This window comes from Bacillus sp. P4_E1 (assembly GCF_056401715.1).
The window spans coordinates 173,014-403,699 of record NZ_JBFUIV010000001.1 but is presented as its reverse complement, the minus strand read 5'-3'; the positions used below and the strand labels follow the sequence as shown (position 1 = coordinate 403,699).

207 protein-coding genes, 12 pseudogenes, 1 riboswitch and 3 other annotated features (2 of these 223 running past the window's edge) are annotated in these 230,686 nt (G+C 33.4%); of the genes and pseudogenes, 162 read left to right on the top strand and 57 right to left on the bottom strand.

Translation table 11 applies throughout. The features are described 5' to 3' along the window. Nucleotides 1-16, top strand: partial view of a PBP1A family penicillin-binding protein gene (locus tag AC1DS7_RS01935; protein WP_012260900.1) — the 3' portion only. It extends 2,504 nt beyond the left edge of the window; 16 of the gene's 2,520 nt are visible here — the last part of the coding sequence; the start codon falls outside the window, past its left edge; its stop codon occupies nucleotides 14-16. A gap of 82 nt (nucleotides 17-98) precedes the next feature. On the opposite strand, the gene AC1DS7_RS01930 is transcribed toward AC1DS7_RS01935, so the two are convergent. Next, nucleotides 99-377, bottom strand: a complete 279-nt coding sequence (locus AC1DS7_RS01930) for a hypothetical protein (protein WP_002085760.1) — start codon at nucleotides 375-377, stop codon at nucleotides 99-101. A gap of 234 nt (nucleotides 378-611) precedes the next feature. On the opposite strand from AC1DS7_RS01930, the gene AC1DS7_RS01925 reads away from it, so the two are divergent. From AC1DS7_RS01925 to AC1DS7_RS01890, 8 genes and pseudogenes are all read left to right on the top strand, one after another. Beyond that, nucleotides 612-1,757: an MFS transporter gene (locus tag AC1DS7_RS01925; RefSeq protein WP_016094095.1), complete on the top strand. Its 1,146-nt coding sequence runs from the start codon at nucleotides 612-614 to the stop codon at nucleotides 1,755-1,757. A 15-nt stretch (nucleotides 1,758-1,772) separates the two neighbouring features. Then, nucleotides 1,773-2,044, top strand: a pseudogene (locus AC1DS7_RS01920) (HesB/YadR/YfhF family protein). A 415-nt stretch (nucleotides 2,045-2,459) separates the two neighbouring features. Continuing rightward, on the top strand, nucleotides 2,460-3,581 hold the full coding sequence (gene mmgD / locus AC1DS7_RS01915) for a citrate synthase (RefSeq protein ID WP_002127276.1): 1,122 nt from the start codon (nucleotides 2,460-2,462) through the stop codon (nucleotides 3,579-3,581). A 98-nt stretch (nucleotides 3,582-3,679) separates the two neighbouring features. Then, complete coding sequence (gene prpD, locus AC1DS7_RS01910; protein WP_476998741.1) at nucleotides 3,680-5,116, top strand: 2-methylcitrate dehydratase; 1,437 nt, start codon at nucleotides 3,680-3,682, stop codon at nucleotides 5,114-5,116. 18 nt (nucleotides 5,117-5,134) lie between these two features. Further along, nucleotides 5,135-6,043, top strand: coding sequence for a methylisocitrate lyase (gene prpB, locus AC1DS7_RS01905; RefSeq protein WP_476998740.1), 909 nt, complete (start codon nucleotides 5,135-5,137; stop codon nucleotides 6,041-6,043). Nucleotides 6,044-6,198: 155 nt separating this feature from the next. After that, a complete protein-coding gene (locus AC1DS7_RS01900) occupies nucleotides 6,199-7,908 on the top strand; it encodes an acyl-CoA dehydrogenase family protein (RefSeq protein ID WP_044439787.1) in 1,710 nt (569 codons plus the stop codon). Between the two features lie 16 nt (nucleotides 7,909-7,924). Further along, nucleotides 7,925-8,815 carry an NAD(P)-dependent oxidoreductase gene (locus AC1DS7_RS01895; protein WP_002012741.1) on the top strand — a complete coding sequence of 297 codons (891 nt, stop codon included), beginning with the start codon at nucleotides 7,925-7,927 and terminating at the stop codon, nucleotides 8,813-8,815. 39 nt (nucleotides 8,816-8,854) lie between these two features. Next, entirely contained in the window at nucleotides 8,855-10,315 is a 1,461-nt protein-coding gene (locus tag AC1DS7_RS01890; protein ID WP_016126890.1) for a CoA-acylating methylmalonate-semialdehyde dehydrogenase, read from the top strand. A 106-nt stretch (nucleotides 10,316-10,421) separates the two neighbouring features. On the opposite strand, the gene AC1DS7_RS01885 is transcribed toward AC1DS7_RS01890, so the two are convergent. Together AC1DS7_RS01885 and AC1DS7_RS01880 are read right to left on the bottom strand one after the other, a co-directional pair. Further along, the gene (locus AC1DS7_RS01885; protein ID WP_085960726.1) at nucleotides 10,422-11,054 is read right to left on the bottom strand and encodes a LysE family translocator; all 633 of its coding nucleotides are present in this window, start codon (nucleotides 11,052-11,054) and stop codon (nucleotides 10,422-10,424) included. Between the two features lie 159 nt (nucleotides 11,055-11,213). Beyond that, entirely contained in the window at nucleotides 11,214-12,266 is a 1,053-nt protein-coding gene (locus tag AC1DS7_RS01880; RefSeq protein WP_002065275.1) for an enoyl-CoA hydratase/isomerase family protein, read from the bottom strand. 350 nt (nucleotides 12,267-12,616) lie between these two features. Here AC1DS7_RS01880 and AC1DS7_RS01875 point away from each other — a divergent pair, with 350 nt between their 5' ends. The 4 genes from AC1DS7_RS01875 to AC1DS7_RS01860 all read left to right on the top strand — a co-directional run bounded on the left by AC1DS7_RS01875 (nucleotide 12,617) and on the right by AC1DS7_RS01860 (nucleotide 17,557). Continuing rightward, on the top strand, nucleotides 12,617-12,874 hold the full coding sequence (locus AC1DS7_RS01875; protein ID WP_002012747.1) for a hypothetical protein: 258 nt from the start codon (nucleotides 12,617-12,619) through the stop codon (nucleotides 12,872-12,874). 184 nt (nucleotides 12,875-13,058) lie between these two features. Continuing rightward, nucleotides 13,059-13,298: a DUF2584 family protein gene (locus AC1DS7_RS01870; protein WP_002085739.1), complete on the top strand. Its 240-nt coding sequence runs from the start codon at nucleotides 13,059-13,061 to the stop codon at nucleotides 13,296-13,298. 15 nt (nucleotides 13,299-13,313) lie between these two features. Then, a complete protein-coding gene (locus AC1DS7_RS01865; protein WP_476998739.1) occupies nucleotides 13,314-14,471 on the top strand; it encodes an exonuclease SbcCD subunit D in 1,158 nt (385 codons plus the stop codon). Next, nucleotides 14,468-17,557: an AAA family ATPase gene (locus AC1DS7_RS01860; RefSeq protein WP_476998738.1), complete on the top strand. Its 3,090-nt coding sequence runs from the start codon at nucleotides 14,468-14,470 to the stop codon at nucleotides 17,555-17,557. The genes AC1DS7_RS01865 and AC1DS7_RS01860 overlap by 4 nt, the downstream gene beginning before the upstream one ends. 160 nt (nucleotides 17,558-17,717) lie before the next feature. Here the strand turns inward: AC1DS7_RS01860 and AC1DS7_RS01855 are convergent, their stop codons facing one another. Next, nucleotides 17,718-17,891, bottom strand: coding sequence for a hypothetical protein (locus AC1DS7_RS01855; RefSeq protein WP_002031929.1), 174 nt, complete (start codon nucleotides 17,889-17,891; stop codon nucleotides 17,718-17,720). A gap of 335 nt (nucleotides 17,892-18,226) precedes the next feature. Here AC1DS7_RS01855 and AC1DS7_RS01850 point away from each other — a divergent pair, with 335 nt between their 5' ends. Further along, on the top strand, nucleotides 18,227-18,526 hold the full coding sequence (locus AC1DS7_RS01850; RefSeq protein WP_002012759.1) for an ArsR/SmtB family transcription factor: 300 nt from the start codon (nucleotides 18,227-18,229) through the stop codon (nucleotides 18,524-18,526). A gap of 63 nt (nucleotides 18,527-18,589) precedes the next feature. Here AC1DS7_RS01850 and AC1DS7_RS01845 read toward each other — a convergent pair whose 3' ends face one another. Then, the gene (locus AC1DS7_RS01845) at nucleotides 18,590-18,775 is read right to left on the bottom strand and encodes a YkvS family protein (RefSeq protein WP_002012762.1); all 186 of its coding nucleotides are present in this window, start codon (nucleotides 18,773-18,775) and stop codon (nucleotides 18,590-18,592) included. Nucleotides 18,776-19,468: 693 nt separating this feature from the next. On the opposite strand from AC1DS7_RS01845, the gene AC1DS7_RS01840 reads away from it, so the two are divergent. From AC1DS7_RS01840 to AC1DS7_RS01795, 10 genes are all read left to right on the top strand, one after another. Next, nucleotides 19,469-20,671, top strand: coding sequence for an L-lactate MFS transporter (locus AC1DS7_RS01840; protein ID WP_002085734.1), 1,203 nt, complete (start codon nucleotides 19,469-19,471; stop codon nucleotides 20,669-20,671). A gap of 629 nt (nucleotides 20,672-21,300) precedes the next feature. Beyond that, nucleotides 21,301-22,086: a 2,3-dihydro-2,3-dihydroxybenzoate dehydrogenase gene (gene dhbA / locus AC1DS7_RS01835; RefSeq protein ID WP_476998737.1), complete on the top strand. Its 786-nt coding sequence runs from the start codon at nucleotides 21,301-21,303 to the stop codon at nucleotides 22,084-22,086. Between the two features lie 26 nt (nucleotides 22,087-22,112). Next, the gene (gene dhbC / locus AC1DS7_RS01830) at nucleotides 22,113-23,312 is read left to right on the top strand and encodes an isochorismate synthase DhbC (protein ID WP_476998736.1); all 1,200 of its coding nucleotides are present in this window, start codon (nucleotides 22,113-22,115) and stop codon (nucleotides 23,310-23,312) included. 12 nt (nucleotides 23,313-23,324) lie between these two features. Continuing rightward, nucleotides 23,325-24,941 (top strand): (2,3-dihydroxybenzoyl)adenylate synthase, encoded by a 1,617-nt coding sequence (locus AC1DS7_RS01825; RefSeq protein WP_476998735.1) that lies wholly within the window; start codon nucleotides 23,325-23,327, stop codon nucleotides 24,939-24,941. Nucleotides 24,942-24,965: 24 nt separating this feature from the next. Continuing rightward, nucleotides 24,966-25,859, top strand: coding sequence for an isochorismatase family protein (locus AC1DS7_RS01820; RefSeq protein ID WP_016102061.1), 894 nt, complete (start codon nucleotides 24,966-24,968; stop codon nucleotides 25,857-25,859). 33 nt (nucleotides 25,860-25,892) lie between these two features. After that, a complete protein-coding gene (locus AC1DS7_RS01815) occupies nucleotides 25,893-33,053 on the top strand; it encodes an amino acid adenylation domain-containing protein (protein WP_476998734.1) in 7,161 nt (2,386 codons plus the stop codon). Continuing rightward, nucleotides 33,050-33,274, top strand: coding sequence for an MbtH family protein (locus tag AC1DS7_RS01810; protein WP_000184075.1), 225 nt, complete (start codon nucleotides 33,050-33,052; stop codon nucleotides 33,272-33,274). Before AC1DS7_RS01815 ends, AC1DS7_RS01810 begins: the two co-directional genes overlap by 4 nt. Then, on the top strand, nucleotides 33,274-34,716 hold the full coding sequence (locus tag AC1DS7_RS01805; protein WP_002141686.1) for an MDR family MFS transporter: 1,443 nt from the start codon (nucleotides 33,274-33,276) through the stop codon (nucleotides 34,714-34,716). Before AC1DS7_RS01810 ends, AC1DS7_RS01805 begins: the two co-directional genes overlap by 1 nt. A 64-nt stretch (nucleotides 34,717-34,780) precedes the next feature. Continuing rightward, nucleotides 34,781-35,530: a 4'-phosphopantetheinyl transferase Sfp gene (sfp, locus tag AC1DS7_RS01800; protein WP_002141687.1), complete on the top strand. Its 750-nt coding sequence runs from the start codon at nucleotides 34,781-34,783 to the stop codon at nucleotides 35,528-35,530. Between the two features lie 36 nt (nucleotides 35,531-35,566). Beyond that, nucleotides 35,567-36,109: a hypothetical protein gene (locus tag AC1DS7_RS01795; RefSeq protein ID WP_002141688.1), complete on the top strand. Its 543-nt coding sequence runs from the start codon at nucleotides 35,567-35,569 to the stop codon at nucleotides 36,107-36,109. Between the two features lie 50 nt (nucleotides 36,110-36,159). On the opposite strand, the gene AC1DS7_RS01790 is transcribed toward AC1DS7_RS01795, so the two are convergent. Further along, nucleotides 36,160-36,432: an HU family DNA-binding protein gene (locus tag AC1DS7_RS01790; RefSeq protein ID WP_002012780.1), complete on the bottom strand. Its 273-nt coding sequence runs from the start codon at nucleotides 36,430-36,432 to the stop codon at nucleotides 36,160-36,162. A 204-nt stretch (nucleotides 36,433-36,636) separates the two neighbouring features. On the opposite strand from AC1DS7_RS01790, the gene AC1DS7_RS01785 reads away from it, so the two are divergent. Both AC1DS7_RS01785 and AC1DS7_RS01780 read left to right on the top strand, forming a co-directional pair. Then, the gene (locus tag AC1DS7_RS01785) at nucleotides 36,637-37,404 is read left to right on the top strand and encodes a DUF3891 family protein (protein WP_002085720.1); all 768 of its coding nucleotides are present in this window, start codon (nucleotides 36,637-36,639) and stop codon (nucleotides 37,402-37,404) included. A 14-nt stretch (nucleotides 37,405-37,418) separates the two neighbouring features. Continuing rightward, nucleotides 37,419-37,949 carry a DinB family protein gene (locus AC1DS7_RS01780; protein WP_476998733.1) on the top strand — a complete coding sequence of 177 codons (531 nt, stop codon included), beginning with the start codon at nucleotides 37,419-37,421 and terminating at the stop codon, nucleotides 37,947-37,949. A 49-nt stretch (nucleotides 37,950-37,998) separates the two neighbouring features. Here AC1DS7_RS01780 and AC1DS7_RS01775 read toward each other — a convergent pair whose 3' ends face one another. Next, nucleotides 37,999-39,366, bottom strand: coding sequence for an alanine/glycine:cation symporter family protein (locus AC1DS7_RS01775; protein WP_002012784.1), 1,368 nt, complete (start codon nucleotides 39,364-39,366; stop codon nucleotides 37,999-38,001). Between the two features lie 107 nt (nucleotides 39,367-39,473). Further along, nucleotides 39,474-39,593, bottom strand: a riboswitch (glycine riboswitch). Nucleotides 39,594-40,028: 435 nt separating this feature from the next. On the opposite strand from AC1DS7_RS01775, the gene AC1DS7_RS01770 reads away from it, so the two are divergent. The 6 genes from AC1DS7_RS01770 (at nucleotide 40,029) to thrS (ending at nucleotide 46,363) form a co-directional block, all read left to right on the top strand. Continuing rightward, complete coding sequence (locus tag AC1DS7_RS01770) at nucleotides 40,029-40,847, top strand: hypothetical protein (RefSeq protein ID WP_002085716.1); 819 nt, start codon at nucleotides 40,029-40,031, stop codon at nucleotides 40,845-40,847. Nucleotides 40,848-41,003: 156 nt separating this feature from the next. Next, on the top strand, nucleotides 41,004-41,273 hold the full coding sequence (locus AC1DS7_RS01765) for a PhzF family phenazine biosynthesis protein (RefSeq protein WP_080019762.1): 270 nt from the start codon (nucleotides 41,004-41,006) through the stop codon (nucleotides 41,271-41,273). Nucleotides 41,274-41,285: 12 nt separating this feature from the next. After that, nucleotides 41,286-41,915, top strand: a complete 630-nt coding sequence (locus AC1DS7_RS01760) for a DUF4937 domain-containing protein (RefSeq protein ID WP_476998732.1) — start codon at nucleotides 41,286-41,288, stop codon at nucleotides 41,913-41,915. A gap of 99 nt (nucleotides 41,916-42,014) precedes the next feature. Beyond that, complete coding sequence (locus AC1DS7_RS01755) at nucleotides 42,015-42,380, top strand: VOC family protein (RefSeq protein ID WP_002031902.1); 366 nt, start codon at nucleotides 42,015-42,017, stop codon at nucleotides 42,378-42,380. Nucleotides 42,381-42,824: 444 nt separating this feature from the next. After that, on the top strand, nucleotides 42,825-43,532 hold the full coding sequence (locus tag AC1DS7_RS01750) for a pseudouridine synthase (RefSeq protein WP_002141694.1): 708 nt from the start codon (nucleotides 42,825-42,827) through the stop codon (nucleotides 43,530-43,532). A 121-nt stretch (nucleotides 43,533-43,653) separates the two neighbouring features. Then, nucleotides 43,654-43,877: a binding site (T-box leader), on the top strand. Nucleotides 43,878-43,914: 37 nt separating this feature from the next. Continuing rightward, nucleotides 43,915-44,139, top strand: a binding site (T-box leader). A gap of 37 nt (nucleotides 44,140-44,176) precedes the next feature. Further along, nucleotides 44,177-44,399 (top strand) — a binding site (T-box leader). Between the two features lie 44 nt (nucleotides 44,400-44,443). Then, complete coding sequence (thrS, locus tag AC1DS7_RS01745; protein WP_476998731.1) at nucleotides 44,444-46,363, top strand: threonine--tRNA ligase; 1,920 nt, start codon at nucleotides 44,444-44,446, stop codon at nucleotides 46,361-46,363. A 165-nt stretch (nucleotides 46,364-46,528) separates the two neighbouring features. Here thrS and AC1DS7_RS01740 read toward each other — a convergent pair whose 3' ends face one another. Further along, entirely contained in the window at nucleotides 46,529-46,747 is a 219-nt protein-coding gene (locus AC1DS7_RS01740) for a helix-turn-helix domain-containing protein (protein ID WP_002127301.1), read from the bottom strand. A 10-nt stretch (nucleotides 46,748-46,757) separates the two neighbouring features. Then, nucleotides 46,758-47,240 carry a DUF2975 domain-containing protein gene (locus AC1DS7_RS01735; protein WP_002127302.1) on the bottom strand — a complete coding sequence of 161 codons (483 nt, stop codon included), beginning with the start codon at nucleotides 47,238-47,240 and terminating at the stop codon, nucleotides 46,758-46,760. Between the two features lie 389 nt (nucleotides 47,241-47,629). On the opposite strand from AC1DS7_RS01735, the gene AC1DS7_RS01730 reads away from it, so the two are divergent. From AC1DS7_RS01730 to AC1DS7_RS01710, 5 genes are all read left to right on the top strand, one after another. Continuing rightward, nucleotides 47,630-48,397, top strand: a complete 768-nt coding sequence (locus tag AC1DS7_RS01730; protein WP_002141697.1) for an ABC transporter ATP-binding protein — start codon at nucleotides 47,630-47,632, stop codon at nucleotides 48,395-48,397. Nucleotides 48,398-48,410: 13 nt separating this feature from the next. Then, nucleotides 48,411-50,294: an ABC transporter permease gene (locus tag AC1DS7_RS01725; protein ID WP_002141700.1), complete on the top strand. Its 1,884-nt coding sequence runs from the start codon at nucleotides 48,411-48,413 to the stop codon at nucleotides 50,292-50,294. A 234-nt stretch (nucleotides 50,295-50,528) separates the two neighbouring features. Beyond that, a complete protein-coding gene (locus AC1DS7_RS01720; RefSeq protein ID WP_012260916.1) occupies nucleotides 50,529-51,560 on the top strand; it encodes an alpha/beta hydrolase in 1,032 nt (343 codons plus the stop codon). A 224-nt stretch (nucleotides 51,561-51,784) separates the two neighbouring features. Further along, complete coding sequence (locus AC1DS7_RS01715) at nucleotides 51,785-52,651, top strand: ABC transporter permease subunit (RefSeq protein WP_002141702.1); 867 nt, start codon at nucleotides 51,785-51,787, stop codon at nucleotides 52,649-52,651. Between the two features lies 1 nt (nucleotide 52,652). Beyond that, nucleotides 52,653-53,654, top strand: a complete 1,002-nt coding sequence (locus AC1DS7_RS01710) for an ABC transporter permease subunit (RefSeq protein WP_002141703.1) — start codon at nucleotides 52,653-52,655, stop codon at nucleotides 53,652-53,654. Nucleotides 53,655-53,699: 45 nt separating this feature from the next. On the opposite strand, the gene AC1DS7_RS01705 is transcribed toward AC1DS7_RS01710, so the two are convergent. Next, nucleotides 53,700-55,400 (bottom strand): pyruvate oxidase, encoded by a 1,701-nt coding sequence (locus AC1DS7_RS01705; protein WP_476998730.1) that lies wholly within the window; start codon nucleotides 55,398-55,400, stop codon nucleotides 53,700-53,702. 81 nt (nucleotides 55,401-55,481) lie between these two features. After that, a complete protein-coding gene (locus AC1DS7_RS01700) occupies nucleotides 55,482-56,219 on the bottom strand; it encodes a ZIP family metal transporter (protein WP_002141706.1) in 738 nt (245 codons plus the stop codon). A 191-nt stretch (nucleotides 56,220-56,410) separates the two neighbouring features. Between AC1DS7_RS01700 and AC1DS7_RS01695 the strand changes: the two genes are divergently transcribed. Continuing rightward, on the top strand, nucleotides 56,411-56,869 hold the full coding sequence (locus tag AC1DS7_RS01695; protein WP_372362670.1) for a DUF7003 family protein: 459 nt from the start codon (nucleotides 56,411-56,413) through the stop codon (nucleotides 56,867-56,869). A 166-nt stretch (nucleotides 56,870-57,035) separates the two neighbouring features. Here the strand turns inward: AC1DS7_RS01695 and AC1DS7_RS01690 are convergent, their stop codons facing one another. After that, nucleotides 57,036-59,537, bottom strand: a complete 2,502-nt coding sequence (locus AC1DS7_RS01690; RefSeq protein ID WP_476998729.1) for a heavy metal translocating P-type ATPase — start codon at nucleotides 59,535-59,537, stop codon at nucleotides 57,036-57,038. Nucleotide 59,538: 1 nt separating this feature from the next. Next, nucleotides 59,539-59,886 (bottom strand): ArsR/SmtB family transcription factor, encoded by a 348-nt coding sequence (locus AC1DS7_RS01685; protein WP_002109853.1) that lies wholly within the window; start codon nucleotides 59,884-59,886, stop codon nucleotides 59,539-59,541. Between the two features lie 525 nt (nucleotides 59,887-60,411). Between AC1DS7_RS01685 and AC1DS7_RS01680 the strand changes: the two genes are divergently transcribed. Both AC1DS7_RS01680 and AC1DS7_RS01675 read left to right on the top strand, forming a co-directional pair. Next, nucleotides 60,412-61,725, top strand: coding sequence for a hemolysin family protein (locus AC1DS7_RS01680; protein WP_002141709.1), 1,314 nt, complete (start codon nucleotides 60,412-60,414; stop codon nucleotides 61,723-61,725). 391 nt (nucleotides 61,726-62,116) lie between these two features. After that, nucleotides 62,117-62,983: an MBL fold metallo-hydrolase gene (locus AC1DS7_RS01675; RefSeq protein WP_476998728.1), complete on the top strand. Its 867-nt coding sequence runs from the start codon at nucleotides 62,117-62,119 to the stop codon at nucleotides 62,981-62,983. 163 nt (nucleotides 62,984-63,146) lie between these two features. Here the strand turns inward: AC1DS7_RS01675 and AC1DS7_RS01670 are convergent, their stop codons facing one another. Both AC1DS7_RS01670 and AC1DS7_RS01665 read right to left on the bottom strand, forming a co-directional pair. Next, complete coding sequence (locus tag AC1DS7_RS01670) at nucleotides 63,147-64,100, bottom strand: nucleoside hydrolase (RefSeq protein WP_002141712.1); 954 nt, start codon at nucleotides 64,098-64,100, stop codon at nucleotides 63,147-63,149. 33 nt (nucleotides 64,101-64,133) lie between these two features. Then, entirely contained in the window at nucleotides 64,134-64,736 is a 603-nt protein-coding gene (locus AC1DS7_RS01665; RefSeq protein WP_002031883.1) for a DUF2441 domain-containing protein, read from the bottom strand. Between the two features lie 229 nt (nucleotides 64,737-64,965). On the opposite strand from AC1DS7_RS01665, the gene AC1DS7_RS01660 reads away from it, so the two are divergent. From AC1DS7_RS01660 to AC1DS7_RS01640, 5 genes are all read left to right on the top strand, one after another. Further along, a complete protein-coding gene (locus AC1DS7_RS01660; RefSeq protein WP_476998727.1) occupies nucleotides 64,966-65,451 on the top strand; it encodes a DUF2798 domain-containing protein in 486 nt (161 codons plus the stop codon). 181 nt (nucleotides 65,452-65,632) lie between these two features. After that, nucleotides 65,633-66,058, top strand: coding sequence for a DMT family transporter (locus AC1DS7_RS01655; protein WP_002127319.1), 426 nt, complete (start codon nucleotides 65,633-65,635; stop codon nucleotides 66,056-66,058). Between the two features lie 18 nt (nucleotides 66,059-66,076). Next, nucleotides 66,077-66,769 (top strand): Crp/Fnr family transcriptional regulator, encoded by a 693-nt coding sequence (locus AC1DS7_RS01650; protein WP_016102042.1) that lies wholly within the window; start codon nucleotides 66,077-66,079, stop codon nucleotides 66,767-66,769. 19 nt (nucleotides 66,770-66,788) lie between these two features. Beyond that, nucleotides 66,789-67,259, top strand: coding sequence for a DMT family transporter (locus AC1DS7_RS01645; RefSeq protein WP_012260918.1), 471 nt, complete (start codon nucleotides 66,789-66,791; stop codon nucleotides 67,257-67,259). Nucleotides 67,260-67,412: 153 nt separating this feature from the next. Next, a complete protein-coding gene (locus AC1DS7_RS01640) occupies nucleotides 67,413-67,916 on the top strand; it encodes a GNAT family N-acetyltransferase (RefSeq protein ID WP_002012819.1) in 504 nt (167 codons plus the stop codon). A gap of 376 nt (nucleotides 67,917-68,292) precedes the next feature. Here AC1DS7_RS01640 and AC1DS7_RS01635 read toward each other — a convergent pair whose 3' ends face one another. Continuing rightward, nucleotides 68,293-69,114, bottom strand: coding sequence for a class I SAM-dependent methyltransferase (locus tag AC1DS7_RS01635; RefSeq protein ID WP_088292226.1), 822 nt, complete (start codon nucleotides 69,112-69,114; stop codon nucleotides 68,293-68,295). Nucleotides 69,115-69,159: 45 nt separating this feature from the next. Then, the gene (locus tag AC1DS7_RS01630; RefSeq protein WP_050000737.1) at nucleotides 69,160-69,600 is read right to left on the bottom strand and encodes a MarR family winged helix-turn-helix transcriptional regulator; all 441 of its coding nucleotides are present in this window, start codon (nucleotides 69,598-69,600) and stop codon (nucleotides 69,160-69,162) included. A 672-nt stretch (nucleotides 69,601-70,272) separates the two neighbouring features. On the opposite strand from AC1DS7_RS01630, the gene AC1DS7_RS01625 reads away from it, so the two are divergent. After that, on the top strand, nucleotides 70,273-70,680 hold the full coding sequence (locus AC1DS7_RS01625; protein ID WP_002085668.1) for a GNAT family N-acetyltransferase: 408 nt from the start codon (nucleotides 70,273-70,275) through the stop codon (nucleotides 70,678-70,680). Between the two features lie 82 nt (nucleotides 70,681-70,762). After that, a pseudogene (locus tag AC1DS7_RS01620) lies at nucleotides 70,763-71,416 on the top strand (MBL fold metallo-hydrolase). Nucleotides 71,417-71,542: 126 nt separating this feature from the next. Here AC1DS7_RS01620 and AC1DS7_RS01615 read toward each other — a convergent pair. Then, entirely contained in the window at nucleotides 71,543-72,166 is a 624-nt protein-coding gene (locus tag AC1DS7_RS01615; protein WP_002085667.1) for a TetR/AcrR family transcriptional regulator, read from the bottom strand. A gap of 122 nt (nucleotides 72,167-72,288) precedes the next feature. On the opposite strand from AC1DS7_RS01615, the gene AC1DS7_RS01610 reads away from it, so the two are divergent. Further along, nucleotides 72,289-74,520: an MMPL family transporter gene (locus tag AC1DS7_RS01610; RefSeq protein WP_476998726.1), complete on the top strand. Its 2,232-nt coding sequence runs from the start codon at nucleotides 72,289-72,291 to the stop codon at nucleotides 74,518-74,520. Between the two features lie 48 nt (nucleotides 74,521-74,568). On the opposite strand, the gene AC1DS7_RS01605 is transcribed toward AC1DS7_RS01610, so the two are convergent. Further along, a complete protein-coding gene (locus AC1DS7_RS01605) occupies nucleotides 74,569-74,751 on the bottom strand; it encodes a DUF4021 domain-containing protein (RefSeq protein WP_476998725.1) in 183 nt (60 codons plus the stop codon). A gap of 201 nt (nucleotides 74,752-74,952) precedes the next feature. On the opposite strand from AC1DS7_RS01605, the gene catA reads away from it, so the two are divergent. From catA to AC1DS7_RS01580, 5 genes and pseudogenes are all read left to right on the top strand, one after another. Then, on the top strand, nucleotides 74,953-75,603 hold the full coding sequence (gene catA / locus AC1DS7_RS01600) for a type A chloramphenicol O-acetyltransferase (protein ID WP_002141726.1): 651 nt from the start codon (nucleotides 74,953-74,955) through the stop codon (nucleotides 75,601-75,603). Between the two features lie 224 nt (nucleotides 75,604-75,827). After that, the gene (locus AC1DS7_RS01595; RefSeq protein ID WP_002141727.1) at nucleotides 75,828-76,352 is read left to right on the top strand and encodes a GNAT family N-acetyltransferase; all 525 of its coding nucleotides are present in this window, start codon (nucleotides 75,828-75,830) and stop codon (nucleotides 76,350-76,352) included. A gap of 37 nt (nucleotides 76,353-76,389) precedes the next feature. Continuing rightward, nucleotides 76,390-77,334, top strand: a pseudogene (locus AC1DS7_RS01590) (GNAT family N-acetyltransferase). 186 nt (nucleotides 77,335-77,520) lie between these two features. Next, nucleotides 77,521-78,033, top strand: a complete 513-nt coding sequence (locus AC1DS7_RS01585; RefSeq protein WP_088039357.1) for a GNAT family N-acetyltransferase — start codon at nucleotides 77,521-77,523, stop codon at nucleotides 78,031-78,033. 454 nt (nucleotides 78,034-78,487) lie between these two features. Beyond that, nucleotides 78,488-78,655 (top strand): hypothetical protein, encoded by a 168-nt coding sequence (locus AC1DS7_RS01580; protein ID WP_476998724.1) that lies wholly within the window; start codon nucleotides 78,488-78,490, stop codon nucleotides 78,653-78,655. Nucleotides 78,656-79,264: 609 nt separating this feature from the next. Here AC1DS7_RS01580 and AC1DS7_RS01575 read toward each other — a convergent pair. After that, nucleotides 79,265-80,116: a LysR family transcriptional regulator gene (locus AC1DS7_RS01575; protein WP_476998723.1), complete on the bottom strand. Its 852-nt coding sequence runs from the start codon at nucleotides 80,114-80,116 to the stop codon at nucleotides 79,265-79,267. Nucleotides 80,117-80,267: 151 nt separating this feature from the next. Between AC1DS7_RS01575 and AC1DS7_RS01570 the strand changes: the two genes are divergently transcribed. From AC1DS7_RS01570 to AC1DS7_RS01560, 3 genes are all read left to right on the top strand, one after another. Then, a complete protein-coding gene (locus tag AC1DS7_RS01570) occupies nucleotides 80,268-80,912 on the top strand; it encodes a DsbA family oxidoreductase (protein ID WP_215589014.1) in 645 nt (214 codons plus the stop codon). Between the two features lie 53 nt (nucleotides 80,913-80,965). Continuing rightward, nucleotides 80,966-82,096 carry an NADH:flavin oxidoreductase gene (locus tag AC1DS7_RS01565; RefSeq protein ID WP_476998722.1) on the top strand — a complete coding sequence of 377 codons (1,131 nt, stop codon included), beginning with the start codon at nucleotides 80,966-80,968 and terminating at the stop codon, nucleotides 82,094-82,096. 729 nt (nucleotides 82,097-82,825) lie between these two features. Continuing rightward, on the top strand, nucleotides 82,826-83,731 hold the full coding sequence (locus tag AC1DS7_RS01560; protein WP_002141730.1) for a DUF2935 domain-containing protein: 906 nt from the start codon (nucleotides 82,826-82,828) through the stop codon (nucleotides 83,729-83,731). Nucleotides 83,732-83,932: 201 nt separating this feature from the next. On the opposite strand, the gene AC1DS7_RS01555 is transcribed toward AC1DS7_RS01560, so the two are convergent. Continuing rightward, nucleotides 83,933-84,823, bottom strand: a complete 891-nt coding sequence (locus AC1DS7_RS01555) for a DMT family transporter (RefSeq protein ID WP_215589016.1) — start codon at nucleotides 84,821-84,823, stop codon at nucleotides 83,933-83,935. Between the two features lie 114 nt (nucleotides 84,824-84,937). On the opposite strand from AC1DS7_RS01555, the gene AC1DS7_RS01550 reads away from it, so the two are divergent. The 5 genes and pseudogenes from AC1DS7_RS01550 to AC1DS7_RS01530 all read left to right on the top strand — a co-directional run bounded on the left by AC1DS7_RS01550 (nucleotide 84,938) and on the right by AC1DS7_RS01530 (nucleotide 89,685). Next, on the top strand, nucleotides 84,938-85,555 hold the full coding sequence (locus AC1DS7_RS01550) for a helix-turn-helix domain-containing protein (RefSeq protein ID WP_002031957.1): 618 nt from the start codon (nucleotides 84,938-84,940) through the stop codon (nucleotides 85,553-85,555). 486 nt (nucleotides 85,556-86,041) lie between these two features. Further along, a pseudogene (locus AC1DS7_RS01545) lies at nucleotides 86,042-86,990 on the top strand (hypothetical protein). Between the two features lie 241 nt (nucleotides 86,991-87,231). Then, nucleotides 87,232-87,381, top strand: a complete 150-nt coding sequence (locus AC1DS7_RS01540) for an aspartyl-phosphate phosphatase Spo0E family protein (protein WP_002012842.1) — start codon at nucleotides 87,232-87,234, stop codon at nucleotides 87,379-87,381. 114 nt (nucleotides 87,382-87,495) lie between these two features. Further along, complete coding sequence (locus AC1DS7_RS01535; protein ID WP_002141734.1) at nucleotides 87,496-88,224, top strand: alpha/beta fold hydrolase; 729 nt, start codon at nucleotides 87,496-87,498, stop codon at nucleotides 88,222-88,224. A 60-nt stretch (nucleotides 88,225-88,284) separates the two neighbouring features. Further along, the gene (locus AC1DS7_RS01530; protein WP_215589017.1) at nucleotides 88,285-89,685 is read left to right on the top strand and encodes a protoporphyrinogen oxidase; all 1,401 of its coding nucleotides are present in this window, start codon (nucleotides 88,285-88,287) and stop codon (nucleotides 89,683-89,685) included. A gap of 65 nt (nucleotides 89,686-89,750) precedes the next feature. Here AC1DS7_RS01530 and AC1DS7_RS01525 read toward each other — a convergent pair whose 3' ends face one another. Next, nucleotides 89,751-90,299 carry a hypothetical protein gene (locus AC1DS7_RS01525; protein WP_002127343.1) on the bottom strand — a complete coding sequence of 183 codons (549 nt, stop codon included), beginning with the start codon at nucleotides 90,297-90,299 and terminating at the stop codon, nucleotides 89,751-89,753. Nucleotides 90,300-90,529: 230 nt separating this feature from the next. Between AC1DS7_RS01525 and AC1DS7_RS01520 the strand changes: the two genes are divergently transcribed. Then, entirely contained in the window at nucleotides 90,530-91,081 is a 552-nt protein-coding gene (locus AC1DS7_RS01520) for a GNAT family N-acetyltransferase (RefSeq protein ID WP_002031946.1), read from the top strand. A gap of 43 nt (nucleotides 91,082-91,124) precedes the next feature. Here AC1DS7_RS01520 and AC1DS7_RS01515 read toward each other — a convergent pair whose 3' ends face one another. Both AC1DS7_RS01515 and cspD read right to left on the bottom strand, forming a co-directional pair. After that, nucleotides 91,125-91,310 (bottom strand): cold-shock protein, encoded by a 186-nt coding sequence (locus AC1DS7_RS01515; protein WP_000286202.1) that lies wholly within the window; start codon nucleotides 91,308-91,310, stop codon nucleotides 91,125-91,127. An 86-nt stretch (nucleotides 91,311-91,396) separates the two neighbouring features. Continuing rightward, complete coding sequence (gene cspD, locus AC1DS7_RS01510; protein WP_002012849.1) at nucleotides 91,397-91,600, bottom strand: cold-shock protein CspD; 204 nt, start codon at nucleotides 91,598-91,600, stop codon at nucleotides 91,397-91,399. A gap of 383 nt (nucleotides 91,601-91,983) precedes the next feature. Between cspD and AC1DS7_RS01505 the strand changes: the two genes are divergently transcribed. From AC1DS7_RS01505 to AC1DS7_RS01495, 3 genes are all read left to right on the top strand, one after another. Then, a complete protein-coding gene (locus AC1DS7_RS01505) occupies nucleotides 91,984-92,880 on the top strand; it encodes a CPBP family intramembrane glutamic endopeptidase (protein ID WP_215589018.1) in 897 nt (298 codons plus the stop codon). A 17-nt stretch (nucleotides 92,881-92,897) separates the two neighbouring features. Beyond that, a complete protein-coding gene (locus tag AC1DS7_RS01500; protein WP_061688797.1) occupies nucleotides 92,898-93,539 on the top strand; it encodes an AAA family ATPase in 642 nt (213 codons plus the stop codon). A 256-nt stretch (nucleotides 93,540-93,795) separates the two neighbouring features. Further along, complete coding sequence (locus AC1DS7_RS01495; protein WP_002085644.1) at nucleotides 93,796-94,401, top strand: PRK06770 family protein; 606 nt, start codon at nucleotides 93,796-93,798, stop codon at nucleotides 94,399-94,401. 105 nt (nucleotides 94,402-94,506) lie between these two features. Here AC1DS7_RS01495 and AC1DS7_RS01490 read toward each other — a convergent pair whose 3' ends face one another. Next, the gene (locus AC1DS7_RS01490) at nucleotides 94,507-95,379 is read right to left on the bottom strand and encodes a LysR family transcriptional regulator (protein ID WP_215589019.1); all 873 of its coding nucleotides are present in this window, start codon (nucleotides 95,377-95,379) and stop codon (nucleotides 94,507-94,509) included. Nucleotides 95,380-95,508: 129 nt separating this feature from the next. Between AC1DS7_RS01490 and AC1DS7_RS01485 the strand changes: the two genes are divergently transcribed. Further along, the gene (locus AC1DS7_RS01485) at nucleotides 95,509-96,552 is read left to right on the top strand and encodes an aspartate-semialdehyde dehydrogenase (protein WP_002141744.1); all 1,044 of its coding nucleotides are present in this window, start codon (nucleotides 95,509-95,511) and stop codon (nucleotides 96,550-96,552) included. A gap of 107 nt (nucleotides 96,553-96,659) precedes the next feature. Here AC1DS7_RS01485 and AC1DS7_RS01480 read toward each other — a convergent pair. After that, nucleotides 96,660-96,899 (bottom strand): annotated as a pseudogene (locus AC1DS7_RS01480) (hypothetical protein); the annotation flags it as partial. A 674-nt stretch (nucleotides 96,900-97,573) separates the two neighbouring features. Here AC1DS7_RS01480 and AC1DS7_RS01475 point away from each other — a divergent pair. After that, nucleotides 97,574-97,885 (top strand): heterocycloanthracin/sonorensin family bacteriocin, encoded by a 312-nt coding sequence (locus AC1DS7_RS01475; RefSeq protein ID WP_476998721.1) that lies wholly within the window; start codon nucleotides 97,574-97,576, stop codon nucleotides 97,883-97,885. Nucleotides 97,886-98,193: 308 nt separating this feature from the next. Here AC1DS7_RS01475 and AC1DS7_RS01470 read toward each other — a convergent pair whose 3' ends face one another. After that, entirely contained in the window at nucleotides 98,194-99,096 is a 903-nt protein-coding gene (locus AC1DS7_RS01470) for a LysR family transcriptional regulator (RefSeq protein ID WP_085963395.1), read from the bottom strand. A gap of 129 nt (nucleotides 99,097-99,225) precedes the next feature. Between AC1DS7_RS01470 and gabT the strand changes: the two genes are divergently transcribed. The 6 genes from gabT to AC1DS7_RS01440 all read left to right on the top strand — a co-directional run bounded on the left by gabT (nucleotide 99,226) and on the right by AC1DS7_RS01440 (nucleotide 106,838). Beyond that, entirely contained in the window at nucleotides 99,226-100,551 is a 1,326-nt protein-coding gene (gene gabT / locus AC1DS7_RS01465; protein WP_002136283.1) for a 4-aminobutyrate--2-oxoglutarate transaminase, read from the top strand. 14 nt (nucleotides 100,552-100,565) lie between these two features. Further along, on the top strand, nucleotides 100,566-101,255 hold the full coding sequence (locus AC1DS7_RS01460) for an MOSC domain-containing protein (protein WP_002136285.1): 690 nt from the start codon (nucleotides 100,566-100,568) through the stop codon (nucleotides 101,253-101,255). A gap of 262 nt (nucleotides 101,256-101,517) precedes the next feature. Further along, the gene (locus tag AC1DS7_RS01455) at nucleotides 101,518-102,402 is read left to right on the top strand and encodes a GNAT family N-acetyltransferase (protein ID WP_002085624.1); all 885 of its coding nucleotides are present in this window, start codon (nucleotides 101,518-101,520) and stop codon (nucleotides 102,400-102,402) included. Nucleotides 102,403-102,435: 33 nt separating this feature from the next. Next, nucleotides 102,436-103,032, top strand: coding sequence for a DUF1349 domain-containing protein (locus AC1DS7_RS01450; RefSeq protein ID WP_215589020.1), 597 nt, complete (start codon nucleotides 102,436-102,438; stop codon nucleotides 103,030-103,032). A 262-nt stretch (nucleotides 103,033-103,294) separates the two neighbouring features. Then, on the top strand, nucleotides 103,295-105,049 hold the full coding sequence (locus AC1DS7_RS01445) for an ABC transporter ATP-binding protein (RefSeq protein ID WP_215589021.1): 1,755 nt from the start codon (nucleotides 103,295-103,297) through the stop codon (nucleotides 105,047-105,049). Continuing rightward, a complete protein-coding gene (locus AC1DS7_RS01440) occupies nucleotides 105,042-106,838 on the top strand; it encodes an ABC transporter ATP-binding protein (protein WP_002085618.1) in 1,797 nt (598 codons plus the stop codon). Before AC1DS7_RS01445 ends, AC1DS7_RS01440 begins: the two co-directional genes overlap by 8 nt. Nucleotides 106,839-106,996: 158 nt before the next feature. Here AC1DS7_RS01440 and AC1DS7_RS01435 read toward each other — a convergent pair whose 3' ends face one another. The 3 genes from AC1DS7_RS01435 to AC1DS7_RS01425 all read right to left on the bottom strand — a co-directional run bounded on the left by AC1DS7_RS01435 (nucleotide 106,997) and on the right by AC1DS7_RS01425 (nucleotide 109,527). Beyond that, nucleotides 106,997-107,857: a hypothetical protein gene (locus AC1DS7_RS01435; RefSeq protein ID WP_002141749.1), complete on the bottom strand. Its 861-nt coding sequence runs from the start codon at nucleotides 107,855-107,857 to the stop codon at nucleotides 106,997-106,999. 181 nt (nucleotides 107,858-108,038) lie between these two features. Beyond that, on the bottom strand, nucleotides 108,039-108,800 hold the full coding sequence (locus tag AC1DS7_RS01430) for a glycosyltransferase family 2 protein (RefSeq protein ID WP_002141750.1): 762 nt from the start codon (nucleotides 108,798-108,800) through the stop codon (nucleotides 108,039-108,041). Between the two features lie 142 nt (nucleotides 108,801-108,942). Further along, a complete protein-coding gene (locus AC1DS7_RS01425) occupies nucleotides 108,943-109,527 on the bottom strand; it encodes a LysE family translocator (protein ID WP_002141751.1) in 585 nt (194 codons plus the stop codon). Between the two features lie 117 nt (nucleotides 109,528-109,644). Here AC1DS7_RS01425 and AC1DS7_RS01420 point away from each other — a divergent pair, with 117 nt between their 5' ends. Continuing rightward, a complete protein-coding gene (locus tag AC1DS7_RS01420; RefSeq protein WP_002141752.1) occupies nucleotides 109,645-110,202 on the top strand; it encodes a helix-turn-helix domain-containing protein in 558 nt (185 codons plus the stop codon). Between the two features lie 322 nt (nucleotides 110,203-110,524). On the opposite strand, the gene AC1DS7_RS01415 is transcribed toward AC1DS7_RS01420, so the two are convergent. Next, nucleotides 110,525-110,974, bottom strand: a complete 450-nt coding sequence (locus AC1DS7_RS01415) for a BclA C-terminal domain-containing protein (protein ID WP_215589022.1) — start codon at nucleotides 110,972-110,974, stop codon at nucleotides 110,525-110,527. A gap of 323 nt (nucleotides 110,975-111,297) precedes the next feature. Between AC1DS7_RS01415 and AC1DS7_RS01410 the strand changes: the two genes are divergently transcribed. Continuing rightward, nucleotides 111,298-112,317, top strand: a complete 1,020-nt coding sequence (locus tag AC1DS7_RS01410; protein ID WP_476998720.1) for a DUF4183 domain-containing protein — start codon at nucleotides 111,298-111,300, stop codon at nucleotides 112,315-112,317. A 62-nt stretch (nucleotides 112,318-112,379) separates the two neighbouring features. On the opposite strand, the gene AC1DS7_RS01405 is transcribed toward AC1DS7_RS01410, so the two are convergent. Continuing rightward, nucleotides 112,380-112,670 carry a DUF4183 domain-containing protein gene (locus AC1DS7_RS01405; protein ID WP_002012883.1) on the bottom strand — a complete coding sequence of 97 codons (291 nt, stop codon included), beginning with the start codon at nucleotides 112,668-112,670 and terminating at the stop codon, nucleotides 112,380-112,382. Between the two features lie 489 nt (nucleotides 112,671-113,159). Here AC1DS7_RS01405 and AC1DS7_RS01400 point away from each other — a divergent pair, with 489 nt between their 5' ends. After that, a complete protein-coding gene (locus AC1DS7_RS01400) occupies nucleotides 113,160-114,437 on the top strand; it encodes an exosporium glycoprotein BclB-related protein (protein ID WP_476998719.1) in 1,278 nt (425 codons plus the stop codon). A 619-nt stretch (nucleotides 114,438-115,056) separates the two neighbouring features. Here AC1DS7_RS01400 and AC1DS7_RS01395 read toward each other — a convergent pair. Together AC1DS7_RS01395 and AC1DS7_RS01390 are read right to left on the bottom strand one after the other, a co-directional pair. Then, nucleotides 115,057-115,689, bottom strand: coding sequence for a cupin domain-containing protein (locus AC1DS7_RS01395; RefSeq protein WP_002141757.1), 633 nt, complete (start codon nucleotides 115,687-115,689; stop codon nucleotides 115,057-115,059). Nucleotides 115,690-115,982: 293 nt separating this feature from the next. Continuing rightward, nucleotides 115,983-117,371, bottom strand: a complete 1,389-nt coding sequence (locus AC1DS7_RS01390; RefSeq protein WP_476998718.1) for an HD domain-containing protein — start codon at nucleotides 117,369-117,371, stop codon at nucleotides 115,983-115,985. A 205-nt stretch (nucleotides 117,372-117,576) separates the two neighbouring features. Here AC1DS7_RS01390 and AC1DS7_RS01385 point away from each other — a divergent pair, with 205 nt between their 5' ends. The 3 genes from AC1DS7_RS01385 to AC1DS7_RS01375 all read left to right on the top strand — a co-directional run bounded on the left by AC1DS7_RS01385 (nucleotide 117,577) and on the right by AC1DS7_RS01375 (nucleotide 120,134). Beyond that, nucleotides 117,577-117,882: a luciferase domain-containing protein gene (locus tag AC1DS7_RS01385; protein WP_016102022.1), complete on the top strand. Its 306-nt coding sequence runs from the start codon at nucleotides 117,577-117,579 to the stop codon at nucleotides 117,880-117,882. Between the two features lie 94 nt (nucleotides 117,883-117,976). Then, entirely contained in the window at nucleotides 117,977-119,287 is a 1,311-nt protein-coding gene (locus tag AC1DS7_RS01380) for a phytoene desaturase family protein (RefSeq protein WP_016102021.1), read from the top strand. Next, entirely contained in the window at nucleotides 119,265-120,134 is an 870-nt protein-coding gene (locus AC1DS7_RS01375; protein ID WP_002141760.1) for a sigma-70 family RNA polymerase sigma factor, read from the top strand. The genes AC1DS7_RS01380 and AC1DS7_RS01375 overlap by 23 nt, the downstream gene beginning before the upstream one ends. A gap of 34 nt (nucleotides 120,135-120,168) precedes the next feature. Here the strand turns inward: AC1DS7_RS01375 and AC1DS7_RS01370 are convergent, their stop codons facing one another. Beyond that, nucleotides 120,169-120,327 (bottom strand): hypothetical protein, encoded by a 159-nt coding sequence (locus tag AC1DS7_RS01370; protein WP_002085567.1) that lies wholly within the window; start codon nucleotides 120,325-120,327, stop codon nucleotides 120,169-120,171. Between the two features lie 305 nt (nucleotides 120,328-120,632). Between AC1DS7_RS01370 and AC1DS7_RS01365 the strand changes: the two genes are divergently transcribed. The 3 genes from AC1DS7_RS01365 to AC1DS7_RS01355 all read left to right on the top strand — a co-directional run bounded on the left by AC1DS7_RS01365 (nucleotide 120,633) and on the right by AC1DS7_RS01355 (nucleotide 123,545). After that, a complete protein-coding gene (locus tag AC1DS7_RS01365; protein ID WP_002085565.1) occupies nucleotides 120,633-121,226 on the top strand; it encodes an O-methyltransferase in 594 nt (197 codons plus the stop codon). Between the two features lie 348 nt (nucleotides 121,227-121,574). Next, a complete protein-coding gene (locus tag AC1DS7_RS01360) occupies nucleotides 121,575-122,687 on the top strand; it encodes a toxic anion resistance protein (RefSeq protein ID WP_002085564.1) in 1,113 nt (370 codons plus the stop codon). 24 nt (nucleotides 122,688-122,711) lie between these two features. Then, nucleotides 122,712-123,545: a DUF3974 domain-containing protein gene (locus tag AC1DS7_RS01355; RefSeq protein WP_002069267.1), complete on the top strand. Its 834-nt coding sequence runs from the start codon at nucleotides 122,712-122,714 to the stop codon at nucleotides 123,543-123,545. A gap of 56 nt (nucleotides 123,546-123,601) precedes the next feature. Here AC1DS7_RS01355 and AC1DS7_RS01350 read toward each other — a convergent pair whose 3' ends face one another. Continuing rightward, complete coding sequence (locus tag AC1DS7_RS01350) at nucleotides 123,602-125,161, bottom strand: glycoside hydrolase family 10-like protein (RefSeq protein ID WP_215589026.1); 1,560 nt, start codon at nucleotides 125,159-125,161, stop codon at nucleotides 123,602-123,604. Nucleotides 125,162-125,387: 226 nt separating this feature from the next. Between AC1DS7_RS01350 and AC1DS7_RS01345 the strand changes: the two genes are divergently transcribed. From AC1DS7_RS01345 to AC1DS7_RS01315, 7 genes are all read left to right on the top strand, one after another. After that, nucleotides 125,388-125,693 carry a PTS sugar transporter subunit IIB gene (locus AC1DS7_RS01345; RefSeq protein ID WP_002189604.1) on the top strand — a complete coding sequence of 102 codons (306 nt, stop codon included), beginning with the start codon at nucleotides 125,388-125,390 and terminating at the stop codon, nucleotides 125,691-125,693. 11 nt (nucleotides 125,694-125,704) lie between these two features. Next, nucleotides 125,705-126,988 carry a PTS sugar transporter subunit IIC gene (locus AC1DS7_RS01340; RefSeq protein ID WP_002136305.1) on the top strand — a complete coding sequence of 428 codons (1,284 nt, stop codon included), beginning with the start codon at nucleotides 125,705-125,707 and terminating at the stop codon, nucleotides 126,986-126,988. Between the two features lie 78 nt (nucleotides 126,989-127,066). Beyond that, nucleotides 127,067-127,333 carry a hypothetical protein gene (locus tag AC1DS7_RS01335; protein ID WP_002136308.1) on the top strand — a complete coding sequence of 89 codons (267 nt, stop codon included), beginning with the start codon at nucleotides 127,067-127,069 and terminating at the stop codon, nucleotides 127,331-127,333. Nucleotides 127,334-127,354: 21 nt separating this feature from the next. Further along, nucleotides 127,355-128,506 (top strand): anhydro-N-acetylmuramic acid kinase AnmK, encoded by a 1,152-nt coding sequence (gene anmK / locus AC1DS7_RS01330; RefSeq protein WP_002141765.1) that lies wholly within the window; start codon nucleotides 127,355-127,357, stop codon nucleotides 128,504-128,506. A gap of 18 nt (nucleotides 128,507-128,524) precedes the next feature. Then, on the top strand, nucleotides 128,525-129,424 hold the full coding sequence (locus AC1DS7_RS01325; protein ID WP_016102016.1) for a BadF/BadG/BcrA/BcrD ATPase family protein: 900 nt from the start codon (nucleotides 128,525-128,527) through the stop codon (nucleotides 129,422-129,424). Nucleotides 129,425-129,559: 135 nt separating this feature from the next. Beyond that, nucleotides 129,560-130,108, top strand: coding sequence for a glycerol-3-phosphate 1-O-acyltransferase PlsY (gene plsY, locus AC1DS7_RS01320; protein WP_002085555.1), 549 nt, complete (start codon nucleotides 129,560-129,562; stop codon nucleotides 130,106-130,108). A 69-nt stretch (nucleotides 130,109-130,177) separates the two neighbouring features. Further along, complete coding sequence (locus AC1DS7_RS01315; RefSeq protein ID WP_476998717.1) at nucleotides 130,178-131,761, top strand: aminotransferase class V-fold PLP-dependent enzyme; 1,584 nt, start codon at nucleotides 130,178-130,180, stop codon at nucleotides 131,759-131,761. A 127-nt stretch (nucleotides 131,762-131,888) separates the two neighbouring features. Here the strand turns inward: AC1DS7_RS01315 and AC1DS7_RS01310 are convergent, their stop codons facing one another. Beyond that, nucleotides 131,889-132,026, bottom strand: a complete 138-nt coding sequence (locus AC1DS7_RS01310; RefSeq protein WP_002127410.1) for a DUF3956 domain-containing protein — start codon at nucleotides 132,024-132,026, stop codon at nucleotides 131,889-131,891. 343 nt (nucleotides 132,027-132,369) lie between these two features. Between AC1DS7_RS01310 and AC1DS7_RS01305 the strand changes: the two genes are divergently transcribed. Further along, nucleotides 132,370-132,582, top strand: coding sequence for a hypothetical protein (locus AC1DS7_RS01305; RefSeq protein ID WP_000416118.1), 213 nt, complete (start codon nucleotides 132,370-132,372; stop codon nucleotides 132,580-132,582). A gap of 247 nt (nucleotides 132,583-132,829) precedes the next feature. Here AC1DS7_RS01305 and AC1DS7_RS01300 read toward each other — a convergent pair whose 3' ends face one another. Beyond that, complete coding sequence (locus tag AC1DS7_RS01300; RefSeq protein ID WP_085311102.1) at nucleotides 132,830-133,159, bottom strand: YkvA family protein; 330 nt, start codon at nucleotides 133,157-133,159, stop codon at nucleotides 132,830-132,832. Between the two features lie 217 nt (nucleotides 133,160-133,376). On the opposite strand from AC1DS7_RS01300, the gene AC1DS7_RS01295 reads away from it, so the two are divergent. From AC1DS7_RS01295 to AC1DS7_RS01280, 4 genes and pseudogenes are all read left to right on the top strand, one after another. Next, nucleotides 133,377-133,634: a hypothetical protein gene (locus tag AC1DS7_RS01295; RefSeq protein WP_002168378.1), complete on the top strand. Its 258-nt coding sequence runs from the start codon at nucleotides 133,377-133,379 to the stop codon at nucleotides 133,632-133,634. Next, nucleotides 133,585-134,592, top strand: a pseudogene (locus AC1DS7_RS01290) (N-acetylmuramoyl-L-alanine amidase); the annotation flags it as partial. The gene AC1DS7_RS01295 and the pseudogene AC1DS7_RS01290, both read left to right, overlap by 50 nt. A gap of 42 nt (nucleotides 134,593-134,634) precedes the next feature. Continuing rightward, nucleotides 134,635-135,426, top strand: a complete 792-nt coding sequence (locus AC1DS7_RS01285) for an exosporium leader peptide-containing protein (protein ID WP_476998754.1) — start codon at nucleotides 134,635-134,637, stop codon at nucleotides 135,424-135,426. 66 nt (nucleotides 135,427-135,492) lie between these two features. Beyond that, nucleotides 135,493-135,694, top strand: a pseudogene (locus tag AC1DS7_RS01280) (N-acetylmuramoyl-L-alanine amidase); the annotation flags it as partial. A gap of 216 nt (nucleotides 135,695-135,910) precedes the next feature. Here AC1DS7_RS01280 and AC1DS7_RS01275 read toward each other — a convergent pair. Next, nucleotides 135,911-136,099: pseudogene (locus tag AC1DS7_RS01275) on the bottom strand (hypothetical protein); the annotation flags it as partial. An 18-nt stretch (nucleotides 136,100-136,117) separates the two neighbouring features. Here AC1DS7_RS01275 and AC1DS7_RS01270 point away from each other — a divergent pair. The 8 genes and pseudogenes from AC1DS7_RS01270 to AC1DS7_RS01235 all read left to right on the top strand — a co-directional run bounded on the left by AC1DS7_RS01270 (nucleotide 136,118) and on the right by AC1DS7_RS01235 (nucleotide 144,477). Continuing rightward, nucleotides 136,118-136,382: pseudogene (locus AC1DS7_RS01270) on the top strand (hypothetical protein). A gap of 73 nt (nucleotides 136,383-136,455) precedes the next feature. Then, on the top strand, nucleotides 136,456-137,808 hold the full coding sequence (locus tag AC1DS7_RS01265; RefSeq protein WP_476998716.1) for a DEAD/DEAH box helicase: 1,353 nt from the start codon (nucleotides 136,456-136,458) through the stop codon (nucleotides 137,806-137,808). 256 nt (nucleotides 137,809-138,064) lie between these two features. Beyond that, nucleotides 138,065-138,700: a TetR/AcrR family transcriptional regulator gene (locus tag AC1DS7_RS01260; RefSeq protein WP_016102010.1), complete on the top strand. Its 636-nt coding sequence runs from the start codon at nucleotides 138,065-138,067 to the stop codon at nucleotides 138,698-138,700. Nucleotides 138,701-138,746: 46 nt separating this feature from the next. Beyond that, nucleotides 138,747-140,009, top strand: a complete 1,263-nt coding sequence (locus tag AC1DS7_RS01255; RefSeq protein WP_476998715.1) for an MFS transporter — start codon at nucleotides 138,747-138,749, stop codon at nucleotides 140,007-140,009. A 6-nt stretch (nucleotides 140,010-140,015) separates the two neighbouring features. Further along, complete coding sequence (locus AC1DS7_RS01250; protein WP_476998714.1) at nucleotides 140,016-142,352, top strand: ABC transporter permease; 2,337 nt, start codon at nucleotides 140,016-140,018, stop codon at nucleotides 142,350-142,352. A gap of 15 nt (nucleotides 142,353-142,367) precedes the next feature. Continuing rightward, the gene (locus tag AC1DS7_RS01245; protein ID WP_476998713.1) at nucleotides 142,368-143,129 is read left to right on the top strand and encodes an ABC transporter ATP-binding protein; all 762 of its coding nucleotides are present in this window, start codon (nucleotides 142,368-142,370) and stop codon (nucleotides 143,127-143,129) included. 105 nt (nucleotides 143,130-143,234) lie between these two features. Further along, on the top strand, nucleotides 143,235-143,945 hold the full coding sequence (locus tag AC1DS7_RS01240) for a class I SAM-dependent methyltransferase (RefSeq protein ID WP_476998712.1): 711 nt from the start codon (nucleotides 143,235-143,237) through the stop codon (nucleotides 143,943-143,945). A 118-nt stretch (nucleotides 143,946-144,063) separates the two neighbouring features. Further along, nucleotides 144,064-144,477 carry a VOC family protein gene (locus AC1DS7_RS01235; protein WP_002012925.1) on the top strand — a complete coding sequence of 138 codons (414 nt, stop codon included), beginning with the start codon at nucleotides 144,064-144,066 and terminating at the stop codon, nucleotides 144,475-144,477. 176 nt (nucleotides 144,478-144,653) lie between these two features. On the opposite strand, the gene AC1DS7_RS01230 is transcribed toward AC1DS7_RS01235, so the two are convergent. Further along, nucleotides 144,654-145,286, bottom strand: a complete 633-nt coding sequence (locus tag AC1DS7_RS01230) for a type 1 glutamine amidotransferase family protein (RefSeq protein WP_113709453.1) — start codon at nucleotides 145,284-145,286, stop codon at nucleotides 144,654-144,656. Nucleotides 145,287-145,560: 274 nt separating this feature from the next. Between AC1DS7_RS01230 and AC1DS7_RS01225 the strand changes: the two genes are divergently transcribed. From AC1DS7_RS01225 to spoIISB, 5 genes are all read left to right on the top strand, one after another. Continuing rightward, nucleotides 145,561-146,037, top strand: a complete 477-nt coding sequence (locus AC1DS7_RS01225; RefSeq protein ID WP_002017049.1) for a MarR family winged helix-turn-helix transcriptional regulator — start codon at nucleotides 145,561-145,563, stop codon at nucleotides 146,035-146,037. Between the two features lie 153 nt (nucleotides 146,038-146,190). Next, nucleotides 146,191-146,928 (top strand): 2,3-diphosphoglycerate-dependent phosphoglycerate mutase, encoded by a 738-nt coding sequence (gene gpmA, locus AC1DS7_RS01220; RefSeq protein WP_002032137.1) that lies wholly within the window; start codon nucleotides 146,191-146,193, stop codon nucleotides 146,926-146,928. A gap of 338 nt (nucleotides 146,929-147,266) precedes the next feature. Next, nucleotides 147,267-148,007: a type II toxin-antitoxin system SpoIISA family toxin gene (locus AC1DS7_RS01215; protein WP_002032139.1), complete on the top strand. Its 741-nt coding sequence runs from the start codon at nucleotides 147,267-147,269 to the stop codon at nucleotides 148,005-148,007. Nucleotides 148,008-148,119: 112 nt separating this feature from the next. After that, on the top strand, nucleotides 148,120-148,245 hold the full coding sequence (locus AC1DS7_RS01210; protein WP_000588712.1) for a hypothetical protein: 126 nt from the start codon (nucleotides 148,120-148,122) through the stop codon (nucleotides 148,243-148,245). A gap of 75 nt (nucleotides 148,246-148,320) precedes the next feature. Further along, nucleotides 148,321-148,497: a stage II sporulation protein SB gene (spoIISB, locus tag AC1DS7_RS01205; RefSeq protein WP_002017052.1), complete on the top strand. Its 177-nt coding sequence runs from the start codon at nucleotides 148,321-148,323 to the stop codon at nucleotides 148,495-148,497. Nucleotides 148,498-148,516: 19 nt separating this feature from the next. Here the strand turns inward: spoIISB and AC1DS7_RS01200 are convergent, their stop codons facing one another. Next, nucleotides 148,517-148,906, bottom strand: a complete 390-nt coding sequence (locus AC1DS7_RS01200; protein ID WP_476998711.1) for a YxeA family protein — start codon at nucleotides 148,904-148,906, stop codon at nucleotides 148,517-148,519. Nucleotides 148,907-149,157: 251 nt separating this feature from the next. Here AC1DS7_RS01200 and AC1DS7_RS01195 point away from each other — a divergent pair, with 251 nt between their 5' ends. From AC1DS7_RS01195 to AC1DS7_RS01085, 23 genes and pseudogenes are all read left to right on the top strand, one after another. After that, nucleotides 149,158-150,627 (top strand): aminoacyl-histidine dipeptidase, encoded by a 1,470-nt coding sequence (locus tag AC1DS7_RS01195; protein ID WP_476998710.1) that lies wholly within the window; start codon nucleotides 149,158-149,160, stop codon nucleotides 150,625-150,627. 359 nt (nucleotides 150,628-150,986) lie between these two features. Beyond that, on the top strand, nucleotides 150,987-151,136 hold the full coding sequence (locus tag AC1DS7_RS01190) for a hypothetical protein (protein ID WP_002069316.1): 150 nt from the start codon (nucleotides 150,987-150,989) through the stop codon (nucleotides 151,134-151,136). Between the two features lie 755 nt (nucleotides 151,137-151,891). Continuing rightward, nucleotides 151,892-152,551 carry a CatB-related O-acetyltransferase gene (locus AC1DS7_RS01185; RefSeq protein WP_061675943.1) on the top strand — a complete coding sequence of 220 codons (660 nt, stop codon included), beginning with the start codon at nucleotides 151,892-151,894 and terminating at the stop codon, nucleotides 152,549-152,551. A 718-nt stretch (nucleotides 152,552-153,269) separates the two neighbouring features. Beyond that, nucleotides 153,270-154,031 (top strand): ABC transporter ATP-binding protein, encoded by a 762-nt coding sequence (locus AC1DS7_RS01180; protein WP_476998709.1) that lies wholly within the window; start codon nucleotides 153,270-153,272, stop codon nucleotides 154,029-154,031. Nucleotides 154,032-154,047: 16 nt separating this feature from the next. Continuing rightward, the gene (locus AC1DS7_RS01175) at nucleotides 154,048-155,895 is read left to right on the top strand and encodes an FtsX-like permease family protein (protein WP_113769426.1); all 1,848 of its coding nucleotides are present in this window, start codon (nucleotides 154,048-154,050) and stop codon (nucleotides 155,893-155,895) included. A 350-nt stretch (nucleotides 155,896-156,245) separates the two neighbouring features. After that, nucleotides 156,246-157,412: a hypothetical protein gene (locus AC1DS7_RS01170; RefSeq protein WP_476998708.1), complete on the top strand. Its 1,167-nt coding sequence runs from the start codon at nucleotides 156,246-156,248 to the stop codon at nucleotides 157,410-157,412. A 347-nt stretch (nucleotides 157,413-157,759) separates the two neighbouring features. Next, nucleotides 157,760-158,446, top strand: coding sequence for a response regulator transcription factor (locus AC1DS7_RS01165; protein ID WP_002085507.1), 687 nt, complete (start codon nucleotides 157,760-157,762; stop codon nucleotides 158,444-158,446). Then, nucleotides 158,443-159,525, top strand: a complete 1,083-nt coding sequence (locus tag AC1DS7_RS01160) for a sensor histidine kinase (RefSeq protein WP_476998707.1) — start codon at nucleotides 158,443-158,445, stop codon at nucleotides 159,523-159,525. The genes AC1DS7_RS01165 and AC1DS7_RS01160 overlap by 4 nt, the downstream gene beginning before the upstream one ends. A gap of 165 nt (nucleotides 159,526-159,690) precedes the next feature. Then, nucleotides 159,691-159,993, top strand: a pseudogene (locus AC1DS7_RS01155) (SDR family oxidoreductase); the annotation flags it as partial. A 444-nt stretch (nucleotides 159,994-160,437) separates the two neighbouring features. Beyond that, nucleotides 160,438-161,751, top strand: coding sequence for a D-alanyl-D-alanine carboxypeptidase family protein (locus tag AC1DS7_RS01150; protein ID WP_476998706.1), 1,314 nt, complete (start codon nucleotides 160,438-160,440; stop codon nucleotides 161,749-161,751). A 760-nt stretch (nucleotides 161,752-162,511) separates the two neighbouring features. Beyond that, nucleotides 162,512-163,027: a transglycosylase SLT domain-containing protein gene (locus AC1DS7_RS01145; RefSeq protein ID WP_476998705.1), complete on the top strand. Its 516-nt coding sequence runs from the start codon at nucleotides 162,512-162,514 to the stop codon at nucleotides 163,025-163,027. 142 nt (nucleotides 163,028-163,169) lie between these two features. Beyond that, nucleotides 163,170-164,327 (top strand): acyltransferase family protein, encoded by a 1,158-nt coding sequence (locus AC1DS7_RS01140; RefSeq protein ID WP_476998704.1) that lies wholly within the window; start codon nucleotides 163,170-163,172, stop codon nucleotides 164,325-164,327. An 89-nt stretch (nucleotides 164,328-164,416) separates the two neighbouring features. Further along, nucleotides 164,417-164,548 (top strand): annotated as a pseudogene (locus tag AC1DS7_RS01135) (Fic family protein); the annotation flags it as partial. A 162-nt stretch (nucleotides 164,549-164,710) separates the two neighbouring features. Then, nucleotides 164,711-165,742 (top strand): VanZ family protein, encoded by a 1,032-nt coding sequence (locus AC1DS7_RS01130; RefSeq protein ID WP_476998703.1) that lies wholly within the window; start codon nucleotides 164,711-164,713, stop codon nucleotides 165,740-165,742. A gap of 169 nt (nucleotides 165,743-165,911) precedes the next feature. After that, the gene (locus AC1DS7_RS01125; protein WP_002141809.1) at nucleotides 165,912-166,505 is read left to right on the top strand and encodes an SGNH/GDSL hydrolase family protein; all 594 of its coding nucleotides are present in this window, start codon (nucleotides 165,912-165,914) and stop codon (nucleotides 166,503-166,505) included. 451 nt (nucleotides 166,506-166,956) lie between these two features. Then, nucleotides 166,957-168,930 (top strand): penicillin-binding transpeptidase domain-containing protein, encoded by a 1,974-nt coding sequence (locus AC1DS7_RS01120; RefSeq protein ID WP_016101990.1) that lies wholly within the window; start codon nucleotides 166,957-166,959, stop codon nucleotides 168,928-168,930. A 395-nt stretch (nucleotides 168,931-169,325) separates the two neighbouring features. Beyond that, on the top strand, nucleotides 169,326-170,030 hold the full coding sequence (locus AC1DS7_RS01115; RefSeq protein WP_476998702.1) for a response regulator transcription factor: 705 nt from the start codon (nucleotides 169,326-169,328) through the stop codon (nucleotides 170,028-170,030). Nucleotides 170,031-170,032: 2 nt separating this feature from the next. Next, nucleotides 170,033-171,019, top strand: a complete 987-nt coding sequence (locus tag AC1DS7_RS01110) for a sensor histidine kinase (RefSeq protein WP_002017026.1) — start codon at nucleotides 170,033-170,035, stop codon at nucleotides 171,017-171,019. Between the two features lie 128 nt (nucleotides 171,020-171,147). After that, a complete protein-coding gene (locus tag AC1DS7_RS01105) occupies nucleotides 171,148-171,918 on the top strand; it encodes an ABC transporter ATP-binding protein (protein WP_002017024.1) in 771 nt (256 codons plus the stop codon). Beyond that, on the top strand, nucleotides 171,893-173,830 hold the full coding sequence (locus AC1DS7_RS01100) for an FtsX-like permease family protein (RefSeq protein ID WP_016101988.1): 1,938 nt from the start codon (nucleotides 171,893-171,895) through the stop codon (nucleotides 173,828-173,830). The genes AC1DS7_RS01105 and AC1DS7_RS01100 overlap by 26 nt, the downstream gene beginning before the upstream one ends. Before the next feature lie 35 nt (nucleotides 173,831-173,865). Beyond that, nucleotides 173,866-174,546, top strand: a complete 681-nt coding sequence (locus tag AC1DS7_RS01095; RefSeq protein WP_476998701.1) for a lipoprotein BA_5634 family protein — start codon at nucleotides 173,866-173,868, stop codon at nucleotides 174,544-174,546. A 203-nt stretch (nucleotides 174,547-174,749) separates the two neighbouring features. Beyond that, nucleotides 174,750-175,283, top strand: a complete 534-nt coding sequence (locus AC1DS7_RS01090; RefSeq protein WP_002127457.1) for an RNA polymerase sigma factor — start codon at nucleotides 174,750-174,752, stop codon at nucleotides 175,281-175,283. Continuing rightward, entirely contained in the window at nucleotides 175,273-176,100 is an 828-nt protein-coding gene (locus tag AC1DS7_RS01085) for an SH3 domain-containing protein (RefSeq protein WP_016101986.1), read from the top strand. The genes AC1DS7_RS01090 and AC1DS7_RS01085 overlap by 11 nt, the downstream gene beginning before the upstream one ends. An 11-nt stretch (nucleotides 176,101-176,111) precedes the next feature. Here AC1DS7_RS01085 and AC1DS7_RS01080 read toward each other — a convergent pair whose 3' ends face one another. Beyond that, nucleotides 176,112-177,872, bottom strand: a complete 1,761-nt coding sequence (locus AC1DS7_RS01080; protein WP_476998700.1) for a peptidoglycan D,D-transpeptidase FtsI family protein — start codon at nucleotides 177,870-177,872, stop codon at nucleotides 176,112-176,114. Between the two features lie 410 nt (nucleotides 177,873-178,282). On the opposite strand from AC1DS7_RS01080, the gene AC1DS7_RS01075 reads away from it, so the two are divergent. The 6 genes from AC1DS7_RS01075 to AC1DS7_RS01050 all read left to right on the top strand — a co-directional run bounded on the left by AC1DS7_RS01075 (nucleotide 178,283) and on the right by AC1DS7_RS01050 (nucleotide 189,241). Then, nucleotides 178,283-180,418 carry a peptidoglycan D,D-transpeptidase FtsI family protein gene (locus tag AC1DS7_RS01075; RefSeq protein ID WP_476998699.1) on the top strand — a complete coding sequence of 712 codons (2,136 nt, stop codon included), beginning with the start codon at nucleotides 178,283-178,285 and terminating at the stop codon, nucleotides 180,416-180,418. A gap of 283 nt (nucleotides 180,419-180,701) precedes the next feature. Then, complete coding sequence (gene bla, locus AC1DS7_RS01070) at nucleotides 180,702-181,628, top strand: class A beta-lactamase Bla1 (RefSeq protein ID WP_418904570.1); 927 nt, start codon at nucleotides 180,702-180,704, stop codon at nucleotides 181,626-181,628. A gap of 699 nt (nucleotides 181,629-182,327) precedes the next feature. Next, nucleotides 182,328-183,647 (top strand): hemolysin BL lytic component L2, encoded by a 1,320-nt coding sequence (gene hblC, locus AC1DS7_RS01065; protein WP_476998698.1) that lies wholly within the window; start codon nucleotides 182,328-182,330, stop codon nucleotides 183,645-183,647. A 62-nt stretch (nucleotides 183,648-183,709) separates the two neighbouring features. Then, a complete protein-coding gene (gene hblD, locus AC1DS7_RS01060; protein WP_476998753.1) occupies nucleotides 183,710-184,954 on the top strand; it encodes a hemolysin BL lytic component L1 in 1,245 nt (414 codons plus the stop codon). 31 nt (nucleotides 184,955-184,985) lie between these two features. Beyond that, nucleotides 184,986-186,119: a hemolysin BL binding component B gene (gene hblA, locus AC1DS7_RS01055; RefSeq protein ID WP_016101979.1), complete on the top strand. Its 1,134-nt coding sequence runs from the start codon at nucleotides 184,986-184,988 to the stop codon at nucleotides 186,117-186,119. Nucleotides 186,120-186,631: 512 nt separating this feature from the next. Further along, a complete protein-coding gene (locus tag AC1DS7_RS01050) occupies nucleotides 186,632-189,241 on the top strand; it encodes a putative mucin/carbohydrate-binding domain-containing protein (RefSeq protein WP_016101978.1) in 2,610 nt (869 codons plus the stop codon). A 681-nt stretch (nucleotides 189,242-189,922) separates the two neighbouring features. Here the strand turns inward: AC1DS7_RS01050 and AC1DS7_RS01045 are convergent. Continuing rightward, nucleotides 189,923-190,177, bottom strand: coding sequence for a DUF5065 family protein (locus AC1DS7_RS01045; RefSeq protein WP_078177185.1), 255 nt, complete (start codon nucleotides 190,175-190,177; stop codon nucleotides 189,923-189,925). Between the two features lie 523 nt (nucleotides 190,178-190,700). On the opposite strand from AC1DS7_RS01045, the gene AC1DS7_RS01040 reads away from it, so the two are divergent. Then, on the top strand, nucleotides 190,701-191,900 hold the full coding sequence (locus AC1DS7_RS01040; RefSeq protein ID WP_016101977.1) for an NAD(P)/FAD-dependent oxidoreductase: 1,200 nt from the start codon (nucleotides 190,701-190,703) through the stop codon (nucleotides 191,898-191,900). A 66-nt stretch (nucleotides 191,901-191,966) separates the two neighbouring features. After that, a complete protein-coding gene (locus tag AC1DS7_RS01035) occupies nucleotides 191,967-193,403 on the top strand; it encodes an MBL fold metallo-hydrolase (RefSeq protein ID WP_016101976.1) in 1,437 nt (478 codons plus the stop codon). A gap of 427 nt (nucleotides 193,404-193,830) precedes the next feature. On the opposite strand, the gene AC1DS7_RS01030 is transcribed toward AC1DS7_RS01035, so the two are convergent. The 5 genes from AC1DS7_RS01030 to AC1DS7_RS01010 all read right to left on the bottom strand — a co-directional run bounded on the left by AC1DS7_RS01030 (nucleotide 193,831) and on the right by AC1DS7_RS01010 (nucleotide 201,461). Continuing rightward, nucleotides 193,831-194,958, bottom strand: coding sequence for a Ger(x)C family spore germination protein (locus AC1DS7_RS01030; protein ID WP_476998697.1), 1,128 nt, complete (start codon nucleotides 194,956-194,958; stop codon nucleotides 193,831-193,833). Beyond that, nucleotides 194,955-196,058 (bottom strand): GerAB/ArcD/ProY family transporter, encoded by a 1,104-nt coding sequence (locus AC1DS7_RS01025; RefSeq protein WP_016101974.1) that lies wholly within the window; start codon nucleotides 196,056-196,058, stop codon nucleotides 194,955-194,957. Before AC1DS7_RS01025 ends, AC1DS7_RS01030 begins: the two co-directional genes overlap by 4 nt. Further along, nucleotides 196,045-197,553: a spore germination protein gene (locus tag AC1DS7_RS01020; protein ID WP_002085466.1), complete on the bottom strand. Its 1,509-nt coding sequence runs from the start codon at nucleotides 197,551-197,553 to the stop codon at nucleotides 196,045-196,047. Before AC1DS7_RS01020 ends, AC1DS7_RS01025 begins: the two co-directional genes overlap by 14 nt. A gap of 850 nt (nucleotides 197,554-198,403) precedes the next feature. Further along, nucleotides 198,404-199,447 (bottom strand): Fic family protein, encoded by a 1,044-nt coding sequence (locus AC1DS7_RS01015; RefSeq protein WP_016101973.1) that lies wholly within the window; start codon nucleotides 199,445-199,447, stop codon nucleotides 198,404-198,406. Nucleotides 199,448-201,137: 1,690 nt separating this feature from the next. Beyond that, nucleotides 201,138-201,461 carry a hypothetical protein gene (locus AC1DS7_RS01010; RefSeq protein WP_002127477.1) on the bottom strand — a complete coding sequence of 108 codons (324 nt, stop codon included), beginning with the start codon at nucleotides 201,459-201,461 and terminating at the stop codon, nucleotides 201,138-201,140. A gap of 445 nt (nucleotides 201,462-201,906) precedes the next feature. On the opposite strand from AC1DS7_RS01010, the gene AC1DS7_RS01005 reads away from it, so the two are divergent. Further along, on the top strand, nucleotides 201,907-202,200 hold the full coding sequence (locus tag AC1DS7_RS01005) for an ArsR/SmtB family transcription factor (protein ID WP_016101972.1): 294 nt from the start codon (nucleotides 201,907-201,909) through the stop codon (nucleotides 202,198-202,200). Between the two features lie 182 nt (nucleotides 202,201-202,382). Here the strand turns inward: AC1DS7_RS01005 and AC1DS7_RS01000 are convergent, their stop codons facing one another. Continuing rightward, nucleotides 202,383-203,507: an alpha/beta fold hydrolase gene (locus AC1DS7_RS01000; protein WP_476998696.1), complete on the bottom strand. Its 1,125-nt coding sequence runs from the start codon at nucleotides 203,505-203,507 to the stop codon at nucleotides 202,383-202,385. 147 nt (nucleotides 203,508-203,654) lie between these two features. Between AC1DS7_RS01000 and AC1DS7_RS00995 the strand changes: the two genes are divergently transcribed. Next, nucleotides 203,655-204,230, top strand: a complete 576-nt coding sequence (locus AC1DS7_RS00995; protein ID WP_002016995.1) for a TetR/AcrR family transcriptional regulator — start codon at nucleotides 203,655-203,657, stop codon at nucleotides 204,228-204,230. A gap of 288 nt (nucleotides 204,231-204,518) precedes the next feature. Then, nucleotides 204,519-205,895, top strand: a complete 1,377-nt coding sequence (locus AC1DS7_RS00990; protein WP_476998695.1) for a lytic polysaccharide monooxygenase — start codon at nucleotides 204,519-204,521, stop codon at nucleotides 205,893-205,895. Nucleotides 205,896-206,048: 153 nt separating this feature from the next. Here AC1DS7_RS00990 and AC1DS7_RS00985 read toward each other — a convergent pair whose 3' ends face one another. After that, nucleotides 206,049-207,464: a phosphatidylinositol-specific phospholipase C gene (locus tag AC1DS7_RS00985; protein WP_002189656.1), complete on the bottom strand. Its 1,416-nt coding sequence runs from the start codon at nucleotides 207,462-207,464 to the stop codon at nucleotides 206,049-206,051. A gap of 422 nt (nucleotides 207,465-207,886) precedes the next feature. Continuing rightward, on the bottom strand, nucleotides 207,887-208,456 hold the full coding sequence (locus AC1DS7_RS00980; RefSeq protein ID WP_016101969.1) for a hypothetical protein: 570 nt from the start codon (nucleotides 208,454-208,456) through the stop codon (nucleotides 207,887-207,889). Between the two features lie 600 nt (nucleotides 208,457-209,056). Here AC1DS7_RS00980 and AC1DS7_RS00975 point away from each other — a divergent pair. From AC1DS7_RS00975 to AC1DS7_RS00915, 13 genes are all read left to right on the top strand, one after another. After that, on the top strand, nucleotides 209,057-209,899 hold the full coding sequence (locus AC1DS7_RS00975) for a metallophosphoesterase (protein ID WP_016101968.1): 843 nt from the start codon (nucleotides 209,057-209,059) through the stop codon (nucleotides 209,897-209,899). A gap of 216 nt (nucleotides 209,900-210,115) precedes the next feature. Continuing rightward, nucleotides 210,116-210,367, top strand: a complete 252-nt coding sequence (locus AC1DS7_RS00970) for a hypothetical protein (protein WP_016101967.1) — start codon at nucleotides 210,116-210,118, stop codon at nucleotides 210,365-210,367. A 184-nt stretch (nucleotides 210,368-210,551) separates the two neighbouring features. Beyond that, entirely contained in the window at nucleotides 210,552-211,277 is a 726-nt protein-coding gene (locus AC1DS7_RS00965; protein WP_002032219.1) for an ABC transporter ATP-binding protein, read from the top strand. Next, a complete protein-coding gene (locus AC1DS7_RS00960) occupies nucleotides 211,274-212,293 on the top strand; it encodes an ABC transporter permease (protein WP_016101965.1) in 1,020 nt (339 codons plus the stop codon). Before AC1DS7_RS00965 ends, AC1DS7_RS00960 begins: the two co-directional genes overlap by 4 nt. 24 nt (nucleotides 212,294-212,317) lie before the next feature. Next, complete coding sequence (locus AC1DS7_RS00955) at nucleotides 212,318-212,971, top strand: TetR/AcrR family transcriptional regulator (RefSeq protein WP_016101964.1); 654 nt, start codon at nucleotides 212,318-212,320, stop codon at nucleotides 212,969-212,971. 4 nt (nucleotides 212,972-212,975) lie between these two features. Beyond that, nucleotides 212,976-213,944 carry a YbgA family protein gene (locus tag AC1DS7_RS00950; protein WP_002189662.1) on the top strand — a complete coding sequence of 323 codons (969 nt, stop codon included), beginning with the start codon at nucleotides 212,976-212,978 and terminating at the stop codon, nucleotides 213,942-213,944. Nucleotides 213,945-214,160: 216 nt separating this feature from the next. Continuing rightward, on the top strand, nucleotides 214,161-215,306 hold the full coding sequence (locus AC1DS7_RS00945; RefSeq protein WP_002189664.1) for an acyl-CoA dehydrogenase: 1,146 nt from the start codon (nucleotides 214,161-214,163) through the stop codon (nucleotides 215,304-215,306). Between the two features lie 15 nt (nucleotides 215,307-215,321). Further along, nucleotides 215,322-216,659 carry an acetyl-CoA carboxylase biotin carboxylase subunit gene (locus AC1DS7_RS00940; RefSeq protein WP_016101963.1) on the top strand — a complete coding sequence of 446 codons (1,338 nt, stop codon included), beginning with the start codon at nucleotides 215,322-215,324 and terminating at the stop codon, nucleotides 216,657-216,659. A gap of 26 nt (nucleotides 216,660-216,685) precedes the next feature. Next, nucleotides 216,686-216,901: an acetyl-CoA carboxylase biotin carboxyl carrier protein subunit gene (locus AC1DS7_RS00935; protein ID WP_001985297.1), complete on the top strand. Its 216-nt coding sequence runs from the start codon at nucleotides 216,686-216,688 to the stop codon at nucleotides 216,899-216,901. Between the two features lie 21 nt (nucleotides 216,902-216,922). Next, nucleotides 216,923-217,834, top strand: coding sequence for a hydroxymethylglutaryl-CoA lyase (gene mvaB / locus AC1DS7_RS00930; protein WP_002017011.1), 912 nt, complete (start codon nucleotides 216,923-216,925; stop codon nucleotides 217,832-217,834). A 4-nt stretch (nucleotides 217,835-217,838) separates the two neighbouring features. Beyond that, nucleotides 217,839-218,627: an enoyl-CoA hydratase gene (locus AC1DS7_RS00925; protein WP_002017012.1), complete on the top strand. Its 789-nt coding sequence runs from the start codon at nucleotides 217,839-217,841 to the stop codon at nucleotides 218,625-218,627. Nucleotides 218,628-218,629: 2 nt separating this feature from the next. Further along, complete coding sequence (locus tag AC1DS7_RS00920) at nucleotides 218,630-220,171, top strand: acyl-CoA carboxylase subunit beta (RefSeq protein ID WP_002017014.1); 1,542 nt, start codon at nucleotides 218,630-218,632, stop codon at nucleotides 220,169-220,171. Between the two features lie 49 nt (nucleotides 220,172-220,220). After that, entirely contained in the window at nucleotides 220,221-222,161 is a 1,941-nt protein-coding gene (locus tag AC1DS7_RS00915; protein ID WP_016101962.1) for an AMP-binding protein, read from the top strand. 443 nt (nucleotides 222,162-222,604) lie between these two features. On the opposite strand, the gene AC1DS7_RS00910 is transcribed toward AC1DS7_RS00915, so the two are convergent. Then, a complete protein-coding gene (locus tag AC1DS7_RS00910) occupies nucleotides 222,605-222,802 on the bottom strand; it encodes a hypothetical protein (RefSeq protein WP_002189672.1) in 198 nt (65 codons plus the stop codon). 317 nt (nucleotides 222,803-223,119) lie between these two features. On the opposite strand from AC1DS7_RS00910, the gene AC1DS7_RS00905 reads away from it, so the two are divergent. Together AC1DS7_RS00905 and AC1DS7_RS00900 are read left to right on the top strand one after the other, a co-directional pair. Further along, nucleotides 223,120-223,335 carry a hypothetical protein gene (locus tag AC1DS7_RS00905; protein WP_002085442.1) on the top strand — a complete coding sequence of 72 codons (216 nt, stop codon included), beginning with the start codon at nucleotides 223,120-223,122 and terminating at the stop codon, nucleotides 223,333-223,335. 45 nt (nucleotides 223,336-223,380) lie between these two features. Further along, nucleotides 223,381-223,647 (top strand): hypothetical protein, encoded by a 267-nt coding sequence (locus tag AC1DS7_RS00900; RefSeq protein ID WP_476998752.1) that lies wholly within the window; start codon nucleotides 223,381-223,383, stop codon nucleotides 223,645-223,647. Between the two features lie 17 nt (nucleotides 223,648-223,664). On the opposite strand, the pseudogene AC1DS7_RS00895 reads toward AC1DS7_RS00900, so the two are convergent. After that, a pseudogene (locus AC1DS7_RS00895) lies at nucleotides 223,665-223,721 on the bottom strand (exosporium leader peptide-containing protein); the annotation flags it as partial. A gap of 197 nt (nucleotides 223,722-223,918) precedes the next feature. Beyond that, the gene (locus AC1DS7_RS00890) at nucleotides 223,919-224,287 is read right to left on the bottom strand and encodes an FtsB family cell division protein (protein ID WP_002189674.1); all 369 of its coding nucleotides are present in this window, start codon (nucleotides 224,285-224,287) and stop codon (nucleotides 223,919-223,921) included. A gap of 329 nt (nucleotides 224,288-224,616) precedes the next feature. Here AC1DS7_RS00890 and AC1DS7_RS00885 point away from each other — a divergent pair, with 329 nt between their 5' ends. Together AC1DS7_RS00885 and AC1DS7_RS00880 are read left to right on the top strand one after the other, a co-directional pair. Next, nucleotides 224,617-224,787 carry a hypothetical protein gene (locus AC1DS7_RS00885; protein ID WP_016101959.1) on the top strand — a complete coding sequence of 57 codons (171 nt, stop codon included), beginning with the start codon at nucleotides 224,617-224,619 and terminating at the stop codon, nucleotides 224,785-224,787. Nucleotides 224,788-224,951: 164 nt separating this feature from the next. Beyond that, nucleotides 224,952-225,332, top strand: coding sequence for a hypothetical protein (locus tag AC1DS7_RS00880; protein ID WP_002127497.1), 381 nt, complete (start codon nucleotides 224,952-224,954; stop codon nucleotides 225,330-225,332). A gap of 107 nt (nucleotides 225,333-225,439) precedes the next feature. Here the strand turns inward: AC1DS7_RS00880 and AC1DS7_RS00875 are convergent, their stop codons facing one another. Next, nucleotides 225,440-225,709: a hypothetical protein gene (locus AC1DS7_RS00875; protein WP_016101958.1), complete on the bottom strand. Its 270-nt coding sequence runs from the start codon at nucleotides 225,707-225,709 to the stop codon at nucleotides 225,440-225,442. A gap of 494 nt (nucleotides 225,710-226,203) precedes the next feature. On the opposite strand from AC1DS7_RS00875, the gene AC1DS7_RS00870 reads away from it, so the two are divergent. The 4 genes from AC1DS7_RS00870 (at nucleotide 226,204) to AC1DS7_RS00855 (ending at nucleotide 228,330) form a co-directional block, all read left to right on the top strand. Next, complete coding sequence (locus AC1DS7_RS00870) at nucleotides 226,204-226,560, top strand: hypothetical protein (protein ID WP_002032241.1); 357 nt, start codon at nucleotides 226,204-226,206, stop codon at nucleotides 226,558-226,560. A gap of 124 nt (nucleotides 226,561-226,684) precedes the next feature. Next, complete coding sequence (locus AC1DS7_RS00865) at nucleotides 226,685-227,200, top strand: GNAT family N-acetyltransferase (RefSeq protein ID WP_215589041.1); 516 nt, start codon at nucleotides 226,685-226,687, stop codon at nucleotides 227,198-227,200. A gap of 46 nt (nucleotides 227,201-227,246) precedes the next feature. Next, nucleotides 227,247-227,801: a nucleoside/nucleotide kinase family protein gene (locus AC1DS7_RS00860; protein WP_002192892.1), complete on the top strand. Its 555-nt coding sequence runs from the start codon at nucleotides 227,247-227,249 to the stop codon at nucleotides 227,799-227,801. 70 nt (nucleotides 227,802-227,871) lie between these two features. Next, on the top strand, nucleotides 227,872-228,330 hold the full coding sequence (locus AC1DS7_RS00855; protein WP_215589042.1) for a DinB family protein: 459 nt from the start codon (nucleotides 227,872-227,874) through the stop codon (nucleotides 228,328-228,330). A 57-nt stretch (nucleotides 228,331-228,387) separates the two neighbouring features. On the opposite strand, the gene AC1DS7_RS00850 is transcribed toward AC1DS7_RS00855, so the two are convergent. Together AC1DS7_RS00850 and AC1DS7_RS00845 are read right to left on the bottom strand one after the other, a co-directional pair. Then, on the bottom strand, nucleotides 228,388-229,404 hold the full coding sequence (locus tag AC1DS7_RS00850; protein ID WP_476998694.1) for a D-alanyl-D-alanine carboxypeptidase family protein: 1,017 nt from the start codon (nucleotides 229,402-229,404) through the stop codon (nucleotides 228,388-228,390). Nucleotides 229,405-229,585: 181 nt separating this feature from the next. Next, nucleotides 229,586-230,686 carry the 3' portion of a sensor histidine kinase gene (locus AC1DS7_RS00845; protein ID WP_002085430.1) on the bottom strand. It continues 57 nt past the right edge of the window, so only the last 1,101 of its 1,158 coding nucleotides appear in the window; its start codon lies off the right edge, out of view — the gene reads right to left on this strand; its stop codon occupies nucleotides 229,586-229,588.

Here is a 230,686-nt window from a genome sequence, read left to right as displayed (position 1 = left end):
CAATAATGGACAATAAATAATGCATTTTAAAAGCACCGAAGGTACCGGGAAAAACGGTTTCTTTGGTGCTTTTTGTATTATAAAGAGTAATATTATTTTTAAATATTAAAAGTACCATAGAAATTTTGAAAGTAAATTGATGGGAAATGATAAAAAATTTGAGTTGGCGGTATTGGATAACTAGGGCCATAAAAAGTAGTACTACTCGGGTGTGTACCATGATGCCAAAATGAAGGGGTGACTTGGTCAGTCGATTGATATTGTTGCCAAGCGGCAGGAAGTTCGATACCAACATCAGAACTAGCTGTATGAACGACAGGAACATGTATTGAGGGAGCTGATGGGACAACGGCGGTTATTCTTGGTGATACCCACATGAAAACGATCACTCCTAAGTTTAATAATAAAATAGTATATTCTTCTAAAACCTATAAAGGTACATATATAGGTTTTTTGCTTAAAACATAGGCATAAAGTCGTAAGACCAACTTAAATTGATGGTAGACCATCTATTATGAAAAGATACGTCTATTAGCGGAGGGCAAGGGAACATGAAAAATATACAATTGATGTGTTGATTGTATATTTTACGTGTTTATGGAGGGATTTTAATGGAACGATTATGGACGAAATCATTTATACAAATGACTATCGCGATGTTATTTTTATTTACGGGGTTTTATTTACTTGTTCCAACGCTCCCGCTCTTTATTAAAGAGATTGGTGGAAATGAATCGCAAGTTGGACTGATGATGGGAATGTTTACAATAGCGGCAGTTGTAATACGACCGATTATTGGAGGTATGTTAGATCAATATGGTAGAAGATCTTTTATTATTTTCGGACTCATATTTTTTGGGATAACGATGTATTCTTATAATTTAGCATCGACTATTGTCCTTTTAGCTGTTTTACGCGTTATTCACGGAGTGACGTGGGCTGTTTCTACAACAGCAGTTGGAACAGCGATAACTGATATTATTCCAGATTCACGTCGTGGTGAAGGGATGGGCTGGTATGGCATGGCGATGACAATCGCGATGGCAATTGGCCCGATGATTGGATTATGGGTTGTACAAAATTATTCATTTCATGGTCTATTCTTGTTAGCAACTCTTTTATCCTTTATGGCAGTCGTATTATCGTTAATAACGAAAATGCCATTCACGCCACAAAAAGAAAAAGGGAAAATTCAGCTGTTTGAAAAATCCGTTTTATCAATAACGGTTGTTGTTTTCTTTTTATCATTTGCATATGGAGGAATAACAACATTTTTACCGTTATTCGCGTCATCAATTGATGTGAATCCTGGGACATTCTTTCTTGTATATGCAATTGCTTTAACAATTGTACGACCTATTTCAGGAAAACTATTAGATAAGTATGGAGAAGTTTTTATCATACTTCCGGCACTATGTATTACTATTTTAGCGATAGTTGTACTAACGATTTCAAATGGTTTGATAGGTGTAATGATTGCAGCGGCATTATATGGTGTTGGATTCGGTTCAGCACAGCCCGCTTTACAAGCAGCGATGCTGACAATTGTTGATCCTAGTAAAAGAGGAGTTGCTAACGCTTCATTCTTTACCGCTTTTGATTTAGGGATTGGATTAGGTGCGATTTTACTTGGAGTTGTTTCACAAATGTTTGGTTACCGTATTTTATTCGCAGGTAGTGCAATTTCAGGATTAATAGCTTTAATTATATTTGTCATTTTTGTAAAACAACGATTAGGCAAAAAAGATTTTGCGTAAACAGGAAGAGCAAAGATGAAAATTTCAATTGAACATGATGCTCGACGATGCTTTAAGGAAGAATTGCGTATAAAGCATGATGAATCTATTTGATGTATTGTAAGGTACGGAGGAAATAGCTCAATTCAGCCCGGATATTCTTTAGGGATTGTTTCTGAGAAATTAGTTCGGGAAATAGTGTCAGTTGAGAAAGACGGTAGTTTATTTTTATAGATTTTGATGATCTTTCGTACTTTTAAAACTATGAATTAGTTGTAAGCTATCGTAAAGAAACGGAAGAAATTTAATTTAATTATGTAAAATAATAATTTTATTAAAAATAAATAAATTTTATATAAGAATTATATTTATGGGAATATGAAATAAATATTATAAAAAACCGAGCTGTGCATGAGTGCAGCTCGGTTTTTTATGTTTGTTGAAGAAAAAGGGATTAAAGGTATATTTAGTGGGATTATATGGATAATTGTTATATTTCGTTTTAAAAAATTGTAAAAGGATGTCTGTCCTTTCTTTATAAAAGGTGAAAGTTATTTTTGAAAAATTGTATTATTACATCGGTAAAAGTATAGGAAACTTATCATTATAAAATAAATTGAAATCTTCTAAAAACTCTGATACATTGAAATAGAAATGTAGTTTCATATTATTGTAAAGGCTTACAGTTATGTGCACGAAGATCTATTAGGATTGGAGGAAATAATGATGAAAGCTGAAGAAAAATTTTCCCCGGGATTAGATGGTGTAGTAGCAGCGGAAACGAAAATTTCGTTTCTTGACACAGTAAAAGGTGAAATTGTAATTCAAGGGTATGATTTAATCGAACTCTCAAAAACAAAAGAGTATTTAGACATTGTGCACCTTTTATTAGAAGAACGTTTACCGAATGAGGATGAGAAAGCAACAATTGAAAAGAAATTAAAAGAAGAATATGCAGTGCCAGAAGGTGTATTCAATGTTCTAAAGGCATTGCCTAAGGAAACGCATCCTATGGATGGGCTACGTACAGGTGTGTCTGCATTAGCTGGTTACGATAGTGATATCGAAAACCGCTCGTTAGAAGTGAATAAAAGTCGAGGATACAAGCTTTTAAGTAAAGTGCCAAATATTGTAGCGAATAGCTACCATATTTTAAATAATGAGGAACCAATTGAGCCTCTTCAAGAATTGTCATATAGTGCGAATTTCTTCTATATGTTAACTGGAAAGAAACCAACTGAACTTGAAGAGAAAATCTTTGATCGTTCCCTTGTTTTATATAGTGAACATGAAATGCCAAACTCTACATTTACAGCACGCGTTATTGCATCAACGCAATCCGACTTATACGGCGCTTTAACAGGAGCAGTTGCATCCTTAAAAGGAAGTCTTCATGGCGGTGCGAATGAAGCGGTTATGTACATGCTTTTAGAAGCTGGTAATGTTGAGAAATTTGAAGAGTTATTACAGAAGAAACTATATAACAAAGAAAAAATTATGGGCTTTGGACACCGTGTTTATATGAAAAAGATGGATCCAAGAGCACTTATGATGAAGGAAGCATTAAAGCAGTTATGTGATGTGAAAGGCGATTATACACTATATGAAATGTGTGAAGCTGGAGAAAAAATTATGGAGAAGGAAAAAGGAATTTATCCGAATCTTGATTATTATGCTGCTCCAGTATATTGGATGCTTGGTATTCCAATTCAACTTTACACACCAATCTTCTTTAGTTCTAGAACAGTAGGGCTATGTGCACACGTAATTGAGCAACATGCGAACAATCGTTTGTTCCGTCCACGTGTAAATTATATTGGCGAGCGACATGCATTTAGTAAATAAAAACAACTGGGGAGTTGTTAGCGCCGCCCGCCAGATGGGTGTTTGACCGACACCCATCATTAATAATAACGAATTTTCGACAGAAAGGGAAGAATAGCATGATTAAAACAAATGAAATTAAACAAAAAGATGCATTATTAGAAGAAATTACGGACTATGTATTAAATAAAGAGGTTACAAGTGCAGAGGCATTCAGTACGGCTCGCTACGTATTACTTGATACACTTGGATGTGGAATTTTAGCACTACAATACCCAGAGTGTACGAAATTATTAGGACCAGTTGTACCAGGAACAATCGTGCCAAATGGTACACGTGTACCAGGAACATCTTATGTGCTAGATCCAGTAAAAGGCGCATTTAATATCGGATGTATGATCCGTTGGTTAGACTATAACGATACTTGGCTTGCAGCAGAGTGGGGACATCCATCTGATAACTTAGGCGGAATTTTAGCAGTTGCAGATTATATTAGCCGCGTTCGTATTTCAGAAGGAAAAGAACCATTAAAAGTACGTGAAGTACTAGAAATGATGATTAAAGCACATGAAATTCAAGGTGTACTTGCTTTAGAAAACAGTTTAAACCGTGTTGGTCTTGATCACGTATTATACGTAAAAGTAGCGACGACTGCAGTAGTTGCAAAAATGCTTGGCGGAACGCGTGAGGAAATCTTTAATGCATTATCACATGCGTGGATTGATAATTCTAGTCTTCGTACATATCGTCATGCTCCAAATACAGGTTCACGTAAATCATGGGCAGCAGGTGATGCGACGAGCCGCGGTGTTCATCTTGCAATGACTGCATTAAAAGGTGAAATGGGTTACCCAACGGCATTATCTGCACCAGGATGGGGATTCCAAGATGTGTTATTTAACAAGCAAGAATTAAAATTAGCAAGACCGCTAGAATCTTATGTAATGGAAAATGTATTATTCAAAGTGTCATTCCCAGCAGAATTCCATGCACAAACAGCTGCAGAATGCGCAGTGAAATTACATCCGGAACTTAAAGAAAGATTAGATGAAATTGATCGCATTACAATTACAACTCATGAGTCAGCAATTCGTATTATCGATAAAGAAGGTCCATTAAATAACCCAGCTGATCGCGATCACTGCTTACAATACATTACGGCAATAGGTTTATTAAAAGGAGATATCGTTGCGGATGATTATGAGGATGTAGTAGCGAATGATCTACGTGTAGATGAATTACGTAATAAGATGGTTGTTGTTGAAAACAAACAGTACAGTTTAGATTACCTTGACCCGAACAAGCGCTCAATCGCCAACGCTGTTCAAGTTCATTTTAAAGATGGTACTGTAACAGAAAATGTGGAATGTGAATACCCGCTTGGCCACCGTTTCCGTAGAGACGAAGCAATTCCAAAAGTTGTTCGAAAATTCACTGCAAATATGGCAGGTCATTATTCTAGTAAGCAACAAGAAAAAATCCATGAAGCTTGTCTAAATGAAGAAAAACTAGAAAATATGAATGTAAACGAATTTGTAGATCTATTCTTAATTTAATAATAGGGGGAATTTAGAATGGCTTGGGTTGTGAATAAACAGTCAACACAAGAGGAGCTTGCGAATCGCTTCCGAGCTTTAGTAGAAGCAAATGAAATTTTGCAAATTCCAGGTGCTCATGATGCAATGGCGGCTCTTGTTGCGAAAAACACAGGTTTTTCAGCTCTATATTTATCGGGAGCTGCTTACACTGCAAGTAAAGGACTACCAGATTTAGGAATCGTGACGTCTACTGAAGTAGCAGAGAGAGCAAGGGATCTAGTTAGAGCTACAGATTTACCAGTTCTTGTTGATATTGATACAGGATTTGGTGGAGTACTAAACGTAGCGAGAACAGCTGTAGAAATGGTGGAAGCGAAAGTTGTGGCTGTTCAGATTGAAGATCAACAATTACCAAAGAAATGTGGACATTTAAATGGTAAGAAACTTGTTACTACAGAAGAATTAGTTCAAAAAATTAAAGCGATTAAAGAAGTTGCGCCAAGTTTATATATTGTAGCACGCACAGATGCTCGCGGCGTGGAAGGATTAGATGCAGCGATTGAAAGAGCGAATGCATATGTAAAAGCAGGGGCAGATGCAATATTCCCAGAAGCGCTTCAATCGGAAGAAGAATTCCGTTTATTTACTAGCAAAGTGAATGCACCTTTACTAGCAAATATGACTGAGTTCGGAAAAACACCATATTATAGTGCAGAGGAATTTGCGAATATGGGCTTCCAAATGGTAATTTATCCTGTAACTTCACTTCGTGTTGCTGCAAAAGCATATGAGAATGTGTTTACGCTAATTAAGGAAACAGGTTCTCAAAAAGATGCACTTTCTAATATGCAAACGAGAAGTGAATTATATGAAACAATTTCATATCATGACTTTGAAGAGTTAGATACTGGAATTGCAAAAACAGTATTATCTGAAGATCAATAGGTAGAAGGATTTAGGCGATGAAAATACATCTTTGGCAAAACGAACTGCTTGATGTGAAAAATCATCGCCTTCTGTTTTCAATAATAAGATATTCCACTCATCGTAGACGAGCATATGCAAAGATCAACGAAGGCCGAAATGATAGGGGGATTCAGATGGAGAAAACGAAGTTACCATGGGATGAATTTTTTTCACTCAATAAAGATGTGAATAATACTTTCTTTACACCAGAAGATTTTTCAGGGGATGAAGATTTAATTGCAAAAACGACAGAACAATTCGTTAAACAAGAAATTGTCCCGCAAATTGAGAATATTGAACAACATAACTATAAAGTTTCTCGTCAATTATTTGAGAAAGCTGGGGAACTTGGATTATTAGGCATTGAGGTACCAGAAGATTATGGCGGATTCGAGTTAGGAAAGGCTGTCTCAGGTCTTGTAGCAGAGAAAATGGGTTACGCTGGTGCATTTAGCGTTTCTTTTAATATACACGCCGGTGTAGGTACGTTGCCTTACATATATTATGGAACGAAAGAACAGAAAGAAAAATATTTGCCGAAAATTGCGTCTGGAGAATGGATTGGGGCTTATGCTTTAACTGAGCCAAATGCTGGTTCTGATGCTTTAAGTGCAAAAACGAGTGCAGTATTGAATGAAGATGGTACTGCTTGGAAGTTGAATGGTGAGAAGCAGTGGATTACAAATGCTCATATGGCAGATGTATACGTTGTTTTTGCGAAGACAAATAAAGGAATGACAGCGTTTATTGTCGAAAGAACATGTGAAGGTGTATCAATAGGATTAGAAGAAAAGAAGATGGGGATTAAAGGATCTTCAACAGCGACGCTTATTTTAGAAGATGTTGTCATCCCCGCTGAAAATATTTTAGGGGAAGTTGGGAAAGGGCATCACGTAGCTCTTAATATCCTTAACTTCGCTAGACTAAAACTTGCTTTTGGAAATATTGGAACAGCAAAACAAGCAATCGGTTTGTCAGTTCAATATGGAAAAGAGCGAAAACAGTTCCAAACGGAATTAGTAGATTTTACGATGATTCAAGAGAAAATTGCCAATATGATTATTTCTACATATGGAGCAGAAAGTGCAGCTTACCGTACAGCGGGTGTAATTGATGAAGCAATTCATGAGAGTGATGAAGATCTTATGAAAAAAATGTCCCAATTTGCAATTGAATGTGCACTGAATAAAGTAAACGCTTCTGAAACACTTGCTTATATCGTAGATGAAGCTGTACAAATTCATGGTGGTTACGGTTATATGCAAGAATACGAAGTAGAACGATTATATCGTGATGCTAGGATTAGTCGTATTTTTGAAGGAACGAATGAAATTAATAGATTAACAGTTGCAAAAATGTTAATGAAGCAAATCGAGCAAATAGAAGATGCTGAAGTAGAAATTGATGTGGCAAATGTAGAAAGAAACCATCGTTACATTTTATTAGCGAAAAAATTGTTGAAACAATCTTTGAAAACGCTCTCTAAAACTCCAGGTTTAAAAATTGAGCAAGAGCAAGAATATTCACGCGTATTATCAAATATGTTGACGGACGTGTACGTCATGGAATCAGCATTTTTACGTACGAGGAAAGCAGTTAGTAAAAATGGTGAGGAAAAAGAGCGTACGAAGCAAATGATAACAGGTGTTATTTGTGAAGAAGGATATCGTAAAGTAGAAGAAGCTGCGATTTCCATTCTTTCAGCAGCTGTCACAGAAGAACAAAATAGGCAAGAAATATTAGCTGAAATCCGTCAATTATTAGTGCCTTTATACTCAAACTTATTTACGAAAAAGAGAGATATTGCGAAAGTTATTATAAATCGCGGGAAATATATTGTGTAAATAGGAGGAAAGCGATATGAAAAAGATTGGTTTTATCGGTTTAGGTAACATGGGTCTTCCAATGTCTAAAAATTTAGTTAAATCTAGCTACACAGTATATGGAGTGGACTTGAATAAAGAGGCGGAAGCTTCCTTTGAAAAAGAAGGGGGAATTATCGGCCTATCAATCTCAAAACTAGCAGAGACATGCGATGTGATTTTTACAAGTTTGCCTTCACCTCGTGCTGTGGAAGCGGTATATTTTGGGGAAGAAGGATTATTTGAAAATAGCCACTCGAATGTAGCTTTAATTGATACAAGTACAGTATCTCCACAATTAAACAAACAATTAGAGGAATCGGCGAAGGAAAAGAAAGTAGACTTTTTAGCAGCACCTGTTAGCGGTGGGGTAATTGGTGCAGAAAACCGTACATTAACGTTTATGGTTGGTGGATCGAAAGAAGTATATGAGAAAACTGAATCTGTCATGGAAGTACTTGGAGCAAATGTTTTCCACGTTAGTGAGCAGATTGATAGTGGTACAACTGTTAAATTAATTAATAATCTATTAATTGGTTTTTATACAGCTGGTGTGAGTGAAGCTTTAACATTAGCGAAAAAGAACAATATGGATTTAGATAAAATGTTTGATATTTTAAATGTAAGTTACGGTCAAAGTAGAATTTATGAGCGTAATTATAAAAGTTTCATTGCATCAGAAAATTATGAGCCAGGCTTTACTGTAAATTTATTAAAGAAAGATTTGGGATTTGCGATAGAGTTAGCTAAAGAAAGTGAACTTCACTTACCAGTAAGTGAGATGCTATTAAACGTATATGAAGAAGCGAGTGAGGCAGGATATGGTGAAAACGATATGGCTGCTTTATATAAGAAAGTTAGCGAACAGTTAATTTCTAATCAAAAATAGTGCACTTATAAAAACCATGATAAAAAAGGAGAGAATATAATGATTACAACTGAAATTAAACGAGTGAAAAATCATATTAATGGCGAATGGGTAGAATCTACTGGTACGGAAGTAGAAGCGGTTCCGAATCCGGCAACTGGAAAAATCATCGCTTACGTTCCACTTTCTCCAAAAGAAGATGTTGAAAAAGCTGTTGAAGCGGCAAAAGCGGCATACAAAACATGGTCTAAAGTGCCAGTTCCAAATCGTTCAAGACAACTATACAAATATCTACAACTGTTACAAGAAAATAAAGATGAGCTTGCAAAAATCATTACGCTAGAAAACGGTAAAACGCTAACGGATGCAACTGGTGAAGTACAGCGTGGTATTGAAGCGGTAGAACTTGCAACATCAGCACCAAATTTAATGATGGGACAAGCTCTTCCGAATATTGCTAGTGGAATTGATGGATCGATTTGGCGCTACCCAATCGGAGTTGTTGCTGGTATTACACCGTTTAACTTCCCGATGATGATTCCATTATGGATGTTCCCACTTGCAATTGCTTGCGGTAATACATTCGTATTAAAAACATCTGAAAGAACGCCACTTTTAGCTGAGCGACTTGTAGAGTTATTCTATGAAGCTGGTTTTCCAAAAGGGGTATTAAATTTAGTACAAGGCGGAAAAGATGTTGTAAATAGTATTTTAGAAAATAAAGATATTCAAGCAGTTTCGTTTGTTGGCTCTGAGCCAGTGGCACGCTACGTATATGAAACTGGTACAAAAAATGGTAAACGTGTACAAGCGTTAGCAGGTGCGAAAAACCATGCGATTGTAATGCCAGATTGCAATCTTGAAAAAACAGTACAAGGTGTAATTGGATCTGCGTTTGCAAGTAGTGGAGAGCGCTGCATGGCATGTTCAGTAGTAGCAGTAGTTGATGAAATTGCTGATGAATTCATTGATGTATTAGTAGCGGAAACGAAGAAGTTAAAAGTAGGTGACGGTTTCAACGAAGATAATTATGTTGGACCATTAATCCGTGAATCTCATAAAGAACGTGTTTTAGGCTATATTAATAGTGGTGTAGCAGATGGAGCAACTTTACTAGTAGATGGCCGTAAAATCAATGAAGAAGTTGGAGAAGGTTACTTTGTTGGTGCAACGATCTTTGATGGTGTAAATCAAGAAATGAAAATTTGGCAAGATGAAATTTTCGCTCCGGTATTAAGTATTGTAAGAGTAAAAGATTTAGAAGAAGGTATTAAGCTGACAAATCAATCGAAATTTGCGAATGGTGCTGTTATTTATACATCAAATGGAAAACATGCACAAACATTCCGAGACAATATTGATGCTGGTATGATTGGTGTAAACGTTAACGTTCCAGCACCAATGGCATTCTTCGCATTTGCAGGAAACAAAGCTTCATTCTTTGGAGATCTTGGTACAAATGGTACGGATGGCGTTCAATTTTATACACGTAAAAAAGTTGTAACTGAGCGCTGGTTTTAATAAAGTGAAATGATAATGAGTGGGGTGCATTCCCACTCATTATAAAAATAATACAAACGAAAATACACTACTCCATTATGAGTAGTGTATTTTCGTTTGTATTGTGTTAACTATTTCTTTCAAAGGCTAATTTAATACCAAACCCAATTAAGACGATTCCTGTAATCCCTTGAATATAACGCTGTGTCTTCGGTTTTTTCATAAAAGCACTAATTTTATCAATTAAAAATATATAAAAAGCAAACCAAATGACGGTTAAAATGAGATAAGTAAGTCCCATAACGAGAAGTTGTATAAATGTATTATGATTTGGATTTAAAAACTGTGGTAAAAAAGTTAAAAAGAAGACTGCAATCTTAGGGTTTAGTAAATTTGTAAGAAACCCTTGGCGAAAGCAAGAAGTATGTTTATTGTCATTATTTATTGGAACGTCATTTGTATTTAAGTCTTCTGTGTTTCTTACTGCTAAAAGGGCTTTAATACCAATATAGACTAAATATACAGCACCAACATATTTAAAAATAGAAAATAAAAGAGCAGACTTTACAATAAGTGCTGAAAGACCAATTACAGCAGCTAAAGTGTGAATTAAAAGCGCAACACAAGTACCAAAAACAGTTTTTACGCCGCCGATTTTGCCGGCAATCAATGTGTTTTTCGTAGCCATTGCTGTATCAGGACCGGGTAGAATAATAAGACATATAGACATAATAATAAACAGAAAAAAATTTTCCATAATGTTATCCGCCTTCCTTTTTTGTTTTTAGAAAATTCGATTAACGTTAGTTTAACATACATTTTAGTTAAATAAAATTAAATTATATTTAAAATTATTTAACTAAAAAGAAGAGGCCATATAGAGTAGCTGAGAGTGTGCTACAATATATGGCCTCTTTGTTTAAGCGTTAAGTAAGTTAAAGAATCGATTTACATCTTCTTCTGAAACATCACTTAATTGTTTATATTTATAATTTGGATTTTGGTCTTTATCAACTACAACGGAGCGTACTCCTTCAAAGAAATCTTCATGTCGCATGAAGTTTTTAGCGAGTATAAGATCTGTCGCGAAACATTCTTCAACTGACTTTTCTTGGCCATCAATAAACTGTTTTAATGTTACCTTTAATGAAACAGGGGATTTGGATAATAGCTTTTCTTTCGTTGTTTGGGCAAATGGACTTTGATCTTTCTCTAACGATTGAATGATTCCCTCAATTGTATCGAATGCAAAATGCGAATTAATTTCTTCTACTGAGGAAGAAAGATTGCCATCTAAGTTTGGAGCAGTTGCAAATGTACGAATAACTTCTTTTAAATGAGTATGTACATCTTCTTTTTTCCAATTTACATTTTCAAGTGCGGTAAGGAAATTTGGTAATGAATCTGATGTCATAAAGTAATCAGCAGCGTTAATATATAATACATCAGGAGCTTTTAAAATAGATGCCGTTAAAGCAACATATCGACCAGTATATCCAGGCGCTTTATTTAAGAAATAAGCAGCACCGACATCCGGGAAGAAACCGATGTTCATTTCAGGCATTGCCCACTTCGTACGCTCTGTTACAATTCGATACGTCGCTCCATTTGTCAGACCGACACCACCGCCCATTACAATTCCATCTAAACAAGCGATAATTGGTTTTTTGTATTGATAAATAAATGTATCAATTTCATATTCTTCTTCAAAAAACTGCTCTGCATGTTGTAATGCAACTTCGTTAGAACGTGCTTCGTATAGCGTTTTAATATCACCACCTGCACAAAAACCTTTCGTCCCAGCTCCTTTTAAAACGATGAGTTCAATACGCTCATCTTGCTCCCATTCTTTAAGTTTTTGCCCAATTGGTTGTAACATGTCATAGGATAAAGAATTAAGTGCTTTTGGACGGTTTAAAGTAATAGATGCAACGCCGTTTTCGCTAACAGAAAATAAAACGTGTTCAGTCATTATAAATCCTCCCTTACTTATCTTTCTATTCTTATTTCTTGATACATGCTGAAATGTCCTCTATAATTTTTGTCTAAATTAGGTGCTTAGTGTTAGTATTTATCGCATATTTTGACGAGTTATATTTGCAGGATTTCAGAGAATGAAGAGGAATATTACAACATTACTGTAAGTGCTATTATTTGAAAATGTCGTGTTGAAGGCGCTATTATATGTATAACTTATATTGAGTTAGTATACGTGGCGTAAATTAAAGAGTGGATGTAGAAAAAGTTAAAAGGCTGAATTATCTAACTTTTAAAGAGCGCGGGGTTTGTATATAATTAGAAATAGAGAAAGGAGAGATCGGAATGCCAGGACCTTTACTATTGTCGGTTATTATTTTGTCATCTCTTATGGTAGGAATTACACAGTATTTTCATCATACAGATACGACAGAAGAAGTGAAGGCTAAGGTACGTCTCGTGTTTCCGATTTTTATAATATCTATTTCCATATGCTTTTTATTAAATAAAGATGGGTATGTTGTGGCCGTATTTGCGTTTTTTGTAGCGATTGTCTTAATAACTGTATTGTACTACGTTATGAAAGAGTACTTACAAAAATAAGGATGCCTGAAAGGGCATTTTTATTTTTGTAGATTAATAATTTCACATACCGTATTTCATATAAAAAAACATAAAATATTTATAATTAAAAAAGTATGTACATCGCGGTGTATTTACTTGTCAATCTTGCATGACCACTATACTATTAAAATGTAGAGATTAGAAAAAAGGGGTTGTATCTAGCATGAAATTTGAGATGCATACAAAAATTATTTCAAATGAAAAAGAAGTAAGATTACATATAGAAGATAATTTATTTCAATTAATTTTAGATGGTTATCATCTATTTACTATTCAAGAAATATTGCCTTTATATAAATCAAACGAAGAAAGAATCGGTAGTGCAATTGTCCAAAAGTTAGAATGGGAGAACGGAAAAACTACACTAAACTATCAGCTTGTTTCACTACAATCAGTAAACTAAAAGGAGAAGGGTAATATGAAGTTTTTTCATACAGCGGATTGGCATTTAGGTAAGCTTGTTCATGGTGTATATATGACTGAAGATCAAAAAATTGTGTTAGATCAGTTTGTACAAGCTGTTGAAGAGGAAAAACCGGATGCTGTAATTATTGCAGGAGATTTATATGACCGAGCAATTCCACCTACAGAAGCAGTAGACTTATTAAATGATGTATTACAAAAGATAGTTATTGATTTACAAACACCAATAATCGCAGTTGCAGGAAACCACGATAGTCCGGACCGCATACATTTTGGTAGTAATTTAATGAAAAAACAAGGATTACATATTGTTGGACAATTCCAGTTTCCATACAATCCTGTTGTTTTAAATGATGAATACGGAGAGGTTCATTTCCATCTCGTTCCGTATGCAGATCCAAGTATTGTTAGACATATATTGAAAAATGAAGATGTTCGTTCTCATGATGATGCGATGCGTATTTTTATGAACGAACTCTCTGAAACGATGGATAAAGAAGCGAGACACATATTTGTAGGACATGCATTTGTAACTTCTTCAGGAGAGGCAGAGGAAAATACGAGTGATGCGGAACGACCACTTTCAATTGGTGGTGCTGAATATGTAAATAGCCATTATTTTGATAAGTTTCATTACACGGCGCTTGGCCATTTACATCAAGCGCATTTTGTACGTAATGAGACAATTCGTTATTCAGGTTCACCAATTGCATATTCTATTTCTGAAGAAAAGCATAAAAAAGGATATTATATTGTGGAACTGGATGAAAAAGGTGAAACAACAATTGAAAAACGTTTACTTACACCACGTCGTAAAATGCGTACAGTAGAAGCGAAAATAGACGATTTATTGCTTCATCCAGTGAGTGAAGATTATGTATTTGTGAAATTATTAGATGAAAATCCTGTCTTGCAGCCAATGGAAAAAATACGTTCTGTATACCCAAATGCAATGCATGTTGAAAGATCTATTCAAAGACGAGAGTTCACAGATGAAAATGAAGTAACTGTTTCAAGACATAAAACGGATGATTTATCTCTTTTAAAAGCATTTTATAAAGAAATGAAAGGGCTAGATTTATCAGAAGAGAAAGAACGTCTATTTTTAGATGTTTTGCAAACAGTGCAAGAACGGGAAGGTGAGCGAGGATGAGACCGATTCAGCTTATAATGACCGCGTTTGGTCCATATAAACAGAAAGAAGTAATCGATTTTAAAGATCTTGGTGAGCATCGTATTTTCGCTATTTCTGGAAATACAGGAGCTGGAAAGACAACGATTTTTGATGCAATTTGTTATGTATTATATGGAGAAGCTAGTGGAGAAGAGCGCAGTGATACTAACATGCTTCGTAGCCAATTTGCTGATGATGATGTTTATACAAGTGTGGAATTAACTTTTCAATTAAAAGGAAAAAGTTATGAAATTAAACGACAACTGGGCCATAAAAAACAAGGAAATAAAACAATTACAGGACATGCAGTCGAATTATATGAAGTAATTGATGAGGAGAAAGTTCCATGTGTCAATCGTTTTCATGTAACGGATGTAAATAAAAAAGTTGAAGATTTAATTGGATTAAGTAAACATCAATTTAGCCAAATTGTCATGTTACCGCAAGGAGAGTTCCGAAAATTATTAACATCTGAAACGGAAAATAAAGAAGAAATACTACGCCGCATTTTTAAAACAGATCGTTATAAATTAATGCGTGAGATATTAGATCAAAAGCGTAAACAATGGAAAGACGTCTTACAAGAAAAACAAAAAGAACGTGAGCTATATTTCCGTAATGTATTTAAATTACCAATACGTGATGGGGCATTATTAGAGACATTAGTGGAGCAAGAGCATGTAAATACACATCAAGTAGTAGAGGCATTAGAACAAGAAACAATTTGGTACAATGCAGAGGTTGAGCAATTACACTTAGAACAAAATGACAAAACGAAACAATTAAAAGAAGCAGAGGCACGTTTTCATGCAGCAAAAGCTGTAAATGAGAAATTCAAAGATTTAGAACAAAAGAATGAGAAGTACAGTATTTTACAAGAAAACCGTGCCGTAATCGAAATGAAAGAAAAATCTTTTAAACATGCGGAACAGGCGAAGCGATTATTACCATTTGAGCAATGGCATGAGGAAGCGATGCAATATGAACAGCAGTCTGAAAGTTTGTTAAAACAGATAATCGCAAAAAAAGAGCATATAATGAACAGTTTTGCACTTGCTCAGGAGAAATATGAAGCATTAAAGAATAAGGCATCCGAGCGAGAAAATGCTAAAAAACAAGTTCAAAGACTAGAAGAGTTACAGCCAATTATTGCATCATTAGCTGAGAAAAAGTTAAATTTGCAAAATGCTGAAATTCACATAGGAAAATTAAAAGAAGGTATGCAAAAGTTAGATGAACAACTAGAAGCGCATAAAAATGAAAAACAAAGAATGTCTGGCGAATTACAGCAATTAGAAGCAGCGCTTGAACAATATGTAGCTAAAGTAGAAGAACTAACGAATATGCGAGAAGATGCAAAAGTATTAAAGCAGGCATATGATGTATGGCAAGAAAAACAAAAATACGAGCTAGAAAAAGAAAGTGCGTTTCATAAGATGCAACAGGCAGTTAGTACATATGAAAATATGGAATGCCGCTGGTTAAGTGAACAAGCTGGTATATTAGCTCTTCATTTACATGATGGTGAATCTTGTCCAGTATGTGGTAGTATGGACCACCCGAAAAAGGCTACAGAGCAAAGTAATGCAATTGATGAAAAAGAGTTAAATGAGCTAAGAGAAAAGAAAACTATTGCGGAAAAATTACATGTTCAATTAGAAGAAAAGTGGAATTTCTATCGAGTTCAATATGAACAAGTGATAGAAGAAGTGCTAAAGCGAGGCTATCGCTCAGAAGAATTAGTAGAAACATATAGTGCGCTCGTTCAAAAAGGAAAGCAATTAGCAGCAGAAGTTAATGAGTTAAAAGCAAGTGAAGAAACGCGTAAGCAAATTGCTGTGAATATAAAAAGCGTAGAAGAAAAAGTAGAAGAACTCCAGAAACAAAAGCGTGAAGTAGAAACTGTGCAGCACCGTACTGAAATGGAGTCTATGCAGCTTCGTACGTCATATGAACATGATAAGCAAAATATTCCGGAAAGCTTGCAAACGGTACAAGCTTGGAAAGTACAGTTTGACCAAGCTCTGCAAGAACTTAGGTTAATGGAAGATGAATGGGAGAAAGTACAAGAGGCGTATCAACATTGGCAAAATGAAAATATACGTATTCAAGCAGAACATGATAATGCTTCTAATCAATTTAATAGTGCAAAAGAGAAGAAAGAAGAGACGTTCACACGCTTTATGAAAGAGCTAGAACAAAGCGGATTTACAGATCAATTAAAATATAAAGAATCCAAATTAAATGATGCTGAGATGGATAAGTTACAACAAGAAATCCAAAGTTATTACTCATCTCTAGAAGTACTTACAAAACAAATTGAAGAATTAAAAGCAGACTTAAAAGATAAAGAGTATATGGACATTTCTTCATTAGATGAGCAAGTGAAAGAATTGGAAATTAGCCTTGATATTATTAAAGAAAAACGACAACGTGCTCAAAACGCCGTATCATATATTACGGATTTACATGAAAATATTAAACGAATTGATGAACAAATTCATGAGGAAGAAAAAGCATTCCAAGAACTTGTTGATTTATATGAAGTAATGAAAGGGGATAACGATAGTCGTATATCCTTTGAACGTTACATCTTAATTGAGTATTTAGAACAAATTGTTCAAATTGCGAACGAACGACTACGTAAATTATCAAATGGACAATTTTATTTAAAACGAAGCGAACGAGTTGAAAAGAGGAATCGACAAAGTGGATTAGGATTAGATGTATATGATGCATATACAGGTCAAACCCGAGATGTAAAAACATTATCTGGCGGTGAGAAATTTAACGCATCACTTTGCTTAGCACTTGGAATGGCAGATGTAATTCAAGCGTATGAGGGTGGTATTTCCATCGAAACGATGTTTATCGATGAAGGATTCGGCTCATTAGATGAAGAGTCATTAACGAAAGCAGTTGACGCCCTAATCGACTTGCAAAAATCAGGTCGCTTTATCGGTGTAATTTCACACGTTCAAGAACTGAAAAATGCAATGCCAGCTGTATTAGAAGTAACGAAGCAGAAGGATGGGTGTAGTCAGACGAGGTTTGTGGTGAAATAAGCTTGTCAAATTGAAAGTATCTATCCTTACTTTGAACATTGTACCAAATTGTTATAACGTTTTTTCAATTAAGTTCAAATGAATTTAATAATGTTTTTATATAAAGCCGTCTCTATAGTAGAGGCGGCATCTTTATTATTTAAAGGAATGAATGATGCAATTATGAATCATTTGAAGAAGGTGGCGTATTTGCCAAACGGTTATAACTTTTAAAAGCTGAAATTGCAGATATAACACCACCTGTTAAAAATAAAGCTGAACCACCAACTAAAATAATACGACTGACATATGTTTCACGAGCTTCTTCAACTTGTTCTTGTAACGGTGTTGGCATATAAATTCCCCCTCAATAAGAATGTGTTTTGCAATAGTATATACAAATGCCTAAAATATGTTAAAATCACTGGATAGTATTATGAGGAAGTATATAGTTAGATGTGAATTGTTTGAAAAATCTTCATTATAAATTTATGCTAACTTCACATAGAGCACAAATTGAAATTGTATTATGTATATGTACCAAATAGATGAAATTGTATAGTATTGCTGTTTTTAAATAATCGAAATCCTATTATTTCTATATAAGGGTCTTAATTGTATATTAGAGATAATATTTTATTTAGAAGCAGATTTTAATAAAAAGGAATTCAAATAAAAGGGGAATGTCTTATGACAACATATACGAGCGAGATAAAAAAAAGTTTAGTAACTGAAGAAGATGTGGATATTTTAAAAATAATGGCACATCCAATACGATTACAAATTGTAAATGAATTAAGTGCACGCAAAACTTGTAATGTAACACAATTAACAGAAATATTAAATATTCCTCAATCGACTGTTTCGCAGCATTTATCAAAAATGAAAGGTAAAGTGCTAAGAGCTGAGAGAAGAGGGTTAGAAATTTATTATTATATTAATAATTTAAAAGCAAGCAAGATTGTTAGTGTTTTAGGATATGTAAATTAATGAATTGTTATTATACAAAATAGCCTCCGCTGTTAAGCAGGGGCTATTTTGTATTGTATTGTTTTATTTATTTGCATTTAAAATTTTATAGTTTTTATGATTTACAATTGTTCGGTCAAATTCAAAAGTACCACCGCTTACATCTGTGACTTCAACTAAGACCGATTCAGTGTATAGTTTTAGTACAGATGCTGTGATCTTTAAGTTATTTCGTTGAAATAGTATAGTATCGCCTACGTTTGCTTTCATAGTACCTCCTTATAAAAGTCAGAAATGTTTGTTTATTATATATATTAAACCACGTATAGATATATTAGTGAATGTTTAGTTTTATTTATCAATAAAATATTTGTTGTTTAATAAAAATTAAAGTGCAAAATTATGTAAATGAATTATATATTTTCTGTTTTTATGTAGAAAATTGTAAAAAACGTTGTACTTTTGTATGTTTCGTTAGAAAAACAAGATATACGGAAGTGGAAATGGTGGGATTTTTGATTAAAAGCATTGTAACGAGAAGCCAGATTACAAGACTATTAAATGATTTGTATTAAGAAATATAGACGCAACATGTTATAAAGCTGGGGAGTTAAAAAGAATATGGTGTTTTTTTGTTTATATAGGATAATCAAAATTTTGAAGTCCAGCCATGGTGTAACAGGGCGCATAACTTTGTATAAAAGAGGATATGAAAACACACATAAGTCGTATTGATGTAAAACATTATAAAAACTACTACGTATTTAACAAGTAGTTTTTTGTATTTCACCCTTCGTTTTCTGTAACTGATTCCATATTTTTGACGCTCCATCTTGTAAGTGCTTACATAAGCGAAAACATCCTATACAATGAAGTTGTTAAGTCGAATGAGGTGGCGAAAATAAAAATAAAAAAAGCATATTTAGCGAATAGCATTGAAATAGAAAGAGGAGGAGAGATGGTATGAAAAAATCATCGGTTAATCCATGGCTTGTTGTCCTTGGAACAGTCATAGTACAAATGGGGCTTGGTACGATATATACATGGAGTTTATTCAATCAGCCCTTAGTGAGTAAATACGGTTGGAGTCTTAACGCTGTTGCTATAACTTTCTCAATTACTAGCCTGTCTTTAGCGTTTTCAACTTTGTTTGCGAGTAAATTGCAAGAAAAATGGGGACTTCGTAAACTTATTATGATAGCTGGACTAGCATTAGGAATTGGATTAATACTTAGTTCACAAGCTTCCTCATTAATATTGCTTTATGTACTAGCAGGGGTTGTTGTAGGTTATGCAGATGGTACAGCATATATCACTTCATTATCCAATTTAATAAAGTGGTTTCCAAAGCGTAAAGGTTTAATTGCTGGTATTTCTGTCTCTGCATATGGTTCAGGTAGCTTAATTTTTAAATATATTAACGCACAGTTAATTGAATCAGTTGGTGTATCACAAGCGTTTATATACTGGGGTTTAATTGTTACAGCTATGATTGTCCTTGGCGCTTGTTTAATCCATCAAGCTGCAGATCAAGGAGCAGTTCATGAAACAAAAACTCAGGAATATACAACGAAAGAAATGTTAGGCACAAAACAAGTATACTTATTATTTATTATGTTATTTACATCATGTATGAGTGGCTTATACTTAATTGGTATGGTAAAAGACATTGGTGTTCAACTTGTAGGGCTTAGCGCAGCGACAGCAGCTAATGCGGTGGCTATGGTTGCAATCTTCAATACATTAGGTCGTATTATTTTAGGGCCGTTATCAGATAAAATCGGCCGTTTAAAAATCGTTACTGGTACATTTGTTGTTATGGCAGCTTCAGTCTTGGTTTTAAGTTTCGTAGATTTAAATTATGGTATCTACTTCGTATGTGTAGCAAGTGTAGCGTTTTGCTTTGGTGGAAATATCACTATTTTCCCAGCTATCGTTGGTGATTTCTACGGTATGAAAAACCATAGTAAGAACTACGGAATTGTGTATCAAGGATTTGGATTTGGAGCGCTCGCTGGTTCCTTTATCGGTGCAGTTCTAGGTGGATTCAAACCAACTTTCATGGTGATCGGCGTATTATGTGTCGTATCATTTATTATCGCACTTTTAATCCAAGTGCCTAAGCAGAAAAAAGAAAAAGAAGAAGAGTATCGCAGTGTAGCGTAAGTATATAAATCTTCTTTAACACTATGTTTACTAAAAAGCACCCTATTTAATAGGGTGCTTTTTTATGAATTACAACATGTGGAATTTTCTAGAGGCAAAAAAATGAGTAAAGTATCCGTTTGGATTATATTGGAATATCATAAATTGATATATTATATTCGAAATACTTATTAAATCTTAAATTATAAACACGACATGCATCGGTAATTGCAAGATATACTTTCTTGATATTTTCAGAAAAATGTTGAGAAAATATATACTTGAGTTTTTGGTAAGGCTTTGTAAATGAAGGTATCTACAGTTTATCTTCTTCAATTTTAAAAAGAGGAGTACGAATTAAATTTTTTAATGTAAGTACTTATTAATGCTTTTAGATGTAATTGTATTGAGAAGTACTAAAATATTTTATCTGAAAAATAAAAATAGGTTGACAAGTTTATTGAGAAAGATTATCATTTCGATGTAAGAATATTAAATGAAAAACATTATCAATGAATAATGTTTTGATGAAAAGTACACTTGACCAATTAGTTTAGTAAGTGTATTATTTTTTACATTGATAGTGATAATCGTTATCATTATTGCTATTTGTTTAATTAGATTAATTTTCAAATGAAAGGATAGAGGAAATGAACTTAGGGGAATTTGATGGAAAAACGGTTTTAGTAACAGGTGCAGCTCAAGGTATAGGCAGTGTTGTTGCCAAAATGTTTTTAGAAAGAGGAGCTACAGTTATTGCGGTTGATCAAAATGAAGAGGGGTTAAACGTACTCTTAAATGAAAATGAATTAAATGAAACACGTATGAAAATATTTCATTTAGATGTGAGTGATAGTACCGCTGTTGAAGATATGGTAAACGGTATTGAAAATGATATAGCACCAATAGATATATTAATAAATGTTGCAGGGGTATTACGTATGGGACCAATTCACTCTTTAAGTGATGAAGATTGGAATAAAACCTTCTCTGTAAATTCTACAGGAGTTTTCTATATGTCTCGAGCAGTAAGTAAACATATGATGCAAAGAAAGTCAGGGGCAATTGTTACAGTTGGTTCAAATGCGGCAAATACTCCGAGAATGGAAATGGCTGCGTACGCTGCATCAAAAGCCGCAACTACAATGTTTATGAAGTGTTTAGGATTAGAGCTTGCAGCATACAATATTCGCTGCAACTTAGTTTCTCCTGGTTCTACTGAAACTGAAATGCAAAGATTACTATGGGCTGATGAGAATGGAGCTGAAAATATAATTGCTGGTTCTCAAAATACATATAGACTCGGTATTCCGTTACAAAAAATTGCACAACCTTCAGAAATTGCTGAAGCAGTATTGTTTTTAGCTTCTGATAAAGCAAGTCATATTACAATGCACAATTTATGTGTCGATGGCGGAGCTACATTAGGAGCTTAATAAAAAATTCAGGAGGTTATTGTACTATGAATGAACTTACAGCCGTAAAGGAACTGTCAGAAAAACTTTTAGAAGATTATAAGACAGAATCTTCATTCTTTTTCGCTTCACCAACTCGAACAATATTAGCAGAAGGAGAGTTTACTACAGTAAAACATCGTGAAATTGAAAGCTTTCCAGAACTTGTACAAGCGGTATTAAGTAATGCAAAACAAGCTGGAAATCCGAATCCTATCGTTGTTGGTGCTTTGCCTTTTGATCGTAGAAAAGAAGTTCAACTTATCGTACCAGAACATAGTAGAATTACTGAGCGTTTACAGTTAGAGACAACAAATGAGATAAAACGAAATGAGAAACTGACATTTGAAATGACACCGGTTCCAGCTCCTGAAGTTTATATGGATGGTGTGAAGCAAGGAATAGCAAAAATTCAGGACGGAGATTTAAGGAAAATCGTTCTATCTAGATCGCTGGATGTTAAGTCTTCCGAGAAAATTGATCAACAAAAACTACTTCGTGAATTAGCGGAACATAATAAGCACGGCTACACATTTGCTGTTAATTTGCCGAAAGATGAAAACGAGTACAGTAAGACGTTAATTGGAGCAAGTCCTGAATTACTTGTTTCACGTCATGGTATGCAAGTAATTTCTAATCCGTTGGCTGGCTCAAGACCACGAAGTGAGGATCCAGTAGAAGATAAAAGAAGGGCAGAAGAATTACTTTCTTCTCCAAAAGATTTACATGAACATGCGGTAGTAGTTGAAGCGGTTGCCGCTGCGCTTCGCCCTTACTGTCATATATTACATGTTCCAGAAAAACCCTCAGTTATTCATAGTGAAGCAATGTGGCATTTGTCTACGGAAGTGAAAGGTGAACTAAAGGACCCAAATACGTCTTCTTTAGAATTAGCAATTGCTCTTCATCCTACGCCAGCAGTTTGCGGAACTCCAATGGAAGAAGCGAGAGAGGCTATTCAAAAAATTGAGCCATTTGACCGTGAATTCTTTACAGGAATGTTAGGGTGGAGCGATTTAAATGGAGATGGCGAATGGATTGTTACAATTCGATGTGCTGAAGTGCAAGAGAATACACTTCGCTTATATGCAGGTGCTGGAGTTGTTGCTGAATCAAAGCCAGAAGATGAGTTAGCAGAAACATCAGCTAAGTTCCAAACAATGTTGAAGGCTTTAGGGTTAAGAGATAATTCGCTGAATGAAAAATAGGGGGAAGAAAGAATGTTAATAGGTTATACGGAATGGCCAAAAGAATTTGCCAATCGCTATCGAGAAGAAGGGTGTTGGCTTGGAGAAACATTTGGTTCGATGTTAAAAGAACGCGCTGAAAAACATGGGGATCAAATTGCGATTGTAAGTGGTAATTCACAAATAACATATAGTGAACTTGATAAAAAGGTAGATCGCTTAGCTTCAGGTTTACTGAATTTAGGAATAAAGAAAGAGGACCGAGTTGTAATCCAGTTGCCTAATATTATAGAGTTTTTCGAAATATGCTTTGCGCTATTTCGCATTGGAGCACTCCCTGTTTTTGCACTACCTTCTCATCGCAGTAGTGAAATTAGTTATTTTTGCGAGTTTGGTGAAGCGAGTGCTTACGTTATTTCAGATAAGGCTCTCGGCTTTGATTATCGAAAACTAGCAAGAGAAGTGAAAGAGAAAGTTCCCGCTTTACAACATGTAATCGTAGTGGGGGAAGAAGAAGAATTCGTGAACATAACTGATCTTTATATGGATCCGATTCCGTTACCAGAAGTTCAGCCAAGTGATGTTGCGTTTCTCCAATTATCAGGAGGGACGACAGGACTTTCTAAATTAATTCCTAGAACACATGATGACTATATTTATAGTTTACGTGTTAGCGCTGACATTTGTAATTTAAATGCAGAAAGTGTCTATATGGCAGTTCTTCCAGTAGCACACAATTACCCGATGAGTTCTCCAGGGACATTTGGAACTTTCTATGCGGGTGGAAAAGTAGTATTGGCAACTGGAGGCAGTCCAGATGAGGCATTTGCTCTTATAGAAAAAGAAAAAGTTACGATTACAGCGCTCGTTCCACCATTAGCAATGATTTGGCTTGATGCAGCATCTTCCCGTAACGACGATTTATCGAGCCTGCAAGTTATTCAAGTAGGAGGTGCGAAATTTAGTGCCGAAGTTGCGAAGCGTATTCGCCCTACATTTGGATGTACGTTACAGCAAGTGTTCGGTATGGCAGAAGGGTTAGTAAATTACACAAGATTAAATGATCCTGAAGAAATCATTATTCATACGCAAGGTAGACCGATGTCTACATTCGATGAAGTAAGGGTTGTTGATGAAAATGATAACGATGTAAAACCCGGTGAAGTAGGAAGTTTATTAACAAGAGGGCCATATACAATTCGTGGTTATTATAAAGCGGAAGAGCATAATGTAAGATCATTTACAGAAGATGGTTTTTATCGCACAGGTGATCTTGTAAAAGTAAATGAACAAGGTTACATCATTGTAGAAGGAAGAGATAAAGATCAAATTAACCGTGGTGGTGAGAAGGTTGCTGCGGAAGAGGTTGAAAATCATCTATTAGCACATGATGCAGTACATGATGTAGCAATTGTATCTATGCCTGACGATTATTTAGGAGAACGCACTTGCGCTTTTGTTATCGCTCGTGGACAAGTCCTAACTGCAAACGAATTAAAAATGTTCTTAAGAGAACGTGGTATAGCAGCTTATAAGATTCCAGATCGAATTGAATTTATTGAATCATTCCCACAAACAGGTGTTGGAAAAGTAAGCAAAAAAGAATTACGTAAAGTCATTGCTGAAAAACTTATTACAGTAAAACAATAATAAAAATCGGAAGGAAGTGATTAGATGGCTATCCCATCTATTTCAGTATATAAAATGCCAATTGAATCAGAACTACCAAAAAATAAAGTGAATTGGACGCCAGATCCGAAACGTGCGGTTCTTCTAATCCATGACATGCAAGAATATTTTCTTGATGCATATAGCGATAAAGAATCGCCAAAAGTAGAACTAATTTCAAATATTAAGGTGATAAGAGAAAGATGCAAGGAACTTGGTATACCAGTTGTTTATACAGCACAACCTGGTGGACAAACGTTAGAACAACGAGGGTTATTACAAGACTTTTGGGGTGACGGTATTCCTGCTGGACCAGATAAAAAGAAAATTGTCGATGAGCTTACTCCAGATGAGGATGATATATACCTAACCAAATGGAGATATAGTGCATTTAAAAAGACGAATCTATTAGAAATTTTAAATGAGCAGGGAAGAGATCAACTTATTATTTGCGGTATTTATGCGCATATTGGCTGCCTTTTAACAGCTTGTGAAGCATTTATGGATGGTATAGAGCCATTTTTTGTAGCAGATGCAGTTGCTGATTTTTCGCTAGAGCATCATAAACAAGCATTGCAGTATGCATCTAATAGATGTGCAGTAACGACATCAACAAACTTACTATTAAAAGATTTACAAAGTGTAAAAAGCGATGAGAGTGAAGGAATCACTTTACAGAAAGTACATGAACTAGTTGCACAACTACTCCGTGAGCCAGTAGAGAGTATTGAAGTTGATGAAGACTTATTAAATAGAGGACTTGATTCGGTCAGAATTATGAGTTTAGTAGAGAAGTGGCGCCGCGAAGGGAAAGAAATCACTTTTGCAGATTTAGCAGAACGTCCAACTGTTGATGATTGGTACCGTTTACTATCTTCACAAGCAGCACAAGTGCTGTAACAAATAGTCTACATAATAAAGGGGTAGTAAAGAATGCCTAATAGTCAAAAGATTCGTCATTCGTTATCATCTGCGCAGTCTGGTATGTGGTTTGCGCAACAATTAGATCCGCTTAATCCGATTTATAATACTGGGGAATATATAGAAATAAACGGAAATATTAATCATGAAATTTTCGAGTTAGCTGTACGTAAAGTGGTAAAAGAAGCAGAAGCACTTCATGTTCGTTTCGAAGAGGATGAAATTGGCCCATGGCAAGTTATTGAGGAATCGTCAACGTTTCATATGCATTTTATTGACGTTCGTAAAGAGGGAAATCCTGAAGAAGCTGCTAAAGTATGGATGAAAAATGATTTATCTGTACCGATAGATTTAAAAGAAGATAAATTATTTACTGAAGCACTTATTCAAGTTGAAAATAATCGTTTCTTTTGGTATCAGCGCATCCATCACATTGTGATGGATGGCTATGGATTTTCACTTCTTAGCCAAAAGGTAGCGAATGAGTATACATCACTTATAGAAGAAACAAATAAGAATGAAAAGCCATTTGGTTCCCTTGCCAAAATTGTACAAGAAGATAATGAGTATCGTGAATCTAAACAATTTCAGGAAAATCGTACTTTTTGGCTAGAAAAGTTTGCAGATGAACCGGAAGTTATAAGTTTAGCAGAACGAGCGCCGAGAACATCAAATGGATTTTTACGAGAAACTGCTTATTTATCAAATGCTAGTTCGAAAACTTTACTAGAAGATATTAATATTTCGTTAACGAGTTGGCCCGAATTTGTTGTAGCTGTAACAAGTATTTATATGCATAAATTAACAGGTGCAAATGATATTGTTTTAGGTTTACCGATGATGGGGCGTCTTGGTTCTGTATCTATTCATACACCTAGCATGGTAATGAATTTAGTTCCACTTCGTCTAAAGTTAACTCCAAATATAACTTTTGCAGAATTAATACAGCAAGTTTCTAAAGAAATTCGAGACGTACGTCGTCATCATAAATATCGTCATGAGGAATTAAGAAGAGACTTAAAGTTACTAGGTGAAAATCAAAGGTTGTTTGGGCCGTTAGTGAATGTTATGCCTTTTGATTACGGGCTTATCTTTGCTGGAAATCGTGGTATTACACATAATTTATCAGCAGGACCTGTCGATGACTTATCGATTAATGTATATAAGCGCTTCGATGAAAATGAGTTAATGATTCATTTTGATGCGAATCCGGAAGTATATAACGGCGCGGAACTAGCATTGCATAAAGAAAGATTTATGAGTCTATTAGAATTAGTGATAAATAATTATCATAAAGACGAGCCGATTGGAAAAATAAACATTACTCTTCCTGAAGAAAATCATAAAGTTTTATTGGAATGGAATGAAACGAAGAAAGCTGAAGAACTAATTAATCTACCTATATTATTTGAAAAACAAGTACAAAAAAATCCAAATAAAATAGCAGTTACTTGTAACGGGATAAAACTTACGTATAAAGAGCTAAATGAACGAGCGAATGAACTAGCACACTATTTATTAGAAGAAGGAATAGAAGTAAATCAGTTTGTAGCCTTAGTATTTCCAAGATCAATAGAAATGGTAGTTAGTATGCTAGCAGTTCTAAAGGCTGGTGCAGCGTATTTACCGATAGATCCAGAATACCCAGCCGAGCGAATTCATTATATAGTAAATGATGCAAATCCAGTTTGTATCATAACACATTCATCTGTTTCATCTACTTTAGTTATAGAAAATGATATTAAAAAAATCATATTAGATAGCGAAGAAACGAAAATAGCGTTAAAAACATATTCTCATATGAATCTACCATTTAAAAATGATGAATCACTTTTAAACCAAGCTTATACAATTTACACTTCAGGATCAACTGGAAATCCAAAAGGTGTAATTGTTACTATGAAAGGTTTAAGTAACTTCTTATTAGCTATGAAAGATATGTTTTCATTAAATGAAAACGATCATTTATTAGCAGTTACAACGTTTGCGTTTGATATTTCTGCTCTAGAAATTTATTTACCTCTTATTAGTGGTGCAAGTTTAACAATTGCACAAAAAGAGGTAATCCAAGAGCCTTCTGCGTTAACGACATTGTTACAAGAAGAAAGAGCGACAATTATGCAAGCTACACCGACGCTCTGGCAGGCGTTAATAACTGAATATCCAGAGAGGTTACAAAGGCTAAACGTACTCGTTGGCGGTGAAGCTCTTCCGGCACATTTAGCAAATAAATTAAAAGAATTAGGTTGCTCTATAACTAACTTATATGGACCAACTGAAACGACTATTTGGTCTACTTTCATGAACATTGATGACAGTGAAAATGGTATCCCTCCTATTGGAAGACCAATTTGGAATACAGAAGTGTACGTTTTGGATGCAGGGTTACAGCCTGTTCCACCTGGAGTTATCGGTGAATTATATATTGCAGGAGAAGGACTTGCGAACGGATATTTAGGAAAACCAGCGTTAACGGCTGAACGGTTTGTTGCAAACCCTTATGGAAAAGATGGAGCACGTATGTACCGCACAGGTGATCTTGTGAAATGGCGTAACGATGGTGTGTTAGAGTACATTAGTCGCGCAGATCATCAAATTAAAATTCGCGGTTTCCGAATTGAATTAGCTGAAATTGAAACGGTATTACAACGACATGAAAATATACAACAAGCAGTGGTAATGGTACGAGAAGATCGTCCAAATGATAAACGAATCATTGCGTATATCGTTGCCGAAGAGAAGGAACCAATTAATCTTTCGGAAATTCGTTCTTATGTTTCAGAAAGTTTAGCGAATTATATGGTGCCATCGGCATTTGTTGTGCTAGAAGAATTACCATTAACACCAAATAGTAAGGTTGATAGAAAGAAATTACCTGCTCCTGATTTTAATGGAATGAACAATGAGAGAGTTGCTAGAAATCCGAAAGAAGAAATATTATGTGATTTATTTGCTGAAGTACTTGGTGTTTCGCGAATTAGTATAGATGATAATTTCTTTGAAATGGGTGGCCATTCGCTTCTTGCATCTCGTTTAATGGCAAGAATTCGTGAAACGTTAAGTGTAGAATTAGGAATCGGAAAGCTATTTGAATCACCAACTGTTGCTGAATTAGCGAACCAGTTGGATCGTGCAAAAAGCGCAAGGCCAGCTATTAAGAAAGTAAGTAGGCCAAATGAAGTTCCACTTTCATTTGCACAGCGCAGGTTATGGTTCTTAAATTGTTTAGAAGGTCCAAGTCCTACTTATAATATTCCGTTAGTCATTCGTATGTCTGGAAAATTGAATGAGGAAGCACTGCAAGGTGCCTTTTATGATGTAGTTGAGAAACATGAAACACTTAGAACGATTTTCCCGAATTCACTTGGCAGTTCATATCAAAGAATTCTAGAAATGGATAAATTGAATTTAAAAATGATTATAACAAATACATGTAAGGATGAATTAGAAAGTACACTGTCTGAAGCTGTAAGATATAGCTTTAATCTTGATATCGAACCAGCAATTCGTTTGCAACTTTTTAAAGTGAGTGAAAACGAACATGTTTTACTAATTCTTTTGCATCATATTGTAGGAGATGGATGGTCATTACAAGCGTTAACGAGAGACTTTACAGCGGCTTATAAAGCACGATGTCAAGGTGATAGTGTTCAACTAGAAACCCTTCCAGTTCAATACGCAGATTATTCACTATGGCAACAACAGCTATTAGGTGATGAAACAAAACCAGACAGTATTATTTCAACACAATTAGATTTTTGGAAAGAAGAGTTAAAAGGTTTACCAGATCAAATGGAGTTACCTACAGATTACCAGCGCCCAATTGAAACTAGTTATCGCGGGGAAACAATTCATTTTCATTTAGATGAAGGTATGCATAGTAGGTTAGTGGAGCTCGCTCGTAAAAATGGAGTTAGTTTGTTTATGGTGTTGCAAGCAGGACTAAGTGCCTTATTTACAAGATTAGGTGCTGGAACTGATATACCATTAGGTAGTCCGATTGCTGGGAGAAACGACGATGTACTCACGGATATAGTTGGTTTATTTGTAAATACATTAGTGTTACGCACAAATACATCAGGAGATCCAAGTTTTAAAGAATTATTAAATAGAGTGAAACAGGTAAACCTTGCAGCTTATGAAAATCAAGATGTTCCATTTGAACGACTTGTTGAAGTGTTAAACCCAGTACGAACTCGAAATAGTCATCCGCTGTTTCAAGTTATGTTAGCTTTCCAAAATACGCCAGAAGCAACGTTTAATGTACCGGATTTAGAAGCGAGCCTTGAAATTCAAAGTGTTGGTTCTGCAAAATTTGATTTAACATTTGAAATTAGCGAGAGTAACAGAGTTGATGGTACTCCAAACGGCTTACACGGATTGTTAGAGTTTAGTACCGATTTATATAAACGTGAAACGGTTCAAAAACTAATAGAACGATTCATTCTATTATTAGATGATGCAGAGAAACATCCGGATCAATCAATTGGTAGATTAGAAATATTAACTTTAGCAGAGCGAAATACAGTTTTAGAAAAGTGGAATGGTGGTTTTCAAATTGTACCTGAAATGACATTGCCGCAATTATTTGAAAAGCAGGCTCATGTAAATCAAAATTCTATTGCTGTTGTCTTTGAAGATGAAAAGCTAACTTATGAAGAGTTAAATAGAAAAGCGAATAAAATAGCTCGTTTGTTAATAGCGAAAGGAATCGGTCCTGATCAACTTGTTGCTTTAGCGATGCCGAGATCTTTAAATATGGTTGTAAGCTTACTTGCTGTTCTTAAAGCTGGTGCGGGATACCTTCCGTTAGATCCAGATTATCCGTCAGATCGTATCTCATTTATGCTACACGATGCGAAACCATCATGTGTTTTAACAAATTCAGATGTGGAAATTGAATGTGATGAGGCACTAAAGATTTTAGTTGATGATGTGAACGTAATAGAAGAAATTGAGAAATATAGTGAAGACAATATAGATGAAATGGAGCGCATGAAGCCGTTATCTCCTTCACATATTGCTTACGTTATTTATACGTCAGGCTCAACAGGTAGACCGAAAGGGGTTATGATACCTCATCAAAATGTAGTAAGACTTTTAGGCGCAACTGATCATTGGTTCCAATTTGACGCAGACGATGTGTGGACGATGTTCCATTCATACGCTTTTGATTTCTCGGTTTGGGAAATTTGGGGACCTTTATTATATGGAGGGCGTTTAGTTGTAGTACCACATACTGTAAGTCGCTCGCCGAAAGAATTTTTACAGCTTCTTGTTAAGGAAAAGGTTACTGTTTTAAACCAAACTCCATCAGCGTTCTATCAATTGATGCAAGCAGATCGTGAAAATGAAGAGGTTGGTCAAAAATTATCTTTACGATATGTTGTTTTTGGCGGAGAAGCACTTGAACTAAGTCGATTAGAAGATTGGTATAGTCGTCATCCTTATAACGCACCGAAGCTTATTAATATGTACGGAATAACGGAGACGACGGTACATGTTAGTTATATTGAATTAGATGAAAGTATCGTATCTTTACGAGCAAATAGTTTAATCGGGTGCAGTATACCGGATCTTAAAGTATACGTATTAGATAACTATTTACAACCGATGCCACCTGGAGTAGTTGGAGAAATATATGTTGCAGGTGCAGGGCTCGCTCGTGGATATTTAGGAAGAGCAGGATTAACTGCTGAACGTTTTATCGCAGATCCATTTGGTAAGCCAGGTACAAGAATGTATCGTACAGGAGACCTAGCGCGCTGGCGTCAAGATGGGACGTTAGATTATATAGGACGTGCAGATCATCAAATTAAAATTCGTGGATTCCGAATTGAATTAGGGGAAATAGAAGCGGTAATAATGAAACATCCTAAAGTTGAACAAGTAGCTGTTATTGTACGGGAAGATCAACCAGGGGATAAACGATTAGTTTCTTATATCGTCGCATCAAATAATGAAACGATCGATACGAATGAAATGCGTCAGTATGTTGGAGGTAGTTTGCCAGGTTATATGGTTCCATACGCTTTTGTAGTAGTAAATGAGTTACCTTTAACTCCAAACGGTAAATTAGATAGAAAGGCATTGCCAGCTCCAGAATTTATTGTATCATCTTCTAGCCGCGGACCGAGAACACCGCAAGAAGAAATGTTATGTGACTTGTTTACAGAAGTTTTAAGTGTGTCTCAAATTGGAATTGATGATGGATTCTTTGATCTTGGTGGTCATTCACTTCTTGCAGTGCAGCTGATGAGTCGCATTAAAGAGGCACTTGGAGTTGAACTAAATATCGGAACTTTATTTGCAGCACCTACTGTTGCAGGGCTTGCTGAAAGACTTGAAATGGGGAATGGTCAAAGTGCACTTGATGTGTTGCTTCCATTACGAGCAAGCGGAGATCAATTACCATTATTTTGCGTACATCCAGCAGGTGGATTAAGTTGGTGCTATGCAGGACTTATGAAATCTTTAGGAACAGATTATCCAATCTATGGTGTACAAGCACGTGGTATCGCTGAAAATGAAGAACTTCCAAAAAGCTTAGAGGAGATGGCGGCGGATTATTTAAAACACGTTCGTGGAATACAGCCTCACGGACCATATCGTTTACTCGGATGGTCGCTTGGAGGAAATGTTGTTCATGCAATGGCGGCGCAACTTCAAAATGAAGGGGAAGAAGTAGAATTACTCGTTATGCTTGATTCGTATCCTGGTCACTTCTTACCGAATACGGAAGCACCTACTGAAGAAGAAGCGTTAATCGCATTACTTGCTTTAGGTGGATATGATCCAGATAACATGGATGGTAAACCACTTACTATGGAAAGTGCGGTTGCAATACTTCGCAAAGATGGAAGTGCATTAGCAAGTCTTGAGGAAGAGACTATTTTAAACTTGAAAGAAACATATGTAAATTCAGTAGGGTTGTTAGGGAAATACGTGCCAAAAGTTTATAACGGGGATATTTTATTCTTTAGATCTACTGTTATACCAGACTGGTTTAATCCTATTTCTCCAAATACGTGGCTAAATTATTTAGACGGGGAAATCGTGCAGCATGACATTGATTGTAGACATAAAGATTTATGTCAGCCAGGTCCACTTACAGAAATTGGACAAGTGCTAGCGAAATATTTGCAGAATAAGAAAGGGGTAAGTAAAGTATGACGAATCCATTTGAAAATGATAATTACACATATAAAGTATTAATGAATGAGGAGGGCCAGTATTCTCTCTGGCCTGCCTTTCTCGATGTACCAATTGGATGGAATGTCGTACATGAAGAAGCTAGCAGACAAGTTTGCTTAGAATACGTTGAAGTTAACTGGAATGATTTAGAGCCGAAAAAAAATCAAATTAGCGAAAAAATATTAGTAGGAAAACAATAATGAAAGTAAAAATAAATCCAAAAGTAGTTGTAAGCATCGTTTATATAACAGCGATGTTTATGGCTGCGATGGATGCAACGATTGTGAATGTAGCACTGCAAACGATAAGCAAAGAACTGCAAGTGCCCCCATCTGCAATGGGGACTGTAAATGTTGGGTATTTAGTTAGCTTAGCTATTTTCCTTCCGATTTCTGGTTGGTTAGGAGATCGCTTTGGTACGAAAAAAGTATTTTTAACTGCCCTTTTCGTTTTTACAATTGCATCTGCACTATGTGGAATTGCTAATGATATTACTTCATTAAACATTTTTCGTATCATTCAAGGTGCTGGTGGCGGACTTTTAACACCAGTCGGGATGGCGATGTTATTCCGAACATTTTCACCAGAGGAAAGACCAAAAATTTCTCGATTTATTGTACTTCCAATTGCTGTAGCACCAGCGATCGGACCAATTATTGGTGGTTTCTTTGTAGATCAAATGTCTTGGCGCTGGGCATTTTATATTAATCTGCCGTTTGGCATCATTGCGTTGCTATTTGGACTTCTATTTTTAGCAGAGCATATTGAAAAATCGGCTGGTCGTTTTGATTCTCTCGGTTTTGTTCTTTCAGCACCAGGTTTTGCGATGCTCATCTATGCACTCAGTCAAGGCCCGTCAAAAGGTTGGGTTTCTCCAGAAATAATTAGTATTGGGATAGCTGGGATTGTATTACTTACATTGTTTATTATTGTAGAACTTAAAGTAAAGCAACCGATGTTAGATTTACGCTTATTAAAAGAACCGGTCTTTAGAAAAATGAGTCTTATTTCGTTGTTTTCATCAGCTGGTTTACTAGGAATGTTATTTATTTTTCCGCTTATGTATCAAAATGTAATAGGAGTTTCCGCGCTGGAGTCGGGTCTTACTACATTCCCAGAGGCGATTGGATTAATGATTTCTTCGCAGATTGTACCATGGTCATATAAGAAATTAGGAGCTCGAAAGGTAATCTCTATTGGATTAGTAAGTACGGCGGTTATCTTTATTTTATTAAGTTTTGTAAATCATGATACGAATCCATGGCAAATTCGGGCACTATTGTTTGGCATTGGTATTTTCTTAGGCCAATCTGTCGGTGCGGTTCAATTTTCTGCTTTTAACAATATTGCACCACCTTCTATGGGTAGAGCAACTACTATATTCAATGTGCAAAACCGATTAGGATCAGCAATAGGAGTTGCTGTTTTAGCTAGTATACTATCTGGTTTTGGAAGTAATAACGTACAGAATAATGCACAGTCAGATTTCTTACCATATCAAGCAGCATTAATTGGATCAGCAATATTTTTACTCATAGCATTACTATTTTCTTTACGTATTTCTGATAAAGAGGTAATGTCAAAGAAGAATAAAAAGCTGTTATCTGTATTACAAAAAGAGAAAGAAGTTGTAAATGAATGAGTTGCAGCATGCTAATACTCTTTTGAAATAAAGTAATATTGGCATTTAAAAGGAGAGAGTTTACATGATAGAGAGTAAAGTTGTAGATTCTGTACCAACTCTTAATGAGAATAGTTGTCAAATATGGTGGGCAAGAATTTCAGATTTACAATCATGGCATTACAATTTACTAAATGATGTAGAGCGAGAGAAAGCAAATTCATATCATCATTCGGCAGACCGTGCGCGTTTTATAATAGGGTGTGTAATTAGTAGATTAGTACTTGGAAAGGTACTTTCTATGTCGCCAGTCCAAGTGCCAATTGATCGAATGTGCCCAGTATGTAAATTACAACATGGCAGACCACAGTTACCAGAAGGTATGCCGCAAATATCAGTCTCACATTCGGGTGAGTGGGTTGTTGTTGCATTTACTAAATCTGCACCTGTTGGTGTTGATGTTGAGCAAATGAATCCAAATGTAGATGTTATGAAAATGGCAGAGGGCGTATTAACAGACATTGAAATAGCACAAGTTATGAAGTTACCTGATGAGCAGCGACTAGAAGGATTTTTAACATATTGGACTCGAAAAGAAGCAGTGCTGAAAGCGACAGGTGAAGGACTATTGATCCCACCAGTAGAAATTACAGTATCAGCTCCAAATGACCCTCCAAAATTGTTGATTTTTAAAGATAGACAAGAGTTAGCAGAAAATACAATGATGGAAGATGTAAGACCTAGTTTAGATTATATGGCTTCCATTGCAATATTTAGTAAAGAAGTAACTGAAATTATGCAGTTAGACGCGGGATTGCTATTAAATCATCGTTAATTTTTAATAAAATTTCTTATAGAAGAGGTGTTCCTCATGTTAGTAGCGGAAAATAGAAAAACTGAATTAACTTATAATGTACAGGCAATTAAAGATATGTTGTTTTCTAGAAATACGTCATCTATTCTAGCTTTAGAAAAACTTGTAAAAGATACAGTTCAATTTGATGTACTTGAACAGGAAGCGCTCGATAGACAATACATTCCGAAAGAAGCACAGAATTTCTTTGATAAAAACGGAACATTTCTTTATCGCGTATCTAATGTTAGTTATAAAGGTAAGGTGTTATCTGAAAATCTAATTTTTGCAGACACTTCGTTTTTACCGGATACAATAAAGAGTGAATTAGAGAGTGGAAATATTCCTGTTGAAAACCTTATAGAAAAGATGGAAGTAAGAAGAAATGTATTATATGAAGGATATCAGCCATCTGGAAATATTATCGAATTGTTTGATGGATGTTCTGTTGCGGCGAATGTTTATCCAACTAGAAAATATCAAATTGTAAGTAACTGCAAATGTGTATTTTATATTTGTGAAGTGTATCATGCAGAGAATATAAAGGAACTGCTTAAATAAGAACTAAACAATAAACAAGAAACCAGCCTATAAAATGGCTGGTTTCTTGTTTATTTAACAGCTTCTTTTAATTCTTTTCCTGCTTTAAATGCTGGAACTTTACCAGCAGCAATCTGAATTTCTTCTCCAGTTTGCGGATTACGCCCTGTACGAGCAGATCTTTCACGCACTTCAAAAGTTCCAAAGCCGATTAGTTGCACTTTATCGCCAGATTGTAATGCATTAGCAATTGTGTCAAATACGGATTGTACAGCTGCAGAAGCATCTTTTTGAGAAATATCAGCTGATTGTGCTACATTTTTAACTAATTCTGTTTTGTTCATGTTTTCACCTCATAAAAAATTTTTTAGAATGAATGTTTTAGTATAATGGTTAGTAAAGATAAAGCTAACTTTGTGATTAGAAAGAATGCTGTATATTTATGTTAATTTCGTTGAAAGAAACTGAATCCCTGCTAATATTTAGGGATTAATTAAGAATTGATTCATACAACAAGCTGTAATATGAGGATGAGGGGGAATATACGGATGATTTTTCGTGAAAAGAATGAGAAAGAAAGTATATTAATTCGTCAACATGATCATGGTTTTTTAGCTGGTGAAATTGCAAGACATATAATAGAAGATTTTTTTGAAGATAAAATATACTTAAAAGAGACAATTGATGCTATATATGAGCATGATAGAGGATGGATAGAGCTTGATAAAGTACCAATTTTGAATGATACTAAAAATATTCCATATACATTTATGGATTGTCCAAGTTCATTACGCTTTGTTTTTTATACGATTGGTTTGAATGCAATTGAAGAGTCAAATCCATACGGGGCGCTACTTTGTAGTAAGCACTTTTTATCATTTTCATTAAATGAGGAAGATGAAGAGATGATGTCTTTTTATAAAAATGAATTGGAACGACAAAAAAGAATTTTGAAAACGTTAACAAAAGAACAATATGCGATGTTTGATAAACATTATAGATTATTAAAGTTTTGTGATGAACTTTCTTTATATGTATGTATGAATAAACCTGGTGTAAAAAAGAAAGATGAAATTGATTTATTTAAAGAGGGTTTTGAAGGAACAGAAATGTTTAATAGTAAGGGGGAGAAGCCTATTCAAGCTGAATGGGTGGATGAAGAAACAATTCAAATTACATCGTTTCCATTTAAAACGGAATTTTATACATATGTAAAATATAAAACTATAAATAAACATGAAGTTAAAGAAAAAGGGATTGTAAAAGCTGATAGAGAATCGGAAATGAAGAAGCAAAACATTCGTTTCATACAATAAGGAGGAGATTTAGATTGAAAGATTACATGTTAAAACAGTTTGATTACCATACTTGGGCTAATACACGATTATTCAACCGACTAAAAGAGTTACCAAACTATGAGACAATTTTTAATGAACAGATACAGAGTGTATTCCCATCAATTAAGGATACTTTTGTACATATTTATATTACAGATCAAGTGTGGTTACACATATTGAATGGTAAAAGTATGAATGAAGTAATACAAGACCGAGAAAAATTACGAAAACAAATCGAAACTAAATCGTTACATGAATTAGAAAAAATGTTTGAAAACATGGCAAATCAATATAAAGAATTTTTAAGTAGAATACAAGACGTAAATACTGTATTTGTTATTGAGAACCCATATGCAGGTGCATTAGACACTTCCATTTTAGAGTTAGTGCAACACGTCGTAAATCATGGTACATATCATAGAGGGAATATAACAGCAATGATCCGACAACTTGGTTATTCATCTACAATGATGGATTTTGTACTTTATTTACATATGGTTCAGGAGGGAAAGGAATTGAAATAGAGAAAAAAGGAATGGCTTATTATAAATGAGCCATTCCTTTTTTTAGTGATTAACTTGCCTGTTTTTTATGACTTTCTTTCAATTTCTCTGCTTGTAAAAAGCGATTCGTTTCAGCGACAACAATACCACTTAATCCGATTAGACCAATTAAGTTTGGAATCGCCATAAGTCCATTTGCAATATCGGCAAATGTCCATACGACACCTAGCTTTAAATTAGCACCTATTGCAATCATAACGATAAAGATTGCTTTATAATATCGTACAGCACCTTGTCCGAATAAATAAGCTACACACTTCTCTCCGTAATACGACCAACCTAAAATAGTAGAGTAGGCGAATAATATAATGGCGATACCGAGAATCATACTACCAGCAGTACCGAATACGGATTGGAATGCTAATGTTGTAGCTTCAACACCAGTTTTACCTGATTTCCATGCGCCTGTAGTAATTAATACTAGCCCCGTAATTGTACATACAATAAATGTATCTAGAAAAGTACCAGTCATAGAAACTAAAGCTTGTTTTGCAGGTGAATCTGTTTTGGCAGCAGCCGCAGCAATAGGAGCACTCCCTAAACCAGCCTCGTTAGCAAATACACCACGTGCCATTCCTATTTGAATTGCAGATGCAACTGTTGCTCCGATAAAACCACCAGCGGCTGCAGTACCTTGAAATGCACCAGAAAAAATAAGTGAAAATGCTTCTGGAATTTGATCAAAGTGATAGAAAATAATAATAAGACCAGCGATTATATAAAAGAATGCTTTAATAGGAACGATATATCCAGTAACTCTACCAATCTTTTTTACACCGCCCAAAATAACGATAGCGATTAAGAATGACATGAGTATACCAGTTAATGCAGGAGGGAAAGAAAAATTGATTCGCATTGCCTCTGCAACTGAATTAGATTGAACCATATTACCGATACCGAAAGAAGCAGCTGTGCCGAATATAGCGAATAAAACAGCCAGCCATTTTTTCCCTAAACCACGTTCTAAATAATACATTGGTCCACCGGAGTATTCACCATTTTCATTACTAACACGGTATTTCACCGCAAGGATTGCTTCGGCATACTTTGTTGCCATTCCAAATAAAGCAGTAATCCACATCCAAAAGATTGCGCCGGGTCCACCGATTGTCACAGCAGTTGCGACACCTGCTATATTTCCCATACCAATCGTTGCAGCCATAGCTGTCATCAGTGCTTGGAAGTGACTAATATCTCCAGAAGATGATGTATCCTCTGATTTTTTAAAAGCTAGCTTGTGAGCGTATATTAGTTTACTAAACTGTAAACCTTTTAAGCGCACTGTGAGAATGATACCAGTTCCAACGAGTAGCAACAAAGTTGGTAACCCCCACACATACTGATTAATTTGTTCTAATACTTTACTTACTGTCTCCATCTGTATTCTCCTTTTTTAGAAAAAATAAAAACCACTTCAAGGAAATGAAATGGTCTCTGGAGAAACAAGGGATAGAAAAATAAACCGATACAAATCGGCATTTTCTTTCGCTTGTCTCTGTCCTTTTACCTGAGAGATTATCCGCTAGATTAGCGGATTTGCTCCTTCGGTGCTCGTTTTCCTCCGCGCTATATTAAGCGAGAGGGAGTCTCTCCAGAGATTCGTCCCCATGCAGTTCTACTTGTAAACAAGACCTGAGAGTTTCAAAGTTGGTTCAGCAACTTTTTGCCCCGTCGGTAGATCAATAGACCTTCTCCTGAATGGTTCATCCGAATTATAAAATTAAAAACTTAAACGCATTGATTCTGTATAGAATCAATAAAAACATTATAGATATACAATTAATGAAATGCAATCATTTTTTATTTTGAAATAGTAAATAAACTTATTTTTTTGGTATTCCTAATTTATCTTCTATTTTATGATCTCAGGAGAGATTACTTATTATATATTCGAAAAATGAATGGTGATAAAAGAGATAGGACGTAACAATGTAGGATTCTTTATGTCTTACTTTCAAATTTTCAATTCTGAATTATTTGAATTATAATTGTTGTATGTGTGGAATAAACCAATATTTTATAGGGAAATGAGTTGATAAATTGCCAAGAATAAAAAAAATAGGGCGTTTTTGTCCTGTGGATGATGAAGGATTTATTATAAACGATGCACATTTTAATAAAATTCAGCCTGTGTTTTTGGAGGTAATACAAGAAATAAAGGATACTTGTTGTCAATTTTTGCGGGATGATTTGCACAGTGTTTATATAAGGGGTTCTATTCCAAGAGGGATTGGGATAGAAGGGGTTGCAGATGTAGATATGATTATATTAGTTCGAAAGAATCCTCAAGTAATTGACTTAAGCTGGAGAAAGGAGCTAGAAGTCCAAATTACACAGCAGTTTAATTGTATATCAGGAGTGGAGTTAAGTTTTTATAGTGAAAAAGAAGTAATAAACTCAGAGGATTTTTCTTTTATAGGATTTATGATTCAGACACATAGTGTATGTATATTAGGTGAAGACGTAAAATTATATTTACCTAAATATAAAGTAAGTCAGGAGATAGTGTATGAACATCTCATTCATTTGCGGAAACAAATTGAACAAACACACGAAGAGTTAATTCATAATAAGGACGTAGATGATATAGAGGATTGTTGTCGTTGGATCATGAAGATTGTAGTCAGGGCAGGTCTAGCATTAACAATTGATAGAGAAGGGCTGTATTCCAGGGACTTATATCCAGCATATGAGTTATTTAGTAAGCATTTTCCCGAACAAGAAAAAAATATGAGGAAAGCACTACAATATGTAATTGAACCGATAAAAGATATAGAAGAAATCTTATCATTTTTAGATACGTTTGGTGATTGGTTGATAGAAAAAGCAGAGGATTCTTTGAAAAATATACAAATTTAATAAACTATAATTTCATTATGTAAACAAATTGTATTGAAGAATAGAAGAGAGGAGAGATATTGGGATTTTTACATTGTGGATGTATTCTCGCAAGGCAAGTATTCAGGTAATCAACTTGTGTTATTTGTGGAAAATTAGGAATTTTCTAGTTAGGAGATCAATGATCTTAATGTCCGTGATTTTGCAGATTATTATGGAATCACAGAGGATGTGGCAACAGGAAGCTCAAATGGATGTTTAGCGGCGTATCTTATAAAATATCGTTATCTTGGAACGGAAAAGATAAATATGCATGTTGAACAAGGGTATGAGATAAATCGCCATTCTCTAATACACATACAAGCAGAGGTGATTGAGAGTAAAATTAATGTTTGCATTGGTGGAAAAATAGAAAGTATTGCAAGTGGGAAATGGACCGTATCATAAGGGGGATTAGAAATGCTATTAAAAACAATATTTTGCAAGGTGGAAGAAGAGAAAAGGCAATTGTTTTCTGATGCGCAAGAAAAATGGCGTGTTTTACAGTATTTAGACGGATTCTATGGACAATTTGGTGGGTGGAATGAAGGGGAAGCATGTGTATATACTTTATGGGAAGATAGAAATGCATATCAATCATTCATGAATGATGATCATGATACAATTTTTTTAAATAGTAATCAAGAAGGCACATATACTTCCTGTAATATTGAAATGTTTCAAACGTTGTATGATATAACAGAAACTCCTTTGAAAGACGTAACTGCACAAGGGTCATTTGTAAGAGTTGCAATTTGCGATGTGAAAGAAGGAAAAGAAAAGGATTTTTTACATACGCAAGAAACAATTTGGAATAAAGGAATGGAAAATGCAAAAGGAATGTTAGGTGGAGTTGTTGGGAAGTCTTTAAAGACTGAAAATCGTTACATAGTATTAACGTATTGGCAAGATGAAATAGCACATGAACTCTATATGAAAGAAATTTTCCCAGAGTTATATCAGTTAGCAAATGTAAATGAGTATGTTGAAAATATAAATGGGAAGAGAGTTATTCGGAAGGAAGAATGGTCTGTTGCCGCTTCTAAATAAAGTTAGAACTTATTAAAGTAGCTAGTTTCGAAAAATTTGATGCAGAACATTAGTTCTTGTATAATTACTTTGTACAAGAATAAGAGGGGAGATATTTAAATGAGTAGAGTTTTAAGATTTGAATTGCAAGTCCCAAACCCTGAAGAAGCTATTCAATTTTATACAAATAGTTTTGGATGGAAGTTTGAAAAAATGCCTGGGCCACATGACTATTGGTTCATAATTACAGGTGAGAGTGATAGACCTGGTATCGATGGTGGATTAATGAAATCACCTGATGGTGCTACTAGGACAACTAATTCGATTGAAGTACCTTCAGTTGATGAGTACATAAATAAAGTTATTGAAAATGGTGGACAAGTAGTTGTACCTAAAACTGCTATTCCTAATATGGGTTACTTTGCTTATTGTATAGATAATCAAGGGCTTCTTTTTGGAGTATGTGAAGAAAATAGTGAAGCGTAAAAAATTAGGGGAGTTCGAGATTATTTTGTTTGTTGAACGATGTTTTCTATCAAAGATTATAATTATTGAACACTTTTGTATAAAAACTAGTATTCGTTTAGTTGAAGAAGGATCCATTTTGATTATTTTCAAAAGGGTTCTTTTTTGTTTTTCACATATTGTGAGTTATTTAGGCATGATTAATCAAACTTATATCGGTATATTATCTATGAAAAAAGTAAATAAATGATGTTATATTCAAGGGTTAATCTATTGACTGCTAAACAGTTTGAGGTGAAAAGGAAAAGAGGACCACTTATTTTCTTGTAAACATGTAATTAAGTGAAGACGTCATATACCCTTTCATGTTAATATATTTAAGTTATAATAGGAGGCTTACCCTTTTGTATTGTACGGTAGAAGCAGTGTGAGCTTGAAATTTTTTATGAAAAGGATGTGCCTAACTTGCGTATCAATAAATTTATTAGTGAAGCTGGAAAAGCGTCTCGACGTGGAGCAGATAAGTTAATTAACGAGAGAAAAGTAATTATTAACGGTAAGGTTGCAAAAATTGGTGACCAAGTAAATCCAGGTGATGACGTACGAGTAAATGGAGAGCAACTTCGTATTGCTCGAGACCATGTGTATATCGCTTTAAATAAACCAGTAGGTATTACATGTACAAGTGAAAAAGCCGTAAAAGGTAACATTATCGATTTAGTGAATCATCCTTTACGAATTAATCACATCGGACGTCTCGACAAAGACTCAGACGGTTTAATTTTGTTAACGAATGATGGCGATATCGTTAATGAGATTTTACGTGCTGAAAACAAACATGAGAAAGAATATATCGTTTCAGTAGATAAGCCGATTACACCGGAGTTTTTAGAAAAAATGGCAGCAGGTGTTAAAATTTTAGATACAAAAACACTTCCTTGTGAAGTAACACAGTTATCAAAATATGAGTTTGAAATTATTTTAACACAGGGGCTAAATCGTCAAATTCGCCGTATGTGTGAAGCTTTGGGTTATCAAGTATACACGTTAAAACGTACGAGAATTATGAATATTGAGTTGAATAATTTACCAGTCGGACAGTGGAGAGATTTATCGAAAAAAGAGAAAAAACGCCTATTTTCAGACTTAAATTACGAACCACAAGATTGGTAAAAAAGAGAAGGGGAGACCAAAAAATGTTTTTGGTTTCTTTTTTTTGAATAAAAGATATATTTTTAACACTTGTAAAAATAAAATGAATAGGATATATTAAATAACAATAAATGTATTTGTTACAAAAGCAAAGAAAAGGACACGAGTTATTTTAAACGGTTATACAGAGAAGGAAGGAAAGCTGAGAACTTCCTAACGCAGTAAAATAACTTACCACCTTAGAGCTGCACTGGGGAAATCAAGTATCTAGTGCCGTGTAAGCGACGTTATCGCAAAAGAAGCCATTATGTTTTTTGTGATGGGAATCTGGGTGGAACCACGAATAAAAGCATATTCGTCCCTATTTACTAGGGATGAATATGCTTTTTTATATTTTATTTCATAATAAGCGAAGAAAAGGACACGAGTTATTTTAAACGGTTATACAGAGAAGGAAGAAAAGCTGAGAACTTCCTAACGCAGTAAAATAACTTACCACCTTAGAGCTGCACTGGGGAAATCAAGTATCTAGTGCCGTGTAAGCGACGTTACCCGCAAAAGAAGCCATTATGTTTTTTGTGATGGGAATCTGGGTGGAACCACGAATATAAGCATATTCGTCCCTATTTACTAGGGATGAATATGCTTTTTTATATTTAATTTCATAATAAGCGAAGAAAAGGACACGAGTTATTTTAAACGGTTATACAGAGAAGGAAGAAAAGCTGAGAACTTCCTAACGCAGAAAAATAACTTACCACCTTAGAGCTGCACTGGGGAAATCAAGTATCTAGTGCCGTGTAAACGACGTTACCGTAAAAGAAGCCATTGTATATTTGCGATGGGAATCTGGGTGGAACCACGGGTAAAAGCACACTCGTCCCTATTTTAGGGATGAGTGTGCTTTTTATTATGAAATGGAGAGATGAAAAATGAAAGAACAGATGATCGAAATTAAATTTCCAGATGGTAGCGTTAAAGAATTTGTGAAAGGCATTACTTTAGAAGAAATTGCTGGGGCAATTAGTAGTAGCTTGAAAAAGAAAGCAGTCGCAGGAAAAGTTAATGATCAGTCTTTTGATTTACGACGAAACATTGAAGAAAGTGCGAAAGTTGAAATCATTACTATGGATTCAGATGAAGGGGTAAAAATTGCAAGACACTCTGCGGCACATATATTAGCGCAAGCTGTAAAAAGAATTTATGGTGATGTAAACCTTGGTGTAGGGCCAGTCATTGAAAATGGATTTTATTATGACATGGATCTTCCAAGTAGTGTAAACGTAGAAGATTTACCGAAAATAGAAAAAGAAATGAAAAATATTATAAATGAAAATGTAAAGATAGAGCGAGTTGAGGTTTCTCGAGAAGAAGCAAAAGAATTGTTTCAAGAAATGAATGATAGTTTGAAATTAGAGCTTTTAGAAGCAATTCCTAATGGAGAAAGTGTAACACTGTATAAACAAGGTGAATTTGTAGATTTATGTAGAGGACCACATTTGCCATCTACTGGTTATTTGAAAGCATTTCAATTAACTCATGTTTCTGGTGCATATTGGCGAGGTGATAGTAACAATCAAGTGCTTCAGCGTATATATGGTGTTGCTTTCTCTTCTCAACAAAAATTAGAAGAGTATTTACATTTTGTTGAGGAGGCCGCAAAGAGAAATCATCGGAAATTAGGTAGTGAACTTGAATTGTTTATGTTTTCGGAAGAGGCTCCGGGAATGCCTTTTTACTTGCCAAAAGGACAGATTATTCGCAATGAATTAGAAGCATTTTTAAGAGGAATTCAAAATGAGTACAATTATCAAGAAGTGCGTACTCCATTTATGATGAATCAAGAATTATGGGAGAAGTCAGGACACTGGGGACATTACAAAGACAATATGTATTTCTCAGAAGTAGATCATAAAAGTTTTGCGTTAAAACCGATGAATTGCCCAGGCCATATGCTTATGTTTAAAAATAAATTACATTCTTATCGGGAATTACCGATTCGTATGTGTGAGTTCGGTCAAGTGCATCGACATGAATTTAGTGGCGCTTTAAACGGATTATTAAGAGTTCGTACTTTCTGCCAAGATGATGCTCATTTATTTGTAACACCAGAACAAATTGAAGATGAAATCAAATCAGTGTTGGTGCAAATTGACTATGTGTATAAAACTTTTGGTTTCGAGTATGAAGTAGAGCTTTCTATTCGTCCAGAAGATTCAATGGGTGATGATAAATTATGGGAGCAAGCAGAATTGGCATTAGAAAATGTATTACAGTCATTAAATTATAAATATAGATTAAATGAAGGTGACGGTGCATTCTACGGTCCGAAAATTGATTTCCATATTAAAGATGCTTTAAATAGAAGTCATCAGTGCGGAACAGTCCAACTTGATTTCCAAATGCCAGAAAAATTTGAATTAAATTATATAGATGAAAATAATGAAAAAAGAAGACCAGTTGTCATTCACCGAGCAGTTTTAGGATCTTTAGACCGTTTTTTAGCAATATTAATTGAGCACTTTGGAGGCGCGTTCCCAGCATGGGTGGCACCAGTTCAAGTGAAAGTAATTCCAGTTTCAAATGCAGTGCATGAACAATATGTAAATAGGATTGCAGATAAATTAGCACAAGCCGGAATTCGTGTCGAACGAGATATACGAGATGAAAAGTTAGGATATAAAATTAGAGAAGCGCAAATGCAAAAAGTTCCGTATGTTCTTGTTATTGGGGATAAGGAAATGGAAAGCGAAGCTGTAAATGTACGGAAATATGGTGAAGAGAAGTCAGAAGTTGTTGAACTAGATGCGTTTGTGGAAAGTATGAAAGAGGAAATTAAAAATAGGAAATAGAGATTGATAATAAAACACACCATTAATATGTAATACTGAAGTTAAAGTAATTAAAGATATATTAAATAACAATAATAAACGCAGAGAAGGGATAGCTTAATTGCTATCCCTTCATCTAAATTTCACAATCTAATCCCATTGGTTGAAGAAAGTTGTTATTTGTTTTTATTGAGTGTATTCGTCGCTTTTGTACTCCAAAATATCACCCGGTTGACAATCTAAAGTCTTACATATCGCTTCCAATGTTGAAAAACGAACCGCTTTTGCTTTCCCATTTTTCAGAATGGAAAGATTCGCCATCGTAATCCCAACCCTCTCCGAAAGCTCCGTTACGCTCATTTTTCGTTTTGCTAACATCACATCAATATTAATAATAATTGTCATATTCTCCACCTCAGACCGTTAAATCATTTTCTGATTTTATATTAATAGCTTCTTGTAAAAGCCTTTGGAGAACAGCAGCAAAAACGGCAATCACCATAGAGGCGAAAATGATGGTCAATCCGATTGGTATGAAACTTGGAGGATCAATTTTTTTCGCCATGAGATAGTAGAGTGGCATACCTAGCAAGTACAAGGTACTGATCGTGATGGCACAGTATTTTATATTCTTTAAAGCCTTTACCGATAATTCCGAGAACGCTTGGTTCTTATCAATATAGCTTAAAAGTTTAAAAGCTTGATACAGAGCAAAGTAAAAAGGTATCGCTGCCGCGTACATATCGATTAAAACGAGAGATTTCATATAAGCAATATCTGGATACAATTCTCCAGCGAAATTCCCAATCTTAGGCACCAAAAATATGCACAATGCAAGAACTGGGAATCCTATAAAAATAATAGCTAGCTTTAAAAAGAGTGTCGTAACTTGTTTCATAAAAAGCACCTCACTTATGTAATAACAACATGATTTTATCATGCGATTTATCGTTTTGCAATAAAAATGTATTGTTTTTTATTGTGTTATTATTTTTATTGAAATATCTTTTAAATTTTGATAACAATAAAAAGCATTTCTCATTCCAAAGAAATGCTCTTATGAAGTGGTTTGTTTTTTTTAACCTTACAAAAATGTAAGGTAAATGTAAGGGAAATCKAATGAAAGGATTTTAGAAAAGTGAGAATATTAAGCAGAGAAATCGTTTGTATTTCTTATGTATCTCAATCTGCATTTGGAAAATTTAAAAATTCTTAAGAATTTTTATGAGAAAAATATAAGAAATATATGGGAAATTTATACTATACAAAAGGGATGGAGTGAAAGAGATGTCAACAAATGTAGTTACTGTAGAAGGTGTAGAAAAAACGTATGGGAAAAGAAATGAGAATCAGTCAAAAGCATTAAGGGGTGTTTCATTAAGTATTAAAGAAGGAGAGTTTGTAGGGATTATGGGTCCTTCTGGATCTGGTAAAACGACATTATTAAATGTGATTAGTACACTTGATCAAGCGACAGGTGGTAGTGTAACAATAGCTGGCACAAATATTACTTCTATGAAGGGGAATGCATTATCAGATTTTCGTTCTCAAAAACTAGGATTTATTTTTCAAGACTTTAATCTACTAGAAAATTTATCAATTTATGAAAATATCGCTTTACCACTTTCCCTGCAAGGCGTACCGTCAAGTGAGATTACTGGAAAAGTAAATGGGGTTGCGACGAAATTAGGGATTACTGAAATTTTAACAAAATATCCGACTGCTGTTTCTGGTGGACAAAAACAAAGAACAGCGGCAGCACGAGCTTTAGTACATAATCCGGCAATCGTATTAGCAGATGAACCGACAGGAGCACTTGATAGTAAAAATGCAAAAAGTTTATTAGAAGCGATGCAAGATTTACATGAAAATCACAATGTAAGTATTTTGATGGTAACACACGATGCATTTAGTGCGAGCTATTGTGAACGTATTTTATTTATACAGGATGGACTTCTTTATAAAGAGTTAAAACGTCAAGGAACACGAGAAAATTTCTATCAAGATATTTTAGGTGTGCTTGCCCAAATGGGCTCAGCAACTGAGTCGAAGTAAGGGGGGCGAGACTATGTTATTCAAATTATCACGTCATAGTATGAAAAAAATGTTAAAGGATTATATGGTTTTACTTATTGGTCTAGTCATTAGTATTAGTATTTTTTACATGTTCCAAACGATGGCGATGAATAGTGAATTTACAAAAGATAATAGTCTCATTAGTAGTATTAGGCTCGTCTTTTGGGTTGGTGCAATATTGCTTTCTTTCATTACAGTTTTTTACATCATATATGCCAATTCTTTTTTACTTACATTAAGAAGAAAAGAACTCGGTATGTACATGATGCTTGGAGCGAAAAAGAAAAAAGTAGCGCAATTATTATTTATTGAGACTTTTGGTATGGGGATTGTCAGTATTATTATCGGTATTTTAGTAGGAATAGTACTTGCTAGTGTAGCAGGAAATTTTTTAATGAATGGAATGGAAATTTCAGCAAAAGGTAATTACGCATCTGTGTACACACCAGCTATATTAGTTACATCTATTTTCTTCTTAATATTATTTTTCATTACTGGTTTAATGAATAGTTTCCGATTATTACGTAAAACAGAATTAGAGTTAATACGTGAAGATGAAACGCAAGATGAGGTGAAGAAAAGTAAGACTCGCACTGTTATTATGACAGTACTAGGTGTATTGCTAGTAAGTACAGGATACTATTTTATGGTGAATATAAAAATGTTTGCTGAACTAGGATTTATAATAGCGACAATTGTTACGACAGTAGGAACGTATTTCATTTTTAGCTCGTTGCTCCCACTTTTTGTAATAAAAATTAAGGGAAATAAAAAACGAAATGAAACGGGATTAAATAGTTTTACTTATGCACAGTTACGTTTTCGAGTAACTAGTTTATCGAGGGTACTAGGCACTGTAGCGATGTTAATTGCATTAGGTGCAGGTGCAATGACAGCAGGTATGGCGTTTCAAAAGAATGTAGGCATTATGACAGACTTCTCACGTGTATATGATGTCGTAATTCATGATCCAAATGAACAAGATAAAGCGGCATTAAAAGAAATGGAAATTGTTGAAGAAAGCAAGTATAAGTATAAAGTAGATGGAGAAGCGGTTTATTATTTACGTAACGACTTAACTGAAAAACCACCACTTATTTCAGATCATTTTGATACAAAGACTTTAAAAGAACCTGCTCGTAAACGTGTGGCTACACCTTTAACTGAACCTGTCTATTCTGCTTTGGAAGCTCCTGAAGTAGCGAATAAGCTTCCTCGTATGCCAAAAGATTGGGAAGATGCGGTTGTAAGAGAGATACAAATTACACATAATCAATTTAACGGAAAACCGGTAAGAATTGCAGATGAAGAGCATTACAAAGGAATTCAAGGAACAGAACATACTGTAACATTAGCAAAAGTAGATGATATGAAAAAATATAAACCGTTATTGACAGAAATTGATAAGAGGCAAAAAGAACAAATTGAAAAAACAACAGATACAAAAGTAGAATTATATACGAAAATGACAATTTATCAGTTTATGAACAGTTTCATGAGCGGAACAATGTTTATGGGATTTTTCCTTGGAATTGCGTTTTTAGCAATGATGGCAAGTTCTCTTATGTTCAAAATATTAACAGGAGCTTCTCGTGATGTACGCCGTTATGAAATGCTACGAAAAATCGGTGTGAGACGTAGTATGTTAACAAAAAGTATATATAAAGAAATCTCATATTTATTTATATTCCCAGCAATTATTGGAATTTCCCACGTGTTAGTAGGGCTTAACTTATTCAGCTTTATATTAGTTGACCCGTTTGTAAAAGTGTGGATGCCAATAGGAATCTTCATAGTAATTTATTTCATTTATTATTGGATTACTGTCCAACTTTATAAAGGTATGGTAATGCCGAAAGAGGAAGTAGCGAAATAGTTTAAGAAAAGAGTCCTTGTTTTGAAAACAAGGACTCTTTTTATTTGTAATACATTGTGACCAAGCCTTCCTATGATTAATGTATTGAAAATTAAGAAAATATTAAGGGTTTATATAGCGGAAAGTTAAGAAGTGTATGGGATATTAAGAATGTACAAAAAATCAAGATGAAATTGGAAAGTGCAATTGATGTATATTGATATTCTTATAAATTTAAAAGAAAGGAAACGTTTTATGAAGAAGATAAAAAAATTAGTAAAACGTATTGCAGTCACTATTATACTATTAATAATTATGGCGTTGGTATTTCCTACATGGACCTCACAAATAAAGGTCAAAAACAGTATAAGTACATTAGAACAAGTAGAGATAAATGGAACTGGTCATGAAATTATGATACGAGGCAAAGATAAGAGTAATCCAGTTATTATCTTTGTTCATGGTGGACCAGGTTCTTCGGAAATACCATATGCTCAAAAATACCAAGACTTATTGGAAGAGAAATTCACGGTTGTCAATTACGATCAAAGAGCAAGTGGAAAATCGTATCATTTCTTTGAAGACTATTCTAACCTTTCATCAGATCTACTCGTGGAGGATTTATTAGCTATGACGGATTACGTTTCAAAACGTCTAGGCAAAGAAAAAGTAATTTTAATAGGCCATTCTTATGGTACATATATTGGAATACAGGCTGCCAACAAAGCTCCTGAAAAATATGAAGCATATATTGGCATTGGACAGATGAGCGATACAGTAGAAAGTGAGATGGATAGTTTAAACTACGTTATTGAACAGGCACAAAATGCTGGGAATGCGGATGAGGTTTCACATTTAAAAGGGTTAACTGAACAAATTAAAAATGGCGATACATATACCCCACGAAATTATGTTGCGAAATATGGTGGAACTTCAAGACTTATTGAAAATCCAGATGGTGATAACATAGGGATGTTATTCAGTAATGAATATAACTTGTTTGACGTAATTCGTTATAACTATGGATTATCCTATTCTCAAACAGTTTTATTAGAAAAAGATTTAAAGAATCCATTACCTACTAAAGTAACTAAACTGAAGTTACCGCTTTATTTTCTTATGGGTAAATATGACTATAATACTTCATTTCATGCAGCTAAACAGTATTTTGATAGGATTGAAGCGAATCAAAAAGAATTTATAGCTTTTGAAAACTCAGCACATTACCCTCAATTTGAAGAGAAGGAAAAGTTTTATGAGTGGTTGTGTGATACATTCGTAAAATGAAATTAAATAAAAAAGCACTTATTTTAAAAATAAGTGTTTTTTTATAGTATATAATCGATCAAGAAGGAAAATGTTGGATAATAGTCGAAAGATATAATACAACTTCAGAGAAATGACGAGAATCGATATGTTTTGTCGAGAGAGGAGTTATTTTATTAAAAGATATAGGTACTATACATAGTTTTAGTTTCTGAATATTCATTTAAATAGAAGGGGTAATAGTTATGTTCATTCGAATTGGTAAGTGGTGTGGGGTTACTTGTTTACAATTATTTGCTGCAATCTTATGTATAATCTGTCTAGGTGCGCTCCCTCGGTTATTTAAGGGATTACAAATTGATTTAATCGGTTTTTGGAATGCAATTATATATGTTGGTGAGAAAGTACTTCACCCAACTGAAATTACATATGGTTTTCAAGCGCCGAGAAAATTATTTCCGCAAATTTGGATCCATTATATTGAAACGATGATAGTATTTCTTTCAGCATTTTTACTTTCTTTATGTATAGCGTATGTACTTGTTGTTTTTGTACTGCAGCGAACTCATATGAAACAAAGAATATGGAATGGGATTTTTCTTACCCTTGAGAGCATACCAGATATTTTACTTATTTTATTATCGCAACTTCTTGTCGTAATTATTTTTCAAAAAACAGGGTTTATGCCAATCAAACTGGCTGGATTAGGGGAAGAAAGAGTACGTTTGTTACCGATTATATGTCTTACAATACCAACAACGTTATTGTTTATTAAACTTTTGTTATTAAGGTTCAGAGAAGAATTAGAGAAAGATTATAGTATGTTTGCCAAGAGTAAAGGGTTAAGCTTACGGCATATTTTGACACATCATATTTCAAGAAATGTTTTATTGACGACAGTTTATTATGCGAAAACAAATATTTTATTTATGCTATCCAATTTATATATTATTGAATGGATTTTTAACACATATGGAATGTTTGTATTTGTAAAAGAACATTCGAACATAGAAATTTTCACAGTAAGTTTAATTATATTATATGTACCGATTTTTATCTTGTTTCGTTTATTACATACGCTTTTGCAAAATGTTATAAAGGAGCGTGCGTAATATGTGGCAAGTTGTTAAAAAAGATGTAAGGTTTTGGTTTGGTGTAACCTTTTTAAGTGTCCTTATGATTGTTAGTATTGGTAATACGTTGTTTTTCGATGGGAATATTCGTGAACTAACGATGATGTATAACGCAAAAGGAGAATTAGAGGTTGCTCCATTTTCACCATCGAGTAAATTTTGGTTCGGAAGTGATGCGAAAGGCCGCGATCTTTTTCAACTAATAATAGAGGGAGCGAAATGGACGGTTGGTGCGAGTTTAATTATAGCGATTTTACGAGTAATTATTGGAGGGGGCATAGGCTTACTTCTCGGTATGTATAGTCGGCGTTCTTTTCCAATTATTTCGTCCTTTTTTGACCCATTCAGCATTGTACCAATGGTTATGATTTCCTATTTTATATTAAGGGGAGTTTTAATGTTCGACAGTGGAGAGGCAGCTGCTCCGTTTCATTTGCGAGTTGCGTTTCAAATTATAGTTCTTGCATGTCTTGCAGTACCGACAGTTATGTTGTATGTAGCGCAAGAAGTCAAGCGTATTAAGAAAGAAGAATTTATGTTGGCGGCCACTGTGCTCGGCGGAAGTAAGTGGCAGAGGTTGAAACGCCATGTATGGCCGCATATGTTACCATCATTTCTTTTATTAGTAGCCCAGCAATTTGTAAGTACTTTATTACTCCTCTTGCATCTTGGTTTGTTAGAATTATTTTTTGGCGGAACAATAATTTTTGGTACAGAAGCAGATAGTGTAACAAAAGAATGGACTGGCCTAATTGGTCAAAACTTCCGTCATTTAACCACACATACATGGATTGTACTTATACCAATTGCTTTTTATAGCATGACAATTTTAGCGGGAAATCTAGTTAGTAATAGTATGCAAGATGCGATTAAGCTAGGGAATGTTAGAAGAGCGAATCGGAAGAAGGAAGAAGTGAAAGTAGAGAAACAAATACAGCCTACCATGAATGATTTTTCATTTCATAGTGAGGTGCAAAAATAAAAAAAGATAGCTGAAGACAAATTGTTTTCAGCTATCTTTTTTTCTTTAAAGTGGTGGTAAATCAATCTTACCTTCTTCAAATAATTCTTTTATCATATGTTTCGTATAACCGGCTGCTTGACCAAATGTGATTTTTGCTGGCATTGGTGCTTCATTTACATCTACAACTACATCAATAATGCATGGTTTACTTTGTTTTACTGCATTTTCAAAGGCGGGAAGTAAGTCATCTAACTGTTCTACACGGTATCCAATACCACCGCACGCCTCAGCATATTTTGCGAAATCAGGATTCGTTAAGTCTGTACCAAATTCAATATTTCCCATAACTTCTTGTTCAAATTTAATCATAGCAATTTTATTATTGTTTAATACAACGACAACGATTGGCAGTTTATATTTAACAGCTGTTACGAAGTCATTCATTGYCATTCCGAATCCGCCGTCACCACAAACTGCAAACACTTGTTTATCCGGGAAAGCAATTTGTCCAGCGAGTGCACCAGGTAAACCGCAGCCAAGTGTTGCAAGCCAACTAGAAATGATAAATTGCTGGTTTGTCATGCGGAAGTGCCTTGCTGTCCATACTGTTACATTTCCAACATCGACCGAAAGAATTGCGTCATCTTCTGCTACTTGTTGCAGAGCGTGCATAACTCGCTGTGGTTTAATTGGAGTCGAAGAATCTTCTTCTTGATTGTGTAATTTTTCTTCCCACTTTTTCATCATTTCTTGATGATGCTCTAAGAAGGAATGGTCCTCGTGTTTTTCTACATTTTCAATTAACCATTTTAATGTTTTATCAGCATCACCAGCTAAGCCGATATCTGTCGTATAACGTTTCCCAATTTGTGCGGGGTCTGTATCAATATGAAGTGTTTTTGCTTTTTCGGGTAAGAAACCAGTGAACGGATAAGAAGTACCAACCATAATTAAAGTATCTGCATGCTTCATTGCTTCATAAGAAGGTTTCGTCCCGATTAATCCTAATCCACCGATACAAAGAGGGTGTTCATCAGGAACAATCCCTTTAGCTGGTAATGTAAGTACGATTGGAGCACCGATATGTTCTGCAAATGCAAGTAAAGACTCTCTCGCATGTTTAGCTCCTTTCCCGGCTAAAATAACAGGTTTTTTCGCTTCATTAAGTGCGAGTTTCGCTACAGCTAAATCTTCTTCTTGCGGAAATATTTCTGGTAATGTAAAGGAAGAGTTTGTAATACGTGCACCATTTTTTATTTCAAATTTCGGAACATCATCTGGAATTGTAAGAACAGAGACACCTTTTTTCGTATATGCCATTCGAATCGCTTGATTCACTACAGCAGGTAACTGTTCAGCTGACATTATTCGTTGGTTATAAACCGCAACGTCATCAAACATTCTTTCTAAGTTTACTTCTTGGAAAAAATCCGTTCCGAGTAAATCGCTTTCTACTTGTCCTGAAATTGCTAGTACAGGAGCTTGATCGAGTTTTGCATCGTATAAACCATTTAATAAATGAATCGCTCCAGGTCCTGCAATAGCCATACAAACACCAAGTTTTCCTGTTAATTTCGCATAGGCTGCCGCTGCTAACGCACCAGCTTCTTCATGGCGAACTTGAATAAATTTAATTTTATCTTGTTTTTTTCTTAAAGCTTCAATAATAGAATTAATGGAATCTCCAGGCATACCATATATGTGTTCTACACCCCAGTCAATTAAAAGATCCACTAATGCTTCACCGGCTGTTTTTCCAAACATAATCGTTCCTCCTTATAATAGGTAGATAACATTATGTTTTGGAGAAAAAGGAAAAATATACAAATAATAAATTTTTTCGCTTTAATGATGACCAGCGAATAAAGTAAACACTGTTATTAGTAAAAAACCACTAGTTGCCCACATGAGAAATGTAAGGAAAGAGAGCTGTTTCTTTGCTTTCCAAAGCATTTCGTGAATTGTGACATAGCCAAGAGAACCAATTGCGCTTCCCATAATAAGTCCTTGTAAATGGAGAGCTTTCCCGTCCATCAAAATGCCAAAAACAGTACCGGTCCCTAGGATGAGAGAAAGTAATAAAGTTGTTAATAAAAATGAAATATATTTATGTTTTGTAAAAAGAAATGGAATAATTAAAGCTAATCCTTCTGGAATATGGTGAATGACAAGCGCAAGTAAGAAAGGAATAGCAGAGTCATTATGATTTATAAACGCTGTACCTAACGCAAACCCACTCGGCATATTATGAATGAATATAGCAAAAGAAAGAAAAAGGAAGGTTTGCCATGCTTGTTGATCTTTCTTATGTATAATCGGATGATGACAATAGTTATCTAATAAGCTCATAACTAAAATACCGATAGCTATACCGAGCATAGGCCCAATTATTTCATAGCTTGAAAATGTTTCAGGAATAATTTCAAGTGATAAAAGCCCAAGCAAAATCCCACCACATAATGCGTATAAGCGATGCATCTTTTCTTCAATTAGTTGGCGTGTTGCTACTCCAACAGCACCTCCTAATAGTAATCCGCCGAACGAAAAAAACGTAACGATTATTGGAATCCATAAACGTTCCATATTATCACACTCCGATTCTATACCCTTGTTTTTAGCTTACTAACAGGCGAGGCAGATTAGTCCAAATGATAGTGTTTGATTATGGAGAAAAATCTATCAATTCGTTATAATCTATATATCGAATTTAACAGAAGATGTGAAATGGGGAATAAGATTGCAAACAAAAAGGATTCTTTTCATGTTTCGATGAAATCTTAACGCTGGTAAATGAAGAGTATTGGTACGATGATGAAGATTGTTTCCTTGTAGATCCTTTTCATATGGAGCTACTTTTGAAAGGAGAACATATTACTTTAACACCAATGGTAGAAGAGTATAAGCGTTTAGGAATTGAAACAGATTCATTTCATCCTACCAAACTTATTCGTTTTTTAACTTCTATATATAAGGAGAAATTCTGGATACAGCCCTCGGACATATTAGATGAAATCAATGCAGAATTTAAACCAAATCTATTTTATCAAACAGAAGAATGGGAACATCCTAATATTAGTGATGATCAAAAACCGAGTGAGAGCATATTCTTTCAAATTTTAGCTAAAGCGATTGAATTAAATAATGTGAATTTGATAACTGTAGGGAAAGTAAATAATGATTGGACCAATTGGACATGGAGTGATTTTGAAAAACAAGAAGAGGATGACCTTTAAATCAGAAGATGAGGAAAAGATAGAGTGTGTTGGCATAGGTTCATAGTAACTCAGCTGTTCTCGCAGTAACGCTTATTTTTGTAAACGCCCACTAAATGATAACATTTCTACATCCTAATTCAATTTGTATATAAGATAAGGAGCTACTCAGTAGCTTCTTATCTTATTATTTGTTCCGTAATAAACRCATACTGTTAAGGATTACAATAAGTGCAGCGCCTGTATCACTTAGGACAGCCATCCAAAGAGTGAGCCAACCTGGGAAGATAAAGGCAAGGGCGATAAATTTAATAATCAATGAGAACCAAATATTTTGTTTTATGATGTGCAATGCTTTCCGACTTAGTTTCATTGTATAAGGAAGTTTTTCAAGATTATCTGCCATTAATACAATATCTGCCGTTTCCATTGCGGTATCAGTTCCTGCACCGCCCATTGCAATCCCTAGGTTTGCAGTAGCGAGGGCAGGGGCATCATTTATGCCGTCCCCAATCATAGCCACTGTTTTTCCTTCAGATTGAAGTTGTTTGACAGAATGAACTTTATCTTCTGGAAGTAAGTTAGCAAAATAACGATCTATTTTTGCTTTCTGTGCAATATGTTCAGCTGTTCCTTCATTGTCTCCTGTTAACATAATAGTTTCCTGAATACCTGATCGTTTTAATTCTTGAATTGTTCCATAAGTAGTAGAACGAATGGAATCTGCTACTGAAATCATACCTAAAATGACTTTGTTCGTTCCGACAAGTATCACGGTTTGACCAATTCTTTGCATTTCCTGAATTGGTTCGTTCCACATTTGAAGCGAAACTCCAAAATCTTCATATAATACTTTATTTCCAGCGTAGTATGTTTCGCCATCTATCGTGACTTGCGCACCTTTTCCTACAATGGCGCGCAAGTCGGTTCCACTTTGAATAGAAGTTTGGTGTTCTTTCGCATATGCTGTAATGGCTTTTGCAATGGGATGATTAGAGTATTCTTCAATTGTTGCTGCGATGGATAATAACTCATCTTCAGTACAATCTACGCTTCGTACATGCATTACTTTTGGTTTTCCTTCAGTCAATGTTCCTGTTTTATCAAACGCAATAGCATTTAAAGAACCTGCAATTTCTAAAGCTGTACCACCTTTAATGAGTACACCGTTTCTTGCTGCATTTCCAATTGCAGATACAATAGCAACAGGAGTTGAGATAACTAAAGCGCAAGGACACGCAACAACAAGAAGTTCTAAACCTTTATAAATCCATTCCATCCATTCGCCCATACCAAGAAGGGGTGGGATAATCATGACACCAATTGCTAATACAAAAACGATAGGTGTATAGATTTTTGCGAAACGATCTACAAATGCTTCTGTCGGTGCTTTATTTTCCTGTGCTTCCTCTACAAGATGAATAATTCGAGATAATGTAGTATCCTCAACAAGTTTAGTTACTGTAATCTCAATCGAACCTTCTTCATTGATTGTTCCTGCATATACGGAATCGCCAATTTGTTTATCGATTGGGATAGATTCACCAGTTATTGGCGCTTGGTTTACAGTAGAAGTACCTCCTATAACTGTGCCGTCTAATGGGATTTTTTCACCTGGCTTTACAACAATCGTTGTATTCACTGCAATATCATCAACAGATTTTTTTATAAGTTCAGTTCCAATTTTTACCCAAGCTTCTGATGGGGCTAAATCAATTAATCCACGAATAGATTCTCTTGTGCGTTCAATAGATTTATTTTGTAGCGTTGCCCCTAATGCAAATAGCCAAACAACTGTTGCGCCTTCTAGCCATTGACCAATTAATGCAGCACCAATAGCGGCTGATATCATGAGAACGTTCATATCGAGTGATTTACTTCTAATTGCATAAAAGGCACTTTTAGCAGGTTTATAACCACTAATACCAATGCTCACCGCATAGAGAAGTGTAATAAGAAGAGGGGATATGTTTGTAAAGTTTCCTCCAAATCCTAAAGCTAAAAATAATCCTGAGAGAATCAAAGTTGTATTTTTTGATTTTGAAACAGGTGTTGATCCTCTACGAGCTCCAGCTAAAGTGGCTTCAAAGCCTGCGTTAGATACTTCTTTTATAATGTCATCCACATTTCGGTCATGACGAATATGCATTTTTCCAGTAGCGAAGTTTACTCGAACTTCCTCTACGCCAGAAACGTTGTGTAGATGCTTTTCGATTGTTAAAGCGCATGCACCGCAATCCATACCTTCTACAAGATAAGTTTGTACGCCATCTCCTGATATTTTCTGAGTATTAAGAAGAGGTGATGGATCTTCACATGAGCTATCACTACAGCAAGAAGATTTTGATGTCATTGATTCTTTTTGTAGGGCTAATTCAGCTGAACAACAAGTTTCAGTTTTAATAGAATTGTTGTTACTACTACAGCAAGAGGTTTCCTTAGTAATAGGGATAATTGGAATCTCTGTTTTAGAAGAGCAACATGACGATGTTTCTTTTGTAGTTTTTTCTTTTTCAGTTTTGGTTTCACCATTACAACAAGAAGTGTTTTTAACAATTGGCACAATAGGAATCTCTTTTTTGGAAGAGCAACAAGATGCAGTTTCCGTTGCTAATTCTTCTTTTGTGGATGCTATGGAAGAATTTTCACAGCAATTTGTTTGTTTTTCGCTCTCCTTTTTATCTGTCATATCAGTTCTCTCCTTTTTGAGATAAACAACCATCGTTTTTATCACATGATGCTACTTCATTTTGCACCTCATGAAAGACAACATCGAACATTGTAAGTAACTGTTCAATTTGTGTACTGCGTAAAGAATAGTAGACATACTTTCCTTCTTGTCTACCTAGGATGATGCCGCATCCTTTTAAACAGTTTAGGTGTTGTGAGATATTTGACTGATTTCCTTTAGTGATTTCTACAATTTCGGATACCGTTTTTTCACCATCTAACATACATTGAAGAATCTGAAGTCTAGTTTTATCAGCAAAGCCTCGAATAAATTTGGCTTTTATATCTAAGTCATTTGAGTTACACAATCGTATCCTCTCCATTCGTATTAGTAATAACTAATATGTTTATTCTTTATTCATATTAGCATTGGCTAATATGTGTGTCAAAATGTTTTCGAAAAGTCTGATAAAAATTACTGAGCTTTGTTTTTTGCTGTGAGAAGGAATGTAAATAATGAATAAAAAATAATATAGTTAGTGGAAGCGAAGGGTATGTTATAGTGTTTGGTGCACGCATTAAGAAATTTTAGGAAACAGGGGAGAGAAGTTCTTTGTTTAATTTTCAGGGTATTTCAAATGTAAACATTGACTGGGATTTATTTCTCATGCTAACATATAGATAATTTAATCAAGGCGGTGGAAATATATTGGACTCAGATGTTGACTCGGATAGGTGGCTAAATGACCTCGATTTTCTCAGAGTACCCCTCATCATTTTGAGAATGTAGATTGTATACAATCTCATGTTAATGTGTATGAAATTGTAGGTATGGAAAGAGAAAATATATCAGGAGGTGAATCCTTTAGTTTCAAGGAAGCTAAGGGAATTAGTTGGACATATTTAATTTAATCATGGTAGCGGTTTTAATCGCATGTACTGCATTTTTCGTGGCAATTGAGTTTGCTATTGTAAAAGTAAGAGGATCAAAGATTGATCAATTTGTATTAGAAGGAAAGAAGGGTGCGCTGGCAGCTAAGAAAGTGACATCAAACTTGGATGAATATTTGTCAGCTTGTCAATTAGGGATTACAGTTACAGCAATGGGACTCGGGGCACTAGGTGAACCAACGATTGAGAGACTTTTACATCCTTTATTTGATAAGTGGAACATCAATCCTTCCATTGCAGGTGTATTATCTTTAGGAATTGCTTTTACTATTATGACGTACTTACATGTTGTAGTTGGTGAATTAGCACCAAAAACATTCGCGATTCAAAAGGCTGAGAAGGTTACTTTATTACTTTCGGCTCCGCTTATCTGGTTCTACAAAATCATGTATCCGTTTATTCGCTTGTTAAATGGCTCTGCAAGGATGATAACAGGAATGTTCGGCTTAAAACCTGCATCAGAGCATGATGTAGCACATACAGAAGAAGAATTACGATTGATTCTTTCTGAAAGTTATGAACGTGGAGAAATTAATCAAGCTGAATACAAATATGTAAATAATATTTTTGAATTTGATAATCGTATTGCGAAAGAAATCATGGTCCCTCGTACAGAAATTATAGGGCTACATGTAGATAATTCTTTAGCAGACCATATGAAAATAATCCGTGATGAAAAGTATACACGTTACCCAGTATTTGGGGAAGATAAAGATGAAATCATTGGCATGGTGAATGTGAAAGACTTCTTTATTCGTTATATGAATAAGGAAACAAAAGAATTCAATTCTATTCAATCGTATACGCGTCCAGTAATTGAAGTAATTGAGACCATACCAATACATAATCTTTTACTACAAATGCAAAAGAAACGTATTCCGTTGGCTGTGTTATATGATGAATACGGCGGTACGGCTGGTATTGTAACCATTGAGGATATTCTGGAAGAGATTGTAGGAGAAATCCGTGATGAATATGATGAAGATGAGCGTCCGCCCATCCAGCAAATGAATGAAGGGCATCTTGTCGTAGAAGGTAAAGTATTAATTAGCGAATTAAATGATTTACTAGGATTACATATGAATGATAGTGATGTTGACACGATTGGTGGTTGGATTCTGATGCAGAATTATGATATCCAGGAAGGGCAAACAGTAAATAGCGAAGGATATGCATTTAAAATTCTTTCTAAAGACCCTCACCAAATCAAACGTGTTGAAATACAAAAAGAAATGTTGGAAGCAGCAACTGTATAGTTGCTGCTTTTTATTCAGCTGATAACATGGTAGCCATCCTCATTAAATTCATTGATTGATCAACTCTTTACCTGTTAACACATTACCGAAATAGGGAATGATTGTTTCCTTTGCATTCCAGGTTCAACACCCCTTCGATATTGTAAAATGTATCTCATTTATACAAATTGTAATATAATTTACATGTAAATTCGTAGCGTAAAATAGATTAAAAGTAACAAATGTTGAGAAAGGATTCCCTTGTTAAAATTAGTATTTGTATTTCACTAGATAATAAAAAATGTAGAATGATTTCATTTCTGACATTGTTATTTAATAGTAATCAAAATACAAAATAAAGAATTTTCTCGGCTGGAAATTTTTACACATTCATAAAATGGAGGCAATAGTTATGCAGCAAATTAAAAAAATAGGAAACTCATTTTGGTATATGACACCTGTTTCCGAGACCGATAGACCTATCTTAGGAATGGTAGTTGGAAAAGAAAAGACTTTGATGATAGATGCAGGTAATTCAGAAGCACATGCACAATTGTTTTTAGAAATGCTAAAAGAGCAAAATATCTCAAATCCTGATTTTGTAGCATTAACGCATTGGCACTGGGATCATATTTTTGGATTACCTGTACTACAAGGTGCATTATCTATTGCGCATTCTGAAACGAAAAGAGAGATGCAGAAACTAGTTTCTTATAAATGGACAGATGACGCGTTGGACACACGAGTAAAAGAAGGCACAGAAATTGAATTTTGTGCGGACTGTATAAAAAAAGAGTTCAGTGAACAACCAAGAAATATTCAAATTATTCCGCCGACCTTAACCTTTCAGAAGCAACTTGAATTAGACCTTGGTGATGTGACATGTGTGTTAAAGCATGTGGGCGGAGACCATTCACATGACTCTGTTGTCATTTATATTAAAGAAGAAAAGATATTGTTTTTAGGAGATTGTATTTATGCAAATATTTTTTCTTCTAAGTGGAACTATACGACGAAACGAACGTTTAAATTAGTAGAAGAGTTAGTGGCATTTGATGCCGAGACCTATATTCTTTCACATGGGGAAGCTATAGATCGAAATGAATTTTTGCGAGAGATTCGTTTATTAAAAACAGTAGGAACTTATACGGAAACTCATAAAGGCGATGAAGAGAAGATAAAGGCAGCATATAAACAAGAACTAGATAGAGAATTAAATGAAGATGAGCTAGAAACAATAACGTACTTTGTAAATGGTTATGAAATGGTTAATCTGTAAAACCTAACTCTAAATCAATTGATGCTTGTTCTGACCAAATGCAATGTAACTGCACAAAAAGAGTATTGAAAATTAATTCAATACTCTTTTTAATAATTAAATATTTAGTCCCAACCAATTTCTAAATTTTTTTGCTGGCTCATCAACTGGGTTTATACGGCCTTCAACACTGGTTGTGATTAGCAGCTTTTTTAGCTAATTCAGTAATATATTCAAAGAATGCATCACGTTTTACATCATAAATGACATTTACTGGTCTTCCGTTAGCAGTTTCCACTGTACGTCCTTGGCTGGGTCCGTATGTATGAACGATACTAGCAATCGTTTTTGTTTTTGCAAGATCAGCTTTCCCAACAAACGCAGCAGTTAATACATCCCACAAATAGTAGGTAGAGTTAGTTGAAAAGTGAACGAGAGGGGGGACCATTGCATAGCATTGACCAAGGAAATCAACACCAATATACTTACGCTCTTTTGCCCACTGTTCACGTATGTCTATAGTTAGCGGAACCTGGTTTGTACTTTCTAGAGTTACTAAATCAATGATTATATTAGCATTCCAAACACGAGCTACTGCTTCGGGATCCCAAAATGAATTCCACTCGGCTGTTCCGTCATGTTCTGGCTCATGTACATTGCCTGCAGTACGAAATGTACCGCCCATCCAAACGAGACGTTCAATTTTATCTTCGATTATTGGAGATTCATATAGTGCACGAGCAAGGTCAGTCAGGGGCCCTGTAAATAATAAAGTTGTTTTTCCATCAGTTTGTAGAAGAGTCTCTATTATATGATGATGTGCAGGTTTTTTTGATGCAGGTGTAACAACTTTCCCAAACTCATTTAAAATTGGTAAAGCATCTACATAAAATGCATGCATCCGCCATTCTTTTGGAAATGGGTTTTTTCCACGAGAGTTGGACGCTGCTACCTCAATATTATTTTTGCCGAAGCGATCTATAATTTTACGACTGGCAGACATTGCTGGTTCTAAATAACAATCTGCAGGAATAACTGAAACACCTGTAAGTTCTATATTTTCCATCTGGAGTAGTAAAAATAGTGATATTAAATCATCTACACCACCATCATGATTGAAGTACACTTTTTTCATCATTTTAATCTCCATTCTTTAAAATTTAACCAGGAATTAAATTTTAATTGATGAAAAATCATCAATAATTTCCACCACTTCAATTCTCCCATTAATCAGTAACTCAGGAAGTTCATTTCTAACGTTTCCTTTCCAATACTCTCTAGCTTGTTCCATTTTTTGAGCGAAAGGAATACCATCTTCTTTCGGCAAAAGGTTTCCATCACCTTCAAAAGAACTTCCGATTACTCGTAGTTTAACAATCTGCAAAACTTCTCGATTATAAGAATCAAATAGCGCTTTCCATTTCAAAGCATCCTCATAGCTTTTGGAAGCATATAAGCAAGACAACCTTGAGGGATATTCAGGAAATTCTTGCAGTCTAACCATTTCTACAATCGTTTCTCTAACCGCTCTAATTGTTTGATCTATATAATTCAGAACTACTTTAGCATTTTCATTATTTATATGTAATTCCTTATTGATATAATGCCTTTTTAAAATTTGAATGGAGTCTTCATCATTAGAATTTAATTGTTCTCTTTCAAAAAAGAAGTGATAGAGGGTATTAGTTTGATTTTTGTCAAAGTGAATGATTTGTCCGATACTCATTGTTTTCCTTGTAACGATGTGATATGCGTAAAATTCTGCTTTATTCATGGTTATCCTCCTAGTAGTAATTATCATATAATTCAATATTAAATTTAATAATTCAACATCAAAATATATAAAACCTTTGTAAGTAAAAAGTTATAAAGTGGGAGGATTGGAGTGAAGAGTGGAAGAAATGCACGTAAACGCTTTAAAAATGTTCACAAAATGTTCACTTACGAAGGAGTTTCCAATATCGATATAATGACAAAGACTCAAAGAGAAGGGATGATGAAAATTGCCAACAACAAGAAAGGAAAGCCTCCAATTTGGTATGATGATGTGCCTCGGGATGGTTATCGTTATGACGTTTTACAATTTATTAATGAATGGAGCAGGAGGACCAATTCATATTAAGGAAATCGCATTAGAACTAATAATTGGATTTATTATTGCGCTATTAATTGAAATATGTATCGTTGGACCGTGTGCGAAAAAGATTGTATTTGCATTACCATTTGATAAATCAAAAAAAGTAAACATGATTATTGCGATGGCAACAACAATGGTAATCGGAATGGTATTCTTTATGTCATTTTACGGAATGGCTATGATGTATTTACATAATGGGTTACATGGTGACTCATTCGCTTCAATTTATTTCTCGATTTTCATTAAAAATTTCATTATGGCGTACCCACTTCAATTAATAATAATGGGACCTCTTGTACGTTTCTTATTTGGAAAGTTTGTTTTGAAGAATAAAGGTGTTAATGTAGCGTAGTTTTAATTACTAAAATATTATATACGGATTAAATATTTTAAACACATCTCACATATTTTGAGATGTGTTTTTTCGTGTACATTACTAATTATTTTCATATCGATGTGACATTTGTCCTTTTGTCGTTGTAGTATTGTAGCTTTTAATTAAATCATAGATAGAAGATTAGGAGATGATTTTTTTGAAAGGTATTTTACTTTCAGTTTTTGGAGGAGTATTCATTACACTTCAAGGTACGTTTAATGCGAAACTTAGTTCAGATATCGGTATATGGTCGACGAGTATTATGACGCATTTAATTGGGTTTCTTATTGCAACAACTATATTTTTGTTAAAGAAAGAAGAGAAAGTAACGGATTTAAAGGGTGTAAAAAAAGTATATTTAGCAGCTGGCGCACTTGGTGGGTTGATTATTTGTGCGGAAACAATGGCGATATATTCAATGGGAGTTACATTAACAGCTGGAACACTTATGGTTGCTCAATTATTAACTGCTACTGTTATTGAAATGAAAGGATTATTTCATATAAAAAAGATACAAATGGAGAGATACCATATTGTGGGGACAATAGTAATGATTTTAGGTATTTTTGTGTTTAATATGTAAGGAAAGAAGGGACTGTAAGTGGATAATAAATCAGACTTAATTATTCAATATTTGAAAGCTTATAATATACTTGAAATTTTTTCAGGAATAAGTACTGACAATTTTCAAGTAAATCATTTTGAAAAAGGCAAGCTTATTTGCGATAAAGATGATGAAATTCATCGTTTATATTTTGTTATTAAAGGAAAAGTAAAAGTTTACACGATTACACCAGAAGGAAAGAAACTAATCCTTCGCTTTATCAATCCATTAGCAATTGTTGGTGATATTGAATTAATACAAAATAGCAAAGCACATAATGTTGTTGAAGCTTGTTCAGATGTTGTAGCAATCTCCATTTCTAATACAGTTATTAGAAATAAGTTATTACATGATCCTATATTTATGAAGTTCTTGCTTGAAAACATTGCGAACACGTTAAAAATATCGACTCGTTTTACAGCTCTAAATTTACTTTATCCGGTAGAAGTACGTGTAGCTAGTTATTTACTTTCGATTTCAACGGATAGTAATGGGAATATGTATAAAGAGGATTTAGATTCAACTTCTGTATCAAGTATTGCAGATTTTATAGGTGTAAGTTATAGGCATGTAATTCGAGTTTTACAAAAATTTTATAGTGAAAAATTAATTAAAAAGAAAAATGGAGTTATTGTAATTAAAGATTTTTCTAGAATGAAGGAAGTTGCTAAAGATAATATATATGAGTAATGAAAGGGAGAGAAGGGTTATGATTGGATTTAGTTTAGCTATATTAGCTGGAATATTAATTAGCTTACAATCTGTTTTTAATACGAAAGTGAATGAAATTGTAGGACAGTGGTTAACAACTGCATGTGTTCTTGGAATAGGTCTCATAAGTTCTGTTTTATTTCATATCATTACAGAGAAAAGTATAAGCGTTAACTTTTATACTGCAAATTATTTATTTTATATAAGTGGATTGTTTGGTATCGGATTAATTATTTGTATAATGGGTGCAATAAAGAGTTTAGGTCCAGCTTATACGGTGCTCATTAGCCTTATTACTCAATTAGTTGTTGCATTATGTGTTGATACATTTGGATTGTTTGGAATGGAGAGAGTACCTATACAAATAAATAAATTAATTGGTATAGGTCTATTAATTGTAGGGGTAGGAATTTTTAAAAATCTTTTTTCGAATAAGAAAGCTATTACTATAAATGAGGATAGGGTCTAAAGAATTTAAAGGAAAAGGTGTTAATAATTAGAACATATACATTTAGGTGGTAGTAAATGAGCGATAAGGAGAGAAAATAAGTGATTCAGTACATGTTGGAAGATGGTGTACATTATATTATGAGTGCAGTGACATAACTAGGAGGTTTCCACTATGACAGCTTTATTTAAAGCTATGGAGTTCCAGCTGAAAACTGAACGACTTGATCTGAGTATGTGGGAGGAATCCGATTCAGTCTGGATGAGAAAATTAATTGGCGAACGTGGTGTGGATATGCCAACCCTTGACGCCGTTCGTAGTATGCTTATAGAGATGCGTAAGAGAGCAGGCGAAAATGGCATTTCCCTTCTCACTATTCGCCGACGAGACGAAGGTGATTTCATCGGATACTGTGGCTTGATTATCGGTCGTTCCACACTGGAAGAGCCGGAGATCGCATACGAGTTGTTCCGCAGTGCTCATGGCAAAGGCTATGCGACTGAGGCAGCATCTGTTGTGCTGGACGCTGCGATTGCTACGGGGCGCCACAGACTTTGGTCGACTGTAGGCGCTTGGAATGTTGCGTCCTTCCGGGTGTTAGAAAAGATAGGATTTAAGAGGCATCACAGTACGTGGGACGAGCGCGGTGAGATTGTTTGGAACGTACGCGACCTTTAGAAATCCCGGACCTAACTCGAAACTATTGAAAAGGAGAAGAGGTCATTAGTTTGGGCAAGAATTCAGATAAAGATAAAATAACTGATTTATAATTCAAATAGTGACAAACTATAACTGAAGCATGTCCTCGAAAGCGGAGTGTTGCCTTCGCACCGAGGCTATGCCCTCCCCCAAAAACCAATCGAACGTTTCAAGTTATATATCTTTATTATACTGATTAAATTAAATATTTATTGTTTACTTATTTCATTCATTATGTAAATAAAAAAGGATAGTTAGCCCTCATAATGGACTAACTATCCTATAGATTATTATATGAATTTAATAAAATCGAGGTCTTCTTTTATATATGATTAATATATAAGCTATAGATTTATCATTTTTCAAACCGTATATGAACGAACTTCAACATCTTTATTAAATTTACAATCCGCATCATAATTCGTGTACTTCCATCCCAATCTTTATTTGTAGGTATATGTTTAAAGAAAGGGGAGCAGCTTAATATTTTTATGTTAGAAGACCACTTTTCTATTGTCTTTGGATTATTTACGTAAAAATACATCATAGCGCCGTTATTACCAGATTTTTTTACAGTAGCATTCGAAAGTGTCAGTGCGAACTTTGATTCGGCATCAAAATATAACTCTCCTCCAGGAAAACGTTTTACCATAGCGACAAATATCTCCTTCAGTTCTTCTTCTTTAAAGTAATAAAACACACCTGCTGATATAAAAAGAATACCGTCTTTTGGATCATATTTTATATCGTTGAACCAAGAAGTGTCAAAAAATGATTTGGCAATGCTTATATTTCGTGGTGTATCTTCAATTAATGTTTTGCGGAAAGCGATCGCATCAGGCAAATCAAGGTTATACCACTGTATAGTACCGTTATCAATTCTTGAAAAAGTAGTGTCTAGTCCAGAACCGATATTTACTATAGTAGCATTCGGATGTTTTCTAATAAATTGTTTAATAGTATCGTCTATTTTTCTTGCACGGGTAATGTAAGTGATACATCCATATTCGCCAAATGTATCTGCTATTTTAGAGAAATCAAAGTCGCATTCTTTAATAATCCGAATAGCTTCCGTATCATCTAAAATATCCTTGTTTTTCTCACTACCATATGCTCGTCCCCATAGTGGAATAAGCATAGTACTTTGAACTGATTGTAAATCTATTTCTTTAACCATGAAACGTCCTCCATTTAATAATAAAAAAATATCATATATATATGATTAGTCGTTATTTAGCATTTTTGATAGCATTTTATTTGTTTTATACAGTCCGTAAGTTAAATCACGTTGATCTTCTTCACTGAGTTTTTCAAGATTACTAGTGAAATTATTATAAATTTGTTTCCATCTTTCGTAATGTACTTTTTCAGCTTTATCTGTTAAGGAAATTAAAACAGCTCGTTTATCTACTGTATCTTGTTTTTTTACAATGTATCCGTTTTGCTCTAAATTACGAACGGTTACACTTAATTGTTGTTTAGGTATGTTTAAATAACTAGCAATCATTTTTAAATTTACAGCGACTTTTTGCTGGGCAATATACTCAATTATGTGTTGCTCTAAATGTGTAAATTCAGTGGATTTCTCTGATAATAATTTGAAAGTACCTGACATATTTAATAATAAATTCATGTATTCGTTTATTAATTCTTTATTAGTCATTATTTTTCGTGTCCTTTATCAATTTAGTAATTATTTTATTACTATTTTTACTTAAAATCAAATAATAACATTGATATTAGTAATTGTTTATTTACTAATATCAATGTTATTTAAATCGTGAGAGATGCATTAGAGGAAAAGTTAAAGTTTTTTATGAGCGGTGAGTAGAAAGATTATAAAATATTACTTTATACATAAAAAACTAATGAAGCCAATGTCTTTTTCAGTCATTATACTATTAATAATTTTATGGTAAAATCTTTTACATAATGAAATAAAGGGGTAGTATTCTATGGGTTATTTCTCAAATAGTTTATTAGTTTTGTTTGTTCTTATCGTATGTAGCTGTATGATTTTTGGTTGATAATATAATGATGGATTGATATAAAAGAAGGTATCTCACAAAGATGAGATACCTTCTTTTTCTTATAATTGTAATTTAGATTCAGTATTTGGTGATGGTTGAAATGTATATATTTTATACTCACCATTAGTTGATATATTAAACAAATATTAAATAGAAAAATATATATGGTACCAATCTTATTAAGTTCCTTATGTTTTTAAAGAGAAGGAGTTTCATTTTTTCTTATTGAAGTATTGTTCTAGTCAGTTTAACGATGGTCAAAATTTTTTTGGAATAAAACAAAAAGGATGATAGGGAGTATTTACATGAAAACTATTTTAAATTACACGATTGAACCCCCTAAAGATTTCAATGAATTATTAACTATGTATGAATCTTTAGGATGGAATTCTCTTGAATTATCGGTTAATGAGTTAGAGCAAATGTGTAAGCAAAGTTGGTATGCAATATATGTTTTTGATGACCAAAAGTTAGTAGGGATGGGACGTGTTATATCAGATGGTGTAATTACTGGCATTATTTGCGGAGTGTGTGTATTACCGGAATATCAGTCCAAAGGCATTGGAAAGGAAATAGTGGAACGATTAATCCGGCACTGTGAACAAAAACGAGTTATTCCACAACTTATGTGTGTTGAAGATTTAAAATATTACTATGAATCAATTGGATTTGAGGAATTTTCGATTGGTATGACGAAACATATTAAACGATAGCGAGGCTTTGTAATTTAGAATTACTTGTTTATCAGGCCAATTTTTAGATTTCAAAAATTTCATTATAAAGGAGAATAATGTTATGGAGATTGCTAAAGGGGTAGAGATGTTACATCTTGAATTTCAAGAGTATATTATTCACCCAATTCTTTAATGGGATGATGAAATGGCAGTTTTAATAGATACTGGATTTCCTGGACAAATTGAAGATATACGAATAGAAATGGGTAAGGTTGGAGTATCGTTTGATAAACTAAAAGCCGTGATTTTGACGCATCAAGATATAGATCATATAGGTAGTCTTCCTGAACTATTACAAAACTGTGGAAGTAATATAAAAGTCTATGCTCACGATCTAGATAAGCCATATATCGAGGGGGAGTTACCTTTGTTGAAGGATGCACAAGTACAGAATCCACCAAAAGGAAAAGTGGATGATACTTTGGTTGAAGGCCAAGAACTTCCATATTGCGGTGGTATTCTTATTATTCATACCCCAGGGCACACTCCTGGTCATATTAGTTTATATTTGAGACAAAGTAAAACTCTTATCGCTGGGGATTCAATGTATAGTGTAAACGGAATTTTAGGGGGAATTCATGCCCCAACTACTTTGGATATAAAAGAAGCGCAAAATTCTTTGAAGAAGTATTTAAATCTAGAAATTGATTCTGTAGTTTGTTACCATGGTGGATTAAGTAAGGGGAATATAAATGCACAAATTCAAGAGCTATAGATAAGAATTTTTTGTTAATCGGTGCTAAAGTATAATTTAATTGCTAGTATATAAATAAAACCCTTAAATTAATAAAGAGCATGTTTGAAGGGATTTCAAACATGCTCTTTATTAAATATAATCAATTTAATTTTGATGACTTAATCCATTCCAATAAAACGAAACGATTTCTTTTGCTAATTCATCTATATTTGCAAGAGTAGGATTGTGATTCTCATCTTTAAAATTCCCGATTGATAATAAAGCGACGAAAGCATGGGCAGCAAATTTAGGATTTCCTTTAGGAATTTCTCCAAGGAGAATTGCGTTATCTAGCGCTTTTTCCAACACTTCATACATGTTATCCTCGGCATTTTTTAATTCCTTTAATTGCTCTTCAGATAAAGAAAGTTTTGCATCTTTCATAAAATTATTCATATCAATATCCATCGTTGCGTGTAAGTATACTGTAGCAAAGTTCAATAATCTTTCTTCCAAAGTTTTATTCGTAGAGAGTATTTGATCCATATTTTCTCTTATGCGCACCATCATTTGAATCATAGTAGCGGTAAATAGATCAGCTTTTGTTGAATAGTAATAGTAGACAGTTGCTTTTGTAACTCCACATTCTTTCGCGACCTCATCCATTGAAACAACTTGATAATTTTGAGTGAGAAATAACCTAGTTGCAACTTCTAAAATGATTTCTTTTGTAGACTTTGTATTTTTATTTTGACGAGGCCTTCCGAGAGGACGTTGTTTTTGATCCAAATACATTCGCTCCTGACATTTATTATTGAGATAATTATAACATAATTTTTTAATCATTCTTGATTAATTAACCGACCAGTATATATAATTAATATTGGAGGAAAAAAGGAAGGTGGGGTTTTATGAAAAAGCACCCGTTACATATGTTAGGGAGGCTTGTAGCAGGGAAGAATACGCAATGGATAACTTTATCGGTATGGATTCTTATTACATTAGTACTTTCATTTACGTTACCACAAGTAAACAGTACGAAAGAACCGAATCCGAAAAATTTACCTGAAACAGCTATGTCACAGCAAGCTGAAGCACTTATGAAAAAAGAATTTCCTAATAATGCAGGAAACCCGTTGTTAGTTGTATGGCATCGGGATGGTGGATTAGAGTCAAAAGACTACAAATTAATACAGGACGTTTATAAAGAGTTAAAAAAGGACCCTTTAAAAGAACAATCATTGTTACCACCATTTGATACAATTCCAGAGCAAGTATTATCAAAAAGTGCATCAAAAGATGGTACATCATTTGTCACACCAATATTTTTTAATAAATCTGCTGGAACGGATATATTAAAAGGTAATTTAGAAGAGTTACGAAAAATAGTGAATAGTAAAGTGGATGAAGATCCGTTCAAACAAAAAATTACCGACTCTGGTTTACATGTTCGATTATCTGGACCTGTAGGTATTCAAACGGATGCGGTAAGTTTATTTAGTCAAGCTGATGTGAAATTATTAGTTGCTACTGTACTACTAGTATTGGTTTTATTAATTTTACTGTACCGTTCACCAATTTTAGCAATTTTACCTTTACTCGTTGTTGGTTTTGCATACGGAATTATCAGTCCGACACTGGGCTTTTTAGCAGACAATGGATGGATTAAAGTAGATGCACAGGCTATATCGATTATGACTGTCTTACTGTTTGGAGCAGGAACGGACTATTGTTTATTTCTTATTTCAAGATATAAAGAGTACTTGCTAGAAGAAGAAAGTAAGTATAAAGCATTGCAACTTGCGATAAAAGCATCAGGTGGAGCAATTATAATGAGTGCACTTACTGTAGTATTAGGGTTAGGAACGTTATTACTTGCTCATTATGGAGCTTTTCATCGATTCGCAGTTCCATTTAGTGTGGCTGTTTTCATTATGGGAATCGCTGCTTTAACGATTCTTCCAGCATTATTATTAATTTTCGGTAGAGTTGCATTTTTCCCGTTCATACCGAGAACAGCTGAAATGAATGAAGAGTTTGCAAGAAAGAAGAAGAAAGTAGTAAAAGTAAAAAATACTAAAGGATTCTTTAGTAAAAAACTTGGGGATATCGTTGTACGTAAACCGTGGACAATTATTATGCTAACCGTATTTTTATTAGGAGGCTTGGCTTCATTTGTACCGCGTATTCAATACACGTACGACTTATTAGAATCATTCCCGAAAGATATGCCATCACGCGAAGGATTTACATTAATTACGGATCATTTTTCAGCTGGAGAATTAGCGCCAGTAAAGATTGTAGTTGATTCAAAGGGAAAAGATTTACCTATTAAACAAGAAATAGAGAAATTATCTTTTGTTAATAAAGTGAAAGAGCCAATGAAGGGAAAAGAAAATAATCAATTGCAAATGTATGAAGTTTCTTTAGTGGAAAACCCATACTCAATTGAAGCATTAGATCAAATCCCTAAATTGAAAAATAGTGTAGAAAAGGTATTAAAAGATGAAGGAATTAGTAAAGCTGAGAATCATTTATGGATTGGCGGAGAAACAGCTTCCTTATATGATACAAAGCAAATTACTGAACGGGATGAAGCGGTTATTATTCCGGTTATGATTAGTATCATCGCTTTACTTTTACTCGTGTATTTACGTTCAATCGTTGCGATGATCTACTTAATTGTAACTGTCGTTTTATCTTTCTTCTCTGCATTAGGAGCAGGCTGGATTTTACTGCATTTCGGTATGGGAGCTCCCGCGATACAAGGTGCGATACCGTTATATGCATTCGTATTTTTAGTTGCTTTAGGAGAGGATTATAATATCTTTATGGTTTCTGAAATATGGAAGAATAAAAAGAAACAAAATCATTTAGAATCAGTTAAAAATGGTGTTATACAAACAGGTAGTGTAATTACATCCGCAGGTTTAATTTTAGCAGGGACTTTTGCAGTGTTAGGCACACTTCCAATTCAAGTTCTTGTCCAATTTGGTATTGTAACTGCAATTGGTGTATTACTAGATACATTTATTGTAAGACCACTGCTTGTACCTGCGATTACAGTCGTTTTAGGACGCTTTGCTTTTTGGCCAGGGAAACTTTTTAAAAAGAGAGAAGAAGTAAAAAAAATGGATATATAATAGAGAAGTGCCAAGGATATTTTCCTTGGCTCTTTTCTATGTAGTTCATTAATTTTTTGAAGTCAAATCATCAGTTACAACGTRATCAGCATCTTCAATGGTTGTTTCGGGCATTCCATATGAGCCGTTCATTGCTTGTTCTTCGATATTAAGATTTGCAGTATTATTATTTTGAATAGATGTAGTATTTTCGATAACATTTTCTTTTTTATTTACATTTTTGTCATTCATGTTTGAATCCTCCAAACGTCATTTGATTTATTAATAGTATGTGGATGGATTTCCAGAAATATGTGAACGAATTTCTGCAGATGTTATATAGTTAAATAAAAAGCTTAGTATTAAATTTAAACTGTAAGGAGTGAACAAGTGTGGTGAAAACAAGAAAGTTAGCCTTCTAAAATAAAAATAAAATTTTAGGAGGCTATTAAAATGAAGTTTCATGTAATTGACAGAGAAAATTGGAATAGAGAGCAGTATTTTGAACATTATTTAAAATTAAAGTGTTCGTTTAGTATGACAGCGAATGTTGATATTACGATGATGCTAGAGGAAATACATCAAAAGGAAATCAAATTTTATCCGACTTTTATTTATGTAATTTCTAGAGTGATAAATAAACATACAGAATTTCGAACATGTTTTAATGATGAAGGAGTTTTAGGGTATTGGGAGGAAATGATACCTAGTTATACAATCTTTCATAAAGATGATAAATCTTTTTCAAGTATATGGACGGGTTATTCTAGCGATTTCCACATTTTCTATAAAAACTATGAAGAGGATATGAGATGTTATGCTAATGTTCATGGTTTCTTCACGAAAGAAAATATTCCGCCAAATATTTTTCCGATTTCTGGTATACCTTGGACTAGTTTTACAGGATTTAATTTAAATATTAATAATGATGGTGATTCTTTATTACCAATTATTACTTGTGGGAAATATTTCAATGATGGAAGCAGGGTTATGCTACCTGTTTCATTGCAAGTACATCATGCGGTTTGTGATGGATATCATGCGAGTCGATTTATAGAGGATTTACAGGAGCTAGCTAATACTTGTAACGAGTGGCTTAAGTAATATCTAATTATTAATTATATAAAATTGAAAATGAATAAGCGTTAAAATAAAAAGAAGAGAACATATGTATATTACATGTTCTCTTCTTTTTATTCATTCATATTAAGTAACAGTGGAAAATATAGGTTGATTTGTAGTTTAATAGTAAAGAGAGTGATTAGTTTTAAATTTCTTTATTTTATAATTATTTAAGGGTTCAAATGTTTTAATAGGGGGAAGGTAAAGTGAAATTCATACGTATTGAAAAAGATGAAATCCTAATTAATAATATGGCAAAATTGTATTGTAAAGCATTTGAGAAAACAAATTTTACTGAAATGATTGAGAGAATGAAAAGACATATAGAATATGCAGATTTTAAAGGTATAGTAGCAATAAATGATGAAAATGAGGTAGTTGGTTTTACTTATGGTTATCGCTCATTAGAAGGGCAGTACTATAATCAATTAATGAGAGAAGCGTTAAATCTAGAACAAGCAGACGAATGGTTACAAGATTGTTTTGAATTTGTAGAGTTAGCAGTTCACCCACAATATCGAAATGAAGGTCTTGGAATGAAATTACATAATGAATTATTAGAAGGGATTTCAAATAGAACGAGTATTTTAACAACACAAATAAACAATGAAAAAGCGCGTTCTTTATATAAAAGATTGGATTGGGTGGATGTATTAGAGCCATTTCACCCAAGTAAAAGTGATGCCCCATATGTAATAATGGGAAAAATATTAAAGACAAAAGTAAATTAATAACTATATCGTTCACAAAAGTTATCGGTTTATAACAATGAAGGGGAAAACAAAAATGACAATAATATCTATAGAAAAAGCTACAATTTTAGATGCTGAAAAGTTAACAGAAATAATGAAAAGAACATTTGATGAAGAAGCAAAGCGATGGTTATACGGCCAAGGTGATGTAATTGATTATAACATTCAACCGCCAGGATATTCTTCAGTTGAAATGATGAAATATTCAATTGAATAATTGGATACTTACAAAGTGATAATGGGTGAAAAAGTAATCGGGGGAATTATAGTTACGATCTCTGGTAAATCGTACGGAAGAATCGATCGTATTTTTGTAGAGCCTTTTCTTCAAGGAAAAGGAATTGGATCGCGGGTTATTAAGTTAATAGAAGAAAAATTTCCGAACATAAGGATTTGGGATCTTGAAACATCTAGTAGACAAATTAATAATCATCATTTTTATAAAAAAATGGGCTATGAAATAATTTTTAAATCTGAAGATGAGTATTGCTATGTAAAAAGAAAAAATGTAGATGCAGTTGGAGAGAACCTAATTAAAAATAAAGATATGAAAAATGGTCAATACGAAAACTGTAATTTGGTTAATACAGAATATTATCAAGTAAATTTAAAAAATAGTGCATTTGTTGGTAGTAATATAATGCATATGAATATGAGTAATTGTAATATAAGTCAATCAACCTTTAGAAATATTAATTTTAGAAATTCCTCATATGCAGATTTAAATATTTCTGGCAGTAAATTTAATTTTGTGACTTTAGGTGGAGTTCAATTTAGAGATACAAGCCTTGGAGAGGATAAAGATCCTATTTCATTTGATAGATGTGATTTGGAAAGTACTACAATACGTAGTAGTAATCTGAAAAATATTGAAATAGAAAATTGTGATATTACCGGTATGAAAATAAATGGTATTTCAGTAGAAGAACTGCTTGAGTTGTATAATAGGGTGAAAAATTAAATAAAAAATCACTTAGCATATTCTAAGTGGTTTTTTCATTTTGAACGAGAGGGAATATAAGAGATGATGTTCAAAAAGCGAATATTATATCGAAATAATTATATAAAAATAACACAAAGAAATAAGGGTTGGCAGGATTTTAATATGGGATATTAGAATATGAATATTTGAATGGAGGGGAAAAAGATGGAGATTAACGTTAGAGCAGTAGAAACACAAGATGCTAGAGCAATTCATCGTATATGCATACAAGATGATGTTTTACCTTATATGGTTTTCTTACCTAGTATGCGTGTAGATGCAATGGAGAATAGAATTCGAAATTTAGCACAGAATCAATTTGAATTTGTAGCAGAATATGATGGAGAAGTTGTTGGATTTGTCGGTTTAACCCAAAGTCCAGGGCGAAGATCTCACTCGGGAGATTTATTCATCGGAGTAGATAGTGAGTATCACAATAAAGGAATTGGAAAAGCACTTCTTACAAAAATGCTTGATTTAGCTGATAATTGGCTAATGTTAGAACGAGTGGAACTTGGTGTATTAGAAACGAATCCTAGAGCTAAAGTATTATATGAAAAATTTGGATTTATCGAAGAGGGTGTAAAGGTTGGGAATTTGAAGGCTCATGGGAAATTTGTTAACGAAATCATGATGAGTCGTTTTAGACCACATGGTTTGATTGTACATAATAAATAGGTGTGAACTTAAAAGAAAGTTGTACACTTTAAAAGAAAGTTATACATGTTAAAAGAAAGTTGTACATTAAATAATATAGTTGTTAGATAAAAAGCATGATACAAAAAAATGGTGTTTTTTGTATCATGCTTTTTATTATGGTGAGATTATTAAATTAAAGTCGTTTTAAAGTAGAAAGATTGTTTAGGTAATACAAAAGTGTGAAATTTAAAAAGAAGTTTTATATTAATACGATTTTGTTGAAAAGTAGAAAAAATTGTTTACTGACTTATTGTAAGCTAATTTATTAAGGGCTTATACTGAGGATAGTGCTAATTGAAGAAACAATTTTTTATCAATATGTATTACTTATACTAGCCTAGTGTACGAAATTAATTAAATGTGTAACGGAGGGTTTCTAAATGATAACGGAGCAAGAGGAATCGAAGAAACAAAGACCTAGAATTCAAACCGTTTGCCGGATTTACCAGGTGAGATACCTATAGTTGATGGCTATATGGAGAATAGAACAACACTGGTAACGAAAGAGAACGAATGGTTTAACTATAAGTTGATGGTTCATGGTGATAATGGAATAGGTAAAAGTGTAAAAGAATTTGTACAAGTCGATCCTCATAAATGATGAGTGTATTGTATTAATTTGTTCGTAACAGCATCCTTCAAATATTTGAAGGATGCTATTTTACTTATATAGGAAATACAACTCATAAATCAATTTTTTTGATTTAAATAATTGAATTAATGATATACACTTACAAATTTAGAGGAAATAAGGGGGGGTTATGAAATCTATTTAAATTCCATTTAAGGCATATCAGGGTACTTAGACAACGTTTAGAAAGAGATGCAGAGTTTCCTTAATTTTTCTAATACCAAACAAACAAGTAACTGCAAAATTAAGTATAGAAGAAATTGTTTAATTATTTTGACACTTTAATAACTATTGGCGAGGCTGTATTTGAAAATATTTGAGTTGTCTTGAATATTGACAATAACATTTTAGAATTTATCCTAAGAACCTCCTTAATGTGCATATGAAAGAAATGAGGAAGGCGAATTTTATAAGATTGAAAATTATGACTGAGAACGTTATTTAAACTGTTAATTGAAAAAGGAGCATATTAGCTCCTTTTTTATTTCTATTACAATGTTAATTTTTGGTTGTTATTAATGCTTTAGATAATCCGTATTCATAAAGAATACAATTAAAGGTTACTTGGCTAATAAAAAATTATTCCCATCCCTTAGCATGTTCTCTTATCAATTCAATCATTTTTACAATAGCTGGTGAAAGCCATTTATCTTTGTGGTAAGCAAGGAAAGTAGAAATGGCAGGATGCTCTGGTGATACTTCTTCACCCGACAATTTGCTTGCAATCAGCTCTTCTTTTACGGAGAAATAAGGAACGAGTGAAATACCAAGTCCACTTCTAACACACTGCTTTATAGCCTCAATACTTTGAAAGTCGAGACTCTCCTTTACATCCATTTGCTTGTAATTTATATAGTGTTCAAAAACAGATTTATAACTGCATGATCGTTCGGTATATAGTACTGTACTAGAGTCCTCACTGTCGTTAGGGCGTATTAGAACCATCTTTTCTCTTTTCAGATTTTCCGTAAAAAGTTCTGGAAGGGATAAATCATCTTTCTCTAGTATCAATGCAAGATCAATATCTCCATTTTGTAAGTATGATGTAACATCATAATTATCGATTGATTTTAAAGAGAGATTAACCTTCGAATATAATCTCTTATATTCAAGTAAGATTGGGGGAATACGGCCTATTGTGAGTGATTCAGAAATACCTATAATAAGATTTCCTATCGGTTCATCATTGGTGTTTAAAGCTTGTGAATATAAATCAATGATTTTGGCCGCATACGATAAAAAGTGTTGACCATATTGAGTCAGCACTACTTTTTTACCTAGTCGATCAAATAATGGTTTTCCTAATTCTCTCTCTAGTTCTTTAATATGTGTGGTAACGGACGATTGAGCATAACCCAGATGATCAGCTGCTCTTTTAAAGCCATCTTTCTCTACAATCGTTTTAAATGTGACCAGATGTCTGAGTTCCATACTGTTTCTTCCTTTCTTAGTTCAATTTTATTGAACGTTACGTTCGAATATATCTATTTTACTAATCGGACACTGTATATTATTATAAGCACATAACAAGTTTGTTATCAATAGTAACAAACTTGTTATGTTAAGGAAGGCGGTATTAAACATGACGGTAAAGATAAAGATATATTCTGATTTCGTTTGTCCTTTTTGTTTTCTAGCTGAACAGCCATTGGAGGAAGCAATTAAAGGAAAGGATGTAGAAGTAGAGTGGATGCCTTATGAATTGCGTCCTTTCCCGAATGAAACTCTAAAGCCTGAAGGTAGCTATCTACAGAACACTTGGAGACAATCTGTTTATCCTATGGCAGAAAGAATGGGAATTAATATAGTACTTCCAAAAGTTTCTCCGCAACCATATACTCATTTGGCATTTGAAGGCTATCAATATGCGAAGGAGAATGGGAAGGGAAACGAATATAACGAACGTATACTAAAAGCCTTTTTCCAAGAAGAACAAGATATTGGTGATATTAATGTACTGACTAAGCTAGCTGGCGAAGTCAATTTAAATACCGATGAGTACCGTTCAGCTCTAGAAACGAGAAAGTATCAGGAAGCACATCAACAAGCACTTCATCATGCATATGAAGAAGCAAATATCTCGGCAGTGCCCACTTTTATTATTGGCGATACAAAGGTATCTGGCATTCGTTCCAAAGAATCTCTTGAAGATATTATTGCAGAAGAAATTAGTAAAAAGCAGCCTGATTTTCCAGAGGGTATGACGTGCGGAATTAATGGTTGCTAATTTAAAAATCGAAAATATTAAATAAAATTTTAAGTACAGAAGGAGTTTATATTATGACAAACAACAATTTACTTTTCGAAACCGTGAAATTAGGTAGTATTACGGTTGACAATCGCGTGGGTGTTGCTCCAATGGCACGCACAAGCGCTACACCAGAAGGTGTAGTCACTGACGAAATGGTTAATTATTATGCGAAATTTGCTCGTGGAGGATTTAGTTTAATCATAACTGAAGGAACATATCTAGATGATGCTTATAGTCAAGGATATTTCGATCAACCTGGTATCATTAATGACAAACAAATTAAGGGTTGGAAAAGGGTTACAGATGCTGTTCATCAAGAGGGCGGAAAAATATTTCTTCAATTAATGCATGCTGGTGCCTTATCTCAAGGAAATCGTTTTGTAAGGGGCACAATCGGACCATCAGTGGTTGAACCCAAAGGACAACAAATGAAGGTTTATGGTGGTAATGGTAAATTCCCAGTACCTAAAGAAGCAACAAAAGAAGATATTAAAGTGGTAATTAAAGGGTTTGCTGAGGCTGCAAAGAATGCTAGAGAAGCTGGTTTTGATGGCGTTGAAATCCACGGTGCTAATGGGTACATCCTAGATCAGTTTTTAACGTATTATTCTAATAATAGAATTAATAAATATGGTGGCACTACTGAAAATCGTGTTCGCTTATTGGTGGAAGTTTCAAAGGCAGTGCGTGAAGCAGTTGGAGAAGAGTATCCAGTAGGTATCAGAATTTCTCAGGGTAAAATAAATGACTATTTCTATAAGTGGGCTGATAAAGAAAAAGATGCTGAAATTATTTTTGGTCAGTTAGGACAAGCAGGACTAGACTTTATCCATGTAACAGAATTTGAAGCATGGCAACCTGCATTCTCTGAAGACGAAGGAACAAGCACAACAGATTCAGCATTTGGAACTGGATCTACTCTTGCAGCATTAGCTAAAAAGTACAGCAAATTACCTGTTATCGCAAATGGAAGCCTTCATGACCCAGAAAAAGCAAAAGAAATTATCGAAAAAGGTGAAGCTGATGTTATCACTTTAGGTCGTGGAGCTCTTGCTAACTATGACTGGGCAAACAAAGTGAAAGATGGAGTACAACCAGACGAATTTGTACCGGAAAAGACATTAAGTCCTGACGCTAAAATCAAAGGATTTGAAGTGTAAACATTCTTCGTATAATAGTGATAGTGCTTGAATAAGATAAAACACCAAATTTTGAAATTACCATATTTATTCCATCAGTCTTTGGCTAGAGGGAATTTTGTGAGCAAATACACTTAAACAAAGGTGCTTTAGTTCAAGGGCGATCTTCAGCAATCGAGCGCTATTGTTGAATCAAACTTAGATTTTTAAACAACTTTATTATTTTTTAAACGGCTTTATTGTAAATTAAACAACTTTTTTGTCACTTAACACAACGAATAGTTTGGAAATTTGTATTGTACAACTTTCTTTTAAAAAGAAAACAAATTGTAATTTGGAATTGAAGTTGTTATTGTACGACTATGTTTTAATGTCATTTAAAAGGATCTTTAATCAATAGGCTATACAGTAATGTTAATGTACAACTTTGTTTTTACATAACAATAGGTGTGTAAATTGAACAGAAATATCGATTTGTTTTGAAAAAAGTATGGCAAAAGGACGCCATACTTTTTTTAATAAACTAAAAAAAGAGCAACTTTTATTTAAAGGATGTTTTAAAGGATGAAGCATTAGGAATCATCTCAATCCGGAAAGCATATGACTTAATAGAATCTATTTCTATGTGCAAGGGGAATGCATATGTGGAAATTTCAAAACCTTGAAAAAACGATTGCATAAGTATATTTAAATTTTATTTATTTTCATACACAGTATAATTGAGCATTCAAGGAACAAGGAGTGATTGTAATGTCGACAGACCAACCTATTCCTGGACATTTTATTATGGACCCACAGCGAGCTATGCTGTTGCCACCGGAATTGAAAGCAGCTCCATCTGAATCATTAACAGAACAATTATTTATTGAACGATCTATAACTGAAAATAGATTTTGGTTACGTATTATGAAAGAGCATGCTTTGTTTCTTGGTGAGGGGTTTAATCGTAACGATAAAAATTTAATTCAGCAAGTAGAACAGTTTTATAATCAGTTTGATAGGCAGCTGCAAAAAGCATTTACTATTCCACAAACTGTTCAAGCGGTAAGGCAATTAAATGAAGAGAGCATTCAGTTAGTGTATGCTTTTCGTAATTATAAAAGAAACTTACTAATTTTAATCATCAATTGTAAAGTGAAAGGGTTTAATTTCCCACTTTTAGTGGATCATGTTGCACGAGAAGCAGAATATTTTATGCGGACACTTCAAAAGTTTAACGAAGGGAAAATGGATCCTATTCAAGATGCGATTATTAGTGAGAATGTTTTCTGGCTGCGTATTATGATGGAACACTCACGTTTTATTGGATCATTACTGGATCAATCGGAAAGAAATCTTGTTCATACAGCGTTGAAATTCGGTGATGATTTCGAAATTTTGCTTAACCAAGCTAGAGATGTTGAATCGATGTTATATCAAAAAGAACCGACATACCCGATTATAGGAAAAATGAATAAAGATAGTGAAAATGCCACTGTTGAGTTAAGGGATTTCAAAAAAGCAGGATTAGAGTTAATTCAAACATGTCAAATCCGAAATGTCATAAATCCATTGCTTGCTGATCATGTTACAAGAGAGGCAGAGCATTTCCTCTTCATGATTCATGTATTGGAGCAAAGGCTAAAGCAAAAGCAAGTGGAACAATCTCCGCAATAATAAATAAACAAGAAAAGCATGGCAAACTAATGTCATGCTTTTCTTGTTTATCCCGCTATTTGTGGGCAGTAAAACTCCCACCTCAAAATTTGGCTGGAGCAAAGAAGTTATGTGGGAGTCGGGCTGCCCGTAAACGCCCGATTGGTGAAGGCTAATAATCAGTGGGGGATGAATAAAATCCCCACTGATTAAAGTTTCACTTTATAAATTGTGATTCAATTGTTTCGGTTGTAATAAAAATATTGCTAATCCAATGAAAATAAGTAGAATTCCTAGTCCTTGCTGTAAAGAAATTGTTTCATCTAAAATGAAATAGGCTAAAATACAAGTTCCAATTGTCTCTCCTAAAATACTCATCGAGATAACAGTAGCGCTCATCCATTTTAATAACCAATTGAAAATTGTTTGTCCTAAAATCGTTGCAATGAATGCAAGACCTATAAAGGACCACCATGTTTGTGCAGTGTAATTGAAGAAAGATGACTGCTGTGTGTAAGCAAATATACCGAGAAAGAGTGAACTACTGCCATAACTAATTACCGAGTACGGTATTAGGGATAGGTCTTTACGAACATATTGACTGATGAAAAAGTAAACTGTTATGACGCCAGCAGCAATAAAAGCTAAAATATCGCCGTATAAAGCCTCACCACTAATTTGAAAATCTTGCCACCCAATCACGATACTTCCTGAAATTGCAATAAGGCAGCCTATAATCGCACCTTTCGTAAACCGTTCCTTAAATAAAAAATAACCACCGACCATTGAAAATAAAGGTTGCAACGTTACGATAACTGTAGAACTTGCTATGGAAGTATACTGTAATGATTCAAACCATAGTACATAATGAGCTGCTAGAAATAATCCAGATAAGAGTCCAAATCCCCATTGCTTTTTTGATAATGAGCGAAGTTCGCTGCGATTGTTTGTATTAAATATTAGAAACGGTAAAAGAATTACCGTAGCAAACAATAATCGATAAAAAGCAGTGATTGCTGCAGGGGCATCGGCTATTTTTACGAAGATAGCTGAAGTAGATAAGGCGAACACGCCGAAAAATAAGATGAAATATGAAAGAATAGGTGATTTCAAAGTTTGTCCCTCCGATTGGTTGTTTATTATAATGAACTTTATATAATATAATGTACAAAAGTTAGTATATAAGCCTAAGATGAAATAAGGAAGGATTAATTGCCACTGTTTAGTATGTCAGCACAAAAGGGACAAAAGATGTATTATGATGGACGAAAGGAAGTTGTAACAATGATTCATTATCGGCTAGGTCAAACTGTTTTAAGTTATCGTAAGAAAAATAATATGACAATTCGTGAATTTGCTGATTATGCAGGAATCAGTACTTCACTTATTAGTCAAATTGAAAGAGGACATGCCAATCCTTCTTTAAATGTATTGGAATTAATAGCGAAAGCATTAAATGTACCGCTGTTTACTCTTTTTATTAATGATATTGATACAGACTCACTTATTTCTAAGAAGAAAGATCGGAAAAAAGTATATCGAGAAAATAATGATCATATTGTTTATGATGTGTTAACACCAGATTTTATGAAAGCTCGCATTGAAATGTTAATGATGGATTTAAACGGATATGCAAATACAACAGAAAGTCATTATTCCCACGAAGATAAGGAAGAAATTGCAGTTGTAATGAAAGGGGAAGTGTATGTGGAATTGGAAGGGAATGAATATTTTTTAGAAGAAGGAGATGTTGTGCGTATTCCACCGAACGTGAAACATAGATTTTTGAATAAGAGTGATGAAATGAATCACATCTTATTTGTATTAACACCTTCCTTAAGCTAAGGAAGTAGCTTAAGGATACATACTAAGTGGTAACATAATAGAAAGTATCAATTACATAAAGATTCGCGTGTATAATAAAACAACTATCTATAAATACATACACATTTGATTTTCACATTGTATGTTTAAGAAGATGAGAGATTTGACAAAAAAATAAGATAGTTCCATGACTATCAAACCAAATAATTCAGATAAAAAAAGAGTGAAAATTTTTAAGGCTTTGGCAGGAGTAAAACGAGAGATTGTTCGTTATTTATTTCATAATCAAAACAAACACAATTGTGGAAGATTGAGACTGCATTAGGGATGAATAAGTATCATCTCAAAATATTATTAGAAGCAAATTTAATTCTTGTTGAGCGACAGGGGCAATTTTAATTTATAACTGTAAAGGAGGAAACCTTTCAAGAGTTTTCACCTGGCTTTTTGCCGACTTTGTAGATGCTAAAAAACCATTTTTATTAGGGTTTAGAGGGGATAAGAGAGATGGAAAATATAAGTGTATTAAAAGATGGGCTTTCAATTATATCTCAATGTAAAAAAGAAACAAATGATATTTGGCATGCACATTTCGGAGCAGCTGCCATTGCTAGTTATTTTTTTACGAAAAACAATAACATTGATGAAAAAACTGCCTGTAACATTTATTCTCAAGCGAAAATGATGCTCCATAAGCAAAGGTTAGGCGAAACAATTGATAATAAACAAGGTGTCGATTATCAAAGTGCTGAAGAAACGATAATTAAATCTTTGGAACAAACGATTGATGAACTCCATTGGGTTGGTCATAATGTAATTTACGCTTCTTTAAGTTTACTAGCCATTAAGGAGTTAAGTCATTGGGGGAGTGAGCAAGATATTAATAATATAGCAAACCTTATATTATCGTTTCAAAAAACAATTCCCGGTAGATCTTGGATTGGTTTTACAACTAAAGAAGTAAAGCAGCTCATTATAAATAATGAGGAGATTCAAAGCGAAATTAAAAACCCGAAGCAATTATCTGGATTTATTTTAAATGAATTATCTGAATTCAATGTTATATAAGGCAGAATCACATCACGATTTAATTGGTCATATGCTTACCTTCTCACATGCGATTAATATATTATATGACTTAGGGCATATAGAATTATTTCAACGAGGAATAAAACCACTATTAAAGCTAGTTTATGTACTTAGAAAAAGTCACAATTTAATGCCGAATGCCCAAATAATATTGAATTCTACTGTAGATCGTTTACCTCTTACAAAAGCAAAACAAGTTGATCCACTTCCGCTAGATAATGCATTCTGGCTTAAAGACTACAGCGAATTTAATTGGGATTTTGGACACATATTTAAATTTTCATATAGTTATTTTGATCACTTAACAAGGATTCCAGAATATAAAGATAAAACATTTGAGAAATTCTGTTGTATTATTAATGTGTAAAAGTGTCTAACTTTAAATTAATAGTAAATGGTACACATTCATAAACTAACATATTTATAAAAAATGGTAGAAAATTATAATGACCTGTAATAATAGGCTTAGTTTAAGTCTCTTTTTTTGTTAGTAGTATGTTGTTTGTTCAAATATGTAAGATTTTACATTAGCATGAGACTTTTACTTATTATGTAAGTAGGCTATACTAAAATACATATATTTTGAAATTGGAGCGAATAAAGACGACATGGAATTAGTGAAGTTAGAAAAAATAATTGAATTGAAAAAAGAAGAATTATTGAATCTAGTCTCAAATTATGGACTTCAACATGAAAAAGTAATAGCACTCAGCCAAGAAATTGACAAATTAATAAACTGGTTTATGTTTTTAAAATAGAAAGAACTATGACGTGAGTTGAATATGTTATAGTTCTTTTTTAATTGGTAATTTAGAAATATATTCGATATACTATCAATAAATAGAATATTCAGTTTTAAAGGAGGGGGATAAATGATACTACATACGCATATTTCAGGTGAAGGGGAACCGATTGTGCTTTTACATTCTGGTGGTATGACAGGTTTAGTAGAGTTTGAAGAACAGGTAGAATTTTTTACAGAAAAACAATATAAAGTAATTCGTCCTGATTTGAGGGGACATGGAGAATCAGGAGGTACATTAGATAATTATTTTCTTTGCTCTGCTGATGATTTGAATGATACACTAGAACATTTGCAAATTAATAGTTGTCATATAGCGGGTGTTTCACTAGGGGGGATAGCCGCTTTATTATTTGCAAAAAAATATCCAGATAAAGTGAGGACATTAACTTTTTCAGGTATCTTTCCTATTGAGCGAGATAATTGGGAAGAGTCTCAGGAGTATGAAGTAAAGTGTCATCAACAGTTGATGGAAAATGAAGAAGTTGTAACTTATATGAATCAAATTCATGTAAAAAGTGATTGGAAAGGGTTGCTGAAATCGTGGCAAGTTAAGGAGTGGTACCCATTTCATGAAACAGGTGATGTAGCTAATCTTCAAGTACCTACACTGTGTATTGTTGGGGGAGATTCAGCAGATGAAGTTACAGCCGCTACAACGTTTAAACAATTAAACAACAATATACATATTGCTGTTATTCCGTTTGCAGGTCATTTAGTGCATAATGATCAGCCTAAAATATATTCATATATATTGTCTAATTTCTTACAGAATGCGCAAGCTGCTAGTCGACTATGATAATTTTTGGTTATAATAATAAAGGAATTATTAATTGTATCGGTTAGGGGCGCAGCAAATATGAAAACAGTCGTTGTCATCGGTGGAGGTATTACTGGACTTTCTACTATGTTTTATTTAGAAAAATTAAAGAAGGATTATAATATAGATTTAAATTTAATCCTTATTGAGAAAGAAGAGTATTTAGGTGGTAAAATCCACAGTGTGGAAGAAAATGATTTTATTATGGAATCTGGAGCAGATTCTATTGTAGCTCGTAATGAACATGTTTTACCGCTTGTAAAAGATTTAAATTTAGAAAATGAAATGGTATATAACGAAACAGGTATTTCTTACATATACTCTGATAACATATTACATCCAATTCCTGCTGACACTATATTTGGGATTCCTATGAGTGTTGAATCATTATTTAGCAGTACGCTAGTCTCAAAAAAAGGGAAAATCGTTGCTTTAAAAGATTTTATTACGAAAAATAAGGAGTTTACAAAGGATACATCACTTGCTGTATTTTTAGAAAGCTTTTTAGGGAAAGAATTAGTGGAAAGACAAATTGCACCTGTGCTGTCAGGTGTATATTCTGGTAAATTGAATGAGCTTACAATGGCATCTACGTTACCATATTTACTTGAGTATAAAAATAAATATGGAAGTATTATTAAAGGTTTTGAAGAGAATAAAAAACAATTTCAGTCAGCAGGAAATAAAAAGTTTGTATCATTTAAAAGTGGACTATCTACGATTATTAATCGCTTAGAAGAAGTGCTGACGGAGACTGTCATTAATAAAGGTGCTGTAACAACAGTGATAAGTAAAAAAGGGGATCGGTATGAGGTTTCTTTTGCAAATCATGAGACAATACAAGCTGATTATGTCGTTTTAGCAGCTCCACATGATATCGCACAAATGTTATTACAGTCTAATGAGTTAAATGAGCATTTTAATAAATTTAAAAATTCATCGCTTATAAGTATTTACTTAGGTTTTGACATACTAGATGAACAACTACCGGCTGACGGCACAGGTTTTATCGTAACGGAAAACAGTGATTTACATTGTGATGCTTGCACATGGACAAGCAGGAAGTGGAAACATACATCTGGTAAACAAAAGCTATTAGTAAGAATGTTTTATAAGAGCACTAATCCAGTATATGAAACGATCAAAAGTTATAGTGAAGAAGAATTAGTACGAGTTGCTTTATATGATATTGAAAAGAGCCTCGGAATTAAAGGTGAACCGGAAGTAATTGAAGTTACAAATTGGAAAGATTTAATGCCGAAATATCATTTAGAACATAATCAAGCTGTTCAATCATTACAAGAAAAATTGGCCGTGCTTTATCCTAATGTATACTTAGCTGGTGCTTCATATTACGGTGTAGGAATTGGTGCTTGTATTGGAAACGGAAAGAATACTGCCAATGAAATAATTACGACATTGAATGAACAGTCAAAATAATAATATTGAATACATATGTAAATAAAATGTCCCTCCAACATAATGGAGGGACATTTTATTTATAATTATTTAACATTAATTACAATCTTTTTATGATTGGCTTTATTCTCTTTAATAGTTAATGTTATTTTTCCAGATTCTTCAAAGGAATACGGTGAGAGCCGATAAAGTTCTTTAATACTATGTTTTTCTTTTAATTTATTTGTAGGAATTAATGTTATATTAGGCTTCCATGTTTCCTGTTTGCCTGAAGGGTAGTCTACTATTATTTCTGGATTATTTAATTGTATTGTTTCCCAAGAGACAAAATACAGTTCAACTTCTGCATCTTTTTTTAGTAATTCTTCTGAGAAATAACCAAACTCACCAACATTACCAAAAACAGTGAAATTTTGATTTTGCAATTTAATATCTAAATATCTAGGTTGATATGTTGCTGCGTGATACATTCCGTATGAAAGAGAGAGTGTGGCAGCGATTAATATACCAACTGAAAATGTCTTAAAGCTATTTCCTTTAAAACTTGTCATCATAAATGAGTTTGGTGTGAATTTTTTTGCGAATAAAAAAATGAGTAAAATGAGCAAGAGGGATAAGCCAATGAAAATATACATAAAGTTTAAGCACCTCCGTAAGAAATATTTACTGTTTTTCTATATTTTAACATGAGAGGGTGTAAATTAGGGGTGGTTTTTAGAGGGGAATTAATAAATACAACGAAGTTATATATTATTAAGAGGATAAACATCGCTAGAAATATTTGATTTGTGGGACATTAAGGACTTTCCTAATTATAAATACTTTTTCTGCTATAATAAATGAGTAGAGAGAAAGGAGTGATCCTATGGTATTTCCTATGTTAGAAACAGAACGCTTGCGCTTAGTTGAAATAGAACAATCTTATTGTCAAAAAATATATGAAATATTCTCATTAGATGAGGTAACGTGTTATTACGGTATGAATTCTTTTACTGAGTTTGGACAAGCTTCACGTATGATTGAATCTTTTTCAAAAAATTACTTTGAGAAAAAGGCAATGCGTTGGGGGATTGTATTAAAAGACACAAATAATTTAGTAGGAACAATTGGATTAAATAATTTACAACTTTGGAGTAAACGCTCAGAGATTGGATATGATTTGCATCCTCGTTATTGGGGGAATGGTTATGCTTCTGAAGCTGCTCGAGAAATTATTACTTATGGATTTCGAGATTTAGGCTTATTTAGAATTGGAGCTATTACATATCCTGAAAATATAACTTCGTGTAATATGTTATCTAAATTAGGTTTTCAACAAGAAGGGCTGTTACGTGGATACATTCATCAAGGGAATAAACAACACGATGCATTAATGTATTCTATTGTACGAACAGATGTAGAGGATATTCATTATTAATAAAAAAGCCCCTCTTATTTAAAATAAGAGGGGCTTGTAAAAATCAACCTATTTTAGGTAATAAACGTTCTCCGCTTTTCATACTACTTTTACATAAAGGGCATTTAGGCTCTTCTTCAAATGAAAAGTTCTTTCTCATCCATCCTAAACAATCCTCTGATTCACATTCCCAAACAGGGGTTTGTTCTGGTGGTACTTCTGCTACATCGTTCTTTCGATTGCGATACATGTAACCACTCCTTTTATGTAAAAATTTTTAGTTATATATTAAAAAGGTTGTTAACCGAGCTGGTAACAACCTTTTTATTGATTGAATTATAGCTTTACAACGTTTTTAGCTTGAGGTCCACGGTTACCGTCTTCAACTTCGAAGCTAACTTCTTGACCTTCGTCAAGAGATTTGAAGCCGTCGCCAGTGATAGCTGAGAAGTGAACGAATACGTCGCTACCGTCTGCAACTTCGATGAAACCGAAACCTTTTTCGCTGTTAAACCATTTTACTTTACCTGTTAATGTCATGGTAATGCCTCCTAAAATTTAAAAAGATTACAATATGATCGGCCTTATTCGATTGAAAATAAAAGTTCACATATTATCAAAAATCCATAAGGAGTACAAAACATTCCTGATTGATACTTGATAATATGCAAAGAAAATATAGTGCTAAATTGACCTTAATTACTATCTTACAACAAATGGTGGGAAATAGCAAGTGTTGGGAAAATCAAGAAAAAATAGGGGGTTTTATAGCAAAAGGCACAAAGACATCTCTTTTATTTATATATTATGCCTAATTTGGATTTATGCTAAACTGAGAACATTTTAATTAATAAGTATGTATAAGGGAAAGGATAGATATATTTAAGAACAGTTGTGATTTATTTGTTTAGGAGGAGAGAATATTGCGAAATACTCAATTTAAAATAATCGAAGCTGCGAAAGAAGGAAGAAGAAAAGTTCATCCTATTTTAGCTGTAATACTAGCTATTGTATTTTTAACTCTAGGTGAATTTTTTATGTTATTTATGCTGTTTTTACCGAAAGCGGATACATCATTTGTAAAGGCAATTTATAATAATATTGAGATGATATTAACGTTTGGTGGGGCTATATTTTTTATTTTTTTATGGATTAGGTTTGTAGAAAAAAGGTCATTTTCATCCATTGGTTTTTGGAAAGTGCAATGGATGAGAAATTACTTGAGAGGTGCGTTAATAGGATTTGTCTTCATTTCAATGCCAGTAATTGTACTTGTATTAACAGGGATTGTAAAACTACAAATGCAACAAATTACGGCAACCGCCATATTTGGTATTGTAGGATCTTTAATTGCTTTTTTAATACAAGGTGCAACGGAAGAAATTATTGTACGAGGCTGGTTGTTTCCAGTTATTTCTGTTAGAAGTCGTATATGGATTGGGATTGTAGTGACGTCCTTTTTATTTGGCTTTCTTCATTTACTTAATCCTGGTATTACAATTCTTTCAATATCGAATATAATATTAGTTGGTGTATTTGCAGCATTTTACGTTTTAAAAGACAGTAGTCTTTGGGGGATATGCGCGTGGCATTCCATTTGGAATTGGGCGCAATATAACGTCTATGGTTTTGCAGTTAGTGGCATGACGATATATTCAACGCCGCTATTTAAACCTGTAACAAATGGGTCAGAAGTGCTTCATGGAGGCTCATTTGGTATTGAAGGTAGTATCATTACAACAATAATGCTTTCTATCGCTTCAATTGTTTTATGGAGACAGTTATGGGGGAGAAGAGTGAAACAACGAGATTTCAGTTAATGAAAGTGGGAGAAACTATGGGGATTATAGCGTTTGAGGGAGCGAGTGCTGTTGGTAAGAGTAGCACATGCCGTGAACTAGAAAACAATTATGGAGCATTCATTATACCTGAAGTGAATTTTTTATTTGAAAGACCAAAAAATGAACATAGAACATGGTATTTTGAAAAACAAGTAGAGCGCTGGAATATAGCAGTGCAGAAGTCGCAGCAATATGAATTAGTAATACTCGATGGGGATATATATCAGCCACTTAGTTATAATTGGTGTTTTCATTTTGATATATTTAATCAGCCGTTATCTTTAATAGAAAACTTTTATAAAGAAAAGATGATAAATAGAGAAATTGGTTTTCCAGATCAATATTTTTATTTATATACAAGTGATGAAGAGCTTAGAAAACGGAAAGAGTCTGATGGGACGAAAAAAAGAAGAAACTTTGAAAAACATTTACATATATCTAAAGCATTTCAGCGTTATTATGAAAATCTCAATACCGTCACAGACGGGTACTGTAAATTGATTGAAGCAAAAAGTATAAAGTCGAATGAATTAGAAATTGTGAAAAGTTTAAACAGCTTAAAAGTATGTGAAGAAAGACGTTTTGATGTTTCGAGGTTAGATGTTATTACGAAGTGGTTAAAAGAAAATCGTGCATAAAGTAAAAACAACGAGTGTTTTAGAAGGCGCTCGTTGTTTTTTTGTTTCCATATAAATATAAAGGGAAATTTTGTAGAATATCTTTATTTTTTAACAGAATAATCTTTCAATTTCACGAAAAAAGAAATACAATATAAGGAAATATATATAAATAATATGATAGGGGATGGGATGAACTATTTTGAATGAAGGAACTGTTTTATATAAGAAATAATGAGGTAGTAAGAACAGAGATATTTGGGAGGAAACAAGCAAGATGAAAACATTATTTAAAATCATAGGAATTATAGCTGGTATGGCGGTAATCGGGGTAGGTGTAACGTATGGTATGCTGTATTATCTGAATAATAGTAAACCAGCTGCGAAAAAGGCATCACCAGCCGCTCCGGCAGTAGAAGTGCTAGCTGATAGTAATGTAAAAGCTGAAGATGCAAAGCTTTTAGAAAATGGCAATCATTCATTACCGAATAGTGGTTTTAATAAAAATTTTAAGTGGACAGATGAGAACATACAGACAGCACTACATGAAATGGCACATCAAAAAACGAAAGCTGATCAAAAATGGGGCTATATTTTTATTACACAAGAACGTATTGAAAGTTTACTCGAAATTATAAATAGTAATGATGTTGCACAAAAAAGTACATATGTGGATATTTTAGAACGATGGAAACAAGGAAAATATGAAAAGGTTGATGTAGACCACAACAAGATTTGGAAATTACAAAGTGGGAATTTAGGAGAAGGGAAAGGAGTAATGTCAGAAAAGGAGCAAAAAGAATTAATTAATCAAGTTTTTATACAAAAAGGTACATATTCAGGTAGTAAATTAATTGCAGGTGAGGTACAAGCTAATAAATAATATACATATTGATTTTGAAACACCTGTATTGTTATGAACACAAATGTTTTAATAAAAATGAGTAATTGCTTTTTAGAGCAGTTACTCATTTTTGTTATTACTCGCTTACTTTTCTATTCTCTCTAATAATGTAAGAAACGATTGCAAAACTGGGGATATCCATCTAGATTTATGATAGATTACGTGGCTTTGAATGACGGCTGGAGTTTCGATGGGCTGAAAACAGAGTTGTTCTTTTTGATTACTTTCTTGTACAACGATGTAAGGGAGAATAGAAATTCCTAACTCACACATAACGGATTGTTTAATGACTTCAACATTGGAAGTCTCAAATGTTTTATTAGGATTTCTTCCGCTTTGACGTAAAAAACGATCTACCATTGGTCTATAGCCACAGCTTTGTTCTGTAAATATAAATTGAGTATTTTGTAATAAAAGGAGTGGATCAGTGTTTGAAGGGAAATGAGCAGGGAAAATCCATCCAAATGTTTCATTACATAAATTGCACGTAATAAAATCATTATGCTCTATACTTTCTCCAATTATGAAGATAACATCGGTTTCTCCTTCATGTAATTTTTTCAATGCTTGCTCATTGGTATTTGTCTCAAGTACGATATTTACTTTCGGATTTTCCTGTTTGTAAGTACGTAATAATTGTGGTAACCGATACACTGCCAATGATTCATTAGATGTAATAGCCAATGTTCCTTCTAAATGGTCACTGTTTTGAGGGATTTCTTGCGCTTTATCATAAATAGTAAGTAATTCTAATGCATACGGATGAAATTGATGACCTGCTTTTGTAAGAAGTATTTTTTTTCCTAATCGATCGAATAGGGGAATGTTTAAATCGTTCTCTAATGCTTTAATATGGGCTGTCACAGTAGATTGCGCATAACCTAATGCATGAGCAGCTTTAGAAAAGCTACCATATTTAACAATGGCACAAAATGTTTTAACATGTCTCATTTCCATAAATGATACCTCTTTTATTATCATGATTTGTGAATGATTATATCATGTATTTCAATTTTTCAAATCATTAAATTTCTTTTAAAATTAAGTTGTGGAGAAATTCATTCAATTGAAAATGGAGGAGAAAAAATGAGTGAAAAGAGCTATCATGTAGCTGTAGTTGGAGCTACAGGTGCAGTAGGGCAAAAAATCATTGCATTGTTAGAGAGAGTAACGAAATTTAATATAGAAGAAATTACATTACTCTCGTCAAAACGATCTGCTGGTAAGATAGTACAATTTAAAGGACGAGAGATTAAAATACAAGAGGCAAAATCAACTAGTTTTGAAGGTGTAGACATTGCCTTTTTTAGCGCTGGGGGAGAAGTTTCTAGACAATATGTAAATCATGCAGTTTCTAGTGGTGCAATCGTAATTGACAACACAAGTGAATACCGAATGGCACACGATGTACCACTTGTCGTTCCAGAAGTAAATGCACATACTTTAAGGGAACATAAAAGGATCATTGCAGTTCCGAATTGCTCAGCACTACAGATGGTAACAGCTCTTCAGCCAATTCGAAAATCATTTGGTTTAGAACGAATTATTGTTTCAACGTATCAAGCCGTATCAGGCTCAGGAATTCATGCGATTCATGAATTAAAAGAACAAGCTAAGTCAATGCTTACAGGTGAAGAAGTGAAGAGCACTATATTACCAGTGAAAAAAGATAAAAAACATTATCCAATTGCATTTAATGTATTGCCGCAAGTGGATATATTTACAGACAATGATTTCACATTCGAAGAAGTAAAGATGATTCAAGAGACGAAGAAAATTTTAGAAGATCCAAATCTGAAAATGGCAGCTACTTGCGTCAGAGTTCCAGTTGTATCGGGGCATTCTGAATCAGTTTATATTGAACTTGAAAAAGAAGCGACCGTTGCAGAAATTAAAGAAGTACTACTGAATGCACCAGGTGTTATTTTACAAGATAATCCTAGTGAACAAATTTATCCAACGCCATTATATGCAGAGGGTAAAAGAGATACATTTGTAGGTAGAATACGCAAAGATCCGGATACGCCAAAAGGATTTCATCTTTGGATTGTTTCTGATAATTTATTAAAAGGTGCGGCTTGGAACTCAGTTCAAATCGCAGAGACATTGGTGGAAAAGGGGATTATTTAGTATAAATTTATATAAACATTGAAAATAGGAGGATATATGGGAAACCGTTAATTATAATGGTTTCCCATTTTTTACTTAATGAGTATTCTCCTAACTTCAATTTGAATTTAATGTAAGTTAGTTTTTATAGTGTTTCTATAAATATCAATTTTATTTGCAGAGAATTTTAAAAATCTAGGCTCTCCATTAATTGTGAGATAAATATTAATTGAGATTGGCATCTCAACCTTTTTCACTACATCTTCTATAGCAAAATACTCATTTTCTTTTTCGTTATAAAAAAAAATGGAACTAATTAATACCTCGTTATTTTCAATATCAATACTACACATCATAGGGAATTTCTCATATAAAAAAGTGCTAACACGTATGCGGAATAGACATAAAACATCGCTGATTTGCCATTCATAAAAATAGACTTTTCTTAGCAGAAATCACTAATTATAAATACTTATAAAATTAGCTCTGATATAGCAGATATTGAAGCGAAGAAAAATAAAGATGGGAGTGCATATTGGAAATACGAAGATGACCAAACAAAATTATGGAATATACGACTATAGAACTAGAAAATGATGACATAAATCTAAATATTATTGTTTAAATTCATATTTTATAATGTCCATTTAGCCCGCATTAACTGCCCGTAAACCCCCTCTGATTAAAGTTTCACTTTATAAAAATGAGCCCATAGTAAAAATAACCTAAAAATAGGCATATGAACAAGGTGCATCATCTAGTGATAGGTCATATTTTGTTGGTGTACGTATTGAACTTAGTTTAGCCCGCTATTTGTGGGCAGTAAAACTCCCACCTCAAAATTCAACTGGAGCAAAGAAATTAGGTGGGAGCCCTGCTGCCAGTAAACGCCCGATTGGTGCGGGCTAATAATCAGTGGGGGATGAACAAAACCCCTACTGATTAAAGTTTCACTTTATAGCGCTATTTCTACTTAGATTTAACGAACAGAAATATAGGAAAGTATCGATGGGGTTTTAGTTTATAAACGGAGGTCATGAAGATGAATAATTTTCAACAAGAACTACAAGCGTTAAGCCTTAATGATTATCAGCCTGGAAATATTGTGTATTGGGACCAGCAAAACCAATATCCATATTACTATATTACAGATGATGCTCGTCGCTGTGGCGGCGGTGGCGGTGGTCGTTGTGGTGGTTGTGGCGGCGGTGGTCGTTGTGGCGGTGGTCGTTGTGGTGGATTCCGTTGTTTTGGTTGCTTCGGTTGCTTTAGTTGTTTTGGTTGTGGTGGTTGCTCTAATTGCTCTAATTGTTTTGATGGTTTTAATGGTACTACTGTAACATTTGAATATTGATAAGAGACAAAAAGGAATCCATTTTGAAAAAAGATTGATCGAAACGGATTCCTACTTTGTGAAGCATTATATAATTTTTATAAAAATGTGCTAACAAGTTTGCAAACGGACTTGCTAACACCTATACGAAATAGACATAAAATATCGCTGATGTGTAGCTTAATAATACGATAATAATTTAGCACTTATAATGAATAATAGGTTATTAGAAAAGAAACCATAAAATGTAATGTTTTATATCATAATAAAAAGAGATTATTCTAATAGGTCGTTGTGTAACGGCTGCATAGGATAATCTCTTTTTATGCTTATTTTTGTAAAGAATGTACTGTTATTTTGAGTTGCTCAATAAATTTCCGGGTAGCAGCGCACATATATTTATCTCTTCTATAAATAAGTCCTATATCTATTGTTGGAGTGGGGTTTTCAATTTTAATAGCTTGTATGTGCTCATTTTGCAAAAAGTCTATATATGGTTTTGGTAACACGGTAATCCCCATACCTTGTGCGACCATTTGAATTAAAGATTCCATTGTACTAATTTCTAAAATTGGCTTTGGTTTAAAGTTAAAGTTTTGGCAATGAGATGTAATTAGTTCTGTTAAATAGAAATTTTTAGGTAGAAGAATTAAAGGATAGTCCTGTAATTCTTCAATAGATACATACTTACGTTCAGTTAAAGAATGGCTGGTTGGCACGACTAATGTAAGTTCACTTTTATATAGTGGGATAGAAACAATCTCTTTATCTTGCACCGGGAGAAATGTAATACCAATATCTAATTCATTTTGTAATAATTTTTCACGAATTTCTCCTGTACGAAGCCCCAACACAGAGAGTTCGATATTTGGATATTGCTTATTGAAATCTAATATAGCTGGTGGTAGTAAATAATTTACTACGGTTAACAAAGATCCTATTGTTAAGGAACCATGATGTAATCCATTTAAATCTTGAATGGCAGAACGAGCTTGTTCGACTTCGTGAAAGATTGTTTTACTGTGCGATAATAAAACTCTGCCTGCTTCAGTTAAAGATATTTTTTTACCAATTCGATCGAAAAGTGGCATGCCTACTTCATGTTCTAATGCACGTATTTGTTGGCTTAGTGAAGGTTGTGAAATATTTAATTTCTCGGCTGCTTTTGTGAAATGTAATTCTTTCGAAACAGCTAAAAAGTATTCTAATTGTCGTAATTCGATTGAAATCACCTCAAGTTTAATCATAGGATATACCTATCATTATTATATAAATAATTGAATTGAACAATGGTTTTGTGGGATATATAATCACTTTATCAGAAATGGATTGATTAAAAAATTAGATGAGGTGAAGAAGAATTGTTGAAATCTAGTGTATTACCGGGTAGTTATTCACAAGTACTTCAAAAAAGGTATGAGGAGGCTGTACCGACAGGAATATATCATTTAACGCCTTTATATGTAAAAGAAGCAAGGGGAGCGATAATAACAGATGTAGATGGAAATCAGTTTATTGATTTTGCTGGTGGAATTGGTATGCAAAATGTTGGACATTGTCATCCGAAAGTTGTAAGAGCGGTACAAAAACAAGCAGAATCATTTATACATCCTTGTTTTCATGTAACTCCATATGAAAATTATATTACTTTAGCGGAGAAAATTAATGAGAAAGTGCCAGGTACAAGTAAGAAAAAAACGATGTTTGCCAATAGTGGTGCGGAAGCGATTGAAAATGCTGTAAAGATCGCACGTAAAGTAACAGGGAGGAGTAAAGTAATTTCGTTTGAACGAGGATTTCATGGGAGAACATTAATGACAATGTCTCTATCGACCAAAGAAACTCCATATAAAGCAGGATTTGGTCCGTTCGTTTCAGACATGCATATATTGCCGTATCCGTACTATTACAGAGCTGAAGAAGGAGTTTCTACTGAAGAAGTGGATTCTCAAGTCATCTATCAGTTTGAAAAGTTTTTAGAAGAAGTATCACCTGAAAAAGTAGCAGCAATCGTAATGGAACCAGTACAAGGAGAAGGTGGGTTTATTGTTCCTTCTATTACATTTGTAAAACGATTACGAGAAATTTGTAATCAATACGGTATTTTAATGATAATGGATGAAGTGCAAACTGGATTTGGCCGAACAGGGAAATGGTTTGCAACAGAACATTTTCATATAGAGCCTGACATAATGACTTTGTCAAAATCAATTGCTGGCGGTTTACCATTAAGTGCTATTGTCGGTCGTGCGGAGTTGATGGACATTCCTGGGAGAGGACAAATTGGTGGAACTTTTGCAGGTAGTCCGTTATCTTGTGCAGCTGGTCTTGCTGTATTTGAAATAATGGAAGAAGAAAATCTAGTTGAAAGGGCTCAGCAAATTGGAAATAGAATAATGTTACATCTACATCAAATGCAATTAAAGTACGAAGTGATTGGTGATGTTCGTGGAATCGGTGCGATGGTTGCAATGGAACTTGTAACGAATCGCATAACGAAAGAACCTGCAAAACAACTAACAGTAAAGCTAATTGAAGATTTTTGGAAGAATGGGCTTATAAGTATTGGAGCGGGGATATTTGATAATGTACTACGCTTTTTACCACCTCTAGTTATCTCAAACGAAGAAATAGATAGAGGGTTTGAAATAATAAATGAGTCTTTTGAAAAGTTGTGCCGCAAGTAAGAGGAGGAATTTGAATGACTAAAGTATATGAAATCCTATCCTTAAATATAGGACTACCAAAAGAGGTTATGTATGGTGGGAAGTTAATTCAAACAGGGATAAACAAAAAGCAAGTAAAGGAACCTGTTTTTTTATCATTTTTAAAGTTTAATGGAGATGGACAGGCGGATTTAGTTCATCATGGAGGGGTAGATAAAGCGGTTTGTGTTTATACTGGTGACCACTATCCTTACTGGGAAAAAGAGTTGAATCAGGAACTTGTATATGGGGCTTTCGGTGAAAATATAACAGTAAGCGGAATGCGTGAAGAAGATGTTTGTATTGGTGACACGTTTCAACTCGGAGAAGCGATTGTACAAGTAACGCAGCCAAGACAACCTTGTTTTAAATTAGCGAAGAAATATAATATTCCAAAGTTGCCATTATATTTTCAAGATACAGGATACACAGGTTTTTATTTTCGAGTATTAAAAGAAGGGTGGATATTACCGGTAGATACTTTAAAATTGTTGAAGCCTGATCCAAAAGGTGTGTCAATTTTGTTTGCGAATCGCATAATGCATAAAGAAAAACAAAACTCTGAGGGATTAAAAAGGATTTTAGAAGTAAATGCACTGTCTACTAGTTGGAGAAAGACGTTTGAAAAGCGAGTGAAGGGAGAAGAAATTAGTACGAAGGAGCGACTTGAGGGAACCAAAGAATAGGTGAATTATATTTGCATAAAATGGTGTATTTCTATTATCGGAAAGATAAGTAGGAAGCACCATTTGCTATATAATAAACATGATATTATTCAAAAATCTTAATACTAGTTTATTCGACTTGTTTTTTAATAATCAAAACATAAAATAAATTAAACCATTTTTAAAAGTTTTATGATACTATATTGATTTGAAAGGCCTATTTTTTGAGAGTAGGTCATATAAGTATATCTAAATTAATGGAATCGACGTATGGAGGGACAACATGGGGAATGTTAAAAAAATGGCAAACTTTCTATTAGAAGAACCGAGAAGAGAACAGTTATTTCCTTTATTTGAAGAAGTGTTTGGGATTACGAGCCAAACATTGCAGGATTTTTCAGAGAAAGGGTATTGGGATTATACATATAAAGCATTATCATTTTTACAAGATGATAATGCGATTGCAAATGTTGCGGCATTTTCACTTCCGCTTTTAATTAATGGTGAAAAAATAAATGCAACGGGTATTCAATCAGTAATGACACATCCGAATTATCGTAGACGAGGATTAATGAAACAATTGTTTAGTAAGATGATAGAGGAAATTGATGAGCAATGCGAGTGTGCGGTCTTGTTTACTGAAAATCCGGAACTATATAAACCATTTGGTTTTCAAATTGTGCAAGAATATTTGATGACAGTATCATGCGAAAATAAAGGTTACAAAGATTCTCAACTTAAAAAGTTAGATTTTTATAATGAAGAGGATAGACAATTAATACATGAGATTATTGAAAATGGCCAAAGGCTTTCTAATAAATTTTCAACGTTAAATTACCGCTCTTCGTTTTATTTAAATATGTATGATTCAACATGGAATGAAAACCTTTATTATTCAGAGAAATTAGATGCGCTGATTGTTTTTACAGTAGAAAATCAAAAACTAAAATTATTTGGAGTATTTGCGCCGGTAATTCCGATTTTAGATGAATTATGTGAGGAAATCTCTGGGGAATTTACGGAGATTGAATTTTATTTCTACCCAGATCAATTAGGAATTGATGATGTACAATATACAGAATTACAGACTAGTAAGTATTTAATGGTTCGAAGTAATAAAGAATTAGATTTTAAAGGTTATAAATTCCCGGTATTAACTGAGTTTTAAATATTAATTTAAATGCTTTTTTATGGAGGAATTATGAAAACATCATATATACCAAATCATATTGAGCAACTTACTGTAATGAACGCACCTAAATTTTACAAACTTGAAGACAATGATACATTCATTGTCCATTCGAAAGAAGAAACAGATTTTTGGCTGAAAACCCATTATGGTTTTGAAGTAATGAATGGCCATGTATTTTATGATGAGATAATGACAGATTTTCAGGCTGAGGTTCAATTGCGCATGAATCCAAATGCGACATACGATCAAGCGGGTTTATTTGTTATGATTTCTGAGAAGTGTTGGTTAAAAACATCTTTAGAATATATTCCTGAGGGCCCATCACATTTAGGTGCTGTCGTAACGAATAATGGCTATTCTGATTGGTCAACGCAAGACTATCCAAATGAGTTTGCTAAGCAACAATCAAGTTTTCAAATTATTCGAAAACTTGGCGATTATACAATATATGTGAAAACGAGTCAGCGATGGGAACAAATAAGAATCGCTCATTTGATGGAGGACATAGGTAATGAGCCTGTTAAAATTGGTTTTTATACGTGTAGTCCTTCTGAAAATAATGGATTCGAGACCGAGGTTTTCGATTTTAAAATTGAACAAATATAGATGGGAAAACCGCATTCTTACTAAATGAGAATGCGGTTTTTATTAAGTTAAAGAGTATTCACATCAACTGGCAGTGAAAATGCCTGGTAGATTAAAGTTCCATTTTATTGACTAAAAATGATTTAAAACTTATCATTTAATAATGTTAAATATTAATTTGCCTAATATAATAGGACTAATGGAGAAATTACAGACTATATCGCTCAAATAAGGAGGAATATAAATTATTCGATGGTAATTTCATGAAAAAAGGAGATTGTGTATGAAATCATTTCGCAAGTTGTTACAGTATTTAAAACCATACATGTTCTTCGCTATTATTGGACCGCTATTTATGGTACTTGAGGTTGCGATGGACTTAATTCAACCGACAATAATGCAACATATTATTGATGTTGGAATTGCAAACCGGGATTTGAATTATGTAATAAAAATGGGGCTTCTTATGATAGGAGCAGCAGCAATCGGTTTAATTGGAGGACTTGGTTGTATGATGTATTCTACAAAAGCTGCTGTTAATTTCGCTACAGACATACGAAAAGATCTGTTTGCGAAAATAGAAACATTTTCTAGCAAAAATCGTGATTCATTTGGAACAGGTAAATTATTAACAATCGTGACAAATGATATTACATCTATTCAATCGGCAATGACGATGACGTTACGTGTACTTGTCCGTGGACCGTTATTATTTATTGGAAGTATCATTATAGTCTTTGTAACAGCGAGAGACCTATTTCCAATTTTACTTGTTGTGGTACCCGTATTATTAGTTGCAATTGTATTGATTGCAGGTCAATCGAGCGGTTCATTTAAGCGAGTACAAGAAGCATTAGATAAAGTAAACACAAAGCTACAAGAAAATTTATCCGGTGTACGTGTTATAAAAGCATATGTAAGACAAAAATATGAAATCGCACAGTTTGAGAAAGTTAATACAAGTTTAACTGAAATAAATATTCGTGCAATACAAATTATTTCATTGATGATGCCAATTATTATGCTAGTTGTAAATAGCGGAATTGTAGCAACTTTATGGATTGGTGGCGAGAAAGTTTTTAACGGTACACTCCAAGTAGGGGCCATTTTAGCTTTTATTAACTATTTAAATATCATTTTAATGTCACTTATGTCTATTAGTATGGTATTTATTCAAATTGCCCGTGCTTTTCCATCAGCTGATCGTGTACAACAAGTCTTACATACTGAAGTTGATATTACAACTGAAGGCGACGTATGTGAACCAAAACAAGTGGGTGGTAATGTAGAGTTTAAAAATGTTAGCTATAGTTATACGAAAAATAATGAATATGTTTTAAAAGATATTTCCTTTACTGTACGTAAAGGTGAAAAAATAGGGATTATTGGATCGACCGGAAGTGGTAAATCTACATTGGCGAAACTATTGCCACGACTTTACGATGTTGATCAAGGTGAAATATGTATAGATGATGTTAATGTGAAAGCATACGATTTGCAAAAACTTCGTGCTTCCATTGGCTTCGTTCCACAAAAGGCACTTCTTTTTTCAGGCAGTATAGAAGAGAATTTACGTTATGGCAAAGAAGATGCAACTTATGATGAATTGGAATTAGCATCTTCATCTGCTTGTGCGACTGAGTTTATCAATAAGCTGGAAGACTCTTATGAATATAACTTAACACAAGGTGCAACCAATCTATCTGGTGGTCAAAAACAACGTATATCTATTGCAAGAGCCCTAGTGAGAAAGCCATCTATTCTTGTATTAGACGATTCTACATCGGCAGTTGATGCGAAGTCAGAAGCTGTAATACAGGAAGCATTAAGGACAAGATATAGTGGCACAACGACATTTTTAATTGCATCAAAAATATCTTCTATTATAGATGCGGATAAAATCCTCGTTTTGAATAACGGTGAATTAGTTGGAAATGGTACGCATGAGGATTTATTGGCAACTTGTGAAGTGTATCAGGAAATTTATCTTTCCCAAGGTGGTAGCCTGCAGCAAGAAGGAGGGGAAGAGCGTGCGTAATTTTCAAGGACAATTTGGAAATAAAGGTGGACGTAATAATCCGAAAACGGGAAAAACTAAGAATACTAAAGGAACTATAATGCGAGTATGGAACTATATGGGGTATCAAAAAGCATCTCTTATGTTCGTTATTATTCTTGTATTTATCACGACATTACTAGGTTTACTTGGACCATATTATATGGGGGTCATCATTGATGAATACATTGTACCGAAGGATTTAAGCGGGACAGCCAGAATGTGCATGCTACTCATTGCGATATATGGGATAACCGTATTATTAACATGGTTACAAACATTTGTAATGATTAATGTTGCATTAAAGACTATACAAAAAATACGACAAGATATTTTTGAAAAAATCCAAACACTTTCTCTACGATTCTTTGATGTACGTTCTCAAGGTGATTTAATGAGCCGTGTGACAAATGATATTGATAACTTAAATCAAGCTTTGACACAAAGTGTTGTGCAAATCATTTCATCAGCGTTAACGTTTATAGGTGTAACAATTGCGATGTTTTCATTAGATTGGATTTTAGCGATTGTAACTTTAATTACAGTACCTATTATGTTTTTCGTTACGAAAAAACTAGTTGCTTATAGTGGGAAAAACTTTGCGAAGCGTCAAAAGGATTTAGGAGAATTAAATGGATTTATTGAGGAAGCTATTACAGGCGCAGACGTAACTACGTTATACGGAAAAGAAAAAGAAACCGTACATAACTTTAATGAAATTAACGAACAGCTAAGAATTTCAGCAACGAAGGCTGAAACGTTTTCAGCATTTATTTTTCCAAGTATGAACTTTATTAATAACTTAGGAATGGGGCTTGTAATTGGAACTGGATCGGTAATGGTATTAAACGGAATGACAACAGTAGGTGTCATTGCAGCTTTTATTAATTATTCTCGACAATTTTCAAGACCACTTAGTCAATTTGCAACTTTAATGAATACGATTCAAGCGGCAGTTGCTGGAGGAGAACGTGTCTTTGAAATTATGGATGAAGTACCAGAAATTCAAAATAAAAAAGATGCAGTACTTGTACAAAATTTACAAGGACATGTTAGGCTTGAGAAAGTTTCATTTGGATACGCACAGGACAACATGATTTTAAAAGATGTGAGTCTCGAGGCGAATCCTGGGGAGACAATCGCTTTAGTCGGTCCAACTGGATCAGGAAAAACAACAATTATTAATTTGTTAACTCGCTTTTATGACATTCAAAAAGGGCAAATTAGCATTGATGAAAAAGATATAAAGGATTATGATATTAATTCTTTGCGGAGTAAAATAGGGGTTGTTTTACAGGATACGTATTTATTTGCAGGAACGATTATGGAAAATATTCGATATGGACGTTTAGATGCAAGTGATGAAGAAGTAGTTGCAGCAGCAAAAGCAGCATCAGCACATTCTTTTATAAAACATCTACCGAATCAATATGAAACGGAAATTGCTTCAGAAGGTTCGAATTTAAGTCAAGGACAAAAACAACTCCTTGCGATTGCACGAGCGATTTTAGCAGATGCAGATATATTAATTCTCGACGAAGCAACATCTAATATTGATACGAGAACAGAATTACAAATTCAATCTGGATTAAATAATTTAATGAGAGGGCGAACAAGTTTTGTAATCGCTCATCGGCTGAAAACGATTGAAAAAGCAGATCAAATACTTGTAATTAAAGATGGTAGTATTTTTGAAAGAGGAAATCACGAATCTCTTATGGAAGAGAAAGGATTCTACTTTGATTTGTATACAAGTCAGTTTAAAATTTAACAAAAATATTGATGTAATGCGGTTTCTCGTGATAAGAGAAACCGCATTTTTTGTATTTGCAAACATCGCTATCCGAATAGTCTCTCACTAAATGTTTTAACAGCATCCTTTTGTATTAATGGGAAAATGTAAAAGGAGAGATTTCTTTTTCGGTTATTCTAGCAATCATAATCATTGTCGTATTCATTGCAACATTCATCGCAAGGGATGTTCTGATCATTGCAGCAAATACAAAACGTTTTATTGATAAATATATCGATAAAATCAAAGGAATCGGAATTATTTGTGAGGGTAAGTTCTTGGAAATCTTCTACTTGAAAAATCCTTGTTTCATTAGGAACTATCGTAGCGATAATTGGTGTGTTAGAAATCCTTGTTCGAATAGTTACTTCAATGGGACCGGAATCGTTAGGAACAGATATTTGAAGTAATGTTTTGTTGTGATTAATAGTAAGATCTTCAAAAACCACTCTTGAAGAGTTAGGGGGTACGATAATATCTAGAGGTACATTTCCAGTTGAGGAAGTTCCCGAACCGGCTATGGTATGAGTCTCAATAAAACAGTTACTCTTTTGGTTAAGAGAATGTGATTGTTCTGCATAGTAATCATTTTGGTCATCGCAGCAGATGCAAAACGTTTTTTGAATAAAAATACCAATATCGCTACTTGTATTGGTATTATTTGTGACAGTGAGGCTTTCAAAATTTTCTACTTGAAAAATCCTTGTTTCACCTGTAGCTATTGTAGCAGTAATTGGTCTACGAGCATTTCTTGTACGAATAGTTATTACAATCGGTGCAGAGGTGCCAGGAACATGAAACTGAAGTAATGTTTTGTTGTGATTATTAGTAGAATCTTCGAAAACTATTCTTGAAGTGTTAGCTGGTACGACAATATCTAGAGGTATATTTGAACCGGCAATCGTATGCGTTTCAATGAAACAGTTCTCTTTTTTGTGGTGAGAATAAGAATAGTTTTTATAGTATTTTTTTCCATGTTTATAAAAATAGTCAGCCATTCTTTAATCTCCTATCTTTTATTTGTCTATATATAGTATTTAATAAAAGTAAGAAATGTTTGTACAAGGTAGAAAAAAGTTCTATTTAGGAGAATAAGAGAAAAAATTTAGATGTATGTTCTGTAGAATTTGTTTCAGTCAACCCAAATATAAGAAATGTATAGCTAACCTTTTTACGATATTAATAGTTAGGAAAGCATAGATCGGGAAATACAGTTTGATATTCTGGGATTAACCGAAGATCAGTAGTTAAGGTCACATAGTGCGTATAGTTTTTTTCTAATTTTTCAAGTGTTGTTAAATGATGAGAACCTAAACCACGCTGTACACTATGTTTAGAAAGAGTGGGTCCAATTTGTAATTTTCTTTTTTTCATAGCCTTGTTCCATGGACTATAAAAAAATTTAAAAACGAAAGCAGGCTGCATGTAAATGCTATATGGATAATGTGAGCCATGTCTGCCGACTCTGTAGTCACCATGAAAAATATTGTGAAGTAATCTACCGTTGGGATAAAGCAGATTGGGACTGGGGTGGATTAAAATACCGTGATAACGTTCATCGATCATCTTTATAACTCTAATGGAAAACTTGTTCCCTCCATTAGAGTTAAGTGAAGTGAAGAATTGTTCTTTATTAAAACACCAAAGAAACTCTGTCGTATTTAATACCATTTTCCATCCAGTAACTTCTTTTTCAATTTCCATAACTTCTTGATCAACTAGATAGGCATCAAATTCTACTACTTTTGAATTGCGAATTTCCCAATGAGGTGCAAATAACTTACATATTTCCACTGAACGGTCAGTAGATCCTCGGTTAATTAGAATACCGTGATCAAATAGTTTTGTATGATGCATTAACCACCATGGAAGTAAATATTCTTCATTGTAAAAATGAGAACTTAAAGTAGTCTTAATGAAAACCTCCTCCTTATATAGCACACTTCTTATTTAGTACGATAAGGTGGGAATCTTATCGCTAGAAGGTTCCCACCTTAAAACTAGAAAAACAAAGATGATAGGTGTAAGGATAATTATTTATTTCGGATTGACTGTTAAATTAAGAATTGGGATGGTTATGGAGTTAGTTGATAACAATTGAAATAGCGCTAAAAATTAATAAAACTGCCATAATAATGTTAAAGAATTGGTTATGTTTTAATAAAAGTTTTTGGAACATTGAACCGAATAGGCTCCAACTAAATGTACTCATTAAACCGACTACTCCTAAAAATAATGAAAAAAGAAGGTAACTAGAATATGAATTGTAGTAAGGGAGAATAAAAGTAGAAACTACAGTCAGTCCGAATAATATCCCTTTAGGGTTAACAAACTGAAGAAAAATCCCCACTGTAAATAAGTTTTTATTATCTTTTTCATCGGGATCTGTACTGCCTTTACTAATGAGTATTTTAATAGCTAGATATAGCATGTATGCTACTCCTAAAATTTTTAAAGGTAATTCGATTTTGGGTAAAATATTAATTAGTACGATATTAAAGAAACTACATAAAGAAGTGAGGAGGAAAAAACCGAAAGCTACTCCAAAGCAAAATTGCATGCTCCTTTTCAAACCAAGTTGATTTGCGTATGTCATAGCTAAAAAATTGTTAGGACCGGGTGTGAAGCTACTAATAAAAACAAATAATAAAAAAGAAAATAAAGGCATTTCAAAACCCCCTAAGTATTTTTCGTGTGTTATAATGACCGAAAAGAACAATATAACGTGTGCTTTTTATTATACATAACGGTCGTTATGTTGTATATAGTATAGGAGTGTTTTTTTATGGAAGAAATTCAACTTATTTTGGCGAAAAATATAAAAGCAATACGTGAGAAAGAAAAATTAAGTTTAGAAAAGGTTTCCCAATTAACGGGTGTGAGTAAAACGATGATTGGACAAATTGAAAGAGGAGATTCAAGCCCGACACTAACAACGATATGGAAAATTGCGAATGGTTTAAAAGTGTCTTTTACGTCTTTAATTAATAATCCACAGCCTGATACGAAAGTGGTTTTACGAAACGATGTTCAAATATTATCAGAAGACAATGGGAGATATAAAGTGTATCCTTCTTTTCCTTTTCAAGATGATAGGAACTTTGAAATCTATACGGTTGAAATTGAAAAGGAAGGAAAATTAAGTTCGGAAGGCCATAAAGAAGGGACCGAAGAATTTATAACGGTGTTTGAGGGAGAATTGACAATTGAAATAAATGATTGTCAATATACATTAAATAGCGGAGATTCAATTCGCTTTAAGGCGGATAGACCGCACTCTTATCATAATTCCGGACGAACGCTAACTCGGTTAAGTATGACCATTTATTATCCAGCTTCATAAACTTGCTATTTTATTTAGAATATAAAGAGATATGTTTTGATAAAACCATCTATAAGAGATGGTTTTATTTATTACAATTTACAAAAAAAGACACTCATTTGAGTGTCAACACAGTATTTCTCTCGCGTATAGGATTGGAGAATGTTTCTCAAATACATATTGAGATGATTAGTAAAGGAGAAACTGTCTTCATAAATAACTTAACATTGATAGCGTATAGAGTAAATTGATAATGTTTATCCGGAATATTTAGTATAGATAGTTTCTACTATCTATATAGGGGAATGACATTTAAAGCTAAGAAGAAAAAATGAATCATTTATTAATCAACTCGTATAATTGTTAGAGGGGCGCCAGTTGATCCACCACCGACTAAATTGACAATTGATAAGAGACCGAATAATTGAAGAGAAATAGTATTACCTGCATTTAATATTGTAATTAAATTATTATTATAACTTGAAGTAGATAAGGCAGGAGATAGAATTGAGCCCAGAAGTGATGTAGATCCGTTTAAAATTAGTCTTGAACCCGCAAGAAGTACAGTTGCAGTATTAATTTGATAAGAAAGATAATAACGTCCCGTTACAGGGACTGTAAATAAATTATTCGCACTATTGACTGCAAAGCTATTAAGGCTTTGGTTGTTTGAGAGTAGTATGTTAGTACCACCTAGTACAACTGAAACTGTTCCACCCACTGTATTATTTGCAAACATAGAATTTGTTGTAACGTTTATGCCGGTACTACCCGTGGGTCCGGTATTACTCATGAGTCCAGTACTACCAGTAGGACTAGTTAGTCTATAAGGAAGGATAATTGTACGTCATTATTTTTGGGGTTTTCTCTATCTTTATTTTTAATTAAAATCACCTCATTTTTATGATAAAGGAGATACTTTTCATATATTCTATTAATAATATTTTTTATAGTAACGGCATGCTGTTTAAAATACATACATTTTTAGTAAGTTACATTAAATTTGATTTTGTACAAAGATTTTAATAGAGAGATTAATAGTGTTTTTTTAGATAATTCTTTTAACATTTCGGAACATCTAACATTTAATAAATACTATAGAAGGGAGATGCAAATTTGAATCGATATGACAAATTACCAATGTCTAAGGAAGTTATGGATTCTAAAAATATTGGTCCTACATTTCCACCTCTTCCGTCTATTAATTTTCCAACCGGAGCGACCGGAGCAACAGGAGCAACAGGAGTAACAGGAGAAACAGGAGAAACAGGAGWAACAGGAGAAACAGGGGCAACCGGAGCAACAGGAGTAACAGGAGAAACAGGGGCAACCGGAGCAACAGGAGTAACAGGAGAAACAGGGGCAACCGGAGYAACAGGAGAAACAGGGGCAACCGGAGCAACCGGAGTAACAGGAATAACAGGAGAAACAGGAATAACGGGAGAAACAGGGGCAACCGGAGTAACAGGAGAAACAGGGGCAACCGGAGCAACCGGAGCAACAGGAGTAACAGGAGAAACAGGGGTAACCGGAGCAACAGGAGTAACAGGAATAACAGGAGAAACAGGAATAACGGGAGAAACAGGGGCAACCGGAGCAACCGGAGAAACAGGAGWAACAGGAGAAACAGGAGAAACAGGAGCAACCGGAGAAACAGGAATAACCGGAGAAACAGGAATAACGGGAGAAACAGGGGCAACCGGAGAAACAGGAGCAACCGGAGAAACAGGAATAACGGGAGTAACAGGGGCAACCGGAGAAACAGGAGCAACAGGAGTAACAGGAATAACAGGAGAAACAGGAATAACGGGAGTAACGGGAGTAACCGGAGCAACCGGAGAAACAGGAATAACCGGCCCAACGGGAATACCGGGAACAATCCCAACAACAAACCTATTATATTTTACTTTTTCAGATGGGGAAAAACTTATATATACTAATGCAGATGGTATAGCACAATACGGTACAACACAAATCTTATCACCAAGTGAAGTTTCTTATATTAATCTATTTATAAATGGAATTCTTCAACCACAACCTTTTTATGAAGTTATAGCTGGTCAGTTAATTTTATTAGATGCTGAACCACCCTCACAAGGATCTTCAATTATCCTACAATTTATTATTATCAATTAAAAAGGACAGATTTCCTATAAAGAGAAATCTGCCCTTTTTGTTCTAAATTTGGTTAGTTAAAATTAAGTGACGATAAATTCAATTGTAATTGGAATTCCACCGTCTAATACATCTCCGCCAGGAATTGTAATAGCACCAGTAGGACCAGTAGTAACACTGGAGTTTACACTAGGCTGAAGAATACCGTTTATATAGAGATTGTAATACGTAAAAGTTGGGAAGGCAGTTGCAGTAGTACCCGCATCGTTTAAACAAGCTGTGGCAGCAATCGCAAAAGCAGCACCTGTGCCTGTTCCAGCTCCTAGTGTAGAGGTGAATCTTCTAGATGCCATAAATGGTTGAATGATAGGCATTTAATTCTCACTCCTATTCTAAATTTATTGGAACGAAGTTTAGAATAACTTGTCCACTATATAATATGAGAATTTTCTATATTAGAAACGGCATCCTGATTATAGTTTCAACACAATTTTTGTATAGGTAAAATACTAATTATTCTAGTATGGAAAAAGTGATGCCATTATAAGTGGAACATATGTTATCGATTGTTTTAGTGATTACTATGGATAATTAAATTGATAGGCAATTGAATTTGGGAGATAAACGTGGAAAAATAAAATAAACTCTTAAGTTTAGGTATTTAATCTAAGCAGTCAATTATTAAAAACATATAATTAATATGTGAGTCATGAACATAATTAAATTACGTTTTCAAGTTTGATTATAATTCATGTTTCCTATTTTAAGAGAAACATATAACTCAACTACTTTTTTCAATCGCATCTTTTATAGTTCTTAGAATAGGAAAACACTCAACTATAAGAAAAGCAAGGAGGAAATAAATGTCAAATAATAATTGTTTTGGTCATAATAACTGCAATCCGATTGTTTTTTCAGCAGATTGTTGTAAAAATCCACAGTCAGTTCCTATTACTAGCCAACAATTAAGTCAATTAATTACTTTACTAAATTCATTAATATCAGCTATTTCAGCATTTTTTGCAAATCCAAGTAATGCAAACAGATTAGCGTTACTCGATTTATTTAATCAATTTTTAATTTTCTTAAATTCCTTATTACCTTCTCCAGAAGTTAATTTTTTGAAACAATTAACTCAAAGTATTATAGTTTTATTACAATCTCCAGCACCTAATTTAGGACAATTGTCAACATTATTGCAACAATTTTATAGCGCTCTTGCACAATTCTTCTTCGCTCTAGATCTTATCCCTATATCCTGCAACTCAAATATCGATCCTGCAACTTTACAAGTTCTTTTTGGTTTATTAATTCAATTAATCAATGCTACTCCAGGGGCAACAGGGGCAACAGGTCCAACAGGGGCAACAGGTCCAACAGGTCCAACAGGAGCAACAGGAGCAACAGGAGCAACAGGAGCAACAGGAGCAACAGGAGCAACAGGAGCGACAGGAGCGACAGGAGCAACAGGAGGCGGAGCAACAGGAGCGACAGGAGCGACAGGAGCGACAGGAGCAACAGGAGCGACAGGAGCAACAGGAGCGACAGGAGCAACAGGAGCAACAGGAGCGACAGGAGCGACAGGAGCAACAGGAGCAACAGGAGCAACAGGAGCGACAGGAGCAACAGGAGCAACAGGAGCAACAGGTGGCGGAGCTATTATTCCGTTTGCTTCAGGTACAACACCATCTGCGTTAGTTAACGCGTTAATAGCTAATACAGGAACTCTTCTTGGATTTGGATTTAGTCAGCCTGGAGTTGCTTTAACGGGTGGAACAAGTATCACATTAGCGTTAGGGATAGGTTCTTATGCATTTGTAGCACCACGTGCAGGGACTATTACGTCATTAGCAGGTTTCTTTAGTGCAACAGCTGCATTAGCTCCATTATCACCTGTTCAAGTGCAGATACAAATATTAACTGCACCAGCAGCAAGTAATACGTTTACAGTACAGGGCGCGCCTTTATTATTAGCACCAGCATTTGCTGTAATAGCGATTGGTGCTACAGCATCAGGTATCATACCTGAAGCAATTCCGGTAGCCGCTGGGGATAAAGTATTATTATATGTTTCATTAACAGCTGCTAGTCCAATAGCTGCAGTTGCTGGATTTGTAAGTGCAGGTATTAATATCGTCTAACTTGTTACAATGTTTGTTTGAAATTTAAACAGGCATTTGTATATAGCCCCACCTAATTTTATTAGGTGGGGCTATATTTTTTGTGGGAAATTAAAAATAAATCAATTGAAAAGTTACTCTTTGTTAAGTTGGTATATAAGAAAAATCAAAATTTATGATTTACACTTTATTGTTTATGGAATAAGTTATATGGTTTGAAAAATTACATATAAACAAAAAAGATGAATTCTATTAAAAACAGAATTCATCCATTAAATAAACTATATACTAGTGGGTTAAATTGTTAATCATGAGCGGTGAAATGTCATTGCTCAAATTAGTAATAAACTATTTATTTTTATTACAGTTACATCCTTTTTTCTTTACATAGCCTTGCTCGGCTAAATCTCTTTGTGACTGGGAATCGGAAGATTGAGAGTTCGAAGATTGAGAGGATGCTGAAGAGCTACTATTTTTATTATTAGAGTAGTTTTTTCGATAGTTATAATTACTCATAGTACTATCACCTCCAATTAAATATATAAATATTATATGTATGTACTCTATTAATTGTTACGATAAAAAATCTCCTCGATATTCTCCGAGGAGATAAATGGTGGTTCTATTAAAATGATACTAATTAATACCCCCAGTATAGAGGGAAGTAATAAGAATCTTGGTAATATAGATTTTGTTGTTGAGTAGGGGGCTGAGTTGACTGATTTATCATGTCGCGGTTTTGATTACAGTTTCCGGGAGGACCAATTACCGTAGTGGATTGAATTGGGGATACTGCTTGTTTCCATTGTTGTTCATTGAGGCAATAAGTATGAGCCATCATATTAGCGGGAGTTAATCTTAAAATATCAGAACCAAAAATAACTTCTGGGGTTGGGGCGTCGAATATAGCTAATAAATGAGTATTATCTGCTGAAGCAATTTCATAATGCCACCACGCTTGTGGAATGTTGGCAACTTGCCCTGGTTTTATCGGTAAGTTTAATATTTGATTCGTAAATGGATTAAGTAAAGAAACAACAGCAGATCCTGAAATACAGTAAACAAGTTCAGCTGCATTTTGATGAATATGTGGTTCTACAACGTTGCCTGTACTTAAATAAATATCTAATAAAGAAGTATTTTCTAAAGTATTTAATTGTTTAATGCCAAGTACGTTTATATAATTTTGGGCATCTTTCTTAAAAAAATTACTTTTACTTAAATCATGAGTGAAATTAGTTGAGGGGGAAGTGTAGTCGATATTAGAAGTCAATTGTATTACCCGCCTTTCTATAGGTAAGTATGGATACAACTTTAGGATATGTGCCTAGTGTTAGTTATGTGCATTTGTCTGTATCATAATAAATTCACCTGTTTTATAAATAATATAGGTTGTGCTTCTTATTTCTCATAATGTAAATACGGATAAAAATTAGAGCGAACTAATGAAAGTCGGAATTATTGATGTTAGGTTAGGAGTAAAAATATTGAAATTTATTTCGTATATTTTAATGGTTACGTTATATGAAAAGACCAATGCCTTATAGAAAGGAATTGGCCTTTTATTTAAGATAGTTTTTGATGAATCATTAATTGTGCTTTAGCAGTATTGGCGTAATTTAGCCATTCTATTGCCAAGTTTTGTTTTAAATCAAAATGGATTTCAATTACGTCTAAATGAGATATCTTTGTTTTAAGTGGAACAGGCATCCCATTTACTTTTACTTTTTTCATGCTATGTGCAATTTTTGGAAATGCAGAGAAAGAAAAATCAATGATTGTAGCACCATCAGGTAAATAAACTGGTTGTAAATCTGTAGTATAAGCTGTAATAGTATTTTCAAATAGTTCATACGATACTAAACTACGGAAAGTGATTGGATCTGTAGTTAATAAATTGTTATTCACAATTGTATCATCCATTATTTTATAAGATATTGCTTGAATATTTGCAGTTCTATCATTCAATAAAGAAAAAATACCGTTATCTTTCAACGTTTTTGCTATTTGTGTTTGAATGATAATTGTTTGTTCAGCATCATTCATATTGACTTTAGTTTTTAAGTTGTTATTAAAATGGCTATTTTCAAGAGCGATATTATCTTCGAAATAGTTTATAGTTGGTTTGTATAATTGATGAATCATTCCAAGGATTTTATAGCAATCTAGCACACTTGTAGTTGTAATACAAATTTGTGAAATACCTGATACATTTTGTATTTCTTGTAATTGTGAGTATGCAGTATATACTGGGGGAAACTCATAGTTTATTTCAAATGAAAGGTTTGTATTAGAAAAAGAATGTATCCCTTTTCTTAAATGAGTTATATTTTTTTGAAGGTGTGGCACATATTCGGTTAAAAATTTATGTACTTCAGTATATCTTTCTTTATGTAGATATTGAAAAGCAAGATTTTCTAATTCATGCTGGATTGTATATAACCCTAATCGCTTTGCAAGTGGCGCAAATAGTGTTAATGTTTCATTCGCATAAGCTACTTGTTTTGCGGGTTTTTTAACACTCAATGTTTTTATATTGTGAAGGCGATCTATAACTTTAATAATGCCAACACGTATATCTTGTTGAGAGGATACTAGTAATTTTTTGAAATTAATTGCTTCGTATAATACTTTGTTTTGATCTTGTAGTTTTTTTCCTTTTGTTAATCCATTTACAATATATTGAATAGTCGCACCAAAATGTGATTCAATTTCTTCTAGAGAGTATTCGGTATCTTCTACAACATCGTGTAATAAAGCAGCAATCAATGTTGTAATGTCAGCTTTATAATTTAGCAGTATTTCTGTAATCGCGAAAGGGTGAATAATATATGGTYCTCCAGTTTGACGGTATTGTCCATCATGTGCTTGCTCTGCAAAATGTATAGCTTTTTTCAAAAGCTTTAATTCATCAGATCGTAGATAATTTTCCTTTTGTAATAATACCTTGCTCATATATATCCATCCCTTAAATTTATTTTTAATAATAATTCTATATAATAGAATAAATACCCTTTGAAATTGTTTTAAGGGTGTAAAAAAATAAAGATATTGAGATTAAACTATATTCGTATATCCATTCATACTTTGGATTGATGGAAAAAAGTAATGAACATGTTAATTTAATATTACATCAATCATTAAAAAGGGGTGAAGGTTCATGTCATTTAGTGAAATGATTAGAAATGAAGTACTTGGCTGGGCAGGTGTTTCTGAAAAACCGCATCGATTTGGTGGTATTGAAATAAATTATGGTAAGAAAGAACTTGGTCATTTGCATGGCGATAAGTTAGTTGATTTACCATTTCCAAGGGTAAAGCGGGATGAATTAGTGAGCCAAGGATTGGTGAAACCACATCACGTATTACCTGAATCAGGATGGATAAGTTATTATATAAAGAGTGAAGAGGATATTCCATTTGCAATTGAGTTATTTCGTATGCAATATGACAGAATAAAAAAATAATGAAATAAAATAGATAAGGAAAAATATATTTTCATGTCACATCCCTCCTTAATCGTTCGTCTTGTATGTAGAACGGATAAGGAGGGATTTTATTATGAAACATTTTGATGTAGCAATTGTTGGTGGTGGGCTTGCTGGATTAACAGCATCTATATATTTAGCGAAAGCTGGAAGGAAAGTTATTGTATTAGAAAAGTCCAGTCACTTCGGTGGTCGAGGGATGACTATAAATAAAAACGGCATTTGTATGAATCTTGGTGCACATGCTTTATATAGAGGTGGAGAAGCGTTTATAACTTTTAATGAGCTAGGAGTAAATCTTCCAGGTGGAATCCCATCTACAAAAGCACATGGAATATGGAAAGGGGATATTTATACCATTCCAACAGATTTTCGCTCTATTTTATCAACACCGTTACTTTCATGGTCTGCAAAAGTACAGTTCGCTCGTCTTATGATTCATTTAGGAAACTTAGATTTAGAAAAAGTTCCGAAAATAAGCCTAACTACATGGGCAGAAAATGAAATTAAAGATCCAATGGTTCGAAATATATTTTATGCATTATGCCGAACAACAACATATACGTATGCTCCTACAATACAATTAGCATCTTCCGTACTAAAGCAAATACAGCTTTCTATGAAAGAAGGAGTACTTTATGTAGATGGTGGTTGGGAGACGATAATAACAAATTTAAGAGGAATAGCGAATACTAGTGGTGTACAATTTCTGGCTAAAAAGCATGTTTTAAAAATAGAGCATTGTGAAGGAAAACAAAGAATACATTGTTTTGACGATGAAGTATTTGAAGCTGGGGCAGTTATTGTAACAACTCCACCGAAAGAGGCATGTAAAATTATAAAAGGTACAGAAGGAACAAGTTTGCAAAAATGGAGTGAACAATCTATACAAGTGACCGTGGCAGCGTTAGATATTGGTTTAAAACAATTACCGAATCCTTTGCATCATTTTGCATTGGGATTGGATCAACCTATATTTTTCACGAATCAATCGAGAGCAGCTAAATTGAGTGAAGATGGATCAATTGTAGTGAGTCTAATTAAATACCATAACCCTGTACTAGAACTGAATCATATTCAAGAAGAGAAAGAACAGTTAGAAAATATGATGGAATTGTTACATCCGAATTGGAAAAGAGAAGTTGTTGCACAGCAATATTTACCGAAAATTACGGTAGTACATGATTTTCCTCGTATTGACCGTGTTGAAAAACCAGGCCCTAGTATACCTGAAATGCCAGGTGTTTACGTTGCAGGAGATTGGGCTGGGCATGATGAAATATTAGCTGATGCTGCGGTAGCAAGCGGGAAACGTGCAGCGTTACACATTTTAAAGAAATTTGAAAGTGAGGCAGTTCATCATGGAAACGGAGCAGTTATATGAAGCGTATCAACCATTATTATTTTCGTTAGCATATAGAATCCTTGGGAGTGTTATGGATGCTGAAGATATCGTCCATGACGTATTTATATCGTTTAATAATATGGAGGACGTTCAATCTATAGAAAATATGAGAGCCTATTTATGTAAAATGGTAACAAATCGCTCAATTGACAAATTACGTTCGGCAGCACATAAACGTAACGTATATGTCGGAATGTGGTTGCCAGAGCCATTTGTGGAAGAGATTGATGATCCATCAGAGTCATTTGTAATGAAAGAATCAATTTCTACGGCATATTTATTACTTTTACAACAACTGACTGAGGTAGAGAGGGTTGTTTTCATATTAAGAGAGGTTTTTAGTTATGACTACGAAGAAATCGCTTCGATTGTAGAAAAGAGTAGTGTGAATTGCCGAAAAATCTTTCAACGTGCACGAAAAAGTATTTTAGATAAGCCGAAGCAGTCAACATTAAGTACGAAGAAGATGGCTGCTTACGTGGAGAAATTTGTATCATCATTGCAGTGTGGGGATACGCAAGGCATGTTAGAAGTTTTAAAAACAGATGCGATATTTAAAGCAGATGGTGGTGGTAAAGTTACAACTGCAATTAATCCGATTTATTCTGCAGATAAAATTATACGTTTGTTCTTTGGAATTGCAAAACGATTGCCAGAAAAGTATAGTGTTGATTTCAAAATAGTAAATGGTGCACCAGGCGTTATAGTTACAATAAATAATAAAGTGACGTATGTACTTTCATTCATATTTGAGGATGAGAAAATTTCAAACATTTATATGATGGTTAATCCAGAAAAACTTATGCACTTAAATGTAATAGTATAAAAAAGACGCATTTCTTTAGAAGTGCGTCTTTTTTTTATTTTTCTAACATTTCAAGAGGTACATCTTTTTCGCCGGCTACCTCGAATTTAATTTCCCCGTCTTCTTCATAAATGCGTTTAATAATCGGTATAGTTATCATTAGTTTTTTATGCTGTTTACGTCTTCTAGCAGCATCTAAGTTAATCACGTTCATGTGTAAGCATCCTTTCTTACAGAAATATATAAACAAAAGAAAATGCGTCCGAAAAGGGCGCTTAGTTGAATTAGAAATACCGATTCATTTAAATGGGGTTTAGATTATCTTATAATTGAAAACTGATTGTAAAATAATGTGAATTAAATAATTGCACGTAGAAATTAACTTTACCAAAAAACGAAACAATATGCTATAAAAAATTTTAATTCTTTGTCGTATAACAGGAAAAAGGTGTGCATTTCGCATATAATGAAAAGTAGACGGGCATCATGTACTTTTTCATCATATTGCTTGGAAAGGCGATGGAGAAAATGAATACTCTAGATTCATTATTATTGCAACTTGAACAATATGGAGAAGAGCATGATCGACATAAAGAAAAAAGAGAAGAAAAATTAAGAAATATTTCTCGTGAAATGGGGCAGTTTTTATCAGTATTAGTAAAGGGCTGCAATGCAAAAAAAATTTTAGAAATTGGAACTTCAAATGGCTATTCTACATTGTGGCTAGCAAATGCGGTAGAAGAAACAAATGGAAATGTTATAACTGTAGAACTTTCTTCAGAACGGGTTGGAGAGGCACTTGGAAATTTTGAAAGGGCAAATCTTACACAGAGAATCGATATTCATAATCAAGAGGCTGGGGCATTTTTAGATTCGCAAGTAGATCGTTCATTTGATTTTATTTTCCTAGATTCAGAGCGCACGCAATACATGTGGTGGTGGGAACATATAAAACGTATTTTAGAGCCAAAAGGTTTTCTTGTAATTGATAATGCAACTTCTCATGCGGGGGAATTAGCTGGATTTATAAAGATGATTGAAGAAGACGTTACGTTTGAAACCGTGTTATTAGCTTTTCAAAAGGGAGCATTTGTTGCGCGGAAGAATAATTAGAAGTGGACCTAATATAATTATCACATTGAAAGATAGTATATGTCAAAAGATAGAGCATTGTATGAATTTAAGAAGGTAACTAAATGGAATTTCAAATTAATAGTCAGTGGTGATAAGTAAGGTAAGCTATGAAGAATCCGTCTTCAGTATGTTGTTCTCTAGGTCTTAAGTCTGAGGAAAATAATGACGAGAACAGGTATACTTATACTATGAAACAGGGAATGACTGCATAAGCAGGTATTTCTTGAAAAATCGATTTCAAGCAAGCAAAAATGTATATGAAATACGATATATTAGATGAAATATAGTGCACATAAATTCGCACATATAAATAAAGGAGCGATTTTGTTGACTGAACTCGAGAAAAAAGAACCTGTATCGATTGTGAAAGATAATAATGTAGAAGTAGTAGTGGATACAGTAATAAAAGATGCAGAACTTGAAGAACTGAATAAAGAAGCAGATCTTTATGTACAAAAGTTAAATAGCGAGCAAAATACAGATTTATCAAAAGTATTGTCGCAGCTTGGAGACTTAGGGGATAAAGAGCAGCAAGCGGCAGGACAAACGCTATCAGCTTTAAAACGTCCTGTGACAGCGATGATGAATGGAAAGAATGAAGAAATTCCAAATACATTGTTAGAATTACGAAAAGTGGTATCAGAACTTGATCCAAACTCATTAAAAGCAACTGGTATGAAGAAACTTATGTTTAAAGTGTTTAAGAAAAATCCGCTTGAAAATTACGTGCATAAATATCAATCTATAGATAAGCAAATCGAGGAGATTATAAGATCACTTCTCATTGGCCGTGATAACTTGCAAGAGGATACGGTTGGTCTTGAAATGTTAAAAGAGCAATCACACGATAAAATTCACGCTCTTGATAAACAAGTATACTTAGGAAGAAAACTTGCTGGTATGCTTGAAGCTGAGAAACAAAATCCAGAACGTCAAAGGGATATTCCGTTAATAAATGATGCATTAGAAAAGATACTTGTGCGTACTCGTAATATGCAACAAGCAAAAAGTGTATTATTACAATCTATCGCATCTGTAGACATCATTAAGAAAAATAATGAAAAGCTATCAGAGGCAATTCGTAATGCAATTACGATGACGCAAAACGTTATAACGGTTTCAGCTGCAATTCAGCTCGCATTAACAAATCAACGTAAAACAATTGATGCAGTTAATGCGACAAATGAAGCGATTGAATCAATGGTATTAAGCAATTCTCAAGCATTAAAACAAAATACAGAAGAAACAACAAAACTCCTTGAAAATCCTGCAATTAGCATGGATAAATTACGTGAATCATTCCAAAATGTATTTGCCGCTATTGAAGCATCTGAGAAATCGTCAGAACGTATTATTGAGTCTAGTAAGAAATTTGTAATTGAACTAGATACATTTAATGATGAGATGAAGCAGAAACTCATTCAGCGTCCAAGGAAATAACAGACTTTTAGAGGAGGTGAAAAAATGAGTTTCATTCAAGGAGTATTATTACTATTAGGATCATTACTTTTAATCGCATTTACTGTCGTTGTTTTAGTTGTATACTTCGGACGTAAACTTTATTTTTCATGGACGAAACCATATAAGAGAGCACAAGATTCCATTGAGAAATTATCAAACAAATCGACACCGTTTTTACAAGAGTTTACGCAACATCCACTCTTTTATCGCTGGATTCGTACGGAAGGAAAGAAAGAACAACATACATTGAATACTCTTTTCTGTACATCAGGTCAACGTACGAGAGAACAAGTATTTTCAATGTTACCGAAAGAAAAACAGAAAAAAGTGCATGTAATGGCAAAAACAACGAAAAAGCTTACAAATGAAGATATCGATGTGGCCGCGATGAAAGTGAAAGATTTCTTAAGACAAGAAACGCAGCAAACTGTAAAACCGACAGACTTATCGTTTTATAAATTGTATTTCTATGATCGATATCCAGATGCATTAAATACAATTCAAGCATATAAACGCTCGATTAATCCTTCACTACAAAGAACGGTTGATGACATTACAATTTCAGTATTAAATGCATTGCCGTACTATCAAGAGCAGCGTATGTTTGAACAACAACATAAACTTGAAACGTTTTTAATGAAAGATTTAACTGCGATGTTATCTTTAGTGGTGCAATTACCTCCATCACAACGACCAGAAAAAGAAGAAGAGTTAAAAGTCTACTTGCAAAATTTCCAAAAAGAAATGGAAGTAGTAGAGCGTGATATTCGCGACTCCATTGATCATGATTTGAATGTGAAGATGAGAGCAGCGACTGAGAAGTTTAAGAATAAATAAAAAAGGCGCCTTAAAAGCTAAGTATTTCTCAGCTTTAAGGCGTTTTTTTTGAGATTTTATTTTGCCTTAACGGTAGTAAAACTAGAAGGAATGCTTTCGTTATGCAATCGATCAACTGCAGTTACCACATACGTATACGTTTCTCCAGAAATAGCCGTTTTATCTACGTAAATTTCTCCAAGTTTTGTTTTTCTTACAGTAGTAAGTAAATGTTTTGGGTTTTGTATATCCATTTCATTTTTTCCATTCACACGGTAAATGGCGTAATAAGAAGAGTCATTATCTCTATTGTCAATTATTCCCACGGCAATACCTTCTTCTCTTGGAATAGCACCTTTTAAAGTAGGTTGTTTTGGTGGATCTTGATCAAGCCAAGGCATAGGTGGGATTAATGCAGGATGCTTATATATGTCTTTTGAGAGTCTGTTTTTAACTCCTAGTGGATTGTTATTAATATCTTTTAAGCTAAAATGCATACTTCCTTTTATTTCAGGATATTGACGATTTAATGCGATTTGTTTTGGATATTCTTCAGGATCAGACCAAGCAGGGACAGAGTTGTTATTAATTTTATAGGCCGCTTGACCGATGTATAGGTGAATCGGTTTGTTATTTGTTTCTTTTACCCACCAATCTACTAATATGTCATATGCAGCAGGTGTGAAACCAATATTCCAATATATTTGCGGTGTGATGTAGTCAATATAGCCTTTTTGTATCCATTCTCTTGTGTCTGCATATAAATCATCATAGTTTCTTTGTCCGGCAGTTGTGTTAGAGCCGGTGGAATCGTCAGCAATATTTCTCCAAACACCAAATGGACTTATACCAAACTTTACATATGATTTTTCTTGTTTAATAGCAATGTTTAATCCCCTTACAAGCTCATTTACATTGTTACGTCGCCAATCTTCTATGTTTGAAAACTGACCATTATTATACGTTTTATATGTTTTTTGATCAGGAAATTCTTCGCCAACTACTTTATAAGGGTAAAAATAATCGTCCATATGAATTGCATCAACATCATAATTTTTTACGATTTCTAAAGCGCCTTCCATTATAAAGTTTTTCACATCTGGAATACCAGGGTTATAATATAGCTTCCCGCCGTAAGGTACAACCCAATCGGGATGTTGTCTTGCAGGGTGATTATTTGATAATCGATTTATATCAGTGTGATTCATCGTTATTCGGTATGGATTAATCCATGCGTGGAATTCTATATTTCTTTTATGTGCTTCTTCAATCATAAATGCGAGCGGATCGTATCCAGGGTCTTTTCCTTGTGTACCCGTAATGTATTCAGACCAAGGACCGTAATTTGAAGGATAGAAAGCATCAGCAGTCGGTTTAATTTGTACAACGACTGCATTCATACCAGTGTTTTTTACATCGTCTAATAGTCTTATAAATTCTTGTTTCTGCTTTTCAATAGGTAAGCCAGTTTTTGAAGGCCAATCAATATTGAGAACAGATGCTAGCCATACAGCGCGTAATTCATGTTTTTTGTAAGTAGTATTTACTTCAGCATAAGTAGAGTGAGGGGAAATGAAAGAGAAAGGAGTAAACAATATGACGATACAGCACATCATTACTAAACGTTTCATAATCATTTATACGCCTCCCTATTATACGATTATTTAAAATAATATATGATGTTAGGTTGGCCCTGCAATTGAGAAAAATACACATTGAAACATTAATTTAATAGGAAAAATATTTTTAGTGAAATTTACTTTCAGTATAACTAAATCGTTTCATTTCTTCATATGCTTGTTAGTAAAGTGAAACTTTCTTTCATTTGAAAGAAACAATTTATAAGTATAGGAGGATTCAATAATGAAAGTTTTATTCGTTTGTTCTGGAGGAATGTCCAGCGCAATTGTTGTAAACGCTTTAAAAAAAGAAGCAGAGAAAAAAGGTATGAACATGGAAGTGCATGCTATTGGAACAAGTGAGGTGGAGGAAGAAGTAAAGAATGGTTGGGATGTTGTAATGGTTGCACCTCAAGTTAGACATCGATTTGACGCTGTAAAAAAACTTACAGAACAAGAATCTATTCCGTGCGGTATTATTCCGCCGCAAGCATACACGCCGCTTGGTGGACCGGCTTTATTAAAAACTGTAAATGAATTAATTAGTTAGGGGGAAGCGTTATGAATAAGTTTGTCACGTTTCTTGATAAAAACTTATCTGGACCGATGGCAAGGCTTTCTGAACAGAGGCATTTACAAGCAATCCGTGATGGAGTTATTTCGGCGTTACCATTTATTATCGTAGGGAGTTTCTTTTTAATAGTAGCATTTCCACCATTACCGAAAGATAGTTTCATATCAGTTTGGGCATTGAAAAATCAAACAAGTATATTAATACCATATCGTTTAACGATGTTTATTATGTCTTTATATATAGCATTTGGTATAGGATACAATTTAGCGAAAAGTTATAAGTTAGATGCTTTATCAGGGGCACAGTTAGCAGTATGCTCACTACTTTTAACATTGACGCCCGAATTAATCGATAAAAAAGGATTTATGCTTCCGATGACAAATCTCGGGGGGCATGGATTATTCGTAACGATGATCGTATCTATTTTATCAGTAGAGATTTTAAGATTTTGTAAGACGAAAAATGTAATGATTAAAATGCCAGAACAAGTACCGCCGTCTGTTTCACGTTCGTTTGAAGCACTTATACCTGCTGCATTCGTAATTATTTTAATGAGTTTAGTAACTGTCGTTTTTAGTATTGATTTACATCATGTAGTTGATAAATTAGCGGCACCGTTAGTAAAAGCTGGTGATAGTTACTTCGGTGTAATCATTCCAGTATTTTTAATTACATTTTTTTGGTCATTCGGAATCCATGGTGTGTCGGTTGTTGGAACTGTTGCCCGGCCATTATGGGAAGTATATTTAGGGAAAAATGGTGAAGCAGTTGCTAGTGGAGCAGATCAGTTGCCATTCATATCACCAGAGCCGTTATACCAATGGTTTATATGGATTGGTGGTTCTGGTGCGACGTTAGGGCTTGTATTAGCTATGATTGTATTTGGTCGATCAAAATATTCGAAAGCATTATCAAGAACTTGTATTGTTCCTGGTATTTTTAATATTAATGAACCTGTTATTTTCGGATTACCGATTGTACTAAATCCAATTTTAATTATCCCGTTTATCATTACACCACTCGTAACAGCAACTGTTGCATATTCAGCAACTGCGATGGGATTTGTAACGCCAACACATATTATGCCGCCGTGGACATTACCAGCTCCAATTGGCGCGTATTTAGCCACAGGTGGAGATTGGCGTGCAGTGGTATTAGTTTTTATAAATATAGCAATATCATTCCTTATTTACCTACCATTCTTTAAAATGTACGACAAAAACATGCTTGAAATTGAGAAAAATGGTGATGGGGAAGCTGTTAATCCGTAAGTTTTATATTTTATTTTTGAGTGATAGGCATTTTGTCTATCACTTCTTTCACATTAAGTCCAGAGAGGGTGAAATAGAATGAATATAAAATTTAGCTATAAAGGTGTATTTTTATTGTTATTTGGAGTGATATGTGCAAATTTACTTTTCGTACCTTTATTAAGAATGCTAAATCTATCACAAATGCATAGTATATGGCTCGTTACAAGCTTTGCGGCAAGTATTTTGCTTACGGTAGTTGTTTCTTTCATTGATGGATCGTTTGCATCGAAAGCACAGTTGTTTTTTAGATTTATATTGTTTTCTGTAGGTTGTACGTTGTTTACTTACATAATTGTTTTTTAGTGAATAGGGGGCATGCATATTATGTATATTGCAGGGATAATGTCCGGTACATCGTTAGACGGAATAGATGTAGCGCTCGTTCATGTAGAAGGAAACGGTGTAGATTCTAAAGTCGAACTCATTCATTTTACTACTGTTCCATTTTGTAAGGATATAAAAAATGAGATACTGCAGGCTTTATCAATTGATACATCTAATGTTCAATTGATATGCAGTTTGAACTTTAAGCTTGGTTTATGTTTTGCCAATGCTGTGGAGGAAGTTTGTAAAAAGGCTGATTTGTCATTGGAACAATTAGATTTAATAGGTTCTCACGGACAAACGATTTATCATCAGCCAAAGCAAGAAGGCAATAGTATTTCTTCGACATTGCAAATTGGAGAACCAGCAGTTATAGCATATGAAACGAACACTACGGTTATCTCTAATTTTCGAACGATGGATATGGCAGCAGGGGGACAAGGTGCACCACTTGTGCCATATTCAGAGGTCATTTTGTATCGTCATCAAACTAAAAATAGATTACTACAAAATATTGGCGGAATCGGTAATGTTACAGTAGTACCAAGTCATCTAAGTGATAAGAGTGTTATTGCTTTTGATACTGGCCCAGGAAATATGGTAATCGATGATGTATGTCAAAGATTATTTCAGTTGCCATATGATCAAAATGGTAGGATTGCAAAACAAGGAGTAGTTGTAGATGAAATTTTGACATATTGTATGAACCATCCATTTTTGAAAATGAATCCACCGAAATCAACTGGTAGAGAACAGTTTGGAGAAGAGTTTGTAAGTGAATTATTGAAGCGGTTTGAAAAGCATGGTAAAGAAAATCTTTTGACGACTGTCACGATGTTTACAGCAAGTTCAATTGTTCATCATTATAAGGAGTTTATTCTGCCGTATTATGAAATCGATGAAGTAATTTTAGGTGGTGGGGGCAGTTATAATCGTACACTTGTTGAAATGATACGAAATGGATTGAAGGAAGAAAAGTGCGCGATATTCATTCAAGAAGATATAGGCTATTCTTCAGAGGCGAAAGAAGCAATTGCCTTTGCGATATTAGCAAACGAAACGCATCATCGTAATCCGAGTAATGTGCCAAGCGCAACAGGTGCAAAGCAATCTGTAGTTTTAGGGAATATAACATTCCCTCCAATAAGATGATGAAAATGAGGCGAACATATGAAGTATATGATTGGAGTAGATGGTGGGGGCACGAAGACAGAAGCAATTGCATTTGATCAAGACGGAAACGAAGTTGTAAGAGGTACGAGTGGGTTTGGAAATATATTAATAGATTATGAAAAAGCAGTTTCGCATATTATGGAGGCGATCGATCAATGCAAGAAAGCTTTAATAGATGGGCACTGCGTTTGTATTTGTTTAGGGTTAGCGGGTATAAGTGGAGCGAATACAAATGAATTAATATTACGATTAATAAAGAAATATGAAACGAAAATTGAAGTTTTTAATGACGCAATGATTGCACATGCAGCTGCTTTAAAAGGTAAGAATGGAATATTAACTATAGGTGGTACAGGTGCAATTTGTATAGGAAAGAAAGACGAAGTGTACGAGTATAGCGGTGGATGGGGACATATTTTAGGGGATGAGGGAAGCGGTTATTGGATTGCGTTACAAGGTTTAAAGAGAATGGCAAATCAATTTGATCAAGGAGTTAGACTTTGTCCATTAAGCTTAAGGATTCAAGACGAGTTTCGACTTTTAACATCATCTCATATAAAAAAACTAGTATATAGTTCTTCAAAAGATAAAGTTGCAGCAATTGCACCATTAATTATAGAGGAAGCGAGGAATGGGAATGATGATGCACATAAAATTATTCTGCAAGCGGCTAAGGAATTAACGATAATTACGGTGAATATTTACAACAAGATGCAGTTTGATTTATCACCTTTAATTGCAGTAAGTGGCAGTATATTGCGTTTCGTTCCTGAGATATATGCTGAATTTAAGAAATGCTGTGAGAAAAGTATGGGAGAAGTTATATTCGTATCACCATCAGAAATGGCAGTGAAAGGAACATACCATTTAATGAAGGGTGTATATTTTATAAAATAGAAGTATGAGAATTTTTGTATGATTTGTAAAAATATGATGTTAAAATATACAAAGGGATGTAAAGCAAGAAAAAGTACAATATACATAGTCATTGAATATTGTATAAGTACTCCCATGTAGAAAGTGAATGATTACATGATTAATAGTATGCAATTTTTGTATTTGGTGGCTTCTTATTTATTTGGAAACATATTGACCGCTTATATAGTAACGAAATGGAAACATAATGTTGATATTCGTGAAGAAGGAAGTGGTAATCCTGGCGCAAGAAATATGGGGCGCGTATATGGAAAAGGGTATTTCGTCGCTACATTTTTAGGTGATGCGATCAAAGGGGCAATCGTAGTTTCTATTGCAAAATACCTTTTCGAAGATTCTACATTTGTAATGTTAGCTTTACTGGCTGTTATACTTGGACATATTTACCCAATTTTATTTAAAGGCAAGGGTGGAAAAGGCATTTCAACATTTATTGGAGGGTTAATTGCATTTGATTATTTGATAGCGCTTACTCTTATTGCTGTTTTCATTATATTTTATTTAATCTTTAAAGGATTTACTAAGCCCGGACTAATTACAATCGCTTGTTTACCAGTTTGCATGATTTTGTATTCTTACTCTATTGTTACGACTATTTTAAGTGCACTTATCATTGTACTTATTTTATATGTAAATCGAGAATGAAATGAACTTTTTATAAGTGGAGTTAATCTCCACTTATAATTTTTATTAAATACATAAAGGAGATACAACATGGGGTTATTTTATAAAGTTGCTGATCAAGCTTTGGAATTTGAAAGTATACATAAATTGAATTATAAAACATTTGTAGAAGAAATTCCGCAACATGAAGAAACGAAAGATCGTGTTCGTATAGATCGTTTCCATGAAGAAAATACATATTTAATTTGTTTAGATGACGATAAGTTAGTAGGTATGGTTGCATTGCGAGGAAAACGACCATTCTCGTTAGATTATAAAATTCCAAATCTAGATTTTTATTTGCAAGAACATGGAGAAAATGTATATGAAATTCGTTTACTTTCAGTAGAACGTGAATATCGAAATGGAAGAGCATTGTTAGGTTTAATTCGCTTTTTACATCGTTATTTGCTTCTAAATGGATATGAATTGGCACTCATTTCTGCTACAACACGTGAACTACTTTTATATGAGCAAATGGGATTCAAATCTTTCCATACGTTAGTTGGTACTGAAGAAGCAGCCTTCCAGCCAATGTATGTTACCCCAGCTATGTTTGAAGAGTCGAGTGTTGGAGGTATTATGACGAAAGAATATACGTTTTTACCTGGTCCAGTGGATATTGAAGAAAATGTTCGAAAGGCATTTTCTACTAAGCCTATTTCGCATCGTTCTAAGTCATTTCAAGTGACGATGGAAAATGTAAAAAAACGATTACTTCAAATAACGAAAGCAAAACGTGTACAACTTATGTTAGGAACAGGAACGTTAGCGAATGATGCAATTGCTTTACAGTTACGCTCATTAAAAGGTAAAGGACTAGTTTTAGCGAACGGGGAGTTCGGTAATAGATTAATTGAGCAGGCAAAACGTGCACATTTAAATTTTGATACGCATAAAAAAGAAATGGCAGAGCCGTTTATTTATACAGAATTAGAAAAAATAATGGCAACTGGAAATTATGAATKGCTTTGGTTTGTTCATCATGAAACATCTACTGGAATGTTAAATAATTTAGAAGAACTAAACATTCTTTGTAAAAAATATCAAATGAAACTATGTGTAGATTGTATAAGCTCAATTGGAGCAATACCAATAAATTTGAAGGATGTATATTTTGCAAGTGGTGTTAGCGGAAAAGCGATTAAATCATATACAGGATTATCTTTCGTTTTTCATAACCACATTGTAAAAGTAAACGAGGCAGTACCTGCTTATATGGACATTGGTATGTACGAAAAAAATGAAAGTATCCCATACTCCCATTCATGGAATTTAATTTATGCATTGCAAGAAGCATTAAAAATATTTGAAGATGAAATGGTATTTGAAAAAATAAAAGAGGCGTATGCTTATATTGAACAAGCTATTAATACTATGGGTTTAAAGCTTGTTTCACCTAAAGATCATGCCGCTCAAATTGTTCTTACCATTCAATTAAACGAAGGGCAGTGTTCTAAGGCAGTAGGTGATGCGTTAGCGTTACAAGGATATATTGTTCATTATGAATCAGCATATTTACAAAAGAATAACTGGATTCAAATAGCATGTCTGAATCACTATAAAGAACGTGATATGAAGAGGATGTTAAATTGTTTGCAGATGTGTGTGTTAAAGAAAGTTCTTTTAACGTAAATGCTTGTATATTTATTATATAATTTCTACAAGGCTATGAGTCACACTTGCTAAGTGTATAGAAGTGCATTTTTTGACAAGAGTTTAAAAGAGAGCGAAAGCTCTCTTTTAAACTTACTTAAATGAATTACCCACAGATTGGAATACCGAGAACTCTCAAAGCTAGTGCTACTTGAAGAGTAATTTCCAATCTAGCAATTTCGATGCCAGCAACTGTGAGTACTAAAAAAGGTTGGCCGTTTACGAACACAATACAACTTTCCATATATACGCCTCCTTTCTAGTGATCTACTACAGTATATGAATAAAACTATAATACGTTATAGTTGGATTTATGAATTTTATAAAAATAATAGATTTACCCTATGTTTACGAAACAAATGGAGTTTTATAGTGTTAATAATTTAATTGTTAGACAAGGAAGCATCTATAATAAGATGCTTTTTATTATATTTACGTTTCAGCGTGACAATAAATAAAGTTAATCAATGACGAATTGAGAGGGAAATATATTGATAAATATTTGTATGAGGTAAACTAAGAAGGTTTTAGAAAAACGAAAAGGAATTTTTATACTTGTAACATAAAAATTCTAGGGGGATGTTAATATGGAAAAAACTATGATGGTAGAAACAACAAACATGATGATGTCTATGGAAAAAATGATGTGTGAAATGAAGTGTATGAAAATGATGATGAATAACATGATGCAAATGGATGTAGAAATGGATAAGGCAATGATGGTGAAAATGAATGAATGTGATGAAATGATGAAGACTACTATGTCTATGATGAAAGCGATGAAAGAGAAATGTTGTTGAAGTAGCAAAGTATAGCGTAAAATGATGATGATCTTGTAAATTTAAATTAGTAAAGAGCCTGTTTTAGTTGGTAAATTAAAATAGGCTCTTTTAACTATTGTTCAAAAATAAATTGAGTTGACAAAAAAGAACTAAAAGATTATTTTAGTTCTTTTTTCTGTATTAACACTGTTCAAATCATTTGTTTAAAAGCTATAGATGATGGTTAGGCAGTGAGAAAAGACAAGTAAGAGCCTATCTTTCTTCGTTAAATGTGTACTGAAGTAAATAATGATTCCATTTTTACTTTGCTCTTTTCTCGAATTTCACTGTCCGCATGGCGCATTACAAATTTATGCGCTATAGCGATTGCTAAAACATCATCTAATAAGCCGATCCCAATAATAGCAGCTATATCTGGAATGAAGTCGATTGCTAATACGTAATAAGATAAAGCAGCTAATATTATGAATTTTGCTTTAGTAGGTAACCCTTTTTTTCTCATTGTGTAGTATAAAATAATACTTTCATATACGCTTGATTTCCCGAGGTTTGCTGAGCTTTTTTTGAATTTTTTCCAAAGTGTCTGTTTCTCCATATAAACACTCCTTTTCCAAAAAATAGATTTTTTAAAAGGATGGACAAAGAAGCGAAAGAATAATCAATTTTATTGTTTTTTCTTATTGTATATTTCGATATTTATAAGCGAATACCTGTTCAAAATAAAACAATGCTTGTTAAGCGGATACGAATATGGAGATGGATGAAGAGAAAATCTGTTTTGGAAAGCAAATAAGTTTCCGATAGAGGTTTCAATGAATTATTTGCGTTCTGCAACGAAGGCAGAAAAAACTTTTGATTTCTTAATACCAGCTATCTTGACAATAATTATTAGATTGTTTATAGCGTATATGAATCCGAATACAACAATAATATTGAAAGGAATTAAGGATATAAATAATCAATCACTTACATTCATTCCAATTTTAGCTGGTTTTAATATAGCTAATTACCTCGTTCCTTATGATTCTAGTACTTGCTGGTTCATTTGCTACAAGTATTTTTGCGGATAGAACGTTTTTTATCCCTAATTTACCAAAACAATCATATCGTTTTTGCATAGGTGTTTATGAGGGCGTAGTAACTCATAGTACAGCGACTTCTGAAATATTCAAAAGTATGAATCTCGTACATGAAGAAACGCATTTGTTCAATATGCTGTTGATTGAGATGAAACAATCCAAATCGCTAATATAAAATACATTGCATATGGCGGTGGACCTGCTGCTAATAAACGATTTGTACATGTAGAGTTATGTGAAACAGCAGACCATACAAAGCTCGAGCGTTCATATGAAAAATACGTAAAACTTTTAGCGGAAATCTTAAAAGATAACAAGTTATCTGTAGGAAAAGGATTGTGGATTCACTACGATGTGATTAAATACCTTGGCGGTACAGATCATGAAGATCAACTTGATTATTTAAAATCTCATGGGGATCAGGAGCTCAATCCCGTGCTGATGTACAACGCGCATACAATAATTCTAGTGTGGATGTTTCTGTACCTGAAAGCCACCTAAACCAACAGAAGTACCAACAGCTGTAACCGATGGTATAGCTTATATTGAAGGCTACAACGTTAATTTACGTAAAGGACCAGACACAAGCTATTCTAAGATTCGTCAACTAAATAAATCAGAAGCTTATGTTGAATGGGGCGAAAAGCCTGGTTGGTTAAACCTTGGTGGAGAGCAATGGATTAAGAACAATCCATCCTATGTGAAGTTTAGTAAGAAAAGTACAGTAGATTCTTCTATTGTAGGAAAGCGTGTTGTTTCTAAAGTTAACATTCTACGTTTCTATGATGCTCGATCTTGGCAGGATAAAGACGTGGATGGTTTTGTAGATGTAGGTGAGGTGTTTACAAATTTTAGGAAGTTAAATATGGAAGGTTCAGTACAATTTAAGGTGCACAATAGTATAGGAAAAACATATTATATTACGATCAATGAAGTTTATGTATTTGTAACAGTATTACTACAGTATAGTACACTCATAGGAGGTAGTTATGTGTTTGATAAAAATGAAATACAAAAGATAAATGGGATACTTCAAGCTAATGCATTAAATCCAAATTTAATTGGCCCTACACTTCCCCCAATCCCACCATTTACTTTACCCACAGGTCCAACAGGAGGGACAGGCCCAACGGGAGTAACGGGTCCAACAGGAGTAACGGGTCCAACAGGAGTAACGGGTCCAACAGGAGTAACGGGTCCAACAGGAGTAACGGGTCCAACAGGAGTAACGGGTCCAACRGGAGTAACGGGTCCAACAGGAGAGACAGGCCCAACAGGAGGAAATGAAGGTTGTCTTTGTGATTGCTGTGTTTTACCTATGCAAAGCGTTTTACAACAACTTATTGGAGAAACTGTTATTCTTGGCACTATTGCAGACACACCCAACACGCCCCCGCTTTTCTTTCTATTTACTATCACTTCTGTGAATGATTTTTTAGTTACAGTTACAGATGGCACCACAACCTTTGTGGTCAATATATCTGATGTAACAGGGGTAGGTTTTTTACCACCAGGACCACCTATTACATTACTTCCACCTACCGATGTAGGATGCGAGTGTGAATGTCGTGAACGACCAATTAGACAATTACTGGATGCGTTTATCGGATCTACAGTAAGTCTTTTAGCAAGTAATGGTTCTATTGCAGCAGATTTTAACGTGGAACAAACAGGACTTGGGATAGTACTAGGGACATTACCTATAAATCCAACTACAACCGTTAGGTTTGCAATTTCAACTTGTAAAATTACAGCTGTGAATATAACCCCTATTACGATGTAGTCTATTTCTTTCAGAAGTATCTGTTGCTACTCGATAAGAAAAGCACAGTTTATTTGTCCACCTTGAAAACGTATTGTTTTCAAAGTGGACAATCTACGTTTCTAGGATGCTCCATCTTGGAAATATAAAGATGGAGCTGGTTCTGTAGATGCAGGGATTTATGATTGATGCAAAAGTGAGTGTCAATGGTTCGCCACAGTACAAAGCACACAGCAGTAAAGGGAAAACATACTATGTTGTTGCAAATGAAGCCTATTTATTCATCTAACGCACTATACCTTCATGAGTAATTAACCATGCCCCCTTATTCTTTCTATATCCTTCATTTGTAAAGTTCTTACTACTATATTATTGGCGTACAATATATGGCTAAATGTATCTAAATGATTTTCTAAACGTACAAAATTCCCAAATTGATATGGTAAGGCTATAAAAATTATAATGAAAAATAATAAATATCTCTAATGCACTATTAGGATTTTTCCATTTTATATTGCAAACCATCTTTCTGAAAGATAAGCTCATATGCTAAATCAAAATGAAGGTTATATAATGCTTTCGTATTACATATTAAATTGTAGAACTTAGTTCCTTGATGTACATATTGGTGTAATTTATTTTGAATTGGTGAAACAATGATTTTTAAAATTACGTTAATATCTTCATTAAAGAAGTTATAGGAGGGAATAACTTGGGCTCATTATTTGATGTAATAGCAGATGTTATTTTATCCTCGAAATGACATGAAATTAAAACATTATATCGCAAAATTAAGTGAATTAGAGTGGTTTCGAAATCTACATGAAGATCCGAAGTATACAAGTTTAATTTGGAGTAATAGAAAAATTAAAAAGTATATTTTGACTTCTGCAAATATGGAAGCATTAATAAAATCCGAGAAAAAACAAAAAGAATTTGTTCATCTAGTACAGGATGAATATAAAAAAAGAAGATAAGAATTTTTTTATTTTTCATATTTGGCGAAACAAATGGTACAATGAAAGCTAATGTGAAAAATAAGGAAAAGAAGTGGTCTATTTGAAAAACTTTTTAGAATTAGGAATTAGTGAAACTTTTAATCATACATTACGTGAAAATGGAATTACAGAAGCAACACCGATTCAGGAGAAGGCAATTCCTGTTATTATGTCAGGTAAAGATATTATTGGGCAGGCGAAAACAGGAACGGGTAAAACGTTAGCATTCGTGTTACCGATTTTAGAAAAAATCGATCCAGAGTCTAGTGATGTTCAGGCTTTAATTGTTGCACCAACAAGGGAACTAGCACTGCAAATTACAACTGAAATTAAAAAAATGCTTGTTCAAAGAGAAGATATTAATGTACTAGCGATATATGGCGGACAAGATGTAGCACAACAATTGAGAAAATTAAAAGGTAATACACATATTGTTGTAGCGACACCAGGACGATTATTAGATCATATACGACGTGAAACAATTTATTTAAGTAATCTTTCAACGATTGTACTAGATGAAGCAGATCAAATGCTTTATTTCGGATTCTTATATGATATTGAAGATATTTTAGATGAGACACCTGATAGTAAACAAACGATGTTATTCTCAGCAACGATGCCAAAAGATATTAAAAAATTGGCGAAACGTTATATGGAAGAGCCGCAAATGATTCAAGTACAAAGTGAAGAAGTAACGGTAGATACAATTGAGCAGCGTGTCATTGAGACGACAGATCGTGCAAAGCCAGATGCACTTCGTTTTGTTATGGATCGTGATCAGCCATTTTTAGCAGTTATTTTCTGTCGTACAAAGGTTAGAGCAAGTAAGCTTTATGATAATTTAAAAGGACTAGGTTATAATTGTGCTGAACTTCATGGTGATATAGCTCAAGCGAAACGCGAAAGAGTTATGAAGAGTTTCCGCGAAGCTAAAATTCAGTACTTAATCGCAACGGATGTAGCAGCTCGTGGACTTGATGTAGATGGTGTAACGCACGTATTTAACTTTGATATCCCTGAAGATGTAGAAAGTTATATTCACCGCATTGGCCGAACAGGACGTGCAGGTGGATCAGGTCTTGCAATTACGTTCGTTGCAGCGAAAGATGAAAAACATTTAGAAGAAATTGAAAAAACGCTTGGTGCACCAATACAAAGAGAAATAATCGAACAACCGATGATAAAAAATGTAGATGAAAATGGAAAACCGGTACAAAAGCCGGCTCCAAAGAAATCAGGTCAATATCGTCAAAGAGATAGCCGTGAAGGTTCAAGAAGTGGTTCAAAAGGTGGTCCAAGAAACGATTCAAGAAATAGTTCTAGAAATGATAACAATCGATCATTTAATAAGCCAAGTAATAAGAAAAGTAGTACAAAACAAGGTCAGCAAAGACGTGGCCGTTAAATAGTTATTATTCAAAAAGAGTCGCAAAGTGTTGCGGCTCTTTTTTGTTTTTATACAACGAAGTCGATATAAGTACAAGGGTGATTACATAGAAACAACCTTTAAAATTTCATTCACCGTATTAAAAATAAATTTTAAAATTCATAAAGGAAATATAAAGTAGGTTGTTGTATATGTACGATAACAGGAAACTTTTCACATACTAAACATATACTTTAAATAAACCGACAGTCGGTCCGTAGGAAGGAGTACATGAATGAGGATCGTAAAAGAATATGGGGAGCGTAGAAATGAAATTTTAGAAACTGCTGAACGTTTGTTTGTTACAAAAGGGTATACGAAAACTACAGTAAATGACATTTTAAAAGAGATTGGTATAGCAAAGGGGACGTTTTATCATTATTTTAAGTCGAAAGAAGAAGTAATGGATGAAATTATTATGAGGATTATTAAAGCAGATGTTGCTAAAGCGAAAGCAATTGTCTCTAACCCTAATATCCCAGTTTTGGATAAGTTATTTCGAGTTTTAATGGAACAATCACCAAAATCAGGAGATGTAAAAGATAAAATGATTGAACAATTTCATCAGCCAAATAATGCGGAAATGCATCAAAAAAGTATAGTACAATCAATTATTCATTTATCTCCTGTTTTAGCAGAGATTTTAGAACAAGGAATCGCTGAAGGCATATTTTCTACTCCATACCCACAAGAAACGATTGAATTATTACTCTCTTCAGCACAAGTCATATTTGATGAGGGTTTATTCCAGTGGAAGCCGGAAGATATGATGAGGAGGGCTAAAGCTTATATCAAAATGATGGAAGCATCTGTTGGAGCGAAAGAGGGCGCCTTTGATTACATGGTGGAGGTTTTAATCAAACAGAAATAGTAATTTTCTGTTTGGATATTATCGACCGACAGTCGGTCTGAATCGAATGAAAGGTGTGATAAGGATGTCAGCTAGTATAAGGTCTTCGATGAAAGATTTTCACTTAATGGTGAGTGGACAAATTATTACTATTTTAGGTTCAACACTTTTACGTTTTGCCCTGTCATTATATGTGCTAGATATAACAGGGCGTGCTGATATATTCGCAGGATTATATGCGGTAACGAGTATTCCATTTTTACTAGCTCCTCTCGGCGGAGCGATAGCAGATCGTTTCAATCGCCGTAATTTAATGGTTATTTTTGACTTTATCAACGCTGCGATTGTATTAAGCTTTATAGTTTTGTTATTTACTGGACCTGTATCTATTATATTGATTGGAACAATTATGTTTTTACTAGCAGTCGTTAGTGCAATGTATTCACCTGTTGTAATGGCGAGTATTCCGCAATTAGTTCCAGAGAATAAGTTAGAGCAAGCGAACGGTATCGTAAATGGTGTGCAAGCATTGTCAAATATAGTTGCTCCTGTATTAGGAGGAATACTGTACGGCATAATTGGTTTGAAAATGCTCGTAATAATAAGTTGTCTTGCTTTCTTTTTATCTGCGATTTTAGAAATGTTTATTAAAATACCTTTTATAAAAAGAGCACGAGAAAGCCATATAATACCGACAATTGTAAAGGATATGAAAGAAGGATTTATATATGTTTTAAAACAACCATTTATTTTGAAATCTATGCTTTTAGCTGCATTACTAAATTTAATACTTACACCGCTATTTGTTGTTGGCGCTCCAATTATTATACGAGTAACAATGGAAAGTAGCGACACGTTATACGGAATTGGAATGGGATTGATCGATTTTGCTACTATTTTAGGTGCGTTATCGATAGGTTTTTTTGCGAAAAAGCTACAGATGAAAACATTGTATTACTGGATGCTTTTAATAGCTTTATTAGTACTACCAATGGCACTATCAGTTACGCCAGTTATTCTTAATTTAGGATACTATCCACCATTTATCCTCTTTATACTTTCTTCTATTCTAATTGCAATGATCGTGACAATTGTATCCATCTATGTGATTACTGTAGTCCAAAAGAAAACACCAAATGAAAACCTAGGAAAAGTAATGGCAATTATAACAGCGGTATCTCAATGTATGGCACCAATTGGGCAAGTCATTTATGGTTTTATGTTTGAAGGATTCAGTATGAAAATTTATTTACCTATATTAGTTATTAGTTTCATAATGATAATAATAGCGATAGTGACGAAGAAAATATTATGGAATGAAGGGAACTAGCTCCATATGATTAGGAGAATGTTAAAAAGAGATTTCTCTCAAAATAAAATGATAAATACCATTCTATTTATGTTTATCATGTTATCAAGTCTTTTAATCGCAAGTGCTTCAAGTAACGTTATAAATCTATTGAACTCAACGGATCAATTGTTTAAAGTATCAAACGCACCGCACTTCGTACAAATGCATGCCGGAGAAATAAACCAAAAGTCAATTGATTCATTTGTAGCGCAAACTCCTTTTGTAAAAAAACAACAAACAGCAGAGATGGTTCAAATAGGCGGATCTAACATTTTTATAAAGAAGAAAAATCAAGCGGAACATAATAGTGTAATGGACATTAGCTTCGTTAAGCAAAATACTATTTTTGACTTTTTATTAGATTTAAATAGTGAGTTGATCGATGTTAGGAAAGGGGAAATAGGTGTACCAATTTATTATATGCAAAAATATAATTTGCGTATTGGAGATAAAATATGGGTTGTGAAAAATAATAATGAGCTAGAATTTACTATTTCGGCATTTGTTCGTGATGTTCAAATGAACCCATCACTTGTTAGTTCAAAACGATTTGTAATAAGCGATGAAGACTTCAAAAGAATAAAGGGGAATTTTGGAGAAAGTGAATATCTTATTGAATTCCAGCTAACAGATTTAAATAAAATAAATGATTTTGAAACTTTATACCAGTCATCAAACTTACCTCAAAAAGGTCCCTCTATTACGTATTCACTCTTTAAAACACTGAATTCATTAACAGATGGAATAATAGCTGCAGTGCTGATCATTATAAGTGCATTATTAATGCTAATCGCGATTTTATGTATTAGATTTACGATTATGACTTCAATGGAAGAAGATTATCGGGAAATTGGTGTTATGAAAGCTATAGGCATTCAAAGTAAAGATATTCAAAAACTATATGTAACAAAATATGTTGTTATTTCAGCTATCGGATGTATATGTGGATATATCCTTTCGTTATTTGTTACAAAAATATTTACCTCTAACATCGCACTTTATATGGGGACAGCTAATAAAAGTATTTTATATTATGTTGTGCCATTGATAGTCACAACATTGTTATTTCTAGCCGTTATCCTTTTTTGCCGCATCATTTTGCGGAATTTCAGGAGAATTACAGCAATAGACGCTTTACGATCAAGAGATAAACTAGGAAAAAGAAAGATTAGAAGATTTTTTTCTCTCTATCAAACTAAAATTACAAATGTAAATATATTTATTGGTATACAAGATGTAGTGAAACGATTTAAGTTATATCGAGTATTAAGTATCGTTTTAATTATTGCAGTGTTCATGATTGTTGTACCAGTTAACTTTTTGTACACGATTCAGTCACCGCAATTTGTTAATTATATGGGAACAGGAAAGAGTGATATACGAATAGATTTACAGCAATCTGAAAATATAGAAAAACGGTTTAATGACGTTATATCGTATGTCGGAAACGATGAAGAGGTAGAAAAATATGCAGCATTTGTAACGAGTACATTTAAAATGGTGAAAGCTGATGGTACACATGAAAACTTAAATGTAGAAGTGGGAGATTTCGCCCAATTTCCAATAGAATATGTTAAAGGTATGGCACCAAAAAATGAAAATGAGATCGCTCTCTCTTATATGAACGCAAATGAATTAAAAAAGAATATAGGGGATGAAATCGCTTTATTTGTAGAAGGAAAAGAGAAAATGCTAACTATTAGTGGTATATATCAAGATGTAACGAATGGAGGAAAAACAGCTAAAGCGAGTTTTTCTTATAATAAAGAAAATATATTATGGTACGTAGTAAATGTAGATATGAAACCCAAAGTGAGTCTACAAGAAAAAGTGAAGGAGTATAAACAAAATTTTAATTCTGCAAAAATAACAGATACGGATAATTATTTATCTCAAACTTTAGGAGAAACAATTAAACAATTAAGACTCGTGACACAAGTGGCAATTTTGATTGCTATATTGATATCGGTTTTAATAACTGCGATGTTTTTTAAAATGTTATTGGTAAAAGATTCTTCGCAAATATTAATTATGAAAAGTATCGGCTTTTCCTACAAAGATATTCGTATACAATATGTTACTCGTTCTATGGCTATAGTATTAGTAGGTATTTTAACAGGGACATTTATAGCTGCTACGTTTGGAGAAACACTAATAAGCTGGTTAGGTTCATTTATGGGAGCAGCTCACATAAAGTTTGTTGTTAATCCGATCATTTCTTATGTAATATGTCCAGCTATTTTATTTATATCTGTGACCGTAGCAACACTTTTCAGTAGTTTTACAGTGAAACAAACAAATAATTTAAAGCTAAATGGGTAGTAGGAGGTGTGTAATTTGAAAAAAATTTTAGAAGTAAAACAATTAAATAAAAAATACGAAATGGATGGAAATAAAACTTACCATATGTTAAAAAATATAAATTTAGAGATTTATGAGGGAGAGTTTATATCGGTCATGGGACCTTCTGGTTCAGGGAAATCGACGTTACTATATAATATTAGCGGAATGGATCAAATGTCATCAGGAAGTGTGAAAGTTGATAGTAAAGAAATAACATGTATGAAAGAAGAAGTGTTAGCAAAATTACGACTCAGCGAAATGGGATTTATTTTTCAACAGAGCAATCTTCTTAGAAATTTGAATCTTTTTGATAATATAGTTTTGCCTGCGTATTTAGCAAAAGTTGAGAGCAGGAAAATAATAAATAAACGTGCACTTGAATTGATGAAGAAAACGGGAATTAGTCAAATTGCAACTAATAATATAACTGAAGCATCAGGAGGAGAATTACAAAGGGTATCTATTTGTAGAGCACTCATAAATAAACCTAATATTATTTTTGCTGACGAACCAACGGGTGCTTTGAATTTAAAAGCGACAGAAGAAGTAATGGATATTTTAGCAAATATAAACCGTATGGGAACTACAAATTTGCTAGTTACTCATGACGTAAAGGTAGCAGCTAAAACAGAAAGAGTTCTTTTTATGGTGGACGGAGAAATTGTTAGCGAAATACAGATGGGTAAGTATAGAAACGATGATTTGAAGGTGCGAGAAGAGCAGTTGTTAAAATGGTTAACTGTACTTGGATTTTAAAGAGATAATATTTTTGACTCCTATTGAATATAGGAGTTTTTCTTTGTTTGAAAGTTTAAAAATAGATATAATAATTTTCTGACTATTGATTATGGAGGGGTATAAATGAAAAGTGAAACGTTACACACTCAAGAAGATATATTAAAAATGCTTGATTCATTATTAAGACCCGCAGTACCATTTTGGAATGAATTTTACACGAATAGAGAAAAAGATGTTCCGTTTTTTGAAAATGTTCCAGATGAGAATCTAGTTTCGTATATACAAAAAGAGAGTGTTTCAAAAGGGAAAGTATTAGAACTTGGATGTGGTCCAGGAAGAAATGCAATTTATTTAGCGAAACAAGGGCTTGATGTAACAGCCGTAGATTTGTCTATAGAAGGAATTAATTGGGCCAAAGAGAGGGCGTTAGAAAACGGAATAGAAATACAATTTGTTTGTGAATCGATTTTTAATTTGGATTTTCAAGATGAATATGATTTTGTATATGATTCCGGTTGCTTGCATCACATTCCACCACATAGAAGAATGAATTATGTTGATCTAGTTAAAAACTCATTAAAATCGGGTGGTTATTTCGGATTAACATGTTTTGCAGCAGGTGATTTGAATGAGCGAAATGGATCGGAAATAACGGACTGGGATGTGTATAGAGGATGGAGTTTGCAAGGTGGTCTTGCATATTCAGAAGAAAAGTTAAGAGAGATATTTAAAGAATTTGAAGTAATTGAAATTAGAAAAATGAAGCAAATTGAACAACCAAATCATATGTTTGGAGAATCATTTCTTTGGACAGCATTATTTAAGAAGAAATAAAACATAGATAATTGACAAACTCATCGTTTTTATAGACAATACACTTATAAGAATATATGTTCGGTCTTATTGTCCGATGTATGTTTTGCATAAATACATAACAAGGGGATGTCTCTAAATGGGTAACACAAATCAAAAAATCACTACGTTTTTAATGTTTGAGGGCAAAGCTGAGGAAGCGATGAATTTTTACACATCGCTATTTAATCAATCAGAAATTGTAAGTATCTCTCGTTATGATGAGAATGGACCAGGTAAAGAGGGAACTGTAATTCATGCAACTTTTACGCTAAATGGACAAGAGTTCATGTGTATTGATAGTTATGTAAAGCATGATTTTACATTCACTCCAGCTATGTCTCTTTATGTAACTTGTGATACGGAAGAGGAAATCGAAACAGTTTTTAATAAACTAGCACAAGATGGAAAAGTTCTTATGCCTTTAGGTTCATATCCGTTTAGTAAAAAGTTTGGCTGGTTAAATGATAAGTATGGTGTGTCTTGGCAGTTAACTCTTGCTGGAGATGAATAATTAAAATAATATGGTGATATTAATGTTATAAAAAATAAAAGGGATGATACAAGATAAATATGTATCATCCCTTTTATTTTTTGTTTTACAACCGTCATCGGTTGTATTTATAACGACTTTAGGGGTGCTTTTTAAGTTTTTTATATAATATAAAACTGCTAATTTAATTTTTCAGCTTATCTAGTAATTGAATTCATTAACTGGAAGAAGTATTCAGGCTTATAAGTCTTATTTAGGTTATACCATGAATGTAACGTATCTGGTGCAAATACATCAATTTTTTTCAATACTTCCATTGCAAATTCCAGAGGAGCTACTCCTGATGCAGTAATCAAATTTTCATCACATACTGCAGGTTCCATCTTATAAAGTTGTTCTCCTTTATAATTAGGACAAACCATTTTAATATATTCTAAATCATTGCTTGTATGTTTTCTAGAATCTAGGTATCCAAAATTCGCTAACCCCTCAGTTGCACCACAAATGGCAGCAACAATAGTGCCGATTTTTAACGCTTCACCAATTTTTTTTAAGATAGGGTGATGAATGCTTTCCCCCCAAGTAGTCCCTCCAGGTAAAACTAAAAGATCGTTACTCTCAAGAGTACATTCATCCAGGGAAATATCTGGCTTTATGCTCAGTCCTCCCATCGTAGTAATAATTTCATTATTAGCTCCTACTGTAACTACCTTTAAAGGGGCTAACTCTTTTTTGAAATATCTTCCTGAGTTTAGTTCTGCAATTAAATGTCCATATTCCCAGTCTGACATCGTATTAAATACATAAAGATAAACTTTTTTTGTTTGCATACAATAACACTCCAATCACAATTGAGTCTTTCAAAAAAATATTAATAAACAAATTTTACAATATTTATTATTTGAATTTAACCTATTTCCTTAAGAATTCTTTAAAAAATAATTTGGATACTTTATTTGAAGGTATGGTTTACGAATTAAACAACCTTAAAAAAATATAATAGTTGAAATTTGTTGGTTTTAGAATGAAGAAATTAGGCTCAATATACCAACTTAATTATTCATAATTGAGTTGTGGTATAATTTACATACAGGGGGAAAGTAGATGACACAACATAAAGAAGAGCAAATGAATGAGGCATTAGCATTATTTTACTTTGCATATAAAACTTTTACAGAAAAACCAGATGAAATAATAAAAGAGTATAGTATACAGCGTGTACATCATAGAATTCTGTTTTTTATCGCTCGTTTTCCAGGGCTTAGTGTAAATGAACTGCTATCACTTTTAGAAATAAGTAAACAAGCTCTTCACGGACCGTTGCGCCAACTGTTAGATAAAGGACTTATTGAGAGTAATGAAGCTGCACATGATCGTCGTGTGAAACAGCTGTCTTTAACAGAAGAAGGAACAGACTTAGAGAAAAAACTGAGCGATGTTCAAAGAGAACAAATGGGAGCTATTTTCTCACAGTTTGGCGAATCCTGTGAAGAAAATTGGCATCAAGTTATGAATGAAATGGCAAATAGCCGTTCAGGATTTGATGCATGGACGTCTAAGCGTGAAATACCAGTAGAATAAAAGATAGAAACAGTATCTTGTTTTGTAGTTTGGAAAATCATAAATTTTTATCTGTATATTTGGCAACTATGGATAAAAAATTCACATTGCCAAAAACTTTATATGTGTACGTATTGAAATTTTAAAATTCATATTTCCGAGAGGGGAATTATAATGATAAAACTTGTACTCATTCGTCACGGACAAAGTTTGTGGAATCTTGAAAATCGATTTACAGGATGGACAGATGTGGATTTATCAAAGAATGGATTAAGTGAAGCGAGAGAAGCAGGAACAATATTAAAAAAGAATGGATATACATTTGATGTTGCGTATACCTCGGTACTAAAACGAGCAATTCGTACATTATGGATTGTACTGCATGAAATGGATCTCACTTGGGTCCCTATACATAACTCATGGAAGTTGAATGAACGCCACTATGGTGCACTACAAGGATTGAATAAAGACGAAACTGCAAAAAAATATGGAGATGAACAAGTTCATATTTGGAGAAGAAGTATAGATGTGAGACCGCCTGCACTTACTGAAGATGATCCTCGATATGAGGCGAACAATCCAAGATATAAAACGTTAAAAAAAGATGAATTCCCATTGACTGAATGTTTAGAGGATACGGAGAAAAGAGTAGTTGATTATTGGCATTCAGAAATTGCACCGTCATTAAAAAGTGGTGAGAAAGTAATTATTTCATCGCACGGTAATACAATTCGTTCGCTAGTGAAATACTTAGACAACCTTTCAAGTGATGGTGTGGTTTCATTAAATATTCCAACTAGCATTCCGCTTGTTTATGAGTTAGATGAAAAATTACGTCCGATTCGTCATTATTACTTAAGTATGGATGGAGAAGTACCTGAAGGGGAAATTCCGAAACATATTTCTTTTTAACATGAAAATTTGAAACGCATGCTTGTCTACATATACAATGTAGATTCATGATAAAGTGAAACTTTAATCAGTGGAGGGTGTTCATCCCGCACTGATTATTAGCCTTCACCAATCGGGCTTTTATGGGCAGTTGATCCCTCACCTAACGTCTTTGCTTTCGCTGAATTTTGAGGTGGGGGGGCTTACTGCCCGTTAATGCGGGATAAAAGACGTGGCCTGCTTCTAATGTATATGCGATGTTGCTAACTTTAGAAGGTTGTCCACGTCTTTTGTCATAAAGAGAGCTGTTTGTGCATGTAATGGTATCGTGAGTAGTTTTGGAATGGAGGGTGATGTGATTGACGATCTCTAACATTCGAATTGGCTTATTTATTTTAGCAATCGTCTTTATTGTTCTTGTTTTCTTTTATTGGAGAAATGAAGAGTTGTACGAGGAGAAGAAACAACGAATTCGAAAAACGTGGTACGGTTTGTTCATAACATCAGTCACAGTTTATTTCACGATAAAAGGAATAGATTTAACCCTCTGGAAAAATCTTTTAATGTTTACTGCGATGGTAATTTTCGTTGATATTGCATTCATTTTGACACCAAATATTTCAGAAATATGGGGCGCAAAATTCAGCGATATTGGAAAGACGGTCCAATCAATTAAAAGGTCATTAATTGCTTCAAAAGCAAGAGGAGAAATATATACGACAATTATTCAAAATGTGAATCCAACAGCCTTTGGGACAATGGAATGGCATACGGAAGAGGAATATACAAAAAGCTTAAACACATTTTTAGATTCATATGGGGAAAAGATTGGTGCGAAAATTGTTGTATTTGAAGCGGTGAAGGAATTAAATACAAACTTTCGTGGTATCCGCTCTCAATTTAGTATTATTGTTCCATTAGAACACATCGAGCAATTGAATGAGCAGAAAGCGGTGCAAGTAGAAAATGTCGGAATTATACCAGCAAAAATAGTTAGTGATGTTTTCATTGTTATTGATGGGAAGAAAAATAACCTTCAAGATCGAGATTTTGAAAATGTATATAATTTAACAATTCATCATAGTTATTTTAGTAAATAAGGACAGAATCTTTTTCTGTCCTTTTCACCTATACATAAAGGGAGAACAAATTCAGACAAGCTTGTATAAAATTGGACAATCATTCCTACACTAGCACGTAGAGGTGATTGTAGTGATAAAAGATTATGACAATGATTTTTTTAAAGAAGATAATGAAGATACAACAGATTTCTCTTTAATAAAAGGAGATACTTTGCAGCAAGTAGAAGAGTTAGAAGAAGAATTAAAAAGAAAATGATACGTGTACACTCTGTCTGCATTTGCTATATAATATAAATAAAAGGTTGTATCTTTTTGAAAAGGGGGAGAAGAGATGGCAGAAGTAAATGCTCAAAAATCTTCGTTTTTTAAAACTAAAAAAGAAGAATCAAATACAGATTTCTCTCTTGTGAAAGGTGCATTAACAGAAAATATAAATCGTTTAGAAAAACTTATGGATAGTAATAGTTCGAAATATGCTCGAGTGAAAAAAATAAAGGAAAATGCATAAGAGCATTTTCCTTTATTTTTCATTTTGCATTAAACTTTTCTTTTACTTTTAAAGGTAAATCCGCTTTTTGAATTTCTTCATAGGATTTTACTTCAATCGATGATATTTCATTTTTATCTTTATTTTCTTGGTCTACATAAATGCACATAAATGCCTTTTCATTTAATTTTTGATCGTTTGATTGTTTTTTACTTCTAAATGTAATTTGTTTTCTTACTCCATCTTCATCATATGCCGGCAATGTGTAGTTCCGTAAGTTTTTACCTTCTATCTTTTCAATAACCCCTTCACCTTTTATCTGTACGTAATATACATCCTTACCGATTCTATTTAGAGAAGCTCTTTCACACCCGATAGTTAAGTTGCAAAATAATAAACTTAGTGTAATAACAGATAAAATTTTTTTCATTTTCATTATCTCCTTTAAATTATGTATTTAAAGTATACGGTTATTTTTTTTATAGAAAAATCGATTTTGATTACAGCACTCTTACAATCTTGTAAGAGTATAGCTTATTTACACTAAATTAAAAAATATGAGGATGGAATGAATAGGTTATAATGAATTTTTGAAATCTTAAAATAAAAGTAAAATAATGAATCATGGTATAATAATAAAGGACGTACATATTATTTTGTCAATTGGAGAGGAGCTTAAAAATGTATTCTACTTTAGAACAATTAACAAAGCACCCTGTATTTTATCATTTTGCAGAAATTTCAAAGATTCCTAGAGGATCAGGTAATGAAAAAGAAATTAGTGATTACTTAGTGAGTTTCGCAAAGGAACGTAATTTAGAAGTTATTCAAGACGAAGCATTAAATGTCATTATAAAAAAAGAAGCTACTTCTGGTTATGAGAATGTTCCAGCTATTATCATTCAGGGGCACTCTGATATGGTGTGTGAAAAAAACCAAGCGACAGTTCATGATTTTGAGAAAGATCCAATTGAATTAAGAATTATTGGAGATATGTTATATGCAAACGAAACTACTTTAGGTGCTGATAATGGTATTGCCGTTGCATATGCATTAGCATTATTAGATTCAACAGACATCCCGCATCCAGCTTTAGAAGTTGTTATTACAACTGAAGAAGAAACGACAATGGGCGGTGCATTCGCTGTTGATTCAAATCATTTTGACGGAAAAATATTTATTAATATTGATTCTGAAGAAGATCATAAATTACTAGTGAGTAGCGCAGGTGGTGCGAAAGCAGTTGAAACGATTTCAGTGATTTGGGATGAAGCGTCAGTAGATATGGACACATACCGACTATATGTTGGGGGACTTAAAGGTGGACATTCTGGTTTGGAAATTGATAAACAACGCGGTAATGCGAATAAAGTATTAGGACGAGTTTTACGTGATTTATCACTTCACATTCAGTTTAATATGAGTGAAGTTCATGGCGGCTTAAAAACAAATGCAATTCCGCGTGAAAGTGTAGCTACAATTTTATTACGTGCAGAAGATGTACAGCAAGTAGAAGAAAAACTAAAATCATGGACACGTATGTTACAAGAAGAGCTACGTGCTGTTGATCCGGATGTTCATGTTTCACTTACAAAAGTAGAAGAAGAGGCGGAAAAAGTCTTTTCTAAAGAAACACAAAAACAGCTTATTTCTTCATTATTCTTAATTCCAAATGGTATACAAAGTATGAGCATGGATATTAAAGGTCTTGTAGAAAGCTCAACTAATTTAGGAGTTATTCAAACACTGCAAGATGAGATTAAATTACGAAGCGAAGTGAGAAGTTCTGTAAGTAGCTTAAAACAACATATTGTAGATGAAATTAAGTATATTGCGGAATTAGTAGGGGCAACATTTGAAAAAGAGTCTGAATATCCAGAGTGGCCATATAATCCTAATTCGCCTATCCGTAATCTATTCGAAAAAGTGCATCTAGAAAAATACAGCAAAGATGCTGAAATCTTTGCAGTACATGCAGGAATTGAGTGCAGTGTATTTGTTCAAAAAATGCCTGAGTTAGATGCTATTTCATTCGGTCCAGATATCTTTAATGTTCACACTCCAGATGAACATATTAGTATTTCTTCTGTTGTGAATAATTGGGGATTTTTCGTTGATGTAATGCAGGGAACGAAAGAATTAGCTAAGTAATAAAAGACGGAATAAAAAGCAGCTTAAATTTATAGGTTGCTTTTTTGTATAGAATTTTATGTGAAGCAAAATAATGGCCAAGAAATTTACCTATTGTTGATTTAAAATAAAGTTTGATAAAAAGATCTATTTTGCAGAGTATCTCTTTCTTCAACAATCGGGCCATTTAATTGAATAAGACTACACAAAAAGTCGCTTTCCCGTACCTAAGGAAAACGACTTTTTAGATTGGTTTTTCCCTTATTATCAAGCTTTTTACTTTAAGTTCCTTTGACTAATAAGGTTTACTTCAGTAAAATAAGGTATATTATATTTGTTGAATAGATTCTCTTTAAAGACAAGAAAAGTAGGTGAACAAAGTGGGGAAATATCAATTGGATTACAAAGGTCAGGCAGCTGTGGCAAAGTTTCATGAAAAACAGACGCCTGCCAAATTTGATAAAAAGCAGCAACTTGAAAAATTGCGTGCGGAGTATTTGAAAAAGAAGCAAAAACAAACAGATAAATAATACGTTATGTTTTTCTGAATTTTCTTTATGTAATGCATACAAACACAAGAAAATAGGTAAGTTATTCATCGTTCAAATATATACAGGCTATTTTTTCAAACCTCTTACTTAATGAACTAAAAAGTCGATTCCTTGAGATGGGAATCGGCTTTTTTAATAAGTGACATTTCCTTAGCGTTGTAAATCCGCATTTTCCTGATACTACCCCAAGAAGTAATTGAGGATAATGTATCTACCACAGTCGGGCGCTTTAATTGAGTAAGGTTCACAAAAATTATCAAACTTTTTTATAAAAGGATGATTCAATTGAATATAGAAAAAGCGTGTTTTGATCAATCTTTTTTTCAAAACACGCTTTTTCTATTCGCTCTTTTATCAAGGTTTATTAAGTTAATTTAATCAAACTTTATTCAAAAGCTACACCTATGTAAAGTTCTACTGTAATATTATACCCCCCCTTGATAAGGAGAAAGTATTACTACACAAGTGTCATGTGAATTTCATGTACCGTAATTTAAATAAAAAAATAAAGAGTTTCAAAAAAATATAAAATGGTTTTCTTGTCCGCACTCTCGGATTTATTATAACTTGGTTAATTTGACTTGTGTAATTTATTACGTTATGATTTTTCATTATAACTGAAAGGCTTGAAGATAATGATTCGTCGTTTGAAAAAGTTTAAAAATGTCGCTGTCGTATTAAGCTTCTAAGTAAATTGCAAAAATCTACAATACTTAGAAGCGAGGAATATAGTTATGAAGCATCCATTATTTAATCATTGGTCTGAAACAAAGTATTTAAAAGATATAGTAACAAATCCACTCATTGAAGTAGGTGAGTACTCCTATTATTCAGGGTATTATGGAAATCAAAATTTTGAAGATGGTTGTGTAAGGTATTTATGGGGCGATGCTAAGTCCCAAGCACTTTTCAATCCAATTGAACAGATGGGTTGGCATCTTGATAAACTTATTATTGGAAATTATGTTTGTATTGCAAGTGGCGTTATCATTTTAATGGGTGGTAATCATAATCATCACTCAGAATGGATTACAGTGTATCCATTCGCTGAGCAAATAGAACATTCATATGAACCGAAGGGCGATACAATCATTAAAAGTGATGCCTGGATTGGAATGAATGCTATTATAATGCCAGGCGTTACAATCGGTGAAGGTGCTATCGTTGCAGCAGGATCTGTCGTAAGTAAAGATGTTCCGCCATATACGATAGTGGGCGGTAATCCTGCTAAGGAAATAAAGAAACGGTTCACTGATACAGAAATGAATATGCTAATGGAAATGCGTTGGTATGATTGGGATAGAGAGTTGATTGAGAAGGCAATTCCTCTTTTATCTAGTCCAGCCATTGAACCATTATTTGCTTTTTATAAAAATGAAGTAAAAAATAAATAAATCAGCTAGAAAAACTACATTCAATATAGGATGTAGTTTTTTTATTATTTGTACTAGAAACAATTATGAAATAATCTCCCCATTATGGTTTAGTTTTTATAAATTATCTTAAGAAAAATTAAGAAATATAACCAGTAGTTCTTAATATGTTTTATTTATAATTCAAATGATTACACAAAATTGTTTCTTCATTTTCCCTTCAAGGTGTTCCATCACGAATTACTCGCCCGGAGGTAGAAAAGGTAGCTTATATGTTAGAAGTTTCAGCGATACTCCAAAAGCATCCACCTGAAGTATCTAGTGGGCAGCAACATGTATACTTGTGCATGAGCCAGCCATTATAAAGTTTATAAAGGCTGCAGCAATGATTCTTTTTTGTGAGATGGCGAAAAGGGATTTTTTATGTGCAATTCATTGTGTTTTCTTAACAAAACACCTAGTGCTTTCTTATCTTAAAGGGGAACATATTTATTACTTAGATTGTCTATTACGTGTATTACTAAAAATGGATATTCAAATTAAATACAATAAATCCCGTTTGATACCTATTTTTATGTATTACAAAAGTATGAAAGGACTTATTATTTTGAAAAATAAAAGGATGTGTATTGGTGGTGGACAAGTTTAATACTTTTACAGATGAAGCATTGCAAGTGGAAACGAAAAAGACATAACTCAAACAGTAGCTTATCAATCATACAAACGTAGGAGGATATATATGATGAAACCAGTTGTAGACGTGAAAAACGTTCAAAAAGTGTACGGTAAAAAAGCTGAGAATCAATCACACGCATTAAAAGGTGTTTCATTCTCGATTCAAGAGGGGGAGTTTGTCGGTAATATGGGGCCATCTGGTTCTGGCAAAACAACATTATTAAATGTAATTTCGACACTTGATAAAGCGACAGGTGGTGTTATTGAAATTGCAGGAACGGATATTACGAAAATGAAACAAGGTGAGCTTTCAGATTTCCGTTCACAAAAATTAGGGTTCATTTTCCAAGATTTTAACTTATTAGAGAACTTATCTATTTATGAAAACATTGCACTTCCACTTTCCCTTCAAGGTGTTCCATCACGAAATATTGGGCCGAAAGTAGAAAGGGTAGCTGATATGTTAGGAATTTCAGCAATACTTCAAAAGTATCCATCTGAAGTATCTGGTGGACAGAAACAGCGTTCAGCAGCAGCACGTGCACTTGTGCATGAGCCGGCAATTATTTTAGGGGACGAGCCAACAGGAGCTCTTGATTCTAAAAATGCAACAAGTTTACTTGATGCAATGACAAACTTAAATAAAGTACAAGGTGTATCTATTATGATGGTTACACATGATCCATACAGTGCAAGTTACTGTCAGCGTATTTTATTCATTCAAGATGGTGAGTTATATAAAGAAATTCACCGTAATGGTACACGTGAAGAGTTTTACAAAGAAATTTTAGACGTGCTTGCAGACTTAGGCACACAAAAAGCATAAGAAAGGAGGTTTGGGCATGTTATTTAAACTTTCCATGTCAGGGCTAAAAAGTAAGTTACAAGATTATATTGTATTACTTATTGGTCTAATTGTATCTATTTCAACTTTCTATATGTTTCAAACGCTATCACTAAATAAAACGTTCCTTGAATCTAATGCAAACGTTGGTCCTATTGTATTAATATTCCAAATAGGTTCCTTTTTATTAGCGATTGTAACATTTTTTTACATTATGTATGCAAACTCTTTCTTATTATCTCTTCGCCAAAAAGAGTTTGGTATGTATATGATGTTAGGAGCAAAAAAGTATAAAGTTACATTACTGATGTTCCTTGAAACAATTGTATTAGGTGCGGCATCACTTGTAATTGGGATCACAATTGGTGTAGGACTTGCAGAAGGTATCGGACAGTTATTAATGAAACAATTGGAGTTAACTGGAGAAGGTTACAAAGCTTTGTACATTCCATCTATGGTTGCTACTTGCATCTTCTTCTTTGCATTATTTGTACTATCAGCAAGTATGAATAGTATTAAATTATCACGTATTTCTGTATTACAACTTGTACATGCAGATGCACAAACAGAGCGTGTCGCGGTAAAAGGAAAAATGACAGTTGTAGTTGCATTCCTTGGTCTGATTTTGTTAGGTATTGGTTATGCATCACTGCTCTATATACCACAGGCAAAAAATCTAGGAACCGTTCCTACATTAATGGCTCTTGGATTAATCGCAGCAACTGTTAGTACTTACATGTTGTTTGGATCACTTCTCCCAGTTATGATTAAAAAATTAAAAAGTAATAAAAAGCGTAGTGAAAAAAGGCTTAATGCTTTTACCTTTGCTCAATTAAACTTCCGCATTAATGGCCTAACAAATGTGCTTGCGACGGTAGCGATCTTAGTAGCCCTTGGAGCAGGTGGAATTGCGTGTGGTATGGCATTTAAAAATGACGTTTTAAAGCAGACTGATAAAGGAACAATTTACGATTCGGTAGTTCATAATCCAACAGCAGAAGAAAAGAACATTTTGAGTAGTATTTTATTTCAAGAGAAACTTGAATATCGTTACAAAGTAGATGATAAGTATGTTTATTATATAAAAGAAGAGCTAGAGAACAATCGTCCTTTAGTAAAAGATAGAAAAAATGAGAAGATAATGAAAGTTTCAGAAGAGATTCCCATGGATGCATTTGCATTGTCAAGACAATGGGGGAAAGAGGATGCGGAATCAAAACAATGGAGAGAAGCTTTCGAAACAATTCAGCCAAATTATATACATCCTGATCATAAAATAAAAATTGTAGATCAAAACATATACGATAGTATGAAAGATACAGAAAATACGGTGTTTATTGGGAAAACAGATGTTTTTGGAGCATACGTAAAAGAATGGAAAAAAATTGATGAATTGCAGGTAGTTAAATATAAAAATGTGAAAGTGGAAGAACTGGATAGTAAGTATCAAACATATAAGGCGAATCAAAGTTTTTCCAGCGGACTAATGTTTATGGGGTTCTTCGTTGGAATTGCGTTTTTAGCAATGATGGCAAGTTGCTTAATGTTTAAAATTCTATCTGGCGCATCTAAAGATAGTATACGTTATCAAATGCTTCGTAAAATTGGTGTTCGCCGGGAATTATTAACACAATCGATTTATAAGGAGTTATCCTTCGTATTCTTAGTCCCAGCAATTATCGGTATTGTTCACATATTAGTTGGTATGAATATGTTTGGCCCTCTTTTAATCGATCCGTATTTTCGAATTTGGTTACCAATTGTTATTTTCATAGTGATTTACTCGATTTACTACTGGATTACAGTTCAATTGTATAAAAGAATTGTACTTCCGAAAGAAGGTTAATGTAATAATGTTATGTATACTAAGTATCATCATAATTGGCCCCCGTTATGATGAAGGGAAAGGAAGTGGGAAAATAGTATCGTTCCTACATTGAGTACTACTTTAACCTTATTTGTAGGAACTCTTGCACTATCCCCTTACAATAAAATTGAATAATCATCCCATATTAATTGTTAACTATAACCGGAATTTTGACAGGATGGAACAATTATCAAAATAATATCTTGTATAAATTGTGTCTATTATAGCTATTATTTAAAATTGGGTCTGCACCAAAAGAGTGTAAATAAACATAAAACTTGTAAACCTTATTCATCATAAGGATTATCGTTTTAGAAAAGGAGTGTGTGTTGAAAAAATTTTTAAAGGTAATTTTAATCTTATTAGTAATATTTATAGGAATTATGTTGGGAAGCATAATTTTAAATAAAACATATCATACAGAGTTTAAGTCTTTAGATAACATGGATCAAAAGATGTTAAAAGAATTAGCTACTATTTATAAGAGCTTTGAAGAATCGAGTGATAAACTTTGGAATGAAGATTATCGCTTCGAAAAAATGCCATTGGTTCTGATACGTAGTAATAAAGACGGGGGATTCTTTAGACAAGAAGCTTATGCAGTTAATGTAACGGGATTAGAAAATAGTATTTTTGCAAAGGAAATAAAAGTCTCAAATTCTCTGCATCTACCTAAAGTCTATCGCTTAAATCGTTTTGATTTTAGAACTATTTCTACCTGGTTTCCTTGGAACTTTGGGACAATAAATATTAATGATATGGATGTATTTTATTTAAAATATCATCCTAAAATGTTTAGTAATCCAGATTTATATTTTGATTTTTCATCTTTCTTATTACATGAAGGTTTTCATGCTTATAAACAAAAAGATTGGACATATGATGCAAATGGTGGAGAGTTTATTCACGAATATCCGATTAATAAAGAAAATTACGCGCTAATGGGATTAGAATTTAAGCTATTAGGTAAAGCAATGATTGATACAAGCCCAGAAAGTATTAATCAGGCATTATATGATTGGACAATTGTACGTAACTATCGCTATAAAAAATGGCCTCAATTAATTGGAGAAACAAAAACTGAAGCAATAGAAGGTTCAGCACGATACTTAGAGTATCGTTATAGTAAGTTAACTGGTGGAAATCTTATGGTACTTGCAAAGAAACAGAAGCCATATCATGTTACTTTTATGGAGGCGTTCAACTTCGTTGCTAATGGACAGGCAGAATCTCCAAAGTTTTTAGAGCGGAATATGAGATATGAGACTGGTTCAGCCCTTGAATTAAGCATGGACAAAGCAAATATTCCATGGAAAGAAGCTATTGAAGATAGTGCAACCAAACAAGGAAAGACACCATATGAAGTATTAAATACGTACTTTAATATAAATAATACGCCCACAATTGAAAATAAAATCAAAGAAATTAAAGAGAACAATGACTATGAAACACTTTTAGAACAAGGAGAAAAACTGGTTAAAATAAGTAACGAGTAAAGAAAATAAGATTTGAAAAAGAATTTCCTTTAATGAGCGTATTGAAGAGGATTCTTTTTTCATTTTATAAGTTATATAAACTACAGGTGTAATCAAAAAAGTTTAATTAAAAGAAGGAATCTCAAAATAATTATTTTTTATTAAAAGCTAAATTTAATGAAGAAGAAAACTTATTAATTGTAAATGGATCTAAAGAAAATTTCGAACAATATTTAAGACATTATCTTTTATACCGATTATGTTATTTTGGCGCTTTTAATTGCAAGTATATACTAAAGAGAGGATAGAAATGTACCACCTGCTTTTGCCTTTAGTTGTTCAATACGAGAAAAATGTGGAGGAATATGATGGAGTCAAAAATTCTTATTGTTGATGATGATAAAGAGATTAGAAATCTTATCTCTGTTTATTTGGAAAATGAAGGTCTGAAAACTCAAAAGGCAGAAGATGCTATTGAAGCTTTAAAATTGTTAGAAGAAAAGAAGTTCGATCTTATTATTTTGGATATTATGATGCCTAATATGGATGGTATTGAAGCATGTATGAAAATTAGGGAAGAACGAAATATGCCTATTATCATGCTATCTGCAAAATCAGAGGATATAGACAAAATTCAGGGGCTAGCGTCTGGTGCCGATGATTATTTATCAAAACCGTTTAACCCGTTGGAGTTAATCGCTAGAGTAAAATCCCAATTAAGAAGGTTTAAAAAATACAATACGCATACAGATAATAATAAAAGCATCTTAGAAATTGGTGATTTAACCGTGAATACAGATACACGTCAAGTATGGGTAAGAGGAACGGAAGTAAGGCTAACTCCAAAAGAGTTCGATATACTCAAACTACTTGCTCGTAACAAAGGAATTGTTCTCAGTGTTGCAAAAATATATGAAGCAGTTTGGAAAGATGCTTTTTATAAATCGGATAATACTGTCATGGTGCATATTACAAAAATAAGAGACAAAATTGAAGAGGATTCTAAACATCCAATTTATATTAAAACTGTTTGGGGAATTGGGTACAAAATATGAAGAAGGTTAGTTTTAGAAATAAGATAATTATAAAACTTCTTGGTGCTGTTGCAGTTAGTTTTTTTGTTTCGTTTGGTTTAACAATCCTCACTTTTCTATATGTCATAATACCATTAAATCTAAATCACTATCTTGATGATCTTAGTACATTTGAAAATAATATGCTTACATTTCTTATATTCGCGTTAGCAATCTTTACTTTTATAATCATTTTTTTGATATTGGTTCGAAAGAAAATAATATATTTAAAGCTCATTTCTGATAGTGTTAATGATATTGCCAATGGAAAGCTGGGTTTGACAATTGGGATTGAGGGAAAGGATGAATTGACTCATCTTGCTCAAAATATTAATTATATGTCCAAGGAATTGGAGAATACATTTGAACAAGAAAGACAATTGGAACGTACAAAAAATGAACTCATAACCAACGTATCTCATGACTTACGCACACCGTTGACATCTATTATCGGCTATGTAGATTTATTAAAAAGAGGGCAATACGACAGTAAAGCACAATTACAGGAGTATCTCGAAACCACTTATTTAAAATCACAGAGATTGAAATATCTAATTGATGAACTATTTGAGTACACCCGTTTATCAGACATCGATGCTAAGTTAAACATTAACGAAGTTGATTTATCAGGCTTGTTGGAGCAAATAGTTGGAGAATATATTCCTATATTTGAAAAGGCAGGTTTAAGTGTTCAAAAATCAATAACGGAAGAAACAATACCTATTTTCATGGATGTAGAAAAAATGGTACGTGTTTATGAAAATCTGTTTATGAATGCGAAAAAGTACAGCATGAAACCATCCGAATTATCAATATGTCTTGAACTAATAGGTAACAAAGCAATTTTGAAAGTATCAAATAAAGTCGAGAAGCCGCCTGTTAGCGATCCTAATAAATTATTTGAAAGGTTTTTCAGGGGTGATAAGGCCAGAAAAGATGATCAAGGAAATGGACTGGGACTCGCTATTTCAAAAAGAATTGTTGAACTTCATAATGGTAATATACATGCAGAATATAAAGTAGGCTGGATGTCCTTTATTGTTGAACATCCAATTAAATAGAATGGCTTATGGAATGAAAGGTTCCATAAGCTTTTTTTTAAAACTTAAGAAACTTCTTAAGTTAATAATTCAAGTAGGCCATTCATAGTAGAAATGATACTGACAAATTATTTTATTTATTACTATAAGGTGAATACTGGAATGAAGGGGAAGTTCATTGATATCTCTCCGAGTGTTTTTGCCTACAGTATATTTAAGGGGGCAATAAATACACTCACTCGTACTTTAGCACAACAACTTAGTGCCCTTGGTATTACAGTAAATGCAATTCTCCCGGGCATAATTAATACAGAAATGAATGCCGAGACATTGGGGAATCGAGATGGACAGAAATATGCTGCAGATTTATCGACTTTTAATAGGTGGGGAGAACCTAAGGATATAGCTGATATTGCAGGTTTTCTTTCTTCATCAGACAGTCGTTGGGTAACTGGTGAGTTAATTGATGCAAGTGAAGGAAAATGCTAAAGATGTAATTAGAGAAGAATAGCAAAAGTCATAGTAATACGTGGTTCTGGTGCAAATATAGTGATTTTTGAAAAGAGACCGACAGACCCTGTCAAGTAGACAATAAGAACAGGACTAAGCTACCAGTGTATCTCGATATTTAATCGGGACACACTGGTTTTATTTTTGTGTAAATGTGGAACAAATGTATTACTTACATTGTCTATTAAGTGTAATCCTAAAAAATATGAAAGTACGGATCATTTTGAAAAATACAAGGGTATTAAAAATAGGGATGTGTGTGGGAATACGAAGTGTCAGTGCCCTAAAAGGGTTTGATGAGATGGTCTATATGAAGATCCTAATGTCTTATATGTATATAGAATTTGATAACGCTGTCTATTTTTTGGGGGATTATGTTAGAATAACGTTTTTTTGAGTACAAAGATATTGGAGGTAACAGAAGTGAAAAGTATGTTTTGCAAGAGATTTATTACAATAGTAACAGTGCTTACACTATTTTGTAGCATAGCCGTTACATTTGGAAGAGCATCAGCGGAAACAGTTCCTGCTATAGACGTAGAAGCAGGATCAGCAATTTTAGTAGAAGCAAATTCCGGGAAAATTTTATATCAAAAAAATGCAGATGAATCATTAGCAATTGCTAGTATGACAAAAATGATGAGTGAATACTTAGTTCATGAAGCGGTGGATAAAGGAAAACTTAAATGGGATCAAAAAGTTAAAATTTCTGAATATGCATATAAGATTTCGCAAGATCGCTCATTATCAAACGTTCCATTAGAAAATGGTGGCTCTTATACGGTCAAAGAGTTATATGAGGCAATGGTAATCTACTCTGCAAACGGTGCAACAATTGCTTTAGCTGAAGAGATTGCTGGAAAAGAAGTCAATTTCTTGAAAATGATGAACGATAAATCAAAAGAGTTTGGAATGAAAAATTATAAATTTGTAAACTCTACAGGTTTAACAAACCATGATTTAAAAGGATATCACCCAGAAGGGACAACTCCAGACGAGAAAAATAAAATGTCCGCAAGAGATTGTGCGATTTTAGCACAACGTCTTATTCAAGATTTCCCGAAAATATTAGATACAGCAAAAATCCCTAAAAAAACATTCCAAAAAGGTGGCAAGTATCCGATTGATATGACGAACTTTAACTGGATGTTAAAAGGCTTAATTAAGCAATACGAAGGTGTAGATGGGTTAAAAACAGGAACTACTCCAGAAGCCGGAGATTGTTTTACTGGTACAGTAGAAAGAAACGGTATGCGTCTAATCTCTGTAGTTATAAAAGCAAACTCTCATACAGCACGTTTTGATGAAACAAAGAAATTATATGATTATGGATTTGCGAATTTTGAAGTGAAGAAGGTCTATGAAAAAGATTCAGTAGTAAAAGGTCATGAAACAGTGCGAGTAGCAAATGCAAAGGACAAAGATGTAGTTGTTCAAACGAAGCAAGCTGTTTCACTTCCAATGCCAAAGGGCAACAAAGACGTTTATAAAAAAGAATTTAAAGTATCGAATAAAGAACAAGAAGCGCCTATTAAAAAAGGTGTAACAATTAGTCAAATGATTATATCGCCTAAAGATATTACAGATCCTGGGTTCTTATCAGGTAAATCATTACAAGTAGACCTTGTAACAAAATCTGAAGTAGAACAAGCAAATTGGTTTATACGTTTAATGCGCGAAATAGGATCTTTCTTTAGCGGTATGTGGAATAGTGCGGTTGATATAGTAAAAGGCTAACTTTGTAGGATAAAACTAAATATTAGCCTGAAATAAAAAGTTTCAAAGTATTATAAATTCTTGTGTGGATGGCTTGGAATGTAAGATTGCATTAATTCTCAAATCTGGTTCTTCGGAACTTTCGGTATTGAAATCAAGCTAAGATAAATTTGTATCCATATAATCAAAAAACGCTATTCTTTTTGTAGAAATATACAGAAAGGATGGCGTTTATTATGAATTGTTCGATTCAAAGGGTTCTGGTGCAAGGTTAGTTTAATAAAGTTACATAATGAAAACACATTCATTATTCCATCAAGTGACAATAAAAATAAAAATAAATACCTGGTACTTATTCCTGTTATTAAATTTTATAAAAATTTAATAAAATCTTTTCTTCTTATTAAATATTTTGTTTTAAATTAATTATATAAAGAAATGGAGGCCGAAAAATGAATTTTTTAAAGAAATTTAAGTATCTTTTTATAGTGTTTATCCCTATGTATATAGTTATTCTTTAATTTCAATCGAATAAAAAAGCAAGGTATTCGAGAAAAAAGTACGGTACCATACAGAGAAAACGCTCTCCCATACAAAAGTAAATTGTACCGAAAGTGATAAAAGCGAATGTTATATGGAGGGAACTCCCTAATAAATTCACCTGAAAATCGGTAATTAATGAAACAAAGAATAATCAAATGATACATGATTACGAGTTAATATCCCCAAAAGATAGGATTACTAGTGACAATCTTTGATACTGACAAGTGAGGTGACGTCGATGAGAGGGACATTAATAAAAAGTGGAGTATTTATTTTGGTTTTAACAGTAGGGCTATATCTTACAAAATATGCATATGACCATCATACTAACCGAGTTAAAGTAAGAGACACGATTCAACAAATATCAATAGAGCATGGTATACCGCCATGGATTCCTTTATCTATTGCATTCCATGAAAGTAAGTTTGATCGAAACGCAATTGGAGATCAGGGCACATCATTTGGACTGTTTCAGCTTCATCGAGGTGGACTAGCACCTAAAGATTTAACGAACGAAGATTTGAAAAATGCAGAAACCAATACTCGAATTGCAATATCTAATATGATAAATGCATATAACCGTGGTTTACAGCAAAATTTAAAAGGACAAGAACTATTAAAATATGTTGCTAATACCTCAGGGTGGCCTGGGAATAAGGGTGTTCAATGGACAAATAAGCAGACAGACTATAACGAGGGTTTAGAAAACAKTTTTAAAATGTTTTCTAAACGACAATACGATTTTATAGAATGAAATTTCTTTTTTCTTTCTATTATTATATAACTTATGCCTAAATACGAAAGTTCCCTAAAACAGATACATAGATTGACTTTGTACTGCTTATATTAGGAATTTAAAGAAACAATATGTATAATTCTCCCACTACAATAGTATAGTGGCCTTTATTAACAGCAAAATCTACAATTTACAAGGAGAACATTTTATGAGTAAGAGAATAAAAGAATTAGATTCCATACGAGGGTTAGCGGCACTTACAGTGGTATTTGGACATTTTTGTTTAATGCTACCATCGTTGCCTAATTCTATTAAATTTTCCCCGCTTAGGTTTTTATGGGCTGGCGGGGAAGCTGTAATCGTTTTTTATATACTCAGTGGTTTTGTGTTATCTATGGCACTTTATCATTCAAAAACAAATTATTGGGGATATTTAATTAAGCGATTTGTACGAATCTATATCCCTTATTATTTTTGGATAATCATTACCCTTGCTTTATTTATTTTGTTCTCGCCGTATGAAGTGGCTGGACTACGGGATTGGTTCTATGATAGGTGGCAAGGGTCTATAACAAAAATAGATATTATAAACCATTTTGTGCTTCTTAATAACTTTTTTACGGAAAATTATAATCCAGTTATCTGGTCATTGGCTCAAGAAATGCGTATATCTATTGTGTTTCCTTTGTTATTCCTTCTTTTTTATAAACTGAGTTGGAAGAAAACGATACTATTTGCTTTGAGCTTTTCTTTAATTAGTGTTTTCCTTAATATGTTGCATATAGGGAAAGCAGAGGGATTTTATAATGGTTATGCCGATACACTGCATTTCACATCGATGTTTATGGTTGGAATGTTACTTTTTAAGCATCAGGAAAAGCTTATCTACTTATATAGGAATATGAAAAAATTTAATAAAGGATTTCTTATTGCATTAGGGATTATTCTATATTTGTATTCCATTTTAATTTATGGTTTTTCCCGTAATGATACTACTTTCTTATTAAAAGATTGGGGTGTCGTAATCGGTGTTAGTATATTTATAATAATGGCCATGAGTAACCTAAAAGTGAAAGCATTTTTAAATAAGAGTGTATTTGTATACTTAGGAGAAATTTCATACAGTATCTATTTGTGTCATTTTCCAATCATGATGGTACTATTTAAACTTTTGTATACAAAGATACCTATCTTTTTCCTTCTTACTTTGTGTATTTCAATGACAATACTTTTTTCTATAGTTTCGTATCATTTAATTGAAAAGAAATGTATCAACTGGGCAAAACAAAGAACAACAAATTTTCGAAAAAAAGTGTAATGCTTGAAGGAATTTTATTTCTTTAGTAAATATACGAATATGACCGATTCTTAAGTATATTAGGAATCGGTCAATTACGGATTCTATATAAATATACTAAAATTGAACAAATTTTTAATTTTATACTTAACTCCAAAAATCCTCTTACTAAAGAGAATCTTCGTAACGTTTTTCCAGACATAGCCGAAAGTACAATTAGTAAAACGCTAGTTTCCTTGTAGCTGCTTGGTCAAATAAAGCTGGTTTCAAGAGGAAGAAATGCTCAATGTATACAGGTTTAATTCTGTATTAATAATTATTAGGGGTAACAACATATCGCTATCTATATCTAAAATGTTATATAAAACTATTGAATATTTTATTCGTAAAAACAGAGGTGTAAAATGAATTTTATTTCCGAACTACTTGTTACCTTTGCATTTCCTACAATACAACTCACATTCTTGTTACTACTCATTTTTGTTTTTAGCTACTTTGTAGTATACAAAAAGGTATGTAAAGGAGGGGGGGAATTTACCGTACAACAAGTTATATTGTTTATATTGATAATAGGATATTATTCCCTTGTATTATCAGCTACTTCATTTGGTCGTCCAGATGATATAACTTTTGCAAGAACAATTGACTTTGATGTACTTAGTGTTTATAAAAAAGCATGGAATACCTTTTCATTTTCTTCTTTTTTCCATATCATTGTGAATATAGGTATGCTTTTTCCGTTAGGAATTTTATTACCTTTATTTAGTAATGTTTTTCAAAAAACAAAATGGATGTTAATCAGCTCAATTATAGCAAGTTTATTGATTGAAATCCTTGAATTTACAATGCAACGTGGAAGTATGGAACTAGCCGATTTACTTCATAATACTTTAGGAATGATGCTAGGATATTCTATGTTAAATATAGTTCTTATATTGTTGAAGAAAAAAGAAACAGATACACAAATGACCAAATATTTATTTCTTCCGATTACAGTAAGTTTTGTTGCACTTGGAATAATGATTTCGTATCAAATGAAGGAATTTGGGAATATGCCTTTAGATCCCATTACAAAAACAGACATGACTGATGTCACTATAAAAACATCAATAGAGTTAAAAGACGAAGGTAATAAAATGCCTGTTTACAAAGAGGAAATTACAAAAATGCCTAATGACAATGAGCCAGTTACAAAAAAATCACATATTCGAGATGTCGAAATTCTGTCTCCCAAAGAAGCATTTCAAAAACTAAAACAAGGAGACTTTGATCCTATAATATCTTTCAAAGCAGGTGATACATTAGTCATTACAGATTATAATATAGATTACTACGCTGATACAAAAGGCTTTTCTCAACCTATATATGTTTTTCAAGTACGCTTAAATGATAATGGGAAAGATAGTTGGTCTCAACCTATTTCTGCGAGAAGATAACGTAGATTTTCATGTTTTTGTTCATGTGAAATAGTTTAATCGAGTTGTCTTGCTCATTTGAAAAATCTCCTATGGAATTTAATTGAAATTGAAAAACATTTAAGAAGAACAATTACGCTGTGGGCTATTGTATAGTGTAGATATGAATAACAAAAAAGGGGGACTATATATGTGGAAGCGATTTGTAGCGATTGGTGATAGTTTTACAGAGGGGATAGGGGATGAAGTTGAGGGAATAGCATTAAAAAGCTGGGTAGATCATTTTGTTCAACTGTGTGTAGATGATTTAAAATATGCTAATTTTGCAAAACGTGGGTTAGTAACTAAAGAAATTCGCTCACAGCAATTGGAACAGGCATTAACTTTTAATCCAGATTTGGTTAGTCTAATTGCAGGTGCAAACGATGTTTTAAAAGGACGTTGGAATCATCATGCATATAAGAACGATATGGAATTTATGATAGATACATTAAGTAAAACAGATGCTGATATTATTATAGCAAACCTTCCAGATTTTACTGTTAGGCTTCCATTTCCTTCTGAAAAAAAACAAGTATTAAAAGAACAATTATTAGAGGCAAATGAAGTTATACTTTCACTAAGTAGAGAGTATAAGCTTCATCATGTTGACTTTTGGAATCATCATTTAGTTAATGACAATACGCTTTGGTCTACGGATTTAATTCATCCAAACTCAAAAGGATATGTAAAAGTTGCTGAATTGATTTTTAGTAGTTTGCCTGTACACGACTCTTTTAAATAAGCTGTAGAATGACCTAAACTCCTGTCGCATGCTGTACAGGGGTTTTTGGTGCGAAAAAGAAGGCTATAGAGTGCCTATAAATTATACTTTAAGTAATTCTTTTTATTGTTTATATTTTTGTTATTTTCTGTTGCAGAATCCTTAGTATAAGGATTCTTTTTTTGTATCAATAATCTATAAAGAAAAAAGATGAAATTGGCGAAAATGAACTAAAAGGTATTTTAAATGAATTGTTAAAACAACACTAATAATGATAACGTTCGCTAAATATATTCGTCGTTTGTAAGAATCTTAAAATCTTCCCTTTTTGAATGCAGCTTAACCATAAATTTAATTTTTTTGTAAATGTGGAACTATTTCATTACTTACACTGTCTATTAAGCGTTAAAACATTTTTTATTTAACATATTTAGAAAGGAATAATCATTTTTAATTAAGGGAGAAGATTGAATTGAAAAAAATATGGATGCTGCTTTTCTTTTGTTTTGGAGTTATGTTGGTAGGATGCAATAAAGATGAGCCGCCAAAACAAGCATTTGAAGAATATATCAATTTATGGAATGATAAAAAATTTACAAATATGTATGATTATTTATCAGAACATGCAAAAAAAACGATTTCTAAAAAGGAGTTCACAGAGAAATATCAAAAAATTTATGAGGGTATTGGAGTTAAGAATTTAAAAATTAAAACGAAAGGAGAGAATACTAAAGATAAAGAACTTTTTCTTTTTGAAGTTAATATGGATACGGATGGAGGAACAGTTTCATTCATCCATGAAGCAAAACTCGTGAAAGATAAAGATAAGGAATCTTGGAAAATAGATTGGACACCAGACTTCATTTTCCCAGGTATGAAAAAAGATTACAAAGTACGTATGCAAACAGAGCAAGGAAAACGCGGAGAAATATATGATCGAAATGGAAAAGGGCTTGCAACGAATGGAAAAGCGACTGAGGTTGGAATTATTCCAGAGAAACTAGGTGAAACGGCAGCGCAAACGAAAGAAATAGTAGCACAATTACTTGATATGTCTATAGAAGAGGTCGATCAAAAGCTCGCAGCGAAATGGATAAAACCAGATTCCCTTGTACCAATTGGTATTTTAAAAGAGGGAACCAGACAGAATGATTATATTGAATTAGAAGGAGTTTCATCTCGCCCAGTAAATATTCGTACGTATCCATTAGGAGAAGCAGCGGCACACTTAACGGGATATATAGGAAAGGTAAATGCAGAGGAGTTAAAATCGCTTCACAAAAAAGGTTATCAAGCAGATGATTTAGTGGGTAAGACAGGTTTAGAGAAAGTATTAGAGAATAAATTGCGTGGTGAAAAGGGTGGACGCGTATTTATGGAAGATGAGAACGGGAAAGAGATTAAAAACGTAGCAAAACAAGAAGCAAAAAAAGGGGAAAATGTTACGTTAACTATTGATGCTGCAATTCAAGAAAAAATCTTTAATGAGATGAAAAATGAAGCAGGATCTAGTGCAGCGGTCAATCCTAAAACGGGTGAAACAATCGCACTTGTAAGTAGCCCTGCTTATAATCCAAATACAATAGTTAGAGGAGCATCAAAAGCTCAACGGGAAGCATGGAATAATGACTCGAAACTGCCAATGATGAATCGCTTCACACAAGCATTTGTACCAGGTTCCGTATTTAAAACGATAACAGGTGCAATTGGTTTGGAAACAAACACAATAAATCCTAAGGAAGAATTTAAAATTCAAGGATTAAAGTGGACAAAAGATTCATCTTGGGGAAATTATTATGTAACACGTGTGAAGGATGCTAGTCCAGTTGATTTTGATAAGGCAATGAAGTACTCTGATAATATTTATTTTGCTCAACAAGCTTTGAAAATAGGAAAAGATCAGTATGTAAATGAATTTAAGAAATACGGATTTCATGAAAAATTACCAATTGAATACGAATTCCCTATTTCAATCATTGCAAAAGATGGGATAAAAAATGATATTCAACTAGCAGACACGGGGTACGGACAAGGACAAGTATTAATGACACCTCTTCATTTAGCATTGACTTATGCACCGATTGTCAATGAGGGTAACATTCCGTCACCGCATCTTATAAAAAAAACAAAAGAAGCGGGAAATTGGAAAGAAAATGTGATTTCTACCAAGAATCAAGAGATATTAAAAAGTGCGTTAATAAAGGTTATTAATGATCCTGATGGTGCTGGGAGAATTGCTAAAGTTGATGGTGTAACTCTCGCTGGTAAGACAGGTACAGCAGAACTGAAAGAATCGAAAGAAGCAGAGGGTAAAGAACTTGGGTGGTTTGCAGCTTTCGATGCAAGTGCGCCAAACATGATTGTTACCATGATGATTGAAGATGTAAAAGGAAGAGGAGGGAGCAACGTTCCAGGTGAAAAAATAAAACATGTTTTTCAGAAATAATACTTAATTAGAAGGTGAAATTTACTTCTTTAGTAAATATACAAACCTTACCGATCCAAGATTATATTAGGAATCGGTTAATTTATGTCTAAACGCAGATTTTATGATTTTAATAATCGTATTTAATTACGTGTTTTTTACACAATTAAATACGATTATTTTTTATTTAAAAATTATAAAACAACAAATTTTAAAATGTTAAATTAGATAATTGAAATTTAAAAAATAAGAGCTATTATACTTAACTTTATTTTCAGAAATATTACAAAGCTGTTAGTTTGAAGTAAGGTTATTCAATATAAGTAAGAGGGGAATTTCTTTATACTAAAAGATAAAAGTATTAATTAGATATTTCTAGATAATAAATAGATACATAAATAAAAGGAGCTAAATATATGTATAAAATCATGATTGTAGAAGATGACCAAAAAATTTCTAAACTACTTCAATCCCATATTAATAAGTACGGGTATGAAGGGAATATTACAGAGGATTTTGAAAATATTTTGGCTAACTTTGAAAAAATTCAACCTGATTTAGTTTTATTAGATGTAAATTTACCGAGTTTTGATGGTTTCTACTGGTGCCGACAAATTAGAACGGTCTCTACTTGTCCCATTATATTTATATCAGCACGTAGTGGAGAGATGGAGCAAGTTATGGCACTTGAACATGGTGCAGACGATTATATCACTAAACCGTTTCATTATGAAGTTGTAATGGCAAAAATCCGAAGTCATCTTCGAAGAATTTACGGAGAATACGCACCGAAAGCGGAAGAAAGAGTTGTTCAGCAATCCGGTTTAATACTTTATCCAGAAAAAATGGAATTAAAGCTAAATGATAGCATGTGTATACTGTCAAAAAAAGAAACTGTTTTACTAGAAACTCTCTTACGACAATCTCCTAGTATTGTTAGTCGAGAGAAAATTTTAGAAAAACTTTGGGATGACTATACGTATGTAGATGATAATACGTTAAGTGTAAATGTTACACGTGTCCGAAAAAAATTAGAGGGAATCGGAATAAAAAATGCATTAGAAACAGTTCGTGGTGCTGGATATCGTTTGAAAATAACTTGGAAGAATGATGAGGTATAATAATGAATTTATTTTTACGTGAACATATCCCTTTCATCTGTTTCTCAATCATTCAGCTATTTGTCGTTCTAACTGTTTATTGGCTGGATGGATATAACCACTTATCTACTGCGTTATATAGTGTGTTTTTAGGAGGATGCTTTTTAATTGCGTTTTTACTTTATCGCTACTTTAGCCATCGTAGATTTTATAACAAATTATCCAACCCTTCTGAAACATTAGAGGACTCCTTAGAAGAACTCGATTCCACTCCATTATCAGTAGCACTTCAGCGTGTGTTAAAGACACAATACAGTCAATATCATCAACAGTTAAAGACTTGGGAATATAAACAAAAAGAGCACCTTACATTTATTAATCAATGGGTGCATCAGATGAAAACGCCTCTATCAGTTATTGAACTGATCACACAAGAAGAGAATGGGGAGGTTTTTGAAAGTATTGTGGAAGAAGTAGATCAAATGCAGTACGGATTAGAAATGGTCTTATATATGGCGCGATTACAAACGTTTGAGCAAGATTTTTATGTGGAAAGAGTTTCGTTACAGGAAATCGTTCAAGAAGTAATCCGTGAAAATAAACGTCTGTTTATCCGTAGCTATGTTTATCCAGAAGTAAAAGTAAAACAAACTATTATGGTAGAAACCGATAGAAAGTGGCTTCGGTTTGTTATTCATCAAGTGATATCCAATGCCATTAAGTATTCAGCAGGAAGTAGAAAAAACGTTACTATTACTACATTAGAAGAAGAGCGCTCAGTAATCCTTGAAATACACGATCATGGTGTGGGAATTCCAAAAGAAGACCTCCCGAGAGTATTCCGCCCATTTTATACGGGAATAAATGGTCGGAAATTTAAGGAATCTACTGGGATGGGATTATATCTTGTGAAAAATATTATAAAAAGATTGGAACATGATATTGAAATAAAGTCGGAAGTAGGAAAAGGAACAACAATCTGTATTATTTTTCCTTATGCAAATCGTTAGAACGATATTTAGTTTGACTTTTCAGAAATATTACAGACCTGTTAGATATATGAAAGGTTAATCGATATGAGAAGAAGGGATGCTTAGATAAACTTAGGTTATTAAAAGATAAAAAGGAGCAAAACGATATGGAAATATTAAAGGTCTGTGAACTGAGTAAAATCTATACAGGAAAGGTATCTTATGAAGCGCTCGCCGACATTAATTTGAGTGTGAAAAAAGGGGAGTTTGTAGGAATAATGGGACCATCAGGAAGTGGAAAAACTACTTTGTTGAACATGGTTTCTACTATTGATTCTCCCACATCAGGAGAAATATTGATTAATGGAGAAAATCCATATCAATTATCTCAAAATGAACTGGCATTATTTCGAAGACGTGAATTAGGTTTTGTGTTTCAAGCATTCAATCTTCTTACAACATTAACTGTAAAAGAAAATATTGTTCTTCCTCTGACGTTAGATGGTACTAAAGTTGAGGATATGAATCAGCGTGTAGAAGGTATTGCAGAAAAATTAGGCATTCAAGATATATTAAATAAACGAACATATGAAATATCGGGCGGACAAGCACAAAGAACAGCAATTGCACGTGCTCTAATTCATAAACCTAAATTATTACTTGCAGATGAGCCGACAGGAAACTTAGATTCAAAAGCGGCTAATGATGTAATGGAGTTATTAAAACGATTAAATAAAGAACAAGATGCAACAATGATGCTTGTTACGCACGATCCAGTGGCTGCAAGTTTTTGTGATCGCGTTGTATTTATTAAAGATGGAAAATTATATAACGAAATTTATAACGGAGAAAACCAACAAATGTTTTATCAAAAAATTATAGATGTACTTGCATTACTAGGAGGTCGTAAGCATGACTTTTCAAAGATTCGCTTTTAATAATATCATTCGAAGTAAGCGGACTTATGCTGCACACTTTCTAAGTAGCTCATTTTCAGTTATGGTTTTTTTCACATATTCACTCTTACTTTTTCATCCTGATTTACAAGGAGAGCTAGCCTCCACAAGTAAAACAATGAGCCTTTTAGGAACAATGGGGATGCAAATCTCTCAATATCTCATTTTTGTATTTTCATTCTTCTTTCTTTTATATTCGGTGAGTTCTTTTTTAAAAACAAGAAAAAAAGAATTTGGAATTTTAATCATGCATGGTATGACACCGGCGCAGTTAAATAAATTAATTTTTTTAGAAAATATGTTAATTGGAGTCGCTTCAATTACATTTGGTATCTTAATTGGTTTAATATTTTCAAAGCTCAATTTATTGGCAAGTGAAAATATATTAGCGATTGATAAGGGTCTTCCTTTTTACGTTCCTATAAAAGCTGTCTTTACGACAACTGGCGCATTTTTGATTCTGTTTCTAGTCATTTCGTTGTTTACTTCTAAAATGGTAAAAGCAAACAAGTTAATTGATTTGATGAAATCAGAGGAAAAGCCAAAACCAGAGCCAAAGGCATCAAAAGCATTAGCATTTCTTTCCGTATTCTTCATTGGATTAGGGTATGGATGTGTGTTCTATTTCGTACTAGAAAGAAACTTCATTATGCCTTACTTACTTGGAGGGGTAGTCTTTGTAGTGATAGGGACATATTTTCTATTTTCACAGTTGAGCGTGTATGTAATACGTGTCTTAAAGAAAAAAGACACTTTGTTTTTTAATAAAACAAACCTTCTTACTATATCTGAATTAGCCTATCGTATGAAGGATAATGCAACTATGTTCTTTATGCTAGCGATTGTTTCCGCTGTGGCCTTCACAGGGATTGGTACATGCCTAGCAATGGGAAATAAGGGATTAACCGAAATGACCAATCCATTTGCATTTACCTATACTTCGTTAGGAGAAAATGCACAAGAAGAAGAGCACATTACAGAAATGAAAAAACAACTTACTCGCTCAAATTTCTCTTATCAGGTAGCGGTTACGAATCCTAAATTCACGGAAAATAATTTAGTGCTAATCAAAGTATCAGAGTATAACAAGTTTGCAAAAATTTTCGGATATGAAATGGAAAAGATGGATAACGATCAAGAAGCGATTATAGTACCCTCAATCATTTCGCAAAAAGAAAAGTATGCAAGAGGAAAAGATATACCCGAGAAAATAGATGTAGTACAGGAAAACTTAGAAATGTCCCTCCGGGTCAAGAAGGCGGTCCCACATATAGTTCTCCCAAATTCAATTGGAGCCATTATTGTTGTTTCGGATTCTCTGTACGATAAAATCCCTAACAGAAAGACGGAAGATGATTCTTACGTAATGAAAAGTCAATATGGTTTTGTCGTGGAAAATTGGGAGAAATCAAGAGTGGTTACAAAAAAATTAGAAGAAACAATGGGTAATCATAATTCGGGGCAAGCACATCATTATTTTAAAGCGTTGTATTCTGAATGGATTTCTTCGAAACAAGAGAACGGTATTTTACTTATTGTCAGTGTATTAGTAGGGATCGTATTCTTTACGTTTGCAGCCAGCCTATTATATTTCAGGCTATATGCAGATTTAGAAAGAGAACAACAACAATACGAAATGATTGCGAAGGTCGGTCTAAGTAGAAAAGAACTAAAGAAAATCGTAACACGACAGCTTATATTAATGTTCTTCTTGCCTATCATTATAGCGATTATTCATAGCGGGGTCGCTTTTATAGCCTTGCAACAGCTAATTGACTACTCAGTTTTAAAGATTTCGATTTTAATTATACTAGCCTTTATATCCATTCAAAGTGTGTACTTTTTCACTGTCCGTTGGCGTTATTTACAACGGTTATATAAAAAAATTATGTAGCGTATTGATAAAACAAGCAAAGAGGAGAAAAAGCAATGAAAAAAGTAATGAAAGTGTGCGTGGCAGGGATTGTATCTATTTCTATGTTAGGAGCTTGTTCTTTTGGGAAGAAAGAAGAACCAAGGAATGCCGCTTTATTAATTGGAGGAGAACAATCATTAAAAGGAATAGTAAATCAACATAAAAGTGAAATTAAGACCAACACTTTGTATAAAGTGAAGCAAGCAGAAATTGATGGTAAACAAGTATTAATGATGGATCAAAAAACAGCGAAAAAAATGGTTGGGTTAGGTGTATTAAGAGAGTCAGATAATGATGATGAAGTATGGAGTTCAGACCCAATTAAGTCAGTACCTTCAGTTCCAAAAGGTAAAGCTGTCTTACTAGCTAGTAAGAAAAATAAAAAAATCAAGGAATTAACAATTAATGAAAAGAAAATAGATGTCCAGTATGCTAGTGATACTTGGTTTGGTCACTATCGTAATCCAAATTACGAGGAATTGATTGTAATTGTTGATAATGCAATTTTCAATCAAATCCCTGTAAATGAAACATCAATGGAAATCCTTCATTTCAATAAATCGTATGGTGAAGATAGACCATATAACACAGATGATGTTACGGCTGTACAAGCAGAAACTGAATGGAAAAAACTCACTAAAACTATGGGGAGTCAAGTGGATGTATTAGATGCGGTTTCTATTATAAAAAAATAATGAAAATATATTTAATACAGAAAAACCAGGATGATTTTAAGAATTTATCCTGGTCTTTTTTATTACATTTTTTTAGAAATATCATCTGTCGAAAAAAAAGATAAACAATGGAACAAATGAAACTTGTATCATGTCTATATATTGAAACCATATTAAAAGTGAGGGCAGCTTTATGTTTATTCAAATAAGTTTGAGGTGTGGAAATGGAACAGAAGTTTATTGAAAAATGTAATCATGATGAGCTTGACTATGTTATAAAAGACTATTGGCAAGATGTATGGAATTATTCATTTATTATTACGAAAGATCCACACTTATCAGATGACATCACACAAGATGTATTTATTAAGGTTTTTAAACATTGGAATTCGTTTCGAAAGGAGTCATCTATTAAAACGTGGATATTAAAAATTACAAGAAATACGGCAATAAACTATTTGAAATCCTCTTATTTTAAAAGGATATCTTTAGTGGGATTTTTTAGTGACGATAAGCAATCTCCATCGGCAGAACAAGAATTTTTTAATCAAGAGGAAATGAATGATGTGTGGGATGTTGTATTAAAACTACCTAAAAAACACCGCGAAATACTAATATTGGACGCGAAATATGAATTATCTTATGAAGAAATGGCTGAAACATTAGGTGTATCCATTGGAACAGTCAAATCTAGGTTAAGCAGAGCAAGAAGTAAAGTTTCAAAATTAATAGGGGAGGGTAGAAGTGATGAACAGTAAAAAAAATCCTGACTGGTATAGCAAATTAAAAAATGGACCAATGGAGCGTCGTAAAGATGAAGAAGCATTTATTTATAAAATAAAGCAATCGATATACCAAAATAGTGAAGTAGACTCTGTACCATACAAGAGACCATTTCGTAAAAAAGCATTGCCTATTGTAGTTGTTTTGGTTTGTACAATGTTATTTTTTATTGTTCAACAACCTTGGCTTGATGATAATAAATCACCGGTACAAAGTAGTACTCAAATTAAGCCTAAAACAAAAGATGAGTCTGCTCAAGATCCATCATTAAAACAATTTATGAATGAGTTATATCGAAGTACAAATTCAAAAAATGAAAATGACCTGTATAGAGCGTTAAATGATGAAGTTCTATTTAAAGGGAAAAGTTATCAGAAGGATGAATTGAAGTTTGATGAGGATATTTTTCATGAGTTGCAAGTCGCTCTTACAATGGGGGGAGAATTTGCAAATGATACAAAGAAAGTATACAAAGTACCAAGTGGATTGACAGAAAGTAACCAACCAAAGCAATCGCATTTTATATATGCAACTGTTACTGGAAATAAAACGAAAATTTTAGCTGAACCAAAACGAGAATCACAAGTTTTATATGAAGTATCTAATGAAATGGTAAAAGCTTTGATTCCAGAAAAAGCGCAGAATGATGGATATATAAAAATATCGACAATTAACGGTTATACTGGATATGTACAAAAAGAGTATGTTTTAACTGATATTAAATATTCTTTCATATTTGAAAAGAATGATGAAGGTATATGGGAAATAACGAATATAGATTCTATATGGTAAAAGAGGAAGGTTCACTTTAATGAACCTTCCTCTTTATCTTTATCCTCTTTTTGAAGTGAATTCCAGCACTCTAAAATTTCTGATGTAACGAGAGCAGCAATATTTTTTTCTGAATTACTACCAGGAATAACGACAGAAATAGCAATTTTTGGATCTTCGGTAGGAGCATATGCAATGAAAAGAGAATGATTTATCATTCTTTCTTGCTCGTTCGGAGAGCCAGTTATCCCTGTTTTACCCGCGACATGAAAGGGCAAGTTTTTAATCTCCTCTATATTTTGACTCATCCCACCTTGCACGACACTCCAAAATTTCATAGGATAACGATTTGAACTTTCTAAGAGTGGTTTAAACTTTTTTGTTTCCTTATCGTCTTGACCAATAATAGCACTTACGATTTGAGGTTTATATTTATCACCTTTACTTGCCAAAGTTGCTGCATATTGAGCGAGTTGAAGAGGGGTATGCACTTCATTTCCTCCCCAAGAAGCATTTAATAAAGCGGAGATTCCATTTTCAAACTTATTAGATGGGTGAAATTCATATTCTCCGTCTTCTTCAAAGGGTAAATCAATACCAGTTTTAGAGCGGAGGCCAAAATGCTTTAAATAATCTGTCCATATATTTGCTACTTTTTCTATATTCCCATTATTTCGGTTGAATAAGGGGAGAGCTACTTTTGCCGTCATAAATGTATTTGATGAATTAATGATAGCTTGACTCGGTGTAATTTCACCTGTTGGTGTTCCAGGAGCATTGGTGATGTTATTTTGATTATCATACTGAAAACTACCATTATCCAAATATGTATCCTCAGGTTGAAAAAGCTTTTCGTTTAATCCGATTAAAATAGTAAGTGGCTTTATAGTAGAGGCCATATTTACATAAGATTCACCATACTTTAATTTTTGAATTGCTTTATTTTGCGAAAGGGATTTAATGTTTTCTTTTTTAGATGATACATGTGTATTTAATATATTTGGATCAAAAACTGCCGAATTGGCCATAGTTAATATTGCGCCAGTTTTTACATCGGTTACTACTGCATAACCAGCATTAGCATCAGGTACTTTCTTAATTTGAGATCTTAGTGCTTCCTCTGTTTTTTGCTGCAATTTAGAGTCTAAAGCTAGCCGGACATCTTTTCCTTTTTGTATTTTTTGAATGTTCCATAAGAACTTTTTATTATTCATTTTAAAAATCAGAGTTTTTCCGGGTTTTCCTTTTAAATCATTTTCATATTGAAGCTCAATCCCACTTTTACCAACAGGTCCATACTTAGAATTAAGGTCATTTTCTACATAACCAATTACTTGTGAAGCAATTTCGTTCTTTGGATAATATCGAATGAATTCGTCTTTGATCACTACATTTTTAGGTTTATTCTTGTTTATGAATGAAATTTCATTTTCATTTATATCAGAGTATAAGGATATTTCATTCATAGTCTGCTTATTACAGGATTGTTGTAATTGAGATTTTATGTCCTCTGTAGAAATGTCATCTTGAAACTCGTTTGAAAATTGATTGAAAAAAGCTAATGTGTTTGATGTATCTTTATTCGATAGTTTTTCATCATTAGAAGTGCAATATAGAGACTTAACTTTCTTATTTGTAGCTAGTATTACACCATTTTGATCAAGAATTTTTCCTCTTTCAGCTGAAGAAGTTGCGATAGTAATTGAAATGAAGTTGATTTTTAATAAAATTAGTAAAATCACACTTACAATAGAAAGAACCGCAAAAAATCTCCATCTTTTCGTATGTAACATATAACCCTCCCTTATGTAGCCTATTCCATCTTATAGTTAATTATTTTTTTTGTAAATGTGGAACAACTTTATTACTTAGGTTGTCTATTAAGTATTACAGCATGAAGAAAGGAACAATCAGTATGAAAAAAAGTACATGTTAATAGTAAGTCTATGTGTAAGTTTAATATGAGTCATTATACAGTTTAGCATTTCTAATGCAGGCGACAAAAAAATAGAGAAAAAAACAGGAAGGGAGATTTATCAATTACGCGGCTAAACCAAAAGGAATGGATGCTTACAAGGATTTAACAAAAAAGATAAGACACTATTATAACTGAATAGTGGTTTCTAATATATAGGGAACGCTTTTAGTATATTTATTTACTAAGTATTAGTGAGGATTTCCTGAAGAATTATATGGAGGATTTATGAAAGAACAAAAAGTAAAGAAACAGAAGACATATATATCTATTCGATTGAATATAATGTTCCTTTGCATATTTGTACTATTCTCAGCTATTATTATGCAGCTAGGAAAAGTACAAATCGTTGAGGGAGAGGCTTATAAGAACCAAGTGGAAAACAGTCAAAATGAAACAACTAGTATACCAGTTCCACGTGGACAGATACTAGATCGAGAAGGGAAAACGGTCGTTAATAATAAATCTCTTCGCACAATTACGTATACAAGGGTGAAGGGGATTACGAGTGAAGATATTTTAAAAACAGCAAAAGACTTGGCGAAGGTACTTGAAATGCCTGAGCAAGATATAAATAAATTAACCGATATCGATAAAAAAGATTTCTGGATGCAATTGAATACGAAACGTGCGGAATCAAAGATTACTAAAAACGACATAGGAAAGTTTAAAGAAAAGGGAATAGAGGGAAAAGAACTAGACAAAAAAATTCAAGACTTAAGACGAAGTCGCGTTACAGAAGTAGAATTGGCAGAATTAACAGCACAAGATTTAAAGGTGTTAGCTATTAAAAGTAAAATGAGTTCAGGTTATCAACTGACACCACAAATTATAAAAAAAGATGTGACAGATCAAGAATATGCGCGGATAAGTGAAAAACTTGCGGAGTTTCCAGGAGTAGATACAACAGTTGATTGGGAACGTAATTATGTAAATGGTAATTTATTTCGTTCCGTGTTAGGTAATATTACAAGTAGTGAAGAAGGATTACCGAAAGAAAACTTAGATTCTTATTTGGTACGTGGATATAACCGTAATGACCGTGTAGGGAAAAGTTATATTGAACAACGATATGAAGATGTATTACACGGCACAAAAGAAGAAGTGAAAAACATTACTGATAAATCAGGAAACATTATAAATACAGAAATAATCTCTAAAGGAAAAAGTGGTAATAGTTTAACATTAACGATTGATATGGAATTACAAAAGAAAGTGGAAGAAAGTATAGAGAAAAATTTGAGAGCTTTTAAGAGTTCAGAGCCACTGTTGGACCGAGCGTTTGTCGTCATGACAAATCCAAATAACGGACAGATTTTATCTATGGCAGGCAAAAAGATTGTAGAAAAAGAAGGGAAAATAGAGATTGAGGATTTGGCATTAGGTAACATGACAACTTCGTATGAGCTAGGGTCAGCTGTAAAAGGCGCAACGTTATTAACTGGATATGAGACAGGGGCAATACAGCCAGGAAATCAATTTTATGATGCACCGATGAAATTTAAAGGTACACAAGCCAAGAAATCATGGAATGTATCCGGATTTGGTAATATTAATGATTTACGAGCTTTACAAGTATCTTCGAATGTATACATGTTCCAGACAGCTTTAAAAATTGCGGGAGTTAATTACGTACCGAATGGTTCATTGGATATTAAACAAGAAGCATTTGATAAAATGCGTTATTATTTTAAACAATTTGGTTTAGGGGTACCAACAGGTATTGATTTACCGAATGAAATAATTGGGCAAACGAGAAAAGTAGATAGTCAACCTGGGTTTTTACTAGATTTTTCTATCGGTCAGTATGATACGTATACGCCATTGCAATTGGCACAATATATTTCAACTATTGCAAATGGTGGATATAGAATGCAACCCCAAATTGTACAAGAAATACGAGAGCAATCAATAAAAGAAGAAGAGGTCGGTAAAGTTATACGCTCTATAGAGCCTGTCGTATTAAATCGAGTTGATATGAAGAAAGAACATATTGATCGGATAAAAGAAGGCTTTAGATGGGTATTCCAAGAAGGTGATGGAACTGGCGTGAAGTATTTCAAAAATGCGCCATATAAACCAGCAGGAAAGACAGGGACAGCTCAAACTGTATATGGTGGAGATGATCCAATTGGTAGAAATGCAAAAGGAGAACGTATGGAATGTTACAACTTAACATTAGTTGGATATGCTCCATATGATAATCCAGAAGTAGCATTTTCTGTAGTAGTCCCATGGCTTCATGATGATAAAAATGGAATTAATTCTATAATTGGAAAGGAAATTTTAGATGTATACTTTGATTTAAAAAAGCAACGTATACATGGTGAAGCTGCTAGTATAGATAGTTCGAATCAAAATTAGTAAAATTTGTGCACTTTTCTCAGGGGAAGAGACCCTGTTTATATAAAAGCCTTTATAAGTTAAAGAAAAAGGAAGATTTGAAATAAGAGATAGCGGCTATCATAGTTGCTATCTCTTACTTTTGTTAATATCTTGGCTACTAGTTAAAAAAGGTTTTAAATTTATGGAACAAACTTGTTTCTTAGATGGTCTATTATGTGTACGTATAAAAACAGGTTTTCAAATAGGATACAGTGTATTGAATTTACTACTTGTTTTCAGTATTGAAAATTTGAAAGGAATGATGATTTTGAAAAACAAGAGGATGTTAAAAATAGGTTTATGTGTTGGTATATTAGGTTTAAGTCTTACAAGCCTAGAAGCTTTTACAGGAGGGGCATTGCAAGTTGAAGCGAAAGAAAAGACCGGACCAGTTAAACATAAAAATCATGCGACGTATAAAGAATTCTCTCAACTTGAGAAAAAATTTGATGCTCGATTAGGTGTGTATGCTATTGATACTGGTACAAATCGAACAATTGCTTATCGACCTAACGAAAGATTTGCCTTTGCATCAACCTACAAGGCATTAGCGGCAGGAGTATTGCTACAGCAAAACTCAACTGAGAAATTAAATGAAGTTATCACTTATACGAAAGACGACTTGGTGGAATATTCACCCATTACAGAGAAACATGTAGATACAGGCATGAAACTTGGGGAAATTGCAGAGGCGGCTGTTCGTTCCAGTGATAATACCGCCGGGAACATTTTATTTAATAAAATAGGCGGACCTAAAGGATATGAAAAAGCACTTAGACAGATGGGTGATCGGGTTACTATGGCTGATCGCTTTGAGCCAGAGTTAAACGAAGCTACTCCAGGAGACATTCGTGACACTAGTACAGCGAAAGCCATTGCTACGAATCTTAAAGCTTTTACGGTCGGAAATGCACTTCCAGCTGATAAACGTAAAGTTCTTACAGAGTGGATGAAAGGAAATGCTACAGGAGACAAACTTATTCGTGCAGGCGTACCAACTGACTGGGTAGTTGGAGATAAATCAGGAGCTGGAAGTTATGGGACACGCAATGATATTGCTATCGTTTGGCCGCCAAATAGAGCACCCATTATCATCGCAATTTTATCTAGTAAAGATGAAAAAGAGGCTGCCTATGATAATCAACTAATTGCAGAGGCAACTGAAGTGATAGTTAAGGCTCTTAAATGATAATTTCTCAATTCTTTATGTAATGTAATTGAAAATAGGAACCTAGAAAGCGATTCTTTTACTGTGAAAAGAATCGCTTTTTTGTATTCCTATAATAATAGTAAGTATACAAGCAAAAATTATTATTTCATGGATAATTTATCCTCTAAAGTGCATGAGGGGAGTTTTCTCCTGTGGTGTTCGTAGTAACATGATTATTATATATACGATAATAATATTTTGGCGTATATATGCTAGTTACTCCTATATGAATATGTAATTTTACATATCCATATAAAAGACACATATGCGTCAATCACTATTAAATTATATTAAAATTATTTCCGGATGAGGGATTCATATAGGATTTGGGGAATAAAAAGATTTTTATGTTTAATTATCATAGTATAATTATTTCACTTTATGAAATGAAATTTGGATTTAACTTTTTTAAATATAATATTTTATAATTTGAATAATTAATATCTGAAAAATCAAATTTAATCAAAGCGATTTTCTGGTTTACTTATGAAAAACATAGTGTTTAAAATGAGGGGGAAGTAAGGTCCTTATATTCTATCAAAAATAAATAAAAAACGAGATGTAATTACTTTTTTGGAAAAATCTTTATCCTCAAGTATATGTGAAGAAATCCTAACGTTAGGTTGTACAACATTTACGATTAAAACTGTAAAAGACAATAGTGAAGAGGTGTACGGAATGAAGAATAAAATTATGACAGGATTTTTAATAACATCAATCGTTACTGGAGCGACTATTCCTATCAATACTCTCGCAACGCCAATCGTTCAGGCAGAAATGAAACAAGAAAATATAGATATTTCCTCAGCATTACGAAAAATAGGTGCACACTCCAAATTAACACAAACCTTTATAGATGGAGCCTTAGCAAGTCCGAATGTGCAACTTGAAGAAGTTCCATCTTTAAATACAACTCAATTTCTAATTAAACAAGATATGAAAGAGTGGTCATCAGAACTATATCCAAAATTAATTCTACTAAATTCAAAAAGTAAAGGATTTGCAACCAAATTTAATAGCTATTATCCAACATTAAAAGGATTTGTAGATAATAAGGAAGATAAAGAAGGGTTTATAGATAGACTGGAAGTTCTCCAAGATATGACTATAACAAACCAAGAAAACGTGCAACGTCAGATTAATGAGTTAACAGATCTTAAACTACAGGTTGATAAGAAGTTGAAAAATCTTGATACTGATGTAGCAAAGGCACAGAATGTACTTAGTTCAGAGGGAACAGGAAAAATAGACAAGTTAAAAAATGAAATGCTAAATACAAAAAAATTAATTCAAAATGATTTAGAGCAAATAGCATTATTACCAGGAGCTTTAAATGAACAAGGGCTAAAGGTATTCCAAGAAATTTATAGCCTATCAAAAGATATCATTGAACCGGCTGCTCAAACAGCGGTAGTAGCGTATAACAAAGGAAAAGAAATAAACAATGCTATTGTAGAAGCAGAGAAGAAAGCAGAGCAAGAAGCAACAGAAAAGGGAAAATCAGCTATAGAAATTGAAGTTGCCAAAAAAGAAGCACGTGAAACGATAGAGAAAAGTAAAAAAGGTGAAATTGCTGCAGCTGCAGTTACGAAAACGAAACAGTATGATCTTATGAAAGTAATTGATCCTGAAAAAATTAAAAAAACATATAGTACCTTTGCCGAAATTAATAAACTAACAGCAGAGCAACGAGCGCATTTAGATGATCTAGAGAAACAAAATCAAAAATTATATGACTTAACAACTAAATTAACAGTAGCAGATTTACAAAAATCAATGATTCTTTTCATGCAAAATGATTTGCATACATTTGCTAATCAAGTAGATGGAGAAATTGAGCTAATGAAACGTTATAAAGAGGATTTGAATCTAATAAATAATAGTATTACAAAATTATCGACTGAAGTTGATACTAATAACACTCAGTCTCAAAAAGATACATTAAGACGACTAAAAAATGTAACAAATCAACTCGAAGAGCAAGTTAATAAATTTTAATATTAAGAAATTAGGTTTAACAAAAAAATTATAATACAACTGAAAATAAGGAGGAGAATCAAATAATGAAATTTCCATTTAAGGTCATAACTTTGGCCACTTTAGCAACGGTTATCACTGCTACGAATGGTAGTACTATTCATGTACTTGCACAAGAACAGACAGCACAAGAACAGACAGCACAAGAACAGCAAATAGAAAATTATGCGTTAGGACCTGAAGGGTTAAAGAAAGTGTTGGCTGAAACAGGCTCTCATATTCTTGTAATGGATTTGTACGCAAAAACAATGATTAAGCAACCGAATGTAAATTTATCCAACATTGATTTAGGTTCAGGAGGTGGAGAATTAATCAAAAACATTCACCTGAATCAGGAACTGTCACGAATCAATGCAAATTACTGGCTAGATACAGCGAAGCCAAACATTCAAAAGACAGCACGTAATATTGTAAATTATGATGAACAATTTCAAAATTATTACGACACACTAGTAGATACTGTAAAAAAGAATGATAAGGCGGGCCTCAAAGAAGGAATAGGGGATTTAATCGGTACAATTCATACAAATTCAAATGAAGTTACGGAAGTTATTAAGATGTTAGAAGCTTTCAAAACAAAGTTGTATACAAATACTGTAGATTTTAAAAATAATGTTGGAGGTCCAGATGGACAAGGGGGATTAACGGCTATATTAGCGGGAAAACAAGCACTAGTCCCACAACTTCAGGCCGAAATTGAGAATTTACGTTCTACGCAGAAAGCACATTTTGATAATGTATTAGCCTGGTCAATTGGTGGTGGATTAGGAGCAGCTATTTTAGTTATTGGAACGATTGCAGGAGCGGTAGTAATTGTTGTGACCGGTGGCACAGCGACACCAGCTGTCGTTGGTGGTCTAACAGCTCTAGGGGCAGCTGGTATCGGTTTAGGAACAGCAGCTGGTGTTGCGGCATCTAATCATATGAGCTCCTATAACGAAATTTCTAATAAAATCGGAGAATTAAGTATGAAAGCCGATCTTGCTAACCAAGCAGTTATTTCACTTACTAATACAAAAGACACGTTGACATATTTGTATCAAACAGTGGATCAAGCAATCATGTCTTTAACGAATATTCAGCAACAATGGAATACGATGGGAGCGAATTATAAAGATCTATATGATAATATCGACCAAATGCAAGAACATAAACTTTCTTTAATACCGGATGATTTAAAGGCTGCAAAACAAAGTTGGAATGATATTCATAAGGATGCAGAATTCATTTCAAAAGACATTGCTTTTAAACAAGAAAAAACAAATTAAAAATCAATATATATGTATAGGAGGAATTAAAATGAATAAAAACTTTCCTTATAAACTACTTGCTGTATCGACGTTTTTAACTCTGACAACAACTACTGTAGTTTCTCCAGTGGCAGCCTTCGCAAGTGAAAGTAAAATGGAACAGACTAGTACCGAAGATATATCTCTTTCTGTAAACAGCGAAAAGATGAAAAAAGCCTTGCAAGATGCTGGAGTATTTGCAAAATCTATGAATGATTACTCTTATTTGTTAATTAAAAATCCAGATGTTAACTTTGAAGGAATTGACATTAAAGGATATACAAATCTACCTAGTCAAATTCTACAAGATCAAAAGAATGCAAGAGAGCATGCTACGAAATGGGATTCACACATAAAAAAACAACTTTTAGATACACTGACGGGGATTGTAGAGTATGATACTAAATTCGACAATTATTATGACACATTAGTAGAAGCAATTAATGAAGGGGATGCAGACACATTAAAAGAAGGCATTACAGATTTACAAGGTGAGATTAAACAAAATCAAGCATATACACAGAATTTAATACAAGAACTAGCTAAGTTAAGAGATAGTATTGGAGAAGATGTCCGGGCATTTGGAGGTCATAAAGATATTTTGCATTCGATTCTGAAAAACCAAGCATCTGGAATTGATGAAGATGAAAAGCGCCTAAATGAAGTTTTAGAGCAAGTAAGACATTTTAAACAAGTAGAATCAGATGGAATAATAACTGTATCAATTCCCTCAATTCCTACGTGGATTGCTGGTGGTGTAATGATAGGGGTAGCAAGAAATAATTTAGGTACGTTAGAGCCGTTGTTAGCACAATTACGTCAGACTATAGATTATAAAGTAACATTAAATCGTGTAGTTGGTGTTGCGTATAATAATATTAATGAAATGCACAATGCGATTGGATCGGCTATTAATGCACTTACCTATATGTCTGCACAATGGCATGATTTAGATTCTCAATATTCGGGAGTGCTTAGTCATATTGATAAAGCATCCCAAAAAGCGGATCAAAATAAATTCAAATTCCTAAAACCTAATTTGAATGCAGCGAAAGATAGTTGGAAAACATTGAGAGCGGATGCGTTTACATTAAAAGAAGGGATAAAAACATTAAAAATGGATCCTGTTTCTTCAAAAAAATAGCGGAATACAGTATTTGTTGCAAGGGCATTTATACAGTTATAAAATGATTTTTTGTTCTTTATAAATTGAAAAGACGGAGGTATCATCAGGCCTCTGTCTTTTCAATTTATTGAAATATTTTTATAATTCCATCCTATATGTAGAAAATAGTTATACAAGTTTGAAATTTTAAAGTGAATGATTTTTATGAATTTTTCCGTAAAACCTAATCTATGATTAGTGAGCTTTATATTCTTATTTTCCTAATTGAATACTTTTATACAATTAGATGGAAGTTAAGAATACTAAATCAAAACATAATAGGTTGTTATTGATGAGTTTATCGTAAAGTTGTTATTTTATGTGTCATCAAATAACATTTATAAACAATTAGAAATAAAGAAAAGGAGACTATTATGAGGAAAAATAGAGTATTAGATACAACATAAATAGCGTAAAAAATTTTTGGTGTAAAAACGTAATAAATAAAATAATAATCCTTAAATGTACTAAGGGAAAATGAGGGAGATAATATGGGGAATAACTCAAAATATAAAACTAGAAAAATACTTGCAGCTACTGCTACAATAACTATGCTTACGACTGGAATGGTTTCTTCATCAGATGTCTTTGCAGAGGAAACAAAGCAGCAAAAAAAAATATCGACATCACTGCAAGAAGAAAAGTCAGTTAAATCAGAAAACAGAATATATACAGTCCCAGGAAAAGGGGATGTTGAGGTACTGAAACAACAGGAAAGAAAAAGTATGGCATTTAGTCCATATGAACCCACTGGTTTATATGCAAAGCCAAATGAACAAATAACGATTAATGTAGAAGGAAATCAAAATATTCAAGCATACATTGGAACGTATTCGTATGATGCTTCTTGGAGAGAAGATTCTAAAATAAAATCATTTACATTAAAACCTGGTATAAACACAATCCAATCTCCAAATGGGGGGATGATTTATTTTTATAATAAACAACAAGGTGGTACCATTCGAACAACAGTCACAACAGGTGGAACGACTACTCCTTTTTTTGAACTAGGAAAGCATACGAAACAAGATTTAATAAACATGCTGGACCAATATCCCAATGCACATGCAGTGGAGTTAAAAGGAGAACGTGTATTAATTACGGCCAGCCCTGCACGTGTTAAGAAATATTTGTTAGGTTCTAATACAGATCCTGTACAACTCTTAAAAAAGATGGATAAAGCTACTCGAATTCAAGACAAAGTAGCTGGTTTATCCGAGGAACAAGTAGATAAACATTATATTCATTACGTAGAAGAAAATCATTCTCCCGATTATTATATGTATGCAACTTCTTATCGAACCGCATATGTAGGAGATGCAATCCAATACGTGTTAGATATTAATAAATTTATAAAAGATGGCTGGGGTCCTTGGCATGAGGCAGGGCATTTGAGACAGCAATCACCTTGGAAGTTTTATAATATGACAGAAGTACAAAATAATATTTACAGCCTTTCTGTAGAAAAAGCATTTACATCTAATCAATCTTTTAGATTGCAACAGGAGGGCGCTTATACTAAGGCATTTCAATACTTAGAACAACCTAATAAAAATTATGACGAAGTTAGTGATGTTTTTGTTAAGCTTGTTATGCTTTGGCAACTACAGTTAGCATATGGAGAGGACTTCTATCCTAAATTGCATCAATTGTATAGAGACATGTCTTCAAGTGAACTTCCACAAACTGATGAAAATAAAAAACAATTATTTATGATTTCGGCATCAAAAGTAGCCAAACAAAATTTGATACCTTTCTTTGAGAAGTGGGGATTGCGTCCAAATAACGATACCATTCAAAAAGTGGCTACATTAGGATATCCAATTTTAACAGCAGAGATTTGGAAGGGTACGGATTCTAATCCAATTAAACCAGATGTGCCTAATGAAAATAATATTTTAGAAGGAAGCCAATTTGCATGGTCACTAAAAGGGATTAGTGATTTCGAATTTGCTAAAATCAATTTCAATAAGTCGACAGAAGAAATGCAAATTGACTTAAAAGCAGGCATACCACATCATTATTTTAATGAAACGTATGCGAGTATTAAAGTACAAAATGCATCAGGAAAAGTAGTATACAATAAAGACATTTATGGAAACAAGCAACAAAATGCTGAATCGCAAAAAGTTCCAGTTAAAGTAGGAGATTATATTGAGTTAACACATCTAGAAGGTGTGCATAGAGCTACTTTCACAAATGTAGATAACAGTAAACAAGAAAGCTTTGGAAAAAAAGCAATGTACGAAGTTACAAAAGAAGGCCTGAAGAAAGTAGAAAAAATGCCAGAAGCAACAATTTTAGATGGAAATCAATTTGGCTGGTCACTAAAAGGAATTAGTGATTTCGAGTTTGCTAAAATCAATTTCAATAAGTCGGCAGAAGAAATGCAAATTGACTTAAAAGCAGGCGTACCACATCATTATTTTAATGAAACATATGCGAGTATTAAAGTACAAAATGCATCAGGGAAAGTAGTATACAATAAAGACATTTATGGAAACAAACAACAAAATGCTGAATCGCAAAAAGTTTCAGTTAAAGTAGGGGATTATATTGAGTTAACACATCTAGAAGGTGTGCATAGAGCTACTTTCACAAATGTAGATAATAGTAAACAAGAGAGCTTTGGAAAAAAAGCAATGTACGAAGTTACAAAAGAAGGTCTGAAGAAAGTTGAAAAAATGCCAGAAACAACGGTTTTAGACGGAAATCAATTTGGTTGGTCTTTAAAAGGATATAGTGATAGAGAAATTGCAAAAGTAAATTATAATAGGGCTACAGAGAAAATGCAGGTGAATTTAGAAGCAGGCGTACCACATTCTTATTTTAATAATACGTATGCAAGTATCAAAGTACAGAATTCATCCGGTAGTATTGTGTACAATAAGGAAATAATGGGAAATAGACAACAAACTGCTGAAAGCCAAGCCGTGCCCGTAAAAGTGGGAGATTACATTGAGTTTACCCATATAGAAGGGGAAGCGGTAAAGGAAAAGACACGTGCTACACTTATTAACCTTGAGAATAATAAACAAGAATATATAGGTAAAAAAAGAACCTATCAAGTTACTTCTACGGGATTAAACAAAATAGATTAACATGAAGAACATTCGAATTATTAGTAAGATGCTAAATAGTCGTTCATTATGAACGGCTATTTGGCTTTTATTTATATAAAAGTGAAATATAATCCAATGTTTAATGATTTATCAGAAGTAAAAAGGTAGGTATTATATAAAAGAAAATGAATAATTTATGCAGAGCTTGTATATGGTATTATTATTTAACTATTCTAAAATCAATTGATAAAAACGCTGGAATGTTTTTTAGAAAACAACTGACTCCATAGGTGGAATTTGGAAGATTAATTCTATTTTGGAGTTTATTTTTATAAGGAAATTCACATACGTGGATTAGTATTAAGATTCAAAATGTAAAATATCTAAAGACCTAAGTACAAGCACACATTTTAAATAAAAAAAGTGAGAAGAATGAATAACATTCTTCTCACTTTTAGCAATTAGGGTCGGCATATACATAAATATGCGTTTGAGTGGAATTTTGGATGAAAAATCCACATGCATAGTATACCAAAATATTTAAGGCTCTTCGTATGCAATATTGCATACGAAGAGTAGGTGGATATAATAGTTAACTTACTTCTATTAAAAGTAAAATGTGTTTATATTAAAAAAGTTAAAATCCAATTAAAGCTGGTTAAGATCTTAATTCTTCATAGCTACCTAATTAATCAATTCTAGCTACTGAGTAGGAAAGAGTTAATTAATTTGAAAATGATTTGAGTAGGTAAATTCTCCGTTATACTTAATTACTGCAATATATGTCCCTTTAGTATATACATTTGTAATTGGTGTTCTCCAAATTTCTAACCCTTTAGGCGTAGTAATAAATTCTGGTTCAATTGTAATAAAGCGTTGTAAAGTACCGTCAGGGTGAACCTTGAAAATCTTCATTTTGGCACCAAAATGCGCTCTACCAAAACGTTGAGTTAAGTAGAAAGTATCTCCTGTTATGAGGTGTTCAATATTCCAGTCGGGTTGGTATGTACTATTTTCAGCTCCCTATAAATCAAAGGCTACGGGAAATATGGTAATAGCAATTCTCACATTATTGAGGGACTGGAAAAACAACAAAGACGTTCTCAAATGCATGTATAGATATTTATAACAAAGATTCAAAAAAGAATAGGTAATATAGCTATTGGAATAAGATTGTTTTTGTCTATCTCCTGAAAAGGAGGATGGACAAACCATACCAAAGAAACTTGCATTTCATTATCTATAGAAGTGTAATGTCATTAAAGTGAGATAGGATACAGGCTAATATTGAGAAATATAAAGTTTGTAGAGTTTGAAACAAATTAAAGAAGTAACATAAGGGATTTACGCATATAGTAATGTCGACGGATAAAGTTAACGGAATATTCGTTTTAATAAGATAAAATAATAGTATTTTTATCTTATAATATTGTTACTACGATGAAATAAGGCTAATAATTAGTTAACTTAAAAATTAAATTCAGATAGGAAGAGGATAATGAAGACCAGAGATAATTATAAAATTATTGTGATTGGCGCTGGGACTGCAGGACTATCTTCTACTGCACATTTGTTACGAAATGTATCCCTATTGAAAGAAAGTATAGCTATTATCGATTCATCTAAAAAACATTACTTCCAACCACTATGGAGTTTAGTTGGGGGAGGAATTGTTTCAAAGGAATGTACGATGCGTGATCAAGAATCACTTATTCCAAAAGGAGCAACATGGATTCCAAAAAGTGTCGTTAAGTTGTTCCCAGATGAAAATAAGATACTTTTAGATGATGGAATGCTGCTTGAATATGAAATTCTTATTGTAGCAGCCGGTATACAAATAAATTGGGACGGTATTAAAGGCTTAAAGGAGTCTATTGGGACCAATGGGGTTTGTAGCAATTATTCTTATACATATGTTGATTCTACTTGGAGAGAAATCGAAAAATTCAAAGGAGGGAATGCGATTTTTACTCACCCCAATACTCCTATTAAATGTGGTGGTGCTCCACAAAAAATTATGTATTTAGCAGAAGAGTATTTTTGTAATAACGGTGTAAGAAACAGAAGTGAAGTAATGTTTTATTCTGCGAATGCTAACATATTTCAGGTACCGCGTTATGCTGAAACATTAGAACAAGTACTAGAAAGAAAGCAAATTATAACGAACTATAATAAAAACTTAGTAGAAATTATCGCTGAAAAGAGAGAAGCAATTTTTGAAGATACGCAAACACTGAAACGAGAAACAGTACCATATAGTATGATACATGTTGTTCCACCAATGGGGCCACCTAACTTTATTAAAGAAAGTGAGATAAGTGATCATCAGGGGTGGGTAGATATAAGTCCTTATACTTTGCAGCATGTAAAATATAAGAATATTTTTGGACTTGGAGATTGTACCAATTTACCTACATCTAAAACTGGAGCGGCAATTCGAAAACAAATACCTGTCTTAAAACAAAATATTTTGGACGTACTTAATGGAAGAGACTTGCAGGCTAATTATGATGGGTATACATCCTGTCCGATTGTTACAGGATATAAAAGTCTTATACTCGCTGAATTTAACTATGAACATGAGCCTCAAGAAACGTTTCCATTTAATCAAGCGAAAGAACGGTATAGTATGTTTTTACTTAAAAGGTATATGTTGCCCTATATGTATTGGAATTTGATGTTGAAAGGGATTCTATAAGGAAAGATAGAGAGTTGTTGTAACAACCGAGAAGTAATTTGAAATAAGCATTTGGAGGGAATAGCTATGCTTTTAAAATATTTTTATGATGAAAAATTAGCTCATGCTTCCTATTTAGTTGGTTGTCAGAAGGAAGGCGTAGCAATTGTTATTGATCCTAGCCGCTATATAGAACAATATATAGAATTTGCTAAGAAAGAGGGAATGGAAGTAATTGCTGCGGCTGAGACTCATATTCATGCAGATTTTCTATCTGGGTCTAGAGAACTTTCCCTTCTTTTTAATGCAAATTTATATGTATCAGATGAAGGAGATAGTGATTGGAAATATCAAAATCTTAACGAGGGTCGATACAATTTGGTTAGAGAGGGAACAGAGTTTAAGGTTGGTCATATAAAATTCAATGTCATTCATACCCCAGGGCATACGCCTGAAAGTATTTCCTTTTTAGTAACCGATACAAGTCAAAATAATTATATGAATGATAAACCGATAGGAATATTCACAGGTGATTTTATATTTGTAGGAGATATAGGTAGACCCGATTTATTAGAAATTGCTGTTGGTATTAAAGATACCGCAAAAATAGGAGCGAAACAATTATTTGATTCTATACAAAAAATAAAAATACTCCCTGATTATTTGCAAATATGGCCATCACATGGTGCAGGAAGTGCATGTGGAAAAGCATTAGGAGCAATTCCAACTTCCACATTAGGTTATGAAAAGATGTTTAATTGGGCGTTTCAATGTAATGATGAAGATAATTTTATATCGAATTTATTGACGGGACAGCCAGAGCCTCCAAAGTATTTTCCATTAATGAAGCATTTAAATAAGTATGGTCCACCAACTCGTAAGAAGAGAGAGATTACTGCTATTTATATAATAGAAGAACTTCAAGAAGTGATGAGGGGTGTTCAGCAAATAGTTGATATAAGGGATGTAGAGTGTTTTGCTGCTGGCCACATCGAGAAGTCAATTAACATACCTTATAACAATTCTTTCACAACTTGGTGTGGGGGGATATTAGATTATAAAAAAGAAACTTTAATAATTTTAGATGCGGAAAATGTTAAAGTGGAGGAAGTTATTAGAGACTTTGAGTCCATTGGCTTAGATAATATTATTGCTTTTGCACCTTCAAAGGTAATTCAAAGATTCCATAGTTTAGAGATTTATAAGGAAAAAACATCAAATGAATTATATCCGTTAATAAAAGATGGAAGTGTAAAGGTTATCGATGTGCGTAGTAAAAAAGAGTGGGATGAAGGACATCTTCATGATGCAATACATATCACTTTAGGTAATCTACTTGAACGGCTAGATGATGTACCGAAAAATTGTCCAATAGTTTTACAATGTCGAACGGGGTTACGTTCCGCTATAGCAGCTAGCATTTTACAAAAAGCTGATATAAAGAAAGTAGTTAATTTAAAGGGAGGATTTCTTACGTGGAAAAAAGAAGGGCTCCCCTATACAACATGTAATCAAGAAATTTGAAATATATCAAAAGAGTCAAATGGAAAGAAAATAGAATCATTTGAAATAATCTAAGGGGATAAATAATAAAATTCAATTGCTATCAGTATGGGATATGTAAACTAAAAATGATTTATTAAAGCCGCATTAAACGATAAAATTAAGCACAAATATGCTGATGTGTATCTATTCTATCAAAGTACATAAAACTAAAACTAAGATATTCGAACGAACTCAAAAAGCCGAAACCCCTTAAATTAGAAACTTGTACTTGATTACCGTAGTTAAATTGTTGCCCTTTTAAAAGAACTGGTCAGAGAAAAAAGAAAAATCTATTGGTTAGCATTTAACCGAAAGATTTTTCTTTGAATTAGCGTCTTTTATATCATAATTATTGAGGAAGGGAAATTCGACTGAGAAATGCTGTCAAATAAAAGAATAGGCTAATCTAATTTCTAATGGTCCCAGTATCTTTTATTTTGACGTGTGTTTTTACAGTTATTTTAGCCTCTGCTAACGCTTGCAACCAATCTCCTTTTAGTTTTTTCCACTCGTTATATTGAAAAGCTCTAGCATATAACGATAATCCGATAGGATCAATTTTATTCTTTTGTAATTCATACAACATATTTTGTAATTTMTTATTAATTTCTTTTTGAACCTCATTTTCTAAATTATGTATGTTTTTTTTATTATCATAATGCTCCTTAATTAAATGTGCGTTAGTTTTTTCTATTACAGCTACATTAGCGTTTATATCGAAATTAAATACAAACTTTCCTTTTTGAAAATTAACATCTATTTTCCTAGTCGCATTCTGTATTAATATAGAAGTGTTTGGTTTTTGGCTGGATTTTTTAGGTGGAAGCACAAGGTGTAGTATCATCCGGCCTTTATTTTTGGGCTTATTTAAAAGATTGAAGAACTTAACATTTTTTTTAGGGATACGGCTTAAATATTTACCTTGTCGATCTAAAAGTGCAATTCCTACCGTGTCGATTTCATTCTTTGTTTTTTTTATAACTGGAACAGCTTGTGTCATTCCTTCTTCATTTTTTTCTCTCATTAATTGTTGAATCGTGGAAGAAACGGATTGATTATTTTGAATGGAGGATTCGATTACACTACTTATGTAAGATGGTAGTGATGGTTTATCGGGCTTATTAATTGTGAAAATTTCTTCTACAGGTCCATCAACAAGTACTACTTTAGCATTAATGGTAGCGTAAGGATCACGGTAAGAAGAATCAAGCTCCTGCATCCAATTTGCTTCTTGGGCCAATTTTTTCCCAATTAAAATGATTTCAGCTTTTGAGGCTGTCATATAGCCCGTTAACTTCGTATCTATTTTACTGAATCCATTATATACAGTGGATGCCCGCGTCCATTGCTCTATAGTACTTCTTTGCTGTTTATGATGAAAGAGTGGTATGCTTGTGCCCACTTTTATGTCTCCATTAGAAGTTCTATCTAAGGCGATTAACAGGATTAATGAAACCTGTTCAAGAGGGATTCTTTGACTACAACCGATTAAACATACACAACAAGTTACAATCCATATCCATTTTCGAATCAAAGTTGTTTCCTCCTAGTTAACCAAGTGAAAAGAATGCTGTATGCGAAAAAAAAGATTGGTAATAGAATAAAAAAAATGATATTTAAGATATCCATAAGAGAATATATAAACAAATATTGATCCACGTCGGGATTTAGAAAAATAAATAAGCCGACTATTAAAAACATAAAACTAACGAGCACCCAATTGCGAGCATTTTTTTGAAGTAAAATGGTCACAGATTCAAAACTGAAAAATAAATACGGATATATTGTAGTAGAAAATACAATCAAATAGTAAGCGATATATATAATTTCTAATCGTTCTATGAATGAAAAACGAACCCCTTTTAACAAATGAAATACTGGCCAAATTACGTCTTTTATTCCCTCCGGACTAAAGTATATATAAGAAAGAATAGTCACATATAGATAGAAAAACATGGTTCCAGTATTCGCTATTAGTATTCCTTTTATGGCTTTTTGTTTTTTTTGTAAGAACGGATAAATAAAATATGCAATTTCTAAGCCAGCATAAGGGGTAATTGTTTCTTTTGTTGCCTTTATAATAGGGGATATGCCATCTTTAAAAATAGGTAGTAGGTGTAAAGGATTGTAGTTACTCTTTAATGAAAACAGAAGAAATAGTGGCATCCAAGCAGTGAAGAAGAAAACAAGCATAGAATAACTAGTAAGAGCCCTTATCCCACTCAATGATAAAATAATAAAAGGCAATAGTAATAATATGGCGATTTGATAAGCAGGAGTGGAAGGGAATATCCACACTTTTATAATGTCAGTTGCCTTTAATAAAGTATTAAAACCAGCAAAAAATAGATAAAAGGCATATAAAAGAAGAAAAATTGTTCCTAGCCATTTACCAAAGTATGTTTTTAAAATCTGTGAGAAATTTTTGCTAGGACTTTTTTGTAACATTAATACAATAAATACGCCAATTATAGAAGTAACCATCCATCCCAGAATGATAGAAATCCAGCCATCTGTGCCAGCGGTAGTAGCAAGTGGGCTTGGCATAATTAACATACCTGATGCAAGTTGCAGTGAATGGATGAAAACAATAAATTCAAATAAAGTTATGTTTTGAAATTTAAGATTCCCCATGCGAACCACCTTCTTTTTTCTTTTTTTGTTCCGGCTGTCCTGTACTCGAGCGGGTGGTGATCATGGAAATAGGAAATCTTACAAAAGAATCTTTTAACTCTTGGAGACGAAATGGTGCAATTGGCAATCCATATGGTGAACCATAGGAAGTTAATGAAACAAAATGAGCAAATAAGAGCATTAATCCACTAACAATACCTACAATCCCATAAAAATAGGCTAATAACATCATTGGAAAACGAATAAGCCGAATACAACTTGATAAATCATAATTAGAAACAATAAATGATGCAATGGCGGTAATAGATACGATAATAACCATAACGTTACTCACAAGACCAGCTTGAACAGCCGCCTGCCCAATTACAATCCCTCCAACAATTCCAATTGTTTGTCCAATTGGTTGTGGTAAGCGAATACCAGCTTCACGTAGCATTTCTAGTGTGATTTCCATTATAAAAGCTTCCAATAAAGGAGAGAAAGGGACTTTAACTCTTGACGTTGCAATAGAAGTGTATAGATCTAAAGGAATGATTTCAAAGTGAAAAGAGACTATAGCAATATAAATTGCGGGTAAAAAAATAGCTATAATAAATCCTGCAAATCGTAATAAGCGAAAAAATGATGCAATGAGCCAATGTATATTATAATCATCTGGAGTCTGAAAAAATCCAATTAAATTCATTGGGACAATCATCGCACCAGGAGATCTATCAATTAACACTGCTACTTTTCCATCAAGTATATGATTAGAAATGGCATCTGGGCGTTCACTTAAATAAGCCTGTGGAAAAGGAGTCCAATTTTGATCCTTTGTAAAATTAGATAGTTCTCCAATGCTCAATACCGCATCCGTTTTAATTTTACAGATTCTAGTTTCTATTTCTTGGACCACATCTTCGTTTGCTACATCCCCTAAGTAAATTAGATAGACTAAAGAAGTGGCGCGTTCTCCAATTGTCATTTTTTTAATTTTCAATTCAGTAGAAGGAATATATCGACGAATTAAGCCTATGTTTTTTGTGGCATTCTCAATAAACCCATCATGTGAGCCTTTAATAGTAACTTCTGAAATAGGTTCTTGAATCGCTCTTTCTGCCCAGCCTTTTGTATTTATTAGAAGGGACCTCTTTTCTCCTTCCATAAACAGTACACATTGTCCCTCAAGTAATCCTTCTTTAATTTCATTCCACGTATATACTATTTTGGTATGAGTAGCAATAATATTAGAATTAAATATTTGACTGTCTTCATTCACTTCTTGTAATAATGGTGTAACAACATTTCCTTTTAATGCAACACCATCTGTAAGGCCTTCAAAATAATACAGTAAAATATTCGTGTTTGTTTTTAATTGCAAAGGATGTTCAATCAAATCTGCACTAATATCAAAGATGTTATCTAATGTATTTTTAAGTTCTTTTAAGTTACTTGTTTGGATTTTTTCAATGGTTTTATCTGTCTTTGTTTCTAGGGTCTTTTCATTTAAGGACAAAATTGACACCTCTTTAATATATAACGATTAGTTGTAGTTATTATTTTTATATGTTTGAATTTTATTCACTAATTTAAACGAATTGAGATCAAGAATTACTAAAATAGAAGTACTATATTATAAATTCAATAATTGAGAGTAAAAAAGTAGATGTAATTTGTGTAGAAATCTAAGTATCAAGATAGAAGTGAAATTTGAATGATTATAATAAAAAAGAACCCTTGATAGGTTCTTTTTAATAGTTGGTAAATATGTTGTCAACAATAGATGGCGATAAAGGTAGTAATTTAGATGTCTTTATGTTACTCAGCTGAATTTTGTAGGAAGAATTATTTTTTCATACCTCAATGCTCAATAAAAAAGGACATTTCATTTATTTGGGTGTTTTAGTGTATTTGAATTTTGCACGCTAACAAATTTTGTTTAGGGACAAAATGTGAAGTTTTATTCTGAAATAACAGAAAGTTAATGCGGCAAAATTCCTATTGGTAATTTGGATAGGTATCAAATATTTCTTTGGCCTTATTTTCTTGATATGACCGTACGTTTATATGTTTCTAAGGGAAAGAAATATTTTCATTTTTATTACCATCTATTGTTTGATTAAGATGGTAACACGAAAATGAAACGTTTACAACCAGAAAATAAAGAAAAAATATTAAAATGCGACTTTTTTCGACAAATATTCCTATAAACCGTTTTGTGTTTTGTAGGAATTAGAAATAACTAAATTAGTAATAATAGCTTAATATATTAAAGTGAAATTCAATGAATAAGAGTCCAAAGGCATGAATTTAAATGATAAAGTTATAATTTTCTTTTTTGAACTGTAAGTGTTTTACAAGTATAGTTAAACTTTAATCCAACTAGCATTTCTTCCTTTTGTCACTAGCTTAATATGGCCAAACAATTGCAAGGAATTTAAAGCCTTACTGATTGTACTCTCTGCTATGTCTGGATATGTGTTACGAATACACTCCTTAGTAAAGGGTTGTTTTTGTTTAAGGATAAAATTCTGAATTCTCTCCACTTTAGTATGCTTACATATAGAATCTAGAACTGTATTATGAAGATCTTTGTACGCCTCTAATATAATAGTTAAAAACGTTTTTAACCAAAAGCTACTATTATGTTCCTCGCAGTACCAATTTACCGAAGATTTATAAATCGAATTGTAATATTCAGATTCATTTTTCTTAATGTATTTATCCAGACATACATATTTTACAAATGTATTTCCACTCTTAATTAATAGCAATTGCATTAACATAAGTGCCAATCTGCCGTTCCCCTGATTAAAAGGGACTATGCAATAAAAATTAAATATAAAACGAGCTATTAATAAAAGTGAATGATGGCCCTTACTAGAATTTAATGAGTTATATTGATCACATAATTGTTCCATTACTTGTGGAATAAGCTCATGTGGAAGAATGCGGTAACTATTTAAGTGCATTCCGTTTTCAGGAATACCTGGAATAGTAAACGGTTTTTCGCGCCATTTGGCACTGTCAGAGGTAATGTAATGTATTAATTGAAAATGTAATTCCTGTATAGTCTCTGGATTGATTAATAAATCACAGGAATTCTTATGTACAAAAGTAAGTGTTTGATAAAAACAAAAGATAGCATCTTCCGAAATATTTTTAGGTACTATATCATCTAAAATAAGTTCTTTTAATCTTTTATTTGGGACTTTTATATCTTCATAGGTAGTAGTAAAGTTTTTTATGTAATGAAGTGGTATGGTTTTTTCTAAGCTAGTAAATATATCAGGATTTTGTTCCTGATAAGCAGCTAATTTTCCTTTTAATTCACTAATTTCACTGATTATATTTAATAGTCTCCTTTTTAATTCAATATTTTTATACTTGTCATCGAAAAAATTTCTCATTTTTATTCCCCCTGTAACCCCTTAACATGCTGTTACATAAATCTTTCCATTCTAAAGATAGTTTACAACATTATTTTGAAATAACAATATATTTATTTTGATTTTGAACTTATTTTAGAATCAAAATTGTTATTTAAATTTGATTAACGAGTTAGAACTTATGATTAATCATGTTTGAATAAAAAATGAATATACACAGATAGAAAATATAGTTTGACTTAAATTCCTTTTTATGAATTTACGAGATGAAAATATAATTTTAGAATTATTATTAGTGTAGTTTGCTGTATTATTGCTGGGAATTTACTAGAAAGTAACTAATTTTCACAAATAAAATAAAGAAATCTTAAAGAGGAATCAATAGGATCTAATTTGAATAGGCATAATCCTAACATTAAATGTGCAAATGTACAATAATTAAATGAAAAAAATATGAAAATATCGACTTTTTTCGACAAAATAAATTAAATAGAAAAACAATCTAATGTAAGAAAATTGTTGCTTTAGATGGTCTCTGCATTTCATAAATTAATATTGAAGGAATTATCAAATGATTTTTACGAGTAATAAAAGAGTAGATATATAAATTAAATTGTGACAATTATAAAGTTAGTATTCTCCATTTTCATTATTTAATTTAACAAATTTAATAATAGTAAGGTAACTTTTCTATATTTAATATAAGTATTTGATGGGGTATGCTCATAAAAAGTGTCATTTTCTATATATCCATGTAGCATTTAGCGCTTGTATTGCGAAATATTTTGACATAAGTTAATTTAAATATTAGGTACAGAAACATTTTAAGGAAAAGAGTCAGTATAAAAGTACCCTGAAAAACGTTTCACCCTAAAAACGTTTTTCCTCAAGAGAGATTTTCAGGAGCACTAAAGTTTTTTAATTTGTTTCTGTGCCTTATTAGATAAAAATAATATAATAAGTTGTTTAGAAAAGGTGAAAAATTCCCCCATTATAAAATGAATTCATATCACTTAACGTCCGTATGTTCTAGTTAAAGTAGGAATTTAAAGAAAAGGAAAGGGCTAGCTCTAGTTATAATTAGTGCAATAAATAGGGGGCTACTCAAATTTTTTTGTTTGATTTGGTAGGAGTAATATTTACGTTTGTTGGACTAGGTGTATTAAAGTGCATCCCTTTTTTGATTCAACCGATGAGGCGCTAATCAAGGATTTAATCATCTAGAATTTAAAAAGGTTAAATGTGGAACTGAATTTTCTGCTAAATTAGTAGAGACTAAAACAATCCCCTTAAATTGAACTATTCACTACTTAACGTCCTGATAGATTGTTTGAAGTGTTAGTAGGCAAATCTAAAAATAAAAAAGGATATTCTACTCTTCTTTTATGTATATAAAACAAAGTGTAAGGTAAGTTCCAGATCCAAAGTGTTTTATTTAATATTCATTCAATCTCATGCGTACTACTTTTATTTTCTTAAGAGCATGTATTTGCGTGGATGCTCTTAAGAGAATAAAATGCCTAAAAAAATAAGTATAAGCATACATTTTAAAAATTGATATATCGTATATTATAAAAAACTCCTTGTTCTTCAAATAACGAACAATACAATGTGAATGAAACTCTCAGAAGAATTTACATATAGAATTCACCTTAACTCAAAAAAACACATTTTATGCAAAATTATATTTGCTGCTATAGAAGGGTGGGGGTTAACATGACCAAAACTTGGTGTAAGTTCGTATTCCTTGTAAAATAAGTGATTCTTTACTGTTTTCTCTAGTTGTATCTATTAATGATTCATCAGGTTTCCTTCCAGTGGAAGGGACATAAGTTGTTACTACCCTTGGAAATATATTAATAAACACCCATTCAAATTTGTCGATATTTCTATTTCCAAATTCTAATGTTTCAATTGGCTTAATTGTATTTTCTCTATCAAAAAATTTTATTATGTAAAACCTTTTTGAGAGGTCACTACTATGTTCAATAGTCCAAATTAAATTTTCCATTTTCTTGATTTGCAACAAGTCCATTTCCGAAAATCCTTTCATACATAAATATAGCGGATGTTCCTATTCTATACTATATATTTTGAAATTTAAATAGTTATCTTATACGATGTGATAAAAAGAAGTTAATACTCTAAAATTTATCTTAGAAAAGGACACACCTACGCATACATATGCTATAGGTGTGTCCTTTTTTAGTTGTTTATAAGTTTCCTACAGAGTTATTGAAGTAAAGTTTCAACAGTGTCTCCATAGTGAAGTGAGATTCATTTAAACCGTATATTAAGTTCATATGAATCGCATATTGGAATTTTACAATATGTGTGTAAGGCGTTTCTGGAATTATATTATTTTGAAAATATAAACTTCAATATACCAAAAAGTAAGAATATTAAACCGTAATAATTTTAGAATATACTTCTAATTAAAAGACGTGCGGAAATGCACGGATAATAAAGGAGAATTTCTTATGACAATGTATAAAAGTGAAATGAAAAAGAGTGTAATAACTGAAGAGGATGTAGATATGTTAAAAATAATGGCACATCCAATTCGATTGCAAATTATAAACGAGTTAATTCAGTATAAAAAATGTAATGTTACACAATTGACGGAGTTTTTAAAAATTCCACAATCTACTGTTTCCCAACATTTATCGAAAATGAGAGGCAAGGTGCTAAAGGCTGAAAGAAAAGGCTTAGAGATGTACAATTATATTACTAATTTAAAGGCGAGTCAGATTGTAGGGATTTTAGGTTTGTAAATAAACAAAACTTCACACATATCATTATAAGTAAAGCACAGAATAATCCCCCCACAAATAAGTGGGGGATTTCTTTTATGACAAAATATCAGTTTTTTTGAGGAGTGTCACGATAGTCACCATGTTCTAATGTGTTAGTATATGAAAAATTTTGAAAGTGCTAAAATGCTTGATATTATTCACTAGAAGTTATGTCGCAAAAATCTTTTAATTTCATCAAAAGCTAAGTGACGATGACCAGCCTGACAATGTTGTTCACCACCAGTTTTCTTAGTGAAAACTACAGAAGTGATGGAGGCTGCATTACATAGCTCCGATTCGATTTGCGGTAATCGGCTAATTGGAACGTACTGATCGTCTTCACCAGCCAGGAGCAATACTTCTTGATTTATGAACTGACCGATTCCTGCCATCGTATGTTTTTCAAAGTTTTTAAGTAAGTTAAATGGCGTTTTTTCACCTGTATTTTCCATACCTTTTTTAACTTTCCAGTTCAGGTCGATGCTGGTGGCCATCATTTGTTTAAACATGGTATTAATTTTGTCAGCTTCATTAGTAGCCAGAAGCGTGGTCAATTTATTCCAGATATTATCCGTCATGCGCATCTTGAGTGCATCAAGGCCACTATAAAAAATATTAAAGGCGATGACTTTGTCGATTCGTTTTTCAAAAGCGGCGGCACGCATTGCCAAGTAGCCGCCCCAAGAAGCTCCGAGAATACTAACACGGTCAAGTTTGAAATAGTCAATGACTGTGGAAACGGGCTTCTCCCAGTTGTGGATGAATTTTAAGCCGTTTTTCAGTGCTGTTCCTTGTCCAGGTCCATCAAAAACTATAATATTATAATTGATTCCTATGAGGTAGTTCATCATCTTCATTATTTCCTCCATGTAGGAATCGTAGCCTCCAAAGAAAAGTAGTGTATTACATGCGCCTGGTGTCATGAATTTGATTGCAGGAAGATAGGAATCTTCATAAGGAATTTGATAGGTTTCATACTCAAAGTCATGAAAGCCCTTATAAAAAGTTTCACGGTATTTTTGGTACACTTTTTCTTTTTTTGGATCGGATGATTCCATATAAAACTCGGCAGCCTGATAATAAACCGAAGCCAGATCGAAGTCTTTCTGATGCTCCCGCATTGCTGCATATTCTATCCAAGTGTTATACCAGCTGTCCGTGTCTGTAAGTCTTGGGATGATGGCTTGCAAATCCTGATTTACCCGCTCATCGTCTTGATAGAAATCGTTGAAAAAACGGTTAATTTGCAAATTGAACTGTTCGTTGTTTACATACTGTTTAAACATAAAATCCCTCCTTATATTTGACTACAAGGTAAGGATAAGAGAAGTATATTAAAGAAACAACAAGCAGGAAAGGGTAAGAAGTACGAAATCGAACCATAAGGATATAAATGGTTTGATAAGCAACTTTGGGAAGGAGATTGATTATTAATGGGAGAGGATGTTCGCGTTTATAAAACGAAGAAAAATATTTCTAATACACTTATTACCCTCTTGAACGAAAAAGAGTTTGGGCGAATTACAACTAAAGATATTTGCATACATGCTATGGTGAGTAAGTCCACATTTTACAGCCATTTTGCAGATAAATATGATCTTTTGGAAAAATTAGTGCAAAATTATGTCTGCTGGTTCAAGGAAGAAATTGAATTTCGTTTCGCATTAATAGAGAATGGAAATGTGGCTCAAGCTATTAATATGATAACCGATAAGATCTCAGCGCGAAAAAAAGAGATTGCAACTTTACTCCATGTACGTGTTCCCTCAGCGGATTTACGTTTAGAATTAGAATCCATTTTATATAATGCCTGCTATTCCTATTTGAAAGAGCAGCAGGTTGAAGTAAGTGTGCCGATTGACTTTGTAGCTCAGTTGTATACAGCAAACGCAATGGTGTCAATCAATTGGTCGCTGAGCAACGATAAAAATCCAGATGTGGTTGAACTAATCGATAATATGCAGGGATATGTTTTTGATCTGATTTTGTCAGGTGGCGAGAGAATGTAATAAATCATGAAACCTGCTTAATAATGTAGTTATCGTGTGGGGTGTGGTTGTAAAAAATTAAGTAATCGATATTTGGATTTTTTGTGAATCTTTATTGGTTTTTTATAAACTCTTTACTACATAATGTTACAAAATAGAATTAATTTGCTTAATTTAGCCCCATATCAGGTTAATAAATAAACTAAATGTGTTTATGTTATTGAACTATTAATATATTAGTAGGTGATTTGTTCGTTTATCCCTATATTGCTATTATATTAGCATAAACAATATATTGGGGGGACAAGTATGAATTTGAAATTAACATCTAAGTTAGAAAGATTAAGAAAAACTAAAAAAGGAATTGGTGCTTGTGTTTTAGCTGTAGGGGTGACGGCAATTACAATGATTCCTCAAAGTGCATATGCACATGGGTTTGTTGAAAAGCCGAGTAGTCGTGCTGCTTTATGTAGTCAGAATTATGGAGCATTAAATTTAAATTGTGGAAATGTCATGTACGAGCCTCAAAGTCTAGAAGCACCTAAAGGATTCCCAGATGGTGGACCGATTGATGGGAAAATCGCTTCGGCAGGAGGACTGTTTGGAGGGATTCTTGACCAACAAACATCAAATCGCTGGTTCAAAAACACAATAAAGGGGGGAGCAAATACATTTACATGGAAATACACAGCGGCACATTCTACAAGTAAATGGCATTATTACATTACCAAAAAGGGATGGKATCCTAATAAACCATTAACACGTGCTGAATTAGAACCAATTGGAACTGTGAAACATGACGGTTCGGCAGCATCAAATAATTTAACACATACAATTAATGTACCAACTGATCGCAATGGTTATCATGTTATTTTAGCTGTATGGGATGTAGCAGATACGTCAAATGCGTTTTATAATGTAATTGATGTAAATCTAGTAAATAATGAAGCTCCCGATACAGTAGCTCCAAGTCAACCAACTGGATTAAATGCGTCTAAAGTTTCTGCCAATAGTGTTGAACTAACATGGAAGGCCTCAAATGATAATATAGGCGTAAAAGAATATCAAGTGTTACGTAATGGAGAAGTAATTGGTACGGTACCAGGTACAACTTTTACTGATAAAAAACTAAAAGCAAATACGGAATATACCTATACAATAAAGGCATTAGACGCTGCTGGAAACATATCAAAAGAAAGTGAAAAACTAAAGGTTAAGACAACAAATGAAACTCCAGATAAAGAGGCTCCGACTCAACCAAAAGGATTACATAGTATGGGTACAACAGCGACAACTGTTGATTTGATGTGGAGTGCGTCTGAAGATAATGTAGGTGTTGATCATTATGTTGTATATAGAGAAAGCACTGGGGTTATGAATAAAATTGGGACAGCGGATAATACATCCTTTATGGATAAAGATTTAAAAACTAATACATCGTATAAATATGTAGTGACGGCGGTTGATTTAGCTGGAAATGAGTCTAGTAGAAGTGATGTTTTAACTGTAGCAACAAAACTAGAGGACTCTACTTATGAAAAATGGGATGCAAGAAAAGCATACAATAAAGGTGATAAAGTAGTACATGAGGGAAAAGTGTATGAAGCGATTCAAAGTTATCAAGGGAACGGCGATCCAAATTGGATTTTTGCACTATCGCTTTGGAAGCCAGTTTTAAATAAATGATCAGTGGAAAAGGGTAGTTATCACTTATTCTATGTGCAATACCGGAACAGGGGTGCAATTTTTACTCTTCATCCCAATATATACGAAATGAAATTATTAAAGAACCCCAATGGTATTCCATCAAAAAGGAATTCCATTGGGATTCTTTATTTTTTAATTTGTAATAGCGTATATTTTCACTGTAAATTTGTTAGTGGCACCAAGTGGGCTTGCAATATAATATTTAGTATTCGTATAAGCTTCAGTCCTAGATCCATGTGAAATATTTTTCCAACGAGTAGAATCTGTACCTAGGGAAACGTCAATCATTACATTGAAAGAGATAGAAGAAGGATGATCTTTTTCTGAAGGCTCAATAATCCATTTTAATTCCTTAGTACCTACAGGTAAACTATCAATTTTAAAGTTTTGACTGGATCGATTTTGTTGTCCGGATAAAGGGCTAGATTCGGATGAAATTTGCGAAATTAATATTTCTTTTTCATTCGAATGTATACCATTTAATTTAATGATACTATCAATTAAACCTGGACCAGGAAAATCAGCTGCGATAATACCAGAATGTTTAATTCCACCTTGTTGCAAGAGCTCGGTCCCAAGTGTATTCATTCCACCATAAAATACTTGACCATTTATATCACGAGGGAAATCTTCCCACGCATTAGTTGTAGCTTTTTGAATCATCTTGGGGTTACTATCAGTATTTCTGCTCTCTTTACCACTTGCAACAAACCAAGGATAAACATTATTTAATAATGCAGCAGCACCACCTGTGCCACTAAAATGGTTAAGATAGATTTTATCATTGTTAAAATTATTATTTGCATTTTGAAGTTGGGTTCTCACCGCATTCCATTTTTCATACATTCCGTCTGGTCCGTTTTCAATTTCAAATGTATCTTGTATATTTAAGCTATCGTAATTAATACCATATTGCTGAGAGGCTGTAAAGTTTTGTAAGATTACAATTTTCCCTCGGATGTCTCCTAGAGTAGGGTTATTTCTTTTTGAAGTTGGTACAGAACTCGGATCCCAAAAATAGGAAGAATTAAGGTCTTTGTATTTATTAAGTATTTCCTCGAATGATAGTGAGCCACTTTCAGGAGTAGTTTCTTCTTTTAAGCGCATTAAAATTGTTTCTGTAGGATGATCTTTTAAAAATTGAATTGCCTCTTTTAATACATCTTCAAACATTGCTTTTTGATTTACAATCCCATGGTACATTGCAAAAGAATCTTTTACACGTTTAACACGCATATCTACATATCGAATTCCGGAATTTAATTGTTGTGGTAGACTCATAGTTTGATTTCTTGTCAAATTTTCATCAAGAAAACTTGCTCCATGTAAAGCCATTGTACCGTGAGTCCCTGGAATAGATATTTCACTCAATTTTGTTGAATCTGCTACTTTCGACATCCATGCTGGGTTTTGATAGCCTATATTGGATTCATAGGAATAACCTGGATGACTATCAGCAAAAATAGTAGATGGTGTACTTAAACTTGCTAGTGTGAAACAAGTAAGGATACTAATTTTAAAAAAATTCCTCATTTTTATTTTGTTCATTTTATCTCTCCTGACTTTTAAACAATAGATATAATAAAACAAGATGATTTTTTACTACATCTATTGTTTTCATTCTTAAAGTAATGAATTTTTGTGTTTGAAAAAATCAAAATAGGGTATGAAGTTATTTGAGATTTTAATAGTTTGTTGTAATAAATTGTATCTAATAGTCAAACGGATTCTTAAAGTATTGAAGCATAGATAGGTAAAAAACAAACTTTCCGCTGTACTGTATACAAACAAAACAGAAGTCTTAAAAAAGACTTCTATTTTGTGACATATAATGAATGATAAGGTGGTTAACAAATCAAGATAATGTGACTTGAGTGGTAAAAATCTATTTATAGCTGTTTCAGAATTTTTTATAACAAGGTTACTTATGAAAAATGGGACTCTGTTAGGCTAACAAAAATTAAGAAATTCTACTCATTAAAACTTAAACTAACTACAGTTGCGATAGATTGGGCTGCATGTTCCCAGCTTCCATCTATCACTTTTCCAATCTGTTGACCAAGTGCATTTAAATCATTTGGATTAACTGGAATCCCATTATACGCAGCAAGAATTGATAAAAGTGGAGCGGCAAAAGGTGTCCAACCACCTCTATCAATATTAAATACAGGCTTATCTATTACCTTTCCATCTTGCACTGTAAACTCATAATAAAATTGATCATCTGGACGAAAACTTAAATGATGAGAAATTTGTCCCTTAACATATGTTTTACCGCCACCTAGATTTACTACTTCTATTTCTTTTACATTAAACTCATGCTCAAATACTTTTATTTTTTTGACTTCTGGACCATTTAAGGCAGCGTTAACCGCTGTTTCTAAATTATTTTGTGCAAATGGTTGAATACTCATTTGAGCTTCTTTTTGTTGGATAGGAGCCTCTTTTTCTGCAGCAAACACCGATGTAGTAGGTAGTGCACCTGTAGCTAATGTAGCTGCAAGCGCAGTCGTCATAATGACTTTTCTTTTCTTCTTCATAGTTTTCTTCCTCCTTTTAAGTTATGATATATAATCTTTTAAAGACTGACACGGGGCAATATTTTATTTCATAATGCACGCAAAAAACTAGTTTAAGAATTATGTGAAATTATGTCAGAAAATTAAAGTTAATTATATATGCACTTACAATGATAGCTATCTACACATGTTTTTTCAATTTTCTAACAAATAATACAGTAATACCTTTTCATAAGGCAATTTAGTGTTTCAATTCTCTCTTTGTACGCTTTAAACAAATTAAAATCGTAGTGGTAATAATATATTTGTAATCAAATGTCGTATATACTTCGAGAAAAGTACACAATATTTTTATAAAAAACTATAGGAATTATCATGATATAGTTATCAAACTAAGTAAGATAAATGTTAATATTATGAAGAGATTCCAGTGATCTGCTATAAAATTACTGAAAAATGAGCATGACATCATACACGCATGCGATTGAAAAATTTTATAAGTGGCGTATAAAACTATAACAAATACTACAAATCAATTAAAAAATTTCAGTTATTCTGAATGCGAAGGGCACGTAATATTTATTGTGAACTGTAGTACTGATCAAGATTTTAGGAGGAACTATGAACAAGAAGACTAAAAGAATCATATTAATTATTGGTATATTAGTAGGCATTAGTATCTTTTTATATTTACAAAACAATTTAATAAGTATAACTGAGGTTAAAATAACCTCTAGTAAAATTCCCTCTTCTTTTAAAGGATATAAAATACTACAAATTTCAGATTTACATGATAAAAAATTTGGTGATAATCAAGACGTTTTAATTCAAAAAGTAAAAAGCATAAATCCAGATATTATTGCTATTACGGGTGATTTAATAGACAGTAAATCGTACGATGCAGAAATTAGTATGCAAGTAATACGAGAACTTGTAAAGGAATATCCGGTATATTTTGTGACAGGAAATCATGAAAAATGGTCAGGAAAATATAACAGTTTAGAAAAAAAATTAAAGAAACAGCATGTCACTGTTTTAAGAAATGAACATGTAATAATACAAAAGGGAGGACACGAAATAAACTTGTTAGGAATTGATGATCCCGAATTTAATACTGGAGATATTGATGAAGGAAGTATTGTAAAAGATGCAATTGTAAAAGCAAAAATTGAGACGCAGCCAGATAGGTATAATGTATTATTATCCCATAGGCCTGAATTTTTAGAAGCATATGCTGATGAGCAAGTAGATTTAGTGTTATCGGGTCATGCACATGGGGGGCAAGTTCGGTTACCTTTTATCGGGGGATTAGTTGCTCCTAATCAAGGAATACTGCCCAAATATACAGCGGGTTTATATGAACAACAAAATACGTCTATGATAGTTAGTAGAGGATTAGGCAATAGTATCATTCCGCAAAGAGTTTTTAATAGACCTGAGATTGTAGTCGTGCAGTTAAATTAATCTGTACGGCTTTTTTGTTCAGGAGAATAATTTAAAGGTAGTTTTTCTTGAGTACAAGTTTCCATTACAATTTTGTTAAAATTTTTCAACGTTACATAAAGTAACAAAATTTGACCTATTGAGTTTGTTATAGTGTAAATAATSAAAAAACTTAAAAATTAGTCGAGTTAAAATAGTTATTATTAAGCAATATTAAAAATATAAAGGGGTGTACAAATGCATAAAGAATTTGAAATTGAAGAATATACGGCGATTGAGGAGCAAATTCATTATTATAGTACGTCTTTATTAGTAAGTCATCCTGAGCAAATTGTAAAATATTTAGAAAAACGGTTGGAAAAGTATGCAGAAACGTTACAATATGCACATTTATATCCGGAAACGATTATATTACCAATACAGCAAATAGTTATCGAATATTCTTTAGATGTTGCTAGAATTAGAAGGTATTTAAATTTAAAAACATAACAAAAATCGAATAATTTACAATGAAACAGAGTCGACTTTAAGAAAAGATATTCTAATGTCGACTCTGTTTCATTGATTTAGTAAATAACAGAAAAAATATATATTTGAAAAGTTTGACATATAATAATTCGAGAGTAAAATAAAAGTGAGTACTCACTCACTTTAAAGAAAAGGGGGATTTTTAGTGCAGCAACCTTCAATTATTTTACGAGATGTATCAAAAAGTTTTGGGAAAAAAGAAGTTTTGCATAACCTTTCGCTGCAAGTAGAAAAAGCAGAAATTTTTGGCTTGGTTGGACCTTCCGGATCAGGGAAAACAACACTCATTAAAATGATTGCAGGTATTAATGAGTCAACTACAGGGGATGTAATTGTTTTTAATACAAACATGCCTAATCTAAATGAAATGAAAAGAATTGGTTATATGGCTCAGGCTGATGCATTATACGAAGAACTATCGGCATATGAAAATGCAGATTTTATTGCAACGATGTATGGGTTAAAAGGTAAGCGTAAGAAAGAGAGAATCGTAGAAGTTTTTGAACTTGTGCAATTATCAGAGCATATGAAAAAGCAAGTACAGCATTTTTCAGGTGGAATGAAAAAACGTTTATCATTGGCGATAGCACTCCTTCATGAACCAGAAATATTAATTTTAGATGAGCCAACAGTTGGGATAGATCCTCTACTTCGAAAATCGATTTGGGAGAAGTTTTATGACCTTAAAAAGAAAGGAACAACTATTATTGTAACAACGCACATTATGGATGAAGCTGAGTTTTGCGAACGTCTAGGGCTAATTAGAGAAGGGAATTTAGTTGCGATTGGCACACCGGAGGAATTGAAAAAACAAACATCTTCTGGACGAATTGAAGATGTCTTTATGTTAGAAGGAGTGATTGAATCATGAGAGTTAATGGTGTAGTCATCCGTATCATTCGTCAATTTTTTCGAGATAAGCGTTCTTTAGCAATGATGTTTGGGGCACCAATGTTATTACTTTGGTTATTATCGCTAATATTTACACAAAAAGACTATATACCGCATATTGCTGTAGTCGATGTACCTGCTCCTATAGTAAAAGCAATGAAAAATCAAGAAGCATCAATTTATGAATATAGTAAAGACAAAGCAATTTCGGAATTAGAAAAGCAAAAGGTAGATGCAGTAATTCATTTAGAAAATGGAAAAATGAATCTTCTATTAGAAGGCAGTGATTCATCAAAAAACCGTGCGGTACTTCAAGTATTGCAAAAGAGTACAGAGAAGAATAATGTATCAATGATGAAGCCTGAAGTGGATTATTTACATGGCTCTAAAGACATTACGATGTTTGATGGGCTTGGTCCCGTATTAATTGGTTTCTTTACATTTTTCTTTGTATTTATATTGTCCGGAGTATCTTTTGTAAGAGAACGTTTAAGTGGTACATTAGAGAGATTATTGTCCACACCAGTGAGAAGATGGGAAATAGTTGTAGGATATATTATTGGTTTTGGAATCTTTGCATTTATACAATCTATTATAATTGTAAGTTTTTCAGTTTATATTTTAGATTTATATGTAGCTGGCTCAATATGGCTAACGCTACTTATAACATGTATGCTTTCTTTAACTGCACTAACATTAGGCACATTTTTATCGGCATACGCAAATAATGAATTTCAAATGATTCAATTTATACCGCTTGTTATCGTGCCACAAGTTTTCTTTTCTGGGTTGTTTCCAATGGAATCCATGAATACATGGTTACAAATGTTAGGTAAATTATTTCCACTCACATATGGTGCTGACGCTATGAGACAAGTAATGATTCGGAATCAAGGGTTTACAGAGATTGCATTAGATCTTACTGTATTACTACTTTTTTCACTATTATTTGCAGTAGGAAATGTATTTGCATTAAAGAAACATCGCAAAATATAATGATGATAAAAAGGAGCACAATAAATGAAGAAGGATTGGCTGGAAGAATTAGTTGCCGCAACGAATACTGATAAACGTAATGAACGTCAAATGCGTATATTAGAGGCAGCTGTTGATATGTTTGGAGAAAAAGGGTACGCCTCAACTTCAACGAGTGAAATTGCAAAGCGAGCTGGTGTAGCGGAAGGAACAATCTTCCGCTACTATAAAACGAAAAAAGATTTATTGTTTGCAGTCGTGATGCCGACCTTAACAAAGTTTGCTACACCATTTTTCGTACAAGCCTTTGCAAAAGAAATATTTAAAACAGAGTATGAATCGTATGAAGTGCTTTTAAGAGTAATAATTCAAAATAGATTTGAATTTGCTAAAAAGCACTTTCCAATGATAAAAATATTAATTCAAGAAGTACCATTTCAGCCAGAACTAAAAAGTGAAATACAACAATTAATAGAAACAGAACTGCTTGTACATTTTAAAAAGCTGATTGCTAAGTTTCAAGAAGAAGGGGAAATTATTGAACTTCCGCCTTCTTCTGTATTACGTCTTACTTTATCAGCTGTATTAGGGTTGCTCTTAACGAGGTTTTTATTATTGCCGGAAGAGAAATGGGACGATGAAGTGGAAATTGAAAATACGATTCAATTTATTTTGTATGGACTAACGCCACGGAGGTAATGTGATGCGACAATTTGCTAAACCGATAATTGTTGTAAGTAAATGTTTAGAATTTGATGCCTGTCGTTATAATGGAGAGATGGTTCCAGATTTAACAATTCGAAACTTGCAGCCATTTGTTACATTTATACCTGTATGTCCTGAAGTAGAAATTGGTTTAGGGACTCCTCGTGAAACGATACGTATTGTAGAAAAAAACGGTACGAATAGGCTTGTGCAACCGTCAACACGAGAAGACGTAACTGAAAAAATGGAGCAATTTTCAAATGAGTTTTTACAAACATTACCTGAAGTTGACGGTTTTATTTTGAAGAATCGTTCGCCAAGTTGCGGAACCCGTGATGTGAAAATCTATTCTGGTTTTGAAAAAGGACCAGTAAAAGGAAAAGGAACTGGATTATTTGGCGGAGCAGTAATAAAAAAATTTTCGCATCTTCCAATTGAAGAAGAAGGTAGATTGTCGAATTTTATTATTAGAGAGCATTTCTTTACAAGATTGTTTACAATCGCGCATTACAAAATGATTAAACATACTAAAAACATAAAAGAACTCGTAGCGTTTCAATCAGATTATAAGTATTTATTTATGGCATATAATCAGGTGAAACAAAAAGAATTAGGGCGTATTATTGCAAATCAAAAAAATGAAACAATTGAAGTCGTATTTGATAACTATGAGAAGACTTTATATAAATTATTTATTCGCGCGCCTCGCTATACATCGAATGTAAATGTATGTGAGCACATTTTCGGATATTTTAAAACAAAGCTAAAAAAACAAGAAAAAGATCATTTTTTAGAGCTGTTACAGAAGTATTCTGAAAAGAAAATCCCACTTAGTAGTTTACTTGTAATTTTAAAAACATGGGCCATTCGATTTGATGAAAAGTATTTATTAAGACAAACATATTTCGAACCATACCCTGAAGGGTTAGTAGAAATTTCTGATTCGGGAAAAGGTAGAGATTATTAAACAATAAATTACATAATTCGACACAAAACCTCCTATGTTGTTGTAGAACAATGTAGGAATTTTTTTGTGCATTGGTACAGAATCTGTTTTAAAATTAAGTTATGACAGAATTATAGCAATTGTCTAACTAATATTCGTGTCTTTTAAGAAGTAATGTTTGTAGTAGAAACTCGCACGCTGTCGAAACTCAATATTCGATAAGGGGTGTGTAGCGGAATGGAATTTACTCTAACTCGCGAAAAACAAATGATTAAAGAAATGGTACGTGATTTTGCTGAAAAGGAAATCGCACCGAAAGCTGTATATTATGACAAAACTGCGGAATTTCCATATGAAACATTTCAAAAAATGGGCGAACTAGGATTATTAGGTATCCCATTCCCGGAAGAGTATGGAGGTTCAGGTGGCGATACGTTATCGTACGCGTTAGCTGTTGAAGAGATTGGTCGTGCTTGTGGTGGAACAGGTTTAAGCTATGCTGCAACAATTTCATTAGGTGCTTCTCCAATTTATTATTTCGGTACAGAAGAACAAAAACAGAAATTTTTAGTTCCAATGGCGTCAGGTAAAACGTTAGGTGCTTTCGGATTAACGGAGCCAAATGCTGGATCTGATGCAGGGGGCACACAAACGAAAGCAATTTTAGATGGCGATGAATATGTTATTAGTGGTGAAAAGTGCTGGATTACAAACGCAGAGTATGCAAATACAATTATTGTAACCGCTATCAACGGTTTTGAAGACAATGGTAAAAAACGTATTTCTGCATTTATCGTACCGACTACTAGTGAAGGATTAACGATTTCAAGCCCTTACGATAAGATGGGTGTTCGTGCTTCTAATACTTGTGAAATCGTACTTGATGGTGTACGTGTACCGAAAGAAAATATTCTTGGTGATGTAAATAAAGGATTTAAACAATTCTTATATACACTTGATGGAGGACGTATTTCAATTGCAGCATTAGCAGTAGGTATTGCACAATCTGCATTTGAACGTGCATTGCAATATGCGAAAGAACGTCAACAATTTGGAAAATCGATTTCTAATTTCCAAGCGATTCAATTTAAATTGGCTGATATGGCGACTGAAGTAGAATTAGCGCGTAATTTAGTACATAAAGCAGCTTGGTTAAAAGATAACGATAAACCTTTCGGTAAAGAAGCGGCTATGGCAAAGTTGTTTGCATCTGAAGCTGCAAGTCGTATAGCAAATCATGCAGTACAAATTCATGGTGGATATGGCTATATGCGTGAATATGAAGTTGAACGATATATTCGTGATGCAAAACTTTTAGAAATTGGTGAAGGAACTTCTGAAATTCAACGTCTCGTAATTGCAAGACATTTAGGATGTAGATAAAAAGGAGGAGTCACTATGTTTCAAAAAATATTAATTGCTAATCGCGGGGAAATCGCAGTTCGCATTATGAAAACTTGTCAAAAACTTGGCATTCGTACCGTTGCTATTTATTCTGAGGCTGATGAAAATGCCCTTCATGTAAAATTGGCAAATGAAGCTTACTTAGTAGGCGGTCCGCGTGTCCAAGAAAGCTATTTAAACCTTGAAAAAATTATTGAAATAGCTAAGAAGACACATGCTGAAGCAATCCATCCGGGGTACGGATTATTATCAGAGAATCCATCTTTTCCGATTCGCTGTAAAGAAGAAGGAATCGTATTTATCGGTCCTTCAGAAGAAATCATTACTAAGATGGGAAGTAAAATTGAGTCACGTATAGCGATGCAAGCAGCAGATGTGCCAGTAGTTCCAGGCATTACTACAAATATTGAAACTGCTGAAGAAGCAATTGAAATTGCGAAACAAATTGGTTATCCATTAATGCTTAAGGCATCCGCGGGCGGCGGAGGCATTGGAATGCAGTTGATGGAAACTGAGCAAACGCTCACCAAAGCATTTGAAAGTAATAAAACAAGAGCGCAAAATTTCTTTGGTAACGGAGAAATGTATTTAGAGCGCTATATAGCAGATGCACATCATATTGAAATTCAGCTTTTAGCAGATACACATGGTAATACAGTGTATTTATGGGAACGCGAATGTTCAGTGCAGCGCCGAAATCAAAAAGTAATTGAAGAAGCACCTTCACCATTTTTAGATGAGGGTACACGAAAGGCTATGGGAGAAGTTGCTGTACAAGCTGCTAAAGCACTTGGTTATACAAATGCAGGTACAGTTGAGTTTCTTGTAGATGATCAAAAGAACTTTTATTTCTTAGAAATGAATACGAGATTACAAGTAGAACATCCAGTTACAGAAGAAATTACTGGGTTAGACTTAGTTGAACAACAATTACTTATCGCATATGGTGAGAAGCTATCATTTACACAGGATGATGTAAAACGTAGTGGTCATGCCATTGAGGCTCGTATTTACGCAGAAGATCCGAAAACATTCTTCCCATCACCTGGGAAAATTACAGATTTAACGTTACCGACAAATATACGTATTGATCACTTTTTGGAGAATCAAGTAACGATTACACCTTTCTATGATCCAATGATTGCGAAAGTAATCGCACATGGTGAAACTCGTGAAGAAGCGATTTCAAAATTAAAAATTGCTCTAGAAGAGTTAAAAGTAGAAGGTATTAAAACAAACACACCAATGTTACTGCAAGTACTCGGAGACGATGTGTTCAAAAGTGGTATTTATACAACGGGTTTTGTAACGAAACAACTTGTTAAAAAGTAAGATTTATGAATATTAAGGGGGAAAAAATGATGACGAAAGTATATGCATCGATGGCAGGAAATGTTTGGAAGATTGTTGTAGGAGTAGGAGATACAGTAGAGGAAGAGCAGGATGTCGTCATTTTGGAATCTATGAAAATGGAAATTCCAATCGTTTCAGAAGAAGCCGGAACTGTTATGAAAATTAACGTACAAGAAGGCGATTTTGTAAATGAAGGAGATGTATTACTAGAAATTGAATAGGGAGATATAGGGGGAAGCGAATTGAAACTACCTAATTTTGCTGTCATTAAAGAAGTCGGGCCACGTGATGGCTTACAGAATGAAAAAAAGATTGTTGGCACAAAAGATAAAGTAAAATGGATTCAACTACTTACAGAAGCGGGATTGTCGTACGTTGAAGTTTCCTCATTCGTTCACCCTAAATGGGTTCCTGCATTAGCAGATGCAAGTGATGTATTTTCTGAGCTAAAAAGGGATCCAAATGTTACATATGCAGCGCTTGTTCCAAATCAAAATGGTTTGGAACGAGCTTTTTTGCAAAATGTAGATGAGGTGAATGTTTTTTTATCAGCAAGTGAATCTCACAATAAAAGTAATATTAATAAATCTATTAAAGAAGCATTAGCTGTAATTGAAGATATAACAAAACAGGCAACGTTCGAAGGTAAAAAGGTACGAGGCTATGTTTCTACTGTATTTGGATGTCCTTATGAAGGGGATATAAGTGCCACAGCAGTTGACGAAATATGTAATCAACTATTTTCATACGGCATTTATGAAGTTTCTCTCGGTGACACGATTGGTGTAGCGAATCCATTACAAGTAGAACAAGTATTAGAACATCTATTAAAGAAGTATGATGCTTCGCAGTTTGCAATGCATTTTCATAATACGTATGGAATGGCTCTGGCGAATGTAGTTAAGTCTTTAGAATATGGTATTACAACGTTTGATAGTTCTTGTGGTGGACTCGGAGGATGTCCTTATGCACCAGGAGCATCAGGTAATGTTGCTACTGATGACTTAGTGCATATGCTCCATAAGCTGGGAGTCCAAACTAATATTGATGAAGAAAAGTTATTGAGAGCTAGTCAGTTTATTCAAAGTAAGTTGAATATCCAATTACCGAGTCATGTGTATAGAGCGCTTCAACATAAAACGATAAGTAGGTGAGAAGATGCTACAATTACAAAACATTTCAGTTGACTATGTTACACCGCACGTTGTAAAGATTTCGTTAAATCGTGAAAGACAAGCAAACTCATTATCTTTGGCATTATTAGAAGAATTACAAACTATATTAACTCAAATAAACGAAGAATCAAATACGCGCGTTGTTATTTTAACAGGGGATGGCGAAAAAGCATTTTGCGCTGGTGCTGATCTAAAAGAGCGTGCCAACATGAGTGAAGAACAAGTTCGCCATGCTGTGGGTATGATTCGTTCTACTATGGAGATGGTGGAACAATTACCACAACCAGTTATTGCTGCTATTAACGGAATCGCACTTGGTGGAGGTACTGAATTAAGCTTAGCTTGTGATTTTAGAATTGCTTCTGACACTGCGAGTCTAGGTCTTACTGAAACTTCTCTTGCAATTATACCTGGAGCAGGTGGTACGCAGCGTTTACCGAGATTAATTGGAGTCGGTAGAGCAAAAGAATTAATTTATACAGGAAGACGTATTTCGGCGCAAGAAGCGAAAGAATATGGTTTAGTAGAATTCGTAGTACCAGCTGATTTACTAGAAGAGAAAGCAATTGAAATTGCAGATCGAATTGCTAAAAATGGTCCAATTGCTGTTCGATTAGCAAAAGAAGCAATTTCAAATGGTATTCAAGTAGATTTACATACCGGCTTACAAATGGAAAAACAGGCGTATGAGGGCGTAATCCATACGAAAGATAGATTAGAAGGATTACAGGCATTCAAGGAAAAACGCAAACCAATGTATAAGGGGGAGTAAATATGTTAGATCAAAAACAACAATCTAATTCATTTGAAGAACGAGTTGAAACAATTAAGCAAGGCGGGGCACCGAAATATCATGAACAAAACAAAGCAAAAGGAAAACTTTTTGTTCGAGATCGTTTAGCTCTTTTATTCGATAATGGTGAATATGTGGAAGATGCATTATTTGCAAATTGTGAACAAACCGGGTTACCAGCTGACGGCGTTGTAACTGCAACTGGTAAAATACATGGTCGCACTGCGTGCGTAATGGCAAATGATTCAACTGTTAAGGCTGGATCATGGGGAGCACGTACAGTTGAAAAGATTTTGCGTATTCAAGAAACGGCTGAGAAATTACGTGTGCCGTTATTTTATTTAGTTGACTCCGCTGGGGCACGTATTACAGATCAAGTTGAAATGTTCCCTGGACGCCGCGGTGCGGGAAGAATTTTTTATAACCAAGTGAAATTATCTGGAAAAGTGCCACAAATTTGTTTATTATTTGGACCTTCAGCGGCTGGTGGTGCGTATATTCCAGCATTTTGTGACGTTGTTATGATGGTTGAAGGAAATGCTTCTATGTATTTAGGGTCTCCGCGTATGGCTGAAATGGTTATCGGTGAGAAGGTAACTTTAGAAGAAATGGGCGGAGCACGTATGCATTGCTCAGTATCAGGATGCGGAGATGTTTTATGTAAAACAGAAGAAGATGCAATTACGCAAGCAAGACAATATATTTCTTATTTTCCAAGTAACTATTTAGAAAAGACTCCTTTGATTACACCTCAAGAACCGAAACAGTTCGATAAAACGTTAGAAGAAATCATTCCAGAAAATCAAAATGCTCCTTTCAATATGAAAGATCTCATTAACAGAATTATTGATGAAGGTTCTTTCTTTGAAGTGAAAAAATTATTTGCTCAAGAACTAATTACAGGTTTAGCACGCATTGATGGTAAGCCAATTGGCATTATTGCAAATCAGCCGCGTATGAAGGGCGGCGTATTATTCCACGATTCAGCTGATAAAGCAGCGAAGTTTATAAATTTATGCGATGCATACCATATTCCATTATTATTCCTTGCAGATGTACCTGGATTTATGATTGGTACAAAAGTAGAACGTGCCGGAATTATTCGTCACGGTGCAAAAATGATCTCTGCAATGAGTGAAGCAACTGTACCGAAAATTTCTATCGTCGTTCGAAAAGCATATGGAGCTGGCTTATATGCAATGGCAGGTCCAGCGTTTGAACCAGATTGCTGCTTAGCATTACCAACAGCTTCTATTGCAGTAATGGGTCCAGAAGCAGCGGTTAATGCTGTATATGCAAATAAGATTGCAGCTTTACCAGAAGAAGAGCGTGCAAGCTTTATTGCTGAAAAACGAGAAGAGTATAAGAAAGATATTGATATTTACCGTTTAGCATCAGAGATGGTGATTGATGGTATTGTTCATCCAAATAATTTACGTGAAGAGTTAAAAGGACGATTCGAAATGTATATGAGCAAATATCAAGTATTCACGGATCGTAAACATCCTGTATATCCAGTTTAAAAGCCCTATTTAGGGCTTTCTTGCTCAAAAAATCAAGGAGGGGAAAACATTGAAACAAGCAGTTTGGTTTCCAGCAGAAGAATATAAAGAAAAAACGCGTTTATTTGGTTGGATGAAATCATTAGGCTATGAAGATTACGAAGCTTTTTATAATAAGTCAATTGAAGAAACAGCATGGTTTTGGGGAGAAGCTGAGAGAGCAGTTGGCTATCAGTGGATGAAACCATATACAGAAGTGTTAGATTTAGAAAATGGTACACCGTTTGCACAGTGGTATACTGAGGGAACTTGTAACGTTGTAGAATCTACTTTATCTCGCTGGCTTGCAGACGATAAAATGAAAACACAAGCAGCACTTATGTATGAAGGGGAAAACGGAACTTCAAAATCATTTACATATGAAGAGCTTGACAGCTGGGTAAGCCGTGTTGCCAACGGTTTGAAACATGCTGGTATTGAAAAAGGTGATCGTGTAACAATTTACATGCCAATGATTCCTGAAACAGTTGTTGCTATGTTAGCGGTAATGAAAATTGGAGCGATTATTTCACCAATATTCTCAGGTTTTGCTGCTGATGCAGTAATGACACGTGTACAAGCAGCTGGTTCAAAAATGGTTATTACCGCAGATGGATTTTCACGCCGTGGGAAAATTGTTTCATTAAAAGATGAAGTAGATAAAGCTTGTGAACATTGTCCAACTGTTGAAAAGGTGGTAATTGTTCGTCATGCAGGAAATGATTTTACACCGCATAATTATGATTTTTCATGGAGTACGTTAGAAAAAGAAAAACCATTTAGACATGCTGAAGAAATGAACAGTGATGATCCATTAATGCTTATATATACATCTGGAACGACTGGTAAGCCGAAGGGGACAGTACACACACATGCTGGTTTCCCGCTAAAATCTGCATTTGATGCAGGATTTGGAATGAATATAAAACAAGGCGACCGCGTATTATGGGTAACTGATATGGGCTGGATGATGGGACCATTTTTACTATTCGGCTCTTTAATTAATGGCGCAACAATGGTTATGTACGAAGGTGTTCCAGACTTCCCAGAAGCAGATCGCTTATGGGAGACAGTTGATAAATATGAAATTACTCATCTCGGTATTTCGCCAACGTTAATCCGTGCATTAATGGCAAAAGGTGATGAATATGTAAATAAACACTCGTTAAAGAGTTTAGAAGTATTCGCATCAACAGGAGAACCTTGGAATCCAAATCCGTGGATGTGGCTGTTTGAAACAGTTGGAAAAGGAAAGGTCCCGATCTGTAACTACTCAGGTGGAACTGAAATTTCTGGTGGGATTTTCGGTAATGTTCTTATAAAGCCAATTGCACCGATTAGTTTTAACGCATCTTTACCAGGAATGGCAGCAGTTGTACTTGATAATCAAGGTAAACCGATTCGTGATGAAGTCGGAGAACTATGTTTAGAAAAACCGTGGGTTGGTATGACGAAAAGTTTCTGGGAAGATGATGAACGTTATGTGAACACATACTGGTCACGTTTTGAAAATAAATGGGTTCATGGGGACTGGGTCATTTATGACGGTGAGCAATACATCATCACAGGACGTTCAGACGATACGCTAAATATTGCAGGGAAACGTATTGGTCCTGCTGAATATGAATCTATTCTTGTGAAACATAATGATGTAATAGAAGCAGCTGCAATTGGTGTACCTGACGATGTTAAAGGTGAGGTTTGTCATTGCTTTGTAGTATTACGAGACGGTGTAATATTTACAGCAGAATTAAAGAAAGAATTAATGAGTTTAGTAAACTCTCATATTGGTAAAGCTTTATGTCCAAAAGACATCCACGTTGTAGAAGATTTACCAAAAACACGAAATTCTAAAGTAATGCGACGTGTCATAAAAGCTGCTTACTTAGGAAAAGAATTAGGAGATTTATCGTCACTTGTAAATCCTGAAGTGGTACCCTTTATTCAAGGACTACAGTCTAGCAAACTATAAAATTAAGAATGAGCTCTATGTAAATAGAGCTCATTTTTAATGTTTACAAAAAGAAAAGAGAGAAAAAGTAAATTTGAAGTTAAAAAATCTACTATTAGTGTTAAGTATGTCTGTTTGTTTTTAGTTTTTATCAAAATAGGATACTGTCGCTGTCTATTCAATAGAGTGAATGAATTTTGTTAAGAATGAAAATTTAGTGAAGAAAAAAGTAATGAATAAAAGGAGAAATCCCTGGGGGACAGGGATTCAATAAGGGAGATATTATTGTCGTTCAATGTCGAAATTTGGCGTATCCGACAAATTAATATTATCACGAATTTTCAGGAGATTGTGATAGTGGATGTGTCAAAAATGTGTACGGGTTTCATATAAAAGTGTTATTTAAATAGGAAAAGGGAAAAGAATTAAGTTCACTCGTTCTTAAGATTTTTTCCCTTTTAAATTTACTGTTTGTTCGTTGTTCTATATACATCTGAAATTGGTAAATCTTCGCCATGTAAAGCTTGAGTACTGTCCTTTTTGTTTGAATTATGTGCCTCCTGAGAGGTTTCTTGCAGTTGTTCTTGGGCCTTACTAGGGGTATTCAGCGCATCTAATGACACAGAATCAAGTTGTTGACTTAATAAATCTTTTTTATCCATGTTATGTAGCTCCTTTTTGAACTTAGATATAAAAACAAAGTATTTTTAAATAGTTACGTGGGTATTATGTATCTTTGAATGGAATTATATACACAAACTATATTGAGAATTTAACTAATTATAAAAATTACTTGTGCTGACAAGCTTAAGAAATATAAAGATCATTAGTTCTTAATAAAAGCGTTATTTTAGTAGGGTGTTACGAAATTTCATTTGAAAGGAACATCCCAATGATAAAAAAGAGCACTGTAAATCAGTGCTCATCTTATTAGATATTGCTTAGTCCTTAAAAATAAAACCGTTACGGACAATTCACAATGGTAATAGTGACGCTAGCCATTGTTCCAGGAGAATCCAGAAGTGAAGCAGTAACGGTTACTGTTCCAGGCCCATTAGCGGCTAGAAATACAGCGGTAAAGTTACCTGAAGCATTGGTAATGACCGCAAGAGGAACCATGAAAGCAAGAGAAGGGTTACTAAATGAAAAACTGACCACTACTCCTGGAGTAGGACTACCGTTTACTAATACTTGACCCGAAAAAAATAAAGTATTATTTCCTTGAGTGGATACACATGCTGTGGTTTCGTTAGAAGTCAAGGTAATAGATGCAGGCCCAGCAGGAAGATTAAATCCAGTTGGTCCGGTTGGTCCGGTTGGTCCGGTTGGTCCGGTTGGTCCGGTTGGTCCGGTTGGTCCGGTTGGTCCGGTTGGTCCGGTTGGTCCAGTTGGTCCGGTTGGTCCGGTTGGTCCGGTTGGTCCGGTTGGTCCGGTTGGTCCAGTTGGTCCGGTTGGTCCAGTTGGTCCGGTTGATCCAGTAGAACCAGTAGGACCGGTAGGGAATTGAAAGGGTGGAACAGGTGGAAGTGTAGGTCCAATAGAACCCGGATTAAGTGCAGCAAAAGATAAAAACTCGTCCATTATATATCACCTCTAAAAATCGTATTACTAATAGTAAATGTAATGATAGAGCAAAGTGAAATGGACAAGTGGCTGTATTTTAATAAATTAAACAAAATAGTTATTTGATAGAAAGAGAGATTAGTATGATTACTTTAGAAATTAAATATAAAAAGGCGATTATCTTCATATCGCCTTTTGGATAATACAGTGTAATTTTATTCAGTTATTTGAAATATAGTTTCATTCGGTTTGGAAAATCCATACAGCTTCCTTGCGAATTTTAAAACTTCTTCTTCACTACCTGTTAAAACTTTAACATCATTTTTAAGGGTATGACCATCCTTCTTTAAAGAAGATAATTTTTGTTGCTCCGTATTAACCGTGATTTGTTTTTCTTTAATCATTTCTTGCTGGTTATTAAGAGAATATTGAAGGACAAAAATTATAGGTAATATAAAAGCTAAAGTAGTTATAATACGGCGTCTTGTTTTTTTATTATTACCTTGTTTGGTGTTAGCGTTCACTTGCTGTGAGGGTATCTTAGGATTTGATTGTTGTGATGATATTTTTGGGATGTTTCCCATTAAAATGCCTCCATTACTGATTGTAGAATTTAAACTGTTTAAAAGTATTATAAATGTTCAATGGGAATTTTAGAAGATAGTTTAATCTAGGTGAGTTTTGTAAAGTTTAAACAAAATCCTTATTTAAATAAAAGGAACCCCGATTGTCTGCGGGGCTCCTAAGGGTAATCGTCAAGTAATGACGTACTCGACTAGTTAACGATATCATGAATTTTTTGGTAAATATACTGGTAAATGCGTCCAAATTAATGAGAGCATTATTTGAAACAAAAACGCTATTTTAATAGGGAGGGGAATAATGATGATTCCATGGGACAAGCGAGTATACATTGTATCAAGGTGATCATTTTATTACAGAGGGGACAATTTTAGAGGTTAGTGAAAAGGCGAATAAATCATTATATTGGCGTTGGTGCATGTTAGCTCCAAGCTATGAAAAAGTGTGCGGTAATAGTACAAAGCGACTTCGGTTGATTCGGATAGATGATGATGAAGAATGATATAAAAATTTCATTTTGTAGAGAAATGAGATGATTAAGGATGGGCATAGAATATGCCATGTTTGTATTAAAAAAGAGCAGAATTTAGCCTATATAAAGATGTTGGAATTGTTCTAAAGGGGGGAATATCTGAAATATAAATAATTGAGGGGAGTGAACTAATAATGGAAACTAGTACTTTTTTAGGATTGTTTTGGGGATGGATAACGGTTATCGTATCGGGAATACTTTTCGTACGTCCATCGGTACTACGTGAATTGAAAAAATTAGTGGTTGAAGACAGAGGATTTGGTATTATGTATGGTTTTCTATCGATTTTCTTAGGGTTAGGTAGTGTAATCCTACATAATGTATGGGTATTCAACTGGCAGGGGTTCCTAACGGTTATTGCATGGCTTGCATTATTAAAGGGAATCTACATAATTGCATATCCTGAACCCTCCAAGAAAACAGACTTTGAATTAAGGGTACTATCTACACGTATAGCGCTCGCTATCATTGGCGCCTTGGCTTTATGGATGCTTATAGTAATCTATATAAAATAATCCTTTTCTAATAAGAACTATATTAAAATAAATCTCGACGTGTTCATTGACAAAAAGCTGACTATACTTAGTCAGCTTTTTGTATATTACATTCTAGTATTTATCGGTCACAAAAGACATGTTCTCTCTTTTAAGTCGATATTGAAAATGTTACCAATTTTTTCTTTTACAATGACAACAAATAAAGAAACATTTACAACGACACTTATTTCGTTTAGAACTCCAATCATTATCACAATGATTCTTTTCTTTAGATGTCCACCAATCATCATTACAATGCTTTTCCTTAGAACTCCAATCATCATCACAATGATTCTTTTCTTTAGATTTCCACCAGTCATCACAACAATGCTTTTTCTTAGAACTCCAGCAATCATTTTTCCAGGACATTCTTTTATACCTCCCTTCAATAGGATTCATACTATTCTATGTTTTAGTAAAAGAATGGCTTGTTTATTAACCTATTATTTTATCTTTATATGATAGAGTGCTTTCTACTAGATATAGAATTCATACAAACTATGCTAATTTTCAAGAGATAGTTGAGAGAACTACTGGTTATGATATTAATCAACAAACACTTGTTGAAGGAAACGTTAAGATTTTAAATAATACCTTATTTTGGAGTACGTTTTTCTGAATGTATATTTCACAATGGTAAAGGAAAAATACACCATATCACTGCGAACAAAGCCTATGTATATGTGAAGTAATAGGAAAAGGTGGTCCCTATTCAAGGAGCCGGCTTATTAAAAGTATAAATAATAAGGTTTAGTACAAGTGTTTGTTTTTTTGTTTCTATGCTTTTGTCTCGTACACTTTTAAGCTATTGGACATACTTTACTAGTAGAAAGGATTAGGGGGTGAGGTTTTGGGTTCTCGATTTAATAATTGTAGAAAAAAATGTACGTGTAAGCATGATGATTGTTGGGACATTTTTGAAGAGTGTAAAAAGGAAAAGAATGAGAAATGTGACAGCTCTTGTGTACAAGGAATTAGAGATGAGCTTAAAAAATTAATTAATAAAACAGTGCGAATTAACACTGAAGGACGTACTTATATAGGTACTGTTTCTTCGGTAACTTGCGATGTTGTTAAGCTAGCTGCTATTCCTGGTTCAGTTGCAGCAATTATATCTCTTTGTAAAATTGAAGCAATTTTACCACCTGCTACAACCGTTACTGATGAGTTTGATTTTAACGGTGTTGACGTAGCAAATAAAGATTAATTATGCTTTATTGATGCTAAGCCATTCTTATGAATGGCTTTTTATTTTGTTTAAAAGGGAATATATTTTTCATATAGAAATAAATTTGAAGGTGTATAAAAGGTTGTGTGAAAGGAGAATGAGAGTGATCAAGCTGAAACAATTTACAAGAACTGATTTCAAACAATTAATAAATTGGATTAATTCCGAAGAATTTTTAATACAATGGTCGGGAAATGCATTTACATATCCTTTAAATGAACAGCAATTAGAGAAATATACAGAAAGTGCAAACACACTGGCATTCAAAATAATAGATGAAGAGACTAAAGCAGTTATTGGTCATATTTCTCTTGGACAAATAGATAATATAAATAAGTCTGCTAGAATTGGAAAAGTGCTAGTTGGTAATACGAAAATGAGAGGGCGTTCTATAGGGAAACATATGATGAAAGCCGTACTCCGTATTGCTTTTGAAGAATTAAAACTACATAGAGTAACTCTTGGTGTTTATGACTTTAATAAGTCAGCTATTTCTTGTTACGAAAGAATAGGTTTTGTAAAAGAAGGTTTATTAAGAGAGTCAAAAAAAGTAGGAGAAACGTATTGGAATTTATGGGAAATGAGTATGTTAGAATATGAATGGAACAATAAAAAATAGTGTTTTATAATTATATTATGTTAATAAAAGGGGTTTGGTGGGAATCGTGAATAAAAAAACAAAAATAATTTCAATTGCAGCTGTTTCAGGGGGCGGTAAAACTACCATTACAGAAAGTTTAGCTCATGAGTTGAAAAAATCAAAGGCTCTATATTTTGATAGATATAAATTTGATAACTGTCCGGTTGATATTTGCAAATGGATTGATGATGGAGCTAATTACGATGAATGGGTACTAACACCATTAATTGCAGATATTCAGCATCTACTACAAAATAGTAATTTAGACTATATTATAGTAGATTATCCCTTTGCTTACTTAAATAGTGAAATGCGGGAATTAATAGATATAACTATATTTATTGACACCCCTTTAGATATTGCGATGGCTAGGAGGATTTTGCGTGACTTTACAGAAGATAAAATTAGTGAAATACATAATGATCTAAAACACTATATAACACATGCGAGAAAAGCTTATTTAGAGGCGATTAATACAGTAAAGCCGAATTCAGATATCGTTTTGGATGGATCTTTATGTGTAAATGAAATAGTTGTGCAAATAGTAGAGGAATTCAGTAGAAGAAATGTGATTTTGTAAAGTTGATTGAAAAATGAATCATATACGAATAGAACATTTATGGCTATATAAAAAAGTGGGGTGCTTCAATTTGAAAACGCTATTTTATTACAATTGGCAAGTAAGAGATGATTGGTTTAAATGGTGTGAACAACTTACAGAGGTAGAATTGCTTCGCAAACGTGTTGGAGGTGTTGGGAGTATTTTAGAAACACTTTTCCATATTGTAGATGTTGAGTATAGCTGGATTAGTGCGCTTCAAGAAAAAGAGGATAACGAACCACAGTTTAAAGATTATCAATCAATCAAAAAAGTGAAAGCGCTATCTGATTCATATCGACGAGAATTAGAAGAGTTTTTGCAAATATGGTCTGGTGACCTAGAATATAAGATATTAAAAGCTTCGTGGACAGACAAAATATATACATACGGAGAAGTGTTACGACATGTAATTGTGCATGAAATTCATCACATTGGCCAGCTATCTATATGGGCGAGAGAACTAAATCTTCAGCCTGTTTCAGCAAATTTAATTGGAAGGGGATTATAAATTTAGAGGCCGACTTGCATTTGTATTGCAAGTCGGTTTTTATATTAAAGAGAATTTTTAGTTAAAATCCTCGGCTTTTTTTTGACGTATATATAAAAACATTAAGATTGTAATGATGAAAAAGATCATAATCGTTTGTATGATTAAATTTTTAAACTGAAACAATATTGTCCAAGATGTAACAGCATCTTTAAAAGCTTGGAGTGCAGAGTACGAGGAAGGATCAAAACCGTACTGAAGTAACTTTTTTGTTTCAATAAAAGTACTGTTTTCATCACCGGCGTCTAATATTACTGAAATAAGTCTAGTATCTCCTCGTGTGGCTGTACTGACAAAACTATAATTACCATTAGTTGAAAAACTAGTTTGTAAGCCGTCAACACCTTGGAGTTTAATGTTTTTATTAAGGGAATATATCATTTTATTTGTATTGAAAACTTTTGAATCTTTGAAGGTAAATTGGTAAGAGGTTAGTTTCGTAACAGTCAATACATCTGGAAAGTCTTTTACTAATTGTGTTGCTAGTTTAGCGACATCTATCGATGTTGTAGTTGATTGTTTATTCGTATCGTTATTAATTCCAGTAGCATTTAGAAACGGGGATGGTTGTGATAACTTTAGTTGTTTTGCTTTGTCATTCATTAAAAGTGTAAAGTTATCTTCGTTTCCAGCAATGTGTTCTGCAAGGGCAAGTGCGGAACGATTATTCCCTGTCAAAAACAATGCATGAAGTAAATCACGAACCGTCGTTTTATCTTTCGAAGTTACTTGTACAGGACTCGTTTCTGCTCGGAAAACTTCGTTACTTATTTTTACTAATTCATCTAACTGTATTTTCCCTTCATTCAGTTGTTCCAGTGCGATATACTCTGTCATTAATTTAGATAAAGTAGCTGATTGTATAGGAGTTTCTTCATTTTTTTTATAAACAATCTCACCAGAATTAGTATCTATTAAAATAGCTGATTTAGCTTGAATAATTGGACCATTTACATAAAGATAAAAATATAAAAAGATAAGTGCAGTAATAAGAAAAGATAATAATAAAACTGTTATTTTTTTCAAGAATTGCATTAGCGATCCTCCTAATATTACATCAATAATATTATTGTAAAAAGGAATGCTTAATTAGGAAGAAAGAAAAGGTAAAGAATTTCTAAAGAATTATAAAGGATTATTAAATTTTGGATATTAATGGAATGTAAAAGGTTCAATTTCTTATATGATAAAAAATTGAACCTATAAATATGTGGTATTAAGCTTTATAAGGGAGTAATTTTACAGTGAAAGTTGTTTTTTTATCATCGCTATATACTTCAATTGTTCCTTTATGCAATTCAACAATACTTTTTGCAATTGCTAATCCGAGCCCAGATCCACCAGTGTTTGTTGAACGTGATTTTTCAACACGATAAAAACGTTCAAAAATATGAGGTAAATCAGTACTAGGGATAGGTTGTCCGTAATTTGTTATATCAATTGTAATCATGTTATTGCTTTCGTAAGCGGTAATATCAATATGATCTCCATCATTTCCATAAGTAATAGCGTTTATGATTAGATTTTCAAACACACGTACTAATTTATCCCCATCAGCTAGTACCATTAGCTTTTGAGATGGGAAAGAAGGGCGACATTCAATATTAGCTTCTTGAAGCTGTATCCGAAATTGGACAGTTAATTGTCCAAGCAATTCTACAATATCAATGGGAGCAGAATATAAACTTAACTCTTTATTTTGAACACGTGTATATTCAAACAAGTCATTCATTAATGCATTAAGACGGGTTACTTTATCGTAAATGACTTGAATATAGTATCGTAATTCTACTTCATCTCTATAATTATCATGATGGATTAAATTTACGTATCCAACTATAGATGTAAGAGGGGTTCGTAAGTCATGTGATACATTTGTAATAAGTTCGCTTTTTGCTTGTTCTGCCTGTCTTTCTTCATCAATCGAAACTTTTAATTGCTCAATAATTTGATTGACCCCAGTTGCCAGTTCTTCTAAATAATTATGGTGTACGATGGAAACTTTATGATTAAAGTTTCCACTTGCAATATACCGAATCTCTTCAATCATTTTTTTTATACAAGTTTCATAGTAAACCTTTCTTTCATGACGATAAAAAATGTATAAATAGGATGAGAAAATAGAAAATAAAAACAAATAAGATACAATCATCATCCATAAAGACTCTTTTAATCCAATATATTTTTCATGGCCAAAAATTCTAATGAATTCTTTTCCTAGTTCGCTTAGAGTAAGTGAACTCTCAATTACACTCGTTACGAGGCGAAATATAATTAATTCGGTAATTGGTGTAAGAGTGATAGCTAATAAAAGCCA

Coding starts and splice junctions, on each gene's coding strand:
- AC1DS7_RS01565 (WP_476998722.1), top strand. CDS start 80,966: ATGACAAACAACAATTTACTTTTCGAAACCGTGAAATTAGGTAGTATT.
- AC1DS7_RS01100 (WP_016101988.1), top strand. CDS start 171,893: ATGACTTTTCAAAGATTCGCTTTTAATAATATCATTCGAAGTAAGCGG.
- AC1DS7_RS01860 (WP_476998738.1), top strand. CDS start 14,468: ATGAGACCGATTCAGCTTATAATGACCGCGTTTGGTCCATATAAACAG.
- AC1DS7_RS01715 (WP_002141702.1), top strand. CDS start 51,785: ATGTTCATTCGAATTGGTAAGTGGTGTGGGGTTACTTGTTTACAATTA.
- AC1DS7_RS01640 (WP_002012819.1), top strand. CDS start 67,413: ATGACAGCTTTATTTAAAGCTATGGAGTTCCAGCTGAAAACTGAACGA.
- AC1DS7_RS01455 (WP_002085624.1), top strand. CDS start 101,518: ATGGGGAATGTTAAAAAAATGGCAAACTTTCTATTAGAAGAACCGAGA.
- AC1DS7_RS00875 (WP_016101958.1), bottom strand. CDS start 225,709: ATGATTGCTGGAGTTCTAAGAAAAAGCATTGTTGTGATGACTGGTGGA.
- AC1DS7_RS01130 (WP_476998703.1), top strand. CDS start 164,711: ATGAATTTTATTTCCGAACTACTTGTTACCTTTGCATTTCCTACAATA.
- AC1DS7_RS01385 (WP_016102022.1), top strand. CDS start 117,577: ATGTCATTTAGTGAAATGATTAGAAATGAAGTACTTGGCTGGGCAGGT.
- bla (WP_418904570.1), top strand. CDS start 180,702: ATGATTTTGAAAAACAAGAGGATGTTAAAAATAGGTTTATGTGTTGGT.
- AC1DS7_RS01090 (WP_002127457.1), top strand. CDS start 174,750: ATGGAACAGAAGTTTATTGAAAAATGTAATCATGATGAGCTTGACTAT.
- sfp (WP_002141687.1), top strand. CDS start 34,781: ATGATAGAGAGTAAAGTTGTAGATTCTGTACCAACTCTTAATGAGAAT.
- AC1DS7_RS01335 (WP_002136308.1), top strand. CDS start 127,067: ATGAATATAAAATTTAGCTATAAAGGTGTATTTTTATTGTTATTTGGA.
- AC1DS7_RS01625 (WP_002085668.1), top strand. CDS start 70,273: ATGAAAACTATTTTAAATTACACGATTGAACCCCCTAAAGATTTCAAT.
- dhbC (WP_476998736.1), top strand. CDS start 22,113: ATGAATGAACTTACAGCCGTAAAGGAACTGTCAGAAAAACTTTTAGAA.
- AC1DS7_RS01095 (WP_476998701.1), top strand. CDS start 173,866: ATGAAAAAAGTAATGAAAGTGTGCGTGGCAGGGATTGTATCTATTTCT.
- AC1DS7_RS01575 (WP_476998723.1), bottom strand. CDS start 80,116: ATGGAACTCAGACATCTGGTCACATTTAAAACGATTGTAGAGAAAGAT.
- AC1DS7_RS01305 (WP_000416118.1), top strand. CDS start 132,370: ATGGAAAAAACTATGATGGTAGAAACAACAAACATGATGATGTCTATG.
- AC1DS7_RS01865 (WP_476998739.1), top strand. CDS start 13,314: ATGAAGTTTTTTCATACAGCGGATTGGCATTTAGGTAAGCTTGTTCAT.
- AC1DS7_RS01175 (WP_113769426.1), top strand. CDS start 154,048: ATGTTATTTAAACTTTCCATGTCAGGGCTAAAAAGTAAGTTACAAGAT.
- AC1DS7_RS01700 (WP_002141706.1), bottom strand. CDS start 56,219: ATGGAACGTTTATGGATTCCAATAATCGTTACGTTTTTTTCGTTCGGC.
- AC1DS7_RS01525 (WP_002127343.1), bottom strand. CDS start 90,299: ATGTATATTTTCATTGGCTTATCCCTCTTGCTCATTTTACTCATTTTT.
- AC1DS7_RS01635 (WP_088292226.1), bottom strand. CDS start 69,114: ATGGTTAAAGAAATAGATTTACAATCAGTTCAAAGTACTATGCTTATT.
- AC1DS7_RS01300 (WP_085311102.1), bottom strand. CDS start 133,159: ATGGAGAAACAGACACTTTGGAAAAAATTCAAAAAAAGCTCAGCAAAC.
- AC1DS7_RS00960 (WP_016101965.1), top strand. CDS start 211,274: ATGAGAGTTAATGGTGTAGTCATCCGTATCATTCGTCAATTTTTTCGA.
- AC1DS7_RS01115 (WP_476998702.1), top strand. CDS start 169,326: ATGTATAAAATCATGATTGTAGAAGATGACCAAAAAATTTCTAAACTA.
- AC1DS7_RS01260 (WP_016102010.1), top strand. CDS start 138,065: ATGAGGATCGTAAAAGAATATGGGGAGCGTAGAAATGAAATTTTAGAA.
- AC1DS7_RS01585 (WP_088039357.1), top strand. CDS start 77,521: ATGGAGATTAACGTTAGAGCAGTAGAAACACAAGATGCTAGAGCAATT.
- AC1DS7_RS01645 (WP_012260918.1), top strand. CDS start 66,789: ATGATTGGATTTAGTTTAGCTATATTAGCTGGAATATTAATTAGCTTA.
- AC1DS7_RS01005 (WP_016101972.1), top strand. CDS start 201,907: ATGACAATGTATAAAAGTGAAATGAAAAAGAGTGTAATAACTGAAGAG.
- AC1DS7_RS01820 (WP_016102061.1), top strand. CDS start 24,966: ATGGCTATCCCATCTATTTCAGTATATAAAATGCCAATTGAATCAGAA.
- AC1DS7_RS01230 (WP_113709453.1), bottom strand. CDS start 145,286: ATGCAAACAAAAAAAGTTTATCTTTATGTATTTAATACGATGTCAGAC.
- AC1DS7_RS00995 (WP_002016995.1), top strand. CDS start 203,655: ATGGGAGAGGATGTTCGCGTTTATAAAACGAAGAAAAATATTTCTAAT.
- AC1DS7_RS01365 (WP_002085565.1), top strand. CDS start 120,633: ATGGAGAAAATGAATACTCTAGATTCATTATTATTGCAACTTGAACAA.
- mmgD (WP_002127276.1), top strand. CDS start 2,460: ATGATGAAAGCTGAAGAAAAATTTTCCCCGGGATTAGATGGTGTAGTA.
- AC1DS7_RS01015 (WP_016101973.1), bottom strand. CDS start 199,447: ATGAGAAATTTTTTCGATGACAAGTATAAAAATATTGAATTAAAAAGG.
- AC1DS7_RS01665 (WP_002031883.1), bottom strand. CDS start 64,736: ATGAATAAAGCAGAATTTTACGCATATCACATCGTTACAAGGAAAACA.
- hblC (WP_476998698.1), top strand. CDS start 182,328: ATGAAGAATAAAATTATGACAGGATTTTTAATAACATCAATCGTTACT.
- AC1DS7_RS01125 (WP_002141809.1), top strand. CDS start 165,912: ATGTGGAAGCGATTTGTAGCGATTGGTGATAGTTTTACAGAGGGGATA.
- AC1DS7_RS00890 (WP_002189674.1), bottom strand. CDS start 224,287: ATGGGAAACATCCCAAAAATATCATCACAACAATCAAATCCTAAGATA.
- AC1DS7_RS01875 (WP_002012747.1), top strand. CDS start 12,617: ATGCCAGGACCTTTACTATTGTCGGTTATTATTTTGTCATCTCTTATG.
- AC1DS7_RS01415 (WP_215589022.1), bottom strand. CDS start 110,974: ATGAGTAATACCGGACCCACGGGTAGTACCGGCATAAACGTTACAACA.
- AC1DS7_RS01710 (WP_002141703.1), top strand. CDS start 52,653: ATGTGGCAAGTTGTTAAAAAAGATGTAAGGTTTTGGTTTGGTGTAACC.
- AC1DS7_RS01670 (WP_002141712.1), bottom strand. CDS start 64,100: ATGATGAAAAAAGTGTACTTCAATCATGATGGTGGTGTAGATGATTTA.
- AC1DS7_RS01400 (WP_476998719.1), top strand. CDS start 113,160: ATGTCAAATAATAATTGTTTTGGTCATAATAACTGCAATCCGATTGTT.
- AC1DS7_RS01790 (WP_002012780.1), bottom strand. CDS start 36,432: ATGAACAAAACAGAATTAGTTAAAAATGTAGCACAATCAGCTGATATT.
- AC1DS7_RS01345 (WP_002189604.1), top strand. CDS start 125,388: ATGAAAGTTTTATTCGTTTGTTCTGGAGGAATGTCCAGCGCAATTGTT.
- anmK (WP_002141765.1), top strand. CDS start 127,355: ATGTATATTGCAGGGATAATGTCCGGTACATCGTTAGACGGAATAGAT.
- AC1DS7_RS01850 (WP_002012759.1), top strand. CDS start 18,227: ATGACAACATATACGAGCGAGATAAAAAAAAGTTTAGTAACTGAAGAA.
- AC1DS7_RS01450 (WP_215589020.1), top strand. CDS start 102,436: ATGAAAACATCATATATACCAAATCATATTGAGCAACTTACTGTAATG.
- AC1DS7_RS01560 (WP_002141730.1), top strand. CDS start 82,826: ATGTCGACAGACCAACCTATTCCTGGACATTTTATTATGGACCCACAG.
- prpB (WP_476998740.1), top strand. CDS start 5,135: ATGGCTTGGGTTGTGAATAAACAGTCAACACAAGAGGAGCTTGCGAAT.
- AC1DS7_RS01375 (WP_002141760.1), top strand. CDS start 119,265: ATGGAAACGGAGCAGTTATATGAAGCGTATCAACCATTATTATTTTCG.
- AC1DS7_RS01825 (WP_476998735.1), top strand. CDS start 23,325: ATGTTAATAGGTTATACGGAATGGCCAAAAGAATTTGCCAATCGCTAT.
- AC1DS7_RS00975 (WP_016101968.1), top strand. CDS start 209,057: ATGAACAAGAAGACTAAAAGAATCATATTAATTATTGGTATATTAGTA.
- AC1DS7_RS01795 (WP_002141688.1), top strand. CDS start 35,567: ATGTTAGTAGCGGAAAATAGAAAAACTGAATTAACTTATAATGTACAG.
- AC1DS7_RS01730 (WP_002141697.1), top strand. CDS start 47,630: ATGTCAACAAATGTAGTTACTGTAGAAGGTGTAGAAAAAACGTATGGG.
- AC1DS7_RS01105 (WP_002017024.1), top strand. CDS start 171,148: ATGGAAATATTAAAGGTCTGTGAACTGAGTAAAATCTATACAGGAAAG.
- AC1DS7_RS01785 (WP_002085720.1), top strand. CDS start 36,637: ATGATTTTTCGTGAAAAGAATGAGAAAGAAAGTATATTAATTCGTCAA.
- AC1DS7_RS01185 (WP_061675943.1), top strand. CDS start 151,892: ATGAAGCATCCATTATTTAATCATTGGTCTGAAACAAAGTATTTAAAA.
- AC1DS7_RS00910 (WP_002189672.1), bottom strand. CDS start 222,802: ATGGATAAAAAAGATTTATTAAGTCAACAACTTGATTCTGTGTCATTA.
- AC1DS7_RS01325 (WP_016102016.1), top strand. CDS start 128,525: ATGAAGTATATGATTGGAGTAGATGGTGGGGGCACGAAGACAGAAGCA.
- AC1DS7_RS01380 (WP_016102021.1), top strand. CDS start 117,977: ATGAAACATTTTGATGTAGCAATTGTTGGTGGTGGGCTTGCTGGATTA.
- AC1DS7_RS01035 (WP_016101976.1), top strand. CDS start 191,967: ATGCTTTTAAAATATTTTTATGATGAAAAATTAGCTCATGCTTCCTAT.
- spoIISB (WP_002017052.1), top strand. CDS start 148,321: ATGGCAGAAGTAAATGCTCAAAAATCTTCGTTTTTTAAAACTAAAAAA.
- AC1DS7_RS01340 (WP_002136305.1), top strand. CDS start 125,705: ATGAATAAGTTTGTCACGTTTCTTGATAAAAACTTATCTGGACCGATG.
- thrS (WP_476998731.1), top strand. CDS start 44,444: ATGAAAGAACAGATGATCGAAATTAAATTTCCAGATGGTAGCGTTAAA.
- AC1DS7_RS01195 (WP_476998710.1), top strand. CDS start 149,158: ATGTATTCTACTTTAGAACAATTAACAAAGCACCCTGTATTTTATCAT.
- AC1DS7_RS00905 (WP_002085442.1), top strand. CDS start 223,120: ATGGTAATAGTGACGCTAGCCATTGTTCCAGGAGAATCCAGAAGTGAA.
- AC1DS7_RS01740 (WP_002127301.1), bottom strand. CDS start 46,747: ATGACAATTATTATTAATATTGATGTGATGTTAGCAAAACGAAAAATG.
- AC1DS7_RS01500 (WP_061688797.1), top strand. CDS start 92,898: ATGGGGATTATAGCGTTTGAGGGAGCGAGTGCTGTTGGTAAGAGTAGC.
- AC1DS7_RS00985 (WP_002189656.1), bottom strand. CDS start 207,464: ATGAACAAAATAAAAATGAGGAATTTTTTTAAAATTAGTATCCTTACT.
- AC1DS7_RS01550 (WP_002031957.1), top strand. CDS start 84,938: ATGTCAGCACAAAAGGGACAAAAGATGTATTATGATGGACGAAAGGAA.
- AC1DS7_RS01405 (WP_002012883.1), bottom strand. CDS start 112,670: ATGCCTATCATTCAACCATTTATGGCATCTAGAAGATTCACCTCTACA.
- AC1DS7_RS01025 (WP_016101974.1), bottom strand. CDS start 196,058: ATGGGGAATCTTAAATTTCAAAACATAACTTTATTTGAATTTATTGTT.
- AC1DS7_RS01355 (WP_002069267.1), top strand. CDS start 122,712: ATGAGTTTCATTCAAGGAGTATTATTACTATTAGGATCATTACTTTTA.
- AC1DS7_RS01570 (WP_215589014.1), top strand. CDS start 80,268: ATGACGGTAAAGATAAAGATATATTCTGATTTCGTTTGTCCTTTTTGT.
- AC1DS7_RS01490 (WP_215589019.1), bottom strand. CDS start 95,379: ATGGAAATGAGACATGTTAAAACATTTTGTGCCATTGTTAAATATGGT.
- AC1DS7_RS01805 (WP_002141686.1), top strand. CDS start 33,274: ATGAAAGTAAAAATAAATCCAAAAGTAGTTGTAAGCATCGTTTATATA.
- AC1DS7_RS00920 (WP_002017014.1), top strand. CDS start 218,630: ATGTTAGATCAAAAACAACAATCTAATTCATTTGAAGAACGAGTTGAA.
- AC1DS7_RS01225 (WP_002017049.1), top strand. CDS start 145,561: ATGACACAACATAAAGAAGAGCAAATGAATGAGGCATTAGCATTATTT.
- AC1DS7_RS01540 (WP_002012842.1), top strand. CDS start 87,232: ATGGAATTAGTGAAGTTAGAAAAAATAATTGAATTGAAAAAAGAAGAA.
- AC1DS7_RS01840 (WP_002085734.1), top strand. CDS start 19,469: ATGAAAAAATCATCGGTTAATCCATGGCTTGTTGTCCTTGGAACAGTC.
- AC1DS7_RS01720 (WP_012260916.1), top strand. CDS start 50,529: ATGAAGAAGATAAAAAAATTAGTAAAACGTATTGCAGTCACTATTATA.
- AC1DS7_RS01520 (WP_002031946.1), top strand. CDS start 90,530: ATGGTATTTCCTATGTTAGAAACAGAACGCTTGCGCTTAGTTGAAATA.
- AC1DS7_RS01080 (WP_476998700.1), bottom strand. CDS start 177,872: ATGTTACATACGAAAAGATGGAGATTTTTTGCGGTTCTTTCTATTGTA.
- AC1DS7_RS01420 (WP_002141752.1), top strand. CDS start 109,645: ATGGAAGAAATTCAACTTATTTTGGCGAAAAATATAAAAGCAATACGT.
- AC1DS7_RS01845 (WP_002012762.1), bottom strand. CDS start 18,775: ATGAAAGCAAACGTAGGCGATACTATACTATTTCAACGAAATAACTTA.
- AC1DS7_RS00950 (WP_002189662.1), top strand. CDS start 212,976: ATGCGACAATTTGCTAAACCGATAATTGTTGTAAGTAAATGTTTAGAA.
- AC1DS7_RS01895 (WP_002012741.1), top strand. CDS start 7,925: ATGAAAAAGATTGGTTTTATCGGTTTAGGTAACATGGGTCTTCCAATG.
- AC1DS7_RS01235 (WP_002012925.1), top strand. CDS start 144,064: ATGGGTAACACAAATCAAAAAATCACTACGTTTTTAATGTTTGAGGGC.
- AC1DS7_RS01180 (WP_476998709.1), top strand. CDS start 153,270: ATGATGAAACCAGTTGTAGACGTGAAAAACGTTCAAAAAGTGTACGGT.
- AC1DS7_RS01675 (WP_476998728.1), top strand. CDS start 62,117: ATGCAGCAAATTAAAAAAATAGGAAACTCATTTTGGTATATGACACCT.
- AC1DS7_RS01930 (WP_002085760.1), bottom strand. CDS start 377: ATGTGGGTATCACCAAGAATAACCGCCGTTGTCCCATCAGCTCCCTCA.
- AC1DS7_RS00955 (WP_016101964.1), top strand. CDS start 212,318: ATGAAGAAGGATTGGCTGGAAGAATTAGTTGCCGCAACGAATACTGAT.
- AC1DS7_RS01925 (WP_016094095.1), top strand. CDS start 612: ATGGAACGATTATGGACGAAATCATTTATACAAATGACTATCGCGATG.
- AC1DS7_RS01530 (WP_215589017.1), top strand. CDS start 88,285: ATGAAAACAGTCGTTGTCATCGGTGGAGGTATTACTGGACTTTCTACT.
- AC1DS7_RS01165 (WP_002085507.1), top strand. CDS start 157,760: ATGGAGTCAAAAATTCTTATTGTTGATGATGATAAAGAGATTAGAAAT.
- AC1DS7_RS01010 (WP_002127477.1), bottom strand. CDS start 201,461: ATGGACTTGTTGCAAATCAAGAAAATGGAAAATTTAATTTGGACTATT.
- AC1DS7_RS00880 (WP_002127497.1), top strand. CDS start 224,952: ATGGAAACTAGTACTTTTTTAGGATTGTTTTGGGGATGGATAACGGTT.
- AC1DS7_RS01810 (WP_000184075.1), top strand. CDS start 33,050: ATGACGAATCCATTTGAAAATGATAATTACACATATAAAGTATTAATG.
- AC1DS7_RS01160 (WP_476998707.1), top strand. CDS start 158,443: ATGAAGAAGGTTAGTTTTAGAAATAAGATAATTATAAAACTTCTTGGT.
- AC1DS7_RS01735 (WP_002127302.1), bottom strand. CDS start 47,240: ATGAAACAAGTTACGACACTCTTTTTAAAGCTAGCTATTATTTTTATA.
- AC1DS7_RS01310 (WP_002127410.1), bottom strand. CDS start 132,026: ATGGAAAGTTGTATTGTGTTCGTAAACGGCCAACCTTTTTTAGTACTC.
- AC1DS7_RS01085 (WP_016101986.1), top strand. CDS start 175,273: ATGAACAGTAAAAAAAATCCTGACTGGTATAGCAAATTAAAAAATGGA.
- AC1DS7_RS01350 (WP_215589026.1), bottom strand. CDS start 125,161: ATGATTATGAAACGTTTAGTAATGATGTGCTGTATCGTCATATTGTTT.
- AC1DS7_RS01855 (WP_002031929.1), bottom strand. CDS start 17,891: ATGCCAACACCGTTACAAGAACAAGTTGAAGAAGCTCGTGAAACATAT.
- AC1DS7_RS01485 (WP_002141744.1), top strand. CDS start 95,509: ATGAGTGAAAAGAGCTATCATGTAGCTGTAGTTGGAGCTACAGGTGCA.
- AC1DS7_RS00970 (WP_016101967.1), top strand. CDS start 210,116: ATGCATAAAGAATTTGAAATTGAAGAATATACGGCGATTGAGGAGCAA.
- AC1DS7_RS01535 (WP_002141734.1), top strand. CDS start 87,496: ATGATACTACATACGCATATTTCAGGTGAAGGGGAACCGATTGTGCTT.
- AC1DS7_RS01075 (WP_476998699.1), top strand. CDS start 178,283: ATGAAAGAACAAAAAGTAAAGAAACAGAAGACATATATATCTATTCGA.
- AC1DS7_RS01775 (WP_002012784.1), bottom strand. CDS start 39,366: ATGGAGACAGTAAGTAAAGTATTAGAACAAATTAATCAGTATGTGTGG.
- AC1DS7_RS01880 (WP_002065275.1), bottom strand. CDS start 12,266: ATGACTGAACACGTTTTATTTTCTGTTAGCGAAAACGGCGTTGCATCT.
- plsY (WP_002085555.1), top strand. CDS start 129,560: ATGATTAATAGTATGCAATTTTTGTATTTGGTGGCTTCTTATTTATTT.
- hblA (WP_016101979.1), top strand. CDS start 184,986: ATGAATAAAAACTTTCCTTATAAACTACTTGCTGTATCGACGTTTTTA.
- AC1DS7_RS01255 (WP_476998715.1), top strand. CDS start 138,747: ATGAAAGGTGTGATAAGGATGTCAGCTAGTATAAGGTCTTCGATGAAA.
- dhbA (WP_476998737.1), top strand. CDS start 21,301: ATGAACTTAGGGGAATTTGATGGAAAAACGGTTTTAGTAACAGGTGCA.
- AC1DS7_RS01240 (WP_476998712.1), top strand. CDS start 143,235: ATGAAAAGTGAAACGTTACACACTCAAGAAGATATATTAAAAATGCTT.
- AC1DS7_RS01870 (WP_002085739.1), top strand. CDS start 13,059: ATGAAATTTGAGATGCATACAAAAATTATTTCAAATGAAAAAGAAGTA.
- AC1DS7_RS01495 (WP_002085644.1), top strand. CDS start 93,796: ATGAAAACATTATTTAAAATCATAGGAATTATAGCTGGTATGGCGGTA.
- AC1DS7_RS01425 (WP_002141751.1), bottom strand. CDS start 109,527: ATGCCTTTATTTTCTTTTTTATTATTTGTTTTTATTAGTAGCTTCACA.
- AC1DS7_RS01000 (WP_476998696.1), bottom strand. CDS start 203,507: ATGTTTAAACAGTATGTAAACAACGAACAGTTCAATTTGCAAATTAAC.
- AC1DS7_RS00935 (WP_001985297.1), top strand. CDS start 216,686: ATGATGACGAAAGTATATGCATCGATGGCAGGAAATGTTTGGAAGATT.
- AC1DS7_RS00945 (WP_002189664.1), top strand. CDS start 214,161: ATGGAATTTACTCTAACTCGCGAAAAACAAATGATTAAAGAAATGGTA.
- AC1DS7_RS01295 (WP_002168378.1), top strand. CDS start 133,377: ATGAATTATTTGCGTTCTGCAACGAAGGCAGAAAAAACTTTTGATTTC.
- AC1DS7_RS00925 (WP_002017012.1), top strand. CDS start 217,839: ATGCTACAATTACAAAACATTTCAGTTGACTATGTTACACCGCACGTT.
- AC1DS7_RS00940 (WP_016101963.1), top strand. CDS start 215,322: ATGTTTCAAAAAATATTAATTGCTAATCGCGGGGAAATCGCAGTTCGC.
- AC1DS7_RS01890 (WP_016126890.1), top strand. CDS start 8,855: ATGATTACAACTGAAATTAAACGAGTGAAAAATCATATTAATGGCGAA.
- AC1DS7_RS01040 (WP_016101977.1), top strand. CDS start 190,701: ATGAAGACCAGAGATAATTATAAAATTATTGTGATTGGCGCTGGGACT.
- AC1DS7_RS01815 (WP_476998734.1), top strand. CDS start 25,893: ATGCCTAATAGTCAAAAGATTCGTCATTCGTTATCATCTGCGCAGTCT.
- AC1DS7_RS01050 (WP_016101978.1), top strand. CDS start 186,632: ATGGGGAATAACTCAAAATATAAAACTAGAAAAATACTTGCAGCTACT.
- gpmA (WP_002032137.1), top strand. CDS start 146,191: ATGATAAAACTTGTACTCATTCGTCACGGACAAAGTTTGTGGAATCTT.
- AC1DS7_RS00980 (WP_016101969.1), bottom strand. CDS start 208,456: ATGAAGAAGAAAAGAAAAGTCATTATGACGACTGCGCTTGCAGCTACA.
- AC1DS7_RS01475 (WP_476998721.1), top strand. CDS start 97,574: ATGAATAATTTTCAACAAGAACTACAAGCGTTAAGCCTTAATGATTAT.
- AC1DS7_RS01445 (WP_215589021.1), top strand. CDS start 103,295: ATGAAATCATTTCGCAAGTTGTTACAGTATTTAAAACCATACATGTTC.
- AC1DS7_RS01900 (WP_044439787.1), top strand. CDS start 6,199: ATGGAGAAAACGAAGTTACCATGGGATGAATTTTTTTCACTCAATAAA.
- AC1DS7_RS01610 (WP_476998726.1), top strand. CDS start 72,289: ATGAAAAAGCACCCGTTACATATGTTAGGGAGGCTTGTAGCAGGGAAG.
- AC1DS7_RS01755 (WP_002031902.1), top strand. CDS start 42,015: ATGAGTAGAGTTTTAAGATTTGAATTGCAAGTCCCAAACCCTGAAGAA.
- AC1DS7_RS01200 (WP_476998711.1), bottom strand. CDS start 148,906: ATGAAAAAAATTTTATCTGTTATTACACTAAGTTTATTATTTTGCAAC.
- AC1DS7_RS01370 (WP_002085567.1), bottom strand. CDS start 120,327: ATGAACGTGATTAACTTAGATGCTGCTAGAAGACGTAAACAGCATAAA.
- AC1DS7_RS01760 (WP_476998732.1), top strand. CDS start 41,286: ATGCTATTAAAAACAATATTTTGCAAGGTGGAAGAAGAGAAAAGGCAA.
- AC1DS7_RS01110 (WP_002017026.1), top strand. CDS start 170,033: ATGAATTTATTTTTACGTGAACATATCCCTTTCATCTGTTTCTCAATC.
- AC1DS7_RS00850 (WP_476998694.1), bottom strand. CDS start 229,404: ATGCAATTCTTGAAAAAAATAACAGTTTTATTATTATCTTTTCTTATT.
- AC1DS7_RS01250 (WP_476998714.1), top strand. CDS start 140,016: ATGATTAGGAGAATGTTAAAAAGAGATTTCTCTCAAAATAAAATGATA.
- AC1DS7_RS01725 (WP_002141700.1), top strand. CDS start 48,411: ATGTTATTCAAATTATCACGTCATAGTATGAAAAAAATGTTAAAGGAT.
- AC1DS7_RS01630 (WP_050000737.1), bottom strand. CDS start 69,600: ATGACTAATAAAGAATTAATAAACGAATACATGAATTTATTATTAAAT.
- cspD (WP_002012849.1), bottom strand. CDS start 91,600: ATGACATTAACAGGTAAAGTAAAATGGTTTAACAGCGAAAAAGGTTTC.
- AC1DS7_RS01435 (WP_002141749.1), bottom strand. CDS start 107,857: ATGGCTGACTATTTTTATAAACATGGAAAAAAATACTATAAAAACTAT.
- prpD (WP_476998741.1), top strand. CDS start 3,680: ATGATTAAAACAAATGAAATTAAACAAAAAGATGCATTATTAGAAGAA.
- catA (WP_002141726.1), top strand. CDS start 74,953: ATGAAGTTTCATGTAATTGACAGAGAAAATTGGAATAGAGAGCAGTAT.
- AC1DS7_RS01460 (WP_002136285.1), top strand. CDS start 100,566: ATGACTAAAGTATATGAAATCCTATCCTTAAATATAGGACTACCAAAA.
- AC1DS7_RS01515 (WP_000286202.1), bottom strand. CDS start 91,310: ATGTATCGCAATCGAAAGAACGATGTAGCAGAAGTACCACCAGAACAA.